The 227,669-nt window shown below is 65.4% G+C and carries 197 protein-coding genes, 2 tRNA genes, 3 pseudogenes and 2 riboswitches (2 of these 204 cut by a window edge); of the genes and pseudogenes, 110 read left to right on the top strand and 92 right to left on the bottom strand.

All coding sequences use genetic code 11. From position 1 onward, the window contains the following. From ACZ48C_RS15955 to trxA (ACZ48C_RS15915), 9 genes are all read left to right on the top strand, one after another. Window positions 1-135: the end of a PTS sugar transporter subunit IIA gene (locus ACZ48C_RS15955; protein ID WP_119257979.1), read on the top strand. 267 nt of this gene lie to the left of the window's left edge; only the last 135 of its 402 coding nucleotides appear in the window; the start codon falls outside the window, past its left edge; its stop codon occupies window positions 133-135. Window positions 136-150: 15 nt separating this feature from the next. After that, complete coding sequence (locus ACZ48C_RS15950) at window positions 151-423, top strand: HPr family phosphocarrier protein (RefSeq protein ID WP_464781703.1); 273 nt, start codon at window positions 151-153, stop codon at window positions 421-423. 97 nt (window positions 424-520) lie between these two features. Then, on the top strand, window positions 521-1,921 hold the full coding sequence (gene ahcY / locus ACZ48C_RS15945) for an adenosylhomocysteinase (protein WP_464781702.1): 1,401 nt from the start codon (window positions 521-523) through the stop codon (window positions 1,919-1,921). 292 nt (window positions 1,922-2,213) lie between these two features. Beyond that, window positions 2,214-4,661 (top strand): sensor histidine kinase, encoded by a 2,448-nt coding sequence (locus ACZ48C_RS15940; RefSeq protein ID WP_464781701.1) that lies wholly within the window; start codon window positions 2,214-2,216, stop codon window positions 4,659-4,661. A gap of 4 nt (window positions 4,662-4,665) precedes the next feature. Further along, on the top strand, window positions 4,666-6,162 hold the full coding sequence (tsaE, locus tag ACZ48C_RS15935; RefSeq protein WP_464781700.1) for a tRNA (adenosine(37)-N6)-threonylcarbamoyltransferase complex ATPase subunit type 1 TsaE: 1,497 nt from the start codon (window positions 4,666-4,668) through the stop codon (window positions 6,160-6,162). Window positions 6,163-6,175: 13 nt separating this feature from the next. Continuing rightward, complete coding sequence (locus tag ACZ48C_RS15930) at window positions 6,176-6,910, top strand: nucleotidyltransferase family protein (protein WP_464781699.1); 735 nt, start codon at window positions 6,176-6,178, stop codon at window positions 6,908-6,910. A gap of 37 nt (window positions 6,911-6,947) precedes the next feature. Then, entirely contained in the window at window positions 6,948-10,124 is a 3,177-nt protein-coding gene (gene addB, locus ACZ48C_RS15925; RefSeq protein ID WP_464781698.1) for a double-strand break repair protein AddB, read from the top strand. Beyond that, on the top strand, window positions 10,117-13,674 hold the full coding sequence (gene addA, locus ACZ48C_RS15920) for a double-strand break repair helicase AddA (RefSeq protein WP_464781697.1): 3,558 nt from the start codon (window positions 10,117-10,119) through the stop codon (window positions 13,672-13,674). Before addB ends, addA begins: the two co-directional genes overlap by 8 nt. Window positions 13,675-13,770: 96 nt before the next feature. Next, window positions 13,771-14,091 (top strand): thioredoxin, encoded by a 321-nt coding sequence (trxA, locus tag ACZ48C_RS15915; RefSeq protein ID WP_119257972.1) that lies wholly within the window; start codon window positions 13,771-13,773, stop codon window positions 14,089-14,091. A 178-nt stretch (window positions 14,092-14,269) separates the two neighbouring features. Here the strand turns inward: trxA (ACZ48C_RS15915) and ACZ48C_RS15910 are convergent, their stop codons facing one another. The 5 genes from ACZ48C_RS15910 to ACZ48C_RS15890 are packed head-to-tail and all read right to left on the bottom strand — an operon-like array spanning window position 14,270 to window position 19,288. Next, window positions 14,270-15,613, bottom strand: a complete 1,344-nt coding sequence (locus ACZ48C_RS15910; RefSeq protein WP_464781696.1) for a bifunctional folylpolyglutamate synthase/dihydrofolate synthase — start codon at window positions 15,611-15,613, stop codon at window positions 14,270-14,272. Between the two features lies 1 nt (window position 15,614). Then, window positions 15,615-16,517 (bottom strand): acetyl-CoA carboxylase, carboxyltransferase subunit beta, encoded by a 903-nt coding sequence (gene accD, locus ACZ48C_RS15905; protein WP_119257970.1) that lies wholly within the window; start codon window positions 16,515-16,517, stop codon window positions 15,615-15,617. A gap of 38 nt (window positions 16,518-16,555) precedes the next feature. Next, the gene (gene trpA, locus ACZ48C_RS15900) at window positions 16,556-17,395 is read right to left on the bottom strand and encodes a tryptophan synthase subunit alpha (RefSeq protein WP_424548647.1); all 840 of its coding nucleotides are present in this window, start codon (window positions 17,393-17,395) and stop codon (window positions 16,556-16,558) included. 1 nt (window position 17,396) lies between these two features. Then, window positions 17,397-18,617, bottom strand: a complete 1,221-nt coding sequence (gene trpB, locus ACZ48C_RS15895; RefSeq protein ID WP_119257968.1) for a tryptophan synthase subunit beta — start codon at window positions 18,615-18,617, stop codon at window positions 17,397-17,399. After that, on the bottom strand, window positions 18,614-19,288 hold the full coding sequence (locus ACZ48C_RS15890; protein ID WP_464781695.1) for a phosphoribosylanthranilate isomerase: 675 nt from the start codon (window positions 19,286-19,288) through the stop codon (window positions 18,614-18,616). Before ACZ48C_RS15890 ends, trpB begins: the two co-directional genes overlap by 4 nt. Before the next feature lie 129 nt (window positions 19,289-19,417). Here ACZ48C_RS15890 and ACZ48C_RS15885 point away from each other — a divergent pair, with 129 nt between their 5' ends. Further along, the gene (locus ACZ48C_RS15885) at window positions 19,418-19,612 is read left to right on the top strand and encodes a YqaE/Pmp3 family membrane protein (protein WP_119257967.1); all 195 of its coding nucleotides are present in this window, start codon (window positions 19,418-19,420) and stop codon (window positions 19,610-19,612) included. Window positions 19,613-19,614: 2 nt separating this feature from the next. On the opposite strand, the gene ACZ48C_RS15880 is transcribed toward ACZ48C_RS15885, so the two are convergent. The 8 genes from ACZ48C_RS15880 to gabD all read right to left on the bottom strand — a co-directional run bounded on the left by ACZ48C_RS15880 (window position 19,615) and on the right by gabD (window position 27,346). Then, complete coding sequence (locus ACZ48C_RS15880) at window positions 19,615-20,376, bottom strand: M48 family metallopeptidase (RefSeq protein WP_464781694.1); 762 nt, start codon at window positions 20,374-20,376, stop codon at window positions 19,615-19,617. A 160-nt stretch (window positions 20,377-20,536) separates the two neighbouring features. Beyond that, entirely contained in the window at window positions 20,537-20,977 is a 441-nt protein-coding gene (locus tag ACZ48C_RS15875; RefSeq protein WP_464781693.1) for a DUF2852 domain-containing protein, read from the bottom strand. 128 nt (window positions 20,978-21,105) lie between these two features. Next, a complete protein-coding gene (gene phaZ / locus ACZ48C_RS15870) occupies window positions 21,106-22,395 on the bottom strand; it encodes a polyhydroxyalkanoate depolymerase (protein WP_464781692.1) in 1,290 nt (429 codons plus the stop codon). 154 nt (window positions 22,396-22,549) lie between these two features. After that, a complete protein-coding gene (locus tag ACZ48C_RS15865) occupies window positions 22,550-23,281 on the bottom strand; it encodes an SDR family oxidoreductase (protein WP_464781691.1) in 732 nt (243 codons plus the stop codon). Between the two features lie 159 nt (window positions 23,282-23,440). Next, window positions 23,441-23,887 (bottom strand): RbsD/FucU family protein, encoded by a 447-nt coding sequence (locus tag ACZ48C_RS15860; protein ID WP_464781690.1) that lies wholly within the window; start codon window positions 23,885-23,887, stop codon window positions 23,441-23,443. Window positions 23,888-23,913: 26 nt separating this feature from the next. After that, window positions 23,914-24,933, bottom strand: coding sequence for an aldo/keto reductase (locus ACZ48C_RS15855; RefSeq protein ID WP_464781689.1), 1,020 nt, complete (start codon window positions 24,931-24,933; stop codon window positions 23,914-23,916). A 92-nt stretch (window positions 24,934-25,025) separates the two neighbouring features. Further along, a complete protein-coding gene (locus ACZ48C_RS15850; RefSeq protein ID WP_318910379.1) occupies window positions 25,026-25,826 on the bottom strand; it encodes an HpcH/HpaI aldolase family protein in 801 nt (266 codons plus the stop codon). 68 nt (window positions 25,827-25,894) lie between these two features. Further along, complete coding sequence (gene gabD, locus ACZ48C_RS15845; protein ID WP_318910378.1) at window positions 25,895-27,346, bottom strand: NADP-dependent succinate-semialdehyde dehydrogenase; 1,452 nt, start codon at window positions 27,344-27,346, stop codon at window positions 25,895-25,897. 224 nt (window positions 27,347-27,570) lie between these two features. On the opposite strand from gabD, the gene ACZ48C_RS15840 reads away from it, so the two are divergent. Then, window positions 27,571-28,164 carry a nitroreductase family protein gene (locus tag ACZ48C_RS15840; RefSeq protein ID WP_464781688.1) on the top strand — a complete coding sequence of 198 codons (594 nt, stop codon included), beginning with the start codon at window positions 27,571-27,573 and terminating at the stop codon, window positions 28,162-28,164. Window positions 28,165-28,375: 211 nt separating this feature from the next. Here ACZ48C_RS15840 and gyrB read toward each other — a convergent pair whose 3' ends face one another. The 6 genes and pseudogenes from gyrB to ACZ48C_RS15810 all read right to left on the bottom strand — a co-directional run bounded on the left by gyrB (window position 28,376) and on the right by ACZ48C_RS15810 (window position 33,714). Continuing rightward, complete coding sequence (gyrB, locus tag ACZ48C_RS15835; protein WP_119257958.1) at window positions 28,376-30,808, bottom strand: DNA topoisomerase (ATP-hydrolyzing) subunit B; 2,433 nt, start codon at window positions 30,806-30,808, stop codon at window positions 28,376-28,378. Between the two features lie 147 nt (window positions 30,809-30,955). Beyond that, the gene (locus ACZ48C_RS15830; RefSeq protein ID WP_119257957.1) at window positions 30,956-31,336 is read right to left on the bottom strand and encodes a helix-turn-helix domain-containing protein; all 381 of its coding nucleotides are present in this window, start codon (window positions 31,334-31,336) and stop codon (window positions 30,956-30,958) included. Beyond that, window positions 31,333-31,677, bottom strand: a pseudogene (locus ACZ48C_RS15825) (Smr/MutS family protein); the annotation flags it as partial. The pseudogene ACZ48C_RS15825 and the gene ACZ48C_RS15830, both read right to left, overlap by 4 nt. A 119-nt stretch (window positions 31,678-31,796) precedes the next feature. Further along, a pseudogene (locus tag ACZ48C_RS15820) lies at window positions 31,797-31,899 on the bottom strand (Smr/MutS family protein); the annotation flags it as partial. Then, complete coding sequence (gene mltA / locus ACZ48C_RS15815) at window positions 31,886-33,001, bottom strand: murein transglycosylase A (RefSeq protein WP_464781687.1); 1,116 nt, start codon at window positions 32,999-33,001, stop codon at window positions 31,886-31,888. The pseudogene ACZ48C_RS15820 and the gene mltA, both read right to left, overlap by 14 nt. 11 nt (window positions 33,002-33,012) lie before the next feature. Further along, window positions 33,013-33,714: a Tim44/TimA family putative adaptor protein gene (locus ACZ48C_RS15810; RefSeq protein WP_464781686.1), complete on the bottom strand. Its 702-nt coding sequence runs from the start codon at window positions 33,712-33,714 to the stop codon at window positions 33,013-33,015. Between the two features lie 153 nt (window positions 33,715-33,867). On the opposite strand from ACZ48C_RS15810, the gene ACZ48C_RS15805 reads away from it, so the two are divergent. After that, entirely contained in the window at window positions 33,868-34,326 is a 459-nt protein-coding gene (locus tag ACZ48C_RS15805; protein WP_464781685.1) for an FxsA family protein, read from the top strand. Between the two features lie 69 nt (window positions 34,327-34,395). After that, window positions 34,396-34,872 (top strand): protein-export chaperone SecB, encoded by a 477-nt coding sequence (gene secB / locus ACZ48C_RS15800; RefSeq protein WP_313195311.1) that lies wholly within the window; start codon window positions 34,396-34,398, stop codon window positions 34,870-34,872. 78 nt (window positions 34,873-34,950) lie between these two features. Here the strand turns inward: secB and dnaQ are convergent, their stop codons facing one another. The 5 genes from dnaQ to ACZ48C_RS15775 are packed head-to-tail and all read right to left on the bottom strand — an operon-like array spanning window position 34,951 to window position 38,540. Further along, on the bottom strand, window positions 34,951-35,655 hold the full coding sequence (gene dnaQ / locus ACZ48C_RS15795; RefSeq protein ID WP_464781684.1) for a DNA polymerase III subunit epsilon: 705 nt from the start codon (window positions 35,653-35,655) through the stop codon (window positions 34,951-34,953). Then, complete coding sequence (coaE, locus tag ACZ48C_RS15790; protein ID WP_464781683.1) at window positions 35,655-36,245, bottom strand: dephospho-CoA kinase; 591 nt, start codon at window positions 36,243-36,245, stop codon at window positions 35,655-35,657. The genes dnaQ and coaE overlap by 1 nt, the downstream gene beginning before the upstream one ends. Continuing rightward, the gene (locus tag ACZ48C_RS15785; RefSeq protein WP_464781682.1) at window positions 36,245-37,102 is read right to left on the bottom strand and encodes a shikimate dehydrogenase; all 858 of its coding nucleotides are present in this window, start codon (window positions 37,100-37,102) and stop codon (window positions 36,245-36,247) included. The genes coaE and ACZ48C_RS15785 overlap by 1 nt, the downstream gene beginning before the upstream one ends. After that, window positions 37,095-37,694 (bottom strand): Maf-like protein, encoded by a 600-nt coding sequence (locus tag ACZ48C_RS15780; RefSeq protein WP_464781681.1) that lies wholly within the window; start codon window positions 37,692-37,694, stop codon window positions 37,095-37,097. The genes ACZ48C_RS15785 and ACZ48C_RS15780 overlap by 8 nt, the downstream gene beginning before the upstream one ends. A 24-nt stretch (window positions 37,695-37,718) precedes the next feature. After that, window positions 37,719-38,540, bottom strand: coding sequence for a pyruvate, water dikinase regulatory protein (locus ACZ48C_RS15775; protein ID WP_119257947.1), 822 nt, complete (start codon window positions 38,538-38,540; stop codon window positions 37,719-37,721). Window positions 38,541-38,947: 407 nt separating this feature from the next. Between ACZ48C_RS15775 and hemE the strand changes: the two genes are divergently transcribed. The 8 genes from hemE to ACZ48C_RS15735 all read left to right on the top strand — a co-directional run bounded on the left by hemE (window position 38,948) and on the right by ACZ48C_RS15735 (window position 47,733). After that, the gene (hemE, locus tag ACZ48C_RS15770; protein WP_464781680.1) at window positions 38,948-39,982 is read left to right on the top strand and encodes a uroporphyrinogen decarboxylase; all 1,035 of its coding nucleotides are present in this window, start codon (window positions 38,948-38,950) and stop codon (window positions 39,980-39,982) included. Then, on the top strand, window positions 39,979-40,518 hold the full coding sequence (hemJ, locus tag ACZ48C_RS15765; protein WP_464781679.1) for a protoporphyrinogen oxidase HemJ: 540 nt from the start codon (window positions 39,979-39,981) through the stop codon (window positions 40,516-40,518). Before hemE ends, hemJ begins: the two co-directional genes overlap by 4 nt. A 186-nt stretch (window positions 40,519-40,704) precedes the next feature. Further along, window positions 40,705-41,970, top strand: coding sequence for a transcription termination factor Rho (gene rho, locus ACZ48C_RS15760; RefSeq protein ID WP_119257944.1), 1,266 nt, complete (start codon window positions 40,705-40,707; stop codon window positions 41,968-41,970). Window positions 41,971-42,096: 126 nt separating this feature from the next. Continuing rightward, window positions 42,097-43,422 carry a tRNA uridine-5-carboxymethylaminomethyl(34) synthesis GTPase MnmE gene (gene mnmE, locus ACZ48C_RS15755; protein WP_464781678.1) on the top strand — a complete coding sequence of 442 codons (1,326 nt, stop codon included), beginning with the start codon at window positions 42,097-42,099 and terminating at the stop codon, window positions 43,420-43,422. A gap of 67 nt (window positions 43,423-43,489) precedes the next feature. Next, complete coding sequence (gene mnmG, locus ACZ48C_RS15750; RefSeq protein ID WP_464781677.1) at window positions 43,490-45,379, top strand: tRNA uridine-5-carboxymethylaminomethyl(34) synthesis enzyme MnmG; 1,890 nt, start codon at window positions 43,490-43,492, stop codon at window positions 45,377-45,379. After that, window positions 45,376-46,011 carry a 16S rRNA (guanine(527)-N(7))-methyltransferase RsmG gene (gene rsmG / locus ACZ48C_RS15745; RefSeq protein ID WP_464781676.1) on the top strand — a complete coding sequence of 212 codons (636 nt, stop codon included), beginning with the start codon at window positions 45,376-45,378 and terminating at the stop codon, window positions 46,009-46,011. The genes mnmG and rsmG overlap by 4 nt, the downstream gene beginning before the upstream one ends. 12 nt (window positions 46,012-46,023) lie before the next feature. Further along, window positions 46,024-46,818, top strand: coding sequence for a ParA family protein (locus ACZ48C_RS15740; RefSeq protein ID WP_119257940.1), 795 nt, complete (start codon window positions 46,024-46,026; stop codon window positions 46,816-46,818). A 24-nt stretch (window positions 46,819-46,842) separates the two neighbouring features. Further along, complete coding sequence (locus tag ACZ48C_RS15735; RefSeq protein ID WP_318910354.1) at window positions 46,843-47,733, top strand: ParB/RepB/Spo0J family partition protein; 891 nt, start codon at window positions 46,843-46,845, stop codon at window positions 47,731-47,733. A 15-nt stretch (window positions 47,734-47,748) separates the two neighbouring features. On the opposite strand, the gene holA is transcribed toward ACZ48C_RS15735, so the two are convergent. Genes holA through leuS form a run of 3 tightly spaced genes read right to left on the bottom strand, consistent with a single transcriptional unit; the run spans window position 47,749 to window position 51,932 of the window. Then, window positions 47,749-48,783 carry a DNA polymerase III subunit delta gene (gene holA / locus ACZ48C_RS15730; protein WP_464781675.1) on the bottom strand — a complete coding sequence of 345 codons (1,035 nt, stop codon included), beginning with the start codon at window positions 48,781-48,783 and terminating at the stop codon, window positions 47,749-47,751. Window positions 48,784-48,790: 7 nt separating this feature from the next. After that, on the bottom strand, window positions 48,791-49,315 hold the full coding sequence (gene lptE, locus ACZ48C_RS15725; RefSeq protein ID WP_464781674.1) for an LPS assembly lipoprotein LptE: 525 nt from the start codon (window positions 49,313-49,315) through the stop codon (window positions 48,791-48,793). Beyond that, window positions 49,302-51,932 (bottom strand): leucine--tRNA ligase, encoded by a 2,631-nt coding sequence (leuS, locus tag ACZ48C_RS15720; protein ID WP_464781673.1) that lies wholly within the window; start codon window positions 51,930-51,932, stop codon window positions 49,302-49,304. Before leuS ends, lptE begins: the two co-directional genes overlap by 14 nt. Window positions 51,933-52,106: 174 nt before the next feature. Here leuS and ACZ48C_RS15715 point away from each other — a divergent pair, with 174 nt between their 5' ends. Both ACZ48C_RS15715 and ACZ48C_RS15710 read left to right on the top strand, forming a co-directional pair. Beyond that, a complete protein-coding gene (locus ACZ48C_RS15715) occupies window positions 52,107-52,766 on the top strand; it encodes a YggS family pyridoxal phosphate-dependent enzyme (RefSeq protein WP_318910347.1) in 660 nt (219 codons plus the stop codon). A 132-nt stretch (window positions 52,767-52,898) separates the two neighbouring features. Then, window positions 52,899-54,803 (top strand): propionyl-CoA synthetase, encoded by a 1,905-nt coding sequence (locus ACZ48C_RS15710; protein ID WP_464781672.1) that lies wholly within the window; start codon window positions 52,899-52,901, stop codon window positions 54,801-54,803. A gap of 72 nt (window positions 54,804-54,875) precedes the next feature. Here ACZ48C_RS15710 and ACZ48C_RS15705 read toward each other — a convergent pair whose 3' ends face one another. Next, entirely contained in the window at window positions 54,876-55,577 is a 702-nt protein-coding gene (locus ACZ48C_RS15705) for a DUF1013 domain-containing protein (RefSeq protein ID WP_119257935.1), read from the bottom strand. A 230-nt stretch (window positions 55,578-55,807) separates the two neighbouring features. Here ACZ48C_RS15705 and acs point away from each other — a divergent pair, with 230 nt between their 5' ends. Further along, window positions 55,808-57,763, top strand: coding sequence for an acetate--CoA ligase (gene acs / locus ACZ48C_RS15700; protein WP_119257934.1), 1,956 nt, complete (start codon window positions 55,808-55,810; stop codon window positions 57,761-57,763). A 198-nt stretch (window positions 57,764-57,961) separates the two neighbouring features. Here acs and ACZ48C_RS15695 read toward each other — a convergent pair whose 3' ends face one another. Further along, a complete protein-coding gene (locus tag ACZ48C_RS15695; RefSeq protein WP_464781671.1) occupies window positions 57,962-58,159 on the bottom strand; it encodes a DUF1674 domain-containing protein in 198 nt (65 codons plus the stop codon). Window positions 58,160-58,316: 157 nt separating this feature from the next. Between ACZ48C_RS15695 and htpX the strand changes: the two genes are divergently transcribed. The 4 genes from htpX to purH all read left to right on the top strand — a co-directional run bounded on the left by htpX (window position 58,317) and on the right by purH (window position 64,202). Continuing rightward, entirely contained in the window at window positions 58,317-59,282 is a 966-nt protein-coding gene (htpX, locus tag ACZ48C_RS15690) for a zinc metalloprotease HtpX (protein WP_119257933.1), read from the top strand. Next, entirely contained in the window at window positions 59,279-60,685 is a 1,407-nt protein-coding gene (locus tag ACZ48C_RS15685) for an RsmB/NOP family class I SAM-dependent RNA methyltransferase (protein WP_464781670.1), read from the top strand. The genes htpX and ACZ48C_RS15685 overlap by 4 nt, the downstream gene beginning before the upstream one ends. Before the next feature lie 95 nt (window positions 60,686-60,780). Next, the gene (locus tag ACZ48C_RS15680) at window positions 60,781-62,463 is read left to right on the top strand and encodes a heparinase II/III family protein (RefSeq protein WP_464781669.1); all 1,683 of its coding nucleotides are present in this window, start codon (window positions 60,781-60,783) and stop codon (window positions 62,461-62,463) included. Between the two features lie 128 nt (window positions 62,464-62,591). Next, entirely contained in the window at window positions 62,592-64,202 is a 1,611-nt protein-coding gene (purH, locus tag ACZ48C_RS15675; protein ID WP_464781668.1) for a bifunctional phosphoribosylaminoimidazolecarboxamide formyltransferase/IMP cyclohydrolase, read from the top strand. 59 nt (window positions 64,203-64,261) lie between these two features. On the opposite strand, the gene ACZ48C_RS15670 is transcribed toward purH, so the two are convergent. Beyond that, window positions 64,262-65,647, bottom strand: coding sequence for an MFS transporter (locus tag ACZ48C_RS15670; protein WP_464781667.1), 1,386 nt, complete (start codon window positions 65,645-65,647; stop codon window positions 64,262-64,264). A gap of 88 nt (window positions 65,648-65,735) precedes the next feature. Further along, the gene (locus ACZ48C_RS15665; protein WP_464781666.1) at window positions 65,736-70,517 is read right to left on the bottom strand and encodes an NAD-glutamate dehydrogenase; all 4,782 of its coding nucleotides are present in this window, start codon (window positions 70,515-70,517) and stop codon (window positions 65,736-65,738) included. 276 nt (window positions 70,518-70,793) lie between these two features. On the opposite strand from ACZ48C_RS15665, the gene pdxY reads away from it, so the two are divergent. Beyond that, window positions 70,794-71,669, top strand: a complete 876-nt coding sequence (gene pdxY / locus ACZ48C_RS15660) for a pyridoxal kinase PdxY (RefSeq protein ID WP_464781665.1) — start codon at window positions 70,794-70,796, stop codon at window positions 71,667-71,669. 95 nt (window positions 71,670-71,764) lie between these two features. Then, the gene (locus tag ACZ48C_RS15655) at window positions 71,765-72,406 is read left to right on the top strand and encodes a carbonic anhydrase (RefSeq protein ID WP_119257926.1); all 642 of its coding nucleotides are present in this window, start codon (window positions 71,765-71,767) and stop codon (window positions 72,404-72,406) included. 76 nt (window positions 72,407-72,482) lie between these two features. Here ACZ48C_RS15655 and ACZ48C_RS15650 read toward each other — a convergent pair whose 3' ends face one another. Together ACZ48C_RS15650 and ACZ48C_RS15645 are read right to left on the bottom strand one after the other, a co-directional pair. Beyond that, the gene (locus ACZ48C_RS15650) at window positions 72,483-73,304 is read right to left on the bottom strand and encodes a lytic murein transglycosylase (protein WP_119257925.1); all 822 of its coding nucleotides are present in this window, start codon (window positions 73,302-73,304) and stop codon (window positions 72,483-72,485) included. 215 nt (window positions 73,305-73,519) lie between these two features. Next, window positions 73,520-74,554, bottom strand: a complete 1,035-nt coding sequence (locus ACZ48C_RS15645; protein WP_464781664.1) for an aspartate-semialdehyde dehydrogenase — start codon at window positions 74,552-74,554, stop codon at window positions 73,520-73,522. A gap of 485 nt (window positions 74,555-75,039) precedes the next feature. Here ACZ48C_RS15645 and ACZ48C_RS15640 point away from each other — a divergent pair, with 485 nt between their 5' ends. After that, window positions 75,040-76,929 (top strand): MFS transporter, encoded by a 1,890-nt coding sequence (locus ACZ48C_RS15640; protein WP_464781663.1) that lies wholly within the window; start codon window positions 75,040-75,042, stop codon window positions 76,927-76,929. A 58-nt stretch (window positions 76,930-76,987) separates the two neighbouring features. Here the strand turns inward: ACZ48C_RS15640 and ACZ48C_RS15635 are convergent, their stop codons facing one another. The 5 genes from ACZ48C_RS15635 to ACZ48C_RS15615 all read right to left on the bottom strand — a co-directional run bounded on the left by ACZ48C_RS15635 (window position 76,988) and on the right by ACZ48C_RS15615 (window position 80,402). Beyond that, window positions 76,988-77,686 (bottom strand): phosphatase PAP2 family protein, encoded by a 699-nt coding sequence (locus ACZ48C_RS15635; protein WP_464781662.1) that lies wholly within the window; start codon window positions 77,684-77,686, stop codon window positions 76,988-76,990. 121 nt (window positions 77,687-77,807) lie between these two features. After that, complete coding sequence (leuB, locus tag ACZ48C_RS15630) at window positions 77,808-78,920, bottom strand: 3-isopropylmalate dehydrogenase (RefSeq protein WP_318910330.1); 1,113 nt, start codon at window positions 78,918-78,920, stop codon at window positions 77,808-77,810. Window positions 78,921-79,016: 96 nt separating this feature from the next. Then, window positions 79,017-79,397: a RidA family protein gene (locus tag ACZ48C_RS15625; protein WP_119257921.1), complete on the bottom strand. Its 381-nt coding sequence runs from the start codon at window positions 79,395-79,397 to the stop codon at window positions 79,017-79,019. Between the two features lie 4 nt (window positions 79,398-79,401). Further along, window positions 79,402-80,007, bottom strand: a complete 606-nt coding sequence (leuD, locus tag ACZ48C_RS15620; protein ID WP_119257920.1) for a 3-isopropylmalate dehydratase small subunit — start codon at window positions 80,005-80,007, stop codon at window positions 79,402-79,404. A gap of 146 nt (window positions 80,008-80,153) precedes the next feature. Then, window positions 80,154-80,402 (bottom strand): hypothetical protein, encoded by a 249-nt coding sequence (locus ACZ48C_RS15615; protein ID WP_119257919.1) that lies wholly within the window; start codon window positions 80,400-80,402, stop codon window positions 80,154-80,156. Window positions 80,403-80,507: 105 nt separating this feature from the next. Here ACZ48C_RS15615 and ACZ48C_RS15610 point away from each other — a divergent pair, with 105 nt between their 5' ends. After that, on the top strand, window positions 80,508-81,419 hold the full coding sequence (locus ACZ48C_RS15610) for an HpcH/HpaI aldolase/citrate lyase family protein (RefSeq protein WP_464781661.1): 912 nt from the start codon (window positions 80,508-80,510) through the stop codon (window positions 81,417-81,419). Next, window positions 81,416-81,622 carry a DUF1737 domain-containing protein gene (locus ACZ48C_RS15605; protein WP_119257917.1) on the top strand — a complete coding sequence of 69 codons (207 nt, stop codon included), beginning with the start codon at window positions 81,416-81,418 and terminating at the stop codon, window positions 81,620-81,622. Before ACZ48C_RS15610 ends, ACZ48C_RS15605 begins: the two co-directional genes overlap by 4 nt. 192 nt (window positions 81,623-81,814) lie before the next feature. Here the strand turns inward: ACZ48C_RS15605 and ACZ48C_RS15600 are convergent, their stop codons facing one another. After that, window positions 81,815-82,249 (bottom strand): metallopeptidase family protein, encoded by a 435-nt coding sequence (locus tag ACZ48C_RS15600; RefSeq protein ID WP_119257916.1) that lies wholly within the window; start codon window positions 82,247-82,249, stop codon window positions 81,815-81,817. Window positions 82,250-82,569: 320 nt separating this feature from the next. On the opposite strand from ACZ48C_RS15600, the gene ACZ48C_RS15595 reads away from it, so the two are divergent. Beyond that, window positions 82,570-82,881 carry a (2Fe-2S)-binding protein gene (locus ACZ48C_RS15595; RefSeq protein WP_119257915.1) on the top strand — a complete coding sequence of 104 codons (312 nt, stop codon included), beginning with the start codon at window positions 82,570-82,572 and terminating at the stop codon, window positions 82,879-82,881. Beyond that, window positions 82,847-83,332, top strand: a complete 486-nt coding sequence (gene bfr, locus ACZ48C_RS15590) for a bacterioferritin (RefSeq protein WP_119257914.1) — start codon at window positions 82,847-82,849, stop codon at window positions 83,330-83,332. Before ACZ48C_RS15595 ends, bfr begins: the two co-directional genes overlap by 35 nt. An 86-nt stretch (window positions 83,333-83,418) precedes the next feature. Here bfr and ACZ48C_RS15585 read toward each other — a convergent pair whose 3' ends face one another. From ACZ48C_RS15585 to obgE, 10 genes are all read right to left on the bottom strand, one after another. Further along, window positions 83,419-83,946, bottom strand: coding sequence for an RNA pyrophosphohydrolase (locus tag ACZ48C_RS15585; protein ID WP_464781660.1), 528 nt, complete (start codon window positions 83,944-83,946; stop codon window positions 83,419-83,421). A 9-nt stretch (window positions 83,947-83,955) separates the two neighbouring features. Then, the gene (locus ACZ48C_RS15580) at window positions 83,956-85,149 is read right to left on the bottom strand and encodes a divergent polysaccharide deacetylase family protein (protein ID WP_464781659.1); all 1,194 of its coding nucleotides are present in this window, start codon (window positions 85,147-85,149) and stop codon (window positions 83,956-83,958) included. A gap of 70 nt (window positions 85,150-85,219) precedes the next feature. Beyond that, a complete protein-coding gene (locus tag ACZ48C_RS15575) occupies window positions 85,220-86,542 on the bottom strand; it encodes a S41 family peptidase (protein WP_119257911.1) in 1,323 nt (440 codons plus the stop codon). Then, window positions 86,532-87,902 carry a murein hydrolase activator EnvC family protein gene (locus ACZ48C_RS15570; protein WP_464782821.1) on the bottom strand — a complete coding sequence of 457 codons (1,371 nt, stop codon included), beginning with the start codon at window positions 87,900-87,902 and terminating at the stop codon, window positions 86,532-86,534. Before ACZ48C_RS15570 ends, ACZ48C_RS15575 begins: the two co-directional genes overlap by 11 nt. A 200-nt stretch (window positions 87,903-88,102) precedes the next feature. Next, window positions 88,103-88,585: a 23S rRNA (pseudouridine(1915)-N(3))-methyltransferase RlmH gene (gene rlmH, locus ACZ48C_RS15565; RefSeq protein WP_464781658.1), complete on the bottom strand. Its 483-nt coding sequence runs from the start codon at window positions 88,583-88,585 to the stop codon at window positions 88,103-88,105. Between the two features lie 79 nt (window positions 88,586-88,664). Then, window positions 88,665-89,135, bottom strand: a complete 471-nt coding sequence (gene rsfS / locus ACZ48C_RS15560; RefSeq protein ID WP_464781657.1) for a ribosome silencing factor — start codon at window positions 89,133-89,135, stop codon at window positions 88,665-88,667. A gap of 40 nt (window positions 89,136-89,175) precedes the next feature. Further along, window positions 89,176-89,784, bottom strand: coding sequence for a nicotinate-nucleotide adenylyltransferase (locus tag ACZ48C_RS15555; RefSeq protein ID WP_415212933.1), 609 nt, complete (start codon window positions 89,782-89,784; stop codon window positions 89,176-89,178). A gap of 37 nt (window positions 89,785-89,821) precedes the next feature. Next, window positions 89,822-91,099 carry a glutamate-5-semialdehyde dehydrogenase gene (locus ACZ48C_RS15550; protein ID WP_464781656.1) on the bottom strand — a complete coding sequence of 426 codons (1,278 nt, stop codon included), beginning with the start codon at window positions 91,097-91,099 and terminating at the stop codon, window positions 89,822-89,824. 3 nt (window positions 91,100-91,102) lie between these two features. Next, window positions 91,103-92,257, bottom strand: a complete 1,155-nt coding sequence (proB, locus tag ACZ48C_RS15545; RefSeq protein ID WP_464781655.1) for a glutamate 5-kinase — start codon at window positions 92,255-92,257, stop codon at window positions 91,103-91,105. A 1-nt stretch (window position 92,258) separates the two neighbouring features. Next, window positions 92,259-93,269 (bottom strand): GTPase ObgE, encoded by a 1,011-nt coding sequence (obgE, locus tag ACZ48C_RS15540; protein WP_119257904.1) that lies wholly within the window; start codon window positions 93,267-93,269, stop codon window positions 92,259-92,261. Between the two features lie 85 nt (window positions 93,270-93,354). Here obgE and ACZ48C_RS15535 point away from each other — a divergent pair, with 85 nt between their 5' ends. Beyond that, window positions 93,355-94,215 (top strand): endonuclease/exonuclease/phosphatase family protein, encoded by an 861-nt coding sequence (locus ACZ48C_RS15535; protein WP_464781654.1) that lies wholly within the window; start codon window positions 93,355-93,357, stop codon window positions 94,213-94,215. A 35-nt stretch (window positions 94,216-94,250) separates the two neighbouring features. On the opposite strand, the gene ACZ48C_RS15530 is transcribed toward ACZ48C_RS15535, so the two are convergent. From ACZ48C_RS15530 to rplU, 4 genes and pseudogenes are all read right to left on the bottom strand, one after another. Continuing rightward, entirely contained in the window at window positions 94,251-94,841 is a 591-nt protein-coding gene (locus tag ACZ48C_RS15530; RefSeq protein ID WP_464781653.1) for a GNAT family N-acetyltransferase, read from the bottom strand. Beyond that, on the bottom strand, window positions 94,838-95,470 hold the full coding sequence (locus tag ACZ48C_RS15525) for a GNAT family N-acetyltransferase (RefSeq protein WP_119257901.1): 633 nt from the start codon (window positions 95,468-95,470) through the stop codon (window positions 94,838-94,840). Before ACZ48C_RS15525 ends, ACZ48C_RS15530 begins: the two co-directional genes overlap by 4 nt. Window positions 95,471-95,598: 128 nt before the next feature. Beyond that, on the bottom strand, window positions 95,599-95,868 hold the full coding sequence (gene rpmA / locus ACZ48C_RS15520) for a 50S ribosomal protein L27 (protein ID WP_119257900.1): 270 nt from the start codon (window positions 95,866-95,868) through the stop codon (window positions 95,599-95,601). Window positions 95,869-95,956: 88 nt separating this feature from the next. After that, window positions 95,957-96,268 (bottom strand): annotated as a pseudogene (gene rplU / locus ACZ48C_RS15515) (50S ribosomal protein L21); the annotation flags it as partial. Window positions 96,269-96,598: 330 nt separating this feature from the next. On the opposite strand from rplU, the gene ACZ48C_RS15510 reads away from it, so the two are divergent. Together ACZ48C_RS15510 and ACZ48C_RS15505 are read left to right on the top strand one after the other, a co-directional pair. Continuing rightward, window positions 96,599-96,688: transfer RNA gene (locus tag ACZ48C_RS15510), tRNA-Ser, on the top strand. 133 nt (window positions 96,689-96,821) lie between these two features. Next, the gene (locus ACZ48C_RS15505; protein WP_464781652.1) at window positions 96,822-97,037 is read left to right on the top strand and encodes a hypothetical protein; all 216 of its coding nucleotides are present in this window, start codon (window positions 96,822-96,824) and stop codon (window positions 97,035-97,037) included. An 89-nt stretch (window positions 97,038-97,126) separates the two neighbouring features. Here the strand turns inward: ACZ48C_RS15505 and ACZ48C_RS15500 are convergent, their stop codons facing one another. Further along, the gene (locus ACZ48C_RS15500; protein WP_464782820.1) at window positions 97,127-98,188 is read right to left on the bottom strand and encodes a class I SAM-dependent methyltransferase; all 1,062 of its coding nucleotides are present in this window, start codon (window positions 98,186-98,188) and stop codon (window positions 97,127-97,129) included. 211 nt (window positions 98,189-98,399) lie between these two features. Between ACZ48C_RS15500 and ACZ48C_RS15495 the strand changes: the two genes are divergently transcribed. Both ACZ48C_RS15495 and ACZ48C_RS15490 read left to right on the top strand, forming a co-directional pair. Continuing rightward, window positions 98,400-100,022 carry an ABC-F family ATP-binding cassette domain-containing protein gene (locus ACZ48C_RS15495; RefSeq protein ID WP_464781651.1) on the top strand — a complete coding sequence of 541 codons (1,623 nt, stop codon included), beginning with the start codon at window positions 98,400-98,402 and terminating at the stop codon, window positions 100,020-100,022. 94 nt (window positions 100,023-100,116) lie between these two features. Then, on the top strand, window positions 100,117-101,325 hold the full coding sequence (locus tag ACZ48C_RS15490; RefSeq protein WP_464781650.1) for a TIGR03862 family flavoprotein: 1,209 nt from the start codon (window positions 100,117-100,119) through the stop codon (window positions 101,323-101,325). Window positions 101,326-101,334: 9 nt separating this feature from the next. On the opposite strand, the gene ACZ48C_RS15485 is transcribed toward ACZ48C_RS15490, so the two are convergent. Further along, entirely contained in the window at window positions 101,335-102,120 is a 786-nt protein-coding gene (locus ACZ48C_RS15485; protein WP_464781649.1) for an IclR family transcriptional regulator, read from the bottom strand. 221 nt (window positions 102,121-102,341) lie between these two features. On the opposite strand from ACZ48C_RS15485, the gene ACZ48C_RS15480 reads away from it, so the two are divergent. From ACZ48C_RS15480 to ACZ48C_RS15445, 8 genes are read left to right on the top strand one after another with little or no spacing between them, the layout of a single operon-like run. After that, window positions 102,342-103,412, top strand: a complete 1,071-nt coding sequence (locus ACZ48C_RS15480) for a substrate-binding domain-containing protein (RefSeq protein ID WP_464781648.1) — start codon at window positions 102,342-102,344, stop codon at window positions 103,410-103,412. 19 nt (window positions 103,413-103,431) lie between these two features. Continuing rightward, window positions 103,432-104,940 (top strand): sugar ABC transporter ATP-binding protein, encoded by a 1,509-nt coding sequence (locus tag ACZ48C_RS15475; protein WP_464781647.1) that lies wholly within the window; start codon window positions 103,432-103,434, stop codon window positions 104,938-104,940. After that, window positions 104,937-105,902, top strand: a complete 966-nt coding sequence (locus tag ACZ48C_RS15470; protein WP_464781646.1) for an ABC transporter permease — start codon at window positions 104,937-104,939, stop codon at window positions 105,900-105,902. The genes ACZ48C_RS15475 and ACZ48C_RS15470 overlap by 4 nt, the downstream gene beginning before the upstream one ends. After that, a complete protein-coding gene (locus ACZ48C_RS15465) occupies window positions 105,899-106,840 on the top strand; it encodes an ABC transporter permease (RefSeq protein ID WP_415212918.1) in 942 nt (313 codons plus the stop codon). Before ACZ48C_RS15470 ends, ACZ48C_RS15465 begins: the two co-directional genes overlap by 4 nt. Then, window positions 106,837-107,772, top strand: a complete 936-nt coding sequence (locus ACZ48C_RS15460; RefSeq protein WP_464781645.1) for an amidohydrolase family protein — start codon at window positions 106,837-106,839, stop codon at window positions 107,770-107,772. Before ACZ48C_RS15465 ends, ACZ48C_RS15460 begins: the two co-directional genes overlap by 4 nt. Continuing rightward, entirely contained in the window at window positions 107,765-109,075 is a 1,311-nt protein-coding gene (locus ACZ48C_RS15455) for an alanine racemase (RefSeq protein WP_464781644.1), read from the top strand. The genes ACZ48C_RS15460 and ACZ48C_RS15455 overlap by 8 nt, the downstream gene beginning before the upstream one ends. 38 nt (window positions 109,076-109,113) lie before the next feature. Beyond that, on the top strand, window positions 109,114-109,458 hold the full coding sequence (locus ACZ48C_RS15450) for a RidA family protein (RefSeq protein ID WP_119257888.1): 345 nt from the start codon (window positions 109,114-109,116) through the stop codon (window positions 109,456-109,458). 30 nt (window positions 109,459-109,488) lie between these two features. Next, on the top strand, window positions 109,489-110,502 hold the full coding sequence (locus ACZ48C_RS15445) for a succinylglutamate desuccinylase/aspartoacylase family protein (RefSeq protein ID WP_464781643.1): 1,014 nt from the start codon (window positions 109,489-109,491) through the stop codon (window positions 110,500-110,502). On the opposite strand, the gene ACZ48C_RS15440 is transcribed toward ACZ48C_RS15445, so the two are convergent. Further along, window positions 110,492-111,679 carry a hypothetical protein gene (locus ACZ48C_RS15440; protein WP_464781642.1) on the bottom strand — a complete coding sequence of 396 codons (1,188 nt, stop codon included), beginning with the start codon at window positions 111,677-111,679 and terminating at the stop codon, window positions 110,492-110,494. The genes ACZ48C_RS15445 and ACZ48C_RS15440 overlap by 11 nt on opposite strands. 370 nt (window positions 111,680-112,049) lie before the next feature. Here ACZ48C_RS15440 and purU point away from each other — a divergent pair, with 370 nt between their 5' ends. Further along, entirely contained in the window at window positions 112,050-112,934 is an 885-nt protein-coding gene (purU, locus tag ACZ48C_RS15435) for a formyltetrahydrofolate deformylase (protein WP_119257885.1), read from the top strand. Window positions 112,935-113,054: 120 nt separating this feature from the next. Here the strand turns inward: purU and ACZ48C_RS15430 are convergent, their stop codons facing one another. Next, complete coding sequence (locus ACZ48C_RS15430; RefSeq protein WP_464781641.1) at window positions 113,055-114,338, bottom strand: NAD(P)/FAD-dependent oxidoreductase; 1,284 nt, start codon at window positions 114,336-114,338, stop codon at window positions 113,055-113,057. A gap of 123 nt (window positions 114,339-114,461) precedes the next feature. Then, window positions 114,462-115,355 (bottom strand): LysR family transcriptional regulator, encoded by an 894-nt coding sequence (locus ACZ48C_RS15425; RefSeq protein ID WP_464781640.1) that lies wholly within the window; start codon window positions 115,353-115,355, stop codon window positions 114,462-114,464. 170 nt (window positions 115,356-115,525) lie between these two features. Between ACZ48C_RS15425 and hglS the strand changes: the two genes are divergently transcribed. The 5 genes from hglS to ACZ48C_RS15400 all read left to right on the top strand — a co-directional run bounded on the left by hglS (window position 115,526) and on the right by ACZ48C_RS15400 (window position 122,245). Next, window positions 115,526-116,923, top strand: coding sequence for a 2-oxoadipate dioxygenase/decarboxylase HglS (gene hglS, locus ACZ48C_RS15420; protein WP_464781639.1), 1,398 nt, complete (start codon window positions 115,526-115,528; stop codon window positions 116,921-116,923). Between the two features lie 11 nt (window positions 116,924-116,934). Continuing rightward, complete coding sequence (locus ACZ48C_RS15415; protein ID WP_464781638.1) at window positions 116,935-118,353, top strand: FAD-binding oxidoreductase; 1,419 nt, start codon at window positions 116,935-116,937, stop codon at window positions 118,351-118,353. 21 nt (window positions 118,354-118,374) lie between these two features. Next, window positions 118,375-119,898, top strand: a complete 1,524-nt coding sequence (gene amaB / locus ACZ48C_RS15410; protein WP_160787632.1) for an L-piperidine-6-carboxylate dehydrogenase — start codon at window positions 118,375-118,377, stop codon at window positions 119,896-119,898. Between the two features lie 22 nt (window positions 119,899-119,920). Next, window positions 119,921-121,153, top strand: coding sequence for a pyridoxal phosphate-dependent aminotransferase (locus tag ACZ48C_RS15405; protein WP_464781637.1), 1,233 nt, complete (start codon window positions 119,921-119,923; stop codon window positions 121,151-121,153). Window positions 121,154-121,285: 132 nt separating this feature from the next. Next, complete coding sequence (locus tag ACZ48C_RS15400) at window positions 121,286-122,245, top strand: MerR family transcriptional regulator (protein ID WP_464781636.1); 960 nt, start codon at window positions 121,286-121,288, stop codon at window positions 122,243-122,245. A gap of 134 nt (window positions 122,246-122,379) precedes the next feature. Here the strand turns inward: ACZ48C_RS15400 and ACZ48C_RS15395 are convergent, their stop codons facing one another. Continuing rightward, window positions 122,380-123,480, bottom strand: a complete 1,101-nt coding sequence (locus ACZ48C_RS15395; RefSeq protein WP_464781635.1) for a saccharopine dehydrogenase family protein — start codon at window positions 123,478-123,480, stop codon at window positions 122,380-122,382. A 112-nt stretch (window positions 123,481-123,592) separates the two neighbouring features. Here ACZ48C_RS15395 and ACZ48C_RS15390 point away from each other — a divergent pair, with 112 nt between their 5' ends. Further along, on the top strand, window positions 123,593-124,033 hold the full coding sequence (locus tag ACZ48C_RS15390; RefSeq protein ID WP_119257878.1) for an Lrp/AsnC family transcriptional regulator: 441 nt from the start codon (window positions 123,593-123,595) through the stop codon (window positions 124,031-124,033). A 60-nt stretch (window positions 124,034-124,093) separates the two neighbouring features. On the opposite strand, the gene ACZ48C_RS15385 is transcribed toward ACZ48C_RS15390, so the two are convergent. Both ACZ48C_RS15385 and ACZ48C_RS15380 read right to left on the bottom strand, forming a co-directional pair. Continuing rightward, on the bottom strand, window positions 124,094-125,347 hold the full coding sequence (locus tag ACZ48C_RS15385) for an NAD(P)/FAD-dependent oxidoreductase (RefSeq protein WP_454634040.1): 1,254 nt from the start codon (window positions 125,345-125,347) through the stop codon (window positions 124,094-124,096). A gap of 71 nt (window positions 125,348-125,418) precedes the next feature. Next, entirely contained in the window at window positions 125,419-126,072 is a 654-nt protein-coding gene (locus tag ACZ48C_RS15380) for a GntR family transcriptional regulator (RefSeq protein WP_245424875.1), read from the bottom strand. Between the two features lie 179 nt (window positions 126,073-126,251). On the opposite strand from ACZ48C_RS15380, the gene ACZ48C_RS15375 reads away from it, so the two are divergent. Together ACZ48C_RS15375 and ACZ48C_RS15370 are read left to right on the top strand one after the other, a co-directional pair. Then, the gene (locus ACZ48C_RS15375) at window positions 126,252-127,601 is read left to right on the top strand and encodes a glutamine synthetase family protein (protein WP_318910273.1); all 1,350 of its coding nucleotides are present in this window, start codon (window positions 126,252-126,254) and stop codon (window positions 127,599-127,601) included. Then, window positions 127,601-128,905: an NAD(P)/FAD-dependent oxidoreductase gene (locus ACZ48C_RS15370; RefSeq protein ID WP_464781634.1), complete on the top strand. Its 1,305-nt coding sequence runs from the start codon at window positions 127,601-127,603 to the stop codon at window positions 128,903-128,905. Before ACZ48C_RS15375 ends, ACZ48C_RS15370 begins: the two co-directional genes overlap by 1 nt. A gap of 63 nt (window positions 128,906-128,968) precedes the next feature. Here the strand turns inward: ACZ48C_RS15370 and ACZ48C_RS15365 are convergent, their stop codons facing one another. Continuing rightward, the gene (locus tag ACZ48C_RS15365; RefSeq protein WP_119257874.1) at window positions 128,969-130,168 is read right to left on the bottom strand and encodes an MFS transporter; all 1,200 of its coding nucleotides are present in this window, start codon (window positions 130,166-130,168) and stop codon (window positions 128,969-128,971) included. A gap of 106 nt (window positions 130,169-130,274) precedes the next feature. Here ACZ48C_RS15365 and ACZ48C_RS15360 point away from each other — a divergent pair, with 106 nt between their 5' ends. From ACZ48C_RS15360 to ACZ48C_RS15335, 6 genes are all read left to right on the top strand, one after another. Further along, window positions 130,275-131,096, top strand: coding sequence for an AraC family transcriptional regulator (locus ACZ48C_RS15360; RefSeq protein ID WP_424549561.1), 822 nt, complete (start codon window positions 130,275-130,277; stop codon window positions 131,094-131,096). Between the two features lie 108 nt (window positions 131,097-131,204). Next, window positions 131,205-131,978 carry a precorrin-6A synthase (deacetylating) gene (cobF, locus tag ACZ48C_RS15355; protein WP_464781633.1) on the top strand — a complete coding sequence of 258 codons (774 nt, stop codon included), beginning with the start codon at window positions 131,205-131,207 and terminating at the stop codon, window positions 131,976-131,978. Further along, on the top strand, window positions 131,975-133,300 hold the full coding sequence (cobG, locus tag ACZ48C_RS15350) for a precorrin-3B synthase (RefSeq protein ID WP_464781632.1): 1,326 nt from the start codon (window positions 131,975-131,977) through the stop codon (window positions 133,298-133,300). The genes cobF and cobG overlap by 4 nt, the downstream gene beginning before the upstream one ends. Beyond that, on the top strand, window positions 133,297-133,929 hold the full coding sequence (locus ACZ48C_RS15345) for a precorrin-8X methylmutase (protein ID WP_464781631.1): 633 nt from the start codon (window positions 133,297-133,299) through the stop codon (window positions 133,927-133,929). The genes cobG and ACZ48C_RS15345 overlap by 4 nt, the downstream gene beginning before the upstream one ends. Beyond that, window positions 133,926-134,657: a precorrin-2 C(20)-methyltransferase gene (locus ACZ48C_RS15340; RefSeq protein WP_464781630.1), complete on the top strand. Its 732-nt coding sequence runs from the start codon at window positions 133,926-133,928 to the stop codon at window positions 134,655-134,657. The genes ACZ48C_RS15345 and ACZ48C_RS15340 overlap by 4 nt, the downstream gene beginning before the upstream one ends. Next, window positions 134,654-135,418 carry a precorrin-3B C(17)-methyltransferase gene (locus tag ACZ48C_RS15335; RefSeq protein ID WP_464781629.1) on the top strand — a complete coding sequence of 255 codons (765 nt, stop codon included), beginning with the start codon at window positions 134,654-134,656 and terminating at the stop codon, window positions 135,416-135,418. The genes ACZ48C_RS15340 and ACZ48C_RS15335 overlap by 4 nt, the downstream gene beginning before the upstream one ends. On the opposite strand, the gene ACZ48C_RS15330 is transcribed toward ACZ48C_RS15335, so the two are convergent. Beyond that, a complete protein-coding gene (locus ACZ48C_RS15330; RefSeq protein WP_464781628.1) occupies window positions 135,382-136,152 on the bottom strand; it encodes a cobalt-precorrin-6A reductase in 771 nt (256 codons plus the stop codon). The two genes, ACZ48C_RS15335 and ACZ48C_RS15330, sit on opposite strands and share 37 nt — an antisense overlap. Between ACZ48C_RS15330 and cbiE the strand changes: the two genes are divergently transcribed. Then, complete coding sequence (gene cbiE, locus ACZ48C_RS15325; RefSeq protein WP_464781627.1) at window positions 136,136-137,398, top strand: precorrin-6y C5,15-methyltransferase (decarboxylating) subunit CbiE; 1,263 nt, start codon at window positions 136,136-136,138, stop codon at window positions 137,396-137,398. The two genes, ACZ48C_RS15330 and cbiE, sit on opposite strands and share 17 nt — an antisense overlap. Window position 137,399: 1 nt before the next feature. Continuing rightward, window positions 137,400-138,161: a precorrin-4 C(11)-methyltransferase gene (gene cobM, locus ACZ48C_RS15320; RefSeq protein WP_464781626.1), complete on the top strand. Its 762-nt coding sequence runs from the start codon at window positions 137,400-137,402 to the stop codon at window positions 138,159-138,161. A 76-nt stretch (window positions 138,162-138,237) separates the two neighbouring features. Here the strand turns inward: cobM and ACZ48C_RS15315 are convergent, their stop codons facing one another. Beyond that, window positions 138,238-139,092, bottom strand: a complete 855-nt coding sequence (locus tag ACZ48C_RS15315; protein WP_464782819.1) for a LysR substrate-binding domain-containing protein — start codon at window positions 139,090-139,092, stop codon at window positions 138,238-138,240. Window positions 139,093-139,170: 78 nt separating this feature from the next. On the opposite strand from ACZ48C_RS15315, the gene ACZ48C_RS15310 reads away from it, so the two are divergent. Next, complete coding sequence (locus ACZ48C_RS15310) at window positions 139,171-140,205, top strand: YeiH family protein (protein WP_464781625.1); 1,035 nt, start codon at window positions 139,171-139,173, stop codon at window positions 140,203-140,205. Between the two features lie 6 nt (window positions 140,206-140,211). Here ACZ48C_RS15310 and metH read toward each other — a convergent pair whose 3' ends face one another. After that, window positions 140,212-144,006, bottom strand: a complete 3,795-nt coding sequence (gene metH / locus ACZ48C_RS15305; RefSeq protein ID WP_464781624.1) for a methionine synthase — start codon at window positions 144,004-144,006, stop codon at window positions 140,212-140,214. 573 nt (window positions 144,007-144,579) lie between these two features. Between metH and ACZ48C_RS15300 the strand changes: the two genes are divergently transcribed. Then, window positions 144,580-153,072 carry a glycoside hydrolase family 94 protein gene (locus ACZ48C_RS15300; RefSeq protein ID WP_464781623.1) on the top strand — a complete coding sequence of 2,831 codons (8,493 nt, stop codon included), beginning with the start codon at window positions 144,580-144,582 and terminating at the stop codon, window positions 153,070-153,072. A gap of 25 nt (window positions 153,073-153,097) precedes the next feature. Continuing rightward, window positions 153,098-154,255: an OpgC family protein gene (locus tag ACZ48C_RS15295; RefSeq protein ID WP_464781622.1), complete on the top strand. Its 1,158-nt coding sequence runs from the start codon at window positions 153,098-153,100 to the stop codon at window positions 154,253-154,255. 13 nt (window positions 154,256-154,268) lie between these two features. On the opposite strand, the gene ACZ48C_RS15290 is transcribed toward ACZ48C_RS15295, so the two are convergent. Further along, window positions 154,269-156,026 (bottom strand): glucan ABC transporter ATP-binding protein/ permease, encoded by a 1,758-nt coding sequence (locus ACZ48C_RS15290; RefSeq protein WP_464781621.1) that lies wholly within the window; start codon window positions 156,024-156,026, stop codon window positions 154,269-154,271. A gap of 303 nt (window positions 156,027-156,329) precedes the next feature. Here ACZ48C_RS15290 and ACZ48C_RS15285 point away from each other — a divergent pair, with 303 nt between their 5' ends. The 3 genes from ACZ48C_RS15285 (at window position 156,330) to ACZ48C_RS15275 (ending at window position 161,659) form a co-directional block, all read left to right on the top strand. Beyond that, window positions 156,330-157,070: a helix-turn-helix transcriptional regulator gene (locus ACZ48C_RS15285; protein WP_119257860.1), complete on the top strand. Its 741-nt coding sequence runs from the start codon at window positions 156,330-156,332 to the stop codon at window positions 157,068-157,070. A gap of 223 nt (window positions 157,071-157,293) precedes the next feature. Next, window positions 157,294-160,752, top strand: coding sequence for a pyruvate carboxylase (gene pyc, locus ACZ48C_RS15280; protein ID WP_464781620.1), 3,459 nt, complete (start codon window positions 157,294-157,296; stop codon window positions 160,750-160,752). Window positions 160,753-161,107: 355 nt separating this feature from the next. Further along, window positions 161,108-161,659: an N-acetyltransferase family protein gene (locus tag ACZ48C_RS15275; RefSeq protein WP_464781619.1), complete on the top strand. Its 552-nt coding sequence runs from the start codon at window positions 161,108-161,110 to the stop codon at window positions 161,657-161,659. A gap of 150 nt (window positions 161,660-161,809) precedes the next feature. Here ACZ48C_RS15275 and ACZ48C_RS15270 read toward each other — a convergent pair whose 3' ends face one another. The 3 genes from ACZ48C_RS15270 to acnA all read right to left on the bottom strand — a co-directional run bounded on the left by ACZ48C_RS15270 (window position 161,810) and on the right by acnA (window position 166,130). After that, the gene (locus tag ACZ48C_RS15270) at window positions 161,810-162,184 is read right to left on the bottom strand and encodes a DUF2794 domain-containing protein (protein ID WP_119257859.1); all 375 of its coding nucleotides are present in this window, start codon (window positions 162,182-162,184) and stop codon (window positions 161,810-161,812) included. A gap of 336 nt (window positions 162,185-162,520) precedes the next feature. After that, window positions 162,521-163,279, bottom strand: a complete 759-nt coding sequence (locus ACZ48C_RS15265) for a DUF1223 domain-containing protein (protein WP_432430871.1) — start codon at window positions 163,277-163,279, stop codon at window positions 162,521-162,523. A gap of 157 nt (window positions 163,280-163,436) precedes the next feature. After that, complete coding sequence (gene acnA / locus ACZ48C_RS15260; RefSeq protein ID WP_464781618.1) at window positions 163,437-166,130, bottom strand: aconitate hydratase AcnA; 2,694 nt, start codon at window positions 166,128-166,130, stop codon at window positions 163,437-163,439. A 266-nt stretch (window positions 166,131-166,396) separates the two neighbouring features. Between acnA and ccmA the strand changes: the two genes are divergently transcribed. From ccmA to ACZ48C_RS15215, 9 genes are all read left to right on the top strand, one after another. Beyond that, window positions 166,397-167,038 (top strand): heme ABC exporter ATP-binding protein CcmA, encoded by a 642-nt coding sequence (ccmA, locus tag ACZ48C_RS15255; RefSeq protein WP_464781617.1) that lies wholly within the window; start codon window positions 166,397-166,399, stop codon window positions 167,036-167,038. A 205-nt stretch (window positions 167,039-167,243) separates the two neighbouring features. Further along, window positions 167,244-167,903 carry a heme exporter protein CcmB gene (gene ccmB / locus ACZ48C_RS15250; protein ID WP_424548865.1) on the top strand — a complete coding sequence of 220 codons (660 nt, stop codon included), beginning with the start codon at window positions 167,244-167,246 and terminating at the stop codon, window positions 167,901-167,903. Window positions 167,904-167,963: 60 nt separating this feature from the next. Further along, on the top strand, window positions 167,964-168,734 hold the full coding sequence (locus ACZ48C_RS15245) for a heme ABC transporter permease (RefSeq protein WP_119257854.1): 771 nt from the start codon (window positions 167,964-167,966) through the stop codon (window positions 168,732-168,734). Next, entirely contained in the window at window positions 168,731-168,898 is a 168-nt protein-coding gene (gene ccmD / locus ACZ48C_RS15240) for a heme exporter protein CcmD (RefSeq protein WP_464781616.1), read from the top strand. Before ACZ48C_RS15245 ends, ccmD begins: the two co-directional genes overlap by 4 nt. Next, a complete protein-coding gene (locus tag ACZ48C_RS15235; RefSeq protein ID WP_464781615.1) occupies window positions 168,895-169,509 on the top strand; it encodes a DsbE family thiol:disulfide interchange protein in 615 nt (204 codons plus the stop codon). Before ccmD ends, ACZ48C_RS15235 begins: the two co-directional genes overlap by 4 nt. A 257-nt stretch (window positions 169,510-169,766) precedes the next feature. Further along, window positions 169,767-169,877, top strand: a riboswitch (TPP riboswitch). 39 nt (window positions 169,878-169,916) lie between these two features. After that, window positions 169,917-170,924 carry a thiamine ABC transporter substrate binding subunit gene (gene thiB / locus ACZ48C_RS15230; RefSeq protein ID WP_464781614.1) on the top strand — a complete coding sequence of 336 codons (1,008 nt, stop codon included), beginning with the start codon at window positions 169,917-169,919 and terminating at the stop codon, window positions 170,922-170,924. Window positions 170,925-170,952: 28 nt separating this feature from the next. Beyond that, window positions 170,953-172,551, top strand: a complete 1,599-nt coding sequence (gene thiP, locus ACZ48C_RS15225; protein ID WP_464782818.1) for a thiamine/thiamine pyrophosphate ABC transporter permease — start codon at window positions 170,953-170,955, stop codon at window positions 172,549-172,551. Further along, entirely contained in the window at window positions 172,544-173,263 is a 720-nt protein-coding gene (gene thiQ / locus ACZ48C_RS15220) for a thiamine ABC transporter ATP-binding protein (protein WP_464781613.1), read from the top strand. Before thiP ends, thiQ begins: the two co-directional genes overlap by 8 nt. A 236-nt stretch (window positions 173,264-173,499) precedes the next feature. Beyond that, on the top strand, window positions 173,500-174,978 hold the full coding sequence (locus tag ACZ48C_RS15215) for a M48 family metalloprotease (RefSeq protein WP_119257849.1): 1,479 nt from the start codon (window positions 173,500-173,502) through the stop codon (window positions 174,976-174,978). A 106-nt stretch (window positions 174,979-175,084) separates the two neighbouring features. On the opposite strand, the gene ACZ48C_RS15210 is transcribed toward ACZ48C_RS15215, so the two are convergent. From ACZ48C_RS15210 to ACZ48C_RS15200, 3 genes are all read right to left on the bottom strand, one after another. After that, window positions 175,085-175,822, bottom strand: coding sequence for a Bax inhibitor-1/YccA family protein (locus ACZ48C_RS15210; protein WP_464781612.1), 738 nt, complete (start codon window positions 175,820-175,822; stop codon window positions 175,085-175,087). A 167-nt stretch (window positions 175,823-175,989) separates the two neighbouring features. Continuing rightward, window positions 175,990-178,542, bottom strand: a complete 2,553-nt coding sequence (locus ACZ48C_RS15205; protein ID WP_464781611.1) for an ABC transporter permease — start codon at window positions 178,540-178,542, stop codon at window positions 175,990-175,992. Further along, complete coding sequence (locus ACZ48C_RS15200) at window positions 178,539-179,252, bottom strand: ABC transporter ATP-binding protein (protein WP_464781610.1); 714 nt, start codon at window positions 179,250-179,252, stop codon at window positions 178,539-178,541. Before ACZ48C_RS15200 ends, ACZ48C_RS15205 begins: the two co-directional genes overlap by 4 nt. Before the next feature lie 59 nt (window positions 179,253-179,311). Between ACZ48C_RS15200 and ACZ48C_RS15195 the strand changes: the two genes are divergently transcribed. Both ACZ48C_RS15195 and thpR read left to right on the top strand, forming a co-directional pair. Next, window positions 179,312-179,956: an arylesterase gene (locus ACZ48C_RS15195; protein WP_464781609.1), complete on the top strand. Its 645-nt coding sequence runs from the start codon at window positions 179,312-179,314 to the stop codon at window positions 179,954-179,956. A gap of 82 nt (window positions 179,957-180,038) precedes the next feature. Next, complete coding sequence (gene thpR / locus ACZ48C_RS15190) at window positions 180,039-180,620, top strand: RNA 2',3'-cyclic phosphodiesterase (protein ID WP_119257844.1); 582 nt, start codon at window positions 180,039-180,041, stop codon at window positions 180,618-180,620. Between the two features lie 33 nt (window positions 180,621-180,653). Here the strand turns inward: thpR and ACZ48C_RS15185 are convergent, their stop codons facing one another. Next, window positions 180,654-181,241 carry a hypothetical protein gene (locus ACZ48C_RS15185; RefSeq protein WP_464781608.1) on the bottom strand — a complete coding sequence of 196 codons (588 nt, stop codon included), beginning with the start codon at window positions 181,239-181,241 and terminating at the stop codon, window positions 180,654-180,656. Window positions 181,242-181,270: 29 nt separating this feature from the next. Here ACZ48C_RS15185 and ACZ48C_RS15180 point away from each other — a divergent pair, with 29 nt between their 5' ends. From ACZ48C_RS15180 to ACZ48C_RS15155, 6 genes are all read left to right on the top strand, one after another. Beyond that, a complete protein-coding gene (locus ACZ48C_RS15180; protein WP_464781607.1) occupies window positions 181,271-181,492 on the top strand; it encodes a hypothetical protein in 222 nt (73 codons plus the stop codon). 45 nt (window positions 181,493-181,537) lie between these two features. Then, the gene (locus tag ACZ48C_RS15175; protein WP_464782817.1) at window positions 181,538-184,567 is read left to right on the top strand and encodes a helicase-related protein; all 3,030 of its coding nucleotides are present in this window, start codon (window positions 181,538-181,540) and stop codon (window positions 184,565-184,567) included. A 4-nt stretch (window positions 184,568-184,571) separates the two neighbouring features. Next, window positions 184,572-184,991, top strand: coding sequence for an RNA-binding S4 domain-containing protein (locus ACZ48C_RS15170; protein ID WP_464781606.1), 420 nt, complete (start codon window positions 184,572-184,574; stop codon window positions 184,989-184,991). Between the two features lie 191 nt (window positions 184,992-185,182). Beyond that, entirely contained in the window at window positions 185,183-185,521 is a 339-nt protein-coding gene (gene fdxA / locus ACZ48C_RS15165) for a ferredoxin FdxA (RefSeq protein ID WP_119257840.1), read from the top strand. A 395-nt stretch (window positions 185,522-185,916) separates the two neighbouring features. Next, window positions 185,917-186,486 carry a CarD family transcriptional regulator gene (locus ACZ48C_RS15160; RefSeq protein ID WP_119257839.1) on the top strand — a complete coding sequence of 190 codons (570 nt, stop codon included), beginning with the start codon at window positions 185,917-185,919 and terminating at the stop codon, window positions 186,484-186,486. Window positions 186,487-186,731: 245 nt separating this feature from the next. Then, window positions 186,732-187,595, top strand: a complete 864-nt coding sequence (locus tag ACZ48C_RS15155) for an RNA polymerase factor sigma-32 (protein ID WP_119257838.1) — start codon at window positions 186,732-186,734, stop codon at window positions 187,593-187,595. A gap of 3 nt (window positions 187,596-187,598) precedes the next feature. Here ACZ48C_RS15155 and ACZ48C_RS15150 read toward each other — a convergent pair whose 3' ends face one another. Genes ACZ48C_RS15150 through dapF form a run of 4 tightly spaced genes read right to left on the bottom strand, consistent with a single transcriptional unit; the run spans window position 187,599 to window position 192,000 of the window. Then, window positions 187,599-188,249: a septation protein A gene (locus ACZ48C_RS15150; RefSeq protein ID WP_464781605.1), complete on the bottom strand. Its 651-nt coding sequence runs from the start codon at window positions 188,247-188,249 to the stop codon at window positions 187,599-187,601. Further along, on the bottom strand, window positions 188,246-189,802 hold the full coding sequence (gene ftsY, locus ACZ48C_RS15145) for a signal recognition particle-docking protein FtsY (RefSeq protein ID WP_464781604.1): 1,557 nt from the start codon (window positions 189,800-189,802) through the stop codon (window positions 188,246-188,248). The genes ACZ48C_RS15150 and ftsY overlap by 4 nt, the downstream gene beginning before the upstream one ends. 12 nt (window positions 189,803-189,814) lie before the next feature. After that, complete coding sequence (gene mtaB / locus ACZ48C_RS15140; RefSeq protein WP_464781603.1) at window positions 189,815-191,104, bottom strand: tRNA (N(6)-L-threonylcarbamoyladenosine(37)-C(2))-methylthiotransferase MtaB; 1,290 nt, start codon at window positions 191,102-191,104, stop codon at window positions 189,815-189,817. Beyond that, window positions 191,101-192,000 (bottom strand): diaminopimelate epimerase, encoded by a 900-nt coding sequence (dapF, locus tag ACZ48C_RS15135; protein ID WP_464781602.1) that lies wholly within the window; start codon window positions 191,998-192,000, stop codon window positions 191,101-191,103. Before dapF ends, mtaB begins: the two co-directional genes overlap by 4 nt. A gap of 369 nt (window positions 192,001-192,369) precedes the next feature. Between dapF and ffh the strand changes: the two genes are divergently transcribed. The 6 genes from ffh to trmD are packed head-to-tail and all read left to right on the top strand — an operon-like array spanning window position 192,370 to window position 196,144. Further along, on the top strand, window positions 192,370-193,914 hold the full coding sequence (gene ffh, locus ACZ48C_RS15130) for a signal recognition particle protein (protein ID WP_464781601.1): 1,545 nt from the start codon (window positions 192,370-192,372) through the stop codon (window positions 193,912-193,914). A gap of 10 nt (window positions 193,915-193,924) precedes the next feature. Next, window positions 193,925-194,245: a chorismate mutase gene (locus ACZ48C_RS15125; RefSeq protein WP_119257832.1), complete on the top strand. Its 321-nt coding sequence runs from the start codon at window positions 193,925-193,927 to the stop codon at window positions 194,243-194,245. A 31-nt stretch (window positions 194,246-194,276) separates the two neighbouring features. After that, complete coding sequence (gene rpsP, locus ACZ48C_RS15120) at window positions 194,277-194,642, top strand: 30S ribosomal protein S16 (protein ID WP_119257831.1); 366 nt, start codon at window positions 194,277-194,279, stop codon at window positions 194,640-194,642. Between the two features lie 31 nt (window positions 194,643-194,673). Next, on the top strand, window positions 194,674-194,817 hold the full coding sequence (locus tag ACZ48C_RS15115) for a hypothetical protein (RefSeq protein WP_464781600.1): 144 nt from the start codon (window positions 194,674-194,676) through the stop codon (window positions 194,815-194,817). Window positions 194,818-194,871: 54 nt separating this feature from the next. Next, the gene (rimM, locus tag ACZ48C_RS15110; protein WP_119257830.1) at window positions 194,872-195,447 is read left to right on the top strand and encodes a ribosome maturation factor RimM; all 576 of its coding nucleotides are present in this window, start codon (window positions 194,872-194,874) and stop codon (window positions 195,445-195,447) included. Window position 195,448: 1 nt separating this feature from the next. Further along, window positions 195,449-196,144 carry a tRNA (guanosine(37)-N1)-methyltransferase TrmD gene (trmD, locus tag ACZ48C_RS15105; protein ID WP_464781599.1) on the top strand — a complete coding sequence of 232 codons (696 nt, stop codon included), beginning with the start codon at window positions 195,449-195,451 and terminating at the stop codon, window positions 196,142-196,144. Here trmD and ACZ48C_RS15100 read toward each other — a convergent pair. Next, the gene (locus ACZ48C_RS15100; protein ID WP_464781598.1) at window positions 196,126-196,872 is read right to left on the bottom strand and encodes a sulfite exporter TauE/SafE family protein; all 747 of its coding nucleotides are present in this window, start codon (window positions 196,870-196,872) and stop codon (window positions 196,126-196,128) included. The two genes, trmD and ACZ48C_RS15100, sit on opposite strands and share 19 nt — an antisense overlap. 297 nt (window positions 196,873-197,169) lie before the next feature. Here ACZ48C_RS15100 and rplS point away from each other — a divergent pair, with 297 nt between their 5' ends. From rplS to ACZ48C_RS15075, 5 genes are all read left to right on the top strand, one after another. Continuing rightward, entirely contained in the window at window positions 197,170-197,688 is a 519-nt protein-coding gene (rplS, locus tag ACZ48C_RS15095; RefSeq protein ID WP_119257827.1) for a 50S ribosomal protein L19, read from the top strand. Window positions 197,689-197,836: 148 nt separating this feature from the next. Further along, complete coding sequence (locus ACZ48C_RS15090; protein ID WP_464781597.1) at window positions 197,837-198,634, top strand: basic amino acid ABC transporter substrate-binding protein; 798 nt, start codon at window positions 197,837-197,839, stop codon at window positions 198,632-198,634. 9 nt (window positions 198,635-198,643) lie between these two features. Further along, window positions 198,644-199,459 (top strand): amino acid ABC transporter permease, encoded by an 816-nt coding sequence (locus ACZ48C_RS15085; RefSeq protein ID WP_464781596.1) that lies wholly within the window; start codon window positions 198,644-198,646, stop codon window positions 199,457-199,459. A gap of 243 nt (window positions 199,460-199,702) precedes the next feature. Beyond that, a complete protein-coding gene (gene leuC, locus ACZ48C_RS15080) occupies window positions 199,703-201,112 on the top strand; it encodes a 3-isopropylmalate dehydratase large subunit (RefSeq protein WP_119257824.1) in 1,410 nt (469 codons plus the stop codon). A gap of 71 nt (window positions 201,113-201,183) precedes the next feature. Further along, window positions 201,184-201,696: a SixA phosphatase family protein gene (locus ACZ48C_RS15075; protein ID WP_464781595.1), complete on the top strand. Its 513-nt coding sequence runs from the start codon at window positions 201,184-201,186 to the stop codon at window positions 201,694-201,696. Window positions 201,697-201,788: 92 nt separating this feature from the next. Here ACZ48C_RS15075 and ACZ48C_RS15070 read toward each other — a convergent pair whose 3' ends face one another. Beyond that, entirely contained in the window at window positions 201,789-203,009 is a 1,221-nt protein-coding gene (locus ACZ48C_RS15070) for a ubiquinone biosynthesis hydroxylase (protein WP_464782816.1), read from the bottom strand. A gap of 110 nt (window positions 203,010-203,119) precedes the next feature. Here ACZ48C_RS15070 and tesB point away from each other — a divergent pair, with 110 nt between their 5' ends. The 6 genes from tesB (at window position 203,120) to ACZ48C_RS15040 (ending at window position 210,529) form a co-directional block, all read left to right on the top strand. Continuing rightward, window positions 203,120-204,001 (top strand): acyl-CoA thioesterase II, encoded by an 882-nt coding sequence (gene tesB, locus ACZ48C_RS15065; RefSeq protein ID WP_119257814.1) that lies wholly within the window; start codon window positions 203,120-203,122, stop codon window positions 203,999-204,001. A 207-nt stretch (window positions 204,002-204,208) separates the two neighbouring features. Further along, a complete protein-coding gene (locus ACZ48C_RS15060) occupies window positions 204,209-204,559 on the top strand; it encodes a P-II family nitrogen regulator (RefSeq protein WP_162911452.1) in 351 nt (116 codons plus the stop codon). A gap of 30 nt (window positions 204,560-204,589) precedes the next feature. Then, window positions 204,590-205,951 (top strand): ammonium transporter, encoded by a 1,362-nt coding sequence (locus ACZ48C_RS15055; RefSeq protein WP_464781594.1) that lies wholly within the window; start codon window positions 204,590-204,592, stop codon window positions 205,949-205,951. Window positions 205,952-206,187: 236 nt separating this feature from the next. Next, the gene (locus ACZ48C_RS15050; protein WP_318910224.1) at window positions 206,188-208,860 is read left to right on the top strand and encodes an FtsK/SpoIIIE family DNA translocase; all 2,673 of its coding nucleotides are present in this window, start codon (window positions 206,188-206,190) and stop codon (window positions 208,858-208,860) included. 97 nt (window positions 208,861-208,957) lie between these two features. Further along, a complete protein-coding gene (locus ACZ48C_RS15045) occupies window positions 208,958-209,632 on the top strand; it encodes an outer membrane lipoprotein carrier protein LolA (RefSeq protein WP_413251104.1) in 675 nt (224 codons plus the stop codon). A gap of 90 nt (window positions 209,633-209,722) precedes the next feature. Beyond that, a complete protein-coding gene (locus ACZ48C_RS15040) occupies window positions 209,723-210,529 on the top strand; it encodes an exodeoxyribonuclease III (protein ID WP_464781593.1) in 807 nt (268 codons plus the stop codon). A 222-nt stretch (window positions 210,530-210,751) separates the two neighbouring features. On the opposite strand, the gene ACZ48C_RS15035 is transcribed toward ACZ48C_RS15040, so the two are convergent. Together ACZ48C_RS15035 and ACZ48C_RS15030 are read right to left on the bottom strand one after the other, a co-directional pair. Continuing rightward, on the bottom strand, window positions 210,752-211,207 hold the full coding sequence (locus ACZ48C_RS15035; protein ID WP_119257819.1) for a cyclic nucleotide-binding domain-containing protein: 456 nt from the start codon (window positions 211,205-211,207) through the stop codon (window positions 210,752-210,754). Window positions 211,208-211,226: 19 nt separating this feature from the next. Further along, complete coding sequence (locus ACZ48C_RS15030) at window positions 211,227-211,910, bottom strand: response regulator transcription factor (RefSeq protein ID WP_119257820.1); 684 nt, start codon at window positions 211,908-211,910, stop codon at window positions 211,227-211,229. A 110-nt stretch (window positions 211,911-212,020) separates the two neighbouring features. On the opposite strand from ACZ48C_RS15030, the gene ACZ48C_RS15025 reads away from it, so the two are divergent. Continuing rightward, the gene (locus tag ACZ48C_RS15025; RefSeq protein ID WP_424549474.1) at window positions 212,021-212,566 is read left to right on the top strand and encodes a L,D-transpeptidase family protein; all 546 of its coding nucleotides are present in this window, start codon (window positions 212,021-212,023) and stop codon (window positions 212,564-212,566) included. Window positions 212,567-212,674: 108 nt separating this feature from the next. Continuing rightward, the gene (locus ACZ48C_RS15020; protein ID WP_464781592.1) at window positions 212,675-213,505 is read left to right on the top strand and encodes an aldo/keto reductase; all 831 of its coding nucleotides are present in this window, start codon (window positions 212,675-212,677) and stop codon (window positions 213,503-213,505) included. Window positions 213,506-213,629: 124 nt separating this feature from the next. Here ACZ48C_RS15020 and ACZ48C_RS15015 read toward each other — a convergent pair whose 3' ends face one another. From ACZ48C_RS15015 to ACZ48C_RS15000, 4 genes are all read right to left on the bottom strand, one after another. Continuing rightward, on the bottom strand, window positions 213,630-213,818 hold the full coding sequence (locus ACZ48C_RS15015) for a Trm112 family protein (protein WP_119257813.1): 189 nt from the start codon (window positions 213,816-213,818) through the stop codon (window positions 213,630-213,632). Window positions 213,819-213,827: 9 nt separating this feature from the next. Then, window positions 213,828-214,508 (bottom strand): LON peptidase substrate-binding domain-containing protein, encoded by a 681-nt coding sequence (locus ACZ48C_RS15010; protein ID WP_464781591.1) that lies wholly within the window; start codon window positions 214,506-214,508, stop codon window positions 213,828-213,830. 127 nt (window positions 214,509-214,635) lie between these two features. Continuing rightward, window positions 214,636-215,598 (bottom strand): thioredoxin, encoded by a 963-nt coding sequence (gene trxA / locus ACZ48C_RS15005; RefSeq protein WP_464781590.1) that lies wholly within the window; start codon window positions 215,596-215,598, stop codon window positions 214,636-214,638. Between the two features lie 58 nt (window positions 215,599-215,656). Beyond that, window positions 215,657-216,166 (bottom strand): prolyl-tRNA synthetase associated domain-containing protein, encoded by a 510-nt coding sequence (locus ACZ48C_RS15000; protein WP_119257811.1) that lies wholly within the window; start codon window positions 216,164-216,166, stop codon window positions 215,657-215,659. 217 nt (window positions 216,167-216,383) lie between these two features. On the opposite strand from ACZ48C_RS15000, the gene ACZ48C_RS14995 reads away from it, so the two are divergent. Further along, window positions 216,384-216,458, top strand: a tRNA-Gly gene (locus tag ACZ48C_RS14995). A 441-nt stretch (window positions 216,459-216,899) separates the two neighbouring features. Here the strand turns inward: ACZ48C_RS14995 and ACZ48C_RS14990 are convergent. The 7 genes from ACZ48C_RS14990 to ACZ48C_RS14960 all read right to left on the bottom strand — a co-directional run bounded on the left by ACZ48C_RS14990 (window position 216,900) and on the right by ACZ48C_RS14960 (window position 225,834). Continuing rightward, window positions 216,900-218,318 (bottom strand): hypothetical protein, encoded by a 1,419-nt coding sequence (locus ACZ48C_RS14990; RefSeq protein ID WP_464781589.1) that lies wholly within the window; start codon window positions 218,316-218,318, stop codon window positions 216,900-216,902. A gap of 165 nt (window positions 218,319-218,483) precedes the next feature. Beyond that, window positions 218,484-220,388 carry a methyl-accepting chemotaxis protein gene (locus ACZ48C_RS14985; RefSeq protein ID WP_464781588.1) on the bottom strand — a complete coding sequence of 635 codons (1,905 nt, stop codon included), beginning with the start codon at window positions 220,386-220,388 and terminating at the stop codon, window positions 218,484-218,486. Window positions 220,389-220,531: 143 nt separating this feature from the next. Further along, window positions 220,532-221,566: an aldose epimerase family protein gene (locus tag ACZ48C_RS14980; RefSeq protein WP_464781587.1), complete on the bottom strand. Its 1,035-nt coding sequence runs from the start codon at window positions 221,564-221,566 to the stop codon at window positions 220,532-220,534. A gap of 75 nt (window positions 221,567-221,641) precedes the next feature. Continuing rightward, the gene (locus tag ACZ48C_RS14975; RefSeq protein WP_464781586.1) at window positions 221,642-222,094 is read right to left on the bottom strand and encodes an N-acetyltransferase family protein; all 453 of its coding nucleotides are present in this window, start codon (window positions 222,092-222,094) and stop codon (window positions 221,642-221,644) included. Window positions 222,095-222,097: 3 nt separating this feature from the next. Next, window positions 222,098-223,021 (bottom strand): homoserine O-acetyltransferase MetA, encoded by a 924-nt coding sequence (metA, locus tag ACZ48C_RS14970; RefSeq protein WP_464781585.1) that lies wholly within the window; start codon window positions 223,019-223,021, stop codon window positions 222,098-222,100. A gap of 59 nt (window positions 223,022-223,080) precedes the next feature. Further along, window positions 223,081-223,158, bottom strand: a riboswitch (SAM riboswitch). A gap of 180 nt (window positions 223,159-223,338) precedes the next feature. After that, on the bottom strand, window positions 223,339-225,165 hold the full coding sequence (locus ACZ48C_RS14965; protein WP_464781584.1) for an ABC-F family ATP-binding cassette domain-containing protein: 1,827 nt from the start codon (window positions 225,163-225,165) through the stop codon (window positions 223,339-223,341). Between the two features lie 3 nt (window positions 225,166-225,168). After that, the gene (locus tag ACZ48C_RS14960) at window positions 225,169-225,834 is read right to left on the bottom strand and encodes a thiamine diphosphokinase (protein WP_464781583.1); all 666 of its coding nucleotides are present in this window, start codon (window positions 225,832-225,834) and stop codon (window positions 225,169-225,171) included. A 218-nt stretch (window positions 225,835-226,052) separates the two neighbouring features. Here ACZ48C_RS14960 and ACZ48C_RS14955 point away from each other — a divergent pair, with 218 nt between their 5' ends. Together ACZ48C_RS14955 and ACZ48C_RS14950 are read left to right on the top strand one after the other, a co-directional pair. After that, complete coding sequence (locus ACZ48C_RS14955; RefSeq protein ID WP_464781582.1) at window positions 226,053-226,823, top strand: DeoR/GlpR family DNA-binding transcription regulator; 771 nt, start codon at window positions 226,053-226,055, stop codon at window positions 226,821-226,823. Window positions 226,824-226,850: 27 nt separating this feature from the next. Then, window positions 226,851-227,669: the 5' portion of an MFS transporter gene (locus ACZ48C_RS14950; RefSeq protein ID WP_464781581.1), read on the top strand. Its footprint extends 375 nt past the window's final position; the window shows 819 of its 1,194 coding nt (coding positions 1-819); the start codon lies at window positions 226,851-226,853; its stop codon lies off the right edge, out of view.

Raw genomic sequence — 227,669 nt, 5'->3', positions numbered from 1 at the left:
GGCGTGAACCTGCCCATGCTGATCAAGCTCGCCGGCATCCGCGGCGAGAACAACATGGAAAAGGCGCTGATCGACGCGTCGGAAGCCGGCCGCAAATATATCAACGTGGCAAGCCGCGTCCTCAGCGGCAAGTAAGGTTCCCTGCCGCCCATGACCGTCTCGAAAGAGCTTCTCATCATCAACAAGCGCGGCCTGCACGCCCGCGCCTCGGCCAAGTTCGTCCAGACCGTCGACGGTTACGACGCGGAAGTGACCGTCTCCAAGGACGGCATGACGGTGGGCGGCACCTCGATCATGGGCCTGATGATGCTGGCCGCCAGCCCCGGCTGCAGCGTGCTCGTCACCGCCACGGGCACGCAGGCCCGCGAGGTGCTCGACGCGCTGGACGCGCTGATTGCCGACCGCTTCGGCGAGGAAATGTAAACCACGCGTCGACATAAGGATATAAAGACTTCTTTATGTCCGGTTGCTCCAGTCGCCGTTTCCTGATAGGAAGCGCCATCACGACTGGAGATTTTTGATGACCACCACGCAGGACTACCACGTCGCCGATATCGGGCTTGCCGATTTCGGCCGCAAGGAAATTCAGATCGCCGAGACGGAAATGCCGGGCCTGATGGCCTGCCGCGAAGAGTTCGGCGCCTCCAAGCCGCTCAAGGGCGCGCGCATCACCGGCTCGCTGCACATGACGATCCAGACCGCCGTCCTCATCGAGACGCTGGTCGCGCTCGGCGCCGACGTCCGCTGGGCCTCGTGCAACATCTTCTCCACACAGGACCACGCCGCCGCCGCCATCGCGGCCGCCGGCATCCCGGTCTATGCCGTCAAGGGCGAGAGCCTCACCGAATACTGGCAGTATACGGACAAGATCTTCCAGTGGGCCGGCGGCGGCCTCTCCAACATGATCCTCGACGATGGCGGCGACGCCACCATGTACATCCTGCTCGGCGCCCGCGCCGAAGCCGGCGAGAACGTGCTGGTCAATCCCGGTTCGGAAGAAGAGGAAATCCTCTTCGCGCAGATCAAGAAGCGCCTTGCCGCCTCCCCGGGCTGGTTCACCAAGCAGCGCGACGCGATCAAGGGCGTGACGGAAGAGACGACCACCGGCGTCAACCGTCTCTACCAGCTCCAGCAAAAGGGCCTGCTGCCCTTCCCGGCGATCAACGTCAACGACTCGGTCACCAAGTCGAAGTTCGACAACAAGTACGGCTGCAAGGAATCGCTGGTCGACGGCATCCGCCGCGGCACCGACGTGATGATGGCCGGCAAGGTCGCCGTCGTCTGCGGCTACGGCGACGTCGGCAAGGGCTCTGCCGCGTCGCTGCGCGGCGCCGGCGCCCGCGTCAAGGTCACGGAAATCGACCCGATCTGCGCCCTGCAGGCCGCCATGGACGGCTTTGAAGTCGTGCAGCTCGAGGACGTCGTGTCCTCCGCCGACATCTTCATCACCACGACCGGCAACAAGGACGTCATCCGCATCGAGCACATGCGCGAGATGAAGGACATGGCGATCGTCGGCAATATCGGCCACTTCGACAACGAGATCCAGGTCGCCGCGCTCCGCAATTTCAAGTGGACCAACATCAAGCCGCAGGTCGACATGATCGAGTTCCCGAAGGGCAACCGCATGATCCTGCTCTCGGAAGGCCGCCTGCTCAACCTCGGCAACGCGACCGGCCACCCGTCCTTCGTCATGTCCGCCTCGTTCTCGAACCAGGTGCTGGCCCAGATCGAGCTCTACACCAAGGGCGAGAACTACCAGAACGAAGTCTACATCCTGCCCAAGCAGCTCGACGAGAAGGTCGCGCGCCTGCATCTCGCCAAGCTCGGCGCCCGCCTCACGGAACTCTCCGAGGAGCAGGCCGGCTATATCGGCGTGACGCCGCAGGGTCCGTTCAAGGCCGAGCACTACAGGTACTGATCCTTACCCGGATTATCCACAACATCTAGAGGCGGCGCGCTTGACAAGGCGCGCCGCCTCTTTTTTGTCCCCGTCCCTTCCCGACGATTCGTGAAACAAGTATCGTTAAAGCGTTGATTCGGCGTGGAGATGCGGACCTTGCGCGCCGGATTGGGATGTCTTGTCGATCAGGCGGCAAACGGACGGAGACATACCGGGGATGATGGCGGAACAGACACGAGGCCGTTCCGGGCAGGCTTTCAGCCTGCCGGGGCGGGATATGGCGCATAGGCTTGCGCCGCAAAATGCAAATATGGTTAACGGCTGGTTGACGAGCCGCGGCAGGCGCATCCTTGCGGCCGGTTCGGCGCTGGCGTCGCTTGCCCTTGCCGGCCCGGCGCATGCCGCCGGCCATCTCGCCACCACGGAAATCGTCACCGGATCCATGATGCTCGGCGTCCTGTCGGCAGCGATGATCTCGGCGCTCTGGATGATCCGCCAGCGCGGCCGCATGGAGGCCGAGCACCGCGAGCTGCGCGCGCACCTTTCCGATGCGCGCCACACCGTTTCCCGCCTGCAGGCGCTGATCGGCGACAAGAATCGCCGCATCGTCATGTGGGACGGCCTTTCCGGCAAGCCGGAATTCCTGGGCCAGTTGCCGCCGGAAACCGGCGCGCCGCAGGCCGACCGCGATTTCCTCGCCTTCGGCCGCTGGCTGAAGCCGGCCTCCGCCGGCGAGATCGAGCGCGCCGTCGAAAAACTGCGCTCGCAGGCCCAGAGCTTCGACCTCGTCGTGGAAACGACCCGCGAGGAAGTGCTGGAAGCGCAGGGCCGCGTTTCCGGCGGGCAGGCCTTCGTGCGCTTCGTGGCGCTCAACAATCTGCGCGCGGAAGCCGCCGAACTGAAGCTGGAGCGCGACCGGCTGGTCGCCGCGCTGACGACCCTGCAGGGCCTGCTCGACCAGATCGACCTGCCCGTCTGGCAGCGCGCCGCGGATGGCTCGCTCGCCTGGGTGAACGAAGCCTATGCCGAGGCCGTGGAGGCCAGGGACGCGGCGGGCGCGGTCACCGAAGGCCGTGAGCTGCTGCCGACCATCGCGCGCGAAAAGATCCGCGCCACCAGCACCTATGACACGCCGTTCCGCGACAAGGTCTCGACCGTCGTGCACGGCAACCGCAGCTTCTTCGACGTGGTGGACGCCCGCAGCGCGACGGGCTCCGCCGGCATCGCCGTCAACGTCTCCGATGTCGAGGCGGTGCGCGAGGAACTGGCGCGCACGCTGAAGAGCCACGCCGAAACGCTCGATCATCTCGCGACGCCCGTCGCGATCTTCGACGGCGACCAGCGCCTGCAATTCTACAACCAGGCCTTCCAGACCATGTGGGAGGTCGACACGGCCTTCCTCGAAGGCAAGCCCGGCAACGGCGAGCTGCTCGATCGCCTGCGCGCCGCAGGCAAGCTGCCGGAACAGCTCAACTGGAAACAGTGGAAGGAAACCGCGCTTTCCGTCTATCGCGCCATCGATACGCAGACCGATCTCTGGCATCTGCCGAACGGCCAGACGCTGCGCGTCTTCGCCACCGCCCGTCCGCAGGGCGGCGCCACCTGGGTCTTCGAGAACCTGACGGAAAAGGTCGATCTCGAGACGCGCTACAACACGCTGGTGCAGGTGCAGGACGAGACGATCGATCACCTCGCCGAAGGCGTCGCGGTGTTCAGCCCGGACGGGCGCATCCGCCTCTCCAACCCGGCCTTCCGGGCGCTGTGGGGCATCAGCGAGGCCGAGGCGAAATCCGGCACCCATATCCGCGCCATCGAGCAGGCCTGCGCACCGTCCTATGACAAGCCGGACGGCTGGAAGCGCTTCGCGCACATCATCACCAGCTTCGACGACGAGCGCCCCTCCTGCCAGGGCGTGCTGGAGCTGCGCACCGGCCTCATCCTCGACTTCGCAGTCATTCCGCTCTCCAACGCCCAGACGATGCTGACCTTCGTCAACGTCACCGACAGCGTGCGCGTCAGCCGCGCCCTGACCGAGAAGAACGAGGCGCTGCGCAAGGCGGATGCCCTGAAGAACGATTTCGTGCAGCACGTCTCCTACGAACTGCGCTCGCCGCTGACCAATATCATCGGCTTCGCCGACCTCCTGAAGACGCCGACCATGGGCGACCTCAACGACCGGCAGGCCGAATATGTCGACCATATCGCGACGTCCTCGGCGGTGCTGCTGACCATCGTCAACGACATCCTCGACCTTGCGACCGTCGATGCCGGCATCATGGAGCTCGACTATACCGAGATCAACCTGACGGACCTCATCGACGACGTGTCGATGCAGTTCGCCGACCGGCTGCACGACGCGCAGGTGACGCTGGAGATCACCGCGCCCGACAATCTCGGCACCATCGTCGCCGACCAGCAGCGGCTCAAGCAGATCCTCATCAAGCTGCTCGGCAATGCCGCGAATTTCGCGCCGGCCGGCAGTGCCATCGGCTTCCGCTGCTGGCGCGAGGGCAGCGACCTCGTCTTCATGGTCTCCGACCGGGGACCGGGCATTCCGCAGGACGTGCTGAAGACCGTGTTCAACCGCTTCGAAAGCCACGGCCGCCACGGCGGCGCGGGCCTCGGCCTTTCCATCGTGGAGAGCTTCGTCAGCCTGCACCACGGCACCGTCAAGATCGACAGCCACGAGGGCCGCGGCACGGACGTCACCGTGCGCATTCCCTCGGCGACGATGACCTCGTTCGCGGCAGCGGAATAGGCGCATGGCGCTCGACATCTTCCTTGCCGACGAAGCCGCGACCATCCGCTTCGGCGAGGACATGGCGATTGCGTTGAAGCGCGGCGACTATGTCGCGCTCTCCGGCGATCTCGGCGCCGGCAAGTCGACCTTTTCGCGCGCGGTGATCCGCGCCATCGCGGACGATGCCTTTCTGGAGGTACCGAGCCCGACCTTCACGCTGGTGCAGAGCTACGACCTCAGGCTTCCCGTCGCCCATTTCGACCTCTACCGTATCGCGGATGCCGCCGAGATCGACGAACTCGGCTTCGACGAGGCGCTTTCCGACGGCATCTGCCTCGTCGAATGGCCGGAAAAGGGCGAAGGCACCCTGCCCGCCGACGGCATCACCCTGACCTTCACACATGAAGGCGAGGGCCGGCGCGTCGTCATCGATGGCCCGGCACCGGCGCTTGCCCGCATCGAGCGGTCCCTCGCCATCCGCACCTTCCTCGACGAAGCCGGCTACCGGGATGCGACGCGCCGGCACCTGACGGGCGATGCCTCCGTGCGCGCCTATGAACATGTCACGTCCGGCGGCACGCGCTATGTGCTCATGGACGCGCCGCGCCACACGCCCGGCCCGATCCTCGCCCATGGCAAATATTACCAGCAGATCGCCCATATCGCCGAGGACGTGAAGCCGTTCATCGCAATCGGCCGTTACCTCGTTTCCCGCGGCCTTCGCGCGCCCGCCATCTACGAGACGGATATCGAACAGGGCATCCTCCTGATCGAGGATCTCGGCAGTGAGGGCGTTCTCGATGCGGAGGGCGCGCCGATCGCGGAGCGCTATCTGGAGAGCGCCGCCTGCCTCGCGCATATGCACAGGCAAGTTTTTGCGCGCGATCTTCCGGTTGCCGATAGCATCGTCCATACCGTGCCGGATTTCGACCGGGACGCCATGCAGATCGAGGTGAGCCTCCTTACCGACTGGTACCTGCCCTGGAAACGGGGCACGCCGGCGAGCGAGAATGAGCGCCAAGAGTACATCGCCATATGGGACGGGCTGATCGCCAGCCTTTCGGCCGCCGAGCACAATCTCCTGCTGCGCGACTTCCATTCGCCGAACATCATCTGGCGGCCGGAGGCGGCAGGCATCGACCGGGTCGGCATCATCGATTTCCAGGACGCGATGATCGGCCCCTCGGCCTATGATGTCGCCTCGCTGGTGCAGGATGCCCGCGTCGATATTCCCGATGACTTGGCGGACGGCATGCTTGCCCGCTACCTCTCGCTGCGCGAGGAACAGAGCGGCTTCGACCGGCAGCGCTTCTCACGCGACTGGCACGTCATGGCGGCGCAGCGCAATTGCAAGCTGGTCGGCATCTGGGTGCGGCTGATGCAGCGCGACGGCAAGCCTGCCTATATGCGCCACATGCCGCGCACCTTCCGTTATCTGACGCAGGCGCTTTCCCATCCCGACCTCGCCCCCTTGCGCGTCTGGTGCGAAAAGGCTGGAATCCTCGCGACCGAATCATAGCGCGAGTGCCCCGATGAAGATCGAAAACGCCATGGTGCTGGCCGCCGGCCTTGGAACGCGCCTGCGCCCCATCACCGACACCATGCCGAAACCGCTCGTGCCGATCGCCGGCAAGCCGATGATCGACTACGGGCTGGATGCGCTGGCCGAAGCAGGCGTTAAGCGCGCCGTCGTCAACGTGCACCACTTCGCCGAACAGATGACGACGCATCTCGCCAGCCGGACGGTGCCGGAGATCGTCCTTTCCGACGAAACGGACCGGCTGATGAATTCCGGCGGCGGGCTTGCCAAGGGTCTGAAGCTGCTCAGCCGCGAACCCGTGCTCGTTATGAACGCCGATCTCTTCTGGATCGGCGAGAAACCCGGCCAGAAAACCAATCTCCAGCGGTTGGCGGAAAGCTTCGATCCCGAGACCATGGACATCCTCATGCTCTGCGTGAAGCTGGAGGATACGACCGGGCACAACGGCAAGAAGGACTTTTCGCTCGATACGGAAGGCCGCCTCACCCGCTACCGGGAAGGCAGCGGTACGCCCGTCGTCTATGCCGGCGCCCTCGCGCTGATGCCGGCGCTGCTCGACGACGCGCCGGACGACGCCTTCAACCTCAACATCTATTTCGACCGCGCCATAGAAACGGGCCGGCTGCACGGCATCATGCTGGAAGGCCACTGGATCACCGTCGGCACGCCCGAGGCCATCGGCGCGGCGGAGGCCGTGATCGGCGCCTTCCGCGAGGCGGCGGCGTGAGGGCCGCAGCCACAGGTCTTCCTAACCGGAGGCAATCATGACGACGCGCGGTGGCGGCCGTATCTATTCGATCCCGGCGAGCCTGCCCTTCCTGAAGACGGTCGCGCAAAGCCTCGTCGACGGGCGGCTCGTTCCCGGCTTCACCTACGATCCCGCCGATCCGCTGGCGCTGGCCGACGTCACCATCTATGTGCCGACCCGGCGCTCGGCCCGCGTCATCCGCTCGGAGTTCGTCGATCTCTTCGGCGGGCGCTCCGCCATCCTGCCCACCATCCGGGCGCTCGGCGAGACGGACGACGACAGCGGCTTCTTCGACGAGGTGGCCCCCGCCCTTCTCGACATGGCAGAGCCGCTTTCCGGCCCGACGCGGCTTCTCGAACTCGCCCGCCTCGTCCTCGCCTGGCGCAACCGGCTGCCGGCCGCCGTCACCTCCATCCATGCCGACAGCCCACTCGTCGCCCCCGCCAGCCCGGCGGATGCCGTGTGGCTTGCCCGCAACCTCGCCGAGATCATCGACGCGATGGAGACGGAGGAGCTCGACTGGTCGGCGCTGGAGAATCTCGACACTTCCAACCATGCGCTCTGGTGGCAGCTCACCGCCGAATTCCTGAAGATCGCCAGCGATTTCTGGCCGGCGCGGCTGACGGAGCTGAACCGCTCTTCGCCATCCCTCCGGCGCAATGCGACGCTCCACGCCGAGACGGAGCGCTATCGCCATTCGCCGCCCAGCGGCCCGGTCATCATCGCCGGCTCGACGGGCTCCATTCCGGCGACGGCCGGGCTGATCGCCGCCGTCGCAGAGCTGCCGAACGGCGTCGTCATCCTGCCGGGGCTCGACCGCTTCATGTCGGACACGGAATGGATGCTGGTCGGCCGGCAGGACGGTGCGCAGAAGCCGGACGCCGCCTCCCGCAGCCATCCGCAATACGGCCTCCACCAGCTGCTCGCCCGCATGGGCTGCACGCGTGCCGACGTGGAAACGCTGGGCACGCCAGCCGAGACGCTGGAATACCGCACGAAGATCCTCTCCAGCGCCTTCCTGCCGACGCAGGCGACGGCCGGGTGGGGCGAGGTCCGCGGCACGCTCGATGCCGGCGGGATGGCGGAAGCGTTCCGCGACGTGTCGCTCGTGGAAGCCGCGAACGAGCGCGAGGAGGCGCTGGCCATCGCCATCGCGCTGCGGCTCGCGCTGGAGGACAGCGAGGAGGCGCAGGCGGCACTGATCACGCCGGACCGCAAGCTCGGCCGGCGCGTCGCCGCGGAACTCGCCCGCTTCGGCATCGAGGCGGACGATTCGGCCGGCACGCCGCTGCTCTCCACGCCGCAGGGCACCTTGCTGCGCCTCCTCACCGAGGCGGCGCTGCGGCCCGGCGATCCTGTGCCGCTCGTCGCCCTGCTGAAACATCCCCTCGCCCGCTTCGGCCTTGCCGAGACCGAGATGCGCGCGGCCGTGACCGCGCTGGAGCTGACGGCGCTGCGCGGCGGCACGGCGGAGATCGACATTTCCACGCTGGAGCCGCTGCTGGAAGCCGCGATGAAGCAGCAGGCAGAGGATCGGCACCCACCCTTCTGGCGCACAGCGCTGCCGGCGGAAGCCCTTCCGCTGGCTCGTGACCTCGCGCGCCGGATCGCCGAAGCCGTCGAGCCGCTGACCGGCCTCCTCGTACAGCAAAGCCGGACAGGGCGGCGCTTCTCCTCGAAACTGCCGCTCTCCGACTGGGCGGAGCGGACCGGGCGGGCGCTGGAGGCGGTGGCTGTGGACGCGCGCGGCGACCTCGCCGCGCTCTGGTCGGACGAGGCCGGCGACAGCCTTGCGAACCTCCTGAAAAGCGTCATCGAGACGGACGGGCAGATCGAGGCCGACGGGCCGCAATGGTGCGATATCATCGAGGCGCTGGCGACGAGCGAGAGCGTCAAGCCGCGCTCCATGCGCCATCCGCGCGTCTTCATCTTCGGCGCGCTGGAATCGCGCCTGCAGAGCGTCGATACCGTCGTGATCGGCGGGCTCAACGAAGGCACCTGGCCGGGACAGGCGGCGAACGACGCCTTCCTCTCCCGCATCATGAAGGTGGAGATCGGGCTGGAGCCGCCAGAACGACGCATCGGCCAGCTCGGCCACGACCTGCAAATGGCCGCCGGGGCGCCGAAACTCATCCTGACACGGGCGCTGCGCAACGGCACCGCCCCCACCGTCGCCTCGCGCTGGCTGCAACGGCTGCTCGCCGTGGGCGGCCCCGCCCTGGCCGGCGACCTGCGCGCGCGCGGCAAAAGCTTCATCGACTGGGCGAATGCGGTGGACAGGAGCGCGCCGGTGCCGAATGCCCCGCGCCCGGCGCCGCGGCCGCCGGCGGAGTTGCAGCCGAGGAAATATTCCTTCAGCCAGATCGGCCGGCTGCGGCGCGACCCCTACGCGATCTATGCCCAGCATATCCTCCGGCTCGATCCCATCGCGCCGTTCAATCTCGATCCCGGTCCGGCCGAGCGCGGCTCGCTCTATCACCGCATCGTCGACCGTTTCGTGCGGGAGGAGACGACCGGCGAGCCGCTTTCACTGATAAGCCGGATTCTCAAGGAGGAGTTCGACGCGGTCGCCCTGCCGCCGCATATCGACGCCGTCTGGCGGCCGCGCTTTGCCGCCGTCGCCCGCGCCTTCGTGGACTGGCACTTGAAGCGGGCAGGCAGCGTGCGGGAAAGCCTGACGGAAGTGCCGGCCTCGCTCGATCTCGCGCTGAGCGGCGTGCGGCTCACCGGCATTGCCGACCGCATCGATATCCTGCCGGACGGCAGCGCCGATCTTCTCGACTACAAGACCGGCAGCACGCCTTCCCTGAAGGTGGCGCGCGCGCTGCTCGACCCGCAGCTCGCGCTTGAGGCGGCGGCGATCAAGCGCGGGGCGTTTCGTGGCCCCGGCATCCGCGAGCCGGCGAACCTTCTTTATGTCCGCCTCAAACCCGGCGAACGGTTCAAGGAAGAGCAGGTCAACAACGAGCATGCGAAATCCGCCAATGCGACGCCGAAATCGGCGGCCGACCTTGCCGAGGAAGCGCTGACGGAGCTGGAGAAGCTGCTGACGGGGCTGATCGCGGGGCGCTACGGCTTCGCCTCGCGGCTGATCCCCGAACAGGAACGGGACTATGGCGGGGAATACGACCATCTGGCGCGCGTCGCCGAATGGTCGTCCGCCGAAAACAGCGGGGAGGGCGAGGATGCTTGAGGAAGACCGGCCCATCTCCACCGAACCCGCCGCCTGGCTGGACTGGACGACGCAGAAACAAGCGATAGCCTCCGATCCGCGCCGCTCGGCCTGGGTCTCGGCCAATGCCGGCTCGGGCAAGACGCATGTGCTGACGCAGCGCGTCATCCGCCTGCTGCTCGCCGGCTGCCGCCCCTCGGCGATCCTCTGCCTCACTTATACCAAGGCAGCTGCCTCGGAAATGTCGAACCGCGTCTTCGAGCGGCTGGCGGAATGGGCGACGCTTTCCGACGAGGCGCTCTCCGAGCGGGTGGCGGCCATCGAGGGCGAGCGGCCGGACCTCTTCAAGCTCGGCGAGGCGCGGCGGCTCTTCGCCCGCGCGCTCGAAACGCCGGGCGGCTTGAAGATCCAGACCATCCACGCCTTCTGCGAGGCGCTGCTGCACCAGTTCCCGCTGGAAGCCAATGTCGCAGGGCATTTTTCCGTGCTTGACGACCGGGCGGCGGCCGTGCTGCTGGCAGATGCGCGACGGACCCTCCTGACTGCGACGGCCAGCGAGGACGACCGGACGCTCGCCGCCGCCTTCGCCACCGTGCTCGACATCGCCGACGATACGGGGCTGGAAAAGCTGATCTCCGACATCGTCGCAAGCCGCGGGCCGATCCGCGAATTCCTCGAAGCCACTGAAAAGGCCGGCGGTGCGGAGGCGGTGCTTCGCCGGGAGATCGGGCTGGCGCCGGATGAAACGGCGGAAGACATCCTCGCCGCCTTCTGGCCGCTCGACGGCTTGCAGGGCGCGATGCTGGAAAGCTATCTCGCCGCTGCCGAAGCACTCGGCAGCGAGACGGTGAAGGCTTCCGCTGCCGGGCTGCGCGGGATCGCGCGACTTTCGGATGCCGAGGCGCGGCGGGCGGCGCTGCGCGACCTCTTCTTCACCGGCACCGGCTCGCCACGCAGCCTGGAGCGCTCGTTCTTCTCTAAGAAGATAAAGGACAGCGCGCCCCATCTTGAAGCAGCGCTACAGGCCGCGCAGGCCCATGTGATCGCCTGCGACGACCGGCTGCGGCGCTTGCGCATGTACGAGGCGACGCTTGCCGCGCTCGTCATCGCCGAGCGGCTGATCGGTGACTACGAGGACCTGAAGCGCGCACGCAGCCTGCTCGATTTCGACGACCTGATCGACCGCACCGCATCGCTTCTGACGCGCGAGCGGGTGAGCGCCTGGGTGCATTACAAGCTCGACCAGGGCATCGACCATATCCTCGTCGACGAGGCGCAGGATACCAGCCCGCGGCAATGGCAGATCGTCAAGGCGCTGACGGACGATTTCTTCGCCGGCGAAACGGCGCGGATCGCCGGGCGCACGATCTTCGCCGTGGGGGACGAGAAGCAGTCGATCTATTCCTTCCAGGGGGCGCGGCCGGAGCGGTTCGCCGAGGAGGGGCGCGAGGTCTCCCGCCGCACGCAGGTTGCGGAGGCGGCGTTCAGCCCGATCCGGCTGCTGCTTTCCTTCCGCTCGACTCGGGACGTGCTTTCGGCCGTCGACCGGGTGTTTCTCGACCCCGCCAATGCGCGCGGGCTGACGCCGGACGGCGGCGAGATCGTGCATGCCTCCAATCGTGGGCGCGAGCCGGGGGCGGTCGATATCTGGGAAGTGATCGCCGCGCCGCCGGGGCTCGACGAGGAGGACTGGACGGCGCCCTTCGACGCCGTCGCCGAGGAAGCGCCGATCAACGTGCTCGCCCGGCGCATCGCCGATACGCTCGCCGGCTGGATCGGCCGCGAGACCATCACGGAAAAGGGCAAGGCGCGGCTGATGGAGGCCGGCGACGTGATCGTGCTGGTGCGCAAGCGCGACGCCTTCGTCAACGCGCTGACGCGCACGCTCAAGCAGCGGCACAACCTGCCTGTTGCCGGCGCGGACCGGCTGGTACTGACCAAGCATATCGCCGTGCAGGACCTGATGGCGCTCGGCCGCTTCGCCGTGCTGCCGGAGGACGATCTTTCGCTGGCCTCGCTCTTGAAGAGCCCGCTGTTCGGGCTCGACGAGGAGACCCTGTTCGAGCTTGCCGCCCGGCGCGGCGCAAAGCAGACGCTCTGGGCGCGGCTTCGCGACATGGCGGAGACGGATGAGAGGCTGGCGGCGGTCGTTCGCCGGCTTGAGAGTACGATTCGCGATGCGCGCGGCCAGTCCGTGCACGATTTCTATGCCCGCATCCTCGGCGCAGGCGGCGGGCGACGGGCCTTCCTTGCGCGGCTCGGGGCGGAGGCGGGCGAGATCATCGACGAATTCCTGACCTTCGCGCTGGAGCAGGAGGATAACGGCCTGCCGGGCCTGCAGGCCTTCGTCTCGACGCTGGAACTGGAGGCGCCGACCGTCAAGCGCGAGCAGGACAAGGCGCGCGGCGAGATCCGTATCATGACCGTGCATGCCGCCAAGGGGCTGGAGGCGCCGGTCGTCTTCCTCGTCGACGGCGGGGCGAAGGCCTTCAGCCATAGCCACATGCCGCAGCTACGCTTCCTTGCGACGCCCGGCCTTGCCGGCGGCCTACCGGCCTGGCTGCCGCTGAAGGACCTTGGCAATGCCATGACCGAGGCCGATGCCGAACGGATCAAGGCGGGGGCGGAGGAGGAATATCGCCGACTGCTCTATGTGGCGATGACGCGCGCAGCCGACCGGCTCGTCGTCTGCGGCTATCGCGGCCGGCAGGAGAACAAGGATACCTGGCACCCGATGATCGCGGCCGCGCTCTCCGCCGATGACGCGCGCTGCGTGGAGGCCACTTTCGCGACCGCGAGCGAAAGCTGGCAGGGCCTCGCCTGGCGAGAAGCCGGGGCGGCGGCGGTCGGCGAGGTCATCGCGGCGGCAGCCGAGCAGAAGCCGCAGGCGGCGTTGCCGGAGGCGCTGGGACGCCCCCTGCCGCCGCAGAAATCCTTGCCGCGGCCGCTCAGCCCTTCCGGCGCGGCAGCGGTGATCGAGACGGACAAGGCGGACCTTCTGGTGCCCTCGGCGCTGTTCGGCCGGAAGGGCGGCACGGCCGGGGCCGGACTCGCACTGGAGCGCGGGCGCATCCTGCACCGCTTCCTGCAAGTCCTGCCCGCCTTCGAACCTATGGAGCGCGCGGCGGCGGCGCGGCGTTACCTGGAACGGGCGGCGGCGAACTGGCCGGAAAGCGCGCGGGCCTCGCTCATCGCGGCGGCGCTGGCCGTCATCGATGACGAAAGCCTTGCCGCGATCTTTTCGCCCGCGGCGCGGGCGGAAGTGTCGATCATGGGTACGCTGGCGCTCGGCAGCCGGGACTATGCCGTCTCGGGGCGCATCGACCGCATGGCGGTGACGGAAAGCGCGGTCGAGATCGTCGATTTTAAGACGAACCGCGTGCCGCCGGGCTCGCTGGACGAGGTTCCGTTCGAGCACCGGGCGCAGCTTGCGATCTACCGCGCGATCCTTGCCCCGCTCTATCCCGGCCGGGAAATCCGCTGCGGGCTGATCTATACAGAAGCGGCAAAAACCTATTGGCTGGATGCCGCCCGCATGGAGGCGAGCCTTGCCGAACTTGCCTCGAAGTGAGATACCGGAAAGGACGATCCGCCGCCCGGCCGGCCTTGAAACCGGCGGCAGGCAGCATCACATCTTATGCAACGATCACCATTCAAGGAGAGCCTCATGGCTACCGTCAAAGTCGACCAGTCCAATTTCCAGGCCGAAGTCCTCAATTCCGCAGAGCCGGTCGTCGTCGATTTCTGGGCCGAATGGTGCGGCCCCTGCAAGATGATCGCGCCCGCGCTCGAGGAGATTTCCTCGGAACTCGCCGGCAAGGTGAAGGTCGCCAAGCTGAACATCGACGAGAACCCGGAACTCGCCGCCCAGTACGGCGTACGCTCCATTCCGACGCTCGCCCTGTTCAAGGGCGGTGAAGTCGCCGACATCAAGGTCGGCGCCGCGCCGAAGACGGCCCTCTCCTCATGGATTTCCAGCGCCGCCTGAACGGACCGCGATTGGACAAGATCAAGCCCGGCCTTCGTGCCGGGCTTATTTTTTGGCGAGCGTAATCCTCGGCCTTGACCCGAGGATCCATGCGGCAGGAGAGGGACCGCATTTATCGGCCCTTTCGAGCGTTCCGCGCTGGCTGACGCCTGGCGCCACGCATTTCTGCAGGATTGCTTCAGGCCGGCGGCGTGCCGTTGTCGGCGAGGACATCGCCGACGAGATAGAGCGAGCCGCCGATGAGGATGCGCGGGGGGACGGAGTCCTCCGCGGTGATGCGGGCGATTTCGGCGAGCGCCTCTGCGACCGTCGAGAGCGGCGCGGCGTCGAGGCCGGCGCGGGCGGCGTCATCGGCGAGCGAGACCGGGTCGAGACCGGCATCGGAGCCGCGGATCGGCACCGTGAAGACGCGCTCGGCGAGGCCGCCGAAAGGCTCGAAATAGCCGACCGGGTCCTTCGTGTTGATCATGCCGGTGACGAGGAACAGCGGGCGCGCCTCGCGCTCCTCGAAATTCGCCATGGTCTCGGAAATCACCTGGCCGGCGCCGGGATTGTGGCCGCCGTCGACCCAGATCTCGCTGCCGCGCGGGGCGAGCCGAAGCAGCGCGCCATCCGGCAACCGCTGGAGGCGGCCCGGCCATTCGACGCGGGCGAGGCCGATTTCCATGGCATGCTCCGACACCGCAAGGCCCGCCGCCTTGACGGCGCGGATGGCGGCGGCGGCATTGGCATATTGGTGGCGGCCCGGCAGGCGCGGCAACGGCAGGTCGGCGAGGCCGAACTCGTCCTGGTAGACGAGGCGGCCATATTCCTCATGTGCCATGAAATCCTGGCCGTAGACGGCATAGGGGCAGCCGAGCCGCTCGGCGGTCTCGATCAGCACGTCGCGGGCCGCTTCCTCGCTCTGGAAGCCGATGACGACGGGCGCGCCGCGCTTCATGATGCCGGCCTTCTCGGCGGCGATCAGTTCGACGCGGTCGCCAAGATAGGCCTGGTGGTCGAGCGAGATCGGCATGATGACCGAGACGGCGGGATGCTGAATGACATTGGTCGCGTCGAAGCGACCGCCGAGGCCGACCTCGATGATCGCGACATCCGCCGGATGCTCGGAAAACAGCAGGAAGGTGACGGCCGTCAGGATTTCGAAGACAGTGATCTTCTCGCCGCCATTGGCCTCTGCGACGCGGCGCACCGCATCGGCAAGGACGGCGTCTTCGACGAAGCGGCCGCGCCCGCCCTTGACGCCGAGGCGATAGCGCTCGTGCCAGTTGACGAGATGGGGCGAGGTGTGGACGTGGACGGAAAGGCCCTCGGCCTCGAGGATCGAACGGCAGAAGGCCGTGACCGAGCCCTTGCCGTTAGTGCCGGCGACATGGATGACCGGCGGCAGCTTCAGGTGCGGATTACCGAGCACGGTGAGAAGCCGCGTGATGCGGTCCAGCGAAAGATCGAACCCCTTGGGATGGAGACCGAGAAGCTTCTCGATCTCCGCTGCCGCCTCGCTGGCCACCACGCCGGTCATGTCACTGGGCCGCGATGGCGAGGGCGCCGTTCGCGGCCGAGGATGCGGCCGGCTTCTTCATCAGGATTTTCAGAAGGCGGGCGAGCGTATCGGGAATGTCATGACGCTTGACGACCATGTCGACCATGCCGTGGTCGAGCAGGTATTCCGAGGTCTGGAAGCCTTCCGGCAGCTTCTCGCGGATGGTCTGCTCGATGACGCGCTTGCCGGCGAAGCAGATTTCCGCGCCAGGTTCGGCGAGATGGATATCGCCCAGCATGGCGTAGGAGGCCGTCACACCGCCCGTCGTCGGGTTGGTGAGCACGACGATATAGGGCAGGCCCGCTTCCTTCAGCATCTCCACGGCGACCGTGGTGCGGGGAAGCTGCATCAGCGAGAGGATGCCTTCCTGCATGCGCGCGCCGCCGGAGGCGGGGAACATGACGAGCGGGCACTTTTCCGCGATGGCGCGCTCGAAGGCCTTGATGATCGCCTCGCCGGCGGCAATGCCGAGCGAGCCGCCCATGAAGGCGAATTCGTGCACGACGGCCACGAGCTTGACGCCGCGCACCTTGCCGACGCCGGCAAGGATCGTGTCTTCCAGCTCGGTCTTGGCGCGGCTGTCTTTCAGGCGGTCCGTGTATTTCTTCGAATCGCGGAACTTCAGCGGGTCCTGCGCGACCTTCGGCTGCTGCAGGGACTCGTAGACGCCCTCGTCGAAGAGGTCCTTCAGGCGGGCCTTGGCCGGCATCTTCATGTGGTAACCCGAAGCCGGGATGACCCACTTGTTCTCCTCGAGATCGCGGTGGAACACCATCTCGCCGGTTTCCGGGCACTTGATCCAGAGATTTTCCGGTACATCCCGGTCAGGGCGGCCAAGCATCGAGTTGATCTTCGGCCGAACGTAATTCGTGATCCAGTTCACGGTCTAGCTCCCGTTACAATGGTTCCCATGTGGGAACTTTACTCCGCCGCCGCAAGGCGCGATGCACGCACGCCCGATGCGAGGCTCATGACCAGCGTCTCGACACCGGCGACGGTGGCGGCGCTTGCCGTGCCTTCCGCCGTGAGGCTGGAGGCGATCTGGTTGACGATGGCGGTGCCGACGACGACGCCATCCGCCGACGCGCCGATGGCGCGGGCGTGCTCGGCCGTCTTGACGCCGAAGCCGACGCAGACCGGCAGCTTCGTATGTGCCTTGATGCGGCCGACCGCGCCGCCGATGAGCGAGGGATCGGGCAGGGCCGAGCCGGTGATGCCGTTCATCGACACATAGTAGACGAAGCCCGACGTGTTCTTCAGGACGGCCGGCAGGCGCTTCTCGTCCGTGGTCGGGGTCGCGAGGCGGATGAAGTTGATGCCCTTGGCGAGCGCCGGGATGCAGAGCTCGTCATCCATTTCCGGCGGCAGATCGACGACGATGAGGCCGTCGATGCCGGCTTCCAGCGCGTCGCTCAGGAAGCGCTCGACACCGTAGATATAGATCGGGTTGTAGTAGCCCATCAGCACGATCGGCGTCGCGTCGTCCTCCTTGCGGAAGTCGCGGGCCATCTGCAGCGTCTTGGCGAGCGTCTGGCCGCCCTTCAGCGCGCGCTGGCCGGCGAGCTGGATCGCCGGGCCGTCGGCCATCGGATCGGAGAAGGGCATGCCGAGTTCGATGACGTCGGAGCCGGCCTTCGGCAGCGCCTTCATGATCTCCAGCGAGCTCGCATAGTCGGGATCGCCGCCCATGAAATAGGTGACGAGGGCCGGGCGACCTTCGGCCGCGAGATCCGCGAAGCGTTTGTCCATGCGTGCGGTCATCTTAGAGCTCCATGCCGAGGATCTTGCCGACGGTGAAGATATCCTTGTCGCCGCGGCCGGAGAGGTTCATCAGGATGATCTGGTCCTTGCCCATCTTCGGCGCGCGCTTGATCACCTCGGCAACGGCGTGGCTCGGCTCCAGCGCCGGGATGATCCCTTCGAGCTTCGTCAGAAGCTGGAAGGCTTCCAGCGCCTCGTCGTCCATGATCGGAACGTATTCGGCGCGGCCGATCTCGTGCAGCCAGGCATGCTCCGGGCCGATGCCAGGATAGTCGAGGCCGGCGGAAATGGAATGGCCTTCCTTGATCTGGCCGTCGGCATCCTGCAGCAGATAGGTGCGGTTGCCATGTAGGACGCCCGGGGAACCGGCCGTCAGCGAGGCGCAATGCTCCTCACCGTCGAGGCCCTTCCCGCCGGCTTCGACGCCGACGATCTGGACGTTCTTGTCGTCGAGGAAGGGATGGAAGAGGCCGATCGCATTGGAGCCACCGCCGACGGCGGCGACGACCATGTCCGGCAGGCGGCCTTCGGCGGCGAGCATCTGCTCGCGCGCTTCCACGCCGATGACGGCCTGGAAGTCGCGCACCAGTTCCGGATAGGGATGCGGGCCGGCGGCGGTGCCGATCAGGTAATAGGTATCATCGACATTGGTGACCCAGTCGCGCAGCGCCTCGTTCATGGCGTCCTTCAGCGTGCCGTGGCCGGCCGTGACAGGACGCACTTCCGCGCCGAGCAGCTTCATGCGGAAGACGTTCGGAGCCTGACGCTCGACATCCGTCGCGCCCATATAGACGACGCAGGGGAAGCCGAAGCGCGCGGCGACGGTGGCGGAGGCGACGCCATGCTGGCCGGCGCCGGTCTCCGCGATGATGCGCGTCTTGCCCATGCGCTTGGCGAGCAGGATCTGGCCGATGCAATTGTTGATCTTGTGCGAGCCGGTGTGGTTCAGCTCCTCGCGCTTGAAGTAGATCTTCGCGCCGCCGAGATGCTGCGTCAGGCGCTCGGCATAATAGAGAGGGCTCGGGCGGCCGATATAATGGGCGCCGAGGTCCTTCAGCTCCGCCTGGAAGGCCGGGTCGGTCTTGGCCTTGTTCCACTCTTCCTGAAGGTCGAGGATCAGCGGCATCAGGGTCTCGGCGACGAAGCGCCCGCCGAAGATGCCGAAACGGCCGTCCTCGTCCGGACCCTCGCGGTAGGAATTCAGGTTGGGTGACTGGTTCACTTGCCTCTCCCTGCGGCGGCGGTTTCGCGTTCCGCCTGTCGTGCCGCTTCAAAAAACGCTTCCATCAGGCCGAGGTCCTTGATGCCGGGCGCGCTCTCGACGCCGGAACTTGCGTCGATGCCGGGCGCGCCGGTCATCCGGATGGCCTCGGCGAGGTTATCCTTGTTCAGCCCACCCGAAAGCATGTAATCGACGCCGCCGTCAAGCAGATGCATGAGGTTCCAGTCGAAGGAGACGCCGTTGCCGCCCGGAAGCTCGGAGCCCGCCGGCGGCTTGGCATCGAAGAGGAAGCGGTCGGCGATGCCGATATAGGGGTCGATCTTCTTGAGATCGTCCGCCTCGCGCACGGAAAAGGCCTTCATCACCGGCAGGCCATAGACCGCCTTGACGGTCAGCACCCGCTCCGGGCTTTCATTACCGTGGAGCTGGAGAATATCAGGCGAAAGCTGGTCGACGATCTCGTCCAGCGTGTCGCTGTCGGCATTGACGGTGACGGCGACGATCTTCGCGCGGCCGCGCGCCCGCTCCGCCAGCCGGCCGGCATCGGCGGGCTCGATGTTGCGCGGGCTCTTGGGGAAGAAGATGAAGCCGATATGGCTGGCGCCGAGCGCGACCGCCCTGTCGACGGCCTCTTCGGTCTTCAGCCCGCAGATTTTGATGTCGAGTGTCATGGTCGAGGGAGTCGCACGAATCACCGGAAGAGTCGAGCCGAAAGACGGCGGCAAAAGGGCCGGGACCGGCGCCCTTGCATGGGCGGCCAGCGCGCCCATATGGAGGAAAGACAAACACCGGAGACGACCATGCGGCTCATCATCGCCATCCTCCTGCCCTTCCTGGTGTTCTTCACCATCGGGCGGCCGATTGCCGGCATCATCTGCCTCATCCTGCAGGTGACGTTGATCGGCTGGCTGCCGGCCGCGATCTGGGCGGTCTATGCGCTGGGGCAGTACAATACGGACAGGAAAATCCGCGAGGCGCTGGCGGATCGCCGCTGAAGCTAGCCGAAATCCACGGCATGCAGCAGGCTGCCGTTGCGCTTGAGCCAGCGCTTGGCCTCCTCCGTCGCGGGGCAGAGCTGCGCGCAGAGCGACCAGAAGGCGGGACTGTGGTTCATCTCGGAAAGATGCGCCACCTCATGGGCGGCGAGATAATCGATGACATGGGGCGGAGCCATGGCGATGCGCCAGGAGAAGCTGAGCGCGCCGTCCGCCGAGCAGGAGCCCCAGCGGCTGCGGGTATCACGCAGGGTCAAGGACTTCACGCGCTTGCCGATACGCCCGGCATGGACGGCGACGAGCCTGTCCAGTTCCAGCCGCGCTTCCTTTTTCAGGAAATCGCTGATCCGGCGGGGAATGCTTTCCTCCATGCCGCCGACGCGCAGCACGGCCTCGTCATCGACGATGACGGCCTCCGTCAGCCCGCGCAGCCTGCCTGTCGCCTCGATGCGGTGGGCGATGCCGCGGATCATGACATAGCCACCGTCTTCGAGCTCGTTGCTGGAGCGGAATTTAGCCAGCTTCGTCATCAGCCAGCCCTGATGGCGGGCGAGGAACTCGCGGATGTCGCGCTCGGCAATGCCGTTCGGCACCGTCATGCGCAAGGCGCGCCCGCCGGGCTCGATGCGCAGCGTCAGGCGCGTGGCGCGCAGGTCGCGTTTGATGGTGAGCGGCAGGGCCCGGCCATTGACGTCGATCTCGCGCCGTTCCGGCGGAGGCGGGGCCTTCAGGGCCTTGCGGGGCTTGCGAGCCAAGGGAAACATGCTGCCTTTCATAGCCGATTCGGTGGCGGCTGAAACGCCTCGACGAAAAACCGGCGCACGCGGCGCCGGTGATGTTTTGCTCGATTCACTGCCCTTGCGTGGATCCTCGGGTCAAGCCCGACGATGACAGAGGGTGGGGCAACGGACTGGCCCAAGCGTCTTACGTAGCCGGGAAGCCCGGGACGTCGCCCTGGCCCCTGGCGCGGCGTTCGCGCATGAAGCGGTCGAACTCCTCCTGGTCCTTGGCGCGGCGCAGTTCGCGGCTGTAGGCGTCGAACTCCTCGCGCATCTCGTCGAGCTTGCGGCGCTCCTCGTCGAGGCGGGCGAGCTCGGCGTCACGCCAGTCGTCGAAGGCGGCATTGCCGGTGGCGCTGCGGAAGGCGTGGCCACGGTTGCGGCCGCCACGGAACTTGCCGCGGCAGGAGGCGAACATGCCGTCCACGGTGTCGTTGGCGTCTTTCTTGAAGTTTTTCAGGCGGTCGCCGAAGATGATGTAGGCAAGCATGGCAAGGCCGAGCGGCCAGAACACCACGAAGCCGAGCACCATCAGGGCGATGGTCGCAGGCGTCCAGTCCGGACGAATCAGTGCTGACTGGTTCATGTGCAATCTTCCTCACGATCGGCGGAAACCACTCCGGCTTCCGGTGATTCCGATGTGGGCAGACCGGCCCGGGCGTTCAAGGCAATGCCCGGGAGATTCGGGCAAGTGCCTGAAACGAGCCCGGAAAATCAGGCGGCGTCGCCGGATTTCCCGCCCTTGATGACACGCGGCACCGGCTTTGCCTTCTCGCCCCGGCCATGCGCGGCAATGAAGGAGAGGATGCGCGGCGCGATCTCCCTGCGGAAGCGCGAGCCGTTGAAGACGCCGTAATGGCCGACATCCGGCTGAACATAATGCATGCGCATATGGTCGGGGATGCTGGTGCAGATGGTCTGCGCCGCCTCGGTCTGGCCGACGCCGGAAATATCGTCGTTCTCGCCCTCGACGGTGAGCAGCGCCACCTTGCGGATCGCCGTCGTGTCGACGGGCCGCGTCCGGTGCATCATCTCGCCCTTCGGCAGGGCGTGCTTCATGAAGACCGTTTCCACCGTCTGCAGGTAGAATTCGGCGGTGAGGTCCATGACGGCGAGATATTCGTCGTAGAAGTCGCGGTGCTTTTCGGCGGCATCGCCGTCGTTCTTCACGAGATGGGCGAAAAATTCCTTGTGCGCGATGACATGGCGGTCGAGGTTCATCGACATGAAGCCGGAAAGCTGCAGGAAGCCCGGATAAACCATGCGCATGAAGCCCGGCTGCGGCCACGGAACCGGCATGACGACATTGTCGCGGAACCACTCGATCGGCTTTTCCTCGGCGAGCTTGTTCACGGCGGTCGGGTTGATGCGCGTGTCGATCGGCCCGCCCATCAGCGTCATGGTGGCGGGCGAAAGCGGATCGTCCTCGGCCTCCATCACGGCCACGGCCGCCAGAACCGGCACGGCCGGCTGGCAGACGGCGATGACGTGGGTATCCGGCCCCAGCGCATGCAGCATCTGGATGACGTAATCGATATAGTCATCGAGATCGAAGGTGCCTTCGGAGAGCGGCACCATGCGCGCGTCGATCCAGTCGGTGATGTGCACTTCCGCATGGGGCAGCATCGCCTCGACGGTGCCGCGCAGCAGCGTCGCATAGTGGCCCGACATCGGCGCGACAATCAGGATCTTCGGATCCTTGCGATGGCCGGCGGGCAGACAGCGCTCGAAATGGATGAGGTTGCAGAAGGGGCGCTGCCAGACGACCTTTTCATGCACGGAGACGGGCTTGCCCTCGATGACCGTAGTATCGAGGCCGAAAGCCGGCTTGCCGTAGCGCCGGGTGGTACGCTCGAGCACCTCGAAGCCGGCGGCCATGGTGCGGCCGAAATAGGTATGGGAGAGCGGGTTGAGCGGATTGCGGAAGGCAATGCGCATCTGGTCCGCCGCGGCGCGCCAGGGCGCCATCATCGCATGATTGAGTTCGTAGAGCTGGTAGTACATCTGCGCGTTATCCCATTTCCCGGCGGGAGCTCATGCCTCGCGCCGTCTCACCCGGTTTCCGCAATTGCGAAAACACTAACAGGTTTTCGCTGCGTGGCAACATTCCACGGGGAGCATCCTACGCCCACGAACCTTTCGCCAGAATGAACGGGATTCAGCCGGTCCAGCCGCCGTCGACGACATAGGCCTGGCCGGTCGTGTAGGTCGCGCCGGCAAGGTGCACCGCAAGATCGGCGATCTCCTCGGGCGTGCCGATCCGCCCCATCGGCTGGCGGGCAATGAAGGCGGCGCGGGCAGCGTCATAGTCTCCCCCGGCGCGCATCCGATCCTGCAGGGAGGGGCTTTCCACCGTGCCGGGGCAGATGGCGTTGCAGCGGATGCCCTTGCCGACATAATCGGCGGCGACCGCCTTGGTAAGGCCGATGACGGCGGCCTTGGTGACGCCGTAGGCGAAGCGGTTCGGCACGCCCTTCACGCTGGAAGCGACCGAGGCCATGTTGACGATGGCGCCGTCGCCGCGCTCCAGCATGCCCGGCAGCACGGCGCGGATGGTGCGCACCATGGCGAGCACGTTGAGGTTCCAGGCAAAGGCGAGATCGTCCTCCTTCATCTCCAGGATCGTGCCGCCATGCACCACGCCGGCGCAGTTGAAGAGCACGTCGATGCGGCCGATATCGGCGACGACGGCGGAAACGGCGGCATCGTCGAGAACGTTGAGAAGACGCGTTGCCATGCCGCTCTCATCCGCAAGGCTGGAGAGCGTCTCCGGGTTGACGTCCGTGGCGACCACCGTCGCGCCCGCCCGCTGGAAAGCCAGCGCCGACGCGCGCCCGATGCCCTGCCCCGCCGCCGTCACCAGCACGGTCCTGCCCTGAAGATTGCTCATGGATTCCATTCCTTCCTATGCCGCAACGCGCACGATGGCCTTGATGTGGCTGGATTTTTCCGTCGCCCGCAGGCAAGGTCAAGAGGGACGCGGCCGTCGCGGATGCTCGAAATCGGCTCCGGGCGCATTGCGGCTGTCAATATGATCGAAGGGTTTCTGCTAGACCCGGAAGACCTCATGCGGATGCACGACGCCCTTCTTCAGGATGATATTGCCGTAAAGGCGGAATTCCGTGGTGGCGACGATATAGGCCGCATTCTTCGCCATCTCGTAGAAGGCGAAGCGCTCGACGGCGTGCACCGTGAAATCGCCGGCGAGGCGGTTCACGAGGCTCTGGAAGGTCGCGCAGACCTCCGGCACCGCGCCCGGATCGCCCACCACCTCCATGCGCCAGGCGGCCTCGGGAACGAAGGTGTCGAGCGGCATATGCGCCAGAATGGCCTCGGTGATCGCCACCGCATCGACGCCGTCGGCCCGGATGACCTTCGGGCCGAGGAAGCTGGAGGGGAAATTGGCGTCCGCGATGACGATGTCGTCTCCATGCCCCATCGTGCGGATGGCATGCAGGAGATCGGGACCGAGCAGCGGGTGAATGCCTTTCAACATGGATTTCGATCCTCCTCGATCGAATGCTATTCGCGGACGGGCTCGAGCCCCAGCTCGGGCGCCACCAGCGTATGAGGCTCGAAAGCCGGGTAAATATCCTTCGGCAGGTCCATGCGCGCCAGCGCCATGTTGCGGCGCAGGCTTTCCGGCTTCGCGGTGCCGAGCAGGACCGAGGCTACAGCGGGGTGGCGCAGCGGAAACTGCAGGGCGGCCGCCGCGAGCGGCACGCCGCGTTCCGCGGCGATCCCCATCATCGCGCCGACCTTTTCCGCGACCTCCGGCGTTGCCGGCATATAGTCGAAATGCGCGCCCTCGACCGGACCCGTCGCCAGGATGCCGGAATTGAAGACGCCGCCGACCACCAGCGAGGTCCCCTTCCTCCCGCAGAGCGGCAGCAGCTCCTCCACGGCGGAGCGGTCGAGCAGCGTGTAGCGGCCGGCAAGCAGAATGCAGTCGAGATCGGCCTCGCGCAGGATATCGAGACAGACGGGCACCTCGTTCACGCCGAGGCCGAAAGCCTTGATGGTGCCGGAGGATTTCAGCTCGGAGAGCGCCTTGAGGCCGGAATCGAGGAGCTGGCGCAGATAGACCGCATTGCGCTCCGCGCCATGCGTATAGACGCCGATATCGTGCACATAGAGGATATCGATCCGGTTGAGGCCGAGCCGGGTATAGCTCAGCTCGAGGCAGCGCATGATGCCGTCATAGCTGTAGTCGTAGCGTGCCCCGAAGGGCAGCGGATCGACGAAGCCATAATTCGGCACCGTATCGCCCTCGGCCGGCTGCATGACGCGGCCGACCTTCGTCGACAGCACATAGCTTCCCTTCGGCTTGTCGCGCAGGAAATCGCCGACATAGCGCTCCGCAAGGCCGAAGCCGTACCAGGGGGCGGTGTCGTAGTAGCGCAGGCCCTCCTGCCAGGCGGTCTCCAGCGTCGCCATCGCGACGTCGCGCGGGCAGGCCCGGTAGAGCCCGCCGAGGGGCGCCGTGCCGAAGCCGAATTCGGTCACGGCAAGATCCGTCCTGCCGATGGTCCGCGTCTGCATGATGCCTCCCGGCCGGCGTCCTCCCGCCGGCTTGTTTCGTCTTTATCGGCAGTGGACGGATTGCCGTCAATCGCCGCCTCCGGAGCCCGGTTTCAGTAACCGCCGCCGCGCTTTTCCGTCACGGTCTCGCCGAGGAAGGTGCGGCGCAGGGTCTCGACGGCCGAGACGAGGCAATTGACGTCGGTGCCGATCGCCATGAAGTCCGCGCCGAGATCCCGGTAGACCTCCGCCTGCTGGAGCGAGACCGTCATGATGCCGCGCGCCTTGCCATGGGCCTTGGTGCGCTCGAAGATCTTGCCGATCGTCGCCAGCACTTCCGGCGCGCCGGGATCGCCGAGGAGGCCCATATCCGCGGCAAGGTCGGAAGGACCGATGAAGACGCCGTCGACCCCCTCGACCGCGGCGATGTCGTCGATGGCCGCAAAGCCCGCCCGGCTCTCGACCTGCACGATCAGGCAGATCTCGTCATTGGCCGTCGCCAGATAATCGGGCGTGCGGTTGAAATCGCTGGCGCGGCCGAGGCCGGCGCCGACGCCGCGGATGCCGTGCGGCGGATAGCGCAGGGCGCGCACCAGCGCCTTGGCCTGCTCGGCCGATTCGACCATGGGGATGAGGAAGGTCTGGGCGCCCTGGTCGAGGAGCTGCTTGAGCAGCCAAGCCTCGCCCATCGGCGGGCGCACCATGGCATGGGTCGGCGAATGGCGCAGCGCGCCGATCTGCGCGCTGATCATCGGCATGTCGTTCGGGCCGTGCTCGCCGTCGATCAGTAGCCAGTCGTAGCCGCTGGTGGAAAGGATCTCCGCCGCATAGGGACTGCCGAGCGCCGCCCACAGGCCAAGCTGGAACCGGCCTTCGCGAAGCGCGGCCTTGAAGGCGTTTTTCGGTGCTGCCACGATATATTCCTCTTCAAAAACCAAACCGGCCGGACGATGCCGGCCGGAAAACAGGATGGGGGCTATTCTCAGCCGATGCCGCCGAGGCAGACATATTTCATCTCGGTGAACTCCTCGATGCCGTATTTCGAGCCCTCGCGGCCGAGGCCGGAGAGCTTGACGCCGCCGAACGGCGCCTCCGCCGTCGAGATGAGGCCGGTATTGACGCCGACCATGCCGTATTCCAGCGCCTCGGCGACGCGGAAGACGCGCGACAGGTCCTTGGCGTAGAAATAGGAGGCGAGGCCGAATTCCGTGTCGTTCGCCTGCGCGATGACATCGTCCTCGTCCGTGAAGCGGAAGAGCGGGGCGACGGGGCCGAAGGTCTCTTCGCGCGCAACCGCCATGTCCGGCGTCACGTCGGCAAGGACGGTCGCCTCGTAGAAGGTGCCGCCGAGTGCATGGCGCTTGCCGCCCTGAACCACGCGGCCGCCTTTCTTCACGGCGTCGGCGACATGTTCCTCGACCTTTTCCAGCGCGGCATTGTCGATCAGCGGACCGAGCACCACGCCCTCGTCGAAGCCGTTGCCGGTCTTCAGCCTGCCGACGGCGGCGGCGAGCTTTTCGGAGAAGGCGTCATAGACGGCGTCCTGCACATAGAGCCGGTTGGCGCATACGCAGGTCTGGCCGTTGTTGCGGAACTTGGCGATCAGCGCGCCCTCGACCGCCGCATCGAGATCGGCGTCGTCGAAGACGATGAAGGGCGCGTTGCCGCCGAGCTCGAGGCCGAGCTTCTTGATGGTCGGCGCGCACTGCTTGTAGAGTTCGGCGCCGATTTCCGTCGAGCCGGTGAAGGTGAGCTTGCGGATGGTCGGGTTGGCGGTCATCTCGGCGCCGATCTCGCGCGCCGAGCCGGTGATGACGGAGAAGAGGCCGGCGGGAAGGCCCGCGCGCTCGGCAAGGATCGCAAGGGCGATCGCCGAGAAGGGCGTCTGCGAGGCGGGCTTCAGCACCATGGCGCAGCCGGCGGCAAAGGCGGGGCCGGCCTTGCGGGTGATCATGGCGTTGGGGAAGTTCCAGGGCGTGATCGCCGCGACGACGCCGATCGGCTGCTTCATCACGAGGATGCGCTTGTCCTTCTGGTGGCCGGGCATGATGTCGCCATAGACGCGGCGGGCCTCCTCGGCGAACCATTCGACGAAGCTGGCGCCATAGACGATCTCGCCAGTGGCCTCCGCCAGCGGCTTGCCCTGTTCCATCGTCAGGATGCGGCCGAGATCGTCCTTGTTCTCGATCATCAGGTCGAACCACTTGCGCAGCACGGCCGAGCGTTCCTTGGCGGTGCGGGCGGCCCAGGCCTTCTGGGCCTCTGCCGCCGCGTCGATCGCTTCCTTCGTCTCCTTGGCGCCGAGCTTCGGCACATGGCCGACGAGTTCGCCCGTCGCCGGATTCTTCACCGCGATGCCGCTCGCATCCGCTTCGATCCAGCGCGTGCCGACAAGGGCTGCCTGGCGAAGCAGGCTCGGGTCTTTGAGGCTCATCGGATATCTCCCATTTCGCGATGCCGTCTGACGTGTCGCAACGGTTATATTGCGTCCCACCCGGTTTCGACAATGCGACGGGACGGGATTTTCACCTCCGGCCGGCCATCGGCACGTTTCCAATCCGCCGGCTTATTTCATGTGCTTGCCGTCGCAAAAACGCTGCGCAACGGGCCGGACTGCTTTAGGTTCAAGCCGCTGATTTGAACATTCGAGGCTTTGCAATGACCCACCCCACCGGCCGCACCGCGGACCATGCCATCGACCCCGTCTTCCTCGACCGCTGGTCGCCCCGCGCCTTCACCGGCGAGGCCATGCCGCACGAGACGCTGCTTTCGCTGTTCGAGGCGGCGCGCTGGGCGCCGTCGGCAGCCAACGGCCAGCCCTGGCGCTTCATCTACGGCCACCGCGGCAGCGCGGCCTTCGACGCGATCTACAGCACGCTGGACGAAGGCAACCGGCGCTGGGCGGACAAGGCCTCGGTGCTTGTGGTCATCGTCTCGCAGACCCACCGCAAGAGCGCCGACGGCGAGATGCGCCCGGCCTATACCCACGCCTTCGACACCGGCGCGGCCTGGGCCTATCTCGCCCTGCAGGCGACCCATGCCGGCTACCATGCCCACGGCATGGGCGGCATCGACCGCGCGAAGGCGATGGAGGTTCTTGGCATCCCCGAGGGCTTCCGCGTGGAGGCAGCGGTCGCCATCGGCAGGATCGCGCCGAAGGAGACGCTGCCGGACGACCTGATGAAGCGCGAAGTGCCGAGCATGCGCAAGCCGGTGGCGGAATTCGTCTCGGAAGGGCGGTTCACGGCCTGAGTGACGGGACGCGTTCGCGCCTTTTCTGCGGCAGGGCCTACCACGCCATCCTCGGGCTTGCCCCGAGGATCAAACTGCCCCCGGGACGTGGATGGCCGGGTCAGGCCCGGCCATGAACGGCGGAGAGGGTGGTGCGAAGTGAAGGCGGAGGCGAGCATCGGTTCAGACCGGCGCAGGCAAGAAGAAAGCCGCCTTTCGGCGGCTTTCCTGATCAGATGTCGAGATTGGCGACGCTGAGGGCGTTTTCCTGGATGAAGTCGCGCCGCGGCTCCACCTCGTCGCCCATCAAGCGGGCGAAGAGGCCGTCGGCATCGGTCGCATCGTTGACCTTCACCTGCAACAGCGAGCGGACGTTCGGATCGAGCGTCGTTTCCCAGAGCTGCTCGGCGTTCATCTCGCCGAGGCCCTTGTAGCGCTGCATGGAAAGGCCCTTGCGGCCGGCGGCGAAGATCGCGTCGAGCAGGGCGCGCGGGCCGGAAATCTCGACCTGCCCGTCCTTTCGGCGCAGCACCGGCGGCACCATGTAGGTCTCCTTCAGGCGGGCCGAGAGCTGGTCGATATGACGCGCGTCGGACGAGCCGATCAGCGCCATGTCGAGATGGGCGAATTCCTTGACACCGCGCACCATGCGCTCGAAGCGCAGGCCCCCGTCGGAGGCGACGGAGCCTTCCCAGCCGCGTTCCGTCTCCTCGGCGATGAGGTCGAGACGGCGGGCGACATCCTGAGCCTTCGCGGCATAGGCATCGCGGTCATGGCTGAGCTCGAGGTTCAGTGCACCGGCGATCGCCGCCTGTTCGACGATGGCACGGTTGTAGCGCGAATGCAGGCCGTCGAGCAGCGCGCGCAGGCGCAGCGCGTCCTGGATGAGTTCCAGGATATCCTGGCCGGCGCGCACTTCGCCGGAGGAAAGCTCCAGCGCCGCGTCGTCGAGACCGGAGCCGATCAGGTAATCCTCCAGCGCCTTTTCGTTCTTCAGGTACTGGCCGGACTTGCCGCGCGCCACCTTATAGAGCGGCGGCTGGGCGATATAGAGATGGCCGCGCTCGATCAGCTCCGGCATCTGGCGGAAGAAGAAGGTGAGCAGCAGGGTGCGGATATGGGCGCCGTCGACGTCGGCGTCCGTCATGATGATGATCTTGTGGTAGCGCAGCTTGTCGGCGTTGAACTCGTCCTTGCCGATGGAGGTGCCGAGCGCGGTGATCAGCGTGCCGATTTCCTGGCTCGACAGCATCTTGTCGAAGCGCGCGCGCTCGACATTGAGGATCTTGCCGCGCAGCGGGAGGATGGCCTGGTTCTCACGCGAACGGCCCTGCTTGGCGGAGCCGCCGGCCGAATCGCCCTCGACGAGGAAGAGTTCGGACTTCGCCGGATCGCGCTCGGAGCAGTCGGCGAGCTTGCCGGGCAGCGACGAGATGTCGAGCGCACCCTTGCGCCGCGTCAGCTCGCGCGCCTTGCGGGCGGCTTCGCGGGCGGCGGCGGCCTCGACCACCTTGCCGATCAGGGTCTTCGCATCGGTCGGATGCTCTTCCATCCAGATGCTCAGCGCCTCGTTGACGAGGCTTTCGACGACCGGGCGGACTTCCGAGGAAACCAGCTTGTCCTTGGTCTGCGAGGAGAATTTCGGATCCGGCACCTTCACGGAGAGAACAGCGGTGAGGCCTTCGCGGCAGTCATCGCCCGTCAGCGTCACCTTTTCCTTCTTCATGATGCCGGAGCCTTCGGCATAGGAGACGACCTGGCGGGTCAGCGCGCCGCGGAAGCCGGCCATATGCGTGCCGCCGTCGCGCTGCGGGATGTTGTTGGTGAAGCAGAGCACGTTCTCGTGGTAGCTGTCGTTCCACCACATGGCGACTTCGACGGTGATGCCGTCCTTCTCGCCCCTGATGGCGATCGGCTTGTCGACCAGCGGTTTCTTGGCGCGGTCGAGATAGATGACGAAGGCTTCGAGACCGCCCTCGTACATCAGCTCGTCCTGTTTGACATCCGAATGGCGGCGGTCGGTGAGGAGAATGCGCACGCCGGAATTGAGGAAGGCGAGCTCGCGCAGGCGGTGTTCCAGCGTCGAATAGTTGAACTCGATGTTCGAGAAGGTCTGGGGCGACGGCAGGAAGGTGACTTCCGTGCCCGTCTCGTCGCCGGCCTCGCCCGTTACCTTCAGCGGGCCGTCGGCAACGCCATGGGTGAAGCTCATCTCGTGAATCTTGCCGGAGCGACGGATCTTCAGCTTCAGCGAGACGGAAAGCGCGTTCACCACGGAGACGCCCACGCCATGCAGGCCGCCGGAAACCTTGTAGGAGTTCTGGTCGAATTTGCCGCCGGCATGGAGCTGGGTCATGATGACCTCGGCCGCCGAGACGCCCTCTTCCTTGTGGATGTCGGTCGGGATGCCGCGGCCGTTGTCCGTCACCGTCACCGAGCCGTCCGCGTTGAGCGTCACCGTCACGATGTCGGCATGGCCGGCCAGCGCCTCGTCGATGGCGTTGTCGACCACCTCGTAGACCATGTGATGCAGGCCCGAGCCGTCGTCGGTGTCGCCGATATACATGCCCGGGCGCTTGCGCACGGCATCGAGTCCCTTGAGGACCTTGATCGAATCTGCGCCATACTCGGCCGGGCCGTTTTCGGTCTCGGGTGTGTCAGTCATTCAAGCGTCTTTCCAGAGGTTTCGCGCCAAAGGTTTCGCGGGTCGGCGGGAGCGCGGCGAATCACCGCTTTCCAAGTCATGGAATATAGGGATTTTGACCCCAAGTTCCAAACCAGAGAGCGGCCAAACACGGCAGAAATCAGGGGATCAACCCGGTTTTACCCGTGAATTGCATGCTTTTTCGAGAATGCCGGCAAGACGGCGCACCGTCTCGGGCGGCAGGCCGGCGATTTCGGCCGCGAGCCGGTTGGCGAAGGCCGTATATTCCGGCGGAAGACCGGCCGTGTCGACTACCACGCGGGGGTCTGAAATCTCGGCGATGCGGAAGAGTTCCTCGGCTTCGTCCCAGATGACGTTGAAGTAGCCGGCGACGCGCTGGAGGAAATCGAAGCTCGGCATGCCGCGCTTGCCGTGCTCCAGCGCCGAGAGATAGGCGGGGCTGACGCCGAGCGCCAGCGCCATCTCCTTCTGCGAGACGCCCTTGCGGTCACGCAGGTGCCGCACGGCCTTGCCGAAGGGCGTCGTCATCGCTTTTCCCCCGGCAGGCGGGCGAGGCGGACATAGAGCGCGCCCTCGCCGCCATGGTTGCGGGCGGCGGGCTCGTAGGAGGAGATCAGCGGACGGAACTCCGGCAGCGAGAACCACAGCGGCACCGCCCGCTTCAGCGCGCCGTCGCTGCCGAGCGATGTGCCCTTGCCGGTGATGACGAGGACATGGCGCAGCCCTCGCTCATGCGCCTTGATGAGGAAGCCGAGCAGGAAGCCGTGCGCCTCGCTCTGGATCATGCCGTGCAGGTCGATGCGCGCCTCGAGAGCGAGGCGGCCCTTGGCGATCTTGCGCTTGACGGGGCGCTCCAGCGGGTGATGGCGGGTTTCCCTGCCGCGGCCGATGGTGAGCGCGATGCCTTCCGCCGGCTTTTCGGCCTTTGCCGCCTTCGGGGCGGGTTCCGGTTCCTGCTCCACCACCTTCTCGGCGAAGGCCTCTTCGAATTCCGTCAGGGCATCGAGCTTTCCCGGCAGGGCGCGCGTGCTGCGCGCCACCTTGCCCCAGAGAATGCGGTCCTCGCCGGAAAGCGCCTTATCCTTCGGCATGGAGGTAGCGCTCCGCCGCCGCTCTGGGGATGAGGATGTGGAAGGTCGCGGCATTGCGCACATGGCCGGCGAGTGCGCCCGCCGCGTCGCCCGAGCCGGTGAAGATATCGCCGCGCGCCGGGCCGACGATCGCGGTTCCGGTGTCGAGCGCCAGCATCAGCCTGCGGAAAGGTTTTCCGCCGTCCATATGGGCGAGGCTGTCGCTCGTAATGAAGAAGGGCAGGCCGAAGGTGTGGATCAGCCGGTCGACCGCGAGCGAGCGGCCAGCGACCAGCGGCACCTTGGCGGCGGCGATGGGGCCGAGCGCGGCATCGTCCACCGCCGCTTCCTTGAAGAAGATGAAGGAACGATTGTGCCAGAGCACCGCGTCCACCTGGTCCTCGTGCCGCGCCAGCCAGTCGCGGATCGAGGCCATGGAGACGGTTGCTGCATCGATCTCACCGCAGTCGATCAGGAGCTTGCCGATAGCCGAGAACGGGTGGCCGGACTTCGCCGCATAGGTGATGCGCTTCATCGCTCCGTCGGGATAGACGAGCCGCGCGGCGCCCTGAACATGGGCGAAGAACACATCCACCTTCGAGCGCGCATAGGCGATTTCCAGCCCGCGGCCCTTCAGACAGCCGCGCTCGATTTCGCCGCGGTCCGGATGCTCGACGACGACGCCGTCCTTCTGCAGGCCGAAGGCGTAGCCCGCCGGGAAGCCGGCGGGGCAGTTGGCGTCGTCGATGTCGACCAGATCATCGGGCCGGCGGTAGAAGGGATAGCGATAGTCGGCATCCGGCTCGGCCTTCACGGCGACCTCGGGCTCGTAGAAGGCCGTGACGAAGCCGGCAGTGCCATCCGCCTTCTCGATGCGGAAGGGTACGCAATGGGCTTCGAAGAAGGCCCGCACGGCGGCGGCGCCCTCGGGCTTTTCATCAGCGGCGGCATCCAGAAGCGCCAGAAGCTCGCCGGCAGTGATGCCAAGCGAGCCTGTCTTGTAGGGCTTTACAGTGCGGATATGATCACGGCAGCGGCCCATGGCCGCAAGCAAGGGGGTCGGATCGTCCTCGTCCCAGCCGGGAAGCGCCGAAAACCGGGCCGGGACCAGACGGTAATCCATTGGAGCCTCGCTCAGCCTTCCGACTCGGTTGCGATCAGCTTCCAGTTCGGGTCGCGCGAGCGGATGTCGCGGGCGAAGGTCCACAGGTCGTTGACCTCGGCCACCGTTTCCGCGTCGCCCTCGACCAGCGCGCCGGCCTTGTCATAGGTGGCGGAAATCAGCTGGCTGACGATGCGTAGCGTGATGTTGGCCTCGCTGTCCTTGACCTCGGCGGAGACGATGTCGGCCTTCTCGATGCCGACGAAGCTGGAGCGCACGGCCTCGCCCTTGGCCTCGCGCTCGGAGATGGCGGCGTCGAAGCCCTCGAAGACCTCGCGTGACAGGAGGTTCTTCAGCGTCTTGCGGTCGCCGTCGGCAAAGGCGACGACGATCATCTCGTAGGCCATGCGGGCGCCGGCGACGAATTCCTTCGGGTTGAAGGCGGGATCCGTCTTGACGAGAGCGCGCAGCTGATCGTTGAGCGGCGTTCCCGGCGCGGCGAAGCTGTCGACGGCGGCAAAGGGATTTTCCTCCTCGTCGGCATCGCGGCGCGGCAGCGTGACGACCTTGCCGCGGTCGGGCGAATCAGTCTCGCCCACGGTCTCGCGCTTCGAATAGGGATCGAAGGGCGGACGCTCGCTGCCGGTGCGGCGGCCAAGCACGCTGCGCAATTGCAGGAAGATGACCACCGCAGCCACGAGGAAGAAAATCGTTACAAAGTCGAATGAGCCCATTATCGATCCGCTGCCGGTTCCTATTTTTTATTCCTTTTCCATATAGTCCGCAAAGACGGATCATTCAAATGGCTATGACGTGAATGCGGCGAAGACGCGCGGATATGCAGGCCACGGTATCGGCCCGGGAAAATCTGTGCGAGATTGGACACCATGTCGCGACGTCTCATTCCCCTTGTCCTTCTTCTGCTGCCGCTGGCGGAAATCGCCTGTTTCATCCTCGTCGGGCGGCGGATCGGTCTCTTCCCGACCCTGTCGCTGGTCGTGCTCTCGGCCGTCGCCGGCATCGTGCTGATGCGGGTGCAGGGCTTCGGCGTCATCGCCCGGCTCCGGCAATCCGGCCAGGAAGGCCGCGCGCCCGGCAAGGAGATGCTCGATGCGGCGATGATCATGATCGCCGGGATCCTGCTCTTCATTCCGGGCTTCCTCACCGACATTCTCGGCCTTGCGCTCTTCCTGCCGCCGGTGCGCAATTTTCTCTGGAACCGGCTGATCCGCAATGTCGTTGTGGTCGATATCGGCGGAACGGGCCCAAGCCCACGCCCCGAGACGGGGCCGCGCCGCACGATCGACCTCGACGAAGGCGACTTCCATCGCGACGAACCGCGCTGAGCCCAGGGTTGTAAGCCTTTTGCCGAAATGCTAGATGGCCTGACTTTCCAGAGTCCCGAGGATACTCCCATGACCGACGCAGTCACCGACAACAACGCCGCGAGCCCCTCGCTCAACATTCTGGCGCAGTATGTGAAGGACTTCTCCTTCGAGAACCCGGGTGCTCCGCGTTCGCTGCAGGCCCGTGACAAGGCGCCGGCGATCAATATCAGCGTCAACGTCAATGCCAACCCGCTCGCCGAATCGGACTTCGACGTCATCCTTTCGCTGAACGCGGAAGCCAAGGACGGCGACAAGGTGCTGTTCAATGCCGAGCTCGCCTATGGCGGCGTCTTCCGCATCACGGGCTTCCCGCAGGAGCACATGCTGCCGGTTCTCTTCATCGAGTGCCCGCGCCTGCTCTTCCCCTTCGCCCGCCAGATCATCGCCGACGCCACCCGCAATGGCGGCTTCCCGCCGCTGATGATCGATCCGATCGATTTCGCGCAGATGTTCGCCCAGCGCATGGCCGAAGAACAGGTCAAGGCGAAGGTCCAGGCCAACTAAGGCCGCCATTTCCTCTGAACGAAACGCCCGGCTGCGATGCGGCCGGGCGTTTTTGTTTCTGGAGATCGTGAGCCGGATTCAGGCGCCGTATTTCGCCCAGATCGCCTTGGCGCCCATTTTCTCCACCATGGCCGCATGGGCCGCGCGCTCTTCTTCCGAAATGCGCGGCGGAAGGGGACGCGGGCGCACGCCGAGCGGAAGGACGACCTCCTCTTCCGCATCGACCAGCGTCTGGCGGCCCATTTCCGCCGAGCCGAGACCGAGCGCCGCCTGCCGGCCACCGATCATCTCGATATAAACTTCGGCCAGCAGCTCGGAGTCGAGAAGCGCGCCGTGCTTGGTGCGGTGCGAATTGTCGATGCCGTAGCGCCGGCACAGCGCATCGAGCGAATTCGGGCCCATCGGATGCTTGCGGCGAGCGAGCGCCAGCGTGTCCGTCACCCGGTCGGAGGCGACGGGCGGCAGGCCGATCCGGTCGAACTCGGCATTGATGAAGCCCATGTCGAAATTGGCATTGTGCGCCACCCAGCGGGCATCGCCGAAGAATTCAACGATCTCCTGCGCGACCTCGGCAAAGGGACGCTTGTCCTGCAGGAACTCGTCGGTGATGCCGTGGACGGCAAGCGCGTCCGGATGGACCTTGCGGTCGCCGGGATTGATGAAGATGTGCAGCGTGCGGCCGGTCGGGAAATGGTTCTCCAGCTCCACGCCGCCGATTTCGATGACACGGTCGAGCTTGTTGTCGAGGCCGGTCGTTTCCGTATCGAAGATGATCTCGCGCATCAGTCCCGCCGCTCCGTCAGTCTTGCGATTATCTCTTCCACCTGTTCGCGCGCCGCATCAAGCCCCCGGCCCGTATCGATGATGAAATCGGCCCGCCGCCGCTTTTCCGCATCCGGTATCTGGCGCGAGAGGATGAGCTGGAATTTCTCCTCCGTCATGCCCGGCCGCGCAAGGACGCGCTCCCGCTGCGTCTGCGGATCGCAGGTGACGACGACGACCTTGTCCACCCGCTTTTCACCGCCCGTTTCATAGAGAAGCGGGATATCGAGCAGCACGAGCGGCGCGCCATTCCGGCGCTCGGCATCGAGAAAGGCCGTTTCCCGTGCCCGGACAAGTGGATGGATGACCGCCTCCAGTTCGCCGAACCGTTCCGGGGATCGTGCGAGAACGGCGGAAAGCGCCTTGCGGTCGATGACGCCGGCCTCCAGCGCTTCCGGGAAGAGCGCGGCCACCGGCGCCACCGCCTCGGCGCGGTAGAGATCGTGCACCGTCGCATCGGCATCGTGCACCGGCACGCCGAGATCGCGGAACATCGCGGCCGTCGTCGACTTGCCGGTTCCGATCGATCCGGTGAGGCCGAGAACGATCATCAATGTGTCTCCATGTCCGCGAGGATGAGGTTACGTAGCGCGGCATCGACCGTGGGCCGGACGCCGAACCATTTTTCGAATCCGGGCACCGCTTGGTGCAGCAGCATGCCGAGGCCATCGACCGTGGCAAAGCCCTGCGCGGACGCCTGGCGGAGGATCGGCGTTTCCAGCGGCACATAGACGATATCCGTCACCACCGCATTGCTAGCGAGCGGCGAGAAATCGAAGTCCGGCGCCGCCTCGCCGTCCATGCCGAGCGAGGTGGTGTTGACGAAGAGGCCGGCCCCTTTCGTGACTTCGGCAAAGGCTTCCATGCCATGGGCATGCACCTTCGGTCCGAAGCGGTCGGCCAGTTCCTGCGCGCGGGCGACGGTGCGGTTCACCACATGGATCTCGCCGACGCCGCGATCGCGCACCGCCTGGATGATCGCGCGGCTCGCCCCCCCTGCCCCGAGGATCACGGCCCGGTCCGTCCGGTTCCAGCCGGGCGCCGCCGCATCGAGATTGGCGAGGAAGCCGTAGCCGTCGGTATTGGTAGCGCAAAGCCGGCCCTCTTCCAGCCAGAGGGTGTTCGACGCGCCGAGCTCCTCGCTGAGCGCACCCGGCCGGTCGGCCAGCCTGTACGCCGTTTCCTTGTGGGGGATGGTGACATTGCCGCCGATGAAGCCGGATTCACCGCTCTTCAGGCGGGAAATGAAGCCGGCGAAATCTTCAGGGGAAACCTCCTGCCGCGTATAGGATCCCGCAAGCCCCAGCTTTTCCAGCCAGTGGCCATGGATCAGCGGCGAACGCGAATGCTTGACCGGATAGCCGGTGACGAAGGCATGGCGGGCGGATGTTTCACGTGAATCATGCATCGATGGCACCGAGATCGCGAAGTTTAGCCAGCAGCGGAAGAAGCGGCAGGCCGAGAATGGTGAAATAGTCGCCGTCGATCCGCTCGAAGAGCTGCACGCCCTCCCCCTCCAGCTGGTAGGCGCCGACGCTGGCGAGCACCCGCGTGCCGACGCGGGCAAGATGCCGATCGATGAACCCTTCCGAAAGCGGCCGCATCGTCAGCCGCGCGATGGAGACGTGGGTCCAGAGGGTTTCGCCGTCGCGCACCAGCGCGATGCCGCAGTTCAGGGCATGGGTGCGGCCCGACATCGCCATGAGGTGGGATTTCGCTTCCGCCATGTCGGCGGGCTTGTGGAAGACCCGGCCCTCGAGCGAGAGGGTCTGGTCCGAACCGATGACGAGTGCGCCTGGATTGCGGCCTGCCACGTCCTTCGCCTTCTCGATCGCCAACGCCTCGGCAACGTCCGGCGGGGTGGGATTGCGCGCGGCGAGCGCCGCTTCGGCCGCGCGCTCGTCGATCTCCGCCGCGCGCGCTTCGAAGGCAAGGCCGGCATTTTCCATCAGCATGCGGCGGAAGGGGCTTTGCGAGGCAAGGATCAGCAGCGGCGTCATGAAAATCTCCTGTTGCCTTCCGGGTTAACGAAGCTTGGGGCGAAGAGCAACGATGGCGGCGGCCGTTTCCTCGATCGAGCGGCGGGTGACGTCGATCACCGGCCAGTTGTTACGCGCGCAGATGGCGCGGGCATATTTCAGCTCCTCGGAAATCTGCGCCCTGTCGATATAGTCATCACCGCGAAACTCCTGCGTCTGGCCCAATATCCGGTTCTGCCGGACCTGGGCGATGCGGTCGGTCGTGGCGATGAGGCCGACGATCAGCGGTTTCGTCGCCGCCGACAGCCGTTCCGGCAGCGGCACGCCGAGCACGATAGGCACATTCGCGGTCTTGATGCCGCGATTGGCGAGATAGATGCTGGTCGGCGTCTTCGAGGTGCGGCTGATGCCGATAAGGATGACATCCGCCTCGTCGAGATCGGCCGGCAACTGGCCGTCGTCATGGTCCATGGTGAAATTCAGCGCTTCGATGCGCGCGAAATATTCCGCGTTCATCACATGCTGCGCCCCGACCCGACGGCGCGACGGCGCGCCGAGATAGGACTGGAAGATCTCGATCACCGGCTCCAGCACGGAAACGCAGGGCACCCCCATCTCCCGGCAGCGCTGGTCGATGATCTCCGACAGTTCGCGGTCGACGACCGTATAGAGCACGATGCCCGGCGCCCCATCGATAGCATCGAGCACCGGCATCAGCTGCTTGCGATTGCGCACCAGCGGATAGACGTGCTCCAGCGCCTGGGAGGACTGGAACTGTGCCGCGGCAGCCCGCCCGGCAGCGATAAGAGTTTCGCCCGTCGAGTCCGAAATGAGGTGCAGATGAAAGTAGTTTTTGGTGCTTTCCACAATATCCTCCGGCCCCTGTTGATGACCCGGGACAAGCGTGAGCTAAAAACGGGAGGGGCACGGAGGCAAGAGGATAAGTGCCGGTTTTTCCACAATCGGCAAACAGCGGGAAACGGATTCCCCGATGCTGTGGACAAGACTCATGGCCACGTCATAGTGTCGCGCTTGTCCACAAGCTGCCCACAGGAAGGGACTTTCAGGCGCCTCTCGAATCTCTTTGATTCAAAAGCGCGAATCCGGATTTGCCGGATTTGCGCTGTAAAAGCTTTCGCGAACTTTGTGTTTTCCAACCGTTCAGCGTCGGGACGGGGATTTTGTGGACAGGATTTAATCCTTGATAGTCACCGACTCTAAGAAATAGAAACCTTTTCAAAAGAGATTATTTCATGATTGGGAGAACCCCAGCGGTGTCTGCGAAAAGCCGGAAGATCGTCGAAGTCCTCAACGGGAAGACGGTTTCCCCCCCTCCCCTCTGGCTGATGCGTCAGGCAGGCCGTTACCTGCCGGAATATCGGGCAACGCGCGCGGAGGCAGGAAGTTTCCTCGATCTCTGTTATTCGCCGGAGCTGGCAACGGAAGTCACGCTCCAGCCGATCCGCCGCTATGCCTTCGACGCGGCGATCCTGTTTTCCGACATCCTCGTCATCCCCGATGCCCTGAAGCGCAATGTCCGCTTCGAGGAAGGCCATGGGCCGCGCATGGACCCGATCGACGCCGATGCCATCTTCGCTCTCAAGGAGGATGGCGTTCAGGATCACCTCAGGCCCGTCCTGGAAGCGGTTGGCCGCATCCGGCAGGCCCTCCCCGAGGAAACGGCCCTGCTCGGCTTCTGTGGCGCGCCCTGGACGGTTGCGACCTACATGATTGCCGGCCATGGAACGCCCGATCAGGCACCGGCCCGGCTTTTCGCCTACCGGGAGCCGAAGGCCTTCGCCCGTCTCCTTGACCTCCTGGCCGATCTTTCGGCCGATTATCTCGTGGCGCAGATCGATGCGGGCGCGGATGCGGTGCAGATCTTCGATTCCTGGGCGGGCGTGCTCGGCGAGCGGGAATTTGCCGATTACGCCGTTCGTCCGATGCGGCGCATCGTCGATGCGGTGCGCTCGCGCAGGCCCCAGGCGAAGATCATCGCCTTTGCCAAGGGGGCTGGCCTCCAGCTCAAGACCTACCGGCAGGAGACGCGGGCGGATGCGATCGGCCTCGACTGGTCGGTGCCGCTGTCCTTCGCGGCCGAACTGCAGAAGGACGGGCCGGTGCAGGGCAATCTCGATCCGATGCGCGTGGTCGCCGGCGGCGCTGCGCTCGACGAAGGGGTCGACGCCATCCTGCAGGCGCTCGGCAACGGCCCGCTGATCTTCAATCTCGGCCACGGCATCACGCCGCAGGCCGATCCCGAAAACGTCACACGGCTCGTGGCACGCGTGCGCGGGCAAGCGCGATGAGCGAGCGGCAGACCAGCGAGAGCGCCGGACGCCGCGCCCGTTTGCGGGCCGCGGTGGCACTCGCCGTCTTCGCGCTGGTGGCGCTCCTCCTCGTCCTCCACCCGCCGGAGGATCTCTATCTCTGGATCAAGGCGCTGCATATCGTCGCCGTGATGTCCTGGATGGCCGGGCTGCTCTATCTGCCGCGGCTCTTCGTCTATCACACCGATGCGCCCGTGGGTTCCGCCCAGTCGGAGACCTTCAAGGTGATGGAAGGACGGCTCTACCGGACGATCATGCAGCCGGCCATGGGCCTTACCTGGCTGCTCGGCCTCTACCTCGCCTGGTCGGTCTACGGTTTCCAGGGTGGCTGGCTGCATGCCAAGCTCGCCTTCGTCGTCCTTCTCACCGGCGTGCACGAGTATTACGGCCGCGCGGTGAAGGCTTTCGCGGAAGATCGCAACGTGAAAACCGGGCGGCAATGGCGCATCTGGAACGAGGCGCCGGCCCTCCTGATGGTCCTCATCGTCATCATGGTCGTAGTCAAGCCGTTCTGATCGGCCGCGACAAATCGGACGAAATTGAATCGCCCCCTTGCGGGCTGGCACCGGAACCGCTATTTTCCGCGCATCTCATCTTTCGTGGCATGTGTATTCGTTCAGTGAGCTGCACCAGACCCCGCGCAGTTCGTCCCTGACCCGCACGCCTTTTCCCATCCCGATGACCTGCAGCATGGACCATTCATGGCCGAAATGAAGCTACAAGACCTCAAGAACAAGACTCCGACCGACCTCCTCGCCTTTGCCGAATCACTCGAGGTCGAGAACGCGAGCACGATGCGCAAGCAGGAGCTCATGTTTGCCATCCTCAAGATGCTGGCCTCTCAGGACGTCGAGATCATCGGCGAAGGCGTCGTGGAAGTGCTGCAGGACGGCTTCGGCTTCCTGCGCTCGGCGAACGCCAACTACCTGCCCGGCCCGGACGATATCTACATCTCGCCCTCGCAGATCCGCCGCTTCTCGCTGAAGACCGGCGATACCGTCGAAGGCCCGATCCGCGGCCCCAAGGAAGGCGAGCGCTATTTCGCCCTCCTCAAGGTCAACACGATCAATTTCGACGATCCGGAAAAGATCCGCCACAAGGTCCATTTCGACAACCTGACGCCGCTCTATCCCAACGAGCGCTTCAAGATGGAACTCGAAATCCCGACCTCGAAGGACCTTTCGCCCCGCGTCATCGACCTGGTGGCGCCGCTCGGCAAGGGCCAGCGCGCCCTGATCGTCGCGCCGCCGCGCACGGGTAAGACGGTTCTCCTGCAGAACATCGCCCATTCGATCACCGCGAACCATCCGGAATGTTATCTCATCGTCCTGCTGATCGACGAGCGTCCGGAAGAAGTGACGGACATGCAGCGGTCGGTGAAGGGCGAAGTGGTTTCCTCGACCTTCGACGAGCCGGCGACGCGCCACGTCCAGGTCGCTGAAATGGTCATCGAGAAGGCCAAGCGCCTCGTCGAGCATGGCCGCGACGTGGTCATCCTGCTCGATTCCATCACCCGCCTCGGCCGCGCCTACAACACGGTCGTTCCGTCTTCGGGCAAGGTCCTGACCGGTGGTGTCGACGCCAACGCGCTGCAGCGCCCGAAGCGCTTCTTCGGCGCCGCCCGCAACATCGAGGAAGGCGGCTCGCTGACGATCATCGCGACCGCGCTCATCGATACCGGCAGCCGCATGGACGAAGTGATCTTCGAAGAGTTCAAGGGCACCGGCAACTCGGAAATCGTGCTCGACCGCAAGGTCGCCGACAAGCGCATCTTCCCGGCGATGGACATCCTCAAGTCTGGTACGCGCAAGGAGGACCTCCTCGTGCCGCGCCAGGACCTGCAGAAGATCTTCGTCCTGCGCCGTATCCTTGCCCCGATGGGAACGACCGATGCGATCGAGTTCCTGATCGACAAGCTGAAGCAGACCAAGAACAACGGCGATTTCTTCGATTCGATGAACACCTGATCGAGGCTCGCCTTGGCAAAGAAAGCCATGGTCCCGTCGCAAGACGGGGCCATTTTCGTTTCAAGACCCAGAATCGATTCTTATCCGTAACGAACCTCTTCGATTCGCATCCGGAATGTTCATGCCATGCGCGTTGCAGATACGATCTTTGCGCTTTCCAGCGGCGGATTGCCTTCCGGCGTCGCGATCATCCGTATAAGCGGCCCGGAAACGCGCAACGCTGTCACGAATCTGTGCGGTCGCGTTCCATCCCCTCGCCGCGCCTCCCTGCTTTCGATTCGAAATCGCAACGGTGAGAAACTGGATGACGGAATCATTCTCTTTTTTCCCGGTCCGAACTCCTTCACCGGCGAAGACTGCGCCGAGCTGCAGATTCATGGCGGCCGTGCCACTGTAAAGGCCGTGCTGACTTCTCTGGGCGAACTTCAGGGATTGCGCGGCGCGGAGGCGGGCGAGTTTTCCAGGCGAGCCTTCGAGAATGGACGAATGGACCTGGTCGAGGTGGAGGGATTGGCCGACCTGATCGCAGCCGAGACCGAGATGCAGCGCCGCCTCGCCGCCGAACACGCATCTGGCGGTCTCTCCCGACTTTACGATTCGTGGGCGAAACGGTTGACGCATGCGCGGGCGATGATCGAAGCGGAGCTCGATTTTGCCGATGAGGAGGATGTGCCGGGCTCTGTCGCATCGTCGATCTGGGCGGATATGCGGATTTTGGAGAAAGAGATTATTAACCATCTGGGCTCTGCTCGCGCCGGCGAAATCGTGCGCGACGGCCTCAAGGTGGTCATTGCCGGTCCGCCGAATGCCGGCAAATCGAGCCTGCTGAACCATCTGGCCAAGCGCGACGTCGCTATCGTTACAGACATTCCCGGTACGACCCGTGACATTCTGCATGTCGATCTCGATCTTTCCGGCTTTGCCGTTCGGCTTTATGATACGGCCGGCCTGCGCGAGACCGAGGATATCGTCGAGCGGGAAGGAATCCGACGGACACGTCTTTCCATGGAAGAGGCGCATCTCGTCCTCCTGCTTTCGGATATGCCGACGAGCGATTGGGCGAGCTGGCTTGGTACCTATCGCGGCCCGGTCATTCGCGTTCACACGAAGGCGGACAAGACAACAGTGACTTGGCCCGACGGCGTTGTGGATGCTACGATCTCTGTTCAGACCGGGGCGGGCATGTCAGAATTACTGGATGCGATCAGTGGATATCTCCCCGATCTCGAAGCGGGATCTTCCTTGGCGCTTCCGACCCGCCGGCGGCATCTGGAGAATTTGCAGGCGGCTTGCGCCGAGATTGCATCGGCGCTTTCGATGATGGATACGGATCTGGATATTCAAGCCGAGTACTTGCGATTGGCGGGCCGGGCGCTGGGAAGGGTGACAGGCCGCGTCGATGTCGAAGATTTGCTTGACGTGATCTTCTCGGAATTCTGCATAGGCAAATGATTCACGTGAAACAATGCAACGTGTGCGAGTCGCGTGGTTTGTTTCACGTGAAACAGGTAGGTGGTATATGAAAGAGACCAGCAATTACGACGTCGTCGTTGTCGGTGGCGGTCATGCCGGCGTCGAGGCTGCTTCCGCCTCGGCTCGTCTGGGAGCAAAAACCGCCTTGGTGACGCACAAGGCGTCGACCATTGGGGTCATGTCCTGCAATCCCGCAATCGGAGGCCTGGGTAAAGGTCATCTGGTTCGCGAAGTCGATGCGCTGGACGGGCTCATGGGCCGCGTTGCGGATCGCGCTGGTATCCAGTTTCGCCTCTTGAACCGGCGAAAGGGTCCGGCTGTGCGCGGACCGCGAACACAGGCCGACCGAAAGCTCTATCGCGAGGCGATGCAGACCGAGATCGCGGCTACTTCCAATCTCGATGTCATTGAGGGCGATGCCTTCGATCTCGATTTGGTGAATGGCCAGGTGTCGGCTGTGATCATGAAGGATGGGCGCCGTCTGACGTGCCGTTCGGTCGTTATTACGACCGGTACGTTCCTTAGGGGTCTCATTCATATCGGAAACGAAAAGATTCCGGCAGGTCGTGTTGGCGAAGATCCCTCCCTGGGTCTTTCGGCCACCTTCGAACGTTTGGGTCTCGCGCTCGGGCGCCTGAAGACCGGTACGCCAGCCCGCCTGGACGGCCGCACGATTGATTGGAATTCTATCGGGCGCCAGGCAGCAGATGAGGATCCCGTACCCTTTTCCTTCATGACGGATCGTATCACGACCCCGCAGATCGACTGCGGGGTAACACGGACGACGCCGGCAACGCACCGGATCATCGAAGAGAATATCGGCAAATCCGCCATGTATTCCGGCCAGATTGAAGGTGTCGGCCCCCGCTATTGCCCGTCGATCGAGGACAAGATCGTCAAGTTCGGCGAGCGTGACGGGCACCAGATCTTTCTGGAGCCGGAAGGGCTGGATGACGATACGGTCTATCCCAACGGCATTTCGACCTCGCTTCCCGCGGATGTGCAGGATGCCTTCATCCGGACCATTCCCGGTCTTGAGCGCGTGACTATTCTTCAGCCGGGATATGCGATCGAATACGACCATGTCGACCCTCGCGAATTGTCGGCGACCCTGGAAGTGAAGCGGCAGCCGGGCCTTTTCCTGGCGGGACAGATCAACGGCACGACGGGCTACGAGGAGGCCGCGGCGCAAGGTCTCGTCGCCGGCCTCAATGCGGCGCGTCGCGCTGCTGGTGCCGAGGGCCACATCTTCAGCCGAACCGACAGCTATATCGGCGTGATGATCGATGACCTCACGTCGCGGGGCGTGACCGAACCTTACCGGATGTTCACGTCGCGCGCGGAATATCGTCTTTCCCTCAGGGCGGACAATGCGGATGTTCGTCTTACACCCCTTGGCATCGATCTCGGTCTTGTACAGGCCGCACGTGAGGAAAGGTTCGCTACGTGGTCGGCCGAGATGGATGCGGCGCGGGATCGTCTCCGTAACCTCCGACTTTCGCCCAACGAGGCTGCTTCTCACAGCATCCGCATCAATCAGGACGGCGTGCGCCGCAGCGCCTATGATCTGCTGGCCTATCCAGATATCGACTACGCGCGCCTCGCGGTTGTGTGGCCTGAGGAGCTGAACGCTTTTTCCGCGCGTGTTCGGGACGCTATCGAGATCGAGGCCGGCTATGCCGTTTATATGAACCGGCAGGAGACGGATATTGCTGAGGCACGGCGCGAGGAAGAGCGACGGATTCCTGATCACTTCGATTTCAGCGCCTTGCCCGGACTTTCCATAGAGCTGCGGCAGAAGCTGACCGCGGCACGTCCGGCGAATCTGGCACAGGCGGCGCGGGTCGACGGCATGACACCGGCGGCTTTGACGCTGTTGCTTGCCTATCTCAAGCGTCTTCCCGCCGAAGCAATGAACCGGACTACAAACGCATGAATACCCTGCCTCGCGAATTGAGTGGCCTGAATGTTTCACGTGAAACTGTGGACAGGCTGCACAGCTTTGTTGCGCTTTTCAAGAAATGGGCAAAGGCCATTAATCTGGTGGCGCCGTCTACCCTGTCCGAGACGTGGAACCGGCATATCATCGACAGTGTACAAATCTATGCCCTCTCTCCCGGGCCGCGCCAGTGGGTCGATCTCGGCAGCGGTGGCGGCTTTCCCGGTATCGTCACGGGCATTCTGCTTGCGGGTGAAGGCGATGGATGGGTTCATCTCGTCGAAAGCAACAACAAGAAGGCTGCATTTTTGAGGACCGCCATTCTTGAAACCGGTGCGCGGGCATCCGTTCATGCGATCCGAATCGAGGAAGCGCCGGCGGTTATCGAGCGTTGCGATGCCATCTCGGCCCGTGCCCTGGCGGATCTCGATCTGCTGATGGAATTCGGTTTTCCCTGGGCGGAGCGCAATCCGGATCTGCGGTTCTTCCTGCACAAAGGGCGGGATTATCAGCGGGAGATTGATAAAGCGCTTGGTCGGTGGAGATTCGATCTGGTAAAACACGCCAGTATCGTCGAGCCGGATTCGGTCGTGCTCGAACTTTCGAAGCTTTTGCGCAAACCTCAGTGATTGGCGACGTCCATGATAGGCGAGAAGAACCGGATCATCACCATCGCGAACCAGAAGGGGGGTGTCGGCAAGACGACGACTGCCATCAATCTGGCGACCGCGCTTGCCGCAATTGGCGAGCGGGTGCTCATCGTCGATCTCGATCCGCAGGGAAATGCCAGCACGGGGCTCGGAATCGATCGTCGCAGCCGCGAATTGTCGTCCTATGACCTGCTGATCGGCAGCCATAGCGTGGCTGACACCGTTCTCCAAACGGCAGTGCCGAACCTTTCGATCATTCCCTCGACCATGGATCTGCTCGGCATCGAAATGGAGATTGCCCAGCATAATGACCGTGTCTTCCGCCTTAAGCGGGCGCTGGCGGCGGCCGATGCGCTGTCTTACTCTTACGTGCTCGTCGATTGCCCGCCGTCCTTCAATCTCCTGACGATGAACGCGCTGGCGGCGGCTCATTCGGTGCTCGTGCCGCTGCAATGCGAGTTCTTCGCGCTGGAAGGCCTCAGCCAGTTGCTGGAGACCGTCGACCAGGTCCGCCGGACGGTCAATCCGCGCCTCGATATCCAGGGCATCGTTCTGACCATGTTCGACTCGCGCAACAATCTGGCGCAGCAGGTGGTCAACGACGTCCGTACCCATCTCGGCGAGAAGGTCTATCACACGCTCATTCCGCGCAATGTTCGCGTTTCCGAGGCACCTTCCTACGGCAAGCCGGCGATCCTCTACGATCTCAAATGCGCCGGAAGCCAGGCCTATCTTCAGCTCGCCTCCGAGGTGATCCAGCGGGAAAGGCAGCGCAAGGCTGCCTGAAACCAGTATCTGTGAGTGGAATCGATGAACGAAGACAACTCCAAGCGGCGCCTTGGCCGCGGCCTTGCAGCCCTGATCGGTGAAATGGACCAGCTTCCCGCCGCCGATATCGGCGCGGCGCCGGCGGTCAATCCCGATCGGCTGGTTCCCATCGAGTTCGTCGGCCGTAACCCGCGCAATCCGCGTCGCTATTTCGACGAATCGGAGCTTCAGGACCTCGCTTCGTCGATCCGCCAGCACGGCATCGTCCAGCCGGTCGTGGTACGTACCACGGCGGACAGCCGCTATGAGATCATTGCCGGCGAGCGCCGCTGGCGCGCGGCGCAGCTCGCCGGGTTGATCGAAATTCCGGTGATCATTCGTGACGTCGACGACCGCACGGCGCTGGAAATCGCCATCGTGGAGAACGTGCAGCGTTCGGACCTCAATCCGCTTGAAGAAGCGATGGGTTACGAGCTGCTGATCGCCGATCACGGCTATACGCAGAACGATCTCGGTGAGATCATCGGCAAGAGCCGCAGCCATGTGGCAAACAGCCTGCGCCTGTTGAAGCTGCCGGATCCGGTGCGTGAAATGCTGGCATCGGGCACGCTTTCGGCCGGCCATGCGCGCGCGTTGATTCCGACTTCCGATCCGGTTGCGCTTGCCAAGGCGGTTGTTGCCAAGGGCATGTCGGTTCGCGATGCGGAGCGGTTGGCGCAGAACGACATCAAGTCGCAAGGCGATCCGAACCATGGGCAGACGCCGCGGAAGGAAGAGAAGGATGCCGATACGCTTGCGCTGGAGCGCACGTTGACAGACGTCCTGGGCCTTGAAGTGAGCGTGAACCACAAGGGCAATGGCGGGCATCTGCGCATTGCTTACAAGACGCTGGAGCAGCTTGAGGAAATCTGCCGGCTTCTCGAGCGGCGCTGATTTATTTAGCCGGATTCATCGGCGCGCCGATTGCAGCACGGTTGCCAGCATGGTCTGCATGGCGATCGTATCTTCCAGCGCCGGGCGCTGGCGGCTTTGCAGGATGGCGGCCTGGAGGCGCTGGGTTTCCCGGCGAATGGCCGGCCCCGTCCAGCTTTTCAGGGCATTTTCCACGATCGGCTTGCGGCGGAAATGCAGGTGGCGGCCGAGCGTCGCCATGGCTTGGGCGGCGGGAGTGCGTTTTTCATCCATTTCGGCGCGCATCAGTTCCAGAAGCTGGAACTGGCGAAGGCATCCCTGCAGGACGAGGAAGACCGGCGTCTTCGACGAGACGATCTTCTGTATCGCATGCATGAAGCTCTCGCGGTCGCCCTTGAGGATCGCGTCGACCGCATCGTCCGTGGAGATCGCACTGGCATCGCCGACGATTTCCTCCACGTCCTGTTCCTCCACCAGCGCCTTGCCGCGGCAATAGAGGGCGAGCTTGCGCAGTTCGTTGCGGGAAGCCAGCCGGTCGCCGCCGATGGTCTCGACGAGGCGCTCGCGCGCCGTGGGCGAGATTCGCAGGCCCTCGGCGGCGAGCTCCTGGTCGATCAAGGCCTGTAGGGCACGTCCGTCATCGGCATAGCAGGCGATGGCGACGGCCTGCGACGAGGATTCTGCGGCCTTGCGGAGCGCGGCGCCTTTCTTCAGATCGCCGGCCTCGATGATGAGCGTGGAGGGGCCGGGGGGCATTCGAGCGAGGATATCGAGCCCATCGGAAATGCCCTTTTCGCTGCCGGCATTGCGGATCCACACAAGCCGGTCGCCGCCGAAAAGGCCGATGGCATTCATCTCGTCGACGAGACGGCCCGGCTGGTTGCCGACTTCGCCGGCATCCAGCTTCACGATGGAGAAGGCATCGTCGAGATCGACACCGCTCGCGGCGGCGAGCGCCGCCGCCCGTTCCGAAACGAGGCCGCGATCCGGTCCGTAAACCAGAAAGAGCCGTACGGGCAGAGGCTTGCGTTTCACGAAAGCGTCGAACTCGTGCGACTTGACTTCAGCCATTAGCGTTTCAGCGGCGGGCGAGCGCCGAGGCGACGTCCGCTCGGATCAGTTCGGCGAGTTCGCGGGCGCTGCGATTTTCCGCATCGCGGATGGCGCGCAGCTTGGCGAATTCCTGGGTGGGGAAATCGACCATGGCGACGGCGGAACGCTTGCCGGAAGCGAGCGTTTCCCCGGTATCGGCCCTGGTGAGGTTATAGTCCGCCGAGACGGTCACGCGTCCGGCGCGGGCCGTGTCGCGGGCGGCGTCGTTCAGGACGCCGACGGTGCGGACGTTGACGTCCATCTCGAGATGATAGACCGGATTCTGTGCTTCGCCCGCGCCACCGCCGAAGAAGAAGATCAGGTCGTTGCGGACCTGCTGCTCGACGCGGGAGGTCGCCTCGGAAATCGAGACGGAGGCGAGCTTGCCTTCCGTTCCCGCCGCGGTGGAATAGAGCGGCCGCACCTGGCAGCCAGCGAGCACGCCGGCAAGGGCCACGCTGGCAAGCACCCTGGCGAGCCGCGAAAGACCGGTTCCGTCAGACAACAACATTCACGATCCTCTGCGGTACGACGATGATCTTCTTGGGGCGCTGGCCGCCGAGCGCGGCCTGGACCGCCTCGAGCGCGAGCACGGCCTCTTCGACCGCACTCTGGTCTGCGTCGCGGGCGATTGTCAAATCCGCACGCTTCTTGCCGTTGATCTGCACCGGCAGCGTGACCTCGTTTTCCGCGACCAGTCGGTCGTCATAGACCGGCCAGGCGGTGTCGGCGACGAGGCCTTCGCCGCCGATCTCGCGCCAGCATTCTTCCGAAAGATGCGGCGTCATCGGGGCGACGATGCGGATCAGGATGCCGACGGCCTCACGCAGTGCCGCGGCAAGATCGGGCGACGCCTTGCCGGTGGCAGCGGTCGTCAGCGGCGCGGCGAGCACGTTGACGAATTCGTAGATGCGCGCCACGGCCTTGTTGAAGGCGAGCTTGTCATAGTCGCCCTGCACGGCCTTCAGCGTCTTGTGCGCGGCCTGCGAGACGGCGAGGGCTTCGCCTTGCGTGCCCGGACGGGCTTCGGCTGCCTTGAGGGCCGGAGCGGCTTCGGCGATAAGGCGCCAGACGCGCTGGACGAAGCGGTGGGCGCCTTCGACGCCGGCTTCCGACCAAATGACGTCACGGTCCGGCGGGGAGTCGGAGAGGACGAAGAAGCGGGCGGTATCGGCGCCGTAGGAGGCGATGATATCATCCGGGTCGACGACGTTCTTCTTCGACTTCGACATCTTCTCGATGGAGCCGATGGCGATTTCTTCGCCGGATTCGAGATGGGTCGCGCGGCGCTTGCCGTCGACTTCCTCGATGCGGATTTCCGCCGGCATCACCCATTCGCGCTTGCCGTCGATGGCGCGGCTATAGGTCTCGTGCACCACCATGCCCTGCGTGAAGAGGCCCTTGAAAGGCTCCTTCAGGTCGAGATGGCCGGCGACCTGCATGGCGCGGGTGAAGAAGCGCGAATAGAGCAGGTGCAGGATCGCATGCTCGATGCCGCCGATATACTGGTCGACCGGCAGCCAGGCATTGGCGGCGGCGGGGTCCGTCGGATTGTCTTCCCACGGCGCGGTGAAGCGGGCGAAGTACCACGAGGAATCGACGAAGGTGTCCATCGTATCCGTCTCGCGGCGGGCGTCCTTGCCGCAATGCGGGCAGGCGACGTGGCGCCAGGTCGGATGGCGGTCGAGCGGGTTGCCCGGCTTGTCGAAGGTGACGTCGTCGGGCAGCTTGACCGGCAGGTCGGCCTTGGGGACCGGGACCACGCCGCAGTCGTCGCAATGGATGACAGGGATCGGGCAGCCCCAGTAGCGCTGGCGCGAAATGCCCCAGTCGCGCAGGCGGAAGTTCACCTTGCGCTCGCCCACCGGCGCATTGCCGAGCGTTGCGGCGGTGAGGCGCTTTGCCACCTCCTCGAAGGCTTCCTCGGTGCCAAGGCCATCCAGGAAGCGCGAATTGATCATCACGCCGTCGCCGACATAGGCTTCGTCGGCAATGGCGAAAGTGGCGGCATCCGCTTCCTTCGGCATGACGACGGGTACGACCGGCAGGTCGTATTTGCGGGCGAAGTCGAGGTCGCGCTGGTCGCCGGAGGGGCAGCCGAAGATGGCGCCCGTGCCGTAGTCCATCAGCACGAAGTTCGCGATATAGACCGGCAGCTCCCAGGTGGGGTCGAAGGGATGGCGGACGCGGATGCCCGTGTCCATGCCCTTCTTCTCGGCGGTCTCGAGCGCGGCGAGCGACGTGCCGGCGCGGCGGCATTCCTCGCAGAAGGCCATGATCTCGGGATTCTTCGCCGAGACTTCCCTCGCCAGCGGATGATCGGCAGAGATCGCCAGGAACGAGGCGCCGAACAGCGTGTCGGGGCGGGTCGTATAGACGGTGACGTCCTTCTCGGTCGTCAGGCCGGCGGCGTCGGCGACTTCCCAGCGCACCAGCATGCCTTCCGAGCGGCCGATCCAGTTCTTTTGCATCAGCCGGACCTTTTCCGGCCACTGGTCGAGCGTTTCCAGCGAATCGAGCAGGTCCTGGCTGAAATCGGTGATGCGGAAGAACCACTGTGTCAGCTCGCGCTGCTCGACGAGCGCGCCAGAGCGCCAGCCGCGGCCATCGATGACCTGCTCGTTGGCGAGAACCGTGTGGTCGACCGGGTCCCAGTTCACCTTGGACTGCTTGCGGTAGACGAGGCCCTTTTCCAGGAAATCGAGGAAGAGGTGCTGCTGGCGGTGATAGTATTCGACGTCGCAGGTGGCGAATTCGCGCGACCAGTCGAGCGACAGGCCCATGGACTTGAGCTGCTTGCGCATCGTCGCGATGTTTTCGTAGGTCCAGCCCTTGGGGTGGACCTTGTTCTGCATGGCGGCGTTCTCGGCGGGCATGCCGAAAGCGTCCCAGCCCATCGGGTGCAGCACGTTGTAGCCGCGCGCGCGCTTGTAGCGGGCGACCACGTCGCCCATGGCGTAGTTGCGCACATGGCCCATATGGATGCGGCCCGAGGGATAGGGGAACATCTCGAGGACGTAGTACTTCTCGCGCGGGTCGTCGTTTTTGGTGAGGAAGACGTTCTCGTCGTTCCATTTTGCCTGCCAGCGGGGCTCGGCATCGCGCGGATTGTAACGTTCGGTGGCCATGTCTTTGATGTTTCCGGGAGTCTTTTGGAGGTCTTGGCGGGTGATCCGCCCATGCGAATATGGTGCCGAGACCTTCATCATGAAACCGCCGGAGCGTCAAGTTTTCCGGGCCGCGCTTGGCAAGCGGCGCCGATTTCGCTAGGTCCGGGGCGTCATAGCCGATGGAGAGTGACCATGGACCTTCAGGATCGTCTCGAAGATGTTCGCAGCCGGATGGGCAAGGCCGCAAGCGAAGCGGGCCGCAAGCCGGAAGCGGTGACGCTGGTGGCCGTGTCGAAGACCTTCGACGCCGAGGCCATCCGCCCGGCGATCGCGGCGGGCCAGCGCGTCTTCGGCGAGAACCGCGTGCAGGAAGCGCAGGGCAAGTGGCCGGAACTTCGCGCCGAGACCGCCGGCATCGAGCTGCACCTGATCGGCCCGCTGCAATCCAACAAGACGGCGGAGGCCGTGGCGCTTTTCGACGTCATCGAGACGGTCGACCGGGAGAAGATCGCCCGCGCGATCGCCGAGGAGATGAAGCGGCAGGGCCGGGCGCTGCGGCTCTATGTCCAGGTCAATACGGGGCTCGAACCGCAGAAGGCCGGCATCGCGCCGGACGATACGGTCGCTTTCGTCGCCTTCTGCCGCGAGGAGCTCGGCCTCACCGTCGAGGGCCTGATGTGCATTCCGCCGGCCGACGAGAATCCGGGTCCACATTTCGCCCTGCTCGCCAAGCTCGCCGGCCGATGCAATCTCGATAAGCTTTCCATGGGCATGTCCGGCGACTACGAGGTCGCCATCGGTTTCGGTGCGACCAGCGTGCGTGTCGGCTCGGCGATTTTTGGCACGCGCTGATCCCTCCTTTTGACGAAGGGCAAGGCCGGGGCTTGCCGCCTCAGGCTTTCGTCTGGCTTTGCGGAAAGGCCGCCCTCTCCTATTCTTCCCTCCGGAGGAACCGGCCGCCCGGCGGCCGGCAAGGAGGATGCGATGCAGAAGACCTATGCCGAGATCTATCGTGCCTGGCAGGACGATCCCGAGGCCCATTGGGCCGCGCTCGCCCGGGCCATCGACTGGTTCACCGAGCCGACGGAAATCTTCGATGCCGCGCAGGGTGTCTACGGCCACTGGTTTCCCGATGCGGTGGGCAATACCTGTCACAATTGCGTGGACCGGCACGTGGCCGCCGGACGTGGCGACCAGCCGGCGCTGATCTATGACAGCCCCGTCACCGGCCGGAAGGCGCGCTACAGCTACGGCGAGCTGCTCACCCATGTGAATGCCATGGCGGCGGTGCTCGCCGATCAGGACGTCGTCAAGGGCGACCGCGTCATCCTCTATATGCCGATGATCCCCGAGGCGATTTTCGCCATGCTCGCCTGCGCGCGCATCGGGGCGATCCATTCGGTGGTCTTCGGCGGCTTCGCGGCGAGCGAGCTTGCCGCGCGCATCGACGATTGCGCGGCGAAGCTGATCGTTTCGGCAAGCTGCGGCATCGAGCCGAACCGGGTGGTCGCCTACAAGCCGCTGCTCGACGCGGCCATCGACCTTGCCCGGCACAAGCCAGAGCGCTGCCTCGTGTTGCAGCGGCCGGAACTGGCAGCCGAACTGAGGGACGGCCGGGATGTGGACCTCGGCCCGGCGCTGGCGGCGGCCGAGGGGCGAACGGTGCCCTGCGCTCCGCTCAAGGCGACCGATCCGCTCTATATCCTCTATACGTCCGGCACGACCGGCCAGCCGAAGGGTGTCATTCGCGACAATGGCGGCCACATGGTCGCCCTCGCCTGGTCGATGCGCGCGCTCTACGGGGTCGAGCCCGGCGAGGTCTACTGGGCAGCTTCCGATATCGGCTGGGTCGTCGGGCATTCCTACATCGTCTATGCGCCGCTTCTGAACGGCAGCACGACGGTGCTCTACGAGGGCAAGCCGGTCGGCACGCCGGATGCCGGCGCCTTCTGGCGGGTCGTCGAGGACTATCGGGTATCGGTGCTTTTCACCGCGCCGACCGCCTTCCGGGCGATCCGCAAGGAGGATCCGGACGGCGCGCTCGTGAAGCGCCATGATCTCTCCAGCCTGCGGGCGCTGTTCCTTGCCGGCGAGCGGGCCGATCCGGATACGGTGCAATGGGCCGAAAAGGTGCTGGGCGTTCCCGTCATCGATCACTGGTGGCAGACGGAAACGGGCTGGGCCATCGTCGGCAATCCGCTCGGCCTCGGCCGGCTTCCCGTGAAGCACGGCTCGCCCACCGTGCCCATGCCGGGCTACGAGCTGCATGTGCTGGACGATGCCGGCCATCCGGTGCCGCCCGGCACGCTCGGCAATATCGCCATCAGGCTTCCCCTCCCCCCGGGCTGCCTGCCGACCTTCTGGAAGGCCGACGAGCGTTTTCGCGCGGCGTGCCTTTCGGAATTCCCCGGCTACTACAAGACGGCGGATGCCGGCTATGTCGACGACGGAGGCTATGTCTTCGTGATGGCGCGCACGGACGACATCATCAATGTCGCCGGCCATCGCCTGTCGACGGGGGCGATGGAGGAGGTCTGTGCCAGCCATCCGGACGTCGCCGAATGCGCCGTCATCGGCGTCGCGGATGCGGTGAAGGGCCAGGTGCCGGCGGGTTTCCTTGTTCTGAAGAGCGGTGTTTCACGTGAATCATCGCTGGTCGAAGCGGAGGTCATGCGCCTCGTGCGCGAACGCATCGGGCCGGTCGCGGCCTTCAAGACGGCGATCTGCGTGAAACGCCTGCCGAAGACGCGCTCGGGCAAGATCCTGCGCGGCACCATGCAGAGGATCGCCGACGGCGAGGAATGGAAGATGCCGGCGACGATCGACGATCCGGCCATCCTCGACGAGATAGCGGCAGCGCTGACGGGCCGAAGCCCGAACCCGGCCTGATCGTTCTATCGAGGCAACAAAAAACCCGGCTGCTAAGCAGCCGGGTTCCGATAATCCCAAGGCGGGTCTCGCTCAGAAGTTGTCGTCTTCGTCCTCGTCCGGCGTGGACGACTTCAGCGACTTGAGCTTGGCGAAGACGGCATCGGCGTCGATTTCCTTCTCCTCTTCACGGTCGGTGCTGTAGGGCAGTTTTTCGGTTTCCTGCGCCGATTCCAGCGTCGCGCCGAGTTCGGCGGCGGTCGGCAGCGGGCGGCCCTTGGAGGCGCGCTCGACTTCGAGGTCGAGGTCGATCTGCGAGCAGAGGCCGAGCGTCACCGGGTCCATCGGTGCCAGGTTCGCGGAGTTCCAGTGGGTGCGTTCGCGGATCTGCTCGATCGTCGACTTGGTGGTGCCGACGAGACGCGAGATCTGCGCATCCTTCAGTTCGGGATGGTTGCGCACGAGCCAGAGAATGGCGTTCGGGCGGTCCTGGCGCTTGGAGACCGGTGTGTAGCGCGGGCCCTTGCGCTTGGATTCCGGCACGCGGACCTTCGGTTCGGAAAGCTTCAGCTTGTGGTTCGGATTGGCTTCCGCGCGGGCGATCTCCTCGCGGGAGAGCTGGCCGGTCGAGATCGGGTCGAGACCCTTGATGCCCTGGGCCGATTCGCCGTCGGCGATGGCCTTCACTTCGAGCGGATGCAGTTTGCAGAATGTGGCGATCTGGTCGAACGACAGCGCTGTGTTGTCGACCAGCCAGACCGCGGTCGCCTTCGGCATGAGCAGCTGTTGAGCCATGGATATAGTCCTTCTGTCCGTCCGCGCCGGTGTCGCGGGCCGTGGGGTGTAACCACTATTTTCCGGGAATTCGGCCCTCTATAACGCCACTGTCGCAGAAATGCAATTCTTCAAGCGCAAATGACCTTTTGTCTAATTGCCCGAAGGCGTTGACCTGTTATGTATGGTCAAGGAGTGGCGGGGGCCGGAGGAGACTGGTTTCCCGCGCATCGCAGTCTAGGGAGGAATCCATGTCCGAAAAGACCTACCCGGTCCTGAAATCCGCAAAAAGCCGCGCGCTGATCGACAACGAAACCTATCAGAAATGGTACCGCGAGAGCGTCGATAACCCGGAGCGCTTCTGGGACAAGCACGGCATGCGCATCGACTGGTTCAAGCCCTATACCAAGGTGAAGAACACGTCCTTCACCGGCAAGGTGCCGATCAAGTGGTTCGAGGACGGCATCACCAACGTCTCCTACAATTGCATCGACCGGCATCTCAAGGCGCATGGCGACGACGTCGCCATCATCTGGGAAGGCGACAACCCGTATATCGACAAGAAGATCACCTATAACGAGCTCTACGAGCACGTTTGCCGCATGGCGAACGTGATGAAGAAGCACGGCGTGAAGAAGGGTGACCGCGTCACCATCTACATGCCGATGATCCCGGAAGCGGCCTATGCCATGCTCGCCTGCGCGCGCATCGGTGCCGTGCATTCCGTCGTCTTCGGCGGCTTCTCGCCGGATGCGCTGGCCGGCCGTATCGTCGACTGCGAATCGACCTTCGTCGTCACCTGCGACGAGGGCGTGCGCGGCGGCAAGCCGATCCCGCTCAAGGAAAACACCGACACGGCCATCGACATCGCGGCCAAGCAGCATGTCATCGTCAACAAGGTGCTCGTCGTGCGCCGCACCGGCGGCAAGACGGGCTGGGCGCCCGGCCGCGACCTCTGGTACCATCAGGAAGTGCTGACGGTGCCGCGCGATTGTCCGCCGGCCAGGATGAAGGCGGAAGATCCGCTCTTCATCCTCTACACGTCCGGCTCCACCGGCAAGCCGAAGGGTGTCCTGCACACCACGGCCGGCTATCTCGTCTATGCCTCGATGACGCACAAATACGTCTTCGACTATCAGGATGGCGATGTCTATTGGTGCACGGCGGATGTCGGCTGGGTCACGGGCCATTCCTACATCGTCTACGGGCCGCTCGCCAACCGCGCGACCACGCTGATGTTCGAAGGCGTGCCGAACTTCCCCGATGCCGGCCGCTTCTGGGAAGTGATCGACAAGCACAAGGTCAATATCTTCTATACCGCCCCGACGGCGATCCGTGCGCTGATGGGCGCCGGCGACGACTTCGTGAAGCGCTCGGAGCGCTCCTCGCTCCGCCTGCTCGGCTCGGTCGGCGAGCCGATCAACCCCGAAGCGTGGGAGTGGTATTACCACGTGGTCGGCGAGGATCGTTGCCCGATCGTCGACACCTGGTGGCAGACGGAGACCGGCGGCATCCTGATCACCCCGCTGCCGGGCGCGACGGACCTCAAGCCGGGTTCGGCGACGCGGCCCTTCTTCGGCATCAAGCCCGAGCTCGTCGATAACGAGGGCAATGTGCTGGAGGGCGCTGCCGACGGCAATCTCTGCATCACCGACAGCTGGCCGGGCCAGATGCGCACGGTCTATGGCGACCACAAGCGCTTCATCGAGACCTACTTCTCCACCTACAAGGGCAAGTATTTCACCGGCGACGGCTGCCGGCGCGACGAGGACGGCTATTACTGGATCACCGGCCGCGTCGATGACGTGCTCAACATTTCCGGCCACCGCCTCGGCACGGCGGAAATCGAATCGGCCCTCGTCTCCCACCATCTCGTCTCGGAAGCCGCCGTCGTCGGCTATCCGCACAATCTCAAGGGACAGGGCATCTATTGCTACGTCTCGCTGATGGCTGGCGAAGAAGGCACCGATGCGCTGCGTCAGGATCTCGTCAAGCATGTGCGCAAGGAGATCGGCCCCATCGCGACGCCGGACAAGATCCAGTTCGCGCCCGGCCTGCCGAAGACCCGCTCCGGCAAGATCATGCGCCGCATCCTGCGCAAGATCGCCGAGGACGATTTTGGCGCGCTTGGGGATACATCGACGCTGGCCGATCCGGCGGTCGTGGACGACCTGATCGCCAACCGGCAGAACAAGGCCGCCGGCTGATTCAGGCTGCAATATAAAGCGAAACGGCGGCCGATGGCCGCCGTTTTCGTTTGAGGGTTGTTGCAGGAAACCCCGCTTCCGTCATCCTCGGGCTCGACCCGAGGGATCGACGTTCTTGCCGTCTCGATGGATGGCCGGGTCAAGCCCGGCCATGTCGATCAGGAGAAATCCACTCGTTCGTGAGCCGGATTCCCGCCCTTAGAAATCGATCGCCCGGCCCTTGATCTCCCAGTCGCCGAAGCGCGCGGGGTCCTCGCCGCCGCGTCCGCCGATCTCCGGCGCGCGTTCGACCGGCAGGGTTGCCTTGCGCCGTTCCTCGGCTTCCTTCAGGGCGCGGAGGGCCGCGGGAGGAAGCACCTTCCGGCCGTCGGTTTGATTGTCGTTGTCGTTCTGCATGAAACGCGGCATCCTTCCCGGATATTGAAGAATTCCCTTTGGCTTACCATCATATAGGAGCGTGCCTGCGCTGTGGAAAGCGCTGATTCACGTGAAACATGCCCTTGACAGGAAGGGCCTCGAACGCGGGCGCCAGCCCGAAGGGAGCCGGAAACGCATGAACCTCGTTCGCACAGCCATGCTGCTCGCCGTGATGACGGCGCTTTTCATGGGCGTGGGCCTGTTGATCGGCGGCAAGAGCGGCATGATGATCGCGCTCGTCGTCGCGATCGCCATGAACTTCTTCTCCTACTGGAATTCCGACCGGATGGTGCTGTCCATGTATGGCGCCAAGGAGGTCGACGAGCGTTCGGCGCCGGAATATTACGGCATCGTGCGGGATCTCGCCAAACGCGCCGGCCTTCCCATGCCGCGCGTCTTCGTCATCAATAGCGACCAGCCGAATGCCTTTGCCACCGGGCGCAACCCGCAGAACGCCGCCGTCGCCGCGTCGACCGGCCTGCTCCATGCACTGAGCTACGAGGAGGTGGCGGGCGTGATGGCGCATGAACTCGCCCATGTGCAGAACCGCGACACGCTGACCATGACGCTGACGGCGACGATCGCCGGCGCGATCTCCATGCTGGCCAACTTCGCCATGTTCTTCGGCGGCGGGCACAATCGCGAGAACAACAATCCGCTCGGCTTCATCGGCGTGCTGATCGCCATGATCGTCGCGCCCTTCGCCGCCATGCTGGTGCAGATGGCGATCAGCCGCACGCGTGAATATTCCGCCGACAGGCGCGGCGCGGAGATCTGCGGCAACCCGCTCTGGCTGGCCTCGGCGCTGAAGAAGATCGCGATTGCCGCCGGCCGCATTCCCAACGAAGCGGCCGAGCACAATCCGGCGACCGCGCATATGTTCATCATCAATCCGCTCTCGGGCGAGCGCATGGACAGCCTGTTTTCGACCCATCCCGACACCGAGAACCGCATCGCGGCGCTTCAGGAAATGGCTCGCGGCATGCAGGCGCGCTCGACGGAACCGGTCCGGGCTGATAATCCCGTACGCAAATCGCGCTCCGTACCGACGACTGGCTGGGGACGCGGTGGTTCCGAACCGCCCAAAGGTCCCTGGTCTTGAACGACGATAGACGAAAAAACAAAGCTCATCCGAAACGACACGACGGCAAGGGCCGGACGCCCGCCGATGCTGCCGCGGCCGCCCCGGAAAAGCCGGGCCTGCGCGCCCGGCAGGCCGCGGCCAAGATCCTTGCTGCCGTCATCGATCGCCGCACGCCGCTCGACGGCATGCTCGATCTGGAGAACGGCAATATCGCCTATCGCCAGCTCGGCGATGCCGACCGGGCGCTGGTGCGCGCCATCCTCAACACGGCGCTGCGCCACCTTCCCCGCATCGAGGCGATCCTCGACACGCTGGTCGGCACGCCCCTGCCGGAAGGCGCGCGGGCGCTGCACCATGTCCTGACGGTCGCCGCCGCGCAGATCCTCTATCTCGACGTGCCGGACCATTCCGCGGTCGACCTTGCCGTCGAGCAGGCGCAGCTCGATCCGCGCAACCGCCGCTTCGCCAGCCTCACCAATGCGGTGCTGCGCCGGCTTTCCCGCGAAAAGGCCTCGCATCTGACGGCCACTCGCGCGGTTTCCGTCATTCCCGCCTGGTTCCACGAGCGGCTTGTCACCGTCTACGGCAAGGAGCACGCCGCGCGCATCGGCGAAGCGCTGCTGGAGCCTTCGGCCATCGACCTGACGGTGAAATCCGATCCGGAAGGCTGGGCGGCGAAGCTCGGCGGCCGCGTGCTGCCGACCGGCTCCGTGCGCCTTCCCGCCGCGTCCGGCGCAATCCCGGCCCTTGAAGGCTTCGAGGCGGGGCAATGGTGGGTGCAGGATGCGGCGGCGAGCCTGCCGGCAAAGCTCTTCCACGATCTTGCCGGAAAGCGCGTCGCCGATCTGTGCGCCGCGCCGGGCGGCAAGACGGCGCAGCTTGCTCTTGCCGGTGCCGAGGTGACGGCGCTCGACCAGTCGGGCAACCGCCTGAAGCGGCTCATCGGCAATCTCGAACGGCTCGACCTGTCGGTCGAGGCCGTCGAGGAGAACATGGCGGACTACCGGCCCGAAGAGCTTTTCGACGCCGTCCTCCTCGATGCGCCCTGCTCCTCCACCGGCACGATCCGCCGCCATCCAGACGTTCTCTGGACCAAGGGACCGGAGGATATCGACAAGCTCGCCCGCCTGCAGGAGCGTCTGCTGCGCCACGCGCTGACGCTGGTCAGGCCCGGCGGCGAACTGGTCTTTTCCAATTGCTCGCTCGATCCGGGCGAGGGCGAGGACATGGTGGCGCGCGTGCTGGCCGACAATCCCGACTGGCGAATCGAACCCGTCGAGCCCGCCGACTGGCCGGGCCTCGAATCCGCGGTTTCACCGCGCGGCGAATTCCGCACCACGCCGGCTATGCTGCCGGCGACCGATAGCCATGCCGGCGGGGTGGATGGCTTTTACGCCGTCCTCCTGCGCAGGAACAATTGAGGCCCGTCATCGTCATCAACAGTCCATCAGCGGTCGATGAATTGACGCCGCTCTCCTCCTCGGCCTACCTATAGGTGAGGAGGCATTCGTTAACCATGCAGCTTTCCGACCGGCAGCGGCTTTCCTATCTGTATATGCGTGAGGGTTGGCGCCGCTTCTCGCGGAGGCTTGCGCTTGGCCGGATCAGCGCCATGCGGTTTTCCGGCAGCGCGCCGGACCGGCTGATCGTCGCGCCGACGGACCTCCACCCGGCCGATTCCTTTGCCGGCGAAGAAATCACCGCCGGGCGCTTTCCGCTCGCCGGCCGTGTTCTCGAATGCGATGGCGAATCGCCCTTCGCGCTGGAGCTTCCCTCCGAGGAATTCGCCAACCGGCTGCATTCCTTCGGCTGGCTCCGGCACATGCGGCTGGTCGATCCGGAAAAGGCGGCGCTGACGACGCGCTTCATCGTCGGCGACTGGCTGCAGAGCCATGGGCGGGTCATCGGCGGGCTCGCCTGGCGGCCCGATGTGACGGCGCAGCGCATCATCGCCTGGCTTTCCCATTCCCCGGTGGTGCTGAAGGATGCCGATTATCCCTTCTACCGCCGCTTCCTGAAGAGCCTCGCCTTCCAGGTGCGCTACCTGCGCCATGTTGCCGATACGACGCGGGACGGCGAGCCGCGGCTGCGCGTGCGGATCGCGCTCGCCATGGCTTCCATTGCCATGCCGACCTCCGCGTCCAAGATGCGCAAGGCCGCCCGAAACCTCGATGAGGAGCTGGACCGGCAGATCCTACCCGACGGCGGGCATTGCTCGCGCAATCCGCGGGCGGCGCTCGACCTGCTGCTCGACCTGCTGCCGCTGCGCCAGACCTATGTCAATCTCGGCCACGACATGCCCTCGCAGCTGATTCCCTGCATCGACCGCATCTTTCCGGCGCTGCGCTTCTTCCGCCACCAGGGCGGCGAACTCGCCCTCTTCAACGGAGCGACCTATACGCTGGCGAACGAGCTGATGTCGGTGCTGCGCTACGACGAGACCGGCGGCGCGCCCTTCAAGGCCCTCCCCTCGATCAATTACGATCGGCTGGCGGTGAAGGAGACGGTGGTGCTGATGGATACCGGCGTTCCGAAATCCGTCGATCTTTCCGCGACGGCGGCGGCCGGCACGCTTTCCATCGAGATGTCGTCCGGCCGGAACCGCTTCATCGTCAATTCCGGGCGGCCGCGCTTTGCCGGCGATGCCATGCGCCAGATGGCGCGGATGACGGCCGCCCATTCCGTGGCGACGCTGAACGACACGTCCTCCTCGCGCATCTCCTCCTCCCGCTTCCTCGGGCCGATCATCATCGGCGGCGTCGGCAAGGTCGAGGTGTCGCGCAGCGAGCGGGAGTCGGGCGCCGATGGCATCACGGCGAGCCATGACGGCTATCTCAAGCGCTTCAGCCTTCTCTACGAGCGCGACATCTTCGTCGCCGCCTCCGGCAACGAGATCCGCGGGCGAGAGCGCTTCTTCAAGGCGGGGCATCCAGGCGTGTCGGTAGAGCGGGGCGTGGCGGTCGTGCGCTTCCATATCCATCCGTCCATCCAGCTCTACAATGCCTCGGAAAACGAGACGCGGCTCGTGGCGCCGGATGGCGAGGCCTGGGCGCTGACCTGCCTCGACGTCGCGGTGGAGGAAGAGGACGACGTCTTCTTCGCCGATCCTTCCGGCGTGCGCGCATCCCGCCAGCTCACCCTCACCATGCCGCTCGCCGAGGTGCCCGAGGTTCAGTGGTCACTCGTCCGCCGGCGGTAGCGCCGGCCTTCGAAAGCTGCGGCATCGGCGGTTTTCCGCCCTTTCGCGGTTTTCTCGGGACGGCGCCTGTGTTAACGGGGCGCATGACCATCCGGCCCTCCTCCCGGGCCGTCAGAACGGAGCGTCCCATGGCCGTCATTTCCAAGAAAATCCCCGCCCCCGATCGCGTCGCCGTCCGCACGGCGCTGCTGTCCGTGTCCGACAAGACCGGCATCGTGGAGCTCGCCCGGGCGCTTGCCGGAAAAGGCGTGCGGCTGCTTTCGACCGGTGGCACGCACAAGGCGCTGTCCGACGCCGGCCTTGCGGTGACGGACGTCTCGGAGGTCACCGGCTTTCCAGAAATCATGGACGGCCGCGTCAAGACGCTGCATCCTTCGGTGCATGGCGGCCTGCTCGCCATCCGCGACGATGCGGAGCATGTCGAGGCGATGAAGGCGCATGGCATCGGTGCGATCGACCTTGCCGTCATCAATCTCTATCCGTTCGAGGACGTGCGCGCCAAGGGCGGCGACTATCCGACCACGGTCGAGAACATCGATATCGGCGGTCCGGCGATGATCCGCGCCTCGGCCAAGAACTACGCCTATGTGACCATCCTCACGGACCCTGCCGATTACTCCGCCCTGCTCGAAGAGCTTGCCGACGGCTCGACCACCTATGCCTTCCGCCAGCGCATGGCCGCAAAGGCCTATGCCCGCACGGCCGCCTATGACGCGGCGATCTCCAACTGGTTCGCCGAGGCGCTCGACATCTCCATGCCGCGCCACCGCGTCCTCGGCGGCGTCCTCAAGGAAGAAATGCGCTACGGTGAGAACCCGCACCAGAAGGCGGGCTTCTACGTCACCGGCGAGAACCGCCCCGGCGTCGCGACGGCGACGCTGCTGCAGGGCAAGCAGCTTTCCTACAACAATATCAACGACACGGACGCCGCCTTCGAGCTGGTCGCCGAGTTCCTGCCGGAGAACGGCCCGGCCTGCGCGATCATCAAGCATGCCAATCCCTGCGGCGTCGCCACCGGCAAGACGCTGAAGGAGGCCTATGCACGGGCGCTCGCCTGCGACCCGGTCTCGGCCTTCGGCGGCATCATCGCGCTCAACTCGACGCTCGACGGCGAGACGGCGGAGGAGATCGTCAAGCTCTTCACCGAGGTCATCATCGCGCCGGATGCGGATGAGACGGCGCGCGCCATTATCGCCGGCAAGCCGAACCTGCGCCTCCTGGTGACGGGCGCCCTGCCCGATCCGCGCGTTCCGGGTCTTTCCGCCAAGACCGTTTCGGGCGGCCTCCTCGTCCAGAGCCGCGACAACGGCATGGTCGAGGATCTGGAACTGAAGGTCGTCACCAGGCGTGCGCCGACCGCGCAGGAACTGGAAGACATGAAGTTCGCCTTCAAGGTCGCCAAGCATGTGAAGTCGAATGCCGTGGTCTATGCCAAGGACGGCCAGACGGCGGGCATCGGCGCCGGCCAGATGAGCCGCGTCGATTCCGCCCGCATCGCCGGCCTCAAGGCCGAGGAAGCCGCGAAGGCCATGGGTCTTGCCGAGCCGCTGACGCGTGGTTCTGCGGTCGCCTCCGAGGCGTTCCTTCCCTTCGCCGACGGCCTGCTCTCGGCCATCGCCGCCGGGGCGACGGCGGTGATCCAGCCGGGCGGCTCGATGCGCGATGCGGAGGTCATTGCTGCGGCCGATGAGGCGGGCGTCGCGATGGTCTTCACCGGCATGCGGCATTTCCGGCACTGAGCCGGATTCCCAAAAGGGTCCAAGCAGATCGACGCCCCGTTCGCGGGGCGTCTTGCGTTTCAGGCCTCGACCTTCGCGGCCGGATAGGGCGTGCGCAGGAGGAGCAGGAAGCCGGCGACGAGGAAGGCGATGAGCGCCATCATGCCGAGGCGCGCCGAGCCCGTGGCGGTGGTGAGGATGCCCACCGAGAGCGGCGCGAGGAAGGATGTCGCGCGGCCGGAAAGGGCATAGAGGCCGAAATAGCGGCCGGCCTCGTCCGGATGGACGCTTTGGGCGAGATAGGAGCGGGCGGAGGCCTGCACGGGGCCGAAGGCGAGGCCGACCAGCAGGCCGTAGAGGATATAGGCCTTTTCCGCCGCGGTGCCGAAGAGGCCGCCGCTGTCGGCCGTCGGCAGCGGGATAAGGCCGAAGAGCGTGAAGCCGGGGCCGGTGGAGACGATGCCGATGGTCGCGACGGTGAGGCAGAGGAGGCTCATCACGACGACGGCCTTGGAGCCGAGGCGCCTGTCGAGCCGGCTGGCATAGAGGCAGCCGCCGATCGCCACGACATTGAGGATGATGCCGTAGATGCCGAGTTCGAAGGTCTGCCAGGCGAACATGCCGGCGGCGAAGGTGCCGCCGAGCGCGAGCAGGCCGTTGACGCCATCCTGGTAGATCATGCGGGCGATAAGGAAGCGCAGGATGCCGGGCTTCTTCCTGAGATCACGCAGCGCGGTGGAAAGATCGGCAAAGCCGGTGCGGATGGCCGCGGCGATCGGCAGGCCGCGGCTCTGGTCCGGCGTGAAGAAGAACATCGGCAGGATGAAGACGAAGTACCACAGCGCCGAGATCGGGCCGGTGATGCGCGCATCCTCGCCCGCCGCCGGGTCGAGACCGAAGAGCGGCGCGATGCCGATGGCGGTTTTCCCGGTCTCGGGATTGGCGGCGAGCAGTGCCACGACGGCGATCAGCACGATCATGCCGCCGAGATAGCCGAGGCCCCAGGCGATGTTGGAGATGCGGCCGGTATCTTCCGGGCGCACGAGCCGCGGCATCATGGAATCGTTGAAGACGATGGAGAATTCCGCCGCGACGGTGGCGAGCACGATCATAGTCATGGCAAAAGCGAGGCTGCTGCCCGGCACGGCCAGCCAGAGGGCGGAAAGCGACAGGATCTTCACCACCGCGAAAGCGGCGATCCAGGGCTTTCGCGCGCCAGAGGCATCGGCGATGGAGCCCATGACGGGCGCGAGCAGCGCGATGGCGATGCCGGCGAGGGTGAGCGTGTAGCTCCAGGCCGCCTGCCCTGCGACGGGGTCCGCGGTCAGGCGCGAGACGAGATAGGGGCCGAAGATGAAGGTGGTGATGACCGTGAAAAAAGGTTGGGCCGCCCAGTCGAACAGCATCCAGCCCGCAATGCCGAGGCGGCTTGCGCGCGGCTCCCGGCTTTCCGTTGGGATCGTCATCGCCCCTCCTCGGTTGCGGGGCGACGACTGCGCCCGTCCTCAAGCCGGCTAACGGAGTATTGGCCCCGTCAGCCGGCAGGGGACTGTCTCATTTCGCCCTTTCCTGTGCAAGGTCGCTCAGGATGCCCGCGGCGACGCTGACCTTGGCGAGCGTGGCCTCGCCCGTCTCCGTCAGCGCCGAGAGGTTCGCCGTCACGCGGGCGAGACGCTCCTTTTCGGCGTTCTGCCAGGCGGCGAGCGGCGCCTTGTCGCCCTTGTGGCGGGCGAGCACAGCGGTCGAAAGATCGCGGCGGGCATTGGCGATGTCGGTGAGGCTGCGCTGGAGGGCGAGGGCCTCGTAGAGATCGCCGGTCGGAATGCGGCCGGCCGCGGAAAGCAGGCGGCCGATATTCAGCGCTGAGCTGATGCCGGCGAAGGTCTGCGCCGTCTTGCCGAGGGTATCGCCGGTGGCGCCCGCGATCAGCATGACCTCCGGCACGAAGGTCAGCATGGAGAGCGTGGCGATCTCTTCCGCCAGCTCCTCCGGCACGCCTTCATCCTCATAGGCATGGGCCTTGCGGCGGGCCTCGTCGGCTGCCGCTTCCGAGACGAGCGTCGCGAGGTTCGGCCGAAGCTGCTTCAGCGCCTGCTTCAGCTTGTGCACCGCCTGGTCCAACGGGCCGGAGACGGCGCCGGTGGTCAGCAGCAGGCCGGTAACGGAGGCGTAGATGCGGCCGATCTCATCGTAGAGGTCGTTCTGGACGGAGCCGGAGACCACATTGTCCAGCGCATCGACGCCGGCATAGAGCGCCGGAAGGCCGTAGCCGTCGCGGGCGATGACCGCGGCCTTCACCGCATCGGCCGGGCCGAAGCCGGTGCCGTCGGTGAGGCCGTTGATGAAGGCCGGGCCGCCGCGGTTGATCACCTCGTTGGCGAGGATCGTCGCGATGATCTCGCGGCGCAGGCGATGCGAGCGGATATCGTCGGCATAGGCCTTCTGCATCTTCGCCGGGAAGTAGCCCGTCAGCGTCGGTTCGAAATAGGGCTCGTCCGGCAGGCTGGTGTGGATCAGCTCGTCGAACAGCACCAGCTTGGCATAGGAGAGCAGCACGCCGATCTCCGGCCGCGTCAGCGGCTTGCCGGCCTGGTAGCGCTCGGCGACGGTGCGGTCGTCGGGCAGCGTCTCGACCTTGCGGTTGAGCTGGCCGGCGGCCTCCAGGCGATCCATCAGGCGCGTCAGCGGCGCGCGGTTGGCAAGGCCCTGCCGCTCCGTCAGCGAGATCGCCAGCGATTGCAGGTAGTTGTTGCGCAGCACGAGATGGGCCACTTCGTCCGTCATCGAGGCGAGCAGCACGTTGCGCTTGGCGCGCGGCAGCCGCTCGTCGCGCATGGCCGAGGCGAGCGCGATCTTGATGTTCACCTCGACGTCCGACGAGTTCACGCCGGCCGAGTTGTCGATGGCGTCGGAATTGCTGCGGCCGCCCTTGAGGCCGAAGGCGATGCGGCCACGCTGGGTGACGCCGAGATTCGCGCCCTCGCCGATCACCTTGGCGCGCACGTCCTCGCCGACGATGCGGATCGGGTCGTTGGCGCGGTCGCCGACCTCCGCGTCCGTCTCGTTCTGGCCGCGGATATAGGTGCCGATGCCGCCGAACCACAGGAGGTCGACGGGGGCCTTCAGGATCGCCGTCATGATCTCGAAGGGCGTCGCCTTGGCCTTGTCGAGGCCGATCACGGCCATGGCTTCCGGCGTCAGCGTCACGGATTTCTCCGTGCGCGGAATGATCATCGCGCCCTTTGAGAGCACCGAGCGGTCATAGTCCTGCCAGCTCGAACGCGGCAGGTTGAACATGCGGCGGCGCTCGGCGAAGGACGTGTCGGTGTCCGGCGAAGGATCGATGAAGATGTCGCGATGGTCGAAGGCCGCGACGAGGCGGATCTTGCGCGACAGCAGCATGCCGTTGCCGAAGACGTCGCCCGACATGTCGCCGACGCCGGCGACGGTGAAGGGCGTCTTCTGGATGTCGATGTTCATCTCGCGGAAGTGGCGCTTGACGGTCTCCCATGCGCCGCGGGCGGTGATGCCCATCTTCTTGTGGTCATAGCCCGCCGAGCCGCCGGAGGCGAAGGCGTCGTCGAGCCAGAAGCCGGCTTCCTGGGCAAGCCCGTTCGCCGTGTCGGAGAAGGTCGCCGTGCCCTTGTCGGCCGCGACGACGAAATAGGGGTCGTCCCCGTCGATGCGGACCGTATCGGCCGGCGGCACGACGTCCTGGCCGACAATGTTGTCGGTGACGGAGAGCAGCGTGCGGATATAGGTCTTGTAGGCCTCGGTGCCGGCCTTGAAGACGGCGTCGCGGCTGCCGCCGGCGGGAAGCTGCTTGGGATAGAAGCCGCCCTTGGCGCCGACCGGCACGATGACCGCGTTCTTCACCTGCTGCGCCTTGACGAGGCCGAGCACTTCCGTGCGGTAGTCCTGCGCGCGGTCGGACCAGCGAAGGCCGCCGCGGGCGACCTTGCCGAAGCGCAGGTGCACGCCCTCCACTTCCGCGCCGTAGACGAAGATCTCGCGGAAGGGGCGCGGTTCCGGCAGGCCGTCGAGGGCCTTCGGATCGAGCTTGATCGCCAGCGTCTTGCGCGGCCTGCCGTCAGGATCCTTCTGGAAATAGTTCGTGCGCAGCGTTGCCTCTATGGCGTTGACGTAGCGCCGCAGCATCCGGTCCTCGTCGAGGCTCGGCACGGCGGCCAGCGCCTCCTCGATTGCGGTGGCGACCTCCGCCGACTTCTTCTCGCGCTGGCGGTCCGAGAGCTTCGGATCGAGGCGGGTCTCGAACAGGCGGAAGAGATTGGCGGCAATAGCGGGATACTTGTTGAGCGTATCGGCGATATAGCCCTGCGAATAGGCGATGCCGGTCTGGCGCAGGTAGCGCGAATAGGTGCGCAGCGCCATGATCTCGCGGGCGGAAAGGCCGGCGGTGAGGATCAGGCGGTTCAGCGCGTCGTCGTCCACCTCGCCGTGCCAGGCCGCGAGGAAGGCTTCCTCCAGCATCGGGCTGAGCCTGGCGAGGTTCACTTCCTGACCGTCACGCTGCCGCAGCTCCATGTCGTGCAGGATGACGCGGCGCTCGTCGCCGTCGAGGCCGGCGACGGTCAGGTCGTGCGTCTGCTCGCTGACCACGCTGAAGCCGAGGTTTTCGAGGAGCGGCACGCGCCTGGAGAGCGAAACCGGCTCGCTGGCATGGAAGATCTTTAGCTCGACGGAGGCGAGATCCGTGTTCCATGCCTTGCGGTAGAAGGCGATGCGGATCGGGTTTTCCGGCGTTGCCGTGGTGATCAGGGCAAGGTCGGCATGGGCCTCGGCCGGGGTGAAGTCCTCCTGGTAGCTGCGGTCCGTGAGGAGCTGCAGGCCGTCGGCGCCGGAAAGCGCCTCGAAGCGGTCGGTCCAGCGCGTGGCGATCTCGCGCACGGCTTGTTCGAGCTTGTTCTGCGGAATGCGCGGCGTCTTGCCGCCGGAGCGGCCGATAATGAAGTGGACGCGGGCGAGGCCGCCTTCCGGGAAGGCCGGGTAATAGGCGGAGACGCGGCCGTCATAGGCCGATTTCAGATAGTTGCCGATCTTCTCGCGGACATCCGAATCGTATTGCTCGCGCGGCACGTAGACGATGACCGAGACGAAGCGGTCGAAACGGTCGATGCGCGGCAGGACGCGGATGCGCGGCCGGTCGGAAAGCTCGTTGATCTGCTCGCAGAAGGTGGCGAGCAGGCCGGGATCGATCTGGAAGAGATCGTCGCGCGGATAGGATTCCAGCGTGTTGATCAGCATCTTGCCGGAATGGCTCTTCGGGTCGTAGCCGAAATGCTCGATGACCGTCTCCACCTTGGAGCGCAGCAGCGGGATCTGGCCGGCGGCATGCGTATAGGCGGTGGAGGTGAAGAGGCCGACGATGCGCAGCTCCCCGATGACCTTGCCCTTCTCGTCGAAGCGCTTGAGGCCGACATAGTCCATATAGGCGCGGCGGTGGACGAGCGACTTCACATTGGCCTTGGTGACGATGAGGAAATCCGGGCCTTCGAGGAATTCGAGGATTTCCGGCGTCGTCGTCACCGCGTCCTTGCCGAGGCGCAGCACGCGCACGTCGGGATCGGAAAGGATACCGAGGCCTTCGCCGCCGCGCTCGACGGTCGCCGCCTCGCCCTTGCCGGAATAGGTGTATTCCCGCATGCCGAGGAAGGTGAAATTGTTGCCGCGCAGCCAGTCGAGGAAGGCGAGCGCCTCGTCCTTGCCGGGCTTGGCCTTGGCATAGCGCTCCATGTCCGCCATGGCGCTGTCGAGCTTCTGCAGCATCGCCGGCCAGTCCTCGACGGCAAGGTGCACCTGCGCGAGCACGGTCTTCACACGCTCGGCGAGTGCGGCGGCCTCGCCGGGCGAGAGTTCGGGCAGGTGGATCTCGATATGGCTGACCCGCTGCCCGGGATCGCTCTCCTCGTCCGGCGAGAAGAGCTTCGGCGCCTCGCCCGGCGCGACGACCAGGATCGGGTGGACGGCAAGGTGGATGTCGCGATGCGTGCTCGTCACCTCGGCCATGACCGAATCGTAGAGGAACGGCTGGTTATGGTCGGTGACGGAGAGGACGGAGACGGGCTCGCCGGCCGGCGTGACGTCCGGCAGCGTCGTCACGGTGACGCGCGGCAAGGTGCCGTCGAAGGCCTCGATCTCGGTCATGGCATGGGCGGCGGCAACGGCCAGCATCTCGCCCGTATAGTGCTCCAGATCATCCTTGCTGGCACGTCCGAAAAGGATGTCCGGCTGGAGCGTCTTTGCGCCGAGGGCGGCGGCTGCGGCCTTTGCGGCCTCGATATGTTTTTCTCGTTTCACGTTGGTCCTGGCACCCATGGAATGCTCCCTCGAATCCGATGCCGGGACGTTAGCAGAAGAAAAAATACCTGCGATGAAATTTGTCGATTTGCGAGAAAATTCAATCGATTTTGTCCAAAACAGGTCAGTTATGCTGTCGTTTTGACGTGAAAACCGGCCTTTTTCGTCGAAAAGCAGCCCAAAACCGGCCGAAGCCGTTCAATGCGGCCATTCCGCCCAGCGGGTTTTTCGGCGGCGCCGTTGACAGGCCGAAACCCCCTTGCCATCACTCGGCGAAAGGAAAGGGAGCCGGCTATGGACGAGAGCGAAAAGGGCACGGTCATCGTGATTTCGAGCCATGTGGTGCGCGGCACGGTCGGCAACCGCGCGGCGGTCTTCGCGCTCGAAACGCTCGGCCATCCCGTCTGGGCCCTGCCCACGGTCATCCTGCCCTGGCATCCCGGCCATGGCCGCGCCACGCGCGTCCCGATCTCCGCGGAGGACTTCGACGCCATCATCTCCGACCTCATCCGCGCGCCCTGGCGCGGCGAGGTCAAGGCCGTGCTTTCCGGCTATCTCGGCAGCGCGGCGCAGGCCCGGTCCGTCGCGCGGCTCGTCGAGAGCCTTCGCGCGGACAATCCCGACCTCTTCTATATGTGCGACCCGGTCTGCGGCGACGACCGCGGGCTCTATGTCCCGGAAGAAACGGCCTTGGCGATCCGCGACAGCCTGATCCCGCTCGCCTCGGTGGCGACGCCGAACCGCTTCGAGCTTGCCTGGCTCGCCGGCACGCCGCTGGAGACGAACGGGGCGATCATCGAGGCGGCGCTTTCGCTCGGCCCGCCGCGCATGCTGGTCACCTCCGCGCTGCCGATGATGGCCGGCAGCACGGGCAATCTCTATCTTTCCGGCCGTGACGCGCTCCTTGCCGAGCACCGGCTCGTACCGAACCCGCCGAACGGAACGGGCGATCTCCTTTCGGCGATCTTCCTCTCGCGCCTGATGGAGGGCCTGCCGGAAGAGCGGGCGCTGTCGATGGCGACGGCCAGCGTCTTCGAGATCGTCACGCGCACCGCCAAGCGCGGGGCGGACGAGCTGACGCTGGAGCAGGACGCTTCCAGCATCGCGACGCCCATGGCCATGGTGCATATGCGCCGCCTGATACATCCCGCCCAGATGCGCCGTCCGTAAATCGGTCCTTGCGCGGCTCCTTTCAGAGTGGTTTATGCAAAACCGGATGCGGTCTCATCCGGTAGAGATCGCCGGCACGGGAGTATTCCGACACCATGAACCGCTTTCCCGATCGTCTTCTGAACGGCTACCGCAATTTCATGTCGGGCCGCTATTCCGAGCAGTCCGCGCGCTACAGGGCGCTCGCCGAAACGGGCCAGAAGCCCAAGACGCTCGTCATCGCCTGTTGCGACTCCCGCGCCGCGCCGGAGACGATCTTCGACAGCGGGCCGGGCGAGCTCTTCGTGATACGCAACGTCGCCAATCTCGTGCCGCCCTACGAGCCCGACGGCCAGTTCCACGCGACTTCCGCCGCGCTTGAATTCGCCGTGCAGTCGCTGAAGGTCAGCGACATCCTCGTGATGGGCCACGGCCGCTGCGGCGGCATCTCGGCCGCGCTCGACCCGGATGCCGAGCCGCTTTCGCCCGGGGACTTCATCGGCAAGTGGATGGGCATGCTCAAGCCCGTCGCCGAGCAGATCCAGGGCGCGGAGAGCCTGACGCAGGGCGAACGCCAGCGCGCGCTGGAGCGCGTCTCGATCCGCAATTCGCTCGCCAATCTCCGCACCTTCCCCTGCGTGCGCATCCTTGAGGAAAAGGGGCGCATCCAGCTCCATGGCGCCTGGTTCGACATCTCGACCGGCGAACTCTGGATCATGGATGCCACGACGGGCGACTTCAAACGGCCGAGCGCATAAAAAAACCCGGCGCAGGGGTCCGCGCCAGGCTCTTTTCCGGATTTCCCAAGCGCCGGCCCACAGGCCGGTCTTCAGGTCAGTTGCCGTCGATTTCCGCGCCGATGATGGCGATCGCGCGCTGGTAGACGCTGGCGGCGTTCCAGCCCTGCAGGGCGCCGAAGTTCGGCTCGCCCGGCTGGTAGCCCGCACCGGCGCTCCAGCCGTGGCCGCGCAGGAAGTTCGCCGTCGAGGCAAGCGCGTCGGCCTTGGAGCCGACGAGGTCGATGCGGCCGTTGCCGTCGCCGTCGACGCCGTATTTCAGCACGTTCACCGGCAGGAACTGCGTCTGGCCGATTTCGCCATGCGCCGCGCCGCGTGCCGTCGTGCTCAGCGTGCCGTTCTGCACAAGCTGCAGGGCGGCATAGAGCTGGTTGGTGAAATATTCCGGGCGGCGGCAGTCATAGGCGAGCGTCGCCACGGCCGAGAGCGTGTGCTCCTTGCCGAGGAAGCCGCCGAAGCCGGTTTCCATGCCCCAGATCGCCAGCAGCGGGCCGGCCGGCACGCCGTAGCGCGCTTCGATGCGCTGGAAGAGCGCGGCATTCTGCTTCTTCAGGCCCTTGCCGCGGCGGATGATCGCCTGGCCGCCGCGCTTCTGCATGAACTGCTCAAGCGAGAGCTTGAAGCTCTTCTGGCCGCGGTCGGCGCGGATCGTTGCGCGGGCATAGTCGACATTGGAAAAGGCCTTGTCCAGCGTCGAGCGGCTGATGCCGCGGCTGGCCGCCTCGCCCTTGAATGCCTCGACCCAGGCCGGAAAACCGCCCGCATCCTTGCCGCACTGGGCGGCTTCGGCCGCCGCCGGCACTGCCGCCGTGGCGATCATTGCGGCCAGCACCTTGGCCACGCTCTTTGTCATGCCCATGAAAAACCCCGTGATCTCTCGTCAAATCCGCTGCGGGAGCATGGCATGCTCCCCGGTTCCTGTCACCGCACCCTGCTTCGGACCGTTCCGGCTCAAAGCAAAGTCCCGATTGTTCTCAAACGGAACAACCGGGACTTTTATTTAAACTTGCTTAACGGAACGTTGCCACTTTTCACCGAAATGCGGAAAGGCATCGTTCCGTCGCTCTTGCGCTATCAGGCGGCCTGCTTCTTCGCCTTGATCAGGCCGCGGGCCACGAGCAGTTCTGCGATCTGGATGGCGTTGAGGGCGGCACCCTTGCGCAGGTTGTCGGAGACGACCCACAGGTTGAGGCCGTTCTCGACCGTCGCGTCCTCGCGGATGCGCGAGATGTAGGTGGCGTCTTCACCGGCCGATTCGTAAGGGGTGATGTAGCCGCCGTTCTCGTGCTTGTCGATGACCTGGCAACCCGGCGCCTCGCGCAGGATCTCGCGGGCCTCGTCCGCCGTGATTTCCTTCTCGAACTCGAGGTTGACCGATTCGGAATGGCCGATGAAGACCGGGACGCGCACGGCCGTGCAGGTCACCTTGATCTTCGGGTCGAGCATCTTCTTGGTCTCGGCGAGAACCTTCCACTCTTCCTTCGTGTAGCCGTCTTCCATGAAGCTATCGATATGCGGAATGACGTTGAAGGCGATGCGCTTGGTGAACTTCTTCGATTCTATCGGGTCGGCGACGAAGACGGCGCGCGTCTGGTTGAAGAGCTCGTCCATGCCGTCCTTGCCGGCGCCGGAGACGGACTGGTAGGTCGAGACGACGACGCGCTTGATGGTGGCGCGGTCATGCAGCGGCTTCAGCGCGACGACGAGCTGGGCGGTCGAGCAATTCGGGTTGGCGATGATATTCTTGCGGGTGAACCCCGCGATGGCGTCCGGGTTCACTTCCGGAACGATCAGCGGCACGTCGGCGTCGTAGCGCCAGGCCGAGGAATTGTCGATGACGACGCAGCCCTGCGCGCCGATCTTCGGCGAATACTTCTGCGAGACGGTACCGCCGGCCGACATCAGGCAGATGTCCGTGTCGGAGAAATCGTAGTTCTCGAGGTTCTGCACCTTCAGCGTCCTGTCGCCGAAGGAGACTTCGGTGCCCTGCGAGCGGGCGGAAGCGAGCGCCACCACCTCATCGGCCGGGAAACCGCGCTCGGAAAGGATGTTCAGCATCTCGCGGCCGACATTGCCGGTCGCGCCGGCGACTGCGATCTTGAAACCCATGACTAAAGCTCTCTTTCTCTGTCTCTCCGCGGGTCAGGAGGGGAAACCCGCCGGCCGTGACGCGGGTTTCGGTCCCCGGCCATACCGGGGAGAGAGCGGTGGGCCAGAGACGTCAGACGGTTTTCGTCGTCGTTTTGGCCGTTGTTTTGGAAATCGATACGCAATGACGAACCCGTCCGGCGTTGAAGGCCGGAGCGATCATGCGGGCGATGGACAGTCCAAAGCGGTACATGGCGGTTCCCTTGCGTGCGTGCTGAATACGCTCATCTGCCGAAGAGTCAAGTGTTGCATGCGGTCCGGCGCATTTCACCGCCCGCCGTCTCCACTTTAGTCTTACGCCGAAAGTCATAAGCCCAAAGCAGCGCTGATATGACAATTGGTTTTCTGCCATCCTTCCATCAGGCGCACCCTGTCCGGGGTTTGAGGGAGAAACACCGGACCGCATAGGGGCTGCCCCGATACGCCGTTTTGTGGAGGACAAACAAATGGCCAATGTTTCGACCGTGGGCAACGCCAAGGCGTCGCCCATGACGGGCGAGCAGAAGAAGGTGATCTTCGCCTCTTCGCTCGGCACCGTCTTCGAGTGGTACGATTTCTATCTTTACGGTTCGCTGGCGATCTATATCGGCGCAACCTTCTTCAGCCAGTATCCGGAGACGACGCGCAACATCTTCGCGCTGCTCGCCTTTGCCGCCGGCTTCCTCGTGCGCCCGTTCGGCGCGCTGGTCTTCGGCCGCCTCGGCGATCTCGTCGGCCGCAAATATACCTTCCTCGTGACCATTCTGATCATGGGCTTCTCGACCTTCGTCGTGGGCCTCTTGCCCGGCGCCGCCTCGATCGGTATCGCCGCGCCGATCATCCTGATCGCGCTGCGCATGCTGCAGGGCCTGGCGCTCGGCGGCGAGTATGGCGGTGCCGCGACCTACGTCGCCGAGCATGCGCCGGCCGGCCGGCGCGGCTACTTCACCTCCTGGATCCAGACCACGGCGACGCTCGGCCTGTTCCTGTCGCTGATCGTCATCCTGGCGGTGCAGTTCATCGTCGGCAAGGAGGCTTTCGCGGCCTGGGGCTGGCGCATTCCGTTCCTCGTCTCGGTCGTCCTGCTCGGCGTTTCCGTCTGGATCCGCATGAAGATGAACGAATCGCCCGCCTTCGCGAAAATGAAGGAAGAGGGCAAGGGTTCCAAGGCGCCGCTGACGGAAGCCTTCGGCCAGTGGCGCAATGCCAAGATCGCGCTGCTGGCGCTGTTCGGCGCCGTCGTCGGCCAGGCCGTCGTCTGGTATTCCGGCCAGTTCTACGCCCTGTTCTTCCTGACGGGCGTGCTCAAGGTCGACGGCCAGTCCGCCAATATCATGGTGGCGGTCGCGCTGCTCATCGGCACCGGCTTCTTCGTCTTCTTCGGCTGGCTGTCGGACAAGATCGGCCGCAAGCCGATCATCATGGCCGGCCTGCTGCTTGCCATGCTGACCTACTTCCCGCTGTTCAAGGCCATGACCTGGGCCGGCAATCCGGCGCTGGCGCAGGCGCAGCAGACATCCCGCGCGACCGTCACGGCCGCTCCGGGCGACTGCCACTTCCAGTTCAACCCGACGGGCACGGCGAAGTTCACCACCTCTTGTGATATCGCGACCGACTTCCTGACCCGCAGCTCCGTGCCCTACGACCTCGTCACCACGGCGGCTGCCGGCACGGCGGCGACGGTCAAGATCGGCGAAGAGACAATCACGAGCTACGACGCCGTCGCCTCGGCGGATGAGGCCAAGGCGCTCGACGCGGCTTTCAAGAAGGGCATCAACATCGCGCTTCATGACAGCGGCTATCCGCTGGTCCGTGGTGCGGCCAAGGTTCCGGACAGCAAGCTTGACGCCTTCATCGCCGCTAACCCGGAACTTAAGCTCGATGCCAGCGCCATTCGCGCCGGCGAGAAGGCGACCATTACGGCTGCCGACCTCGTTTCCGGCAAGCTGCTGACGGCCGAGGAAGTCGGCAGCGCCGCCGACATGGCTGTCTATACGATCCCGGCCGGTGGTGCTTTCACCATGGTCGCCGATCCGGCCAGCGTGAACTGGGTCAAGATCATCGCCGTGCTGACCGTGCTCGTGATCTACGTCACGATGGTCTACGGCCCGATCGCCGCCCTTCTGGTGGAACTGTTCCCGACCCGCATCCGCTACACCGGCATGTCGCTGCCCTACCATATCGGCAACGGCTGGTTCGGCGGCCTGCTGCCGGCAGCGGCTCTCGCGATGAACACGGCCTGGGGCGATATTTATTTCGGCCTCTGGTACCCGATCATCTTCGCGGGCATCACGCTGGTCATCGGCCTTCTCTTCCTGCCGGAAACGAAGGACCGCGACATCCACGCCATGGATTGATCACCCCCCTTCCGATCCGCTCATGGCGAGCCGGCCCGTGGCGACACGGGCCGGCTTTTCATTGGCCTTTCGGCGGCGTCGCGGATTTCGGCAGGGGCCAGCCGCGCGCGTCGAAGCGGAAGAGCCAGTTTGCGCGGGCGAAGAGATAGGCCGTGGCGATGGCCGTCCAGAGGCCGAGCAGCAGGCCGGCGGCCACGTCGCTCGGATAATGCGCGCCGACGACAACGCGCGAGACGCCGATCGCCAGCGCGCCGAGGAGGAAGAGCGGACGCAGCCGCGGCACCAGCATCGAGAAGGCGCCGAAGAACGCGCCGACGGCCGCCGAGTGGCCGGAGGGAAAACTGGAATAGAGATCGTCATAGGCAAAGGGCGTGAGGCTGTAGGCGCCGTATTCGGCGAAAAGCTCTGGCCGCGCCCGCCCCACGATCAGCTTGACGAGATGGACGAGCGCGCTCGTCGCGCCGATCGTCAGGAAGAAGTAGAGCGACAGCCGCCCGCCGGTCCTCGCCCGCCCTGCCGTAGTCTCGTCGGCGCTTGCCCGGCCGACGACATAGGCGAGGATGACGAGAAAACCGGAGCCGTAGATCATCCAGCGGAAGGTGCCGAAATCGGTGATGCGCTCGTTGAAGGCGACCACGCCGCCCGGCAGCCCCCGGGCGCGCTCCGACAGCAGCGGATCGAAGGGAACGAGGACCGCGACGAGGACGGCGGTGGCGACGAGGATCCAGAGCGAGGAGGTCGCAAGCGATCGGTTCATGGTCATCCCTTGATACGGCGTTGCTTCCATGTGTTGGCCGCCGCCGGCAATTCAAGGGAGGCAAACGAAAAAGGCTCCCGCTGCGCGTGCAACGGGAGCCTTTTCAGTAATCTGCGAAGGCTCAGGCCGAGAGCTTCCTGAAGGCGGCGAGGATGGCGTCGCCCATCTCGGCGGTGCCGACCTTGCGGCAGCCTTCGGCCATGATGTCGCCGGTGCGGATGCCGCTGTCGAGGACTTCGGCGATGGCCTTTTCCAGGTTGTCGGCGTCAGCGACCATGTTGAACGAGTAGCGCAGGCACATGGCGAAGGAGGCGATCATGGCGATCGGGTTGGCGATGCCCTTGCCGGCGATATCGGGCGCCGAGCCGTGCACGGGCTCGTAGAGGGCCTTGCGCTTGCCGGTCTTGGCGTCCGGCGCGCCGAGCGAGGCCGACGGCAGCATGCCGAGCGAGCCGGTCAGCATGGCCGCGACGTCGGAGAGCATGTCGCCGAAGAGGTTGTCCGTCACGATGACGTCGAACTGCTTCGGCGCGCGCACGAGCTGCATGCCGCCGGCATCGGCGAGCATATGCTCGAGCTGCACGTCGGAATAGCTGCGCTTGTGCGTTTCCGTCACGACCTGGTTCCAGAGCACGCCGGACTTCATGACGTTGCGCTTTTCCATCGAGCAGACGCGGTTGCCGCGCGTGCGGGCCAGCTCGAAGGCGACGCCGGCGATGCGCTCGATCTCGTAGGTGTCGTAGACCTGCGTGTCGATGCCGCGCTTCTGGCCGTTGCCGAGGTCGATGATCTCCTTCGGCTCGCCGAAATAGACGCCGCCCGTCAGCTCGCGCACGATGAGGATGTCGAGGCCTTCGACCAGCTCCGGCTTCAGCGAGGAGGCATTGGCGAGCGCCGGGTAGCAGATGGCCGGGCGCAGGTTCGCGAAGAGCTTCAAGTCCTTGCGCAGGCGCAGCAGGCCGGCTTCGGGACGCACCTCGTAGGGAACGGCATCCCACTTCGGGCCGCCGACGGCGCCGAAGAGCACGGCGTCGGCCGCAAGCGCCTTCTCCATGTCGCCTTCCGAGATCGCCGCGCCATGGGCGTCATAGGCCGAGCCGCCGACGAGGCCTTCGTCGGTCTCAAAACCCGCGCCACGCTCGGCGTTCATGTAGGCGATGATCTTGCGGACTTCCGCCATGGCTTCCGGGCCGATGCCGTCGCCGGGCAGAAGGAGGAGGGTACGCGCTGTCATGGGATGTTCCTTGATGTCACGGAAGGGTTGGGCGCTTCTTAGCGCAACTTCCGTTCAAGGAAAATCGCCGAAAGGAAAGATTTTTGCGCGGAGGACTCAGCCTCGGCGGAGTGCCGTGACCTCGATCTCGATCCGCATTTCCGGGCGGATCAGATCGCAGACGATCATGGTGGCGGCGGGGCGAATGGCGCCGAACGTCTCGCCGAGGATCGGGAAGACGCGGTCGGCAAAGGCCGCTTCGGTCACGTAGTAGTGGCAGCGTACCACATCGGCGAAGGAGAAGCCGGCGTCTTCGAGGACCCTGCCGATGGTGGAAAGGCAGTTGCGCGTCTGGTCCTCGACGCTTTCGGGCATGGTCATGGTGGCATAGTCGTAGCCGGTCGTGCCGGAAACGAAGCACCAGTTGCCCTCCACGACGGCGCGCGAATAGCCCGCCGTCGTTTCAAAGGGGGAGCCGGACGAGATCAGCCGGCGCACCGGATCACGCCCAGGGGCGCGAAGCTGCGGTCTGCTTCTCGAAGCTGTCGATGGCGGGCGCCTTCTCCAGCGTCAGGCCGATGTCGTCGAGGCCGTTCAGGAGGCAATGGCGGCGGAAGGCGTCGATCTCGAAGCCGATGCGGCCGCCGTCGGGGCCGGTGATTTCCTGGGCTTCCAGGTCGACCGTCAGGATGGCGTTGGAGCCGCGGCTGGCGTCGTCCATCAGCTTGTCCAGGTCTTCCTGGCTGACGACGATCGGCAGGATGCCGTTCTTGAAACAGTTGTTGTAGAAGATGTCGGCGAAGCTCGTGGAGATCACGCAGCGGATGCCGAAGTCGAGCAGCGCCCAGGGGGCATGCTCACGCGAGGAGCCGCAGCCGAAATTGTCGCCGGCGACCAGGATCGTCGCGTTCTGGTAGGCGGGCTTGTTCAGCACGAAGCTTTCGTTGACGCTGCCGTCCTCGTTGTAGCGTGCTTCGGCGAAAAGGCCCTTGCCGAGGCCGGTGCGCTTGATCGTCTTCAGGTAGTCCTTCGGAATGATCATGTCCGTGTCGATATTGACGACGGGGAGCGGCGCGGCGACGCCGGTCAGCTTGACGAACTTGTCCATGCGGAAACCCTCGAAATGCGGTGATGTCGGTTGGCCAAGCGTTTAGATCAGTTTCCCCGGAATTTGAAGGAGAATCTTGACCGCCGGCCGCAAACGCAAAGACCGGGCGTGCGCGACGCCCGGTATCCTGCCGGAGGAAGGCTTCCTCAGAGGTCGATGATCGTGCCCCGGCCGTCGTTCCAGATGCGCGGTTCGCGCTGGCCGGGCGCCCTGCGGTCGTTGCGCGCGGTGGCGCGGACGGGGGCCGGCTGGAGCTTGTTCGCGAGCATGGAGCCGAGCATGAGCACGGTGACGATGCCGGCGATGGCAAGGCCGATGGAGGCCGCGAACAGGAAGGTCGCGCCGGCGACCAGCATGGCGAAGACGGTGAAGACGATGGAGCGGATGCGCTGCATTGATTTGCCCTTTCTATGACAGCAATGTGGGGGGTGATTTTGTTCATTGCAAGGCCGAACCTGCAGGCGCTTGCGGGCTGCGACAAAGCGCGGCAAAAAGGACGGATGAACAGGACACCGCACCATCATCCGCTTCGCCTGCGCCGCTCGGTACTCAGCGTTCCCGCCGTCAATCCGCGGGCGCTCGCCAAGTCCGTCTCGCTCGATTGCGATGCGATCATCTTCGACCTCGAGGATTCCGTGCTGCCGGAGAAGAAGGCCGAGGCGCGCGCGGCGTTGGTCGCGCATTTTTCGACGCTCGACCGATCGGGCGGCCGGGAGCATGTCATCCGCATCAATCCGCTGGACGGCCCGGACGGCGTGCTGGACCTCGAAGCGGTGCTCGACTGCATGCCCGATGCGGTGCTGCTGCCCAAGGTCAGCGAGCCGCAGGACGTGCTCACCGTCGCCGACTGGCTTTCCGAGGCGGGCGTCGACGACGGCCCGCGCCTCTGGGCGATGATCGAGACGGCGGCCGCGCTCCTCAACCTTGCGGCCATCGCCGAGACGGGGCGCACCCATGGCGGACGGCTCGACTGCTTCGTCGTCGGGCTCAACGACCTGCGCAGGGAAACCGGCATCGCCGATATTCCGGGCCGCCCCTTCCTCGTGCCGCTGCTGCTGCAGGCGGTCGTCGCGGCGCGCGCCTGCGGGCTTGATGTCATCGACAGCGTCTTCAACGATTTTGCCGACGAGGACGGGTTCGCGGCGGAATGCCGGCAGGGACGCCAGATGGGTTTTGATGGCAAGATGCTCATCCATCCGACGCAGATCGCCGGGGCCAATGCGGCCTATGGCGTGACGGAGGCGGAGGCTGCCGAGGCTCTTGCCATCGTCGCCGCCTTCGGTGCGCCCGACAATGCGGGCAAGGCCGTCGTCAATATCGCCGGCCGCATGGTGGAAAAGCTCCATGCCGAGCAGGCCGAGCGCCTTCTCGCCAAGGCCGACCTCATCAACGAGAGAAAGAAAAACGCATGAAAGTCTACCGCTTCCTGACCGGCCCCGACGACGCCTCCTTCTGCCACAAGGTCACGCTGGCGCTGAACAAGGGCTGGGAGCTGCACGGCTCGCCGAGCTACGCCTACAATGCGGAGGCGAAGATCATGCAATGCGGCCAGGCCGTGGTGAAGGACGTGCCCGGCAAGGAGTATACGCCGGATATCAAGCTCTCGGAGCAGTAAGGGAACGCTGCAAGGCGGCAAGTTGCGTGAACTGCTAGAGTCAGGCTTGTCGCCCTCTCGTCCATGATCCTCGGGCTCGACCTGAGGATCCACACGGCACCTGCGGCATGGATGGTCGGGTCAAGCCCGACCATGACAACAGAGAGGCGGCAGGTTTGTTCGCTATCGGCGCGCTCTGCCGTTGCGGCCGCCCTACCCTGCCGCGATCTCCGCGCTCGCCTCGATGCGCTCCATGTCGTCGTCCGACAGGCCGAAATGGTGGCCGATCTCGTGGATGAGGACATGGGTGATGATGTCGCCGAGCGTTTCCTCGTTCTCCGCCCAGTAATCGAGGATCGGGCGGCGGTAGAGGGTGATGCGGTTCGGCATCTCGCCGGTCTCGACCGTGAAGCGCTCGCTGATGCCGCGGCCCTCGAAGAGGCCGAGCAGGTCGAAGGGCGTTTCCAGCGCCATGTCCTCGAAGACGTCGTCGCTCGGGAATTCGGCGATCTCGATGATGAGGTTGCCCGTCAGCGCGCGGAACTCCTCCGGCAGGTGGCCGTAAGCCTCCAGCGCCAGGGATTCGAAGGTGCTGATGGTCGGGGCGTGGCGGGTCTGCCAATCCTCGGTCTGGTCAATGCGGGCCATGGGCACTCCTTTGCCCGTCATATAGACGATTTTCAGCGTTTTTCGAGGGGCGAATTTGGGTGTGCCGTGTTGCGCGCTGCGAAGGCTCTTGCCGGCGGTCGTCTGCAACAAAACGTGATCGGTCAGTTTGCCGCAGCAAGCCCGGGGTCTGCATTCGATGAAAATCCGTAACCGGCTGAAAAGGCGATATCTTTTGTCAAGATTAGAACGACTCTAAACGAATGAGACGGCGAGACTGTCCGGTTCATTCTTGACAACGAATATCCTCTTTTGCTTAATCCCCGGAAATTCAGGACTTTGCGTATAGCAGGCAAGACGAAATGCTGGTTTGCAGCTGCAACTTCATCACCGAAAAAGAAATCGTCGACGTGATCAACGGCCTTCTCGACGAGGACTGTTGGCAGCTCATCGTGCCTGCAAAGGTCTATCACGCCATGCAGAAGCGCGGCCGTTGCTGCGGCTGCTTCCCCAACGTGGTCGATATCATCATTCGGACGACCGAAGCGTATCACGCCCGTCGTGACTCGACGGATGCCGAGATATTTGATTTCATGACCCGCCTCAAACAATTCCATGAAGAGAACAGGAGAGCGGATCTTGAAAGGCGACAAAAAGGTCATCGAGCAGCTTAACGAAGCGCTCTATCTCGAGCTGGGTGCTGTCAACCAGTACTGGCTCCACTACCGCCTTCTCGAGGACTGGGGTTACACGCTTCTCGCCAAGAAGGAGCGTGCCGAGTCCATCGAAGAGATGCAGCACGCCGACAAGCTCGTCGCCCGCATCATCTTCCTCGAAGGCCACCCGAACCTGCAGACCGTCGCACCGCTGCGCATCGGCCAGAACGTCAAGGAAGTCCTGGAAGCCGACCTTGCCGGCGAATACGACGCCCGCGCGGCCTACAAGAAGTCGCGCGACATCTGTCACGCGGCCGGCGACTATGTCACCATGAAGCTGTTCGAAGAATTGCTGATCGACGAGGAAGGCCATATCGACTTCCTCGAAACCCAGCTCGAACTGCTCGGCAAGCTCGGCGAGGAAAAATACGGCCAGCTCAACGCAGCGCCGGCTAACGAAGCCGAATAGGCTTTCAATTCCCGCAGATATGAAAAACCCTGGCTTTGCCGGGGTTTTTTGTTGTCGGGCGCGCGGTGGCTTGCCTCCCGGCCCGATCAGGGCGCCAGATGCGCGAAGGTCGCGACGACCTCCTCGTAGACCTTGCGCTTGAAGGGCACGATCAACTCCGGCAGGTCGCGCATCGCCTTCCATTCCCAGGCGTCGAACTCGGCTTCGTGGCCGCCGGGCGGCGGGTTGATGGCGATCTCGCTTTCGGCGCCTTCGAAGCGGAAGGCGAACCAGCGCTGCGTCTGGCCGCGATACTTGCCCTTGAGGCCGATGCCGATCAGGTGGGTGGGCAGGTCGTAGTTGATCCAGCGCCCGGCGTCGGCGAGGAGCGACACGCTCTTCATGCCGGTTTCCTCGTAGAGTTCGCGGTAGGCGGCCTCCAGCGGGTCCTCGCCCTTGTCGATGCCGCCCTGCGGCATCTGCCAGAGCTGCGGCGAGCCGTCATATTCGGAATTGCCGACAGCCAGGCGCCGGCCGGCCCAGACCCTGTTTTCGGCGTTCAGCACCATGATGCCGACGCAGGGGCGATACGGCAGGTCCTCGGCCCGAACCACCTTGTCCTTATCCTTGCCCATTGAGATGTCCTATTTTCTGGCGGGAACGGCTGCGAGCGACGCGACGCCGACGATCTCGATGCCGCGGGTCTCCGCTTCCTCGCACCATTTGCCGATGGCGTCCACACTTTCGTCGAAGGCCGAGGCGATGCCGATCGCCGTGCCGTTGCGGCGGGCGATGCGCTCCAGCTCGTCGAGCTTCTTCAGCACCGCCTCGCGGGAAAGATCGGCGTCGAGCTGCAGGTCGGCGAAGGCATGCGGGGCCTCCACCGCCCCGGCGATCGTGCCGGAAAGCGACTGGGCGGAGCTGCCGTCGTCCAGGAAGAGCAGGCCGCGGCTGGCCACATCGCGGATCACCGGCTCCAGCGCATCGGCATCGGCGAGGAAACGCCCGCCCATGAAGTTCACGAGGCCGGTATAGTTGGTGATCTTCGCCATGGCGCGGTGCAGTTCGGCAAGGTTCTGCGTCTCGCTGAAATCCGTGCGCAGCGTATAGGGGCCGGGATCGTTCTGCGGATAGTCGAAGGGTTCCAGCGGCATCTGCAGGAGGATTTCATGGCCGCCGCGGCGGGCTTCCTGCATCCAGCGCGACAGGCTGTTGCCGCTGGCGGCAAAGGCCAGCGTCACTTCCGCCGGCAGCTCGCGGATGGCGCGTTGCGTACCCGTCTGGCTGAGGCCGAGGCCGCCGACCACGATGGCGATGCGCGTGCCGCGCGCGCCGGACCAGGGCCGGGCATACTGGTCCATCGGCCGCGTGCCGTCGAGGCCGATGACGGGGATCTTGCCGTCCGAGGTCTCTTCCAGGAGGTCGTCGTTGGGGAAGGCCGCGGTGCGCGGATCCTGTCCGATGCGGTTCGCCTCGATGAGGAGCGGTCCTTTGCCGTCGCGCGTGCCGGGAGAATAGGTGCGCACGACATTGCCGTCGTCGGTCGTCGTTTCCTCGACGCGGGCGCCGGAAAGGCCGTTTGCGCGCCGCACGCCGCCCTTCGCCTCGGCGGTTTTCTGGTCGGCCTTATCGGCCGCCGCATGGGTGTCTTCGGAAGGAGGCGTGAAAGGCGTGGTGGCAAGGCCGCTCGGCGCCAGCGCCGTCCAGCCGGAAAAGCCGAGAAGGCCGGCGACGACGAGCGCGGACACAAGGGTGCCGGCGGAGAACCGGGAGGGTCCTGCCGGTCCGGGCCTTGCCTTGCGGTCCTGGCCGAGAGGTGCGTGAATATCTGTGCCCAAGGTCAGTCCGCGCTGGCCGAAAGGTGCGGGGGAAACAGGGCCCGCCGATGGCGGGCCCTGCGCAGATGTCTTACTTCTTCAGCTCGGCCTTTTCCGGATTGGCCGGGAAGGACGGGTCGGTCTTCTGGCCGCGCAGGAGTTCCAACGCGTATTGGAGCTGGACGTCGTCCTTGGCTTCCGGCGGAACGTAGGCGGAGGAACCGGAGCCCTGGTCCGTCTCGCTCTGGCCCTGGATATGGCCGCGCAGGCTCGATTCGCTGGCGTTCTCGACCTTGCCCTGCAGTTCCGGCGGCAGCGGCTGGTCGATCGTGATGTCCGGCGTGATGCCGGTGCCCTGGATCGATTTGCCGGACGGCGTGTAGTAGAGCGCCGTCGTCAGGCGCAGCGCGCCGGCGTCGCCCATCGGAATGATGGTCTGGACCGAGCCCTTGCCGAAGGAACGGGTGCCGACGACGGTGGCGCGGCGCAGATCCTGCAGCGCGCCCGCGACGATTTCGGAAGCCGAGGCCGAGCCGCCGTTGATCAGCACGACCACCGGCTTGCCGTCGGAAAGGTCGCCCGGCGAGGCGTTGAAGCGACGGGTCTCGTCTTCGTTGCGGCCGCGGGTCGAAACGACCTCGCCGCGCTCGAGGAAGGCGTCGGAAACGTTGATCGCCTGGTCGAGCAGGCCGCCCGGATTGAGGCGGAGGTCCAGCACATAGCCTTTCAGCTTGTCGGCCGGGACCTGTTCCTTGATCTTGGCGATGGCGGTTTCGAGGTCGTCGAAGGTCTTCTCGGTGAAGGAGATGACGCGCAGGTAGCCGACATCGTTCTCGACGCGGAACTTCACGGCCTTCACGGCGATGATGTCGCGCTTGATGGTCAGCTCGATCGGCTTGTCGGCGCCCTTGCGGATCAGCGTCAGCTTGATCGGCGTGTTGACGGCGCCGCGCATCTTCTCGACCGCGTCTTCCAGCTTCAGGCCGCGGACGTCCTGGCCGTCGATCTTCGAGATGAAGTCGCCGGCAAGAACGCCGGCGCGGGCGGCCGGCGTGTCGTCGATCGGCGTAATGACCTTGACGAGTTCGTCTTCCATCGTGACTTCGATGCCGAGGCCGCCGAACTCGCCGCGCGTCTGGGTGCGCATGTCCTCGGCGTCCTTGGCATTCATGTAGGAGGAATGCGGATCGAGCGAGGAGAGCATGCCGTTGATGGCATTCTCGATGAGCTGGTCTTCCTTCGGCGGCGTCACATACTGGGCGCGCACGCGTTCGAACACGTCACCGAAGATGGACAGTTCGCGATAGGTCGACGAACCGGCTGCTTCCGCGGGCAGGGTTACCGTGTTGATGACGCTCATGGCCGTAGCACCCATGAGTGCACCGACAATAACAAGTGAAGCCCTACGAATCATTGCGTGCCTTTCCAGATTTCTTGGCGGACCACCACGGCCGGGAATCAACCGGTTTTCCGTTCTTTCGGAATTCAATGTAAAGTGTCGGCTTGTCCGTTTCCAGCGTCAAAGCGTTGACACTCGCGACCCTTTTTTCACCCATCACGGCGAGCGGTTCTCCCGCCACGACGAACTGACCCTCCCGCACGCTCACCCTGTCCATGCCGGAAAGCACGAGATGGTAGCCTTCCCCGGCATTCAGGATGATCATGCGCCCGTAACTGCGAAACGTTCCGGCAAAGACGATCCATCCGTCCGAGGGGGCCGTGACCAGCGCGCCCGGATTGGCCGCCAGCGTCAGCCCCTGCGAATCGTGGCCGGTGCCGTCCGCCTCGCCGAACTGGCGCAGCACGTCTCCCGCCACGGGATAGTCGAGTTTTGCCTGCAACTGCGAAAATTCGTATGCCGGAGCAATGCGGTTTTTGTCGGGCACGCTGTCGCGGGCGAGCGCCCTCGCCTTCTCGCGTTCCGCCTCGCTCTGTCCGCGCCGTTCCTCTTCCTTGGCGCGGGCGAGCGCGGCGGCATCGCGCACCGAGCCGATCTCCTGTTCCAGGCTGCCGATCAGCCCTTCGAGGCTGGTCGCGCGGGCGGCGAGCTCCTCCGCGCGGCGCCGTTCGGCGGCGAGCGTGCGGGCATTGGTCTCGGTCAGCGCCTCGTTCTCGGCGATCAGCATTTCCGAGCGCTTCTCCTCCTCGATGCGCACCTGCATGGCGTCGGTCAGCTCGGTCTTTTCGCGGTCGATATTGCTCTTGATGTCCATCAGCGCGGCGAGGTCGTCGATGAGCGCATCCGTTTCCTTGCGGATGCCGGGCACGACGGCGCCGAGCAGGATGGCGCTGCGCACCGAGGAAAGCGCGTCCTCCGGCGTCACCAGAAGGGCGGGCGGCGGATTTCGCCCCATGCGCTGGAGCGCGGCGAGCACTTCGGCGAGCAGGCCGCGCCGCTCGTGCAGCGAGGCGCGCACGCCGGCTTCCCGGTCGCGCATGCCCTCCAGCCGCTTCTCGCCGTCGAGGATCTTCTCCTCCATCGCCTTGCGCCTGGCCGCCGACTGGACGATCGCCTCGCGCAGGCTCTGGCGCGACTTGTCGAGATTGGCGATCTCCGCCTCGAGCTGTTTGGTCTTTTCCGACGAAACGGTGATCGACTGGGAAAGCGCGTCGAGTTCCCGGCGCGTGCTGTCGCGGCGAAGGGCGAGCGCCGCGGCGGGATCGGGCTCGGCCTTCGGCAGCGAGCCGGTCTTTTCCAGCGCGACGGATGCCTCGTTGGGCTCGGCGGCGAGCGGGTAGGGAAGGAGGGCCAGCGACAGGGCAGCCGAGAGCATGGCCGGCCGCAGCAGGCGGCTGACACCCTCACCCGGATTGGCTGTGCCGGTCTTCCTCATCGCGTTCCGAACATTTTTTGGGCCGAACGTTTTGCTGGACCTGCTCTATGCTGATTTGCCGATTTCGCCAACAAACAGCGCCAAAAATACGGCCTCCGCCATCATGGGGCGCGAGGCTTGCGCGGCCATGACGCCATCCGTCAGCTGCGGTGGTAGGGATGGCCGGAGAGGATGGTGACGGCGCGGTAGAGCTGTTCGGCCAGCAGGATGCGCACGAGCTGGTGCGGCCAGGTCATCTTGCCGAGGCAGAGCGTGGCGTTGGCGCGCTCGTAAAGGGCGGGATCGAGCCCGTCTGCGCCGCCGATGGCGATCATCAGCTCGCGTTTGCCGGAATCGCGGAAGCCGGCGAGAAGATCGGCAAAGGCCGGGGAATCGAGCGATTTGCCGCGCTCGTCGAGCAGGATCAGCACGGCGCCGTCGGGCAGCGCCTTTTCCAGCATGGCCGCTTCCTCGCGCTTGCGCGTGTCGGCATTGCCGGCCCGGCTTTCGCCGACTTCGGCGAGCTTGCCGAGCTCGAAGCCGATGGCGGGACCGGCCTTCGCGAAACGGTCGATATAGCGGGCCGCAAGTTCCTTCTCAGGGCCGGCCTTCAGCCGTCCCACCGAAAAAAGTCCAACCCGCATCGCCTCAAGCCCTGTCCGTTCGGGTGACGCGCAGCCGCGCCACCGCCTGCTTTCGCCGGACAGGTGCCCGGCGTCTGGATTAGTGTACCGTGCCGTCCTCGATCTCAGGAGCCGCCCACATCCGTTCGATGTTGTAGAACTCCCGGACTTCCGGCCGGAACACGTGGATGATGATATCGCCCGTGTCGATCAGCACCCAGTCGCCCGCCTCCAGGCCTTCGACGCGGGCATTACCCAGGCCTTCGTCCTTGAGATCGGTGATGAGGTGATCGGCGATCGCCATGACATGACGGTTCGAGCGTCCGGACACGACCACCATGTAGTCGCCCAGCGCCGATTTTCCGGCAATGTTGATGGTGACGATATCTTCCGCCTTGGAGTCCTCGAGGCTTGCGAGGACCAGTTGAAGGGCCCGGTCGGCGGCATCATCGCCCCTTCCCGCGCTCCTGGAGAAAACGCCGACGACGTTTCCCTTTGCGTGCACTGTTGTCAGGTTCGTTCCTTTCTGGATACAAGCAGCACGTCCCGTACCGGCAAAATGCGCCGGCACCTACCAAATGTAGGCACCGATGGGGGGCAGTTTCAAGACGTCACTTCTGAGGGATGGTTTTCTCTAGCGTTGCGCCCTTGCGCAGCGCCGTGGAACTGAGGGCCGAGCGCGGCCCGTGAATGAAGGTCCAGGCCGGCGCCGGGCGGCCGGGAAGCGACATGGCATCCTCCTCGTCGACCCGGGCATGGTCGAAGGTCTTGGCCATGCGGGAGGATAGATAGGAGAGCGTCGAGCCCGGCCGGTCGATGACGGCGATGGGGAAGGTGCAGGCGATCTTCCGCCAGTTCTGCCAGTGATGGAAGGTGCCGAGATTGTCGGCGCCCATGATCCAGACGAAATTCACGCCGCGGTTCAGCGCCTGGACCCGCTCGAGCGTCTTGGCCGTATAGCTCTGGCCGAGCCGCTTCTCGAAGGCCGTCACCTTGACGCGCGGGCCGGGGGCGATGGCCTCGCTGAGGCGGATGCGCTCGGCGAGCGGGGCAAGCTCCCGGTGGTCCTTCAGCGGGTTGCCGGGCGTCACCATCCACCAGAGCTGGTCGAGGCCGAGGCGGCGCAGCGCGGTTTCCGCGACGAGCGCATGGCCCTGGTGCGGCGGGTTGAAGGAGCCGCCGAAAAGGCCCACCGCCATGCCTTTCTCGACATGCGGCATCCTGAGGTAGCGCTCTGCAACCGTGTCCGCCGTCACCTCAGGGCCGCACCTGTCCGGTGCCGCGCACGCGGTATTTGAAGGAGGTGAGCTGCTCGACGCCGACAGGCCCGCGCGCATGCATCTTGCCGGTGGCGATGCCGATCTCGCCGCCCATGCCGAACTCGCCGCCATCGGCGAACTGAGTGGAGGCATTGTGCAGGAGGATCGCCGAATCGATTTCCGTGAAGAAGCGCTCGACGACAGCAATATCCTCAGCGACCACGGCTTCCGTATGGGCGGAGGACCAGCGGTTGATGTGCTCGATGGCGCCGGAAATGCCGTCGACCAGCGAGACCGAGAGAATGGCGTCGAGATATTCCGTCGCCCAGTCCGCTTCCGTTGCGGCGACGAGGCCGGGGATGCGGGCGCTGATTTCGTCCGTCGCGCGCACTTCGCAGCCGGCGGCGACTAGGCCTTCGACCAGCGGGGCGAGATGGGTGTCTGCGACGGCGCGGTCGATCAGCAGCGTCTCCATCGAGCCGCAGATGCCCGTGCGGCGCATCTTGGCGTTGACGACAATCTTTTTCGCCATATCCAGATCGGCGGACTTGTCGACGTAGATATGGCAGAGGCCTTCGAGATGGGCGAAGACCGGCACGCGCGCCTCGCTCTGCACCCTCGCGACGAGGCTCTTGCCGCCGCGCGGCACGATGACGTCGATGGCGCCGCCAAGGCCGGACAGCATGGCGCCGACGGCGGCGCGGTCCGTCACCGGCACATACTGGATCGCATGTTCCGGAAGGCCGGCGGCCTTCAGTCCGGCGACCAGGCAGGAATGGATCGCCTGCGATGAATTCACGCTGTCCGAGCCGCCGCGCAGGATCACGGCATTGCCGGCCTTCAGGCACAGCGCGCCGGCATCCGCCGTCACGTTCGGCCGGCTCTCGTAGATGACGCCGATGACACCGAGCGGCGTGCGCACGCGCTCGATATGAAGGCCGTTCGGCCGGTCCCATTCGGCGATGACGTCGCCGACAGGGTCCTTGAGCGCGGCGATATCGCGGATCGCGCCGGCAATGCCCTCGATACGCTCGGCCGTCAGCGTCAGCCGGTCGATGAAGGAGGCCGCGACGCCGCTCTCCTTCGCATTGGCAAGGTCGATGGCATTGGCGGCAAGGATCGCCTCGCGATGCGCGAGGATTTCCGCCGCCATGGCTTCAAGGGCGCGGTTCTTCCGATCGGCCGTGGCGATGGCGAGTGGGCGGGCGGCGGCGCGGGCGTTGCGGCCGATTTCGGCCATCAGGCTGTCGATATCGGTCTTCACCTGGTCAAGCATGGCTCAAATCCCTCCCGCCTCGGTGGCGACAGGCAGCCCGGTCACCACGAGATCGTCCCTGTGCACCATCGCGGCGCGCCCGGCATAACCGAGAACGGCGGCGATCTCGGTCGATTTCCTGCCGACGATCAGCCGCGCCTCGTCGGCATCGTAGCCGGCGAGGCCACGGGCGATCTCGCGCCCGTTCGTGCCGTAGATCGAAACCGTGTCGCCGCGCGAGAACGAACCCCAGACGCCGCGCACACCGGCAGGCAGCAGGCTCTTGCCGGCCGAAAGCGCCGTTTCCGCGCCCGCATCGATCTCCAGCCGTCCGGCCGGCTGCAACTGCCCGGCAATCCAAGTTTTTCGCGCGGTAACGGGCGAACCCGACGGGGCGAACCAGGAGGAGCGCGCACCCTCTTCGATGGCGCGAAGCGGATGGTCGACCTTGCCCGAGGCGATGATCATGGCGCAGCCCGCGCCCGTCGCGATCTTGCCGGCGTCGATCTTGGTGCGCATGCCGCCGCGCGACAGTTCCGAGGCCGCACCGCCCGCCATCGCCTCGATCTCGGGCGTGATGGCGTCGATGGTCTCAAGGAAACGCGCCTCGGGGTCGAGATGCGGCGGGGCCGTGTAGAGCCCGTCGATATCGGAGAGCAGCACCAGCAGGTCCGCGCCCGTCATCGTGGCGACGCGAGCGGCGAGCCGGTCGTTGTCGCCATAGCGGATTTCCGTCGTCGCGACCGTATCGTTCTCGTTGATGATCGGCACGGCGCCGAGCTTCAGGAGCTGGTTGATCGTCGCGCGAGCGTTGAGATAACGGCGGCGCTCTTCCGTGTCGCCCAGCGTCAGCAGGATCTGGCCGGCGACGATACCGTCAGCCGAAAGGCTTTCCGACCAGGCGCGGGCAAGCGCGATCTGGCCAACGGCCGCCGCCGCCTGGCTTTCCTCCAGCTTCAGCGCGCCGGCCGGCACCTTCAGCACCGAGCGGCCGAGCGCGATGGCGCCCGACGAGACGGCGAGAACGTCCGTGCCGCCGGCCCGGAGCGCCGCGATATCCCGGCACATGGCGTCGAGCCAAGCCTTCTTCAGGCCGCTCGCCCGGTCGACGAGCAGTGCCGAGCCGATCTTGATCACAATCCGGCGGTATTTTCCGAGCGGTTTGCGGTTCTTCGTCATCTCAGTCGTCGGATCCGGAATTCTTCGCTTGAACGATGATGTCGCGCACTGCCCGCAGCGTGCCGATCATGCCGACATTGGCAACGGCGGAAAGCTGCAGCGGCGTCTGCCCGCAGGCCTTCGCCAGCGCCTTGGACTTCTTCTTCAGCTCATCCTCGTCGAGCACGTCGATCTGCGACAGCGCGACGATTTCCGGTTTGTCGGTGATGCCACCGCCATAGGCTTCCAGCTCGCGCTTCACGGTCTTGTAGGCTTTCGCGACATCCTCCTCCTGCGCGGAGACGAGGTGCAGCAGAACGCGCGTGCGCTCGACATGGCCGAGGAAACGGTCGCCGAGGCCGATCCCGTCATGCGCGCCCTCGATGAGGCCCGGAATGTCCGCAAGGATGAATTCCGCGCCATCGATGGTCGCGACGCCGAGGTTCGGGTGCAGCGTCGTGAACGGATAGTTGGCGATCTTCGGCCGGGCGCGCGTGCAGGTCGCAAGGAAGGTCGACTTGCCGGCATTCGGCAGGCCGACGAGGCCGGCATCGGCGATCAGCTTCAGGCGAAGCCAGATCGTCTTCTCCTCGCCGGCAAGGCCGGGGTTGGCCCAGGTCGGCGCCTGGTTGGTGGCCGACTTGAAATGCGCGTTGCCGAAGCCGCCATTGCCGCCGGCGGCCAGCTTGAAGCGCTGCCCCTCGGTCACGAGGTCGATGATCAGCGTCTCGTTGTCTTCCTCGAAGATCTGCGTGCCGACCGGCACCTTCAGCGTCACGCTGGCGCCGTTCGCGCCGGTGCGGTTGCGGCCCATGCCATGCGTGCCGATGGACGCCTTGAAGTGCTGTTGGAAGCGGAAATCGATCAGCGTGTTGAGGCCGTTGACGGCCTCCACCCACACGTCGCCGCCGCGCCCGCCGTCGCCGCCGTCAGGGCCGCCGAATTCCACGAATTTTTCGCGGCGGAACGAGACAGCCCCTGCCCCGCCGTCGCCGGAGCGGATATAGACTTTTGCTTCGTCCAGGAACTTCATTGGCTCGCCGTTTGCTTTACTTTGATCGTCATGGTCATTTTGCCGTCTTCGATATAGCCGCTTCCCGCAGAGGTCAAAGACTATCGTGAAATTCGTCAGCTACAACGTCCAGTACGGCATCGGTCTCGATGATCGTTTCGACCTGCCGCGCATCGCCTCCAGCATTCACGGTGCCGATATCATCGCCCTGCAGGAAGTGACGCGGAACTTCCACCGCAACGGCCATATCGACATGGTCGCCGAGTTGCGCACGCTGCTCGCCAACCACTATTCCGTCTTCGGCCCGGCCTGCGATCTCGATGCCGGCTCGGCGATCGAGAAGGGCCGGGTGGTCAATCGCCGCTTCCAGTTCGGCAACATGATCTTCTCCCGCTGGCCGATCCTCTCGACCCGCACGATCCTCCTGCCGCGCACGCGCACCCTCGACAAGCTGAACCTGCAGCGCGGCGCAACCGAAGCGGTCATCGCAACGCCGGGCGGGCCGATCCGCGTCTATTCCGTGCATCTCGACCACGTCCACCGTGACGAGCGCATCGCGCAGATCCGCTACCTCAAGGACCGCGCCAGGCTCTACGGCGACGAGGGCGGGGCCATTTCCGGCGCGCATGAATTCGGCCTTGCCGAGCCGCCGGCGCCCGATGACTACGTGCTGATGGGCGACTTCAACATGGTGCCGGAATCGCCGGAATATTGCGAGATGGCCGGCGGCGTCGATCCCCTCTACGGGCGGCAGATCCGCGCCACCAACCCGGTGGATGCGCTGGCCGGCCTCGGCAAGCGCCATGCCGGAAGCTTCAGCTGGATCAACCCGAAAGACCATGCCGACCGCATGTTCCTCGACTACTGTTTCCTCAGCCACGGCCTCGTGGAGCGGCTGACGGATGCCTGGGTCGACGAGACCGCCTTCGGCTCCGACCACATGCCGGTCTGGTTCGAATTGTCCTGACATGGAAGCGGGGCGGATCGCTCCGCCCCGTTCCTTTATTGCCGCGGGATTGCCGGGCGGAAGTCGCCCGGCTCCAGCCGCGTCTCGATATGCGGAACCATCGAGCCGCGGGCGACGCAGTAGAGGTCGCTGCACCCGGTGATGCGGAAGCTCGCCTTCTCCTGAACCCTCAGCGAAGCGGGGTTGTCGGCGAAGACGCCGGAATGGATGTCCGTTCCGGGCATGCGCGTCATGAACCGCGCCATTGCCGCATGTACCGCCTCGCTCATATAGCCGCGCCGCCAGTAGAAGCGGTTCAGCCAGTAGCCGAGATGCCATTCCCCGCCGAGCCACTCGAAGGAGACGCAGCCGATATGCACGTCGTCGCCGGTGGTGATGGCGAAGGCCCAGCCCTCGTTGAGATCGGTGGTGGCAATAGCGAGCCATTCGGCCGCGTCCTGCCGGTCATAGGGGGCCGGAGCCCGCGCCAGCATGCGCGAGACCTCGAAATCGCCGAGCGACTGGGCGATGGCATCCGCATCGGACATGCGGTGGGGCCGCAGGGTGAGGCGTGCCGTCCGGATGGTCGGGCAGGGGCCGGGGCCGGTAACACGCTCGCGTTCCCTCCGGGTCTGCATGGCGTTCATCGCATGCCTCCCCAGCTCTTCAGCGAAACCCAGGTCTTGCGGTCGAGCCGGTACCATTCGACGGGCACCATGCCGCCGACGGCAAGGCTCTGCACCATGCCGGTCGCCTGGAACTGGAAGCCGCACTTCTGGATGACCCGGCGCGAGGGAATGTTCATGACCCGGCAGCGCGCATCGATCTGCTCGACATCGCGGGTGCGGAAGACCATGTCGATCAGCGCGTGCGCCGCCTCGGTGACATAACCCTGGTTCCAGTAGGGCTCGCCCAGCCAGTAGCCGAGCTCGACCGTGCGTCCGTCCTCGTGCGGTTCGATCCCGCAGCAGCCGAGGAAGGCGCCATTGTCGGCTTTCGTAATGGCATAGACGCACTTGCCAATCGCGCCGGCGCGTGTGCGTCGCACGAAATCAGCGGCGTCCGCAACCGTGTACGGGTGCGGCATGCGGGCGACCATGTTGGCGATGTTGGCGTTGTTGGCAAGATGGGCAAGGGCGTCGATGTCGTCTTCGTGCGGGGCTCTCATGACGAGCCTCGGCGACAGCAAGATCGGGCAATCGGTCCTCGACCGTTCAGGCCTCAGCCTTTCCTTGGGAGACCTTGATTGGTCTTCCCGCAACAATTCGGTCTGCATGGCTCGTTCCTCCAGAACGGAAAAAGGGAGATAAGGACTTGCCTCATCTCCCTTTTTTTCCTGCAGGTCCGAAACCTGTAGCGTCAGCCGGGTCGATGAGACGCCGGCTGTTTTAGAGCGCTACCGGCTTATTCCGCTGCTTCCGCTTTCGGCATTACAGACACGTAGACGCGACCGTTGGCCTTCGTACGGAAATTCACATTGCCAGCTGTAAGGGCGAAGATCGTGTGATCCTTGCCGAGGCCGACATTGGCACCGGGATGCCACTGCGTGCCGCGCTGACGGACGATAATGTTGCCTGCGAGGACGGCTTCGCCGCCGAACTTCTTCACGCCGAGGCGCTTGGACTGGGAATCGCGACCGTTGCGCGAGGAGCCGCCAGCTTTTTTGTGTGCCATGGGAGTTCTCCTTTACCTGTCCGGATTATTCGGCTGCTGCAACGGCTTCGGCTTCAGACTTCTTGGAAGCCTTCTTTGCCTTGCCGCCGGCTGCCGCGATCTCGACGATACGGACAGTCGTGTTGTGCTGGCGATGGCCGCGCGAGCGCTTCGAGTTCTGGCGGCGGCGCTTCTTGAAGGCGATAACCTTCTTGCCACGGCCATGCTCGACGACTTCGGCGGTCACGACGGCGCCTTCGACGAAGGGCGCACCGATCGTGGCATCGGCGCCGACGCCGACCATCAGCACTTCGGTGAATTCGATCTTCGCACCAGCTTCGCCGGACAGCTTTTCAACCGTCAGGACGTCGTTGGCGGCCACGCGGTACTGCTTACCGCCGGTCTTGATGACTGCGAACATTTTATATCCTTTCATGTTCGTGCCGGCTCTTTGCCCTTGAGGGCACGGCCGTCTTTTTGTCAGTCGCTACGAATGGAGAGGCATTGGCGCCCCGCCGGTTAGGTCGGTTCCTGCCGGCATGATCCCCGCGAAGCGAGGAAGTACGGCACAAAGAACCATCATCGCGGCACAGGTGAGACCTATGCCACTGCACCTTGCGCAATAGGTGAGCCGATGAAAACTGTCAAGGAGATTTCCGTCACCATTGCAATTAGATGCTTTCTGCCCCCTTGCGCCCCCGCCCGACACCCGCTATGTACCGCCCCGCGCTGAAGGCGCCGACCGACATCCGGAGAGGTGGCAGAGTGGTCGAATGCACCGCACTCGAAATGCGGCATACCTGCAAGGGTATCGTGGGTTCGAATCCCACCCTCTCCGCCATAAGTTTCCAATAAATCGATATTTTTCCGAACGAGACGGGACGGCTCTCCGATCCGTTGCGCGAGTCTGGCGCTCGATCAGCGCGGGGGCTACACTGTTGCTGACGAGAACCGATGCGCAGCGAGGTGATGCCATGGCGATGTTCACGGTCACGACCGGCATTGAAGTCGAAGCGGATACCGCCGAGGAAGCGGCGCTGATGATGTATCGCGAACTCAGCAGGGACCCTGTGCCGGTCACCTATCGGGTCACCGACGCGAAGAACACGACGACGGAACTGGTGCTCGATCCGGAAAAGGCGGAGGAATACGCGCTGACCGATCACACGGCGGATCCCGGCAACTGGTGAAGGGTCTTCATCGGCTGTTCCGATGGCGATGGGTGTTCTTCATCCGCCTTTGCGGATAGACGCTCTTCACGCGTGGCGATTGCCGCCTTTCAAGCCTGCACCTCGAATACCATGTTGAACGGCGTTTCCGTTGCCCGGCGGAAACGGGTGAAGCCCGCATCGAGCGCGACTTTGCGAAGGCGCAGCTCTCCTGCCTGTGCGCCAAGTCCGAGTCCCACTTCCTGGGAGAGCGAGGCGGGCGTGCAGATCATTGTCGATGCGCCGTAATAGACACGGCCGACCGGGTTGAGATTGTCCTTGAGATGATCATGCGCGAAGGGTTCGACGATCATCCATGTTCCGTCCGGGGCGAGCGTTTCCCGCACGTGCCGGCCGGCGCCCACCGGGTCGCCCATGTCATGCAGGCAGTCGAACATTGCGATCATGTCGTAGTCGCGGCCCGGAAACTGCGCTGCCGCGCTCTGCTCGAAGGTGACCCGATCGGCCACTCCGGCCTTTTCGGCCGCTGCCCTTGCCCTTTCGATCGAGGGGCCGTGATAGTCGAAGCCGACGAATCGCGACGCCGGATAGGCCTGTGCCATCAGGATGGTCGATGCGCCATGGCCGCAGCCGACGTCGGCGACACTGGCACCTGACCTGAGTTTTTCCTCGACGCCGTCGAGGGCCGGAATCCATTCGGTCACCAGATGGCTGTTGTAGCCGGGACGGAAAAACCGTTCGGTTCCGCGGAAAAGGCAGGTGCTGTGCTCATGCCAGCCGACGCCCTTGCCGGTGCGGAACGCGTCGGCGACCTTCGGTTCGTCCACCCACATGGACTGGACGACCTCGAATGCGCCGACGAAAAAGGCCGGGCTGTTCTCCTCGGCAAACACCATCGCCTGCTCCGGCGTCAGGCTGAAACGGTTCGTTGCTTCGTCATAGTCGATATAGTCGGCGGCGGCCTGAGCGCTGAGCCATTCCTGCAGGTAGCGCTCCTTCAGCCCGGTTTTCGCCGCAAGCTCCCGGGCGTTTACCGGCTCGCCGTCGGCCATCGCCCTGAAAATACCCACCTGGTCGCCGAGCACGACCAAGGCGCCCGTTACCGCGGCGCCGATATCGCCGACGAGGCGGCCGACGAGCGCGTCGAGTTTCTGCATATCCGGTTCACGCACGGAAGCCTCCCATGGCCAGGACAGATTCTTAACTTTAGAATAATTGAATATAACATCAATCGAGACCGGTGGTCCAGCACGCCGCGCGGGCAAGGGTCTCGCGCACGAGATACGGAACCGACACATTTCATGGAGATTCGCCGTCGCACCCGCATGGACTTGCCGCACTGCCTCGTGGCATAGGGCGCGGGACACGACGAGGCTTCCTTCCATGATCCGCATCGAGAATATCAGCAAGTCCAACAGCCACCGCATCCTCTATATCGAGGCCTCCGCCGCGTTGAACCGCGGGGAGAAGATCGGGCTGGTCGGACCGAACGGGGCGGGCAAGACGACGCTCTTCCGCATGATCACCGGGCGGGAGCTACCGGACGAGGGGCAGGTTTCCGTCGAGAAGCATGTCTCCATCGGCTATTTCAGCCAGGATGTCGGCGAGATGGCGGGGCGCAGCGCCGTCACCGAGGTGATGGACGGGGCGGGGCCGGTGAGTTCCGTCGCGGCGGAGTTGCGCGAACTCGAGGCGGCGATGGTCGATCCCGACCGGCTGGACGAGATGGATGCGATCATCGAGCGCTACGGCGAGGTGCAGGCGCGCTATGAGGAACTCGACGGCTACGGGCTGGAGAGCCGCGCGCGCGAGGTGCTGGCGGGCCTCAGCTTCAGCCAGGAGATGATGGATGGGGATGTCGGCAAGCTTTCGGGCGGCTGGAAGATGCGCGTGGCGCTCGCCCGCATCCTGCTCATGCGGCCCGACGTCATGCTGCTCGACGAGCCGAGCAACCATCTCGACATCGAAAGCCTGATCTGGCTGGAGCAATTCCTGAAGGGCTATGACGGCGCGCTGCTGATGACCTCGCACGACCGCGAGTTCATGAACCGCATCGTCAACAAGATCATCGAGATCGATGCCGGCTCGCTGACGACCTATTCCGGCGACTACGGCTTCTACGAACAGCAGCGCGCGCAGAACGAGAAGCAGCAGCAGGCGCAGTTCGAGCGCCAGCAGGCGATGCTCGCCAAGGAGATCAAGTTCATCGAGCGCTTCAAGGCGCGCGCCTCGCATGCCGCGCAGGTGCAGAGCCGGGTGAAGAAGCTCGACAAGATCGAGCGCGTCGAGCCGCCGCGCCGGCGCCAGACGGTGATGTTCGAATTCCAGCCGGCGCCCCGCTCGGGCGAGGACGTGGTCAGCCTCAAGAATGTCGGCAAAGCCTATGGCAGCCGGGCGATCTACGAGGATTTCAGCTTCCTGATCCGCCGCCGGGAACGCTGGTGCGTGATGGGCATCAACGGCGCGGGCAAGTCGACGCTGCTGAAGCTCGTCGCGGGTGCCGCGGCGCCGGATGCCGGCAGCGTAACCATCGGGGCGAGCGTCAAGGTCGGCTACTTCGCACAGCATGCGATGGATCTGCTCGACGGCGACCTGACCGTGTTCGAATGGCTGGAGGCGGAGTTTCCGCGGGCAGGGCAGGGGCCGCTGCGCACGCTGGCCGGCTGCTTCGGCTTTTCCGGCGACGACGTGGAGAAGAAGTGCCGGGTGCTGTCCGGCGGCGAGAAGGCGCGGCTCGTCATGGCGGCGATGCTGTTCGATCCGCCGAACTTCCTCATCCTCGACGAGCCGACCAACCATCTCGACCTCGACACCAAAGAAATGCTGATCAAGGCGCTGTCGGAATACGAGGGTACCATGCTCTTCGTCTCGCACGACCGCCATTTCCTCGGCGCGCTGTCGAACCGGGTGCTGGAGCTCAACGGCGACGATATCCACCAGTATCCGGGCGGCTATACCGAATATGTCGCCCAGACCGGGCACGAGGCGCCGGGCCTCGCAAGCTGACCTGTCGCCGCCGCCGTGATTGCGTTATGACGGGCGCATCGGCGGCGATGTGACGGTGGACCGCTCTATCGAAATGTCAGTGCGCGGGAACAGGATGGCAAAGCGGATCGGGATCGTCGGCGGCGGGCCGGCCGGGCTGATGGCGGCAGAGATGCTGTCCGCGCGCGGCCATGCCGTGACGGTGCTGGAGGCGATGCCGACGGTCGGGCGAAAGTTCCTGCTTGCCGGCAAGTCGGGCCTCAACATTACCCATTCCGAGCTCTATGAGCGCTTCGCCACCCGTTTCGGTGCGGCGAACGGGCATTTGCGCGCGGCGCTCGATGCCTTCCCGCCGGACGATCTGCGGGATTGGGCATCCGGGCTCGGCACGCAAACCTTCGTCGGGTCGTCCGGCCGGGTGTTCCCGACCGTGATGAAGGCCTCGCCTTTGCTGCGCGCCTGGCGGGCGCGGCTGGAAGGGCAGGGGGTCGATATCCGCGTGCGCCATCGCTGGACGGGCTTTGCGCCGGAGGGGCTGGCGGTCGAGACGCCGGACGGCGCGGTGACGATGGCCTTCGATGCGATCCTCCTGGCGCTCGGCGGGGCGAGCTGGCCGCGGCTCGGCTCGGATGCCGCCTGGGTCGGTGCGCTTAAGGAAAGGGGCGTCGCTATCGTGCCCTTCCGGCCGGCCAATTGCGGTTTCGATGTCGATTGGCCGGCGTTCTTCGTGGAGAAATTCGCGGGCGCGCCGGTCAAGGGCGTCACGGCGTGCTCGGCGGCCGGGACGATCCCCGGCGAATTCGTCATCTCGGCCCCGGGTGTCGAGGGCAGCCTGATCTATGCCCATGCGGCTGCATTGCGCGATGCGCTGGACGGGACCGGGACGGCGATCCTGACGCTCGATCTCGCGCCGGGCCGCACGGTGGAGCGGCTGGCCGCGGATCTCGCCCGTCAGGGCGGCAAGGCGAGCTTTTCCACCCGGCTGCGCAAGGGCGCCGGGCTCGACGGGGTGAAGGCGGCGCTGCTGCGGGCCTGCATTCCCGATGCGGCCGCGCTGGCTCCCGCGGCTTTGGCGGCGGCGATCAAGGCGGTGCCGCTCCGCCCCGTGCGCCCGCGGCCGATTGCCGAGGCGATCTCGTCGGCGGGCGGCGTGAGGTTCGACGCCATCGACGAGGGATACATGCTCAAGGCGCTGCCCGGCGTCTTCGTCGCGGGCGAGATGATCGACTGGGAAGCGCCGACCGGCGGCTACCTGCTGACGGCGTGTCTTGCCACCGGCCGTGCGGCCGCGCTCGGAATGGATCGCTGGCTATCCGATAAATAATAGCCCGTATCAGGCGCGCTTCGCCCGTGCCGGCATGTGGCCGAGCGTGGCGGCGGCGTCCTTCAGGCAGGCGAGGTAGCGGTCGCGGTTGGCAAGGCCGTCGGCGCGCGGGGCGACGAGGCAGAGCGTCGCCACGGCATGGCGCTCCTCATCCATGACGGGCACGGCGAAGCAATGGGTGAAGCTGTCGACGATGCTGTTGAAGGTGAAGAAGCCGTCGGCCGCCGATTGCCGCACCTCGGCGAGGAATGCCTGCGGATCGAGCCATTCGCCGCTCGGCAGGCGGAAATCCTCCGGCGGGATGAAGGCGAGGATCTCCGCATCCGTCATATGCGCGACCAGCAGCCGGCCCGAGGCGGTCCACGGGATCGGCACCGACTGGCCCATGTCGGTGGAGATGCGGAAGGGCCGGGCACCCTCGCGCATGCGCACGACCGTATATTTGTTGCCGTCCAGCATGCAGAACTGCGCGGTTTCGCGCGTCTCGTCGGCGAGCCGGTCGAGCGCCGCCTCGCATTCGCGGGTGAAGTCGAAGTGGTTCTCGTAGGCCGCGCCGAGGAAATAGAGCTTGCGGCCGAGATAGACGCGGCCCTCGCCACCGGTGAATTCCAGGATGCCGTTGCGCAAGAGGAGGCTCACCAGCTCGTAGACCGATGAGCGCGGCGCGCCGATCTGCGCGGCGATCTCGTTCGGCTTCAGCGGCTGGCGCTTCTGGCGCAGGAAATCGAGGATCTCGAAGGCCCGGTCGAGCCCTCTCGCCCGCTTGCCGCCTGCTTCGTCCGCAATCGCATCCATGCCTGTTCATCCTCTTTTGTCGCGCCAGCTTGTCACGCCAGCCGCGGCATCTGTCAATCCGCTCGTTTCCGGCCCCTGGCAGGGAAATTTTCGCCCCCCTCTTGCGGGGCGGAAAAATCGGCATAAGATCGCTCCGTCCGCTATAAAGATCACATGTACATTATATTGGACATAAACGGATGGCAAGCCCGTTCCTGCTGCCGCACAAAAAGGGGATCGACATGAACAATTCCAAGCACCGCCCGTCCGCCTCGCTGCGCAGCCGCCTTCTCGCGGGTGCCGCTGCCGCCGCGGCTCTCCTCGTCTTCGGCGCCGGCACGGCGTCGGCCGCCGCCAACTGCATCAAGGGCGATCGCAAGGCGCCCTATACGATTGGCTGGGCCAACATCTATTCGGTGCCGACCTGGATGAAGCAGACCGAAGGCACGATTGCCGCCGAGGTCGAGACGCTGAAGAAGGACGGCCTCGTCAAGGACCTGATGATCACGGACGCGCAGGGCAACGCCCAGACGCAGATCCAGCACATCCAGTCGATGATCGACGCCAATGTCGACGCCATCGTCGTCATCGCCGGCTCGTCGAACGCGCTCGACCGCGTCATCTCGGATGCCTGCGACAAGGGCATCGCCGTGGTGAACTTCGACAGCCTCGTCAACACCGACAAGGTGACGGCGAAGATCAACACCGATTCCAGTGAATGGGGCGCGGGCGCCGCCAAGTGGCTTGCCGACCAGCTCGGCGGCAAGGGCAAGATCATCGTCATGAACGGCCCGGCCGGCATCTCGGTCAGCGACGACCGCCGCAAGGGCGCCCAGCCGGTGCTCGACGCCAATCCGGGCCTCGAGATCATCACCGAGACGAACACGGAATACAATGTCGCCCCGGCGCAGGAGGCGATGACGAGCCTGCTCTTCGCCAATCCGGAGATCGACGGCGTGCTCTCGCTCGGCGGCGCGCTTTCGGCCGGTTCCGTCATGGCCTTCGACCGCCAGGGCCGCGAGCAGGTTCCGATCACCGGCGAGAATGCCCGCCAGTTCCTGGAGCTGTGGAAGGAAAAGGGCCTGAAGGGCTGGGCGACGATGCAGCCGAACTGGCTCGGCGCGCTTTCCGTCTACACGGCCGTGCAGGCGCTGGAAGGCAAGGACGTTCCCGCCTTCATCAAGGTGCCGCTGCCGGTTATCGACGACAGCTCGATCGACAGCTACCTCGCCCGCGCCGACCAGTTCCCGGCCGACGGCTACATCTATTCGGATTACGATCAGGCGCTGTTCGACAAGCTGATCACGCAGTAAACCCGAAGAGGACGCCGTCATGACGGAACCAAGGCCCCTGCTGGAAGCCCGGCAGGTGTTCAAGGGATTTTTCGGCAATCCGGTTCTGAAGGGCGTCGATATCGCCCTTCTGCCGGGCAGGGTTCATGCCCTGCTCGGCGAGAACGGCGCGGGAAAATCCACGCTGATCAATCTGCTGTCCGGCGCTCTCCAGCCGGACAGCGGCACGATTTCCGTCGACGGCAAGCCGGTCGGGCGCTTCAGCCCGGCCGCCGCCCGCGCGGCCGGCATCGCCGTGGTGCAGCAGGAGCTGAGCCTGACGGCCGACCTGTCGATCGCCGAGAATATCGGCCTCGGCGCCTTCCCGCGGCGCTTCGGCCTCATCGACTATGCCGCGCTCCACCGCGGCGTGCGGGAGGTCTGCGACATGGTGGGCCTCACCGAGCCGCTCGACATGCCGGTCGCCGACCTCGCGCTCGGCCGCCGCCAGATGGTGGAGATCGCCAAGGCGCTCTTCCGCAAGCCCCGCGTGCTCATCCTCGACGAGCCGACCTCCTCGCTCTCCGCCCATGAGGCCGGCATCCTCGCCCGCCTCATCGAGACGCTGCGCGACCGCGGCACGGCGCTGCTCTACATTTCCCACCGCCTCAACGAGGTGCAGGCGCTCTGCTCCCACGTCACTGTGCTGAAGGATGGCGGCGTTACCGCCGACCAGTCGCTCGCCGGCATCGACGGGGAGGGGCTGGTGCGCCTGATGGTCGGCCGCGAGACGGGCGATCTCTTCCCGCCGCGCCCCGTTTCCAATCCCGGCGCGCTGCGCATCGGCGTCGAGGGCTTTTCCGCCGGCCTCGTGCGCGACATCGGCTTTTCCGCCCATGCGGGCGAGATCGTCGGCATCGGCGGCCTTGTCGGGCAGGGGCAGGAAGACCTGCTGCTCGGCCTTTACGGCGCGATCCCCGCAAGGGCCGACAAGGCCGAGGTCTCGGGCAGGAACGGTCTGCCCGCCCATGTCGAGGCGGCCAATGCGGCCGGCATCGTCTATGTGCCCGCCGACCGCAAGCACGAGGGGCTGGTGCTGCCGCATTCCATCGCCTCCAATCTCATCCTGCCCTCCCTCGGCCGGCTTGCGCGCGGGGGCCTGCGCGACAGGGCTGCGGAAACCGGGCTGATCGCCGATCTCGCCCGCCGGCTCACCATCAAGGGCGACGTCGCCCGCCCGGTGCAGGCGCTTTCGGGCGGCAACCAGCAGAAGGTGGCGCTCGCCAAGTGGCTGCCGCTCGACCCGTCCGTGCTGCTGCTCAACGATCCGACGCGCGGCGTCGACATCGAGACCAAGCGCGAGATCTACCTCATGCTGCGCGCCTTCGCCGCCGAGGGCCGGCTCGTCATCCTCGCAAGCTCCGATACGCCCGAGCTCGTGCATCTGTGCGACCGCGTCGTGGTGCTGCGTGAGGGCCGCGTCGCGGCGACGCTGTCGGGCGACGCCATCAGTGAAGAGGCCATCGTCGGCGCGGCCATGGGCATCGACAGAAAGGGAGCGGCCGCATGAGCGCTGTTTCGTCCTCCGGCTGGTTCTACGGCGCCGTCCAGCGCCGCCGCAACCGCGGCCTTGGCGGCCTCTATCTCGTCGTCGCCGCCTTCCTCATCCTTTATGCCGTGCTCTTTCCGGGCATCCTTTCCGTCGGCGGCTTCTCCAAGTTCACGCAGAACTGGTTTCCGCTGGCGCTCGTCACCATGGCGCAGGCGCTCCTGATGCTGAACGGCGGCATCACGCTCGCCATCGGCCCGCTCGTCAGCCTCGGCGCGGTCATCGCCGCGACCACCATGGAGGGCGTCCTCGGCGTGCCGGGCGGCTTCCTCGCCGTTGCCCTCACCGGCCTTGCCATCGGCGCCGTCACCGGGGCCATCGTCGCGCATCTGCGCCTGCCGGCGATCATCGTGACGCTGGCCGGTTCCTTCATCATCACCGGCGTCGCGCTGATCCTCCTGCCGCGCCCGGGCGGCTTCATTCCCGGCTGGCTTTCGACGACGCTCGCCGGCCACACGCCGGTCGCCTTCCTGCTGCTCGTCGTCATCCTCGTGCTCTGGAAGGCGTTTCTGGCAACGCCGCTCGGCCTCGGCATCTATGCGGCGGGCGACAATCCCGTCGGCGCCTTCCGCTCCGGCGTTCCGGTCGAACGGGTGAAGATCGTCTCCTTCGCGCTTTCCGGCCTGCTGGCGGCGCTGGCCGGCCTCTTCGTCGCGGCGCAGACCGGCTCGGGCGATCCGGTCATCGGCAATCCCTTCACGCTGAACTCGATTGCCGCGGCCGTGCTCGGCGGCGTCGGCTTCCTCGGCGGCAAGGGCACGATGCGCGGGGCGATCTGCGGCAGCCTGCTGCTCTCCGTCATGATCAACGTGATGTTCTTCCTCGGCTTCCCGCCCGTCGCGCAATATGTCGCGCAGGGCCTGATCATCGTCGGCGCCGTCGCGGTGCCGGAACTTCTCGGCGTCTGGAGGGCAAGGCGATGAATGCTGTGCGATCCCTGTTTCGCAACCCGCCGCTCCTGACCTTCGTGCTGGTCGCGCTCGTCTGGCTCGTCGCCGGCCTCACGCTGCGCGGCTTCGGCGCCTACGGGCACCTGCGCTACCTTCTGGAGCTTGCCGCCGTCATCGGCATCGCGGCGGCCGGCCAAACGCTCGTCATCCTGATGGGCGGCATCGACCTTTCGGTCGGCGCGGTCATCACCGTCACGGCGATCCTCCTGCCGCTGATCTCCCCCGCCTGGGACCCGACGGGCCTCGTCGGCATCGTCCTGGCGCTGGCGATTGCCGCCGGCATCGGCTTCCTCAACGGCGCGGGGGCAGCTTATCTCCGCGTGCCGCCGATCATCATGACGCTCGCCATGGCGACCTTCCTGCAGGGCCTGCTCGTCATCGTCGCCGGCGGCAGTGCGGTCACGGTCAGCAATCCGGCGGTCATCCTGCTCGGGCAAGCCCGGCCGCTCGGCGTTCCCGCCGGCGTGATCCTCTGGGTCGTCGTCTCGGCCGGCGTGCTGCTGCTCATTCACCGCATGCCCATCGGCGCGCGCTTCCTCGCCCTCGGGGCCAATCCGCTGGCGACGCGGCTTTCCGGCGTCAGCGTCACGCGCAACACGCTGATCCTTTATGCTCTCTCGGGCTTCTTCGCGGGCCTTGCCGGCATCCTGGTGCTCGGCATGAACCGGCAGGGCTATGTCGGCATCGGCGATCCCTATCTCCTGACGTCGATCGCGGCCGTCGTGCTCGGCGGCACCTCCATCCTCGGCGGGCGCGGCACCTATGCCGGCACCATTCCGGGCGCGATCCTGCTCGTCACCACGACGGCGCTGATCACGGTGGTCAATGCCTCGCCCGGCTGGCGCTCGATCATGTTCGGCACGCTGATCCTCGCGCTGCTGCTCATTTCCGGCCGCGAGGCGCGGCGATGACGGTGCGTTACGGCGGGCCGGTCATCGACCCGCATCACCATCTCTGGGACCTGTCGCTCGGGCGTCACCCCTGGCTGGAAAAGGCGCGGGCGACCGGCGGCGAGATGGTCTATGGCAGCCTCGCGCCGATCCTGAAGGACTACGGCATCGCCGAATATCGCGCCGATGCCGCGCGGCAGGACATCGTCGCCACGGTGCATGTCGAAGCCGGCTGGTCGGACGCGCATCCGCTGGAGGAAAGCCGCTGGCTGGACGGGCTCGACCGCTCCTGCGGCATCGCGCGGCGCTATGTCGCCCGCGTCCCCCTCGACAGTCCCGATGTCATCCGCCTGCTCGAGGAGGAGGCGGCCAATCCGAACGTCGTCGGCATCCGCGATATCGTGAGCTGGCACCCGGAGCCGGCAAAGAGCTTTGCGCCTCTTCCGCATCGCATGGCCGACCCTGCCTGGCGCCGGGGGCTTGCCCATCTCGCCCGCCTGGGCCTCGTCTTCGACCTGATGCTCTATCCCTGGCAGATGGACGAGGCGGTCGATCTCGTGCGCGCCTTTCCCGACACGCTCTTCGCGCTCGACCATGCCGGCAGCCCGGCCGACCGCAGCGAGGCGGGCATGGCGCTCTGGAGGAGCGGCCTGCGGGCGCTCGGCCGCGAGCCGAACGTGCGGCTGAAGATTTCCGACCTCGTCGCCTATGACAATGACTGGACGCAGGAAAGCCTGCGGCCGGTCATCGAGCACGGGCTCGACTGCTTCGGACCGGCGCGCGCGATGTTCGCCAGCGATTTCCCCGTGGCCGGCTTGCATGCCTCCTTCGACGAGGTCTACGAGGTCTTCCGCACCGTCGCCGCGCCGCTTTCGCTCGACGAGCAGCGCGCCCTTTTCTTCACGACCGCCAACGAGACCTACCGCCTCGGGATGGGAGAACACCATGTCTGACCTTCACGCCGCCACCGACAATCCGCTGATCGACGACCGCATCCGCGGCTTTCCGCCGGGCCATGCGCCGCTTGCGCTCGATGCCATCGGCAGGCAGGGCTGGAAGCCCTTCGACGGCAATATGGCGCTGCCGCTGATCTCGCTCGACCGGCAGGCCTTCGCCGCCAATGTCGACCTGATGATGGCCTATGTGAAAGGCCAGGGCGTCGAGATCGCCCCGCATGCCAAGACGCCGATGTCGACGGCGATTTCCGGCGCGCTGCTGGCCGCGGGCGCGTGGGGCACGACCGTCGCCGATATCCGCCAGGCCGCCGTGCTGCTGAAGGCCGGCCAGCGCCGGCTCATGCTTGCCAACGAGATCGGCGGCCTTGCCGCCGCCCGCCGCCTTGCCGCGCTGCTCGCCGGCTATCCGACAGCGGAGATACATATATTCGTCGATTCGCTTCCGCTTGCCGAGGCGCTGCGCACGGCCTGGCAGGAGCGCGGCGACCTGCCGCCGCTCGGCCTTCTCGTCGAGTTCGGCGCCGGCCGCGCCGGTGCGCGCAGCGCCGAGGCCGCCGGGGCGATCCTCGATGCGATCCTTGCGGCGGAAACGCCAACCTTCCGGCTGACCGGCATCGCCGCCTATGAGGGCGCCGCCGCGACCGCCGACGCCGACGAGACGCTCAGCCGGATCGACGGCCTGATGCGGCTCACGGCGGATTTCCTGCCGAAGGTGCGTTCTCGCATCGGCAACGAACGGCCGCTCTTGGTGACGGCGGGCGGTTCGGTCTTCTTCGACCGGGTCGTCGCCGGGCTTGCCGCCGCCGTCAAGGCCGATCCCGATTGCCGGCTGGTGCTGCGCTGCGGGGCGATCTTCTTCCACGACCACGGCATCTACGAGCGCGGCCTTGCCGGCCTTGATGCGCGCGGCGGCTTCCGTATCGGCGAGGAGACCGTGTCGGCCTCCGGGGGCTTCCAGCCGGCGCTCAGGGTCTGGGCGGAGGTGCTGTCGCATCCCGAGCCGGGTCTTGCGATCTGCGGCATGGGCCTTCGCGACGTCGCCATCGACCAGGGCTTGCCGCGGCCGCTGGCGCTTTACCGGAACGGCGCGCTGCTTGGCGATTTCACCGGCGCCGAGGTGCTGCGCCTCAACGACCAGCACGCTTTCGTCGCCCTGCCGGGGGCAAGCGACGTTGCCATCGGCGACGTGGTCGAGTTCGGCATCTCGCATCCCTGCACCTGCCTCGACCGGCACGCCATCCTCTACGGCCTCGACCCGGACCATACGGTGACGGCCGCCTATCTCACCAGCTTCGGCTGATCCTCCCCAAGCAAGCATAGAGAAAAGGAAAACACGCGATGATCCAGCGTTACCAGAAGGGTTCGCGCATGAGCCAGGCCGTCAGCTATGGTGGTCTCGTCTACATTGCCGGCCAGGTCGCCGAAGACCGCAAGGCCGGCATCGAAGCCCAGACGCAGGACGTGCTCGGCAAGATCGACGCCCTTCTGAAGGAAGCCGGCACGGATCGCTCGAAGCTCCTCGCCGTCAATGTCTTCCTGCCGGCGATCGTGGATTTTGATGCGATGAACGGTGTCTATGACGCGTGGATCGATCCGGCCAATCCGCCGGCCCGCGCCTGCGTCGAGGCCCGCCTTGCCGATCCCGACCTCCGCGTCGAAATGACCGCCGTCGCCGCCCTCTGAGGGCGGCCCCTGCCCGGACTGGAGACCCCCATGCACAGCGGACTTGTCAACCCGATCGATTTCGCGCTGGACGGCCGACAGGCCGGGCATCTCGCCATTCCCTATTCGGTCGACCGCTCGCCCTATTACCAGATCCGCATCCCGATCCTGCGCCTGAAGAACGGCGCGGGACCGAGCCTTCTGCTGATGGCGGGCAACCATGGCGACGAATATGAGGGCGAGCTCCAGCTCGGGCGGCTGATGCGGCTTCTCGATGCCGCGAAGATCCGCGGCGCTGTCACCATCCTGCCGATGGCGAACCTGCCGGCGGTGATGGCGGCCAAACGCTGCTCGCCCTTCGACGGCGGCAATCTCAATCGTGCCTTTCCGGGCGATCCCGCCGGCACGCCGACGGCGCGGCTGGCGCATTTCCTCGAGCACACGCTGTTCCCGCAGCACGATGCGGTGCTCGACCTCCATTCCGGCGGCACCTCCATGGCGCATCTGGCCTGCACGCTCATCGAGCGGCAGGCCGATGCCGCGCGTTTCGAGCGCTCGCTCGACCTGATACGGGCGATGGGCGCGGCCCATGCCTTCATTGCCGACAACGGACCGGCGGCGCCGACCTCGATGGGCGCGGCCGGCCGGGCCGGCACGATCGGCCTTTCCGGCGAATTCGGCGGCGGCGGAACGGTGACGCCGGACAGCATGGCCTTCACGGCGGGCGCCATCGACCGGCTGCTCCTGGTGCTCGGTATCGTCGAAAAGCCCGTCCTGTCGCGGCAGGTCCTGCCCGCGCCGCCCGCGTTGCAGCTTCTCTCGCTGTCGCGGCACAGCCAGGGCATCTATGCCAGCCGGCGCGGCTGGTTCGAGCCGGCCGTTGCGCTCGGCGCGCATGTCGCCGCCGGCGACCTTGCCGGCTGGTATCACGATCTGGAGCGGCTGGATGACGGCGAGGAGGCGCTGCGCTTTGCCGAGGGCGGCATCGTCATCTCCCACCGGCTGCATACGGACAGCCAGGCCGGCGACTGCCTGATCCAGGTGGCCGAGCCGATCAGCGGCTGATCGCCGCCACCGCCTCGCCCACCCAGTCGAGGCGTTTGGCCGGAATGAGCCCGTAATTGTAGAAATTGACGCCGTCGACGCCCGCTTCGACGGCGTTTTTCACGCGCGCCGTCAGGATGTCCGGGCCGTCGACCTCGGGATAGAAGACGCGAAGGCCGAGCCCGAGGAACTTGTCCGGCCCGAGCAGCGCCCGGCCGGTGCGGATGACCTCGCCGACGGCCTCGGGCGTCATGTCGTAGCAGCAGAGGATCGCCCCGTCACAGAGCCTGCCGACGGCGGCAAGATCGACGCCGCCGAGCCAGCCGTCCTTGAGGTCGATCAGCACGATGCGCGTCGCCGGGTCGGCGGCGGCCCTGATCTCGCCGATCAGGCTCGTCACCGGCTCGCTGCGCCAGGCAAGGAAGGCGTGAAGCTCGGGATGGGCGCGGAAGGCGTCGATGCCGGCTTCCGGGAAATCGGGGAACTGCCGCTCCGGCACGGCGCGCTCGCAAAGCTCGGCGATGAAGCGGGCGACCGTCCTGCGCGCGCCCTCCACCGGCACGCCGGCCTTTTCGGCCCGCGCGGTGCAATGGTCGCAGAAGCAGAGCGAGAGCAGGAAGTCGTCCTCGGCATTGAGGCCGACGCCGTCCTTCTCGTGGTGGTATTCATGGGCAAAGCCCATGAAGTTCGGGCTCTCCAGCTCCAGCATGTCGGGCTTGTGGTTCGTCGTGATGTCGCGGACGAGCGTCACGACATAGTCGCGCGCGGCGGGGCTGGAGGGGCAGAGATTGTAGTAGTTGGCATTGCCGAAGGCGTTGCGGGTCACATGCCCGGGATGCAGCATGCCGAGCCGGCTGTTGTGCAGGCAGACCGTCCAGCAGGAGACCTTGAGGCCGGTCTGCGCCCGTGCCTTGGTCAGCGCCTCCAGCATGTCGCCGCGCTCGGCGACGTTTTCGGCCATCAGCGGGCGGATCGTCTTGTCCTGCCAGAGGCTTTCGTCCGGCCGGAAATAGACCGTGCCGTCCTCCGGGAAATAGGCCTTCTGCTGCGGGCTGCGCGGTTGAAGGAAGCGGCCGGCATGGTAGGAGGTGGCCATGCTGACCGTGTTCAGCCCGGCGCGGCCGGCAAGATCGGCGGCGAGCGCCTCCAGTCCCTGGTCCTGGATGTCCCAGGGATAGGTCCACATGGAAAGATGCATGGCGTGCTCCCGTCTATTCTGTCCATTTTATAGAACATATGTCCATAATAGTGTCCATATGGATTTTTGCCCGGAAAGGGCCGGGCTTGCATTTGTGCAAGAAAGCGCCGCCTTCGCCCTTCAGGCGGGATCACGCGGAGCGGGCCGGAACGGCGGCGGGGCGGCTTCGGGCGGGCCTGCTGGCATTTTCGACGCATTGGATGTCGCGAACCGGAGGGATTCCTTGCAAGAGCAGGCGTAGCTTTCCGCCATTGCAGGGGCTTGCGCTGCCGCGAGCGGCCTGAAATATGCACCGAGCCGTTCACGCGGCCGCAAAAAAGGGGATCGCCGGCGCCTGCCCGCAGCACCGGCCGAACGCGAGATGAGACCGATGAAAAGCTATGTGCTGACCGTAACCTGCCAATCGACCCGCGGCATCGTCGCCGCGATCACCGGCTACCTGGCCGAGAAGGAATGCAATATCGTGGATTCGTCGCAGTTCGACGACCTCGAGACGGGCCTGTTCTTCATGCGCCTCACCTTCACCAGCGAGGGCGGCGCGACGCAGGACGATATCGATGCCGGCTTCGCCCCGATCTCCAAGAAATTCGCGATGGTCCACCGGTTCCACAACAGCGACGAGCGCATGAAGGTGCTGCTCATGGTCTCGCGCTTCGGCCATTGCCTCAACGACCTGCTCTACCGCTGGAAGATCGGCGCGCTGCCGATCGACATCGTCGGCGTCGTCTCCAATCATTTCGATTACCAGAAGGTCATCGTCAACCACGATATCCCCTTCCATCACGTCAAGGTGACGAAGGAGAACAAGCCGCAGGCCGAGGCGCGGCTGATGGAAGTGGTCGAGCAGTCCGGTGCCGAGCTGATCGTGCTCGCCCGCTACATGCAGGTCCTGTCGGATGCCGTCTGCAAGAAGATGTCGGGCCGCATCATCAATATCCACCACTCGTTCCTGCCGTCCTTCAAGGGGGCCAACCCCTACAAGCAGGCCTTCGAGCGCGGCGTGAAGCTGATCGGCGCGACGGCGCATTACGTCACCGAGGATCTCGACGAGGGTCCGATCATCGAGCAGGACGTCGCGCGCATCACGCATGCGCAGTCGGCGGACGACTATGTCTCGATCGGCCGCGACGTGGAGAGCCAGGTGCTTGCCCGCGCCGTGCACGCCCATATCCACCACAGGGTCTTCATGAACGGCAACAAGACCATCGTCTTCCCGCCGAGCCCGGGCTCCTACAAGTCCGAGCGCATGGGCTGAAACGATAAAAGGCCGGCGAAACGCCGGCCTTTCTGTTTGCAGTGCCTCGGGCGGCTTTCGCCTGGAAGTTTCGCCGCATTTCCGAACGCAAAACCGCTTCGCACTTTTGCTGGAAATGCTCTAGAGGCGCGCGCCGGCGAAATGGGCGATCTGCGCGCCGAGTTCGTAATAGCCTTCGCGCACCGTGCGGAAGGACTGGGCCTCGGGCTCGCTGACGGGCAGCGGCAGGTCCATTTCGGCGATCTCGCCGGCAATGAGCTGGGCGAGGGTGCGGCCGAAGACCGTGCCGGGCGCGATGCCGCGGCCGTTATAGCCGGAAAAGCCGATGACGTTTTCGGCAAGGCGGTGGAAGCGCGGCAGGCTGTCGGAGGTCATGCCGATCTTGCCGTACCATTCCGCCTCGAAGGCGACGTCGCCGATCGCCGGGAACAGCTTCTTCAGGGCGCGGCGCGCCCAGGCCTTGTGGATGCCGGTGCCGGTGCCGCGCAGCGCGCCGACGCTGCCGAAGACGAGCCGGCCGCGCTTGTCGAAGCGGAAGGAGGAGAGGACTTCCTTCGTGTCCCATGCGCCCTGCTTTTCCGGCAGGATCTTCGCCTGCATCTCCGGCGAGAGTGGCACGGTGGCGAAGTTGAAATAGGGAAGATGCACGAGCTCGGTGCGAACCTCGTTCCACGGGGCGACCGTATAGGCGTTGGTGGCGACGACCACCCAGTCCGCCGTGACCGTGCCGCGCGTTGTCTTGACCGTCCAGCGCTTGCCGTTCCGCTCTGCGCCCGTCACCGGGCTGCCGGTGAAGACCTTCGCACCGGCGGCGATGGCGGCGCGGGCAAGGCCGCGCACATAGGCGAGCGGCTGGATCGTGCCGGCGCGCAGGTCGAGCAGCGAGCCGGCATAGGCGTCCGTGCCGACCTTCACCGCCGTCTCGGCGGCGTCGAGCAGGCGCACCGGGGCGCCGCGGCGGGCCCATTGCTCGGCGCGCTGCTTGAGTTCGTCGAAGCCGGACTGGCCGACGGCGCAGTGCAGCGTGCCGACGGGATTGATCTCGCAATCGATGGCGTGCTTCTCGACGAGGTCGAAGACGAGGCGGGGCGCATTGCCGAGCACTTCGAGCAGGCGGCTGCCATAGACGTCGCCGAGCACGCCGGGCAGTTCGTCGGGCATCACCCACATGCCGGCATTGACGAGGCCGACATTGCGGCCCGAGCCGCCATAGCCGATTTCCGCCCCTTCGAGCACGACGACGCGCGTGCCGCGCTCGGCGAGGTGAAGGGCGGTCGAAAAGCCGGTGAAGCCGCCGCCGACAATGACGACATCCGCCTCGGTCGAGCCGGAAAAGGCCGTGGTTTCGGGAGCGGGCGGGGCAGTCATCTCCCAAAGGCCATGGGAGCGCGGATCGTTGAGCATGGTGGTGTGTCTTTTAAAGGAGGAAGATCTTCCCTCGCACAATCGGCCAAGTGCCACCATGACTAAAGCAAAAAATGCGAACGGGGTCATGCCCCCGCCGCATCAAGCCGTTCCGCAGGTCCCTCAGGGAACCTCCTTGGCGATCCAGACGCGAAAGGCCTGGCTCAGCGGGTTTTCGAGCTTTCCCTCGGGCACGACGAGATAATAGCTGTTCTCGGTCTGCATCGGGCGGTCGAAGACGACGGCGAGGCGGCCGTTCTCCAGCTCCTGTTCGATGAGATATTTCGGCAGCAGCGCGAAGCCGAGGCCGGCGACGGCCGATTCGATGACCATGGCGAACTGGTCGAAGCGGTGGCCGCGATAGGCGGTGTCGGCCGAGCCGCCATTCAACTCGAACCATTGCGCCCAGAGTTTCGGGCGGGTCGCGAGATGCAGCAGCGGCGCCTTCTCCAGATCCTTCGGCTCGGCAAGGCTCCAGGATTTCAGGAGTTCGGGACTTGCGGCCGGCAGAATCTCCTCGCTGCAAAGATAGGAGCAGGCCGCGCGGGCCCAGACGGGCTGGCCGTAATGGATCGCGAGGTCGAAATTCTCCTCGTCGAAATCGAACGGCGCCGAGCGGGAGGCGATGTTGATGATCGTGCCGGGATTTTCGGCGAGGAAACCCGGAATGCGCGGCGTCAGCCAGCGGCTGCCGAAGGTCGGCAGCGTGGCGATGGCGAGGCTGTGCTCGGAGGAGGCCGATGCCATGGCGCGCAGCATGGTCTCTTCCGTCTGGTGCAGCAGCTTGCGCACTTCCGGCAGGAAGCGGCGGCCGTCGTCGGACAGCACGACGCGCTGGCGCACGCGCTCGAAGAGCAGAACGCCGAGCTGTTCCTCGAGATCCTTGATCTGGCGGCTGACGGCGCTCTGGGTGAGATTCAGCTCATGCGCCGCCTGCGTGAAGCTGCCGTGGCGGGCAGCGCATTCGAACGCTTGCAGCGTGGTGACGTCCGGGATCAGCCTGCGACTGAGCTTCATTCATTCCTCGCATCAACATAGTCAGAACGGTCGCAATCGCTTGGAGAAACGATCCGGTATTATCCGTTTTGAGAATGATCAGGGCCTCCCACCCTTCTAAAGCAATTTCCGGAAAAGTGTGAGCGCTTTTCCGGCGGAAATTGCGCAACCATGAGACGAGACTGTTCGCCATGAAAGCAAATGCACAGGTTTCTGCCGACAAGATCCGCGCGGATTTCTCTGCCGCCATGTCCGCCATGTATCGCGACGAGGTTCCGGCCTATGGCACGCTGATGTCGCTGGTCGCCGATGTGAACGCGGAGACGCTCGCCGCCGACCCGCATCTGAAGGCGCGTCTCGACGCGACGGATTCGCTGGAGCGTATTTCCGAGGAGCGCCACGGCGCCATCCGTCTCGGCACGCCGGCAGAGCTTTCCATGATGCGCCGCGTCTTCGCCGTCATGGGCATGTTCCCGGTCGGCTACTACGATCTCTCCATGGCCGGCGTGCCGGTCCATTCCACCGCCTTCCGCCCGGTCGGCGCGGAAAGCCTCAGCCGCAACCCGTTCCGTGTCTTCACCTCGCTGCTGCGCCTCGATCTCATCGCCGATGCCGCGCTGCGCGAGGAAGCGGCCGCGGTTCTGGCGGCCCGGAAAATCTTCACCGACGAGGCGGTTGCGCTGGTCGAAAAGGCCGAGCGCGACGGCGGCCTCAATGCGGTCGATGCCGCCCGTCTCGTCGCGGAAGTGCTGGAAACCTTCCGCTGGCACGACCACGCCATCGTCAGCGCCGACATGTACAGGCGCCTGCACGACGCGCACCGGCTGGTCGCCGATGTCGTCTCCTTCAAGGGCCCGCACATCAACCACCTGACGCCGCGCACGCTCGACATCGACAAGGTGCAGGCGCGTATGCCGGAAGAGGGCATCGCCCCCAAGGCCGTCGTCGAGGGTCCGCCGACCCGCAAGTGCCCGATCCTTCTGCGCCAGACCTCGTTCAAGGCGCTGGAAGAGGCCGTTTCCTTTATCGGTGAGGACGGACGCTGGCAGGAAGGCTCGCACACCGCCCGCTTCGGCGAGATCGAGCAGCGCGGCGTGGCGCTGACGCCGAAGGGCCGCGCGCTCTACGACCAGCTGTTGAACGAGACCCGCGCCCGCGTGCGCCCGGCCGCCGACGGCTCCAATGCCGGCGAATACGAGGCGGCGCTCGCCGACGTGTTCAAGGCCTTCCCGGACGACTGGGACGGCATCCGCAAGGCGGGCCTCGGCTATTTCCGCTATTCGCTGACGGAGAAGGGCATGTCCGTCACCGGTCGCAACGCCGATCTGGAAACCGCCATCGAAGCTGGCCTCATCCAGTTCGACCCGATCGTCTACGAAGATTTCCTGCCGGTCAGCGCCGCGGGTATCTTCCAGTCGAACCTCGGCGACGATGCGACGCAGGACTTCGTCGCAAGCCCCAACCAGGTGATGTTCGAGCGCGATCTCGGCGGCGCGGTGCTCGATGAATTCGCACATTATGCCGGCATCCAGCGCGCCTCGCTTGAAATGTGCCTCGGCATCGTCAACATGGCGGCCGCCGCGGAATAATGGACGCCAGCATGATCGAGGCAGGGCATATCGAAGCGCTGAAAAGCCTCGTCGGTGAGAAGGGTCTTCTCACCGCGCCCGCCGACGTGTCCGCATACGAGACCGGCGCGCGCTACGACAAGGGACGCGCCGCCTTCGTCGCCCGCCCGGCGACGACCGCGGAAACCTCCGCCGTCGTTTCCTATTGCGTGCGGAACGCCATCGCCCTCGTGCCGCAATCCGGCAATACCGGCCTCGTTTCCGGCTCGACGCCGGACGGGAGCGGAAGCCAGGGCATCCTCAGCCTCGACCGCCTGACCGCGCCTTTCGAACTGGACCGCGTCAACCGCACGGTCAGGGCAGGCGCAGGCCTTCGCCTTTCCGATCTCAACGGCAGGCTGGAAGAGACCGGCCTCTTCTTCCCGATCGACCTCGGCGCTGATCCGCGCCTTGGCGGCATGATCGCGACGAATACCGGCGGCTCGCGCTTCCTGCGCTACGGCGATGTCCGCCGCAACACGCTCGGCCTCACCGTCGTTCTCGCCGACGAGGCGGGCACCGTGCTCGACCTCTCCTCCGGCCTGCGCAAGAACAATACCGGCGTCGACTGGAAGCAGCTCTTCATCGGCACGTCCGGCGCCTTCGGCATCGTCACCGAATGCGTGCTGAATCTCGAGCCTGCGCCGAAGCAGTCGGCGACGGCCCTCCTCGTGCCGGCCTCGGAAGAACAGGTCGCGACCCTGCTGGTCGCCATGGAAGATGCGCTCGGCAGCTATCTCTCGGCCTTCGAGGGCATGTCGGGCAATGCCGTGCGCGCCGCGCTCGATCATGTGCCCTCGCTGCGCAATCCCTTCCAGGGCGGCATCGTGCCGGATTTCGTGATCCTTGCGGAAATCTCCCGCTCCACCCCGCTCCGCGAGGGCGAGCAGCCGCTCGACGCGGTGCTGGAGGAAGTGCTGGCCGCGATCTGGGAGCGGGAGGACGCGCCGTTGGCCGACGCCTTCGTCGGCCCGCCGCACGAGATCTGGGCGCTGCGCCATGCGCTTTCGGAAGGCGTGAAGCATAGCGGGCGATTGATCGCCTTCGATCTTGCTTTCCGCAGGGGTGACATCATGCCCTTCCTCGCCCATATGAAGGCGGAAATGCCGAACCACTTCGAGGACGTGACGATCTGCGACTTCGGCCATATCGGCGATGGCGGCGTGCACTTCAACCTCGTCGTGGCGAAGGACGATCCGCGCCTTGCCGATCCCGATTTCGAGGCGGACCTGCGCGAATGGGTCTTCACGGTCGCGGTCGAGCGGTTCGAGGGAAGCTTTTCCGCCGAGCATGCCATCGGCCGCAAGAACCAGGCTTTCTACGACAGATACACCCCGGACGAGATCCGCAGGCTTGCGGCCGGGTTGAAAACCATCACTTCGCCGGGCCCGCTCGGCGCCATCACCTTCTGAGAGACAACAGGGAGATACCCGATGACGAAAGTCGACGTGAAAACCGAAACCGCAGCCCTTCTCGACAAGCTCGGCGTTGCCCGCGCTGACTGGCAGGGTGGCGACATGGCCTCCTTCAGCCCGGTCAGCGGCGAGGAGATCGGCAAGCTGAAGACCGTCTCGGCCGCCGAGACGAACAAGGCGATCGACGCCGCCCACGAAGCCTTCAAGGCCTGGCGTCTCGTTCCGGCTCCCAAGCGCGGCGAACTCGTTCGTCTGCTCGGCGAAGAGCTGCGTGCCTCCAAGGCCGATCTCGGCCGCCTCGTCTCCATCGAAGCCGGCAAGATCACCTCCGAAGGCCTCGGCGAAGTGCAGGAAATGATCGACATCTGCGATTTCGCCGTCGGTCTCTCCCGCCAGCTCTACGGCCTGACGATCGCCACCGAGCGCCCCGGCCACCGCATGATGGAAACCTGGCACCCGCTCGGCGTCGTCGGCATCATCTCGGCCTTCAACTTCCCGGTCGCCGTCTGGTCGTGGAACGCGGCCCTGGCGCTCGTCGCCGGCAACTCCATCGTCTGGAAGCCCTCTGAAAAGACCCCGCTGACGGCGCTGGCCTGCCAGGCGATCTTCGAGCGCGCGCTTGCCCGCTTCGGCGACGCCCCGGCAAACCTGTCGATCGTCCTCATCGGCGACCGCACCATCGGCGAGGCCCTCGTCGACAACCACAAGGTCGCGCTCGTCTCTGCCACCGGCTCCACCCGCATGGGCAAGGAAGTCGGCCCGCGTCTCGCCAAGCGTTTCGCCCGCTCGATCCTCGAGCTCGGCGGCAACAATGCCGGCATCGTCTGCCCCTCGGCCGACCTCGACATGGCGCTGCGCGCGATTGCCTTCGGCGCCATGGGCACCGCCGGCCAGCGCTGCACCACGCTGCGCCGCCTCTTCGTGCATGACAGCGTCTACGACCAGCTCGTTCCGCGCCTGAAGAAGGCCTACACCAGCGTTTCCGTCGGCAACCCGCTCGAAACCTCCGCTCTCGTCGGCCCGCTGGTCGACAAGCAGGCCTTCGACGGCATGCAGAAGGCAATCGCAGCGGCCAAGGCCGAGGGCGGTTCCGTCACCGGCGGCGAGCGTGTGGCCGAAGCCGGCAAGGACACGGCCTACTACGTCAAGCCCGCCATCGTCGAAATGCCGAAGCAGGCCGGCCCGGTTCTCGAAGAAACCTTCGCGCCGATCCTCTACGTCATGAAGTATTCCGACTTCGAAGCCGTTCTGGAAGACCACAATGCCGTTTCGGCCGGTCTCTCCTCGTCGATCTTCACGCTCAACGTTCAGGAAGCCGAGCGCTTTCTGTCGGCCGACGGTTCGGACTGCGGCATCGCGAACGTCAACATCGGCACCTCGGGGGCTGAAATCGGCGGCGCATTCGGCGGCGAGAAGGAAACCGGCGGCGGCCGCGAATCCGGCTCCGACGCCTGGAAGGCCTACATGCGCCGCGCCACCAACACGGTGAACTACTCGAAGGCACTGCCGCTCGCCCAGGGCGTCTCCTTTGATATCGAATAACGGCGACATCGAGTAACCGACCATGAACAGCCAGACCAAGATCGAGGAGGCGGGCTTTGTGCCCGCCTCGCGCATCGCCGCCATCGGCGTTTCGAAAATCCTGCAGATCGGCGCCCGCGCGAGCGCCATGAAGAAGGAAGGCCTGCCGGTCATCATCCTCGGCGCCGGCGAGCCTGACTTCGATACGCCCGACAACGTCAAGGCCGCCGCCAAGGCCGCCATCGACAAGGGCGACACCAAGTACACCGCGCTCGACGGCACGCCGGAACTGAAGAAGGCGATCTCGGAAAAGTTCCGCCGCGAGAACGGCGTCGATTACGCGATCGACGAAGTCACCGTCGCGACGGGCGCCAAGCAGATCCTCTTCAACGCCTTCATGGCGACGGTCAATCCGGGCGACGAGGTGATTATCCCGACGCCCTACTGGACGTCCTATTCCGACATCGTGGAGATCTGCGGCGGCGTGCCGGTGCTGATCCCCTGCGACGCGGAAGCCGGCTTCCGCCTGAAGGCCGAACAGCTGGAAAAGGCGATCACGCCGAAGACCCGCTGGGTGCTCTTCAACTCGCCGTCGAACCCGTCGGGCGCCGCCTACAGTGAGGCCGACTACCGCCCGCTGCTCGACGTGCTACTGCGTCATCCGCATGTCTGGCTGATGGTCGACGACATGTACGAGCACATCGTCTATGAAGGCTTCAAGTTCGTGACCCCGGCCGCCATCGAGCCGCGCCTGAAAAGCCGCGCGCTGACGATCAACGGCGTCTCGAAGGCCTATGCGATGACCGGCTGGCGCATCGGCTATGCCGGCGGCCCGAAGGCGCTGATCAAGGCCATGGCCGTGATCCAGAGCCAGGCGACCTCCTGCCCGTCTTCGGTCAGCCAGGCCGCTTCGGTCGAGGCGCTGAACGGCCCCCAGGACTTCCTGAAGGACCGCCAGGCGAGCTTCAAGCACCGCCGCGACCTCGTCGTTTCCGCGCTGAACGCCATTCCCGGCCTTGCCTGCCGCACCCCGGAAGGTGCGTTCTACACCTTCTCCGGCTGCGCCGGCGTGATCGGCAAGACGACGCCGAAGGGCAAGCGCATCGAGGCCGACAGCGACTTCACGGATTACCTCCTCGAAGACGCGAATGTCGCCGTCGTCCCGGGCTCGGCCTTCGGCCTCTCGCCCTATTTCCGCATCTCCTACGCCACGTCGGAAGCGGAATTGACGGAAGCGCTGAAGCGCATCGCAGAGGCCTGCGCACGGCTTTCCTGAGCCGCCACGCACCTTGTCTTTTCGGCCCGCCGCAGCCAGCCTGCGGCGGGTTTTTCTTTGCCGAAACCTCTGCTTGACCCGGCCCCGGGGGCCGGCCGCATAAGAGGATGGTGAACGACAGGGAGGTGATTCGTGCGCAGGTCCGGCCTTCATCTGACCGCCGCTGAAGCGGCAAGGGAACTTAGCGTCTCGGCCAAGGCTCTCCGGCTCTACGAGCAGAATGGATTGCTGGCGCCGCTGCGCACGGCTGCCGGCTGGCGGATATACGGTCCGTCCGAATTGGCCCGCGCAAGGGAAGTCGCCGCCTTGCGGCGGCTCGGAATGGGCCTTGCGCAGATCGAGGCCGTCCTGTCGGCCGATGGCGACAATCTCGCCGCCGCGCTCGCCGCCCATCAGGCCGGCCTCGAGCGCCAGCTCGATGATCTGGCCGAGACCGTGCGATCCGTGGAGGCGGTGCGAAAGCAAACGGTATCGGTGGCGGAGAGGGCGATTTCGCTGGAATTGCCATGGCCCTGGGGCAGCGAGCGGTTCGAACTCCCGGCCATCAAGCCGGTCACCTACATCACCGGCCCCCTGGGAAGCGGCAAGACGCGGCTGGCGCAGGCGATTGCCGAAGCCTTGCCCGATGCCGCCTTTATCGGCCTGGAGCGGTTGGCGGGCAGCGACGCGGCAGTGCAGGCGCGAAGCGACAGCCATCTTCGCCGGCTTGTCGAGCAGGGCGCGAACCTCTCGCCGGCCCTGACGGCGTTGATCCTCGCCATCGAAGCCTCGCAGGCGGCGGCCCTTGTCATCGATATGGTCGAGCAGGGACTGGATCAGGCCACGCAGCAGGTGCTGCGGCGCTATCTGCGAAGCCGGCCTTTCGGGAAACGCCCGCTGTTCCTGCTCACGCGCTCCTCGTCGATCCTCGACCTTTCGGATATCTGCGCGAACGAAACCATCCTCTACTGCCCGGCCAATCACGACATGCCGATGGTCGTGTCACCCCATAAGGGCGCGCGGGGTTACGAGGCGGTCGCGACATGCGTTGCGACACCGGCCGTGCGGTCGCGGACGGAGGGCGTGATCGCCTTTCGGCCGAGCGCTGCCTGATTGCAAAAGAAAAGGGCCTCGTAGAGGCCCCATTTTTATCTGTTCGCGCCTTGCTGGCGTTCTCTCTTCCCCGCGGCCGGGCCACGATGCGAAAACGCCCCGGTCTGGCCGGGGCGTTGAAGAGGTCGGAAAAATCAGGCGGCGCGGGCGCCGTGGTTTTCCTGGGCGTAGTAGTGGCCGAAGCGGTTGGCGAGGAAGGCGTCGAGGGCGATTTCTTCCTGGCGAACGAAGCCTTCGGCGCGCAGCGAGCCGTCAGCCAGCATGTCGAGCACGGCGCAGATCGAGCCTGCCGTCGTGATCTGGATGGCGGAATGCAGCACGCCGGCGACCGGAGCGCTATAGACCTTGTTGGCGTAGGTTTCCTGGATCAGGCGGCCACCCTTGCGACCGGAAACGGTCACGAAGATGATCACGACGTCCTGCGTGGTGGTCGGCAGGGCGTTTTCGAAGATGTCCTTCAGGACTTCGCGACGATGGCGCAGGCCGAGGTCGTTGAGCAGCGCCTTCATGATGGCGGCGTGGCCCGGATAGCGGATCGTGCGGTAGTTGAGCGTGCGAACCTTGCCCTTCAGCGTCTCGCAGAGCGTGCCGAGGCCGCCCGAGGTGTTGAAGGCTTCGTAGGTGACGCCGTCGAGCGAGAATTCTTCACGCTCTTCGAGGGCCGGAACCTCGATCAGCGCGCCTTCGACGATGGCTTCGCAGGGCTCGATATATTCGTTGATGACGCCGTCCGTGCTCCAGGTCAGGTTATAGTTGAGAGCGTTGGACGGGTACTGCGGCAGGGCGCCGACGCGCATGCGAACGCTGTCGAGCGTGTCGAAGCGGCTTGCGAGATCGTTGGCGACGATGGAGATGAAGCCCGGTGCGAGGCCGCACTGCGGAATGAAGGCCGTCTTGGCGTTCTCGGCGATGCGCTTGACCTGGCGGGTGGATTCGACGTCTTCCGTGAGGTCGAGATAGTGCACGCCGGCAGCGGCGGCAGCTTCGGCGATTGCGATCGTCAGGTGGTAGGGCGCGGCGGAGAGGACGGCGAACTTGCCGGTGAGCAGCGCCTTCATGGCGGCAGCGTCGGCGATGTCGACGACGGCGGTCGAGACGGCCTCGTGCTTCTCGATGGCGGCCAGCTGCTCTTCCGAGCGGTCGGCGACGGTGACGCGGTAGTCCCCGCTATGGGCCAGCATGCGCGCGATGGTCGAGCCGATCTTGCCTGCGCCGATGACGACGATGTCCTTCATGTGATTACCCTCCGGCATGAATTGATGCGCCTATTTTGAGGGCGGGCACTGTCGATTTAAAGCGCCACATCTGACATAATGCGTCATCGATATCGGCAGAACGACGGTAAAAATGAGCATTTCGACGTTAGGACCCAAGGATCGCGAACTTCTCGCCATTCTCAGCGAGAACGCCCGCGAGCAGACGGCGACCATCGCCCGCAAGCTGGGCCTGTCACGCACCACCGTGCAGGCGAAGATCGACCGACTGGAGCGCGACGGCGTGATCGCCGGCTATGGCGTGAAGCTCTCCGACGCCTATGAGAGCGGCATGGTGAAGGCCCACGTGCTGATCACCATCGCACCCAAGACCCTCGCCCGCATCACGACGGACCTGCATGCCATTTCCGCCGTGCGCACGCTGCATTCGGTCAGCGGCAGCTTCGACCTCATCGCCGTGGTGGAGGCTACGTCGATTGCGGAGCTGGACCACCTGATCGACCGCATCGGCGCCATCGACGGCGTGGAGCGCACGCTGTCGTCGATCATCCTGTCGACGCGGATCCGGCGGTAGGCGAGGGGTGAGCGGGAAGGGCGAGGCGGCCAAGTTCAATCAAGGCAAGGCTCGTCACCTTCACGCGATGAACCGCTCCGGCCGGTACGGCCCGATATTGATTGTCGTCCGCTCACCGAGCATCTTCTCCGCCAGGACGCGGCCGGTGATGGGGCCGAGGGTCATGCCGTGGTGGGCGTGGCCGAAGGCGAACCAGAGGCCGGCGTGGCGCGGGGCCTTGCCGATGATCGGCATCATGTCCGGCGTGCAGGGGCGGGCGCCCATCCAGGGCTCCTCGTCGCGGCGTTCGGCGAGCGGGAAGAATTCGCGGGCGACCTTTTCGGCGCGGCGAAGCTGGACCGGGGTCTTGCGCGCATCGCGCCGGGCAAATTCCGCGCCGGTGGTGAGGCGGATGCCGCGCAGCATGGGCGCGAGGAAATAGCCGCGCTCGGCGTCGAGCACCCAGTTGTTGAGCGTTGCGCCTTCCTCCGCGCCGTAGTGCATGTGGTAGCCGCGCTTGACGGCGAGCGGGAAATGGTAGCCGAGCTTGCGTGTCACCGTATCGGCCCAGGGGCCGAGGGCGACGACGACGTCCTTCGCCTCCAGCGGGCCTTCCGGCGTGGCGATGCGCCAGCCTTCGCCTTCGAGCACATGCTCGATGGTCGCCGCGTCGCCTGATTTGAGCATGCCGCCGAGCGACTGGAAATAGGCGAGGTAGCGCTTCAGCAGGCTCTGCGGATCGCGGATCGACCAGGGATCGGTCCAGCGCAGGCCTCCGGTCAGTTCCGCGCGGATATGCGGCTCGGCGGCGGCGACCTCGGCGGTCGTCAGCTTCTGGTGGTTGACGCCGAAATTGGCCGAAAGTTTCTCCGCTTCCGCATAGGCCTTGTCCCGCTCTTTCTCCGTGCGAAAAACCTTCATCCAGCCGTCCTTGCGGATGAGGTCGTCGGCGCCGGAGGCGGCGATCAGGTCGGCATGCTCGCTGATCGAATGCTCGATGAGCGGGGCATAGAGATGGGCGATGCTCTGGTGCTGGCGGAAGCCGGAATGCCACCAGTAGCGGGCAAGGAAAGGAATGATGCCGGGGATCGCCGAGGGGTGGTAATGCGCGTCGATGGTGTTGTTCAGCGCATAGCGGAAGAGCGCGCCGAAATCGTGCGGGAAACCGTAGGGATAGACGCCCTCACGCTGGATGAGGCCGGCATTGCCGTAGGAGGTCTCTTCCGCCGGCCCGCGGCGGTCGACCAGCACAACCGACTTGCCGCGCCGCGCCAGGTGGATCGCGGTGGAAATGCCGACCACGCCCGCACCGAGAACAATGACATCCGTCTTCATCTGCATGCCCCGAGGATTCTACCTTGCCCATCAATGCATCGACGCCTCGGGCAAGGCAACAGCCGTGCAGGCTATTGGCCGGCAAGCCGCAGCAGGTTCTCGATGGCCGAGCGCTCGAAACCGCCGATTCCCTCGGAAATGTCGGCCTTGATGGCGGCGGCTACGGCATCCTCGTCGCGCTTGCGCAACGCCGCGATCGCCTCCTGGTGGCGGTCGACGAAGTAGAGCTGGGCGACATGCTCCATGGCGATGCCGAGGAAAGGGCCGAGCTGCAGCCAGACGCTCTCCACCATCGGCATGATCACCTGCTCGGGATTGGCGGTATAGAGCGTGCGATGGAATTCCTGGTTCAGCAGCAGCGCCGTCGCCTTGTCCTTGCGGGAAATCGCCTCGTCCTGCGCCTTGTCGATCTCGGCGAGCCGGTCGATGCAGCGCTCGGTGATGTGCGGTACGGCCCTGCGGGCGGCGTGCTGCTCCAGCATGGCGCGCAGCGCGACGAGTTCGCCGAAACGGTCGGCCGTCATGCGCGGCACCATGATGCGGCGATTGTCGAGAACGCGCAGCGCTCCCTCGGAGGAAAGGCGGCGCAAGGCCTCGCGCACCGGCGTCGGGCTCGATTCCATGGCTTCGGCGATACCGCGGATCGTCAGCGATTCTCCTGGCCGGATCGAGCCCACCATGATCGCCTGGCGCAGGCGCCGATGCGCATATTCATGCGTCGTCATGCCTTCCGGCCGTGCCAGCGGCTCAAGCGCCAAGTTGCCCAATCCATCCCTCCTGTGACAGGCTATGGCGTGCTGCCCTGCCTTTGTGACAGGTTCTAGCAGCTTGACCGGCGACAAGAAAGTGTGCATATCTGCAAAATGTGATCACAAAAATAATTATGTGATATGGATAGGGGATCATGACGCTCAACGAAGACTCCGAATGGCTGATCAATGCCGATGGCGTGGAAAGCATCCAGGCCGTCGTCTGCGACCTCAACGGTATTCTGCGGGGCAAGCGCGTTCCCGTCGGGCAGGCGGAGAAGGTGCTGAAAGGCGGAATCCGCATGCCGCTCTCCATCGTCGGCGTCGACGTGTGGGGCGAGGACATCGTCGGCTCCAGCCATGTCTTCGCCTCGGGCGACATGGACGGCATCTGCGCGGCGACCGGCCGCGGCGCGCTGCCCGTCAGCTGGACGCTGAAGCCGTCCGCCGTCGTGCCGCTCTGGCTGTTCAAGGAGAATGGCGATCCCTTCCTCGCCGATCCGCGCCAGGCGCTCGCCCATATCGTGCGGCAGTATCACGAGCTTGGCCTTCGCCCGGTCGTCGCCTCGGAGATGGAATTCTACCTGATCGACGCCGAGCCGGACCATGCCGAGCCGCCGATCTCGCCCTATACCGGCAAGCGCCTCGATTCTGACGCCATCCTTTCCATCGACGAACTTGACGATTTCGGCCAGTTCTTCTCCGACGTCTATGCGGAATGCGAGCGGCAGAACGTGCCGGCGGATTCGGCGGTCGCGGAAAACGGCATCGGCCAGTTCGAGATCAACCTCATCCATTCCGACGATCCGCTGAAGGCGGCGGACGACGCGCTGTTCTTCAAGCGCATCATCAAGGGCGTCGCGCGCAAGCACGGCTTTGCCGCCACCTTCATGGCCAAGCCCTACGGCATGCGTTCGGGCAGCGGCATGCACATGCATTTCAGCGTGATCGACGAGGACGGCAACAATGTCTTCGACGACGGCACCGCCGAGGGGTCGGCGATCATGAAGCATGCGGTCGCGGGCCTGACGCGCGGCATGGCGGAATCGACCCTGCTCTTCGCCCCGCACTACAATTCCTACCGGCGCCTGCGTCCCGACACCCACGCCCCGACCTCGATCTCCTGGGGCTACGAGAACCGCACCGCCGCCATCCGCATTCCCGGCGGCAACAACAAGGCGCGGCGCATCGAGCATCGCGTTGCCGGCGCGGACGCCAATCCCTATCTGGTCATGGCCGGCATCCTCGGCGCCGCCCTCGTCGGCATCCGCAACAAGTGGGAGCCGCCGGCGCCGGTCTCCGGCCGGGCCTATCTCTCGCAGTTGCCGCGTATCCCGAGCGAATGGGGTTCGGCCGTCACCGCCTTCGAGAACGGCTCGATCGTCTCGGAGATCTTCGACCAGGATCTCCGTTCCATGCTGATCGCCTGCAAGCGGCAGGAAATCGCCGGTTTTGCCGAACAGGTGACCGACTTCGAATTCAGCGCCTATCTGGAAATCGTCTGATGGCCAACAACCAGTCCTATGCCGGCAACGGCGCCTATCCCGACAGCTACTACGCCGCCTCCCGCAACATCATCCGCACGCCGAAGGTGCTGGAAGGCGCGGTCACGGCCGACGTCGCCGTGCTCGGCGCGGGCTATTCCGGCCTTTCCACCGCCATCCACCTCGCCGAAAAGGGCTACAAGGTGGTGATGGTGGAAGGTGCGGGCATCGGCTGGGGGGCGTCCGGGCGCAACGGCGGGCAGGTCGTCAATGGCCTTAACGCCAGCCTCGACACGATCAAGCGCCGCTACGGCGACCAGGCCGGCGCCTTCGTCGGCAGCCTCGTGCAGGAAGGCGGCAAGATCATCCGCCGCCTCGTCTCTGAGTACGAGATCGATTGCGACCTGAAGAACGGCAACATCTACGCCGCCTATACGCCCGCCCACATGAAGGAGCTGGAGCACAAGAAGGCGCTGTGGAAGAGCTATGGCATGGACGACCACCAGATGCTGGACAAGGCGGCCATGCGCAAGCTGGTGGATACCGACGCCTATATCGGCGGCATGCTGGACACGACCGGCGGCCACATGCACCCGCTCAACCTCACCCTCGGCGAGGCGAAGGCGCTGGAATCGCTCGGCGGCGTGATCTACGAGCAGTCGCCCGTCATCCGCGTCGAGCACGAGGCCGAAAAGCCGGTGATCCATACGGCAAAGGGCAGCGTGACGGCGAACACGGCCGTTCTCTGCGGCAATGCCTATCTCGGCCACGTCGTGCCGAAGCTCGTCTCGCGCGTCATGCCGGTCTCCACGCAGATGATCGCGACCGAGCCGCTCGGCGAGCGCGCCGATGCGCTGATCCCGAGCGACATGTGCGTGGAGGACGTGCGCTACATCCTCGATTATTTCCGCCTGTCGGCTGACAAGCGCATGATCTTCGGCGGCGGCACCGTCTATGGTGGCACGGACCCCGCGGATGTGCGCGCGAAAATCCGCCCGAACCTCGAAAAGGTCTTCCCGTCGCTCAAGGGCGTGAAGATCGACTATGCCTGGAGCGGCAATTTCGCGCTTTCCTTCTCGCGCGTGCCGCAGATGGGCAAGATCGGCAAGAACACCTATTTCGCCCATGGCTACAGCGGCCACGGCGTCACCGGCTCGCATCTCTTCGGCAGGATCCTGAGCGAGGCGATCCACGGCGACCTGTCGCGCTTCAGCCAGTTCGAGAAGCTGCCCTGGATCCCCTTCCCGGGCGGGCGCATGTTCCGCGCGCAGTATTCGACCATCGGTTCCTGGTGGTACCAGTTCAAGGATGCCTTCGGGCTTTGAAAAACCGTCTAGTAACGAAAACGCCCGGCGAGAGCCGGGCGTTTTGTTTTGAGGTGGAGGGCCTCAGTGCTTTGCCGGCAGGCGCGGCAGGAAGACCGTGAGGATGCCGAGCAGCGGCATGTAGGAGCAGACCTTGTAGACGAACTCGATGCCGTGGCTGTCGGCGACGCCGCCGAGCAGCGCCGCGCCAAGGCCGCCCGCGCCGAAGGCGAAGCCGAAGAAGATGCCGGCGATCATGCCGACGCGGCCCGGCACCAGTTCCTGTGCGAAGACGACGATGGCGGAGAAGGCCGAGGAGAAGATCAGGCCGATCAGCACCGTCAGGACGCCCGTCCAGAAGAGGTTCGCATAGGGCAGCATCAGCGCGAAGGGGATGACGCCGAGGATCGAGAACCAGATCACGAAGCGCGTGCCGAGCCGGTCGCCGATCGGGCCGCCCATGAAGACGCCGAGCGCGGAGGCGCCGAGGAAGAGGAACAGCATGAGCTGCGCCTGCTGCACGTCGAGGCCGAAGCGCTCGATCGTATAGAAGGTGAAGTAGCTGGAAATGCTGGCGAGATAGGCGTTCTTCGTCGTCGTCAGCAGGACGAGGACGGCGAGCGCCCAGGCGACCCTGCCGCGCGGCAGGGGCAGCTCGCGGCTGGCGGCCGGCCGGCCGGCGGCAAGGCGGCGCTCACCGGCATACCAGTTGCCGACCCAGGTGAGGATGACCATGCCGACCAGCGCGACGGCCGAGAACCAGGCGACGCTCGTCTGGCCGAAGGGCAGCACGATGAAGGCGGCGAGCAGCGGCCCCATCGCCGTGCCGGCATTGCCGCCGACCTGGAACATGGACTGCGCCAGGCCGTGCCGCCCGCCGGACGCGAGGCGCGCGACGCGCGAGGATTCCGGGTGGAAGATCGCCGAGCCGAGGCCGATCAGGCAGGCGCCGAAGACGAGCACGGGGAAGGAATGGGCATAGGCGAGCATGATCAGCCCGACGAAGGTGCTGCCCATGCCGACCGGCAGCGAGAAGGGCATCGGCCAGCGGTCCGTCACGATGCCGACGGCCGGCTGCAGCAGCGAGGCCGTGACCTGGAAAGCCATGGTGAGCAGGCCGATCTGCACGAAATCGAGCGCGTAGTTCTCCTTCAGCAGCGGATAGAGCGACGTCAGCAGCGACTGCATGATGTCGTTCAGCATGTGGCACGCGCTGACGGCGACGATGATGGAATAGGTGGTGGCGGCGGCGCTGCGCGGCGCCGCAGGAACGACAGTCGACATGTTGGCCTCGAAATGATCCGCCAGATCGGCGATTTTTGCTGAAATACAAGGATTGCTTGCGGCCTGCTTTTGTGGTGAGGTCCATTTCTTACGCGAGTGGGCCAAAATGGAAAAACTCAACGCCGCGCGCCTCAGGGCGCTGGATGCCGACCACATCCGCAACCTCGCCCGCATGGAGCAATCCAACGAGGATATCCTCGTCCACAGTTCGGATATTCCGGGCGGCTATACCGTGCCGCGGCATCGCCACCGCCGCACGCAGTTCCTCTGCGTCTTTTCCGGCGTCGTGCTGGTTGCGACCGATCGCGGCCGCTGGATGATCCCGCCCGGCCATGCCCTCGTCATTCCGCGCGGGCTGGAGCATTCCGTCGAGATGTACAGCGATGTCAGCATGCGCTCGGTCTATATCTATTCGCCCGAGGGCCGTGCCGCCACGCTGGAGCCGACCGTGCTCGAGGTGACCGATCTTGCCCGTCAGCTCATCGCCGAAGTGGTGCGGCAGGGCGCGCCGGCGGAGGAGCGCGGGCGGGCGGAGCTGATCATGGCCCTGCTTCTCGACGAGATCGGCCGCCTGCCGGAGCGCCGGCTCGGCCTGCCCTTTCCGGCGAGCGGACGGCTTGCCGGCCTCTGCCGCGATTTCGTCGACCAGCCCTCGCCAACGGCTAAGATCGACGACTGGGCGCGGCGCCTCAACATGAGCCGACGCACCTTCACCCGCTTCTTCCGGCAGGAAATGGGCGTCAGCTTCGTCACCTGGCGTCAGCAGGCCTGTTTGTTCGCCTGCCTGCCGCGCCTTGCCGCCGGCGAGCCGGTGACGCGCGTCGCGCTCGATGCCGGCTACGAGAGCGTGCCGGCCTTCACCACCATGTTCCGCCGCATGCTGGGCACCTCGCCGCGCGCCTACCTCACGAGCCGCAAGGCTGCTTAGGCTTCCGGTCATCGGGGGACTGTTTTCCCGCGGCGTTTGGCGTTAGGAAGGGGTGCGGGACCCAGACCGGGCCGCAAGCCGGGAGCGCCAGCCGCACGGGAGACGGATTTGAGGAAGATACTGGTCATCGGGATCGGCGCGGGCAATCCCGAGCACATGACCGTTCAGGCCATCAAGGCGCTGAACCGGGCGGATGTGCTGCTCATCCCCACGAAGGGCGCGGAAAAGGCCTATCTCGCCGAGGTGCGCCGTGAAATCTGCGACCGTTTCCTGGAAAACCCCGCCTGCCGCATCCTCGATTATCCCGTGCCGGTACGCCGCGCCGACGGCTCCTATGAGGACGGCGTCCATGACTGGCACCGCGCCATCGCCGGTATCTACGAGCGCACGCTGCTGGACGAGCTCGGCGAGGACCAGACGCTCGGCCTCCTCGTCTGGGGCGACCCGATGCTCTACGACAGCACGCTGCGTATCGTCGGGCATGTGCGCGACGCCGGCCGAGTCGCCTTCGAGACGGAGGTCGTTCCCGGCATCACCAGCGTGCAGGCGCTCTGCGCGGGCCATGGCATCGCGCTCAACCGCATCGGCCTGCCCGTCGAGATCACCACCGGCCGCCGCCTTGCGGAAGGCTGGCCGGAATCCGCCCGCGATGTGCTCGTCATGCTCGACGGCGTGCAGGCCTTCCGCACGGTGACGGATCCGGAAGCGGAGATCTGGTGGGGCGCCTATCTCGGCACGCCGCACGAAATCCTGCTCTCCGGCCGGCTCGCCGACATGGCCGGGACCATCGCCGAGACCCGCGCGAAGGCGCGCGAGGAGCACGGCTGGATCATGGACACCTACCTGATCCGCCGTCCGGCCGGCGAGGAGGAAGCCGCATGACGGCCCCCGCAACGAGTGCCCTGCGCCGCGGCGCCTGCCCCTCGCTTTCCGCGCCGATGCAGACCGGCGACGGCCTCCTCGTGCGCCTGCGCCCCGTTGCGCCGGCGCTGACGGCCGAAGACCTGCTCGCCCTTGCCGACCTCGCCCGCGAGCACGGCAATGGCCTCATCGAGATCACCGCCCGCGGCAATCTCCAGCTTCGCGGCTTGACGGAGGCCTCGGTGCCGCGCCTTGCCAAGGAGCTTGCCGTCGCCGGCATCGTGCCGCAGACGGGCGTCGCCATCGAGGTGCCGCCGCTGTCCGGCATCGATCCCTCCGAGACCGCCGATGCGACACCGATTGCCGATGCGCTGCGCAAGGCGATCGCCGCGGCCTTGCTTACCCTCGCGCCCAAACTCGCCATCGTCGTCGATGGCGGCGGGGTGCTCTCCCTTGCCGACATGGTGGCCGATATCCGGCTCGATGCGCTTGCCGATGGTGCGGGATGGCGGCTTTCGGTCGGTGGCGACCGGCGGACGGCGCGGCCGGTCGCGGCGCTTCCAGCGGAGCGCGCCATCGCCGGCGCGATGGCGGTCGTCGCCGCCCTTGCCACCATCGGCCCGGCCGCCCGGGGGCGCGACCTCGACGCCGCGGCGCTTGCCGCACAGTTCGGCGCGGTTCCAGAACCGGCCTTCTCCGAGGTTCTTCCCAGCCATCCGCTCGGCATTCACCGCATTGGCGATGAAAGCCTGCTCGGCATCGCCCCCGCCTATGGTCAGATTCATGCCGACAGGCTCGCCGTCCTCGTGCAGGGCCTTGCTGCCTGCGGCGCTTCCGAATTCCGCCTCGCGCCGCATCGGGCGCTTCTTGTGCGCGGGCTTTCCGGGGAGAGGCTGGTGGCCGCTCAGGCCTGTGCGGATCGCGAAGGCTTCTGGCGCACGGAGACCGCGCCTGGCCGGGTCATCTCTATCTGCGCCGGTGCCGCCGGCTGCGCCTCGGCGCGCTTCGATACCCATGCCGCGGCCGATGCCGTGGTGGCGGAGGCGGGAGGCCTGCTGGACGGCTCCCTCGACGTGCACATTTCCGGCTGCCCGAAGGGCTGCGCCCATCCGGCGCGCGCCGCCGTCACGCTGTGCGGCACGGCCGCTGGCGTCGGGTTGATCCTCGATGGGCGGGCAAGCGATGCGCCCGCCGCCACCCTGCCTGCCGGCGACCTCAAGCCGGCGATCCAGCGCATCGGCACCCTTTTGCGCGCGCGCCGCATGGAGGGCGAGACGGCGAAGAGCCTGCTCGACCGCACCGCGCCCGCCACCCTTGTTTCCGCATATCAAGGCCAGCAATGACAGACTACGACTACATGAAGGATGGCACGGCCATCTATGAGAAATCCTTCGCGATCATCCGCGCCGAGGCCGATCTTTCGCGCTTTTCCGAGGCGGAATCGGACGTCGCCGTCCGAATGATCCATGCCGCCGGCCTTGTCGAGGCGGCGGCGCATTTCGTCTTCTCGCCGGACTTCGTGGGTTCGGCCCGCGTGGCGCTTCAGGCCGGCGCGCCGATCTTCTGCGATGCCGAAATGGTCGCCCGCGGCGTCACCGCCGCCCGCCTGCCGGCGGGGAACGAGGTGATCTGCACACTGCGCGACCCGCGCACGCCCGAGATCGCCCGGGAAATCGACAATACCCGCTCGGCCGCCGCCATCCGCCTCTGGCTGGAGCGCATGGCCGGTTCGGTCGTCGCCATCGGCAATGCGCCGACGGCGCTCTTCTACCTGCTCGAACTCCTGCGCGACGGCGCGCCGAAGCCGGCGGCGATCCTCGGCATGCCGGTCGGCTTCGTCGGCGCGGCGGAATCGAAGGAAGCGCTGGCGGAGAATTCCTACGGCGTGCCCTTCGCCATCGTGCGCGGCCGCCTCGGCGGCAGCGCCATGACAGCGGCCGCGCTCAATGCGCTGGCAAGGCCGGGAGTATGACCATGACGGGAAAACTCTACGGCGTGGGCACCGGCCCGGGCGATCCGGAACTCCTGACCCTCAAAGCCGTGCGCGCCATTGGCGAGGCCGATGTGCTGGCCTGGTTCGCCAAGGCCGGCGGCACCGGCAACGGGCGCGCCATCGTCGAAGGCCTGCTCAAGCCCGGCATGGTGGAGCTGCCGCTCCATTATCCGGTGACGGTCGAGATCGAGAAGGAGCACGAGGACTACAAGAGCCGGATCACGACCTTCTACGATGCCTCTGCCGCCGCCGTCGCCGAGCATCTTGCCGCCGGCCGCACGGTCGCGATCCTGTCCGAAGGCGACCCGATGTTCTACGGCTCGTATATGCACCTGCATGTGCGCCTCGCCGGCCACTTCCCGACGGAGGTCATTCCCGGCATCACCGCCATGTCCGGCTGCTGGTCGCTCTCGGGCCTGCCGATCGTCCAAGGCGACGACGTGCTCTCCGTCCTGCCGGGCACGATGGGCGAGGAGCAGCTGTCGCGCCGTCTCGGGGATACCGAGGCCGCCGTCATCATGAAAGTCGGCCGCAACCTGCCGAAAATCCGCCGGGCGCTTTCCAGTGCCGGCCGGCTCGGCGAGGCGGTCTATGTCGAGCGCGGCACGACGCCGGCCGGCAAGTCCATGCGGCTTTCGGAAAAGCTCGACGATACCGCGCCCTATTTCTCGCTGGTGCTCGTGCCCGGCTGGAGCGGCCGCCCATGACGGGCAGGCTGCATGTGATCGGCACCGGCCCCGGCAATCCGGACCAAATGACGCCGGAGGCGCTTCGCGCAGTCGAGGCCTCTACCGAGTTCTTCGGCTATTTCCCCTATATCGACCGGCTGAACCTCCGGCCGGACCAGATCAAGGTCGCCTCCGACAACCGCGAGGAGCTGAACCGCGCTGAGACAGCGCTCAAGCGGGCTGCGGCGGGCGTGAATGTCTGCGTCGTCTCGGGCGGCGATCCCGGGGTCTTCGCCATGGCGGCGGCGGTCTGCGAGGCCATCGATGCGGGACCGGAGGAATGGAAGTCCGTCGATCTCGTCGTGGTACCGGGCGTCACCGCCATGCTGGCGGTCGCCGCGCGCATCGGCGCGCCGCTCGGCCACGATTTCTGCGCCATCTCGCTGTCGGACAACCTGAAGCCCTGGGAGATCATCGAGAAGCGGCTGCGGATGGTCGCCGAGGCCGGCCTCGTCATCGCGCTCTACAATCCGATCAGCAAGGCGCGGCCCTGGCAGCTCGGCAAGGCCTTCGAGATATTGAGGGAGGTCCTGCCGGCGCAAACGCCCGTCATTTTCGGCCGCGCGGCGGGCCGGCCGGACGAGCGCATGCTGGTCATGCCGCTTGGGGAAGCAGAGGCGGAGCGCGCCGACATGGCGACCTGCGTCGTCATCGGCTCGCCGGAGACCCGCATCATCGCCCGGCCCGGCCTGCCTGACCTCGTCTATACGCCGCGCTTCCTGAAGGCACCGAGCAGATGATCGGCAAGCCGCAACGTTTCCTCGATCGTTCCGGCATGGTGGCCATCGGCCTCCGCCGCCCGCTCGACCAGCACGACGGGCAGGCCGAGGATGCGCGCAGCGACGATCTTGCCGTAGGTGGCGTCGCCGCCGGAATTCTTGCTGACGATCACCTCGATGCGGCGGTCGCGCAGCAATTCTACGTCCGCCTCGACGGCGAAGGGCCCTCGGGCGAGCAGGTATTCGACATGGGGCGAATCGAGCGGCGGGTCGACCGGATCGACGCTGCGCACGAGATAATGGTGCTGCGGCGCGGCGTCGAAGACTTTCGCCTCCTGCCGGCCGATGGCGAGGAAGACGCGGCGCGGCTCCGCGCCCAGCGCTGCCACGGCCTCGGGGATCGAGGCGACGCGCGTCCAGCGGTCGCCTTCCGTCTCCTCCCAGCCAAGGCGCTCCAGCCGCAGCAGGGGAATGCCGGTGGCTTCGCTTGCGGCGCGGGCATTGGCGGAGATTTGCCTTGCGAAGGGATGGGTCGCGTCGATGAGGAGATCGATGGCCTCGCCCCGAAGATAGGTGGCAAGCCCCTCGGCGCCGCCGAAGCCGCCGCTGCGCACCGGCACCGGCTGCGGCGCGGGATCGAGCGTGCGGCCGGCGAGCGACAGCGTGACGGCAAGATCGGCCCTTCCGGCGAGCCGGGCCGCAAGGTCGCGCGCTTCGGTCGTGCCGCCCAGAATGAGGATGCGTCTATTGTCCACGCCTGATCCAGCTCCCTTGCCCGCCCCATGGCTCACCATCGTCGGCATCGGCGAGGATGGTCTAGCCGGTCTCGGCAACGAGGCCAAGGCCGCCATCGCCGGCGCCGAACTGGTCTTCGGCGGCGCGCGGCACCTGGAGCTTGCCGATGCGGCGATCCGCGGTGAGCGGCATGCCTGGCTCAGCCCCTTCGAGCGCTCGGTCGAGGCGGTGCTGGCGGCGCGGGGGCGGCCGGTCGCGGTGCTCGCCTCGGGCGATCCCTTTTTCCATGGTGTCGGCGTCACGCTTTGCCGGTGCATCGCGCGGGCAGAAATGCGCGTCTTCCCCGCCCCCTCCTCCTTCAGCCTCGCCGCATCGCGCCTGGGCTGGGCACTGCAGGATACGGCCTGCATCTCCCTGCATGGCCGCCCCATCGATCTCATCCGCCCGCATCTCCATCCCGGCAGCCGCATCCTCGCTTTGACCTCGGACAGCGATGGCCCGGCGGCGCTTGCGGCCCTATTGGCCGAGAGCGGCTTCGGCACTTCGCGACTGACCGTGCTGGAGGCCCTCGGCGGCACGCGGGAGCGGGTGAGCAGCCACCGGGCCGACCGCTTTGCCCTTGCGGATGCCGACATGCTGAATGTCTGCGCCGTGGAGGTCGTGGCTGGCGAGCGGGCGCGAATCCTCCCCTATACGCCGGGCCTGGACGACGGCCTTTTCGAGCATGACGGCCAGATCACCAAGCGGGAGGTCCGAGCCCTGACGCTTTCGGCGCTCGCGCCCCGGCACGGCGAGCTTTTGTGGGATATCGGCGCGGGCTCCGGCTCGATCGGCATCGAGTGGATGCTGGCCGACCCCTCGCTCCGGGCGATCGCCATCGAAGGTCATCCGGAGCGTGCCGCCCGCATCCGCCGCAATGCGCGAGGCTTCGGCGTGCCGGGGCTTTCCGTCGTGGAAGGCACCGCGCCCGAGGCATTGGCCGGGCTTGCCGCGCCCGACGCCGTCTTCATCGGCGGCGGCGGCAGCGAGGCGGGGGTGATGGAGGCGGCGCTTGCCGGCCTGAAACCCGGCGGGCGGCTCGTCGCCAATGCGGTGACGACGGAAATGGAAGCCGTGCTTCTCGCCCGTCACGCCCGGCTCGGCGGGTCGCTCATCCGTATCGACATCGCGCGGGCTGCGCCCGTCGGGCAGATGACCGGCTGGCGGCCGGCCATGCCGGTGACGCAATGGCGCTGGGTGAAGCCGGCTCAACAAACTGGGGAATGACATGACCGTTCACTTCATCGGCGCCGGCCCGGGGGCCGCCGATCTCATCACCGTTCGCGGCCGCGATCTCATCGGCAAATGCCCGGTCTGCCTCTATGCCGGCTCCATCGTCTCGCCGGAGCTGCTGCAATATTGCCCGCCGGGCGCGCGCATCGTCGATACGGCGCCGCTGTCGCTCGACGAGATCGAGGCGGAATATGTCCGCGCCGCCGAAGCGGGCGAGGACGTGGCGCGGCTGCATTCCGGCGATCTCTCCGTCTGGAGCGCAGTCGCCGAGCAGATCCGCCGGCTGGAAAAACATGGGCTTGCCTATACGATGACGCCGGGCGTGCCCTCCTTCGCCGCCGCCGCCGCCGCGCTCGGGCGCGAGCTGACCATCCCGGCCGTCGCGCAGAGCCTCGTGCTCACCCGGGTTTCCGGCCGGGCCTCGCCCATGCCGAACCGCGAGACGCTGGAGGGGTTCGGCGCAACGGGGGCGACGCTCGCCATTCATCTCGCCATCCATGCACTCGACAGGGTGGTGGAAGAGCTGACACCGCTCTATGGCGCCGATTGCCCGGTCGCCATCGTCGTCAAGGCTTCCTGGCCGGACGAGCGCGTCGTGCGCGGCACGCTCGCCGATATCGCGGCAAAAGTGGCGGAGGAGCCCATCGAGCGCACGGCGCTGATCTTCGTCGGCCGCACGCTCGCGGCGGCGGATTTTCGCGAGAGCGCGCTCTACGATCCCACCTATCAGCGCCGGTTCCGCGGCAGGTGCGACTAGAGTATTTCCGCTTTTCCTCGAAGCGAGAAAACGCTCCAGCTATTTATTCTAGCGCAATTCCGGGCGTAGAACTGCTTCAAAGCAGCTTTTCGAAGGCAAGGGCGGCCTTGGAGCGGTAGCGCTCCTTGTGCCGCAGCAGGCGGAAGGCGCGCTCGGGCAGGTCGAAGGCGACCAGCGCGAGTCGGCCGGTGGCAAGGTCGTCCCGCACCACATATTCCGAGACGGCCGTCAGCGCATTGCCGGCCAGAACGGCGCTGCGTACCGCCTCGTTGGAGGGCAGCGACAGTGCGATATCCAGCGCCGTCTCGTCGAGAGCCGAGGTCAGCGCGCTGCGCGTGCCGGAGCCGGGTTCGCGCAGGATCCAGCGGGCCTGCGTCAGTTCGTCCGGCATGACCGGCCGGCCGGCGAGGGGATGGCCCGGGGGCGCGACGACGAGCACCCGGTCGCGGGCGACGATGCGCTGCGACAATGCGGGGTGATCGACCTCGCCTTCCACGATGCCCAACTCCGCCCGCCCCTCCAGAACGGCCTCGGCCGCCTGCTCCGTATTGCCGCCCACCATGCGGATGTCGATGGCCGGATAGGTCTCGTGAAAGCGGAGGAGGAGCGGCGGCAGCCAGTAACCGCCCACCGTCTGGCTGGCGGCGATGGCGAGCGTGCCGCGCTTCAGGCCGCCGATCTCGGTGAGGAAGAGGTCGGCGCTCGTCGCGCGCGCCAGCGTCGCCCGCGCCTCGGGCAGGAAGGCAAGGCCCGCCTCCGTCAGCTCGATCCGCCGACCCGTGCGGTGGAAAAGAGCGATGCCGTAGCGCTCCTCCAGGACGCGGATCGCCGAGCTCACCGCGGATGGTGTGAGGTGCAGCGTCTCGGCAGCCCGGGTGAGGTGCTCGCGCTCCGCCACGGCGGTGAAGATGCGAAGTTGTTCCAATGTCATCATCGTTCGATCCAATCGAATGAAACATCAGATATTTGCCGATGGATCGAATGGTTTTTCAAGCGCATTGATCTGCGCATGGAAAAAACACCCAAAAAACATCCGATCCTTGGAATTCGTGCTTTGGCGCCGGGCGTGCTTCTCTCGGCGTTGGTCTCTGGCCTCGCGCTCGCCGCCGAACGCGCGGAACTCAGGCTGACGGGCGGCGCGTGGATCGAGGCTCTGGTGCTGGCGATCCTTATCGGTTCGCTCGTGCGCCTCTTTTTGCGCCGGCCGGAAGCCTTCGATCCCGGTATCGCCTTCTCGGCCAAGTATTTCCTGGAGGTCGCCATCGTGTTGCTCGGCGCCGGCGTCAGCGCGGCGGCGATCGCCGGCATGGGCCTGCCGCTGATCGCCGCCATCGCGGCGGTGGTTGCGATGGTCCTGGTCGCCAGCTACGGGATCGGCCGGGGGCTCGGGCTTTCGCGCCGTGTCGCGCTGCTGGTCGCCTGCGGCAATTCCATCTGCGGCAATTCCGCGATCGCCGCGACCGCGCCGGTCATCCATGCGGATGCGGAGGACGTCGCCTCCTCCATCGCCTTCACGGCGGTGCTCGGCATGGTGACGGTGCTGCTGCTGCCGGCGCTGGTGCCGCTGCTCGGCCTGTCGGCGACGGGCTACGGGGTGATGGCGGGCATGACGGTCTATGCGGTGCCGCAGGTGCTGGCCGCCACCGCCCCGGTCTCGGCCCTCAGCATCCAGATCGGCACCTTCGTCAAGCTGATGCGCGTGCTGATGCTCGGGCCGGTCGTCTTCGTGCTGTCGCTCGTCTCGGGTAAGGCGGGCGGGCGCCGGCCGGCGCTGCACCGGCTGGTGCCGTGGTTCATCCTCGGCTTCCTCGCCATGCTTTTCGCGCGCAGCTTCGGTCTCATCGATGCCGGGCTCGCCGGGACCATGAGCAAGGCGGCCACCGTGCTGACCATCCTCTCCATGGCCGCGCTCGGCCTCGGCATCGACCTGAAGCGCGTCCTGCGCGCCGGTCCACGGGTGACGGTGGCGGTCGTGCTTTCGCTCGGCCTGCTGGTCCTCGCCAGCTATGCCATGGTGCTGCTGCTCAACCTTGCGACGGCCTGAGAGGTCTCAGGCCGCGTCTTCCCGCACGGTCGTCGGCACGTAGTTGAGCACGGGGCCGAGCCAGCGCTCGACATCGCCGACCGCCATGCCCTTGCGGCGCGCATAGTCCTCCACCTGGTCGCGCTCCACCTTGGCGACGCCGAAATAGTAGCTTTCGGGCGAGGCGATGTAGAGGCCGGAGACGGAGGAGCCAGGCCACATGGCATAGCTTTCCGTCAGCTCGACGCCGATCTCCTTTTCCGCGTCGAGCAGGCGGAAGAGCGTCGTCTTCTCCGTGTGGTCCGGCTGGGCGGGATAGCCCGGCGCGGGGCGGATGCCGGCATAGGGCTCGCCGATCAGGTCGGTGGGCGAGAAGGTCTCGTCCGGCGCATAGCCCCACAGTTCCTTGCGGACATATTCGTGCATGCGCTCGGCGAAGGCTTCGGCGAAGCGGTCGGCCAGCGCCTTGACGAGGATCGAGTTGTAGTCGTCGTTCGCCCGCTCGAAGCGCTCGGCGATGGCGATCTCGCCGATGCCGGCCGTCACGACGAAGCCACCGAGATAGTCCTTGCGGCCGCTGTCGACGGGCGCGACGAAGTCGGAGAGCGCCACGTTCGGCCGGCCGTCCCGCTTGGAGAGCTGCTGGCGGAGCGTGAAGAAGGTGGCGAGGTCCTTGTCGCGCGCCTCGTCGGTGAAGAGCCGGATATCGTCGCCGACGGTGCCGGCCGGCCAGAAGCCGACGACGGCCTTCGGCGTGAACCATTTTTCCGCGATGATCTGGTTCAGCATCGCCTGCGCGTCGGCAAAGAGCTGGCGGGCCACCTCGCCGTGCTTCTCGTCCTCGAAAATCCGGGGATAGACGCCTTTCAGCTCCCAGGTCTGGAAGAAGGGTGTCCAGTCGATGTAGCGGGCGAGTTCGGCAAGGTCCCAGTCCTGGAAGACGCGGGTGCCGAGGAAGGACGGCGTCTTCGGTTCATAGGCCGACCAGTCGGCCTTGAAGGCGTTGTCGCGGGCCCTTGCGATGGGAAGGCGCTGCTTTTCCGCCTCGCTGCGCGCATGGGCGTCGGCGACCTTGCGGTATTCGGCCTTCAGGGTGTCGACATAGCCGGGCTTCATCTCCGCCGACAGCAGGCTGCCGACGACACCGACGGCGCGGCTGGCATCGGTGACGTAGACGGCCTGGCCGCGCTCGTAGCGCGGGTGGATCTTGACGGCCGTGTGCACGCGGCTCGTCGTCGCCCCGCCGATGAGCAGGGGGATGTCGAAGCCTTCGCGCTCCATCTCGGCGGCGACATGGGCCATCTCGTCTAGGGAGGGGGTGATGAGGCCGGAAAGGCCGATGATGTCGACCTTCTCGGCCTTCGCCGTCTCGAGGATCTTCGTTGCCGGCACCATGACGCCGAGGTCGATGATCTCGTAATTGTTGCAGGCGAGCACGACGCCGACGATGTTCTTGCCGATATCGTGCACGTCGCCCTTGACGGTCGCCATCAGGATCTTGCCGGCGCTCTGGCGTTCGTCGCCGCCGCCGCCATTGGCGAGCTTCTCCGCCTCCATGTAGGGCAGCAGCACGGCGACGGCCTGCTTCATCACGCGGGCGGACTTCACCACCTGCGGCAGGAACATCTTGCCCGCGCCGAAAAGGTCGCCGACGACGTTCATGCCGGCCATCAGCGGGCCTTCGATGACGTGGAGCGGGCGCTCGGCCTTCTGCCGCGCCTCTTCCGTGTCCTCTTCCACGAACTCGGTGATGCCGTTGACGAGGGCGTGCTCCAGCCGCTTTTCCACCGGCCATTCGCGCCAGGCAAGGTCGCGTTCCTTGGCTTCCTTGCCGCCCGCGCCCTTGAAGCGCTCGGCGATCTCCAGCATGCGCTCGGTGGCGGTGCCGCCGGCTTTGGGCACGCGGTTCAGCACCACGTCCTCGCAGGCCTCGCGCAGCTCGGGCTCGATCGTGTCGTAGACGGCGAGCTGGCCGGCATTGACGATGCCCATGTCCATACCCGCCTGGATGGCGTGGTAGAGGAAGACGGCGTGCATCGCCTCGCGCACCGGCTCGTTGCCGCGAAAGGAGAAGGAGAGGTTCGAGACGCCGCCGGAAATGTGGACATGCGGCAGCGTCGCGGTGATCTCGGCGGTCGCCTCGATGAAGTCGACGCCGTAATTGTCGTGCTCCTCGATGCCGGTGGCGACGGCGAAGATGTTGGGGTCGAAGACGATGTCCTCGGGGGCGAGGCCGGCGACTTCGGTCAGCAGCTTGTAGGCGCGGGTGCAGATCTCCACCTTGCGCGCCTTGGTGTCGGCCTGGCCTTTCTCGTCGAAGGCCATGACGACCACGGCGGCGCCGTAGGCGCGCACGAGCCTGGCATAGCGCAGGAAGGCTTCCTCGCCTTCCTTCAGCGAGATCGAGTTGACCAGCGGCTTGCCCTGAACGCATTTCAGGCCCGCCTCGATGATCTCCCACTTGGACGAGTCGATCATGACCGGAACGCGGGCGATGTCCGGCTCGGCGGCGATGAGATTGAGGTATTCCACCATCGCCTTCTGGGAATCGATGAGGCCCTCGTCCATGTTGATGTCGATGATCTGCGCGCCGTTGGCCACCTGGTCGCGGGCGACGTCGAGGGCGGCCGCATAGTCGCCGGCGGTGATCAGCTTGCGGAATTTCGCCGAGCCCGTGACATTGGTGCGCTCGCCGACATTCACGAAGGGAATGGCCTCCGTCAGCGTGAAGGGCTCGAGACCGGACAGGCGCATATGGCGCGGGATATCCGGGATTTGGCGCGGCTTGTGGCGCGCGGCGGCTTGCGCGATGGCGCGGATATGGGCGGGCGTCGAGCCGCAGCAGCCGCCGACGATGTTGACGAGGCCGTCGCGCATGAAGCCTTCGATCTGTTCGGCCATTTCCTCCGGCGTCTCGTCGTACTTGCCGAAGGCGTTGGGCAGGCCGGCATTCGGATAGGCGCAGACGAAGGTCTCGGCGACCGAGGAAATCTCGGAGAGATGCGCGCGCATGGCATTGGCGCCCAGCGCGCAGTTGAGGCCGATGGAGAAGGGCGTGGCGTGACGCACCGAGTTCCAGAAGGCCTCCGGCGTCTGGCCGGACAGCGTGCGGCCGGAAAGGTCGGTGATCGTGCCCGAGATCATGACCGGCAGGTGGATGCCCTTTTCCTCGAAGACCTCGCGGGTGGCGAAGATCGCGGCCTTGGCGTTCAGCGTGTCGAAGATGGTCTCGATGAGGATGATGTCGGCGCCGCCGTCGATGAGGCCGCGCACCTGCTCGGCATAGGCGGTGCGCAGGTCGTCGAAGGTGACGGCGCGGTAGCCGGGATTGTTGACGTCCGGCGAGATGGAGGCGGTGCGGTTCGTCGGGCCGAGCGCGCCGGCGACGAAGCGGCGGCGGCCGTCCTTCTGCTCGGCGCGCAGGCCCGCGCGGCGGGCAAGGCGCGCGCCGTCGCGGTTCAGCTCATAGACCATGTCCTGCATGCCGTAATCGGCCTGGGCGATGGTGGTGGAGGAGAAGGTGTTGGTCTCGAGGATGTCCGCTCCGGCCAGCGCGTAGCGGTAATGGATGTCCTCGATGGCGGCCGGCTGCGTCAGCGTCAGGAGGTCGTTGTTGCCCTGCTGGTGACAGGCACAGTCGCCGAAACGGTCGCCGCGGAAGTCCTCTTCCACGAGCTTGAGCGTCTGAATCTCCGTGCCCATGGCGCCGTCGAGCACGAGGATGCGCTCCTCAGCGGCAGCCTTGAGCGCGGCCAGAACTTCGCTGCCGTCGCGCGGCGGCTGTTCGGGGCCGAACAGGGTGTCCAGGTGGGAATTGGCCATGGGAGCCCTCCGGTACTGACAAATCGTATATTGGAGATCACATAAAGATATCTTTATGTCAATATGTGTTCATTCGCGCAGATCGATTCAACGCCCGGCGGAAGGAGCCGCCAAGGGGTCGTTCATGGCAATACCCGGATCGGCGTTTCGTTGCGAGCGCTATTGCGGCCGGATTGCCCCAAGGTTGCCGGAAAGGGCGGTTGTAATGCCCCGCAGGAACTTTTCGCACGGTTGCGCGTTGCGCTTCGCCAGTATCCTGTCTTCCCTCGCGTCAAACGAGGGGCGCAGGGATTCACCAAAACCGCAGATGAGGGTCCATGCTGCGCCATCCGGTCCTGTTGACATGTTGCAAGTCTCTGTCCTTACGGCTAAAAAATGCCGTTTTCATGCACCACGCGGCCAGGATGCCAATCAGCGTGTCGCCTGAGCCAGTTCCATCCGTGAAGCGCCCCGAGGGCGCCGCCCGGTGTCATGGCTGATCGCGGCGCCGAGACGAAGCCTGTCCGCGACAAACCCTCCGGCGCCAAGGCCGCCGCCGGTTGGCTCACCATGGCCGGATCCAGAATCAGAAACATGCCCCTTCACAATACGCCGCAAGCCCCGCGTGATGCCGATGCCAAGCACATCGACTACAACGATTCCATCCGCGCCACCTATCTGACGCTGGAGGAGCTGGCCGAGTGCGGCGAAGCGCTTGCGCGCGACAGGACGGCGGCCCTGCCCGGCTACCAGCCCTTCGAATTCCGTCCGCGGCACAAGGAGAACGAGAAGGAGATCTTCCGCGTCTACCAGGCGACCGCACGGGACGTGGAGGCCGGTGCGCAGATCACACCCGCGGCCGAATGGCTGCTCGACAATTATTACGTCATCGAGGAAGCGATCCAGGAGGTCCGGCGCGACTTCCCCCGCCGCTTCTTCCGGCAACTGCCGACCATCGAGATCGACGGCAGGCCGGTTCCCCGCACGCTGGCCATCGCCTGGCTCTATGTCGCCCATACCCATAGCGGCGTGTCGGTGGAAAGCCTGACGGCCTTCGTGCAGGGCTTCCAGAAGCTCGATGCGCTGAAGATCGGCGAACTCTGGGCGCTGCCCTCCTTCATCCGCTTCGTGCTGCTCGAGAATCTGCGGCGTATTTCCAGCCGCGTCGAGCGCTCGCGCAAGATGCGCTTCAAGGCGAACGAGGTGGCCGACGAGCTGATCCGCCTCAACGATCCGGAAAAGTGCATCGCCTATCTCGGCTCGCTGGAGAGCTTCGTCGAGGACAATACTTTCGTCATCCAGCTTCTCTATCGCCTGCGCGACGGCCTTCAGGCTTCCGGCGCGGTCATCCAGTGGCTGGAGCGCAGGATCGAGAGCCGCGGCAGCGACCTCGAAGAGCTGATCGTCGCGGAGAACAACCGCCTGTCCTCCGGCAACGTGACGATGAGCTCGCTCATCAAGAGCCTGCGCACGGTGGACGACACCGAATGGCCGGTCTGGTTCGAGAGCGTCAGCCGCCTCGACGAGGCGCTGCGCCAGAGTTCGGACTACAGCGACCTCGATTTCGGTTCGCGCAACAAATACCGCAACACGATCGAGCGTTTCGCCCGCCGCTCCGGCAAGACGGAACTGGAGGTCACCGAGACCGCCATCGCCATGACGGCCGAAGACGCGGCCGCCCATGGGGACGATCCCGACTACGAGGCCAATGTCGGCGCCTTCCTCGTCGGCAAGAAGCGCAAGCTTCTCGAAAAGCGCATCGGCTACCGCCCCTCGCTCGTCCAGCGCATCGTGCGCCTGACGCGCAAGCTCGACTGGCTCGCCATCGCCGGCCCGAACATCATCCTCACGCTGCTGGCGATGATCGCGGTCTATTATTTCCTCGACCAGCTCGACATTCCGAACGGCGCATGGCTGATCATGCTCGTCCTCTTCGCGCTGCCGGCCTCGGAAGGCGCGACGGGTCTCTTCAACACGCTCGTCACCTTCTTCGTCACGCCCTCGCGGCTCGTCGGCTACGAGTTCAAGGACGGCATTCCCGAGGATGCGCGCACGCTGCTCGTCGTGCCCTGTCTGATCTCCAAGCGCGACCATGTGGACGAGCTGGTGCGCAACCTGGAAGTCCACTATCTGGCCAATCCGCGCGGCGAGATCTATTTCGCGCTGGTCAGCGACTGGGCCGACAGCCAGAGCGAGGAGACGCCGGCCGATCTCGACGTCCTGGAATACGCCAAGCGCGAGATCGCCACGCTCTCGGCCCGCTATGCCTATGACGGGCGCACGCGCTTCTACCTGCTGCACCGCCGCCGCCTCTACAATCCTTCCGAAGGGGCGTGGATGGGCTGGGAGCGCAAGCGCGGCAAGCTGCACGAGCTGAACCTTCTGCTGCGCGGCGACGGCGACACGACCTTCCTGCCGGGCGCCAATGTCGTTCCGGCCGACGTCAAATATGTCATGACGCTCGATTCCGACACGCGCCTGATGCGCGATGCCGTGACCAAGCTCGTCGGCAAGATGCACCACCCGATCAACCGCCCGGTCATCGACGAAGCGACGGGCGAGATCGTCGCCGGCTATTCCATCCTCCAGCCGCGTGTCACGCCCTCGCTGACGACGGGCAAGGAAGCCTCCACCTTCCAGCGCATCTTCTCGGCCGACCGCGGCGTCGACCCTTACGTCTTCACCGTTTCCGACGTCTATCAGGACCTTGCCGGCGAAGGCACCTTCACGGGCAAGGGCCTCTACCATGTCGACGCCTTCGAGGCGGCGGTGAAGGGGCGGATCGGCGAGAACGCCGTTCTCAGCCACGACCTGCTCGAAGGTTCGCTCTCGCGCTGCGCGCTGGTGACGGACGTGGAACTCGTCGAGGACTTCCCGACGCGCTACGGCGTCGAGACCTCGCGCCAGCATCGCTGGGCGCGCGGCGACTGGCAGCTGCTGCCCTATCTCTTCGGCCCGTCGAGCGGCATTCCCATGCTCGGCCGCTGGAAGATGTACGACAACCTGCGCCGCAGCCTCATTCCCATCGGCTGGCTCGTCGCCTCCGTCATGGGCTGGTACTACATGGAGCCGCGCCAGGCGCTGATTTGGCAGCTCGTGCTGATCTTCCTGCTCTTCGTCGCGCCGACGCTCTCGCTCATCTCGGGCATCATGCCGCGCCGCAGCGACATCGTCGCGCGCGCCCATGTGCACCGCGTCTTCTCCGATATTCGCGCGGCCAATGCGCAGGTTGCCTTGCGGATCGTCTTCATCGCCCATTCGGCGGCGCTGATGGCGGACGCCATCGTGCGCTCGCTCTACCGCACCTTCATCAGCGGCAAGCTGATGCTGGAATGGCGAACGGCCGCGCAGGCCGACAGCGGCGCGCGCGGCGGCATCCTCGCTCATTACAAGTCGATGTGGCAGGCGCCGGCGCTCGCGGTGTTCTCCGTCGCGCTCGCCATGATCTCCAAGACGGGCCTGCCCTTCATCGGCGTTCCCTTCGCGCTCGTCTGGATGCTCTCGCCGATGATCGCCTGGTCCGTCAGCCAGACGGCGGAGACGGAGGACCAGCTCGTCGTTTCCGACCATGTCGCGACCGAGCTGCGCAAGATCGCGCGGCGCACCTGGCGCTATTTCGAGACTTTCGTCACCGCCGAGCAGCATTTCCTGCCGCCGGACAACTTCCAGGAAATACCGCAGCCGGTTCTGGCCGAGCGCACCTCGCCGACCAATATCGGCGTCTACCTGCTCTCGGTCATCTCGGCGCGCGATTTCGGCTGGCTGAGCTTCGAGGAGACGGTTCGCCGCCTCGAGCAGACCGTCGCCACCATCGACGGCATGCCGAAATACCGCGGCCACCTCTACAACTGGTATCGCACCAACACGCTGGAAACGCTCGGGCCGCGCTATGTCTCGGCGGTCGACAGCGGCAACCTCGCCGGCCACCTCATCGCCATCTCCTCCATGTGCCGCGAATGGGCCGAAGCCCCGTCGGCGCATCTCCAAGGTAGCCTCGACGGCATCGGCGACGTCGCCGCGATCCTTTCGGAAACGCTCAAGCAGCTTCCGGACGACCGCAAGACCGTGCGCCCGCTGCGCCGCCTCATCGAGGAGCGTATCGAGGGCTTCCACAACGCGCTCGCCGCCGTCAAGCGCGAGCACGAATTCGCCTCGATCCGTGTCATCAACCTTTCGGTGCTGGCGCGCGACGTGAACAAGCTGATCGTCAATCTCGACCACGAGATCAAGTCGCCGCAGAGCGCGGAGGTCGTGCACTGGGCGGGCGCGCTGGTCTCGACCTGCGAGGCGCATATCGCCGACAGCGTCTTCGACCTCGGCAGCATCGAGGCGCTGCGCGACCGGCTGGCCGTGCTGCGCGACCGGGCGCGCGACATCGCCTTCTCGATGGATTTCGGCTTCCTCTTCCGCCAGGAACGACGCCTCCTTTCCATCGGCTACCGCGTCGAGACGAACGAGCTGGACGAGGCCTGCTACGACCTGCTTGCCTCCGAGGCGCGCCTGACGAGCCTCTTCGCCATCGCCAAGGGCGACCTGCCGACCGAGCACTGGTACAAGCTCGGCCGCCCGGTCGTTCCGGTCGGCTCGCGCGGCGCGCTCGTCTCCTGGTCGGGCTCGATGTTCGAATACCTGATGCCGCCGCTCGTCATGCAGGAGCGCCAGGGCGGCATCCTCAACCAGACGAACAATCTCGTCGTCGTCGAGCAGATGAACCACGGCCGCCGCCTCGGCACGCCCTGGGGCATCTCGGAAGCGGCCTTCAACGCCCGCGACCACGAGCTGACCTACCAGTACACCAATTTCGGCGTGCCGACGCTTGGCCTCAAGCGCGGCCTTGGCCAGAATGCGGTGATCGCGCCCTACGCGTCGCTCCTCGCCACGCAATATGCGCCCAAGGCGGCGTTGGAGAATCTCGAACGCCTGCGCAAGCTCGGGGCGCTCGGCGTCTACGGCTTCCATGACGCCGTCGACTTCACCCCGACGCGCGTGCCGGAGGGCAAGACCTGCGCGGTGGTGAGGAACTACATGGCGCACCATCACGGCATGTCCATCGCCGCCGTCGCCAATGTCGTCTTCAACGGCGTGCTGCGCGAGCGCTTCCATTCGGACCCCGTCATCGAGGCTGCCGAGTTGCTGCTGCAGGAAAAGGCGCCGCGCGACATCCCGGTCATCAACGCCAAGCGTGAGCCGGAAACCGTCGGCAGCACGCAGGCCGACCTGCTGCGTCCGGAAATCCGCATCTTCAAGGATCCGATCTCCCGCGAGCGCGAGACCGTGTTCCTGTCGAACGGCCATTACTCCGTCATGCTCACGGCGACCGGCGCGGGCTATTCGCGCTGGAACGGCCAGTCCGTCACCCGCTGGAAGCCCGACCCGACGGAAGACCGCTGGGGCTCCTTCCTCTTCCTGCGCGACATGGGGACGAACGAATGGTGGTCCGCCACCGCCGAGCCCCGGCGCATCGAGGGCGAGGTGACGAAGACCCAGTTCGGCGACGACAAGGCGGAGTTCATCAAGACCGTCGGCACGCTGACCAGCGAGGTCGAGTGCATCGTCGCCACCGAGCACGATGCCGAAGGCCGTCGCCTGACGCTGCTCAATACGGGCACGGAGGACCGCTTCATCGAGGTGACCTCCTATATGGAGCCCGTCATCGCGACGGACGACGCCGACAACGCCCATCCGCTCTTCTCGAAGATGTTCGTGCGCACCGAAATCGGCAAGCGCGGCGACGTCATCCGCGCGGAGCGCCAGAAGCGCAATCCGAACGAGCCGGACATGGCGATCGCCCATCTCATCGTCGACAATGCCGGCCCCTCGCGCCGCACGGAGATCGAGACGGACCGCCGCCGCTTCATCGGCCGCGGGCGCTCGCTGCCGACTGCCGCCGCCTTCGACGCCGGCGCTCAGCTCTCGGGCACGGACGGCTTCACGCTCGATCCGATCCTGGCGCTGCGCCGCGTGGTGCGCGTTCCGGCCGGCAAGAAGGTCAAGGTCATCTTCTGGACCATCGCCGCGCCGAGCCGCGCCGAGGTGGATGCCGCCATCGACCGCTATCGCCACCCGGATGCCTTCAACCACGAGATGATTCATGCCTGGACGCGCTCGCAGGTGCATATGCGCCATGTCGGCGTCACCTCGCAGGAGGCGGCGAGCTTCCAGATGCTCGGTAAGTACCTGACCTATCCGGACATGCATTTGCGGGCCGATACCGGCACGATCGAGACGGGGCTCAAGGCGCAGTCGGCGCTCTGGCCGCTGGCGATTTCCGGTGACTTCCCGATCTTCATCGTACGCATCAACGACGAGATCGACCTCGACGTCGCCCGCGGGGCGTTGCGCGCGCAGGAATATCTGCGCCACCGCGGCGTCACCGCCGACCTCGTGATCCTCAACGAGCGCGCCGCCTCCTATGCGCAGGACATGCAGCACACGCTCGACCAGATGTGCGAGGCGCTGCGCATGCGCGGCCAGTCGGACGGCGTGCGCCAGCATGTCTTCACGGTACGCCGCGACCTGATGGAGGTCTCCACCTGGCAGGCGCTGCTGGCGACGGCCCGCGCCGTCTTCCACGCCCGCAACGGCACGCTTTCCGACCAGATCGCCCGCACCGTCTCGCTCTTCTCGACGCCGCGCGGCGAGGAGGAGGCAAAGGCGGATGCGGATGCAATCGTGCCGAAGCTTCCGGCGCCGGAAGGCGAGCCCGTCGCCATCGATGGCGAGGGCCTTTCCTTCTGGAACGGCTTCGGCGGGTTCAACGTCGACCGGCGCGAATATGCCGTGCGCCTGCGCGGCGGCGAGGCGACGCCGCAGCCGTGGATCAACGTCATCTCCAACCGCGAATTCGGCTTCCACGTCTCGGCGGAAGGCGCCGGCTTTACCTGGAGCCGCAATTCGCGCGACTTCCAGCTCACGCCCTGGACAAACGACCCGGTCATCAACCGCCCCGGCGAGGCCTTCTATGTGCGGGACCGCGACCGCGACACCGTGATGACGCCCTTCGCCGCCCTTTCGCGCAAGCGGACGGTGAAGTTCGAGACCTGGCACGGCCTCGGCTACACGGCCTTCCGCAGCTGGGAGGACGGCATCGAGCTCGATCTTGTCCAGACGGTCGATCCCGAGGACCCGGTGAAATATTCGCGTCTCGTCGTGAAGAATACCGGCGAGACGGCGCGCAGCCTCACGGTCTACGGCTATGTCGAATGGGTGCTCGGCAACAATTCCGCCAAGACGGCGCCCTTCGTCGTGACGAGCCATGACGAGGAAAGCGGCGCGCTCCTTGCGACCAATCCCTACAGCCTCGAATTCTCCGGCCGGACCAGCTTCTTCGGCGTCAATGCGCCGGTGGCGGGCTTCACGGCGCGGCGGCGCGATTTCATCGGCCGCACCGGCGATATCGTGCTTCCTTCGGCCGTTGCGGCGGGGCAGCCGCTTTCCGGCAGTGTCGACGGCATCGGCGACCCCTGCGCGGCGCTCGCCGTCGACATCACGCTGAAGCCCGGCGAGAAGCGCGAGCTCCTCTTCATGCTCGGCGACACCGCCGATGCGGAGAGCGCCCGCGCGCTGGCCGGCAAGAGCCGGGCGGCGGATTTCGATACGGTCATGGCGTCGGTCCGCTCCTTCTGGGAGCGCTTCACCGGCACGCTCCAGGTCAAGACGCCCGATGCGGCGCTCGACCGGATGGTCAACGACTGGCTGCCCTATCAGGCGCTCGGCTGCCGCATCATGGCACGCACCGCCTTCTACCAGGCGAGCGGCGCTTATGGCTTCCGCGACCAGCTGCAGGATACGCTCGCCTTCATCATGCATCACCCGGAGCTGGCCCGCACGCAGATCCTCAACGCGGCGGCCCGCCAGTTCGTCGAAGGCGACGTGCAGCACTGGTGGCTGCCCGATACCGGCGCCGGCGTGCGCACGATGATCTCCGACGACGTCATCTGGCTCGCCCATGCGGTGGAGTATTATTGCCGGGTGACCGGCGACCGCGGGCTGCTCGACGAAAGGCTCGCCTTCATCGAGGGCCAGCAGCTCGCCGAGGGCCAGCACGATGCCTTCTTCAAGCCCGACCGGTCATCGGAAGAGGCCTCGCTCTATGACCATTGCGCCCACGCGCTCGATCTCGCGCTCCGGCGCACCGGCGAGAACGGCCTGCCGCTGATCCTCGGCGGCGACTGGAACGACGGCATGAACCGCGTCGGCGAGGATGGGCGCGGCACGAGCGTCTGGCTCGGCTGGTTGCTCGCCGGCACCCTGCGCGGCTTCCTGCCGATTGCCCGCGAACGGGGCGATCACGGCCGCGCCGAAATCTGGGAAGGCCATCTCGGCCGGCTGAAGGAAGCGCTCGAAACGGCGGGCTGGGATGGCGGCTACTACCGTCGCGGCTATTACGACGACGGGACGCCGCTCGGCTCGGCGGCAAGCGCCGAATGCCGCATCGATTCCATCGCCCAGAGCTGGAGCGTGCTCTCCGGCGAGGGCGAGCCTGCGCGCTCGCGGCAGGCGATGGACGCCGTCATGGCCGAACTCGTCGACAAGGAAAACGGCATCATCCGCCTGTTCACGCCGCCCTTTGCCGAAACCCCGCAGGATCCGGGCTATATCAAGGCCTATCCGCCGGGCGTGCGCGAAAACGGCGGCCAGTATACCCATGCGGCGACCTGGGTCGTCCTGGCGCTGGCGCGCCAGGGGAGGGGCGACGACGCCTATGCCTGCTTCGATCTCCTCAACCCGGTCAGGCATGCCCTCGACCCGGAGGCGGCCGAACGCTACCGCGTCGAGCCCTATGTCGTGGCGGCCGACGTCTACGGTGTCGGCGAGCGCACCGGGCGGGGCGGCTGGAGCTGGTACACGGGCTCGGCCGGCTGGCTCTACCGGGCGGCTGTCGAGGGCATTCTCGGCATCCGCAAGGAAGGCGGCCGTCTCTTCGTCGATCCGGTGCTTCCGGCGGCGTGGAACGGCTACAGCGCCACCCTCACGCTCGACGGACGGAAGCTTTCGATCCGCGTCGATCGCGGCGAGGACGGTGGATGGCAGGCAACCGTGAACGGCACTGTCATCAAATCTTCAAACGAGGGCTATTTGCTCTGATCCGCACCACGCGGATCAGAGTATCATGGCAGACAGACATGGACCGACAGGCGTCGTGCCGCGGCAACGCGACACGCGCCTCGACGTCTTCCGGGCCCTCGCCCTCCTGACGATCTTCGTCAATCACGTTCCGGGCCAGTACCTGGAGCACCTGACGCACAAGAACTTCGGCTTTTCCGATTCCGCGGAGGCCTTCGTGCTGATCTCCGGCATGTCCGTCGCGCTCGCCTATGGCGCGCGCTTTGCGGTCGGCGAGCGGCTCGCCCTGACGCTGCGCATCCTGCGGCGGGCGCTGACGCTCTATATCGCGCATATCATGACGAGCATCATCACCTTCGCGATCTTCGCGGGCGGGGCGCTGTGGTTCGCGCGGCCGGACCTGCTTTCGGAGATCAACCTGCGCGCCGTCGTCGACCGCACGGATGAGGGCGTCGTCAGCATGGTGCTGCTCGGCCACCAGTTCGGCTACAACAACATTCTGTCCATGTATGCCGTGGTCTTCCTGATGCTGCCCGGCTTCCTCTGGCTCTACCGGCAGAGCGCGCGCCTGCTGCTCGCCGTGTCGGGAACGATCTGGCTCTGTGCCGGCATCTGGCGGATCGCGCCGTCGAACTTCCTCGACGACGGCTACTGGTTCCTCAACCCCTTGTCCTGGCAGTTCCTCTTCGTCATCGGCTTCGTCGGCATGATGCGCGCGAAGGGGAGGGGCATTCCGCGCCATCCGGTGCTGACGGCGCTTGCCGCGACCTATCTCGCCGTCTCGATGCTCTGGGTGGTCCTCTCCTGGTGGTTCATCGACTTCTCCTACGGCCTGCCGGCGGTGCTGACCGGCTTCGACAAGACCTTCCTCTCCGCCACGCGGTTGCTGCATGTGCTGGCGGGGGCCTATCTGATGGCGACGATCCCGGCGCTTACCGGATGGGCGGCGCTGCCGCTTTCCCATCCGCTGGTGGCGATGGGGCGGCATTCGCTTGCCGTCTTCATCTTCGGCACGATCCTTGCGATGGCCGGGCAGGTGCTGATGTTCGTCACGGGGAAGAACCCGCTGCTCGGGACGCTCTACGTGCTGCTCGGCATCGCCCTCCACTTCGCCTATGCGCGCTATCTCGACTGGCAGGCCGCGGTCATCGCCAATGCAAAACGGCAGGGCCTCGAGGCCCTGCCGGTCAAAAGCGATCCGTAAGCGATGACACCCGTCAGGCGGCAGTGTGGCTCTTGCGCACGTCGTCGTCGGTCAGGATGCCGCTGGCGCGCAGCAGCGCGGCGAAGCGGCCGTTGCTCTGGCTGAGGTCGTTGAACGTTCCCATCTCGGCGATCTGTCCGTGATCCATGAAGACCACCAGATCGGCCTCGCGGACCGTCGACAGGCGGTGCGCGATGATGAAGGTCGTGCGATTGCGGCGGAGCGAATCGATCGCCGCCTTGACGCGTGCCTCCGTCTCCACGTCGAGCGCGCTGGTCGCCTCGTCGAGCACGAGGATCGGCGCGTTCTTCAGGATCGCGCGGGCGATGGCGATGCGCTGGCGCTCGCCGCCGGAAAGGCGGTTGCCGCGCTCGCCGACATGGGTGTCGTAGCCGCTCTGGCGCGAGGTGATGAAGTCGTTCGCCGCCGCCGCTTCGGCGGCCGCCACGATCTCCTCCTGGCTCGCGCCCTCGCGGCCGAGGCGGATATTGTCGGAGATCGAGCGGTTGAGCAGGCCCGCATCCTGGAAGACGGTGGCGATGGAGCGGCGCAGCGACTTGCGCGTCACCGTCGCGATATCGACACCGTCGATGAGGATCTGGCCGGACTGCGGCTCGTAGACGCGCTGCAGGAGATTGACCAGGGTGGTCTTGCCGGCGCCCGTCGGGCCGACGATGGCGACCGTCTGGCCGGCTTCCACCGTGAAGGAGACATCGCGCACGCCCTGCGTGGCATTGGCGAAGTCGAAGCTTACATTGCGGTACTCGACCTTGCCCTTCACCTCGCCGAGCTCGCCGGCATCGCTCGGCTCCTCGCGGTCCTTGACGGCGTCTTCCAGCGTGAAGAAGTCCTCCAGCTTGGCGCGCGCCTCGAAGATCTGCGTGGCGAAGGCCTTCATCTGGTCGAGGCGACCGATCAGCAGGCCCGCAAAGCCGATGAAGGCGATGACGTCGCCGACGCGAATCTCGCCCTTCTGGACGAGTACGGTGCCGATGACGAGAATCGTCATCATGGAGATGGTGGAGGCGATGCGGTTGAGCGCGCTGGCGAGCGCCCACCAGTCGAGCACCGGGAACTGCGCGTTGATCAGGCGCTCGGCGAAGCCCTTCAGCTCGCGGGTTTCCGCCTCGATACGGTTGTAGCTGTGCACCACCGAGACGTTGCTGATCGAGTCCGACACATGGGAGAAGACGGTGTGGTAGTGGTTCTCCACCGACGCCTGTCCCTCGCGCGTGCGGTTCATCACCGCCTTGCCGATGAGGACATAGAGCGCGCCGAGCACCACGAGCACCAGCGACAGGCGATAGTCCATCGTGAAGGCGGTCGGGATGAGGAGGGCGAGCGCGATGGCGGTGGCAAGATGCGTGCGCATGAATTCGAGCCAGAGGCCGAACAGCGTCTCGCAGGCGCGCAGCAGCGTGTGCAGCGCGTTGGAGGTGCCGCGCTGGCTATGCCAGGCGAGGGGCATGGAGATGATGCGGCCGAAGGCTTCCGTCAGCAGACTCGCGCGCCGTCCATGGGCCAGCCGGTCCGCCTCGCGGGCGACGAGCACATAGGCGATGGTGTTGAACAAGCCGAAGCCCGCCCACATCAGAAGCAGCGGCGTGACGGCGCTCTTGCTGGAGATGGCATCGATGATGCGGCCGAAAAGGATGGGCTCGGCAATGGTGATGACCGCCAGGATGACGTTGGCGGCGACGACGAGACCGACTCGAAGCTTGTAGGTGCCAAGATAGCTGAGGGCTCTTGCATAGACCTGAAACAAAGACACGGGAATGGAGCCTTTCCGGCGATACCAGTTATGCGGTGCAGCGAGCACCTTCTGTCCCTTCGCTGCGGGTATTAATCAGCGGAAGCGACAAAAGTTCTTCCGCGTCAAGCAAATTTCATGACCGCCCTGACATCTTGCGTGATTTTCTCATTTTCACGGCAGCCATGCATGCAAGACGATTGATTTTCAGCATGCGATCCTGCCATTTGTAAGGCGGGGAATATGAATGGGGCGCTTGGGCCGGTTGTCGGCCGGGTTCAGCTTTATCAGTTGGTTAAACAAAGCTAGTCAAGCGCGGGGCATATGAATATCAACTTGCTGGTGCAATTCCTTGCACTGATCGACGAGTTGCGCGATCGGGAAGAGGCGACAGCCGAATTCGAGCGTCTGCTGACGCTTTGCGGCTTCGATTATTACGGTCTCCTGCTGGCGCCGAGGCCGGTGGACGAGCCGTCCCGCCTGCTGCTTGCCGGCCGCTGGCCGGAGGGCTGGCCCGAACTCTACCTGCGCAGGCGCTACATGCAGATCGACCCGACCGTGCGGTATCTCGGCCATGCCCAGCAAGGCTTTCGCTGGCGTGATACGCTCGGCGCCTTCCGCACGAGCCCGCATCGCAAGCGCATGGAACGCATGATGGTGGACGCTCGCAATAAGGGGCTTGAGGACGGCTATGTGTTCCCCATCCACGGCCGGCGCGGCCTCATCGGCAGCCTCAGCATCGGGGGCAAGCCGGTGGACCTCGAAAGCGTGGAACTCGGTCTCTTCGACAGCATCGCCCGGCGGCTTTACTGGAAGCTGGTCCATGCGGTCGATCCGGAGACCGCCGGCCGGCTTGCCGAGGTGGTCGACGTGGAGTTGACTCGCCGCGAGATGGAGGCGCTGACGCTGCTTGCCGAAGGCATGACCTCGCACGAGATCGGCCGTACCCTCGGCATATCCAGCCATACCGTCGACTGGTACATGAACGGCATTCAGGAAAAACTCGCCGCGCGCAACCGCCATCACGCCATCGCGATCGCCTTCAGGCTGGGGCTGGTATCCTAGCAGGTTTGCAGCCGTAGAATCGCCTAAGCTATTGCGAATAAACGATTTTCGGCGCGAAGGCGCCTCGCGCCCCCGCCGCGATTGTTTCCAGCGGCGCAAATCTTTTGTTCCGTGACGACTCCAAAATTGCACTTTGGAAATTACCCGCTAATAATTCTCTTCGCGGGTGCAGCATTTTCCCGTTTTCCAAGCCGCCGCTTTCCAAGTCAATGAGGAGTCCGACTTGCCCATTTCCAAGATCCTTGTCGCCAACCGTTCAGAAATTGCCATCCGCGTGTTCCGCGCGGCCAATGAGCTGGGGCTGAAAACAGTCGCGATATGGGCCGAGGAAGACAAACTTGCGCTGCACCGTTTCAAGGCGGACGAAAGCTACCAGATCGGCCGTGGTTCGCATCTTTCGCGCGACCTCGGTCCTATCGAGAGCTATCTGTCGATCGAGGAAGTGATCCGCGTCGCCAAGCTTTCCGGCGCCGACGCCATCCATCCCGGCTACGGCCTGCTGTCGGAAAGCCCGGAATTCGTCGATGCCTGCGATGCCGCCGGCATCACCTTCATCGGTCCGCGCCCGGCCACCATGCGCCAGCTCGGCAACAAGGTCGCCGCGCGCAACCTCGCCATCTCCGTCGGCGTGCCGGTCGTGCCGGCGACCGATCCGCTGCCGGACGACGAGAAGGAGATCCGTCGCCTTGCGGAGGAGATCGGCTATCCCGTCATGCTCAAGGCCTCCTGGGGCGGCGGCGGGCGCGGCATGCGCGCCATCCGTGATCCGAAGGACCTGATCCGCGAGGTGACGGAAGCCAAGCGCGAGGCCAAGGCCGCCTTCGGCAAGGACGAGGTCTATCTCGAAAAGCTCGTCGAGCGCGCCCGCCACGTCGAAAGCCAGATCCTCGGCGACACGCACGGCAATGTCGTGCATCTCTTCGAGCGCGATTGTTCCATCCAGCGCCGCAACCAGAAGGTCGTCGAGCGCGCGCCCGCGCCCTATCTTTCGGATGCGCAGCGCCAGGAGCTCGCCGACTATTCGCTGAAGATCGCCAAGGCGACCAGCTATGTCGGCGCCGGCACCGTCGAGTACCTGATGGATGCCGACAGTGGGAAGTTCTACTTCATCGAGGTGAACCCGCGCATCCAGGTCGAGCACACCGTCACGGAAGTCGTGACCGGCATCGACATCGTCAAGGCGCAGATCCACATCCTCGACGGCCATGCCATCGGCACGCCGCAGTCGGGCGTGCCCGCACAGGCGGATATCCGCCTCAATGGCCATGCCCTCCAGTGCCGCATCACCACCGAAGACCCGGAACAGAACTTCATTCCCGACTACGGCCGCATCACCGGCTATCGTTCGGCCTCAGGCTTCGGCATCCGCCTCGACGGCGGCACGGCCTATCCCGGCGCGGTGATCACCCGCTTCTACGATCCGCTGCTGGTCAAGGTCACGGCCTGGGCGCCGGATCCGCTGGAGGCGATCGCCCGCATGGACCGCGCGCTGCGCGAGTTCCGCATCCGCGGCGTCGCGACGAACCTCACCTTCCTCGAAGCGATCATCACCCACGAACGCTTCCGCGACAACAGCTACACGACCCGCTTCATCGACACGACGCCGGAGCTCTTCCAGCAGGTCAAGCGCCAGGACCGCGCCACCAAGCTGCTGACTTACCTCGCCGACGTCACCGTCAACGGCCACCCGGAGGCCAAGGGCCGGCCGAAGCCGCCGGCCGACGTCGCCAAGCCCGTCGTGCCCTTCATCGAGGGTGAGATCGTCCCCGGCACCAAGCAGAAGCTCGATGAGCTCGGACCGAAGAAGTTCGCCGAATGGGTGCGCGGCGAGAACCGGGTGTTCCTGACGGACACAACCATGCGCGACGCGCACCAGTCGCTGCTCGCCACCCGCATGCGCACGCATGACATCGCCCGCGTCGCCGGCACCTATGCCCGCGCCCTGCCGCAGCTCTTCTCGCTGGAATGCTGGGGCGGCGCGACCTTCGACGTCTCCATGCGGTTCCTGACGGAAGACCCGTGGGACCGGCTGGCCCGCATCCGCGAGGACGCGCCGAATCTCCTGCTGCAGATGCTCCTGCGCGGGGCGAACGGCGTCGGCTACAAGAACTATCCCGACAATGTCGTCAAATACTTCGTGCGGCAGGCGGCCAGGGGCGGCATCGACGTCTTCCGCGTCTTCGACTGCCTCAACTGGGTCGACAACATGCGCGTCTCGATGGAGGCGGTCGCCGAAGAGAACAAGATCTGCGAGGCGGCGATCTGCTATACCGGCGACCTGCTCAATTCCGCCCGCCCGAAATACGACCTCAAATACTACACCGCCCTCGCAAGCGACCTGGAAAAGGCCGGCGCGCACATGATCGCGGTGAAGGACATGGCGGGTCTCCTGAAGCCGGCCGCCGCGCGGGTACTGTTCAAGGCGCTGCGCGAGGCGACGGACCTGCCGATCCATTTCCACACCCACGATACGTCCGGTATCGCGGCGGCGACCGTGCTTGCCGCCGTCGAATCCGGCGTCGATGTGGTGGATGCGGCGATGGATGCGCTTTCCGGCAATACGTCGCAGCCCTGCCTCGGCTCGATCGTCGAGGCGCTGAAGGGCTCCGAGCGCGATCCGGGCCTCGATCCCGAATGGATCCGCCGCATCTCCTTCTACTGGGAGGCCGTGCGTTTCCAGTATGCCGCCTTCGAAAGCGACCTCAAGGGGCCGGCCTCGGAAGTCTATCTGCATGAAATGCCGGGCGGCCAGTTCACCAATCTCAAGGAACAGGCGCGCTCGCTGGGCCTCGAAACCAGGTGGCATCGCGTGGCGCAGGCCTATGCCGACGCCAACCAGATGTTCGGCGACATCGTCAAGGTGACGCCCTCCTCCAAGGTGGTGGGCGACATGGCGCTGATGATGGTCTCGCAGGACCTCACGGTCGCCGATGTCGAGAACCCGGCCAAGGATATCGCCTTCCCCGAATCGGTCGTCTCGATGCTGAAGGGCGACCTCGGCCAGCCCCCGGGCGGCTGGCCGGCCGGTCTCCAGAAGAAGGCGCTGAAGGGCGAGACGCCCTATACGGCCGTGCCGGGCTCGCTGCTGCCGCCGGCCGATCTGAATGCCGAGCGCAAGGCCATCGAGGACAAGCTGGAGCGCAAGATCGACGACTTCGAGTTCGCCTCCTACCTCATGTATCCGAAGGTCTTCACCGACTATGCGCTGGCCGCCGACCTGTACGGCCCGGTCAGCGTGCTGCCGACGCCGGCCTATTTCTACGGCCTTGCCCCCGGCGAGGAGCTTTCGCCGGAGCTGGAGAAGGGCGTTTCCCTCGTCATCTTGCATCAGGCGAAAAGCGAGCCGGACGAGCAGGGCATGGTCAAGGTGTTCTTCGAACTGAACGGCCAGCCGCGCCTCATCAAGGTGCCGGACCGCAACCGCGCCGCCACCTCGGCCGTGCGCCGCAAGGCCGACAGCGGCAATGCCGCTCATCTCGGCGCGCCGATGCCGGGCGTCATTTCGACGGTCTCGGTCTCGGCCGGCCAAACGGTCAAGGCCGGCGACGTGCTGCTCTCCATCGAGGCGATGAAGATGGAAACGGCGCTGCATGCCGAAAAGGACGGCATGATCTCGGAAGTGCTGGTCAAGGCCGGCGACCAGATCGACGCCAAGGACCTCTTGATCGTCTACGGCGCCTGAGCCTGCCGGCCGGAAGTCCGCATGACAGGGGATGGGTTAACCCCGTCCCCTTACTCTATCTGAAATGTCCGGTTCCTTCATAAAAGCTTAGAAATGTTTCTTTTATATTTAGAATTGAAACAATTATACAGGAGACGGTAATTATAAATATAATAGTTATGAGAAATAATTTATTATATTATACCGGATTTATCCCAATTAGAGATAAGTTTTTGAATTAAATAGTCAGCCAGCTCTGCAAACGAAGACATGTTCTGTCCTTTTCCTGCCATTCACGCGATCGCAGTCTTGTCCCTGCAAAATTCCGTCCGCAAAACGTTGCCATCCTATAGGAATCGTTCATAGAAACATAGGCATGAGCTTCGTCATCCGCACCGCCGTGCTCGGCGATATCGCCGCCTTCACCGAAATCTACCGCGAATCCGTGCTGAACGGCGTGGCGAGCTATGAGATCGATCCGCCGACGCTCGACGAGATGGAGGCGCGCTTCACGGCGATCACCGGCAAGGGCTATCCCTATATCGTGGCGGTGGAGCAGACCGGCCTCATCCTCGGCTATGCCTATGCTTCGGCCTTCCGCACGCGGCCGGCCTATCGCTGGCTGGTGGAGGACTCGGTCTATCTGGCGCCGGAAGCGCGCGGCAAGGGCGTCGGCAAGGCGCTCTTGGCCGAGCTCATCCGCCGCTGCACGGATCTCGGCTTCCGCCAGATGGTGGCCGTCATCGGCGGCGCGCACCCGGCCTCCATTGCCGTCCACAGCGCCGCCGGCTTTGCGCATTCGGGCCGCATGACGGCGACCGGCTTCAAGCACGGCCGCTGGCTGGACACGGTCTTCATGCAGCGCGCCCTCGGCGACGGAGCGGAGACGGAGCCGTCGGTGGTGGACTATCCGGGGACGATGGGGTGAATTGAAGGGTGATCGGGGTAGGTCGTAACCTCCTCTCCGTCATGCTCGGACCTGACTAGAGCATCCACGCCGCAAATGCCGAGCTACTTGAATCCTTGGGTCAAGCCCGAGGGTGACTTCATTGGAAGCGGGAGAAGGGGAAGGGCGGGCTTACGTCTCGACGAGACGCAATACCTTGTCGAAGACCTTCAGCACCTGGTTCAGTTCGTGCCCGCGCTTCAGGATCATGCCCTGCTGGTTGACGACGCTGTAGGCGCCCTGCTTGGCGGCAAGCTTCGGGTTCTTCTCCACCCGGTAGAGCGGCATTTCGCCGGATCGCTTGAAGATCGAGAAGACGGCCTTGTCGCGCATATGGTCGATGGCATAGTCGCGCCATTCGCCTTCACCCACCATGCGGCCATAGACCCAGAGGATCGCATCGAGTTCACGGCGGTGGAAGGTCACCGGCAGCGGATCCTTGCTGTTGCGGTATTCCTTGAGGTCGACCACGACACTGGACGCCTGCAAATCCGGCTGATCGGTCATCGAATCTCCGCACCTCGTCTGTGACGGCTGCGTGACAGTGTGCCTGAGCGGCGCTGAAATGCAAGCTGGATGGGCCGAAAGCGGCGATTTCGCAAAAATCTGTCCCGCCGCATTTCAGACAAACAGAAGCCCAAATTAAAAGAGAGAGTTCGCCCGTCGCGGCCCGTACCAGTCTGTTGCCTCAAGCAGGAAGCCGGTTCGGAACGGTGCGCGACTGTCGAAGTTGCCCTGTATCCGTTGCCGGCAGCTTCGTCCCGGTCCGGTCCGTCTTTCTTCGAACCCTCAAGCCCCAGCCCCTCGAAGAAGCCGGACCGGACCTCCCCCGCGGGGGAGGATTTACCGTGATGCCTCGTCGCCTGCCAGAACCGTCGCCCCGAGGATCGCGCCGGGCGTGTCGGCCGTCTTCATGCGCTGGAGAAGCACGGCGCAGCCGCCGGGCTTTTCCTTCTTCTTCAGCATGTCGGCGGGAAGCACCAGATTGGTCTCCTTGCCCTCCCACATGCCGATCGTTTCCATATTGGTCACGGCGTGCCAGTAATTGACGGTCTTGCCGCGATTCTCGCCCTTGTCGATATTGATCGAGCGTTCGCGCTCGAAATAGGCGATCACGATATTGGCCTTGCCCTGCCCGGCTCCGACGTGGATGCGCAGCTCGTCGTTCTTCACCTCGACGGTCACCGGTACGTCGAGCCCCTTGCCTTCCTTCGGCAGGGAATCGAGGCGGGTGCGGATGCCGGAAAGGTCGGCGCCGTTGATGTGCTCGCGGCCGTTCAGCACGGCCTGGGGCGTATAGACACCGTTGCGGCCGAACATGCGGGCATAGGCATATTGCCGGGCGGTATTGTCCTTGGAGGCGAGCGTGTCCGCCCAGCCGAGATAGTTCCAGTAGTCGACATGATAGGCGAGGGCGACGACCTTGCCTTCGCGTGCAAGCGTCTCGAGCGCCTTGTCGGCCGGCGGGCAGGAGGAGCAGCCCTGGCTGGTGAAAAGCTCGACGACGCCCTTCGGCGCGTTCGCTTCCTGTGCATGGGCGATGCCGGCGCCGAGCGTCAGCAGGATCGCCAGACATTCCGGTACATACGGTCTCGGCATGATCATTTCCAATGCAATGCCGGCCGCAGGCCAGCCTTTTCAGCCGTCTTACGCCCTTGCCGCTTCAACAGGAAGTCACGATGGAGTGAGATTTTTGCCCTCGAAAACGAAAAATGCCGGGGCTTTCTGCCCCGGCACTTCGTTTTCAGCCGTTGGTGGCTCAGGCGGCGAGGTCGCGAAGAACGGTCTGCAGGATGCCGCCATTGTTCATGTAGGTCACCTCGTCCAGCGTATCGATGCGGCAGAGGAGCGGAACTTCCTTCACCGTGCCGTCGGAGTAGGTGATCTTCGCGATCTTCTTCTCGCGCGGCTTGATGTCGCCTTCCAGGCCCTCGATCGTGACGACTTCATCGCCCTTGAGGTCGAGCGAAGCCCAGGTCGTACCTTCCTCGAAGACGAAGGGCACGACGCCCATGCCGACGAGGTTGGAGCGGTGGATGCGCTCGAAGGACTGCGCCACCACGGCCTTGACGCCGAGGAGGTTGGTGCCCTTGGCCGCCCAGTCGCGCGAGGAGCCGTTGCCGTATTCGACGCCGGCGAAGATGACGAGCGGAACGCCCTCGGCCTTGTACTTCATGGCCGCGTCGTAGATCGACAACTCTTCCTTGGACGGATAGTGGATCGTGTAGCCACCTTCCTTGCCGTTCGGACCGAGCATGTGGTTGCGGATGCGGATATTGGCGAAGGTGCCACGCATCATGACCTCATGGTTGCCACGGCGCGTGCCGTACTGGTTGAAGTCCGCGACCGCGACGCCATTGTCCGTGAGGTATGCACCGGCCGGGGAAGCCGCCTTGATCGAACCGGCCGGGGAAATGTGGTCGGTCGTGATCTTGTCGCCGAAGAGACCGAGGACGCGCGCACCTTCGATGTTCTTGAGGCCCGAGCCGGTCTTGCCCATGCCCACGAAATAGGGCGGGTTCTGCACATAGGTCGACTTGTCGTCCCAGGCATAGGTCTGCCCCTCGGGAACCTGCACGGCCTGCCAGTTCTCGTCGCCCTTGAAGACGTCGGCATACTTCGTGGCATAGAGCTCACGCGTGACGTACTTCATGATGAACTCCTGGATCTCCTTGGAGGAGGGCCAGATGTCCTTGAGGTAGACGGGGTTGCCGTCCCGGTCTTCGCCGATCGGCTCCTTGGTCAGGTCCTTCTGGACCGTACCGGCAAGTGCGTAGGCGACGACGAGCGGCGGGGAGGCGAGGTAGTTCGCCTGCACGTCCGGCGAGATGCGGCCTTCGAAGTTGCGGTTGCCCGAAAGGACGCCCGCGGCGATCAGGCCCTTGTCGTTGATCGTCTTGGAGATCGGCGCCGGCAGCGGGCCGGAATTGCCGATGCAGGTCGTGCAGCCGAAGCCGACGAGGTTGAAGCCGAGCTTGTCGAGGTCGGCCTGCAGGCCCGACTTGGCGAGGTATTCGCCGACGACCTGCGATCCCGGTGCCAGCGACGTCTTGACCCACGGCTTCGTCTTCAGGCCCTTGGCGACCGCGTTGCGGGCGAGAAGGCCGGCGGCGATGAGGACCGACGGGTTGGACGTGTTGGTGCAGGACGTGATGGCGGCGATGGCGACGTCGCCGTGGCCGATATCGTAGTCCGTGCCTTCGACGGCGTAGCGGTTCGAAAGCTGGCCGGGCTTCTTGTAGTCGTTGTCCATCGACGTCGCGAAGCCGGAGGCGATGTTTTCCAGCGGGATGCGGCCTTCCGGGCGCTTCGGGCCGGCCATGGCCGGAACCACGTCGCCGAGGTCGAGTTCGAGCGTGTCGGTGAAGACGAGGTCGGAGCCGTCGCCGTCACGCCACATGCCCTGGGCCTTCGAATAGGCTTCAACGAGGGCAATGCGCTGCTCTTCGCGGCCGGACATGGTGAGGTAGTTGACGGTCTCGCCGTCGACCGGGAAGAAGCCGCAGGTCGCGCCGTATTCCGGACCCATATTGCCGATCGTCGCGCGGTCGGCGAGCGTCATGTTGTCGAGGCCGGGGCCGAAGAATTCGACGAACTTCGAGACGACGCCCTTCTTGCGCAGCATCTGCACGACCATCAGCACGAGGTCGGTCGCCGTGACGCCTTCCTTGAGCTTGCCGGTCAGCTTGAAGCCGATGACCTCGGGCAGGAGCATGGAGACCGGCTGGCCGAGCATGGCGGCCTCGGCTTCGATGCCGCCCACGCCCCAGCCGAGAACGCCAAGGCCGTTGATCATGGTCGTGTGGCTGTCCGTGCCGACACAGGTATCCGGGTAGGCGATGATCTCGCCGTCTTCTTCCTTGGTCCAAACCGTCTGGCCCAGATATTCCAGATTGACCTGGTGACAGATGCCGGTGCCCGGGGGAACGACGCGGAAGTTCTGGAACGCCTGCTGGCCCCACTTGAGGAAGCGGTAGCGCTCGCCGTTGCGCTGGTATTCCAGCTCGACGTTGCGGGCAAAGGCGGTCGGCGTGCCGAATTCGTCGACGATGACCGAGTGGTCGATGACGAGGTCGACGGGAACGAGCGGGTTGATCTTCTCCGGGTCGCCGCCGAGCGAGACCATCGCGTCGCGCATGGCCGCAAGGTCGACGACGGCGGGAACGCCGGTGAAGTCCTGCATCAGCACGCGCGCCGGGCGATAAGCGATCTCGTTCTCGACTGTGCCCTTGTTGGTCAGCCAGTCGACGACCGAAAGGATCTGCTCCTTGGTGACCGAGCGGCCATCCTCGAAGCGCAGCAGGTTCTCAAGAAGCACCTTCATCGAGTAGGGCAGCTTCGAGACCCCGGCAAGGCCGTTCGCCTCGGCCTTGGGAAGGCTGTAGTAAACATAGTCGGTGCCGTTCACCGTAAGGGTCGAACGACAATTGAAACTGTCTAGGGATTTGGACACTTTATACCCCGTCTCGTCTGGCGCCAGAAAGCTGACGTACGAACGCCCGTGCGCGTTGAGCGCGAATGGGATGCGGGTGCGGCCATTTCCGCTGTCCGTACGCGGAAATCATTCCCGTGTTCGGCGCTTGGATGAAATTCACGCCGACCGCTGGCGTGTTGCGGGCGTTATAGATAATTTCTAAGAAACGATCCAGAGCGCCTGACGGTAAATCGGGACAATTTTTTTGCGTTGCGACCAAGGTCGTAAAGGGAAAGTGAAAAGCCATGCGGCTCGTCGCCGAGGGATTGAGCGCCAAGCGCGGCGAAGACCTGATTTTCCAAGATATTTCCTTTGAAATCGCCAGCGGCGAAGCCCTCGTCGTCAAGGGGCCGAACGGCTCCGGCAAGTCGACGCTGCTGCGGGTTCTGGCGGGTCTCCTGCCGGCGCATGCGGGAGCCGCGAAATTCCTTGCTGCAGCGCAACCGGTCGGCCAGATCGGTGAGGCCGCGCACTATCTCGGCCACCGCAACGCGATGAAGCGAGAGCTCACCGTCGAGGAGAACCTGTCCTTCTGGAAATCCTTCTTCGGCGATTTTGCCGGCGGGGCGGGCGTGCCGGTCATGGAGGCAGTCGAGGCCGTCGGCCTCGGCGGCATCGCGCATCTTCCCTTCGGCTATCTCTCCGCCGGCCAGCAGCGCCGCATGGCGATGGCGAAGCTGCTCGTCTCGTGGCGGCCGGTCTGGATCCTCGACGAGCCGACGGCGGCACTCGATGCGGCAGCCGAGACGATGTTCGCCGGTCTCGTCACCGCCCACCTTGCAAGTGGCGGCATCGCGATTGCCGCGACGCACCAGCCGCTGGGGCTGGAGGGGGTGAAGGAATTGCGGATGAAGGGGTTTGCCGGGATCATGGAGGATGTGTGGTGATGGGCGTGTCCGTGGCTACCCCCCTCTGCCCTGCCGGGCATCTCCCCCACAAGGGGGGAGATTGGGTGGGGCAATGCTTTGCTTCCTCTTTGACGTTTCTGTTTGAGCTGGGCTTGCGCCTCTTGCCAATCTCCCCCCCTGTGGGGGAGATGCCCGGCAGGGCAGAGGGGGGTGAGCCAAGCCCTCGAAGCCTGCGGAGCGCAGCATGATCGCCCTCCTTCTCCGCGACCTCAAGCTCTCCGTGCGCGCCGGCGGCGGCGCCCTGGTCGGCGTCCTCTTCTTCATGACGGTCGTCGCTGTCATCCCCTTCGGCGTCGGGCCGGACCTCAATCTCCTCGCCCGCATCGGTCCCGCGATCCTGTGGATCGGTGCGCTGCTCGCTTCCCTCCTCGGCCTCGACCGGCTGTTCCAGGCCGAGCGCGAGGACGGTTCGCTCGACCTTCTGCTGATGCAGGAGACGCCGCTGGTGCTGACGGTCTTCGTCAAGTGCCTCGCCCATTGGCTCGCGACCGGCCTGCCGCTCGTCATCGCCTCGCCGCTGCTCGGCCTCTTCATGAACATGGACGAGACCGCCATCGGCGCGACGACGCTGACGCTGCTGGCCGGCACGCCGGCCATCACCTTCATCGGCGCGGCGGGCGCGGCGGTGGCGGTGGCGCTGCCGCGCGGCGGGCTGCTCGTCTCCATCCTCGTGCTGCCGCTCGCCATTCCGGTGCTGATCTTCGGGGTGAGCGCGGTCTATGCGGCGATCCAGGAACCGGCGCCCTTCCTGCCGCCCTTCCTCATCCTCGTCGCGCTCAACCTCGCCTTCGCCGTCATCGGCCCGGTCGCCGCGGCTGCGGCCCTTCGTCTTTCGAGCGACTGACGAGAAAGTGATTGCGGCAGATCAATTGAAGACCGGGTGCTTCCGCGTTAAAGAACCATCATGAACGAACCGAGCCTTGCCATCCGCAAATTCAGCGACCTCGCCAACCCGACGCGGTTCCTGGCGTTGGTCGCTATCGTCTGGCCCTGGCTTGCCGGGCTGACGCTCTGTCTCTTCGCGGCGGGGCTCTACCTCTCCTTCACCACGACGGGCGATTACCAGCAGGGAGAGACGGTGCGCATCATGTATGTGCATGTGCCGGCCGCCTGGCTTTCCATGATGTGCTATTCGGTCATGGCGCTCTCGGCGCTCGGCACGCTCGTCTGGCGCCATCCGCTCGCCGATGTCTCGGCCAAGGCCGCCGCACCCATCGGCGCTTGTTTCACGCTCGTCGCGCTCATCACCGGCTCGCTCTGGGGCAAGCCCATGTGGGGCACATGGTGGGTGTGGGACGCGCGGCTCACCTCCGTCTTCGTGCTCTTCCTGATGTATCTCGGCCTCATCGCGCTCGGCCGCGCCATGGACGATCCGACGCGCGCCGCCAAGGTCAGCGCCGTGCTGATCCTCGTCGGCTTCGTCAACATCCCGATCATCAAGTTCTCGGTCGAGTGGTGGAACACGCTGCACCAGCCGGCGAGCGTCATCCGCATGGGCGGGCCGACCATCGACCCGGAATTCCTCTGGCCGCTCCTCATCATGGCCGTCGCCTTCACCATGCTGTTCTTCACGCTGCATATCCTCGCCATGCGCAACGAGATTCTGCGCCGCCGCATCGCGGTGCTGCGCCGCCATGCAGCCCGCGCCGCCGGCCGCGCGGGAGGCGCCGCATGAGCCATACCTTCTATGTCGCGGTGTCCTATATCGCCGCCTTCGCCGTCACGCTCGGCCTCATCGCCTGGGTCTGGCTGGACCATCGCGGCCGCCGCCGCGAGATCGAGCAGCTCGAAGCCGCCGGCATCCGCCGCCGTTCGGCGCGCAGCGAGGGCAATCCATGAGCGAGAGCGAAGGTAATGCCGAGGGCGCGGGCAAGCGCACGCGCCTGATCCTCGCCGCGCTGCCGCTGGCAATCTTCCTCGGTCTGGCGCTGATCTTCTGGACGCAGCTCAATTCCGGCCGCGACATCTCGGAAATCCCCTCCGCGCTGATCGGCACCAAGGCGCCGTTCCGCGATCTCGAACCGCTCGCCGGCGCCACGAAGGACGGCACGCCCGTTCCGGCACTGACGGCGCAGACGGGTAAGGGCAAGCTGACGCTCGTCAATTTCTGGGCCTCCTGGTGCGTGCCGTGCCGGCAGGAGCATCCGGTCATCCTGGCATTGTCGAAGGACCCGCGCATCACCGTCGTCGGCGTCAACTACAAGGACGGCAGCGAGAATGCGCTGCGCTTCCTCGGCGAGCTCGGCAATCCCTTCTCGGCCATCGGTCTCGATCCCGTCGGCAAGATGGCGATCGACTGGGGCGTCTACGGTATCCCGGAATCCTATCTCGTCGGGCCGGATGGGACGATCCTCTACAAGCGGGTCGGTCCGTTCGACGAAAAGAGCCTGAAGGGCGGGCTCTATCCGGCCATCGAGAAGGCGCTCGGGACGGCTGCTGCGGGCGGCTGATAACTCTCAAAAGGGTTGGGTAATCGCGGGAGCGCTCGCCACTCATCCGGCCTGCCGGCCACCTTCTCCTTGGCTGCGGGGCGAAGGGATATGCCGCGCCGTTTTCCCCAATCAGCAACCGTTCGTGGGGCACGTCCCCTCTCCCCGCTTGCGGGGAGAGGGTTAGGGTGAGGGGCAGCCCCATGCAGGGCCGTCTTCCGTCACACGGTTTCCGCCTCCACCCCTTGCGCGCCGGGGCGCGCGGGATTATGCCTTTTTCCGCTCTAACGGGGTGCTCGCGGGTCTCGACCTGCCGGCTGAGAGGCGTCTGCCAACCCGAAGAACCTGATCCGGCTCGTACCGGCGGAGGGATTAGACGGCTCAATCCAGCGCCCTATTCCCGTTTGTGACCCGACAAGGAGGCGCTGATGCGCGCGGCATTTCTTTCTTCCATCGCGGTGCTCGCCGCAACCCTCGCCTTTCCCGCCTTCGCACAGGAAAAGACGCTGACCGTCTACACCTATGAGAGCTTCGTTGCCGAATGGGGCCCGGGGCCGAAGGTCAAGGAGACCTTCGAGAAGACCTGCGGCTGCAAGGTCGAATGGGTCGGCGTCGCCGACGGCGTCGAGCTTTTGACCCGCCTCAAGCTGGAGGGCGAGGGCACCAAGGCCGACGTGGTGCTCGGTCTCGACACCAACCTGATCTCGGAAGCCAAGGCGACCGGTCTCTTCGAGCCGCACGGCCTGAAGCCGGAAGGCCTCACCGTTCCGGGCGGCTTCTCCGACGATACGTTCCTGCCCTACGACTACGGCCACTTCGCCGTCGTCTACGATACCGAGGCGTTGAAGACCCCGCCGACAAGCCTCAAGGAGCTGGTCGAGGGCGATCCGTCGCAGAAGATCGTCATCGAGGACCCGCGCACCTCGACGCCCGGCCTCGGCCTGCTGCTCTGGGTCAAATCCGTCTATGGCGACAAATCGGCGGAAGCCTGGGCCAAGCTGAAGAACCGCGTGCTGACCGTCACTCCCGGCTGGTCGGAAGCCTACGGCCTCTTCACCAAGGGCGAGGCGCCGATGGTGCTCTCCTACACGACCTCGCCGGCCTATCACGTGATCGCGGAGAACACCGAGCGCTACAAGGCTGCCGCCTTCTCCGAGGGCCACTATATCCAGATCGAGGTCGCCGGCCTGACGCGCACCTCCCATGACAAGGACCTCGCCCGCCAGTTCCTCACCTTCATGACAGGGCCGGATTTCCAGTCGCTCATCCCGGAAACCAACTGGATGATGCCCGCCGCCAAGACCCGCGATCCGCTGCCGGCCGCCTTCGACGCGCTGGTGAAGCCGGAAAAGACCTTCCTGATGCCGTCCGACGAGGTCGCGGCGAACCGCAAGGCCTGGATCGACGAATGGCTCGGCGCGATGAGCGCGAAATAGGATGATCTTCGCCCGCGCCGAACGACGGATGCTGGACATCGCCGGGGGCCTTGCCCTCGGCGGCGTGCTCGTCTTCGTCGGGGCGGCGACTGCCGTGCTGCTCGCCCATGCGGGCGGCGGCAGCGGCGCACCGCTGCTCGACGCCTATATCGGCCGCGTCGCCCGGTTCACGCTGATGCAGGCGGCGCTTTCCACGCTGCTCTCCGTCCTCTTCGCCATCCCTGTCGCCCGGGCGCTTGCCCGGCAGCGGACCTTTCCCGGCCGCGTCTGGATCGTCCGCCTCTCCGTCGTGCCGCTCGGCCTGCCGGCGCTGGTCGCCGCGCTCGGCGTGGTCGGAATCTGGGGGCGGCAGGGCGTCGTCAACGATCTCCTGCGCCTTGCCGGCCTCGAAAGCCCGGTCAGCGTCTACGGGCTCGCCGGCATCCTCATCGCCCATGTCTTTTTCAACCTGCCGCTCGCCGCACGCTTCATGCTCGCCGCGCTCGACCGCATCCCGCCGGAATACTGGTTGTCCTCGGCCAATCTCGGCATGGGCTCCGGCGCGGTCTTCCGGCTCATCGAATGGCCGGTCATCCGCCGCGTGCTGCCCGGCATCGCCGGCCTCGTCTTCATGCTCTGCGCGACGAGCTTCACCATCGTGCTCACCCTCGGCGGCGGGCCGGCGGCCACGACCATCGAGGTCGCGATCTACCAGGCGCTGCGCTTCGATTTCGATCCTGAGCGCGCCGTGCTGCTCGCCTTCCTGCAGATCGCGGTGACGGCGGCGCTGCTCTGGCTCATCTCGCTCTTCGGCCGCCCGCCGGAGGAGGGCATGACCGCTGGCCGCGCCATCCGCCGCTTCGACGGCCGCCGGTGGCGCGTCCCGGATGGCCTCGTCATCCTCCTCTTTACGCTCTTCACCGCCGCCCCGCTCGCCGCCATTCTCGTCTCGGGCCTTGCCGCCGATTTCGTCAGGCTGGCTGCCGATGCGCAGCTCCACCGCGCGCTCGCCACCAGCCTTGCCATCTCGCTCGCCTCCGCCGCCCTCAGCCTTGCCGTCGCCCTTCCCGTCGTGCTGGTGCCACGCCTTGCCGAAAGCGGTGAAGGCGGCGGCGCCACGCGGCTGACGGGCCGCGCGCTGCCGGCGGTCGGCTCGCTGATCCTGCTCGTGCCGCCGGTCGTCGTCGCCACCGGCTGGTTCCTGATGCTGCGCACCTTCGGCGAGACGGGCCGCTTCGCGCCCTTCGTCGTCACCGTGCTCAACGCGCTGATGGCGCTGCCCTTCGTCATCCGCGTGCTGGAGCCCGCCTATCGCACGCACCTCTCCCGCACCGCGCGCCTTGCGCTCAGCCTCGGTGTCACCGGCTGGCGGCGTTTCCTGCGCATCGACTGGCCGGCGCTGAAGAAACCCTTCCTCACCGCTTTCGCCTTCGCCATGGCGCTGTCGCTCGGCGATCTCGGCGCGGTCGCCATCTTCGGTGCGGAGGGCTTCGTCACGCTGCCCTGGCTGCTCTATTCCCGCATGGCGAGCTACCGCACGGCCGATGCTGCCGGCATCGCGCTGATCCTCGGCATGCTATGCCTGCTGCTGACGCTGCCCTCGACCGCCGCTGAGCGCCAAACCGAAAGACCCGGCTCCGATGCCTGATCCCGCCATTTCCCTTGCCGATGTCACCGTGCGCTTCGCGGAAAAACGCCTGACGTTCAATTGCGCCATTCCGGCGGGAGCTGCCGTCGCCGTCGCTGGTCCTTCGGGCGCCGGCAAGTCGACGCTCTTCAACGTCATCGCCGGTTTCGAGAAGCCGGCAAGCGGCAGCGTGAGGTTGTTCGGCGAGGACATGGCCGGCCACGATCCGGCGGAGCGGCCGGTCTCCATCGTCTTCCAGGACAACAACCTCTTCGCCCACCTTTCCGCCGCCGACAATATCGGCCTCGGCATCGATCCGGGCCTGAGGCTGGATGCGGCGGGCCGCGAGGCGGTCGCTGCCGCGCTCGCCCGCGTCGGCCTTGCCGGCTACGAGAAGCGCCTGCCGGGCTCGCTTTCCGGCGGCGAGCGGCAGCGCGTGGCGCTCGCCCGCGCGCTGGTGCGCCGCCGGCCGATCCTGCTGCTCGACGAGCCCTTCGCCGCGCTCGATCCGGCCATGCGGGCGGACATGGCGCGGCTGATCGCCGAGCTACATGCCGAGACGAAGAGCACGCTCCTCTTCATCACCCACCAGCCCGAGGATATCAGCCGCCTTGCCGAGCGGGTGGTGTTCCTGGAGGCCGGCTCGATCCTCCTCGATGCGCCGGCGGCGGATTTTCTTGCACGCCTCGATCCACCTCCCGTTGCAAAATTCCTCGGCCGTTCCGGCCTTTAGCGCGGGGCGGGGCGATTTGACCGGGGCGGACGCCACAATTTGGTCGCCCCCCTGTGTCACCGGAGCCACAGGAAAACCGTTTGTCGAATCGGGAGTTGCCGGCCGGGTATGGCGCGTCTATCTCATCCGTTCGAAGGCGATGCGCGCTCGCGCCGCGGCCGAAGGCTGTGGTACGGGCGCGAACCCATTCAGGGGCTTGGGCAAGAGACATGGCGAAAGCGACGCAGGGAGCTGCAATGGTATCCGGGCGCGGGGTCGTGAGACCCGTCGCGGCCCTGCTGCTCGCGGGCACGCTGCTTTCGGGCTGCCAGTCGCTCATCGAGCAGAGTTATGAGCCGACGATCTCGCCCTCTTCCAATCCGCAGATCGTCGAAGAGGTGCAGAAGAACGATCCGCGCGCCCAGATGGGCGCCCGCGAGCACCCGCGCATCGTGGCAAGCTACGGCGGCGAATACAAGGACGCCAAGACCGAGCGCCTCGTCGCTCGCATTACCGGCGCGCTGACGGCCGTTTCGGAAAACCCGAACCAGTCCTACCGCATCACCATCCTCAACTCCCCGGCCATCAACGCTTTTGCGCTGCCGGGCGGCTATCTCTACGTGACGCGTGGCCTGCTGGCGCTCGCCAACGACGCCTCGGAAGTTGCCGCCGTGCTCTCGCATGAAATGGCGCATGTCACCGCCAACCACGGCATCGAGCGGCAGAAGAAGGAAGAGGCCGAGGTCATCGCGAGCCGCGTCGTCGCCGAGGTGCTGTCCAGCAATATCGCCGGCAAGCAGGCGCTGGCGCGCGGCAAGCTGCGCCTTGCCGCCTTCTCGCGCAACCAGGAGCTCCAGGCCGACGTCATCGGCGTGCGCATGCTGGGCGAGGCGGGCTACGACCCCTATGCGGCCGCGCGCTTCCTCGATTCCATGGCCGGCTATGCCCGCTTCACGGCGGTCGATCCGGAGGCCGACCAGAGCCTCGACTTCCTGTCGAGCCATCCGAACGCGCCGCAGCGGGTCGAGCTGGCGCGCCTGCATGCCCGCGCCTTCGGGGCGGAGGGCACGGTCGGCGACCGCGGCCGCGACTACTATCTCGCCGGCATTGACGGCCTTCTCTACGGCGACGCGCCGGAAGAGGGCTATGTGCGCGGCCAGACTTTCCTGCACGGCAAGCTCGGCATTCGTTTCGACGTGCCGGAAGGCTTCCAGATCGACAACAAGGCCGATGCGGTTCTGGCGACCGGTCCCGGCGACGTCGCGATCCGCTTCGACGGCGTCGCCGACAGCAAGGGACAGGATCTCGTCAACTACATTTCGAGCGGCTGGGTGACGGGCCTCAGGCCCGAGACGATCCGGCCGGTGTCGATCAACGGCCTGCCGGGCGCGACCGCGCGGGCCGCTGCCGACCGCTGGGAATTCGACGTCACCGTGGTGCGCATCGACAACCAGATCTACCGCTTCCTGACGGCGGTGCCGACGGGCTCCAAGGCGCTGGAGCCGACGGCGGCGATCCTCAGGAATTCGTTCCGCAAGCTGACGGCGGAGGAAGCCGCCTCGCTGAAGCCGTTGCGCGTGCGCGTCGTCACCGCGCGCCCCGGCGATACGATCGCCTCGCTCTCGGCCCGCATGATGGGGACCGAGCGCAAGCTCGATCTCTTCCGGCTGATCAACGCCATGACCGCGACGAGCACGGTCAAGCCGGGCGACAAGTTCAAGATCATCACCGAATAAACGGCAAGGCTGCCGGCTCTTCACCCGGCCGCGCCTTCCGGATGCGCAAACAAAAACCCCGCCGTTTCCGGCGGGGTTTTTTCATCGGCCATCCGGCCTGCTGGCATCAGTCGCGGTTGCCGAGGAAGCGCAGCAGGAACAGGAAGAGGTTGATGAAGTCGAGGTAGAGCGTCAGCGCGCCCATGATGGCCTTGCGGCCGGCCATGGCGACGTCGTCGGCCTCGAAATACATTTCCTTGATCTTCTGCGTGTCCCATGCCGTCAGGCCGGCGAAGACCAGAACGCCGATCGCGGAGATCGCGAAGTCGAGCGCCGAGGACTTGAGGAACAGGTTGACGAGCGAGGCGATGATCAGGCCGAAGAGGCCCATGATCAGGAACGAGCCGATCGCGGAGAGGTCACGCTTCGTCGTGTAGCCGTAGAGCGACAGGGCGCCGAAGGCGGCGGCCGAGACGAAGAAGGTCTGCGCGATGCTGGCGCCGGTGTAGATCAGGAAGATCGACGACAGCGACAGGCCCATCAGGCCGGCATAGACCCAGAAGGTCGTCTGCGCGGCCGAAACGCTCATCGTGTGGATGCGGAAGCTCAGGAAGAAGACCAGCGCCAGCGGGGCGAGCATCACGACCCAGCGCAGCGGGCTCAGATAGATCGCCTGGCCGAAGGCCGTGAGCTGGCCGCCGGAAATCGCGGCCTGGGAAGCGAAGAACGCCACGAGGCCGGTGATCGCAAGACCCAGCGCCATCAGGTTGTAGACCCGAAGCATATAGGAGCGCAGGCCCTCGTCGATGACGGCGCCGGCCTGGGCGCCCGCCGGTCGGGTCTGGTAATTGCGGAGATCAGCCATGTTGTCCTCTTGGTTCAAGCCCCATGGGATTACGGTGTCGGTCCCTGCCTTGCGGGCGGTTCCGGGCAGCCGCTGCGGGGCTCCAGCTTGCCTGACGTGAATATGAGCATGAATTGTGTTCCGCACAAGACCCGCAACCTCGGCGGAGGGTGCGGGCCGGTCGTTTTTCAGAGCTCGCGCAGCACGGGCGCGGCCTTCTGCCCCAGAATGCGCCAGGTCCCCGCAAGGCCGATGCCGACGGTGAGGATAAGCGCGGTCGCGACCGTCATCACCGCGACGTCGGGCAGGAAGCTCGACGGCAGCTTCATGATGCGGCTCACCACGAACCAGGCAGCCGCCCCGCCGGCGAAGAGTGCGAAGACGGCGGTTGCCAGCCCCAGCATCAGGTATTCGTAGCTGAAGGCGCGGATGAGCGTCGCCCGCGTCGCGCCGAGCGTCTTCAGCACCACCGCGTCGTGCACGCGCGCCCGGTTGCCGGCGGCGAGCGCCCCGGCAAGCACGAGGATGGAGGCGACCAGCGCGACGGCGGCGGCCGCCCTTATGGCGGTGGCGAGTTGCCCGACCAGTTCGTTCACCACGTCGAGCGCGTCCTTGACGCGCACGCTGGTGACGGTGGGATAGGCATTGGTGATCGCCTTCAGCGTCGCGGCCTCCTGCGCCGCCGTCGCGCCCGGGTCGATCACGGTGGCGAGCCAGGCATGCGGCGCGCCGGCAAAGGTGTTCGGCGAGAAGACCATGACGAAGTTGATCGACAGCGATTCCCATTCGACATTGCGGAAATTGGCGATGCGTGCGGTGATGTTGCGGCCGAGCACGTTGACGGTCACCGTATCGCCGATCTTCAGGCCGAGCTCGCGGCCCTCCTCGGTGGAGAAGGACACCAGCGGTTCGCCGGAATAGTCCTCCGGCCACCAGGTCCCTTCCGAAAGCGTCGAGTTTTCCGGCACGCGCTTGGCATAGGTGATGCCGCGGTCGCCGCGCAGCACCCATTGCCCTTCCGGCGGAACCTTGACCTTGGCGACGTCGACGCCGTCGAGCTCCATCACCCGGCCGCGCAGCATCGGTACCTCGATGATCTTGCCCTTGGGCATGTTCGCCTTCAGCACGTCGCGGAAGCCGTCGAGTTCGCTGCCCTGGATATCGACGAAGAAGAAGTTCGGCGCGCGCTCCGGCAGGTTGCCGGTGAGCTCGCGGCGCAGGTTTCCGTCGATCAGCGTCAGCGTGACGAGGAGGGCAAGGCCGAGGCCGAGCGACAGCACGACGGAGGAGGTCAGCGCGCCCGGCCGATGGATGTTGCTGACCGCGAGCCGGAGCGCCGGCGAATTGACCCGCGGGCTGCGCCGCGCCAGCGCGGTGATCAGCATGGCGACGGCCCTGAGCACGACGAAGGCGAAGGCGATGGCGCCGAGGAAGACGAGCGCGATGTAGCGGTCATAGGCCGTGTAGACGGCAAGGCCGGCCAGCGCCGCAAGGAAGAGCGCGGCGCCCAGAATATAGGGCCAGCCCGGCAGGCGGCCCGCCTCGAAGCCCTGCTCGCGGAAGAGCGCGGTGGCCGGCACCTCGCGGGCATGGCCGAGCGGCATGATGGCGAAGGCGAGCGCCGTCAGCAGGCCGAAGACGGCGGCAAGCAGCAGCGCGGAAGGATAGAGCTCGGCCTTGGCCGATACCGGCAGCACGCCGCCGAGGAACTGCATCGCCACCGGCGGCATCAGGGCGCCGACCGCAAGGCCGATCAGGATGCCGATCGAGGCGATCAGCGCGATCTGCGCGAAATAGACGAGCGCGACGAGCGAGGCCGGCGCGCCGAGGCACTTGAAGGTCGCGATCACCGAGCGCTTGGAATCGAGATAGGCGCGCACGGCATTCGCCACGCCGACGCCCCCGACGATCAGCGCCGTCAGGCCGACCAGCGTCAGGAACTGCGAGAAGCGGGTGATGTTGGCGGTCAGCGCCGGCGCCGCGCTATCGGCCGTGCGGATCGACCAGCCGGCCGTCGGGAAGGCTTTGTTCGCTTCCGCGCGGATGGCGGCCGGGGAGAGATCGGGTTTCGCAAGGCGGATGCGGTAGGCATTCTCCACGAGGCTGCCGGTCTGCACCAGCCCGCTCGCCCGCAGGGCTTCTTCGGACAACATCAGGCGGGGGGCGAAGCCGAAGCCTTCCGAGACGGCGTCCGGCTCGCGCGTGAGCGTGGCGGCGATGCGGATCTTCGCCGTGCCGAGCAGGATCTCGTCGCCGACGGCAAGGCCGAGCCGGTCGAGCAGCAGCGGCGCGACGACCGCGCCATAGGCGTCGCCCTCCTTCGCGAAGAGCGCCGCGGCCGGCTTCTGCGGCTCGGTCTCCAGCGTGCCGTAGAGCGGATAGGCGCCGTCGACGCCCTTCGCCTCCACCAGCGTCTGGTCGGAGCCGTCCGGCAGGCGCACCATGGAACGCAGGCCCGTCGTCCTGGAAACCGCGCCGAGGCCCTCGAAATAGTTCAGTTCCTCGGGTGTGGCGAAGCGGTTGCGGAATTCGAAGCGTACGTCGCCGGCCAGCAGCGTCTGGCCCTGCGAGGCTATCGCCTGCGTAATGGCGCTCGACACCGAGTTGACGCCGGCAATCGCCGCCGTGCCGAGCGCGATGCAGGCGAGGAAGATGTAGAAGCCCTTCAGGCCGCCGCGCATTTCGCGCAAGGCAAGGCGCAGGGCGAGCGGAACCTGGCGGAGGACCGCGCCGGCCCTCATGCCGGCACCGCTTCGGCAAGCGCGCGCAGGGGCGCGGCGCCCGAGACGATCTCTCCCGAGCGCATGGCGACCTGCCGGCCGCAGCGGGCGGCAAGCGCCGGATCGTGCGTCACCAGCACCAGCGTCGTGCCGCGCTCGACCTGCTTGGAAAAGAGGAGGTCGGCGATCTGGCGGCCGGTCTCCGTGTCGAGGTTGCCGGTCGGCTCGTCGGCGATCAGCAGCTTCGGCGAGGGCGCGAGCGCGCGGGCGATGGCGACGCGCTGCTGCTCGCCGCCCGAGAGCTGGCCGGGATAGTGCGACAGGCGCTCGCCGAGCCCGACGGCCTCCATCTCGCGCCGCGCGATATCGAAGGCGTCGCGCGCATTGGCAAGCTCCAGCGGCACGGCGACGTTTTCCAGCGCCGTCATGTTGGGAATGAGGTGGAAGGACTGGAAGACGATGCCGATATTGCGGCCGCGGAAATCGGCCACCCTGTCCTCGTTCATCGCGTGCAGGGCGGCGCCGTCGATATGGATCTCGCCGCCGTCCAGCCGTTCGAGGCCCGCCAGCACCATCAGCAGCGTCGACTTGCCGGAGCCCGACGGCCCGACGATGCCGACCGATTCGCCCGCATCGATCGTCAGGTCGATCCCCTTGAGGACATGGACGGATGCGGCCGCCCGTCCGAGGGTGAGATCGGCTTTTTTCAGATCGATGATGGTTCTGGCCAAGGAATTCTGCCCTATATGTATGGAAAAGACTGGAATGCCAGCAATCTAGGATCAGCATCATGTCGTTTAAAGCGGCGCTCGGATTTTTCACCTTACTTGCCATCACAGCTTTGTTATCCGCCGGCATCGCCCGGGCCGAACCTGTCAAGCTCGTCGGCTTCGGCGACAGCCTGATGGCCGGCTACCAGCTTCCGGCCGCCGACGCCTTTCCGGTGAAGCTGGAGGCGGCCCTTCGGGCGAAGGGCCATGAGGTCGAGATCGCCAATGCCGGCGTTTCGGGCGACACGACCTCCGGAGGCCTCGCCCGCCTCGACTGGTCAATCCCCGACGGGACGCAAGGCGTCATCCTCGAGCTCGGTGCCAACGACGCGCTGCGCGGCATCGCGCCGGAGGAGACCGAAAAGAACCTCGACGCCATGCTGACGCGGCTCAAGGAGCGCGGCATCGCGGTGCTGCTCGCCGGCATGCTCGCCCCGCCCAATATGGGCCCGGATTATGCAGAACGCTTCAATGGCATCTACGGACGCCTTTCGGAAAAGCACGGCGTTCCGCTCTATCCGTTCTTCCTCGACGGGGTCGTCACCAAGGCGAACCTCCAGATCGAGGATGGAATGCATCCGAACCCGGCGGGCGTGGACGTCATGGTCCAGTCCATCCTGCCGACGGTCGAGACCTTCCTCAAGTCGATCAAGGCAGGGGAGTAGTTCTCGCGGGTGCGAAATTAGGGTTGCGCAAAAATCCGTTGCGTGATTCGCTGACGTTACTTTCCAGCAGGGAGAAGTCGCCATGCCGAGACTTTTCGTCGCCCTCGAAGTGCCGCGCAACGCGGCGATGAGCCTCTCGCTCCTGAGAGGCGGACTTCCCGGAGCCCGCTGGATCGACGTCGAGAACTTCCACATCACCCTGCGCTTCATCGGCGATATCGACGGGCGCACCGCCGACGAGGTGGTCGACCGGCTCGACCGCATCGAACGTCCGGAATTCCAGCTCGCGCTTTCCGGCATCGGCTCCTTCGGCTCGAAGAAGCCGCATTCGGTCTTCGCCGGTGTCACGCAGGCGCCGGAAATGTACGCGCTGCAGGGCGAGGTCGAGCGCATCTGCCAGCGCCTCGGCCTTCCCGCCGATCCGCGCAAGTTCACCCCGCACGTCACGCTCGCGCGCCTGCGCAACGCCCGCACCGAGGACGTCGCCCATTACCTCTCCGGCCGCGGAAACTTCCACACCGCGCCCTTCACCGTGAACCGCTTCGTGCTGATGTCCTCGAAGGAATCGGTCGGCGGCGGGCCGTATCTGACGGAAGAGGTGTTTCCGCTCTACGAGGCGGGCGGCGGCTGGGACGGGGCGGATCTGCGCGACCATCTCGTATAGGCTTGGGGCGATCAAGCTTTCAAAGCGGCGCGCTCAGCGAAGCCCGCCCAACTGTTCCACGAAGACGCCGAAGCGTGTGCCGCGCCCGGCAAGGGCGATCTTGTCGCCGGGTGCCATTCGCGCTCTCAGATCATCCGGGACATAGCAAAGATTGTCGTAGAACCAGGGCAATTCCTTGAGGGAGACCGGGAAGGTGCATTTTCCTCTGGCCAGTCCGTCGGACTTGCTTACGGTAAAGACATGGGCGATCTGATATCCTGACAATAAAGTTATGATCATCGGGATGGATATTACGGTTATAATTCTGCCGACGGCATATCCGACAAAGGGAAATAATAACAAATAAGGTGTATTGTCCCGGCCCTTCTTTGGTCTTTTATATATGAAAAAGGCGCCGGGCACGAAGAATAGGGCCGCGAGACCCAGTCCAACGACGAGACTTGGCAGATATGAATCGGATACCCATTGTCCCGAAGGGACATATTCGTAGCCAAGAAATTTAAGGAGGAAGGGCAGGAAGCTGATCAGTAGCAAAATGCCCACCACGGACAAAGCCGCGGGAAATAGAAAGCGCCGCTTTTCCAGTTGTCGCCCTCCCGGCAACCAAATCCTGTCCGGCATCCGTTCCGGATCGCTGCGTAAATAATAGATTGCAAAACAACGATTCTGCAATGCCAGGTAAAAATTTCTTCAAACGTTGCTTGCCGGTGGTTCTTGCCGATCCGGTGAAAGAACAAACCCTGAATCACCCAGAGTCATCGATTCGTCTCCGTTTCGTTCGCGCCCTGTTCCAGACCCGCGCCAAACCATCGCGAAAACCGCCCTATTTCGCCTTCCCTCTTGCCATTGGCCGCCCCGATGGGCATCTGTGAGCCCGAAACTGAAACCTGCCGGGGCATGTCTTGTCGCAAGCACCCATGATCCTGAGCGGCCGCGGGGTGACCGCGGTGCTCGGCCCGACCAATACGGGCAAGACCCACTACGCAATCGAGCGCATGGTGGCACATGAGACGGGCGTCATCGGCCTGCCTCTGCGCCTTCTCGCGCGCGAGGTCTATACGCGCCTCGTCGAGAAGGTCGGCCAGCACAATGTCGCGCTCGTCACCGGCGAGGAGAAGATCACGCCGCATATGGCGCGCTTCTCTGTCTGCACGGTGGAGGCGATGCCGCGCGAGACGCGCGCCGCCTTCGTCGCCATCGACGAGGTGCAGCTTGCCGGCGATCTGGAACGCGGCCACATCTTCACCGACCGGGTTCTGCATCTGAGGGGCCGCGACGAGACGCTGCTGCTCGGCGCGGCTACCATGAAGCCGATCCTCGAGCAGCTCCTGCCCGGCATCCATGTCATCGAGCGGCCGCGCCTGTCGCAGCTTTTCTATTCCGGCTCGAAGAAGATCACGCGCCTGCCGCAGCGCACCGCCATCGTCGCCTTCTCGGCCGACGAGGTCTATGCCATCGCCGAGCTGATCCGCCGCCAGCGCGGCGGGGCGGCGGTGGTGCTCGGGGCGCTCTCGCCCCGCACGCGCAATGCGCAGGTCGCGCTCTACCAGGAGGGCGACGTCGAATATCTCGTCGCTACCGACGCCATCGGCATGGGTCTCAACCTCGACGTCGACCATGTCGCCTTCGCGCAGGACCGCAAGTTCGACGGCTACCAGTTCCGCAACCTCAACCCGGCCGAGCTCGCCCAGATCGCCGGCCGCGCCGGCCGGCACCTGCGCGATGGCACCTTCGGCGTGACGGGCCGCGTCGATCCCTTCGACGACGAGCTGGTCAAGCGCATCGAGACGCACCATTTCGATCCCGTGAAGGTGCTGCAATGGCGCACGACCCGCTTCGACTATTCCTCCCTGCAATCGCTCCGCCAGTCGCTCGACGCACCGCCGCCGATCGGCGGGCTGACACGGGCGCTGCCGGCCGTCGACCAGCAGGCGCTGGACCATCTTTCGCGCTACCCGGATGTCCGGGACCTTGCGACGACCCCCGAGCGTGTCGAAAAGCTCTGGGAAGCCTGCGCGCTTCCCGATTATCGCCGCATCACGCCTGCCCAGCATGCCGATCTCATCTCGACGCTCTATGCGGACCTGGTAAAGCGTGGCACGGTGAACGAGGATTTTCTGGCGGATCAGGTCCGCCGGGCCGACAGGACCGATGGCGAGATCGACACGCTTTCGGCACGAATCGCGCAGATAAGGACCTGGACCTATGTGTCGAATCGACCCGGATGGCTTGCCGATCCGACACACTGGCAGGAAAAGACGCGGGAAATCGAAGACCGATTGTCCGATGCGCTACATGAACGGTTGACGAAACGCTTTGTTGATCGCAGGACATCTGTGCTCATGAAGCGCCTGAGAGAGAATGCGATGCTGGAAGCTGAAATCAGTGTGAATGGCGATGTCTTCGTAGAGGGACATCATGTCGGGCAGTTGGCCGGTTTCCGGTTCACGCTGGCCGCCGGGACGGAAGGCCCCGATGCGAAGGCCGTGCAGGCGGCTGCGCAGAAGGCGCTCGCGCTGGAGTTCGAGGCCCGTGCCGCACGCCTGCATGCCGCCGGCAATGCCGATCTCGCGCTGAGCTCGGACGGCACCGTGCGCTGGCTCGGCGATCCCGTCGCCCGCCTTTCGGCCTCCGACCATATCATGCGTCCGCGCGTCATCCTGCTCTCCGACGAGCAGCTGACGGGCAATGCGCGCGACCATGTCGCCGCCCGCATCGAGCGCTTCGTGAACCATCACATCGCGACAGTGCTGAAGCCGCTCGACGACCTTTCGCGTGCCGAAGACCTGCAGGGCCTTGCCAAGGGCCTCGCCTTCCAGCTCGTCGAAAATCTCGGCGTGCTGTTCCGCCGCGACGTCGCCGACGACGTGAAGGCGCTCGACCAGGACGCCCGCGCTTCCATGCGCAAGCACGGCATCCGCTTCGGCGCCTACCACATCTTCATGCCGGCGCTGCTGAAGCCCGCTCCGGCCGAACTCATCACGCTGCTCTGGGCGCTGAAGAACGACGGCCTCGACAAGCCGGGCTATGGCGACCTGATCCCGGTGCTGGCCGCCGGCCGGACCTCGGTCGTCACCGATCCGAGCTACGAGCGCGCCTTCTACAAGCTGGCCGGCTTCCGTTTCCTCGGCAAGCGCGCCGTGCGCATCGACATCCTCGAGCGCCTTGCCGACCTCATCCGTCCGCTCCTGCAGTGGAAGCCTGGCACGCCGCGTCCGGAAGGCGCCTATGACGGCCGCCGCTTCATGGCGACGACCGCCATGCTCTCCATTCTCGGCGCGACGCCCGACGACATGGAGGAAATCCTCAAGGGTCTCGGCTACCGCGCCGACAGCGTGAAGGCCGAGGAGGCTGCCGCCTTCCTCGCCGCGCAGGCCCCGGCCGCTGCCGCTCCGGAAACCCCGGCGGAAGCGGAAGCGAGTGCGGAGACCTCCGACGAGCATGACGCCGATGCGTCCGACGAAGGCGAAGCGACGGCTGAAGCCCCGGTCGAGACAGCCGAGGCTCCGGCTGCGGCCACCGAGGCACCCGTTGCCGAGGCCGAGGAAGCCCCGGTCGCGGAAGCCACCGTCGAAGGCGAGCCGGCCGAGGCCAAGCCCGTCCTCCTCTGGCGTCCGGGCTCGCGCCACGACAACCAGCGTCAGGGCCAGCGCCACGGCGACCGTCAGGGCCAGGGCGAACGCCGCGGCGGCGAGCGTCATCGCGGCCAGCCGGCCGGCGAGCGTGGCGAGCGCCGGGAAGGCGGCCGCGGCCGCCCGGACCAGAACAAGGGCCGCGACGGAAAGCCGCAGGGCGGCAACCGCCCGGATCGCGGCGAGCGCAACGACCGTGGCGGCAAGCCGCAGCAGGCGAAGTTCGAGGCCCGGCCGCCCCGCAAGGAAAAGCCGATCGATCCGGATTCGCCCTTCGCCAAGCTCGCGGCGCTCAAGGAGCAGATGAAGAAGTAGGCCGATGGCGCATAATGAGGAACAGCCGGCGGGTCAGGCGCGACAGCGCATCGACAAGTGGCTGTTCTTCGCTCGGCTGCGCAAGTCCCGCTCGCTCGCGGCGAAGTCCGTCGAGGCGGGCGATGTCAGCGTCAACGGCGTCAGTGTCCGCCAGCCCTCGCATGCGGTGCGGCCGGGCGACGTTATCGTCCTCTCGCTCGACCGGCACGACACGGTGGTCAAGGTGCTCCAGCCCGGCGTGCGCCGCGGCCCCTATGAGGAAGCCCGTCTTCTTTACAGCGACATGACGCCGCCCCCTCCATCCCGCGAGGAGCGCAATCTTTTCGCGCAGGCGACGCGCGAACGGGGCGCCGGACGCCCGACGAAGCGGGAGCGGCGGGAAACCGACCGGCTCCAGGCTTTTCCCGGCGACGACGAGGATTAGAATTCTATACCTCGCCCGCGTCAGGCGGCGCATGTATTACGCTTGCAAAGCGCCCGCAAAGCCTTTACCTCAGCCACCGGACAGCCTGCGCGAGCGCGGCCCTCTTCTGTCCGGCAAGCCGACTGCGTGACAGGTTTTGCGGCGCCGGATGGCCCCGCCTCCGCCGCCTTATGACGATTCTGGAGTGAAGCATGACGTATGTCGTGACCGACAACTGCATCCGCTGCAAGTACACGGACTGTGTGGAAGTGTGCCCCGTCGACTGCTTCTACGAGGGCGAGAACTTTCTCGTCATCCATCCCGACGAATGCATCGACTGCGGCGTCTGCGAACCGGAATGTCCCGCCGAGGCCATCAAGCCGGATACCGAGCCGGGCCTCGACAAGTGGCTGAAGATCAATTCGGAATTCGCCTCGGTCTGGCCGAACATCACGATCAAGCGCGATGCGATGCCGGAAGCCAAGGAAATGGACGGCGTGGAAGGCAAGTACGAGCAGTATTTCTCGCCGAAGCCCGGCCAGGGCGACTGACCCCGCCGGCCGGGCGCGATCGCCCGGCACCGGGCGGCAATGACCGAAGCTGGGGAAAAAAGCATGCTCGCGCGAAAAGCGCGATAGGGCAGGCTTGATGACCCATGCGAAGCAAATTATTGATTTCGGCACTTTTTTGTGATAAGGTCCGGATACTGATCCAAATCGCGGCATTTTGCGTGCCCGAACACCACCACGAAAGCTAACGATCCCTCAACGTCGCTCACCTCCCATAGGCAACCTCGGTTGCTCAAATGTGATCGCGTCGAAAGGGACGTTTTTGCGCATGGCGGACGGACCAGTGGTGACACCCCCAAGGTGCCCCCCGTCTTTCCCGGGTCCCCGGACCCACCCCGGCCATCGCCGGGGAGCGTAACAGGGAGTATTTGAATAGAATGACGACCCAGCAGAAGAAATCTTCCACGCGCCAGGGCTTCAAGACCGGCGAGTCGATCGTCTATCCCGCTCACGGCGTCGGCCAGATCGTCGCCATCGAAGAGCAGGAAGTCGCCGGCATGAAGCTCGAGCTTTTTGTCATCGATTTCGAGAAGGACAAGATGCGTCTCAAGGTGCCGGTTGCCAAGGCCGTTTCCATCGGCATGCGCAAACTGTCGGAGACCGATTTCGTCGACCGCGCGCTGAAGGTTGTCCAGGGCAAGGCCCGCGTGAAGCGTACCATGTGGTCGCGCCGCGCGCAGGAATACGATGCCAAGATCAATTCGGGCGACCTGATCTCGATCGCCGAAGTGGTCCGCGACCTCTATCGCGCCGAGAACCAGCCGGAACAGTCCTATTCCGAGCGTCAGCTCTATGAAGCCGCTCTCGACCGCATGGCCCGCGAAATCGCCGCCGTGAACAAGATGTCGGAAACCGAAGCCGTCCGTCTCGTCGAGACGAACCTCGCCAAGGGTCCGAAGCGCGGCAAGGCCATCGAGGAAGACGACTCGCAGGACGAAGCGGCCTGATCTAGGGCGCAACGTCGAAATTTAAAGCCCGGCTGGCGACAGCCGGGTTTTTTATTGGAACTTTTTTGCGCCGCACCCGTTTGAACGCCCGAGGACGACCGGCTCCGGGCGGCCGCGGGAGTGGAACAGCCGCTTTCTTCGCTCGAAGCCCTTTTCGAGCGATCCGCAGGCTCCTCTGAAACGTCATCGTCACGCAGACGAGAGATAGTGCCTCTCGCCGCCTCGGTTCACGTGGAGAGACCGCCATGGCTACGACGACCGCAGACCGCCGCATGATCAAGCTCGCTATGTCCGCCCCCTATCTGGAAAGGGAGGAGGAGCAGGCCCTCGCCCATGCCTGGAAGGACAATCACGACCAGCATGCGCGCAATCGCATCGCCATGGCCCATATGCGCCTCGTCGTCTCGATGGCCGGCAAGTTCCGCAACTTCGGCCTGCCGCTCGGCGATCTCGTGCAGGAAGGCTATATCGGCCTGCTGGAAGCGGCAGCCCGCTTCGAGCCGGAGCGGCAGGTGCGCTTCTCCACCTATGCAAGCTGGTGGATCCGCGCTTCCATCCAGGACTATGTGCTGCGCAACTGGTCCATCGTGCGCGGCGGCACCAGCTCCGCGCAGAAGGCGCTCTTCTTCAACCTCCGGCGCCTTCGCGCCCGGCTCGCCCGCGGCGACGACCATCTGACGAGCGAGGCGATCCATCAGGAGATCGCGGCGGCTCTCGGGGTCAGCACGGCGGATGTGCGCACCATGGATGCGCGGCTTTCCGCCTCCGACGTCTCCCTCCAGGCGCCGCTTTCGGTAGGGGAGGGCGGCGAAGGCTCGAACCGCCTCGATTTCCTCACCAGCGACGCGCCCCTGCCCGACGAGCAGGCCGAGGGCAGCATCGACGGCGAACGCCGTCATCACTGGCTGCATTCGGCGCTCGGTCAGCTCAACGAGCGCGAGATGAAGATCATCCGCGCCCGCCGCCTCGCCGAGAACGGCGCAACGCTCGAGGAACTGGGCGTTCTCCTCGGCATCTCGAAGGAGCGCGTGCGCCAGATCGAGAACCGGGCGCTGGAAAAACTGAAGGCCGTGCTGATCAGCAAGACGGCGGATTTCGCCTACGCGTGAGGCTTACGGCGCCTTTTCTTCTTCCGGCTGCTCGGCCGAATGGCGCATGATCAGCGGCATCTGCGAGAGCGTGAAGAGGATGGTGATGGGCATGGTGCCCCAGACCTTGAAGGCGACCCAGAAATCGGTCGAGAAGTTGCGCCAGACGACCTCGTTCATCACGGCGAGCACGATGAAGAACAGGCCCCAGCGCAGCGTCAGCTTGCGCCAGCCCTCGTCCGTCAGCTTGAAGGCGGCGTGGAAGACGTAGCCGAGCAGCGACTTCCCGAAGAAAAGCCCGCCGAGCAGGATGACGCCGAACAGCGTGTTGACGATGGTCGGCTTCATCTTGATGAAGGTGTCGTTCTGCAGCCAGAGCGTCAGCGCGCCGAAGACGAAGACGACGACGCCCGAGATCAGCGGCATCATCGGCAGGGTGCGCGTCAGGATCCACGAGACGACGAGCGCGATGGCCGTTGCGGCCATGAAGAGGCCGGTGGCGATGAAGATCGGCCCGCCCATCTCGGCCAGCACGGGAAAGTGCGACGCCAGCCATTCGCCGCGCGAATTGGCGAAGAAGAAGACGACGAGCGGTCCGAGCTCCAGCACCATCTTGAGGAGGGGGCTGACCTTCTCCTCTTCCTTGGCCGGTGCGTCCAGCGTTACCTTGCTCATGCTCCAACTCCTGCGATCGCTTCCGCGAAATCCTTGGCCTCGAAGGGTTCGAGATCGTCGATCCCTTCGCCGACACCGATGAAATAGACCGGCAGCTTGTGCTTGGCGGCAATCGCCACAAGGATGCCGCCGCGGGCCGTACCGTCCAATTTTGTCATGATCAGGCCCGAGACCCCCGCGACGTTGCGGAAAATCTCCACCTGGTTCATCGCGTTCTGGCCGGTCGTGGCGTCGAGTGTCTGGAGCACGGTATGCGGGGCGTCGGGATCGAGCTTGCCGAGGACGCGCACGATCTTCTCCAGTTCCGCCATCAGCTCGGCCTTGTTCTGGAGGCGGCCGGCGGTGTCGACGATGAGGACGTCGCTCTTCTTCAGCTTGGCCTGCTCGTAAGCCTCGTAGGCAAGCCCCGCCGCATCGGCGCCGAGCTTGGAGGAAACGATGTCGGAGCCGGTGCGATCCGCCCAGATCTTGAGCTGCTCGATGGCGGCGGCGCGGAACGTATCGCCGGCCGCCAGCATGACCTTGAGGCCCGCGCCGGAAAGCTTGGCGGCGAGCTTGCCGATGGTCGTCGTCTTGCCGGTGCCGTTGACCCCGACGACGAGGATGACATGCGGCTTGTGGCTGAGATCGAGCTCAAGCGGTTTTGCGACAGGTTCGAGGACCTTGGTGATTTCCGCCGACATGATGCGCGAGACGTCCGCGCCGGTCACGTCCTTGCCGTAGCGCTCGGAGGCGAGCGTGTCGGTGATGCGCAGCGCCGTCTCCACGCCGAGATCGGCCTGGATCAGCAGGTCTTCGAGGTCCTGCAGCGTGTCGTCGTCGAGCTTGCGCTTGGTGAAGAGGCTGGTGATCTGGCCGGTAAGCTGCGAGGAGGTGCGGGCAAGGCCCTCGCGCAGGCGCTGGAACCAGGTGCGCTTCGGCTGCGCCACGGGCACGGCCTCCTCGACGGGCGCCTTCACGGATGTGGCAAAGCCCTTCGGCAAGGCGGGCGCGTCGGCGGGCTTTTCAGCGCGGAGGGCTTCTGCCAGAACGGGGTCCTCGATGTCGTCCGGCGTATCCTCTTCCGATTCCGCCTCGGCGATCTCTTCCACGGGTGCGACGAATTCTTCGACCGGCTCTTCTTCGACGGTTTCGTCTTCTGCCCCGGCTTCCGGCTCTGCGACGACCTCTTCGGCGGCCGGCTCGCTCACGGGCTCCGCTTCGGCCGGCTCTTCGGCCACCGGCGGAGTCGGTGCGTGGGGAAGTGGGTAGATCTCCGGTTCGACGTCTTCCGGAATATGGTAGTCCGCTTCCGGATTGACGGCCTCCGCCTCATCGAGCAGCGGATCGCGGTCCTCGTCTTCCTCGGCAGGGGCGGCCGGGATTTCCGCGGTTTCCTCCGATGCGGTCTCTTCCGGTGCAGGCTCGACGGCCGGCTGGTCGATGATGTCCGGCTCGGCGACAGGTGTCTCTACCACCTGCTGCCCGGCAACAGGCGCTTCCGCCTCCGGCTTCGGCTCGGTGGCGGTGTCTTTTCCGAATGTAAAAATCTTCTTGATGAAGCCGAGAGCCATGAAAGGTATCCGCTAGTTGCGAAGGGACGCGGCGCCGGCCGCATTGAGGGGCCGCATCGTCAGGTGCCTGCCATTGTGTCCGGTGATCGTCACCGGCACAAGATCGCGGGCCTTAAGCCCCTCGGCATCGACGAGCGTGAAGTTTTCCGTATGGGCAAGGCCGTTGTTCTCCACGAGGATCGTTTCCTCTCTCCCGATCATCGAGACGAGATGGGCCTCGTGCAGCCTTTTTCCAGTCTCGCGCAGCCGGGCGGCGCGGTCCTTGACGAGCGTGCGGTCGAGCTGCGGCATGCGCGCGGCCGGCGTGCCGGGGCGCGGGCTGTAGGGAAAGACGTGGAGATGAGCGATGCCGCAGTCTTCCGCGAGCCGCGCCGCATTGGCGAACATTTCTTCCGTTTCCGTCGGGAAACCCGCGATCATATCCGCGCCAAAGCTGGCATCCGGCCGTGCCGTCCGCACTCGCGCGCAAAAATCTCGCGCATCGGCGCTCGAATGGCGGCGCTTCATGCGTTTGAGGATCAGGTCGTCACCATGCTGCAAGGAAAGATGCAGGTGAGGCATGAAGCGGGGCTCGTCGGCGATGAGATCCCAGAGATGGTCGTCCGCCTCGATACTGTCGATGGAGGAAAGCCGCAGCCGGCGGATTTCCGGCATCTGCTTCAGAAGCGTCTTGGCGAGCAGGCCGAGGCTCGGCTTGCCGGGCAGGTCCGCGCCGTAGCTTGTCGCATCGACGCCCGTCAGCACGATCTCGCAGTAGCCGCTCTCGACGAGCCTGCGCGCCTGGTCGACCACCGCGCCCATCGGCACGGAGCGGGAATTGCCGCGGCCATAGGGGATGATGCAGAAGGTGCAGCGGTGATCGCAGCCGTTCTGCACCTGCACGAAAGCGCGCACATGGCCGTCGATCAGCTTCACCATCTGCGGCGCGGTCTCGCGCACGCTCATGATGTCGTTGACGCGCAGCTTTTCTTCCGCCGAGACGCCGAAATCCGGCAGCGCGCGGTAGGAAGCGCTTTTCAGCTTCTCCTCGTTGCCGAGCACCGCGTCCACCTCCGGCATATCGGCAAAGGTGTGCTTCTCCGTCTGCGCCGCGCAGCCGGTGACGATGATGCGGGCATGGGGATTGTCGCGACGGGCACGGCGGATCGCCTGACGGGCCTGGCGCACGGCCTCGCCGGTGACGGCGCAGGTGTTCACCAGCACGGCATTGTTCAGCCCCGCCTTCTCGGCCTGCGCGCGCATCACTTCCGATTCGTAGGTGTTGAGCCGACAGCCGAAGGTTATGACCGTAACGCCGCTCAAAGGGCGGCCGCCCCGGTCTCGTCGCGGCGGAAGGCGCCGGTCGAGGGATCGAGCGTGCCCGACCATTCCCATTCGGCAGGCCCCGTCATCACGACATGATCGTCCTCGCGCCATTCGATGGTCAGCGTGCCGCGGTTCGGGCTGCTGGCGACCGTCACGGCGACCTTACGGCCCGTCCGCCCGGTGCGCGCGCCGGAAACGCCGGCCGCGCAGGCGGCCGAGCCGCAGGCGAGCGTCAGGCCCGCGCCGCGCTCCCAGGTCCGCGTCGTCATGGAGGACGGCGAGGTGACCTGCGCCAGCGTGATATTGGCCTTTTCCGGGAACATCGGATGGTTTTCGAGGAGCGGGCCGAAGCGGTCGAGATCGAAGCTCATCGGATCGCGATCGACCCAGAAGACGGCATGCGGGTTGCCCATGGACATGGCGGCGGGCGAATGCAGGATCGGCGCGTCGATCGGCCCGATCTGCAATTCGATGCGGCTCGTGTCGAAGAATTCCTCCGCGAGCGGAATGCGGTCCCATTCGAAGACCGGCCGGCCCATGTCGACGGAGATCGTGCCGTCCGCATGTTCGGTGGCGTTGAGGATGCCGGCAACCGTCTGGAAGATGAAGGCCTTGCGCCCTGTCTCGGCGGCGAGCGCCTGCACGACGCAGCGCGTGCCGTTGCCGCAGGCCTGCGCTTTGGTGCCGTCGCAGTTGAGGATGTCGATGAAGGCATCCGTGCCGTCGACCTTCGGATCGTGGATCGCCATGATCTGGTCGAAGCGGGTCGCAGGATCGGCATTGAGCGCGATGGCGGCCGCCGGCGTCACGGCATCGGCGCGGCCACGCATGTCCACGACCAGGATCATGTTTCCCAGTCCGTTCATACGGGCGAATTGCGCTTCAGCGGCCATGTCGGAATGTTCCTGTAAAGACCCGGCGTGGAGTCTTTGATTTCTTGCGCGTATATGGCGCAAACAGGCCTCGATTACCAGACGGAGTCTTCGAATCCTGCCCGCGCCGCTGCCGAATCCTTGCTGCGCGAAGGATTCGCAAGACTCCAATCCTTGACTTTCCGGCCCCTTTGCTGTTTAAGCCGCGCATCTGCGACAAGTGAGACTGCTTGAAGCCGCCGACCGGGACCCATTGCGGTATAAACAGATCCCGGAGGTCAACACCCGACAGCGCGATGCGCCCTCGGGTGCTTTTTGGCTTTGCGTCTTGTTTTTGACGCCGATTGCACCGACGTTTCCGCGTGACGCGGAAACAAGAAGGAAGACGTGATGTTTGAAACACTCCAGGACCGCCTTGGCTCCATTCTGAATGGACTGACAGGCCGTGGCGCGCTTTCCGAGGCCGATGTCTCGGCGGCGCTGCGCGAGGTCCGCCGCGCGCTGCTGGAAGCGGACGTGGCGCTGGAAGTGGTGCGCTCCTTCACGGATGCGGTGCGCGAAAAGGCCGTCGGCGCGGAAATCCTGAAGTCGATCAAGCCCGGCCAGATGGTCGTCAAGCTCGTCCATGACGAGCTGGTATCCATGCTCGGCTCCGAGGGCGTCTCCATCGACCTCAACGCTAGCGCGCCCGTCGTCATCATGATGGTCGGCCTGCAGGGCTCGGGCAAGACCACGACGTCGGGCAAGATCGCCAACCGGCTGAAGACGCGCGAGAAGAAGAAGGTCCTGATGGCCTCGCTCGACACGCGCCGCCCGGCCGCGCAGGAGCAGCTTCGCCAGCTCGGCGTGCAGACCGGCATCGACACGCTGCCGATCATCGCCGGCCAGTCACCGACCGATATCGCCGCCCGCGCCGTACAGGCAGCCAAGCTCGGCGGCCATGACGTCGTCATCCTCGACACCGCCGGCCGCACCCATATCGACGAACCGCTGATGATCGAGATGGCGGAGATCAAGCGGAAGTCCAATCCGCACGAGATCCTGCTCGTCGCCGACGCGCTGACCGGCCAGGACGCCGTCAACCTCGCCCGCAATTTCGACGACCGCGTCGGCATCACCGGCCTCGTGCTCACCCGCATGGACGGCGACGGCCGCGGCGGTGCGGCCCTTTCCATGCGCGCCGTCACCGGCAAGCCGATCAAGCTGATCGGCGTCGGCGAGAAGATGGGCGAGCTGGAGGAATTCCATCCCCGCCGCGTCGCCGACCGCATCCTCGGCATGGGCGACATCGTCTCGCTCGTCGAGAAGGCGGCGGAGAACATCGACGCCGAGAAGGCGGCCGCCATGGCCGCCAAGATGGCCAAGGGCAAGTTCGACCTCAACGACCTCGCCGACCAGCTGCGCCAGATGCAGAAGATGGGCGGCATGGGCGGCATCATGGGGATGATGCCCGGCATGGCCGGCATGAAGGACAAGATGTCGGCCGCCGGCCTCGACGACAAGCTCTTCGGCCGCCAGATCGCCATCATCAATTCGATGACCAAGGCCGAGCGCGCCAACCCCGACATGCTCAAGCATTCCCGCAAGAAGCGCATCGCCGCCGGTTCCGGCACCGATGCCGCCGACATCAACAAGCTTCTCAAGATGCACCGCCAGATGGCGGACATGATGAAGATGATGGGCGGCAAGAAGGGCGGCATGATGAAGCAGATGATGGGCGGCCTTGCCGGCAAGATGGGCCTCGGCGGCCTTGGCGGCGGCATGCCCGATCTTTCCAGCATGGATCCCAAGCAGCTCGAGGCGCTCGCCAAGCAGGCGGAAGCCGCCGGTATCAAGCCGGGCAGCCTGCCGGGCCTCGGCGGCAGCGGCGGTCTTCGCCTGCCCGGTCTCGGCGGCGGCCTTCCGGGCCTGCCCGGCCTGCCGAAGAAGAAGTGAGGAACGCCGCATGACGATCGATCCGAAGGTCAAGCAGCAACTGGGGGAATACCGGCAGTCGATCGACAATATCGACGCCGCCCTCGTCCATATGCTCGCCGAACGCTTCCGCTGCACCAAGGCGGTGGGCGTGCTGAAGGCGACGCATGAACTGCCGCCGGCCGATCCGGCGCGCGAGGAATACCAGATCGAACGCCTTCGCCGCCTGGCGAAGGATGCCAATCTGGATCCGGATTTCGCGGAGAAGTTCCTGAACTTCATCATCCGCGAGGTGATCCGGCATCATGAAGCCATTGCCGCCGAACATGGCGGCGCAAACCACACCGCTTGAAAAGCGGCCCATCTACCCAAGGAGAAATGACATGTCCCTGAAGATTCGTCTCGCCCGTGGCGGTTCCAAGAAGCGCCCCTACTACCAGATCGTCGTCGCCGACGCCCGCTCCCCGCGTGACGGCCGCTTCCTCGACAAGATCGGTTCCTGGAACCCGATGCTCGGCAAGGAAGACGCGACCCGCGTCCAGATCGACGCCGACCGCGCCAAGGAATGGCTCGCCAAGGGCGCCCAGCCGACCGACCGCGTTGCCCGCTTCCTCGACGACGCCGGCGTCCTGAAGCGCGAAGCCCGCAACAACCCGGACAAGGCAAAGCCGGGCAAGAAGGCTCTCGAGCGCGCCGCCGAAAAGAAGCAGAAGGAAGAAGACGCCGCTGCTGCTGCCGCTGGCGAATAATCTGCCTCGACTTTTTATGGAGACGGGCGGCGTGCTTCATGCCGCCCGTTTTCATTTGTCTGCCGCAATTCCGAACGCAAAACCGCTGCACACTTTTGCTGGAATTGCTCAGGCTTTTTGTTTTACCGCATTGTCCGACGCCGAAGCGATGCCGCTTCGGCTGGAAATGCTCTAGGAGCCTCAGCGCGAACGTCGTAAGAGGCTTTGCAAGACCACACGGAACCGAACCATGGTGAAACTGGAAAATCCCGTCCTCATGGGCAGCGTCGGCGCGGCGCAGGGCCTGCGCGGCGAGGTCCGCGTGAAATCCTACACCATCGACCCGACCGCCATCGGCGATTACGGCCATCTCCACACCGAGGACGGCCGGTCCTTCGAAGTGCTGGAGGTGCGCGAGGCGAAGAACGTCGTCGTCGTGCGCTTCCGCGGCATCAACGACCGCAACGCCGCCGAGGCGCTGAACGGCCTCGATCTCTATATCGAGCGCGACAACCTGCCGGACGAGGAGCTGGACGAGGACGAGTTCTTCTATGCCGACCTCGAAGGGCTGGAGGCTGTCGACACGACCGGCCGCAGCCACGGCAAGGTGACGGGCATCTTCGATTTCGGCGCGGGCGATCTCCTCGAACTCAAGGGGCCGGGCAAGCGTCCCGTGCTCATTCCCTTCTCCGAGGCCGCGGTGCTGGAGATCGACGTCGAAGGCGGGCGCCTGTTGATCGACGCCGTCGCCGCCGGCCTCGTCGATGACGACAAGGACGGTCCCGGCAGCCGCCGTCGCCGCCCGCCGCAGGGCGAGGGGGAGTGACGTGGCTTTCCGCGCCACCATCCTGACGCTCTATCCGGAGATGTTTCCGGGCTTTCTCGGCCAGTCTCTCTCCGGCAAGGCGCTGACGCGCGGTGACTGGTCGCTCGACTGCGTGCAGATCCGCGATTTCACCACCGACCGTCACCGCACCGTCGACGACACGCCGGCCGGCGGCGGGGCGGGCATGGTGCTGAAGCCGGACGTGCTGGCCAAGGCCATCGACCATGCCTCCGCGGGCGACGACCGCCCGCGCCTCCTGATGAGCCCGCGCGGAAAACCGCTGACGCAGAAGCGCGTGCGCGAACTTGCGGCCGGCGAGGGCGCGATCATCGTCTGCGGCCGCTTCGAGGGCGTCGACCAGCGCGTCATCGACGGGCGGCAGCTCGAGGAAGTCTCCATCGGCGACTACATCCTTTCGGGCGGCGAACCGGCGGCGATGATCCTCATCGATGCCGTCGTGCGTATTCTGCCCGGCGTCATGGGCAATGCGCTTTCCGGCGAGCATGAGAGCTTCGAGGGCGGGCTGCTGGAACATCCGCACTATACTCGTCCGCAGGTCTTCGAAGGCCTGGAAATCCCCGGCGTGCTGACGTCGGGCAACCACGCGGCCATAGACAGATGGCGCCGCGAGGAAGCGGAAAAGCTGACGCTCGAGCGCCGGCCGGACCTTCTCTCCGATCAACCCGTCAAGAAGTAGTAGGCCGTCAGGGCAAGGCCGACGGCGACGACGAGCGCGCGGATCACCGGCTGCGGCACGCGCCGCGCCGCCCAGACGCCGGACCAGCCGCCGAGGCCCGCCGCCGGCACCATGACGGCGGCCTGCGGCCAGCCGACCACCTTGCCGCTGGCGAAGACGACGATGGCCATGGCCGCGATCACCACGGCGAGAAAATTCTTCAGCGCATTCAGCCGGTGATAGTCGCCGCCCTTGGTCAGCCCGAGCACGGCCAGCGTCATGATGCCCATGCCCGCGCCGAAGAAGCCGCCATAGATCGAAGTGACGAACTGGCCGAACAGCCCGAGCGGCGTGACGGGCTTTTCCGGGCTGAGGGTCTTCGGCTTGAGATAGGGCCCCGCGGCGAAGACGGCGGTTGCGGCCAGCAGCAGCCACGGCACCAGCGCCCGGAAGGACTGGTTGGAGAGCGACAGCAGCAGCAAGGCCCCGCCGAGGCCGCCGACCAGCGAGAGAGCCCCGAGCTGGACCGCCTCCTTCCAGTCGGCGCGGATTTCGCGGGCATAGGCGAGCGAGGACGTGATATAGCCGGGAAACTGCGTGATGGCGGAGGTCGCGCTGGCGAGGATGGGCGGCAGTCCGAGCATCGTCATCGCGCCGAAGGTGAGGAAGGTGCCGCCACCCGCGATGGCGTTGACGACACCGGACAGGAACCCGGCAACGAACAGAAAGATGGCGTCGGCAAAGGTCATGATGCTCCCCGGAGCGCCGGCAGGGCCGCGCCCTTCTCCTCGTAAGGGTGATAGCGTCACGCTTGAGGAGCCGCAAGGACGGGTGGCGACGGTCCCGCCGTCGATTCTTTGGCCGCAGGGGATGACAAGCCGCCTCGTTTGGTGTATTGGCCCGCACGGATTTGGGATTACCCAGCCGACCTGCAAGCAAAGAATGGCGAATCCGCTCCGTCCGGCAACGGACCAACCCGAGAGGCATGACCTCGAAGGCCACCGTCGAGCGCTCTGGCTGTTTCAGAAGAACCGAAGGTTAGACCGATGAACATCATCCAGCAGCTCGAAGCCGAACAGGCCGCCAAGATCGAAGCCAAGCGCCAGCTCCCGGAATTCTCCCCGGGCGACACCGTTCGCGTCAACGTGCGCGTCACGGAAGGCTCGCGTACCCGCGTCCAGGCCTATGAGGGCGTCTGCATCGCCCGTTCCGGCGGTGGCCTCAACGAGAGCTTCACCGTTCGCAAGATTTCCTACGGCGAAGGCGTCGAGCGCGTCTTCCCGATCTACTCGCCGCTCGTCGAAGGCGTCGAAGTCGTCCGCCGCGGTAAGGTCCGCCGCGCCAAGCTCTACTATCTGCGCGATCGTCGCGGCAAGTCGGCTCGTATCGTCGAGAACACCGGCACGCGCGCCCGCAAGCTGAACGACGCCGAGCGCCAGGCCATTGCCGAGGAAAAGGCACGTCTGGAAGCTGAAAAGGTTGCAGCCGCTCAGGCGCTTGCCGCCGAGAAGGCCGCCGCTGAAGCTGCCGAAGCCGCAAAGGCTGCGGAAGCCGCCGCCGAATAATCCGGCCGCGCATCCCTTCATGAAAGCCGTCGGCGCCAGCCGGCGGCTTTTTGTTTTACGGAGAAGCCTTGGCGCGCAAGCGGCATGCTTGCCTGCCGCCCTGCACCTGTGACAGTGTTTCGCCGCCACAATTCAGGAGCGTATTTCGATGTTGTCCCGCCGCGCCATTCTCGCAGGCCTTGCTGCCGTTGCCCTCGCGCCCGCCATGGCATGCGCCTCGGACCTTCCCGATCTCGGCGGCAGGACCGTCGTGGTCGTCACGGAAAACGCCTATCCGCCGCTGCAGTTCGTCGATCCCAAGAGCGGCGAGCAGATCGGCTGGGAATATGACGCGATGAACGAGATCGCCAAGCGCCTCGACTTCAAGGTCGAGTACCAGAACTCCTCCTGGGACGCGATGATCCAGGCCGTCTCCGACAACCAGTACAATATCGGCATGACCGGCATCACCATCAAGGACGACCGCAAGGAGAAGGTGGACTTCTCCGATCCCTACATGCGCTCGCAGCAGTTCATGCTGGTGCGCGCCGACGAGAACCGCTTTTCCGACGCCAAGAGCTTCGCCGCGCTCAAGGACGGCCTGATCGCCGCCCAGCCGGGCACCTCGCCCTTCTACACCGCCGTCTACGAGATCCTCGACGGCAACGAGCAGAACCCGCGCATCAAGCTGTTCGAGACCTTCGGCGCGACGGTGCAGGCGTTGCAGGCCGGCGACGTCGACCTCGTCCTCACCGACAGCGTCGCGGCCAAGGGCTATGTCGACGCTTCGGGCGGCAAGCTCAAGGTGGTCGGCGAACCGCTCGGCACGGAGGATTTCGGCTTCATCTTCCCGAAGGGCTCCGATCTCGTCGCCCCGGTCAATGCGGCGATCGCCGCGCTCAAGGCCGACGGCACGCTGGGCGCGCTCGATAAGAAGTGGTTCCTCGACTACAAGATGGGGGAGTGACGGGCGGCCATGGCTCCCGTTTCCCCCGGCGCGGCGAAGGGTGACTATCCCTGGTGGCTGGTCGCGCTCGCTGTCATCGCGCTGGCGCTTGCGGGCGTCATCGTCGCGAACGATCTCTACCGGCAGGTCTTCGGCGTGGTGCTGAAGGGATTGTGGGTCACGATCTTCGTGACCCTCGTCGCCTTCCTGCTCGCAACGCTGCTCGGGCTCGGCGTCGCGCTGATGGCGCTGTCCGAAAGCAAGGCGCTGCGCCAGGTCGCGCGCTTCTACACGGAGGTGATCCGCGGGGTGCCGATTCTCGTCCTCCTGTTCTACATCGCCTTCGTCGGCGCACCGGCGCTGGTGGCTGCCGTCAATTTCATTCTCGGCCCGCTTGTTGCCGCCGGCACCATGGAACCGGTGCAGGTGCGCGACCTCTCGCTGATGTGGCGGGCGATCATCGCGCTGATGATCGGCTATTCCGCCTTCATCGCCGAGGTTTTCCGCGCCGGCATCCAGTCCGTGGACAAGGGGCAGGTCGAGGCGGCCAAGGCCCTGGGCCTCTCGCGCTTCCAGCGCTTTCGCCTCGTCGTCTTCCCGCAGGCGATCCGCGTGATCCTGCCGCCGCTCGGCAACGATTTCGTGGCGATGGTGAAGGACTCGTCCCTCGTCTCCGTGCTCGGCGTCGCCGACATCACCCAGATGGGCAAGGTCTATGCCTCCGGCTCCTTCCGCTTCTTCGAGACCTATTCCATCGTCGCCTATGTCTATCTCGTCCTGACCATCGGCCTTTCGCTGGCGCTCCGGGCGCTGGAAAAGCGGCTGAGGCGCGGTATCGCGCCTTGATTCTTCGCAATTGCCGAAAGGCGCAAAAATCGCTATATGCGGGTTCATGGAATCCAAGTTCGGATGCACGGAAAAGCATGTCGTCGTGCTGCAGGATCACAAGCGCCTGCCGGCACGCTTCTTTGCGCGTGTCTTCGGGGCGCTCATCAGCCGCCTATCCTGATCGCCGCTTCCAGACGCGATCCCGCAGCCATGCGCTGCGGATTTCCAGAACCCCCTCAACATGCCAGCGGATGAAGAGCCATGAGCGCACCCCGTACCCTCTACGACAAGATTTTCGACGACCACATCGTCAGCCGCCAGGAAGACGGCACCTGTCTTCTCTACATCGACCGTCACCTCGTCCATGAAGTGACGTCTCCCCAGGCTTTCGAAGGCCTGCGCATGACCGGCCGCAAGGTCCGCGCGCCGGAGAAGACGCTCGCCGTCGTCGACCATAACGTCCCCACCTCGCCGGATCGCCACCAGGGCATCAAGAACGAGGAAAGCCGCATCCAGGTCGAGGCGCTCGCGAAGAACGCGGCCGATTTCGGCGTCGAATATTATTCGGAAAAGGACGTCCGCCAGGGCATCGTGCACATCGTCGGCCCCGAGCAGGGCTTCACGCTGCCCGGCATGACCATCGTCTGCGGTGACAGCCATACCTCCACGCACGGCGCCTTCGGCGCGCTGGCGCACGGCATCGGCACGTCGGAAGTGGAACACGTTCTGGCCACCCAGACGCTGATCCAGAAGAAGGCGAAGAACATGCTGGTGCGCGTCGACGGGAAGCTTCCCGAAGGCGTGACCGCGAAGGACATCATCCTCGCCATCATCGGCGAGATCGGCACCGCCGGCGGCACCGGCCATGTCATCGAATTTGCGGGCGAAGCCATCCGCTCGCTGTCGATGGAAGGCCGCATGACGATCTGCAACATGACGATCGAAGGCGGCGCCCGCGCCGGCCTCATCGCGCCGGACGAGAAGACCTTCGAATATATCAAGGACAAGCCGCGCGCGCCGAAGGGCAAGGCGCTGGAAATGGCGCTCGACTACTGGAAGACGCTCTACACCGAAGAAGGCGCGCATTTCGACCGCGTCGTCGTGCTCGACGCGGCCAACCTGCCGCCGATCGTCTCCTGGGGCTCCTCGCCGGAAGACGTCGTCTCCGTTGAGGGCGTTGTGCCGAACCCGGATGATATCGAAGACGAGACCAAGCGTTCGTCCAAGTGGCGCGCGCTGGACTATATGGGCCTGAAGCCGGGCACGAAGATCACCGACATCGCCATCGACCGCGTCTTCATCGGCTCGTGCACCAATGGCCGCATCGAGGACCTGCGTGCCGTCGCCGCCGTCGTCGAAGGCAGGCAAGTGGCCCCCACCGTCAACGCCATGATCGTTCCGGGCTCCGGCCTCGTGAAGGAGCAGGCCGAGCGGGAAGGCCTCGACAGGATCTTCAAGGAAGCGGGCTTCGATTGGCGCGAGCCTGGCTGCTCCATGTGCCTCGCCATGAACGACGACCGCCTGAAGCCGGGCGAGCGCTGCGCCTCCACTTCGAACCGCAACTTCGAGGGCCGCCAGGGCTTCAAGGGCCGCACGCACCTCGTCTCCCCCGCCATGGCCGCCGCCGCCGCCATTGCCGGTCACTTCGTCGATATCCGCGACTGGCAGTAAATCCAGGCGTTTGCCGATATGCTGGAAGGCCGGGAGCATGCTCCCGGCCTTTTCTTTTTAGGAGTATCCCGATGAAGCAGCTTCTCCTGCTCCGCCACGCCAAGTCCGCCTGGCCGGACGGCGTCCCCGACCACGACCGCCCCCTCGCCGACCGCGGCCGCCGGGACGCTCCCCGCATGGGCGCCTACATGGCCGAAACGGGCCTCCAGCCGGATTTCGTGTTGATCTCCTCCGCACGGCGCACCCAGGAAACGTGGGCGCTGGTGGAACCGGCCCTCGCGAAGCCATGCCCCTCCCGCATAGTGCCGTCGATCTACGAGGCCGAGCCGCAGGCGATCCTCACGGCGATCCGCGGCGCGCCGGAGGAAAGCGAAAGGCTGCTCGTCATCGGTCACAATCCCGGTTTCGAGGATCTTGCGAGGCTGCTGGCGCCGACAGGAGATGCGGACGCGATTAGCCGGTTAGGAGAAAAATACCCAACGGCTGGCCTCGCCGTGATTGCTCTGGATATCGAGCTCTGGGCTGAAGCGGCACCCGGCAGGGGTCGCCTCGAATCCTTCGTCACGCCAAAGGCATCGCGGTAGGATTGCCGTCAGACAACAATCGATTGGACGGCGGCATGGAGCGATATGGAAGCAGGGTGGTCTTCTCCAAGGCGAACTTCTGACCCGCCCTGTCAGATCGGCTGCCCCACCAGCATGCGCGGATGGTTTCCGCCCGTGGTGCCCTCGGCCTGGCGGATGAAGAAGGACTTCAGGCCCGGCAAGCGGTCGACGACGCCGAGGCCGACGTCGCGCAGGACGCGCAGGGGCGTTACGTCGTTGGAGAAGAGGCGGTTCAGGACGTCGGTGGTCATGCCCATGCGGACCGTGTCGAAGCGGCGCCAGGTCTCGTAGCGTTCCAGCACCGAGACGGCGCCGATATCGAGGCCGAGACGGTCTGCCTCCACGATGGTTTCGGCCAGCGCCGCCACGTCCTTGAAGCCGAGATTGAGGCCCTGGCCGGAAATCGGGTGGATGCCGTGGGCGGCGTCGCCCGCCAGCGCGAAGCGCGGGGCGACGAAGGCGCGGGCGAGCGTCAGGCCGAGCGGGAAGGCGCGCCGGCCATCGACGACCTTCAGCGCACCGAGCTTATGGCCGAAACGGCGCTCCAGCTCTTCCTCGAAGACGAGATCGTCGCTCTCGACGAGACGGCGGGCGTCCTCCGTGCGCTCGGTCCAGACCAGCGAGGAGCGGTTGCCTGTGAGCGGCAGCGTGGCGAAGGGGCCGGCGGGCAGGAAATGCTCTTCCGCCGTGCCCTCGTGCGGGCGCTCGTGCTCGACGGTGGTGACGATGCCGGACTGGCCGTAGTCGAAGCGCACCACCTTGATGCCGGCCATGTCGCGCAGCTTCGAGCGCACGCCGTCGCAGGCGACGAGGAGACGCGTCTGGCGTTCCGTGCCGTCGGAAAGGGTGACGGTGGTGGAATGCTGGGCGGTTGCAAAACCTTCCACGGAGGTCGACCAGCGAATCGATACGCCAAGGGTTTCCGCCTGTTTCAGCAGGCCGGCGGTGATCGCCCGGTTCGGCACCATATGGGCGAAAGGCTGGCCGTCGTCACTGGAACCCGCACCCTCGAAGGTCAGGAACACGGGGCGGACAGGATCGGCCGTACGCGAATCGGTGATCACCATGCGACGGATCGGCTCGGCCTCCGGCTCGATCTCGCTCCAGATACCGAGCACGTCGAGCAGATTGCGCGCGGCGGCGACGATGGCGAAGGCGCGCTCGTCCTTGCGCCAGGCATGGTCCGGCGCGCCGTCCACCACCTCGACGGCAAGGTGCGGCGCGGCCTTCTTAACGGCAACGGCCAGCGACAGGCCGACATAGCCGCCGCCGGCGACGAGGACGTCGAGCATCTGGGCTTCGGGCATGGCGGTCTCCGCGGCGCTTGAGGTCTTTCTTTCCCCTATATAGAGGAGGAGGAAACGCTTTCCTACCTCGGGTCCAAGAGAGGAGCCACGTCCAAATGTCGCGCCAGACCGCCAACCCCGCTATGGATGTTCTCCTTCGGACGCTCGATATCGAGCGGCTGGAAACCCGCCTGTTTCGCGGGGAAAGCCCGCAGGTCGGCTGGCAGCGGGTGTTCGGCGGGCAGGTGATCGGCCAGGCGCTGGTCGCCGCCACGCGCACGGTGGAGGAAAACCGCTTCGTGCATTCGCTGCACGCCTATTTCGTGCGGCCGGGCGATCCCTCCATCCCGATCATCTACGACGTGGAGAACATTCGCGACGGCGGCTCCTTCGCCACGCGCCGTGTCGTCGCCATCCAGCACGACCGGCCGATCTATTTCATGACCGCGTCCTTCCAGGACGACGAGGATGGCTTCGAGCACCAGACGGCGATGCCCGACGTGCCGCCGCCGGAAAAGCTCATCGGCGAGGCGGAGCTGAAGGCGCAGTTCATGGCCGCCGCGCCGCCGCATATCCGCGCCTATTGGGAGCGTCCGCGACCGATCGAGCTGCGGCCGGTCTCGCTGAAACACTATCTTTCCTCGGAGAAGCTCGATCCGCACCAGAACATCTGGGTGCGCACCACCGGGCCGGTGCCCGCCGACCGCCATCTGCAGGCGGCCGTGCTTGCCTATCTCTCCGACATGACGCTGCTCGACACCTCGCTCTTCGCCCACGGCACGTCGGTTCTCGACCGTTCGCTGCAGGTGGCGAGCCTCGACCATGCCATGTGGTTCCACCGCCCGCCCGTCCTCGATGACTGGCTGCTCTACAGCCAGGACAGCCCTTCGGCCTTCGGCGCACGCGGCATGACGCGCGGCGCGATCTACACCCGCTCCGGCACCCTCATTGCCTCCGTCGCCCAGGAGGGGCTGATTCGGAAAAAGGCAACCGCCTAAATTTTACGCGCCATTCCATTGACGACTATTTTTTGAGCATGTGCGGCGGCGAGTTTTTGCGCCGCAGCATGCCTGCGATTTTTATCGATTATATTTCAAATATTTAGCCAAGGCGTTCGAATCTGGCACGCCCCTTGAATGTGTATCTCCAGTCGTTGCGCTGCCAACGGCCAGAGAGATGGCCCCGGCTGGGGACAAGCACGAAGGATGGGAAACCAGATGAAAATCGTAATGGCCATTATCAAGCCGTTCAAACTCGACGAGGTGCGCGAAGCCCTCACCGCCGTCGGCATCCAGGGCCTGACCGTGACCGAGGTGAAGGGTTACGGCCGCCAGAAGGGGCATACGGAAATCTATCGCGGCACCGAATATGCCGTCAGCTTCCTGCCGAAACTGAAGATCGAGATCGCCGTGCCGGGCGACGTCGTCGACAAGGCCGTCGAGGCGATCGCGTCGGCCGCCAAGACCGGCCAGATCGGGGACGGCAAGATCTTCGTCTACTCGATCGACCATGCCGTGCGTATCCGCACGGGCGAAACCGATACCGAAGCCCTTTAAGCAAACGGCCTGTCAGGGAGCCTTTTCAACATGTCTGCATTCACGCTTACCCGCATCCTTCCCCGCGCGGCCGTAGCCGCGGCGGCCCTGCTTGCGCCGGCCGCCGCCTTCGCGCAGGAAACCGCCCCGGCCGCAACGCAGGCCGCAGCCGCCGCACCCGTTCCGGACAAGGCGGACACCGCCTTCATGTTCCTGGCGACGCTGCTCGTCTTCTTCATGCTGATCCCGGGCCTTGCCCTCTTCTACGGCGGCCTGGTGCGCGCCAAGAACATGCTGTCCGTCCTCATGCAATGCACGGTCATCGGCGCCATGATGATGATTGTCTGGGTGATCTACGGCTACTCCTTCGCCTTCGGCGGCTCGACGAGCGCCTATTTCGGCGGTTTCGCCAAGGTGTTCCTCACGGGCGTCACCGTCGAGAGCACGGCCGCGACCTTCACGGACGGCGTCGTCATTCCGGAATATATCTTCATGCTGTTCCAGATGACCTTCGCGGCGCTGACGCCCGCGCTGATCGTCGGCGCCTTCGCCGAGCGCATCAAGTTCTCGGCCGTCATCCTCTTCACGCTGCTCTGGTCGACCTTCGTCTACTTCCCGATCGCCCACATGGTCTGGGACGGCAACGGCCTGATCTTCAAGATGGGCGCGCTCGATTTCGCCGGCGGCACCGTCGTGCATATCAATGCCGGCGTCGCGGGCCTCATCGGCGCGATCATGGTCGGCAAGCGCACCGGCTTCGGCAAGGACATGATGGCGCCCCACTCCATGACGCTCACTCTCGTCGGCGCCGCCATGCTGTGGTTCGGCTGGTTCGGCTTCAACGCGGGCTCCAACCTCGAGGCCTCGGGCGGTGCAATCCTCGCCACCGTCAACACCTTCGTGGCGACGGCCGCCGCGATCCTCGCCTGGTCGGTGGTGGAGACCTTCACCCGCGGCAAGGCCTCGCTGCTCGGCGCCGCCTCCGGCATGATCGCCGGCCTCGTCGCCGTCACGCCGGCTGCCGGCTCCGTCGGCCCGTTCGGCGCCATCGTGCTCGGTCTCATCGTCTCGCCGGTCTGCTACTTCTTCGTCGCCGTGGTGAAGAACAAGTTCGGCTATGACGACACGGCGGACGTCTTCGGCGTCCATGGCGTCGGCGGTCTCATCGGCGCGCTCGGCACTGGCATCTTCACCGCCCCGTCGCTCGGCGGCACGGGCGGCGCGGACTTCTCCATCGCCTCGCAGTTCATGACCCAGCTCACCGCCGTCGCCATCACCATCGTCTGGTGCGCCGTCGGCTCGGCGATCCTCTACAAGATCGTCGACATGGTCGTGGGCCTGCGCGTCTCCGTCGAGGCCGAGCGCGAGGGTCTCGACCTCTCGTCCCACGGCGAAGCGGCCTACCACGCCTAAGCTCCGCGGCGGCCCGCCCGGCCGCCGCACCACTATCCATCGCGGATATGGTCCGCCATATCCGCCTCTGGCCCGGACTTCGGTCCGGGTCTTTTTCGTTTACGCTGCGGAAACCATGATGCGGCACTGCATGGTTAACATGCCATTAAACCTTCCTTCGTAGGGTTCGCAGTCAGGCACTTCCGCGAATCATGCGGATCGTCGCGATTTTCCTTGTGTAGGCACAGGCTGGAACCATGAGCAGAAGCATTTCGGCAGGACTGGACAACCGTCACGACCGTTTCGTTCTGTCGGCATTCGTCTTGCGGCAGATACAGGTCCTCGCCGGGCTCGGCATCTTCGCCGGCCTCGCGCTCGCCATCGCCGCGCTATCCACCTGGAACGTCTCCGATCCCAGCCTCTCCTACGCTTCAGGAGGCGAGCCGAAGAACATCCTCGGCTATCCGGGCGCCGTCTTCGCCGATCTCTTCATGCAGTTCTTCGGTCTTGCCAGCGTCATCGCGCTGCTGCCGGTCGTCGCCTGGGGACTGGCGATGGTGAGCGGCCGGCGCTTCCACCGCATTCCGCAGCGCGCGGTCGCCTGGCTCGGCGGCGCGATCCTCGCCTCCGCCGCGCTGGCCTGCGTGCCGGGGCCCGTGACCTGGCCGCTGCCGACCGGCCTCGGCGGCGTCTTCGGCGACATGATCCTGCGCTTCCCCGCGCTCTTCACCGGCGCCTATCCCACCGGCATGTTCGCGACCGTCATCGGCTGCATCGTCGCCGTACCGGCCGCCTGGCTGATGGTGTTCAGCGCCGGCCTCGTCGGCGCCGTCCCGGCCGATGACGAGGACGACCATGCGCCCGCTCCGGCCCAGAGCCGCGCCCGCGCGGTGGCCGAGGAAGACGACGAGGACGACGAGCGTGAAGGCCCGCTCACCGTGCTTGCCGGCGCGATGACCCATGCCTGGTATACCGGGCAGGCGCGCGTGCGCCGCATCTTCGGCCTCTCGAACCAGCGCCGCAGGGCGCGCGGCATCGAGCAGCCCTACGATTTCAACGAGGACGAGTTCGGCACGCTGAACGAGCCGGTGCGCGCCCGCGCCGCAAGCCGCACCGCCGAGCGCGTCGAGCCCTCCATGGACGGTCGCCGCGCCGTCGCCGCACCGTCGATCTCGCTCGATGACGACGACCTGCCCTTCGACATGGGCGACGAGCCGCTCGCCCGCCCGAGTGGCATCCTGCCGGACGAGGACGCCGACGACATCGCCGCCGACTGGGCACCGCGCCGCGCGCCGGCCCGCCAGGCGGAACCTGCCGCAGGTGCCCGCGTCGTCGCCCCCGCCGCGCGGCCGAAGCTCGGCCAGCGCGCCGACCGCGAAGCGCAGACCTCCTTCGTCGGCCCGGACGGCTTCCAGCTTCCGCCGATCCACCTGCTCGCCGAGCCGAGGGGCCAGGTGCGCGACGCGACGCTTTCCGCCGACGCGCTGGAGCAGAACGCCCGCATGCTGGAAGGCGTGCTGGAGGATTTCGGCGTCAAGGGCGAGATCATCCATGTGCGCCCCGGTCCGGTCGTCACGCTCTACGAGTTGGAGCCGGCGCCCGGCATCAAGTCCTCCCGCGTCATCGGCCTTGCCGACGACATCGCCCGCTCGATGAGCGCGATCGCCGCCCGCGTCGCCGTCGTGCCGGGCCGCAACGCCATCGGCATCGAACTGCCGAACCAGAGCCGCGAGACCGTCTATCTCCGCGAACTCATCGCCAGCCGTGATTTCGAGACCTCGAAGGCCCGCCTCGCCATGGCGCTCGGCAAGACGATCGGCGGCGAACCGGTCATTTCCGACATCGCCAAGATGCCGCACCTGCTCGTTGCCGGCACCACCGGCTCGGGCAAGTCGGTCGCCATCAACACCATGATCCTGTCGCTGCTCTACCGCCTGAAGCCGGAACAGTGCCGCCTGATCATGATCGACCCGAAGATGCTGGAACTCTCCGTCTATGACGGCATCCCGCATCTTCTCTCCCCCGTCGTCACCGATCCGAAGAAGGCCGTCGTCGCCCTCAAATGGACCGTGCGCGAGATGGAGGAGCGCTACAAGAAGATGTCGAAGATCGGCGTGCGCAACATCGACGGCTTCAACAGCCGCGTCGAGCAGGCGCTCGCCAAGGGCGAGACGATCACCCGCACCGTGCAGACCGGCTTCGACCGCCAGACCGGCGAGGCGATCTACGAGACGGAAGAATTCGACCTCCAGCCGATGCCCTATATCGTCGTCATCATCGACGAGATGGCCGACCTGATGATGGTGGCCGGCAAGGACATCGAGGGCGCCGTGCAGCGGCTCGCCCAGATGGCGCGTGCGGCCGGCATCCACGTCATCATGGCGACGCAGCGTCCCTCGGTCGACGTCATTACCGGCACGATCAAGGCGAACTTCCCGACGCGCATCTCCTTCCAGGTGACGTCGAAGATCGACAGCCGTACCATCCTCGGCGAGCAGGGCGCCGAACAGCTCCTCGGCATGGGCGACATGCTCTACATGGCCGGCGGCGGGCGCATCCAGCGCGTGCACGGCCCGTTCGTCTCGGACGGCGAGGTCGAGGCCGTCGTCGCCCATCTGAAGACGCAGGGCGCGCCGCAATATCTCGACGCCATCACCGAGGACGACGACGAGGACGGCGAGGGCGGCCACGGCCCGGCCGGCACCGCCAACCTCGACGATTCGGACGATCCCTACGACCAGGCGGTGGCCGTGGTGCTGCGCGACGGCAAGGCCTCCACCTCCTATATCCAGCGCCGCCTCGGCATCGGCTACAACCGCGCCGCCTCGCTGATCGAGCGCATGGAGAAGGAGGGCCTGATCGGCCCCGCCAACCACGCCGGCAAGCGCGAGATCCTCGTGCCGACGGAAGACGAAATTTCGGGACGATGACCGGGAACGCGGGGCCTTCCGCGGCGTTTTCTCCGGCAAGTCTCACGTCAGGAGCCAGTGCCATTATGGCGCCGCGTTTGGCTCGCATGACAGACGCATGAAGGAGACCGACATGATCCGATCCGAACACGGCCGGCCGGCCGGCACACTGACCCGCCGCGGCTTCACCGGCCTTCTGGCCTTCACGCTCGCGGCCGGCCTCTCGGTGCTCGCGCCCGCGCCCGCCTCCGCGCAGGCGAGCGGCACTGCGCAGAAGATCGCCGATCACTTCGCCTCCGTGAAGACGATGATGGGCGAGTTCGTGCAGTTCGGCCCGCGCGGCGAGCAGACCGGCGGCAAGTTCTATATCGACCGTCCCGGCAAGATCCGCTTCAACTACGAGGATCCCTCGCCGATGCGCGTGATCGCCGACGGCAAGTCCGTCGTCATCGGCAACCGCAAGCTCAAGACCTGGGACATCTACCCGCTCTCCAAGACGCCGCTGAACCTCCTGCTCGCCAACAGGATCGACCTCTCCTCCAAGATGGTGCGCGGCGTGAAGGAGGAAGCGGACCTGACGACCATCGTCCTCGGCGACAAGAGCGTGTTCGGCGATTCGACCATCACCATGATGTTCGATCCCAAGACCTATGACCTGCGCCAGTGGACGATCACCGACGCGCAGGGCAAGGACACGTCCGTGATGATCTTCAACGTCAAGACCGGCGTGCCGCTCGACGACAAGGTTTTCTCGATCCCCTACGATGAAATCCGCAACCGCGGCCGCAACTGACGGCGCGAAAGCCTTCCTGCGCGCCGTGAAGTGATTCCACTCGCAGGCAAAATGCTTTAAGACCCCCCGGACGATTTCCCGGGGGCAGGCATGACACTTTCGATCGCGACATGGAACATCAACTCGGTGCGGCTGCGTATGCCGCTCGTCGAGCATTTCCTGAAGACCTATTCGCCGGACGTCCTGTGCCTGCAGGAAACGAAGTGTCCGAACGACCAGTTCCCGTCAAAGCCACTGAAGGCGCTCGGTTACGAGCATATCGTCATGCATGGCCAGAAGGGCTATCACGGTGTCGCCACCGTCTCGCGCCTGCCGCTGACGGAGATCGTCGAGCGGCGCGACTATTGCGGCGTCGGCGATGCGCGGCATGTCTCGGTGGTCTTCCATCACCGGAACAAGTCGATCCGCCTGCACAATTTCTATGTGCCGGCCGGCGGCGATGAGCCGGATCGCGCGATCAATCCGAAATTCGGCCACAAGCTCGATTTCATCGAGGAGATGAAGCTGCTGCACGCGGAGGCCGAGGCGGGCATTTCCTCAATCCTCGTCGGCGACCTCAATATCGCGCCGCTGGAGCATGACGTCTGGTCGCACAAGCAGCTCCTGAAGATCGTCAGCCATACGCCCATCGAGACCGAGGGGCTGATCGACGTGATGACGAAGGGGGCCTGGGTGGACCTGATGCGCCGCAAGGTGCCGGCGGAGGAAAAGCTCTATACGTGGTGGAGCTACCGCTCGGCCGACTGGCAGGCCGCCAACAAGGGCCGCCGCCTCGACCATATCTGGTCCTCCGCCGATCTCGACCCGCACCTCACCAACATCTCGGTGATCCGCGAGGCCCGCGGCTGGGAACGGCCGTCCGACCACGTGCCGGTTATCGCGGAATTCGATTTCTGAGGGTGCTTGCGGGAGGTTTTCGCACTAGCGTCTTCGGATAAGGAGATCGCCGCGGATGCTGCCCCTCATCCGGCCTGCCGGCCACCTTCTCCCCGCAAGCGGGGCGAAGGAGATATGGCGCGCCGTTTTCCCGACTTTCGGGTACCGCGTGGGGCAAGTCCCCTCTCCCCGCCTGCGGGGAGAGGGTTAGGGTGAGGGGCCAATCCAGCCCGCTACGGAGTCTCAGGCAAACCGCCCCGCCAGCCCCCGCATCCGGGTGATCATCGCCGCAAGGTTCTCGCGGATGCGCGCATCGACCAGCACGGCGACGTCGGGATATTCCTCCAGCATGCGCCGGAAGAGCGGGCGGTTGATGCGGATGACCTCGCTGTCCTCCAGCGCGACCGCCGTATATTTACGCTCGACGGCGGAGATCATGGCGAGTTCCGAGAGAAGCGTGCCGGCACCCGCCGTGCCTTCGTTGCGCGTCGAACCGTCCCGAAGCGTGGATGTCAGCTGGAACGCGCCATAGGCGACGACGAAGCCGCAGTCGGCGGATGTCCCCTCGCGAAACAGCGTCTGCCCCTCCACCAGCCGCCGGCGCTCGGCGCCGAAGGCCATCAGCCGCAGCTTGTCGTCGGAAAGGCCGGCGAAGAGCGGCACGCGGGAGAGAAGGGCGATGTCGTCGCTGAGAGCCACGTCGGGCGCTCCTTACTGATTACGGAACGATTTTATACCCGCCGTTCTCTGTCACGAGAATCTCCGCATTGGAAGGGTCCCGCTCGATCTTCTGGCGAAGACGGTAGACATGGGTCTCCAGCGTATGGGTCGTGACGCCGGAATTGTAGCCCCAGACCTCTTCCAGCAGCACGTCGCGCGTCACCACCTTCTGGTCGGCGCGGTAGAGGTAACGGATGATTGCCGCCTCCTTCTCGGTGAGGCGGATCTTCTGGCCGTTCTCCAGCGTCAGCAGCTTCTGGCCGGGCTTGAACGTATAGGGGCCGACGGTGAAGGTGGCGTCCTCGCTGCTCTCGTGCTGGCGGAGCTGTGCGCGGATACGTGCGAGCAGCACGGCGAAGCGGAAGGGCTTGGTCACATAGTCGTTGGCCCCGGCTTCCAGGCCAAGGATCGTGTCCGAATCGGTGTCATGGCCCGTCAGCATGATGATCGGCGCCTTGAAGCCGCCCTTGCGCAAGAGCTTCACCGCCTCGCGGCCATCCATGTCGGGCAGGCCGACATCCATGATGAGCAGGTCGATCTGGTTGCTGCGCGCCGTCTGGATGCCCTTGCCGGCCGTCGTTTCCTCGAGCGTCGCGAATTCCTCGTAGAGCGAAAGCTGCTCGACGAGCGTCTCGCGAAGGTCGTTGTCGTCATCGACAAGTAGGATCGTGCGGGATGTCATGCTTTACCTCTCGGCATTCCTCTGGAAAGTAAGGGAACTGGCGCTTTTGGCAAGCCCGCCTGTGGCTTAGCCGATCAGGTTGCCGCATGGCGCGAATATGGCGGACGGAAATGAACCGGATCACATCTCCTGAACATTGCGTGAAGACGATCCTCGTGCGCCCCGCGCCGGGCAGCAAGACCCGTGCCATCGTGCAGGTGGGGCCGCTGCGCATCCCCGCCGCCATCGGCCGCTCGGGCCGCACGAGCCGCAAGCGAGAGGGGGACGGGGCGACCCCCATTGCCGCCATGCCGCTTCTTTCCGGTTTTACGCGCGGCGACCGCCTGTCCCTGCCGAAGACCGGCCTGCCGATAAAGCGCATACGCCCGTCCATGCTCTGGTGCGATGAACCGAAGCATCCGAGCTACAACCGGCCCGTCAACGCGCCCTTCCGGCCGAGCCACGAGGAACTGGCACGCAAGGACGAGCTCTACGACATCTGCCTCGTGCTCGACTGGAACGTGTCGGCGCGCCGGCGCAATGCCGGCTCGGCGATATTCTTCCATCTCATTCGTCCCGGCTACGAGCCGACGGCGGGGTGCGTCGCCATCGCCCGGCGCGACATGCTGCGCATTCTTCCCTATCTCCGGCGCGGAACCGTCCTCCGCGTTCTTTGAAATGACGTGCGGCGCGCCTATATCTGCCTCGACCGTCGCCGGGCTGCAAGGCGCCACGGGAAGCCCTTCGGGTTCAAGCACGCCATCCCTTTTCATGGAGACATTCTGATGAGCGATCAACCGACAATCCTGTTTCACGACGGCAACAGCATTCCCCAGGTCGGCCTCGGCGTCTGGCAGACCCCGAACGAGACGGCCGTGACCGCCGTCAAGGCGGCGCTCGCCACCGGCTATCGCCATGTCGACACGGCGGCGATCTACGAGAACGAGGAAGGTGTCGGCGAGGGTATCCGCGCCTCCGGCGTCGACCGTTCCGAAATCTTCCTGACGACGAAGCTCTGGAATTCCGACCAGGGCCACGACGCGGCGCTGAAGGCCTTCGATGCCAGCCTCAAGCGCCTCGGCACCGACTATGTCGACCTCTACCTCATCCACTGGCCGGCGCCGAAGCGCGACCAGTATGTGGCGACCTGGAAGGCCTTCATCCAGCTCCAGAAGGAAGGCCGCGCCCGCTCCATCGGCGTCTCCAACTTCTATCCCGAGCACCTTCAGCGCCTGATCGACGAAACGGGCGTGACCCCGGCCATCAACCAGATCGAACTGCATCCGGACTTCCCGCAGAAGGAGGCCCGCGCCTATCACGACAAGCACCGCATCGTCACCCAGTCCTGGAGCCCGCTCGGCCAGGGCACGCTGCTGGAAAACCCGGTCGTCGCCAAAGTCGCCGCAAAGCACGGCCGCACCCCGGCACAGGTCATCACCCGCTGGCACATCGACAACGGGTTGGTGGTCATCCCGAAATCGGTGACGCCCTCGCGTATCGCCGAGAACTTCAAGGTCTTCGACTTCAAGCTCGACGCCGAGGACATGGCGACCTTCGCGACGCTGGAAAAAGACGGCAAGCGCATCGGGCCGGACCCGATGACGGCGACGTTCTGAGGCGGGTTGGCGGGTGCGGGTGGATTGGTTGCCCGCACCTGCAGCCAGGATCTTTCCGTCTCGGGGGTATGATCGGGCCCAAGGATGGTGACGGAGAGGCAGCCGGTTTGGCAGCATTCGTGCCTCAGTCCTTGATCTCCCGTGCCTCCGAGATCAGCATGATCGGGATCCCGTCGCGGATCGGGTAGGCGAGCTTCGCCTTTTCGGAGACAAGCTCGCCGGCCTTGGCATCATAGACCAGCCGTCCCTTGGTCAGCGGGCAGACGAGCAGTTCGAGCAGTTTGGGATCGACGCGGCTGGTGCTGGCATCCATGGGGCGGTCCTATTGCAGGCGGGTATCGACGTCGCCATAGCTGCGCGCCAGAACGATCTCGGTGATGGCGATCAGCGTTTCCGCCCGCGTCTTGAGGTCGGGAGCCTCCAGAAGCGCCTGCTTTTCCGCCGGGCCGTAGGGCGACATCATCGCCATGGAGTTGACCAGCGTCATGTTGCTGGCGCGCTCGACGCTCTCCCAGTCCGCCTCCAGCTTGTTGGCGTCGAGATAGGCCTTGAAGGCGGAAAGCAGCGCCTCGCGATCGACGTTCTGTTCGTCGTCGCCGGCCGAAAGGTCGGTGATGAAGGGGGCGATGCGAAAGCTGCGGTAGGACTTGCCGCTCCGCACCTCCTCCAGCAACCTGTAGCGGCAGATGCCGGTGAGCGAGACGATGTAGCGCCCGTCCCCGGTCTCGGCGAAGGAAGTGATGCGGCCGAGGCAGCCGACCTGGCAGAGCGCGGGCGTCTCGCCCGCCGGCTCTTCCGCGCGGTGCTCGCCGAAGACCGGCTGCACCATGCCGACCAGCCGGTGCGAGGCGAGCGCATCGTCGAACATGGAAAGATAGCGCGGCTCGAAGATATTGAGCGGCAGCTGGCCGCCGGGCAGGAGCAGCGCACCCGTCAGCGGAAAGACGGGAATGGCCTCGGGCAGGTCCTCCGGCTTCAGATAACGCGCATTTCCCACCTGCATGGCATTGCCTTCCCAATTCGCGGCGCGGCGAAACATCTCCCGCCCCTCGTCAGCGCGCCCTTTCCCGAATGTGGGGTAGGCGCGGCGTTTCTCAAGGGACGCCGCGCCCGTAGCCCTGAAAAAAGGCTCAGGAGAACAGGATCGACGACAGCTTGCGGCGGGCGGCGATCGTCGCCGGGTCCTTGGGACCCCAGACGTCGAAGAACTGCAGCAGTTCGCGGCGCGCACCGTCGTCGTCGAAGGCGCGGTCGCGCTTCATGATATGGAGGAGATGGTCGGCCGCCGCCTGGCGGTCGCCTTCCATATTGCGGATCTTGGCAAGGTTGAGCCGCGCGGTGTGATCGTCCGGGTCCAGCGCAAGCGCCTGTTCGAGCGCGGCCGGATCGCCCAGCTTGCGGGCCTCCTCGATCTGGTCGAGCTTCCTGGCGACCGCCGCGATGGCCGGGTCGGCGGCAAGCGCTTCCGGCAGGTTGCTGAGCGCCTGGCGGGCATTGTCCGGCTGGCCGACGGCGATCATGCATTCGGCGATGCCGGCAAGCGCCGGGGCATTTTCCGGGTCGGCCTGCAGCAGCGCGCCGTAGAGATCGGCCGCGCCGGCAAGGTCGCCCGCGTCGAAGAGCGTCTTCGCTTCAGCGAGCATGGCCTCGATCTCGGCTTTCTCGTCGGCGCCCGCGGGGCCGGCCACCTTGTCGATGAACTCGCGAATCTGGCTTTCCGGCACCGCGCCCATGAAGCCGTCCACCGGCCGGCCGCCGACGAAGGCGATGACGGCGGGAATGGACTGGATGCCGAGCTGGCCGGGAATGGACGGATGGTCGTCGATGTTGAGCTTGACGAGCTTCACCCGGCCGGCGCCCTCGCGCACGACCTTCTCGATGAGCGGCTGGAGCTGCTTGCACGGGCCGCACCAGGGCGCCCAGAAATCGACGAGGACCGGCTGCTGGCGCGAGGCCTCCAGCACGTCGCGCGAGAAGTTCGCCGTCGTCGTGTCCTTGATCAGGTCATCCGCCGGTGCCGCCCCGCCATAGTTCGCCGAAACGTTCATCTGTCCGCCATAGGACGATGCATAGGGGTTGTCGCCTGCACTCATGGGTCTCTCCTGTGGCGCAAAGCGCCGTCAAACGCGTGTCTGTGCCCAAAATCGTATGTCAGGCCGTGACTTTCAAGACAAGCGGCTCGTGCCCCGTCGCCTCGATGAAGCGCAGCAGGTCCTTCGAGCCGATCGAGGTGGTGGCGTCGTTGCGCAGCGGGTGGCAGTTGATCGTGTCGAAGGCCATCAGGTCCTCGTCGATGATGATCTTCACGTTCTTCCCCGCGTCGTTGAAGACGCCGAAGGCGGTGACGGCGCCGGGAATGACGCCGAGATATTCCATCAGCTTCTCCGGCTTGCCGAAGGAGACCCGGCTTGCCGCGCCGATCACGGAATGGATGGTCTTCAGGTCCACCGTCGCATGTTCCTCGACTGTCATCAGGAAGTAATTGTCCTTCTTGTCCTTCACGAAGAGGTTTTTCGTGTGGCCGCCGGGAATCTCGTCGCGCAGCGCGACGGATTCGGCGACGGTGAAGACGGGGGCGTGTTCCTTCGTCGTGTGGACGATGCCCAGCCCGTCGAGAAACTGAAAGAGGTCCTTGTCCGTCTTCGGCTGCGCTTCGCTCATGTCCTGATTCCTGTCCCGAATAACTCCGCCCGCTGATTAGGACTTCGCCCGCCCGCGCGCAACCACCTGAGAAACCGGGGCCTGGCAAGGCGCTGCAATTTTTTCTTCAAAATCCGACATTTCCCTGTTGCATTTGAAAATGGCTTGGGCCATATACCGCCCGTCGCCGCAACGCAGCGACCTTCGGCCACAGACTACCCCAGGCCGTCGGCGATGAGCGGGTGTAGCTCAGGGGTAGAGCACAACCTTGCCAAGGTTGGGGTCGAGCGTTCGAATCGCTTCACCCGCTCCATTCTTTCCAAAGTTTCGAAGCCTCGGTTCGCCGGGGCTTTTGTGCGTTTCGGTATGGTTGAAATTGCAGCAGGCGGAAGCGGCAAAAATGGTCGCGGTTACCACACGGTTACAGGTTCGTAGCCTCGGAACGATATGCAATCACGGCGTCGGACGGTTCATTGGTCACGGATATATCGATGCGAATCCCCTGTTGGAATGTCGAATGGCACCGCCGCACGTCATGGGCGGCCAAGCACATTGTTGAGCGGTTTGTGGGGGGATGATCCAGAGATTTTCTGTTACCCTAAGTCGTACACCGACTTTGGGAACCGGGTGGCATGTTTTTCGCCGGGGCTTTTGTTCATTTTGGCGTGGTTGAAATCACACTAAGCGGAAGCGGTGTAAAAAGTCGCGGTTACCATGCCGTTACAAAACTATAATTTTACGGAAGGCACATATTTCAGCTTGCTCCTGCGGGATCGACAACGGTGAATACTAGTTGAATTCTCTTGCTGGCTTTACGGTCAATCGAAACCTTGCCGCTTAGGATGCCGCGCTTCAGTTTTGCCAATGGAGACATTGAAAACGTAAAATCTTCGGCCTCATTAAGAGCCTCTTTTAATCGGCCTAAACTCTCATCAAATTCTTGCCCTTCAGTTGGGGCAGCCAGTAGGCAACGCAGTGCGTAGAGCGTCACCGACATCGGTGTGCCTAAACGTGGTTGAAGAGATTCTAGATAATACTTAGACCCCTCAAAATCGTCTGACACATAACAAGCAATTGCCTTGTTGACTTGGGAAAATGGTTTAGAAGCACCGAGCTCCTGTGCAATCGAATACAGTTCAAATGCGGATATTCCATCGCCAATTTCTATGAAGTAGTTGGCTTTCTTTGTTAAGTCATTTGCGTTTTCTTCGCTCGCCGGCTTCTCGATAGTCGAAGGTTCTGATGAACCTTCCGTAAATTGCTTTTTTAAAACTTCGGCCATTGGATCATTTGGCGAAAGCGTCAACGCAGTATCTATGTCGTCAAGAGCGTCGCGACGATTGCCTAACAAGAACTTAGCTCGTGCGCGCCCCAAATACAAAGTGTGCATATTCGGCGATTCTTCTATTTTTCTATCATAAAGCAGAATCGCGTCTGCATACCTTTTTGCTCGCACTAGCGCAGCAACACGCTGATCCTGCTCGGAATCTTCACGAGAGATATTTCCCTTTGTAACTTCGTTTTGGAGCTGTTCGTCAATCGCTCTCTTTAGCTTCGCATCTTCATCTTGGATAGCTTGAAATTCTCTATCGGCGATCTCCAGCAAACCCGCCAATGCAATAAATTTCCTCTCAAGGGAGCGCGGGACATCTGATTGATTCTTATACTGTATGTCATGTTCTATTTCAGCCCAAGCATGCTGCAATACGGTTCGTATCTGAATTTCACAAATAAGCCCAGAATACTTTTTATACTCCGAGAGTTCCAACCTTCCTTTTGTAAATTTGACAAGATAATGTATGCTTTGATAGCCAAATTTTCCCTCTTTATATCTCTCTTCTCCAACGTCTCTTTTTTCAACTATATCAAAATTTCCGGATATAAATCGATCAACCTTCTCAAGGTCCTTAATGGTGTAAGTTATAATTCTCACGCCAGCTATATCCGTTATCTGATTCAATGGATCGCTATATTTCTCTTCATCACCATTTTTCTTCAAAGCCTTCCGTACGAAACTTTCGGTGTTCTTGGCCCTTGCGGAGATGTTTTGATATTGCAAGCCAAGCTCGTGAAATGACTCGGATATTATTCTTCTTGTCTCTTCGCAGAGTTTTTCATACCTTGGCTTGATGTCATTGTACTGATCGATTAGAACCTGCTCACCAAGCTGCATACGCACATCTCCCGACTGTACACTTGAATATGTACTTCCTGGCGATTGATCAGGTCAAGTATCAAGGACCCAGGATTGTTGAGAGTGATCTCAGAGCTAAACGGTCTGCAGCAATTTCAAACGCGTCGTCCGCATCCTTGACTGTTCATACTTCGAAACGGAGGCTCAAGCGGCGCGGCGATGCTGCGTGGCGTGGGCATGGCCCTCGTCGATGCGGAACTGCGAGAGCGCCGTCTGAAGCTGGGCGGCCTCGCTGGCGAGAACCTGGCTGGCGGCGGTTGTTTCCTCCACCATGGCGGCGTTCTGCTGGGTCATCTGGTCCATCTGGTTGACGGCCGTGTTGATCTCGCCGAGCGCGGCGGACTGTTCCTGTGCCGCGCGGGTGATCGAGACGACATGGTCGTTGACGCGGTTCACAAGGTCCTTGATCTCGGAAAGCACGTCGCCGGTCGACAGGACCAGCGAGACGCCGCCCTTCACTTCGCCTGCCGAGGCGTTGATCAGCGTCTTGATCTCCTTGGCCGCATTGGCCGAGCGCTGGGCGAGCTCGCGCACTTCCTGCGCGACGACGGCGAAGCCGCGGCCCGCCTCGCCCGCGCGCGCCGCCTCGACGCCGGCATTAAGGGCGAGCAGGTTCGTCTGGAAGGCGATCTCGTCGATCACCGAGATGATCTGGCTGATCTTCTGCGAGGACTGCTCGATGCGGCCCATGGCGTCGATGGCGCTCTTCACGATGTCGCCGGATTTCTCGGCGCTTTCCTTGGTCTCGCGCACGATCTCCGAGGCTTCCACGGCGCGGGCCGTCGAGGTCTTCACGGTCGTGGTGATTTCCTCCAGCGCGGCAGCGGTCTCCTCCAGCGAGGCGGCCTGCTGCTCGGTGCGGTGGGCGAGCTGATCGGCGGCGGCGGAAAGCTCGCGGGAATTGCCGGTGATGGTGCCGGCGGTCGAGAGAATGCCGCTCATCGTGCTGCGCAGCGTCAGCATGGCGCCGTTGACGTTGGCCTGGAGCTCGGCGAAATCGCCCTGGAAATGGCCGGCCATTTCCTGCGTGAGGTCGGCATGCGACAGCGAGGCGATGACGCGGCGCACTTCACTGACGCCCCGGTCGACATTGGCCACCAGTTCGTTGACGCTGCCGGCGAAGCGGCTGAGGTCCTCGTCCTCGTAGGACTTGGTGATGCGGCGGGAGAAATCGCCGGCGGCAGCGGCGGCGACGATGGTGCTGATGTTGGACTGCAGGTCCTTGCTCTGTGCCTGAAGGGCCGCTTCCTGCGCTTCCATCTCGCGCATCTGCATCTCGTTGGCGCGGAAGACGTCGAGCGTGCGCGCCATGGCGCCGATCTCGTCCTTGCGGTCGGTGCCGGGAATCTCGTCGTCGAGCTTGCCGGCGGCAAGGTTCGACATCACGCCGGTCAGGCGCTGGATCGGCCGCACGATGCCGTTGCGGGCGAAGAGCATGCTCAGCAGCATGCCCGCGACGATACAGACGAAGGCGGTGGCGAGCAGCAGGACCTGCGTGTTCGCAGAACGGGAGATCGCGACGGCGCGGGAGGCCGAAAGGGTCTCGGCGGAGTAGTTGGTGTATTCCTTCAGCGCCGCGGTGACGGCCTTCTGGCCTTCCAGCGCCTTGTCGAGCGCGGCGTGGATCGCGGCGCGGTCTGCACCGTTCTGCGAGGCGACGGCCACCATGGCGCGGATCTGGTCGAAATAGGGAACCAGCGCCGCGCGCACGCCCTCGAGCAGCTTCTGTTCGCTGGCATCGGCGGTCGAGGCGATCTTCGGCAGGCGGTCCAGCATCTCGCCGGCGCGCTTTTCCGTCTCGGCGGCAAAGTCCGCCGCCTTTTCCGGGGCGGTCGCGAGCTGGTAGGTCATGCGGCTGATGGCGATGACGTCGATGCGCAGGTCCATGGCTTCGCGGGCGACTTCCTCGCGCGTGCCGGTGTCCTGAAGGGCCGCGCCGAGCGAGGTGAGGCCGCGGCTGCCGACGGTGGCGATGGTGCCGGCGGCGATGCCCATGAGGAGCACCAGGAAGCCGACTTTCCGGGAAATGGAGAGATCCGAGATTTTCATGGACAGGTGTCCCCTGGGGGCGACCGGCGCTGTCCTGGCGCGTTCAATCCCGCACGACCCGGCGTCATTTCGGGCCAATATGGCTCGGTTGTCCGCTACAAAAGTTTCGATTTCCTTGCGTTTTGCCAACCCGTTCGGGGTGGTCAACCCTTGCGGAAGACGTAGTCCGTCTCCTGCCGCAGCGTCTCGCCGGGGCGCAGGACCGCCTTCGGGAAGTTGTCGTGGTTGACGGCGTCCGGCCAGATCTGCGTTTCGAGGCAGAAGCCGGCAAAGGGGCCATAGCGGCGGCCATCGAGGCCGGGCACGGGCGAATCCACATAGGCGCCGGTATAGAGCTGCACACCGGGTTCTGTGGTCAGGACCTCCAGCGAGACGCCGGATGTCGGGCTTCGTACGGCGCCGACGGGGCGCTTGGCCTGCCGTTCGGACGAGAGGCAGAAATTGTGGTCGAAGGCGACACCATCAGCCGCCTTCTGGCGGGAAAGCGGCGTCCAGCTCCTGAGATCGAAGGGCGTGCCGGCGACGGGGCGGAGCTCGCCGGTCGGGATGAGATTCTCGTCGACGGGCAGGTAGTGATCGGCGGCAAGGCGGATCTCGTGGCCGAAGGCGTCGGCGCTGCCGTCGAGGATGAAATAGCTGTGCTGGCAGAGATTGACGGGCGTCGGCGCATCGGTCGTCGCCTCGTAGACGACGGAGAGCACGCCGTCGCCGGAGAGGCGGTAGGTGCAGGTGATGGAAGCGGTGCCGGGATAGCCGGCGCGTCCGGCGAGGTCCGTGACGGCCAGGGTGACGAAGTCTGCGCCCTGATCGGCAATCCGCCAGTTCTGCTGGCCGATGCCATCGCTGCCGCCGTGCAGATGCGTGATGTCGCGCTCGTTGCATTCGAGCTGGTAGGCGGTGCCGTCGATGGAGAAGCGGCCACCGGCGATGCGGTTGGCGCAGCGGCCGGGCGTCGCGCCGAAATAGGGGGAGTGGGCGCGGTAGGAGGGCAGGTCCGCGTAGCCCAGAACGAGCGGGGCGTCGTGGCCCTGAAGGCGCAGATCCTGAATGACGGAACCCCATGTGAGCACATGAGCCGTCAGTCCGCCGCCGGTGATCGTGATGCGCTCGACCGGCTCGCCGTTTTCCAGATGGCCGAAGATCCCGTTTCCTGCCCGCACCGCCCGTTTCCTCCGCATCCGGTTCATTGTGGCGGCAACGTGCCGTTATTTGCCGCCACCCGCAATCAAAAAGTCATACTTTTTGATGCTGCCTCAGAAATTCTTCTGGTAGACGATGAAGGGCGTCTTGTCGGCGATGCGGTCGTAGAGCTTGCGGGCGGTGGCGTTGAAGTCCTGCGTCATCCAGTAGACTTCCGGCGCACCCGCTTCCTCCGCCTTGGCATAGACGCCTTCGATCAGCGCCCGGCCGATGCCGCTGCCGCGCACCTCGGGATCGGCGAAGAGATCCTGCAGGTAGCAGATGCTGTTGATGGTCCAGCAGGAGCGGTGGAAGAGGTAATGCGCAAGGCCCACTGGCTTGCCGTCGAGCGTCGCCAGAAGACCGCGATATTCGCCTTCCGCCGCCTCGCCTGTCAGCCGGGCGAAGGTGCTGGCGAAGATCTCTTCGGGCAGGACCGTCTCATAGAAGGCGAGATAGGCGGTCCATAGGCGGCGCCATTCGCCTTCATCATTCTTGTGCAGAGGGCGAACGACGACACGGCTCATGGGTCAGGCTCCCGTTCCGATTTTCTCGAGGTCGTAGGGCGTGGTCTGGTAGATCTCGTTGATCCAGTTGCCGAAGAGCAGATGCGCATGGCCCCGCCAGCGGTTCTGCGGCGGCAGGGATGGATCGTTGTGCGGGAAATAGTTCTTCGGCAGCTTGATCGGCACGCCGGCCGAGACATCGCGGAAATATTCGTCGGCCAGCGAGGTCGAATCGTATTCGACATGGTTGAAGATATAGAGCCGATTGCCGGCCTTCTCCTGGATGAGGCAGACGCCCGTCTCGTCGGAATCGAGCAGGATGTCGAGTTCCGCCACGTTCCGGATGTCCTCGATGCGGATCTCCGTCCAGCGCGAGACCGGAACCTCGAAATTGTCCGAGAAGCCGTTGAGATAGACCGAGGAGGGCTTTCGGTTGTGGTGCCGGTAGACGCCGAAGGCCTTCTCCTCCAGCGTGTGCTTGGGCACGCCGTGGAAATGGTAGATCGCCGCCATGGCGCCCCAGCAGACGTTCAGCGTCGAATGGACGTTGGTCTCGGTCCAGTCGAGGATCTGCTTCATCTCGTCCCAATAGGTGACGTCCTCGTAGTCGAGGGTTTCCACCGGCGCGCCGGTGATGATGAAGCCGTCGAACTTGCGGTGCTTCACCTCCTCCCACGTATCGTAGAAGGCGAGGAGGTGCTCTTCCGAGGTGTTCTTGGCGCGGTGGCCGCCGACGCGAATGAGAGACAATTCGACCTGCAGCGGCGAGGCGCCGACGAGGCGCGCCATCTGCACTTCCGTCTTGATCTTGTTCGGCATGAGGTTGAGCAGCCCGATCTGCAGCGGGCGGATATCCTGCCGGATCGCCATCGTTTCGGTCATCACCCGCACACCCTCGTTGACGAGGGTCTGGAAGGCGGGGAGCGTATCGGGAATCTTGATGGGCATGTTTCAACTCGATCCAAAACAAAACCGGCCGCAACGATGTCGCAACCGGTCCACGTAAGGCTCTTCCTCGCGCGGCCCTTTAGCGACTTGTTTAACGTGGCTGCAAGCCGGCCGGCCAAATCACCACGGGAATATTGATAACGCCACTGCGGGCGCGAATCAATCCGGCAGCTTCCAGTCTACCGGAGGCCGGCGGGGCGGGGAAAATCAGCGGCGCTTTTTCGTCTTCTGAAGAGACGTCGTGGTCCGTGGCGTGGGTGGTCGGGTCAAGCCCGACCATTACGGAGGAGAGGTTGGCGGATGAGCGCGCGGATGCCTCAGCCTTCCAGCTCTTCCCGCAGCATTTCCAGCTCCAGCCATTCCTCTTCCATCTTCGTCAGGCTGTCGCGCAGCTTCTCCATCTCGGCGGCGAGCTTGTTGAAGGTGGCGGGGTCCTTGGTGAAGAGGTTCGGGTCGGCCATCTTCGCCTCGCGGGCGGCGATTTCCTTTTCGGCCTTTTCCATTTCCTTAGGCAGGTTTTCGAGCGCGAATTTCTGCTTGTAGGAGAGCTTTGCCTTGCCCTTCGCGTCTGCGGAAGCAGCGGAGGGCGTGTCGGCGGCCTTGGCCTTCTCGGCCTTTTCCGCCTTGCGCTTCTCCTCGATCGCGCCGCGGCGCTGGGCCATCATGTCCGAATAGCCGCCGGCATATTCGATCCAGCGTCCATCCGGGCTTTCCGGATCGGCCGGTGCTATGGTGGAGGTGACGGTGCGATCGAGGAAGTCGCGGTCGTGGCTGACGAGCAGCACCGTGCCGGCAAAGCCCGCGACGATCTCCTGCAACAAGTCCAGCGTCTCGATATCGAGGTCGTTGGTCGGTTCGTCGAGGATGAGCAGGTTCGTCGGGCGCGAAAGGATGCGCGCCAGCATCAGCCGGGCGCGCTCGCCGCCCGACAAGTTGCGGATCGGCGTGCGGGACTGTTCCGGCTGGAAGAGGAATTCCTTCATGTAGCCGGTGACATGGCGCTGCTCGCCATTGACCAGCAGCGTCTCGCCGCGCCCGTCGGTGAGGTAGTGGGCGAGCGTGTCGTCGAGGTTGAGGTCCTCGCGGCGCTGGTCGAGCGTGGCGATCTCCAGGTTCGTGCCGAGCTTCACCGTGCCGCTGTCGGGTTCGAGCTGGCCGGTCAGCATCTTCAGCAGCGTCGTCTTGCCGGCGCCGTTCGGGCCGACGAGGCCGATGCAGTCGCCGCGATGCACGCGGATCGAGAAGGGGGCGACGATGGTGCGCTCGCCATAGGCCTTCGTGATCTTTTCCGCCTCGATGACCAGCTTGCCGGATTCCTGCGCGTCGGAGGCGCTGGCCTGTACCGAGCCCTGCGGGCCCTTATGGCCGCGATAGCGGGCACGCAGGTCGTGCAGCGCGCCGAGGCGGCGCATGTTGCGCTTGCGGCGGGCCGTCACGCCATAGCGCAGCCAGTGCTCCTCGCGCTCGATGGCCTTGCCGAGCTTGTGCTGCTCCAGTTCCTCGGCCTCCAGCACCTCGTCGCGCCAGGCCTCGAAATGGCCGAAGCCGCGATTGAGCCGGCGCGACTGGCCGCGATCGAGCCAGACGGTGGCGTTGGAGACCTTTTCGAGGAAGCGGCGGTCGTGCGAGATGACGACGAGGGCCGAGCGGGTCGATTGCAGCTCGCCTTCCAGCCATTCGATGGTGGGCAGGTCGAGATGGTTGGTCGGCTCGTCGAGCAGCAGGATATCCGGCTCCGGCGCCATGACGCGGGCGAGCGCCGCCCGACGCGCCTCGCCGCCGGAGAGCGACTTCGGGTCCTCGCTGCCGGAAAGGCCGAGATGTTCGAGCAGGTAGGTGACGCGGTACGGGTCGTCGCTCGGGCCGAGGCCCGCCTCGGCATAGGCGGCGACTGTGTCGTAGCCGTCGAAATCCGGGGCCTGGTGCAGGTAGCGGATCGTCGCGGAAGGATGGCGGAAGACCTCGCCGGACTGCGCCTCTGCGAGGCCGGCGGCGATCTTCATCAGCGTCGACTTGCCCGAGCCGTTGCGGCCGACGAGTGAGATACGGTCGCCGGGCTCCACCTGCAGGCTCGCGCCGGCAAGGAGCGGCGTGCCGCCGAAGCTGAGGAAGATGTCGTCGAGTTTGAGGATCGGCGGTGCCAAGGGTCAGGCTCCTGAAAGGTCATAGGGCCGGGCGATGAGGATCGCGCGGCCGGAGGCAAGCGAAAGGCGGATCGGGCCTTCCGCGACATTGGAAATGGTGCGGGACGCGCCGAAGGGCAACGTGAAATCGCTGAGCGGGTAACGCACGTTGCCGAGCGAAAGGCCGGCGAGCGGAGAAAGGCCGAGCACGGAAAAGAGGCTGCCCTTCGGCAGGTCGATCTCGCGGCTGCCCGGCAGCAGCGGCCAGGCTTCCTCCTCGCCGGAGGTGAGCTTGATGGAAAAGCCCTGCTCTTCCAGAGAGACGGCGTGAATGAGGTGCATCAGCGCATGGTCGCTGCGTTCGCCGCCGAGCGCGCCGGCAAGCACGATGTTCTTCGCGCCCCGCTCCGCCGCGACGGAAACGGCGAGCGCGCCGTCGGTCTCGTTCTTGGCGGCGGGCCAGGGCTGGCGCTCTATTGCGGACCAGGCGGCCAGGAGTTCCGGCGGCGTGGAATCGAAATCGCCGACCCAGATTTCGGGCGTGAGGCCGAGCGCTGCGGCGTGCCGCATGCCGCCATCCGCCGCCACGGTCCGGGCCCCCGCGACATCCGCGCGAAGACGCGGCGTCACGGCGAGCGCGCCGCCGAGAAGGACGACGAAGGTCTGGTCTGTGGAGGCCGGCTTGATCATGGCTGATGCCCTTAGCGCATGTTTTGGCGAAAGGGAAAGATTTTGGCGGAGGGCGGCCGCCGGCACGACGATCCACGCGATGAACATTCTTTCTCATTATGCCATTCGAAGACTTGCCGGGCCGCATCCGCCTGCAACGAAACGTGACCTGCCTGTTCATTGACGATTTTGCCTATTCATGCGTATTGATGCGTAATCGTGCATGATTTGGTTTGGTGATGTCGGTACAGGATCTTCTTCTTGGCGAGCGGCAGGCGCTCATTCGCATGCGGCTCGACCTTTCGGGGCGGGTGATCGCGGCGGAGCTGGCGCAGGAGCTGGGCGTTTCCGAGGATACGATCCGGCGGGACCTGCGCGAGATGGCGGCGTCCGGGCTTTGCCAGCGGGTCTATGGCGGGGCGCTGCGGATTTCGCCGGCTTCGACCACGATGAACGAGCGCATGGCTATCGGCGGCGCGCGCAAGGCGGCGCTGGCGCGGGCGGCGGCGACGCTGGTTCCCGCAGGCGCCACGGTCTTCCTCGATGCCGGCAGTACCAACCTTGCGCTCGCCCGCGCGCTGCCTGCCGGCCAAGGCCTGACGGTCGCCACCAATGCGCCGACCATCGCCGCCGCGCTCCTGGAGCGCGATCTTACGACCATCCAGCTCGGCGGCCTGATCGACGCTCGCCTGGGTGCTGCGATCGGCGCCAAGGCGATGCGCGATGCCGAGGCGCTGCGCCCGGATATCCTCGTCCTCGGCGTCTGCGGCATCGATCCGGAGGTGGGCGTGACCGCCGGGAGCTTCGAGGAGGCGGAGTTCAAGCGTTTCCTCGCCTCGCGCAGCCGCACCGTGATGGTCGTGGCGACCAATGACAAGCTTTCCACCGCAGCCCCCTATTCGGTCGTGCCGCTTTCCCGCGTGGCGCAGGTCGTGATCGAGGCGGATGCGGACGACGAGGAGGCGGCCGCGCTGAAGGTGGCCGGCATCGAAACCCTGCGGGCCGGCTGAGTCCGGTGCAATCCCGAAAGACCTTCCATGACGACGTCCGAAACCGCCCTTGCCGGCAAATCCTTCACCGGGACCTATTTTCCGCCGACGCGGCTCGCCGTGTCGGGCCTCTTCCTGCTGAACGGCACCTTCGCCGGCGCCTGGGCGCCGAAGATCCCGGAATTCGCCGCGCGCTTCGGGCTGACGGAGGCCGGGCTCGGCCTGATGATCATGTGCTTCGGCATCGGCTCGCTGATCCTGATGCCGATCGCCGGCGTGCTGATCGCCCATTTCGGCACGACGCGCACGGCGAAGGGCGCGACGATCCTCTTCCTCACCACCATGCTGCTGCTGTCGGCCGCGCCGACGATCCCGCTCGGCGCCATCGCCGTCTTCCTCTTCGGCGGGCTGATGGGCGGGATGGATGTCGCCATGAACGGCAATGCGGTCGAAGTGGAGAAAGCCATGCGCCGGGCGATCATGTCGTCCTGCCATGCGTTCTGGAGCCTCGGCGCCTTCATCGGCGCGGCAACCGGCGGCTTCCTCATGGAGGCGCTCGGGGTGATGGGCCATGCTGCCCTGCTCACCGTCGCCGGGGCGGCGATGCTGGTCCTCGTCTGGCCGCGCATCCTGCACGATGCGCGCCATCCGGGCGAGGAGCGCCAGAAGGTGCGCCTGCCGCTGACGCCGCTGCCCTGGCTGATCGGCCTGATGGCGCTGTTCTGCATGGTGCCGGAAGGGGCGATCCTCGACTGGGGCGCGCTCTACGTGCGCAACGAACTCGGCGCGTCGCTGGCGCTTTCGGGCTTCGCCTTCGGCACCTTCTCGCTGACCATGGCCGTCATGCGCTTTGCCGGCGATCATGTG

This window comes from Shinella sp. 1A1, from assembly GCF_055379515.1.
This window is presented reverse-complemented; position numbering and strand designations above follow the sequence as displayed.

Excerpts from the sequence above, each read along its gene's own strand:
- ACZ48C_RS15460 (WP_464781645.1), top strand. The coding sequence starts at position 106,837 with ATGACGGTGCGTTACGGCGGGCCGGTCATCGACCCGCATCACCATCTC.
- ACZ48C_RS15375 (WP_318910273.1), top strand. The coding sequence starts at position 126,252 with ATGACGCTCAACGAAGACTCCGAATGGCTGATCAATGCCGATGGCGTG.
- purH (WP_464781668.1), top strand. The coding sequence starts at position 62,592 with ATGGCCGTCATTTCCAAGAAAATCCCCGCCCCCGATCGCGTCGCCGTC.
- ACZ48C_RS15405 (WP_464781637.1), top strand. The coding sequence starts at position 119,921 with ATGAACAGCCAGACCAAGATCGAGGAGGCGGGCTTTGTGCCCGCCTCG.
- mltA (WP_464781687.1), bottom strand. The coding sequence starts at position 33,001 with ATGGATTACCGTCTGGTCCCGGCCCGGTTTTCGGCGCTTCCCGGCTGG.
- rpsP (WP_119257831.1), top strand. The coding sequence starts at position 194,277 with ATGTCCCTGAAGATTCGTCTCGCCCGTGGCGGTTCCAAGAAGCGCCCC.
- ACZ48C_RS15480 (WP_464781648.1), top strand. The coding sequence starts at position 102,342 with ATGAACAATTCCAAGCACCGCCCGTCCGCCTCGCTGCGCAGCCGCCTT.
- ACZ48C_RS15830 (WP_119257957.1), bottom strand. The coding sequence starts at position 31,336 with ATGACGACGCCCTTCGGCAAGGCCGTGCGGCACCTGCGTGACCGCAAG.
- ACZ48C_RS15485 (WP_464781649.1), bottom strand. The coding sequence starts at position 102,120 with ATGGATGCGATTGCGGACGAAGCAGGCGGCAAGCGGGCGAGAGGGCTC.
- metH (WP_464781624.1), bottom strand. The coding sequence starts at position 144,006 with ATGGCCAATTCCCACCTGGACACCCTGTTCGGCCCCGAACAGCCGCCG.
- ACZ48C_RS15710 (WP_464781672.1), top strand. The coding sequence starts at position 52,899 with ATGCAGAAGACCTATGCCGAGATCTATCGTGCCTGGCAGGACGATCCC.
- htpX (WP_119257933.1), top strand. The coding sequence starts at position 58,317 with ATGAACCTCGTTCGCACAGCCATGCTGCTCGCCGTGATGACGGCGCTT.
- ACZ48C_RS15430 (WP_464781641.1), bottom strand. The coding sequence starts at position 114,338 with ATGCTCAACGATCCGCGCTCCCATGGCCTTTGGGAGATGACTGCCCCG.
- ACZ48C_RS15495 (WP_464781651.1), top strand. The coding sequence starts at position 98,400 with ATGATCCGCATCGAGAATATCAGCAAGTCCAACAGCCACCGCATCCTC.
- ACZ48C_RS15610 (WP_464781661.1), top strand. The coding sequence starts at position 80,508 with ATGAACAGGACACCGCACCATCATCCGCTTCGCCTGCGCCGCTCGGTA.
- cbiE (WP_464781627.1), top strand. The coding sequence starts at position 136,136 with ATGCGTCTATTGTCCACGCCTGATCCAGCTCCCTTGCCCGCCCCATGG.
- ACZ48C_RS15125 (WP_119257832.1), top strand. The coding sequence starts at position 193,925 with ATGACGATCGATCCGAAGGTCAAGCAGCAACTGGGGGAATACCGGCAG.
- ACZ48C_RS15340 (WP_464781630.1), top strand. The coding sequence starts at position 133,926 with ATGACCATGACGGGAAAACTCTACGGCGTGGGCACCGGCCCGGGCGAT.
- ACZ48C_RS15345 (WP_464781631.1), top strand. The coding sequence starts at position 133,297 with ATGACAGACTACGACTACATGAAGGATGGCACGGCCATCTATGAGAAA.
- ACZ48C_RS15490 (WP_464781650.1), top strand. The coding sequence starts at position 100,117 with ATGGCAAAGCGGATCGGGATCGTCGGCGGCGGGCCGGCCGGGCTGATG.
- ACZ48C_RS15160 (WP_119257839.1), top strand. The coding sequence starts at position 185,917 with ATGACGACCCAGCAGAAGAAATCTTCCACGCGCCAGGGCTTCAAGACC.
- ACZ48C_RS15695 (WP_464781671.1), bottom strand. The coding sequence starts at position 58,159 with ATGCAGAACGACAACGACAATCAAACCGACGGCCGGAAGGTGCTTCCT.
- leuD (WP_119257920.1), bottom strand. The coding sequence starts at position 80,007 with ATGGACAAGTTCGTCAAGCTGACCGGCGTCGCCGCGCCGCTCCCCGTC.
- ACZ48C_RS15655 (WP_119257926.1), top strand. The coding sequence starts at position 71,765 with ATGAACCGCTTTCCCGATCGTCTTCTGAACGGCTACCGCAATTTCATG.
- ACZ48C_RS15150 (WP_464781605.1), bottom strand. The coding sequence starts at position 188,249 with ATGAGCAAGGTAACGCTGGACGCACCGGCCAAGGAAGAGGAGAAGGTC.
- ACZ48C_RS15060 (WP_162911452.1), top strand. The coding sequence starts at position 204,209 with ATGGGAAACCAGATGAAAATCGTAATGGCCATTATCAAGCCGTTCAAA.
- ACZ48C_RS15840 (WP_464781688.1), top strand. The coding sequence starts at position 27,571 with ATGACCCACCCCACCGGCCGCACCGCGGACCATGCCATCGACCCCGTC.
- ACZ48C_RS14975 (WP_464781586.1), bottom strand. The coding sequence starts at position 222,094 with ATGAGCCGTGTCGTCGTTCGCCCTCTGCACAAGAATGATGAAGGCGAA.
- ACZ48C_RS15210 (WP_464781612.1), bottom strand. The coding sequence starts at position 175,822 with ATGGCTGATCTCCGCAATTACCAGACCCGACCGGCGGGCGCCCAGGCC.
- ccmD (WP_464781616.1), top strand. The coding sequence starts at position 168,731 with ATGAGCCATACCTTCTATGTCGCGGTGTCCTATATCGCCGCCTTCGCC.
- ACZ48C_RS15875 (WP_464781693.1), bottom strand. The coding sequence starts at position 20,977 with ATGAACCAGTCAGCACTGATTCGTCCGGACTGGACGCCTGCGACCATC.
- ACZ48C_RS15055 (WP_464781594.1), top strand. The coding sequence starts at position 204,590 with ATGTCTGCATTCACGCTTACCCGCATCCTTCCCCGCGCGGCCGTAGCC.
- ftsY (WP_464781604.1), bottom strand. The coding sequence starts at position 189,802 with ATGGCTCTCGGCTTCATCAAGAAGATTTTTACATTCGGAAAAGACACC.
- trxA (WP_119257972.1), top strand. The coding sequence starts at position 13,771 with ATGGCTACCGTCAAAGTCGACCAGTCCAATTTCCAGGCCGAAGTCCTC.
- ACZ48C_RS15010 (WP_464781591.1), bottom strand. The coding sequence starts at position 214,508 with ATGCAGGTGGGAAATGCGCGTTATCTGAAGCCGGAGGACCTGCCCGAG.
- ACZ48C_RS14960 (WP_464781583.1), bottom strand. The coding sequence starts at position 225,834 with ATGATCAAGCCGGCCTCCACAGACCAGACCTTCGTCGTCCTTCTCGGC.
- ACZ48C_RS15000 (WP_119257811.1), bottom strand. The coding sequence starts at position 216,166 with ATGAGCGAAGCGCAGCCGAAGACGGACAAGGACCTCTTTCAGTTTCTC.
- ACZ48C_RS15600 (WP_119257916.1), bottom strand. The coding sequence starts at position 82,249 with ATGGCCCGCATTGACCAGACCGAGGATTGGCAGACCCGCCACGCCCCG.
- ACZ48C_RS15780 (WP_464781681.1), bottom strand. The coding sequence starts at position 37,694 with ATGACGCCGCTGCTGATCCTTGCCTCGCAAAGCCCCTTCCGCCGCATG.
- ACZ48C_RS15530 (WP_464781653.1), bottom strand. The coding sequence starts at position 94,841 with ATGAACGCCATGCAGACCCGGAGGGAACGCGAGCGTGTTACCGGCCCC.
- ACZ48C_RS15650 (WP_119257925.1), bottom strand. The coding sequence starts at position 73,304 with ATGGGCATGACAAAGAGCGTGGCCAAGGTGCTGGCCGCAATGATCGCC.
- ACZ48C_RS15025 (WP_424549474.1), top strand. The coding sequence starts at position 212,021 with ATGAACCGGATCACATCTCCTGAACATTGCGTGAAGACGATCCTCGTG.
- ACZ48C_RS15910 (WP_464781696.1), bottom strand. The coding sequence starts at position 15,613 with ATGACCGGCGTGGTGGCCAGCGAGGCGGCAGCGGAGATCGAGAAGCTT.
- gabD (WP_318910378.1), bottom strand. The coding sequence starts at position 27,346 with ATGAGCCTCAAAGACCCGAGCCTGCTTCGCCAGGCAGCCCTTGTCGGC.
- ACZ48C_RS15525 (WP_119257901.1), bottom strand. The coding sequence starts at position 95,470 with ATGCAGACCGAATTGTTGCGGGAAGACCAATCAAGGTCTCCCAAGGAA.
- ACZ48C_RS15665 (WP_464781666.1), bottom strand. The coding sequence starts at position 70,517 with ATGGGTGCCAGGACCAACGTGAAACGAGAAAAACATATCGAGGCCGCA.
- ACZ48C_RS15470 (WP_464781646.1), top strand. The coding sequence starts at position 104,937 with ATGAGCGCTGTTTCGTCCTCCGGCTGGTTCTACGGCGCCGTCCAGCGC.
- hemJ (WP_464781679.1), top strand. The coding sequence starts at position 39,979 with ATGAGCGAGCGGCAGACCAGCGAGAGCGCCGGACGCCGCGCCCGTTTG.
- ACZ48C_RS15785 (WP_464781682.1), bottom strand. The coding sequence starts at position 37,102 with ATGCATGATTCACGTGAAACATCCGCCCGCCATGCCTTCGTCACCGGC.
- rsmG (WP_464781676.1), top strand. The coding sequence starts at position 45,376 with ATGAATACCCTGCCTCGCGAATTGAGTGGCCTGAATGTTTCACGTGAA.
- ACZ48C_RS15930 (WP_464781699.1), top strand. The coding sequence starts at position 6,176 with ATGAAGATCGAAAACGCCATGGTGCTGGCCGCCGGCCTTGGAACGCGC.
- ACZ48C_RS15020 (WP_464781592.1), top strand. The coding sequence starts at position 212,675 with ATGAGCGATCAACCGACAATCCTGTTTCACGACGGCAACAGCATTCCC.
- ACZ48C_RS15295 (WP_464781622.1), top strand. The coding sequence starts at position 153,098 with ATGGCAGACAGACATGGACCGACAGGCGTCGTGCCGCGGCAACGCGAC.
- ACZ48C_RS15950 (WP_464781703.1), top strand. The coding sequence starts at position 151 with ATGACCGTCTCGAAAGAGCTTCTCATCATCAACAAGCGCGGCCTGCAC.
- ACZ48C_RS15865 (WP_464781691.1), bottom strand. The coding sequence starts at position 23,281 with ATGAGCAATCTTCAGGGCAGGACCGTGCTGGTGACGGCGGCGGGGCAG.
- proB (WP_464781655.1), bottom strand. The coding sequence starts at position 92,257 with ATGACGAAGAACCGCAAACCGCTCGGAAAATACCGCCGGATTGTGATC.
- dapF (WP_464781602.1), bottom strand. The coding sequence starts at position 192,000 with ATGGCCGCTGAAGCGCAATTCGCCCGTATGAACGGACTGGGAAACATG.
- ACZ48C_RS15175 (WP_464782817.1), top strand. The coding sequence starts at position 181,538 with ATGATCCTGAGCGGCCGCGGGGTGACCGCGGTGCTCGGCCCGACCAAT.
- ACZ48C_RS15415 (WP_464781638.1), top strand. The coding sequence starts at position 116,935 with ATGATCGAGGCAGGGCATATCGAAGCGCTGAAAAGCCTCGTCGGTGAG.
- dnaQ (WP_464781684.1), bottom strand. The coding sequence starts at position 35,655 with ATGCGCGAGATCATCTTCGATACGGAAACGACCGGCCTCGACAACAAG.
- ccmA (WP_464781617.1), top strand. The coding sequence starts at position 166,397 with ATGCGGCTCGTCGCCGAGGGATTGAGCGCCAAGCGCGGCGAAGACCTG.
- ACZ48C_RS15605 (WP_119257917.1), top strand. The coding sequence starts at position 81,416 with ATGAAAGTCTACCGCTTCCTGACCGGCCCCGACGACGCCTCCTTCTGC.
- ACZ48C_RS14955 (WP_464781582.1), top strand. The coding sequence starts at position 226,053 with ATGTCGGTACAGGATCTTCTTCTTGGCGAGCGGCAGGCGCTCATTCGC.
- ACZ48C_RS15365 (WP_119257874.1), bottom strand. The coding sequence starts at position 130,168 with ATGTCGACTGTCGTTCCTGCGGCGCCGCGCAGCGCCGCCGCCACCACC.
- ACZ48C_RS15550 (WP_464781656.1), bottom strand. The coding sequence starts at position 91,099 with ATGCTTGACCAGGTGAAGACCGATATCGACAGCCTGATGGCCGAAATC.
- thpR (WP_119257844.1), top strand. The coding sequence starts at position 180,039 with ATGCCGAGACTTTTCGTCGCCCTCGAAGTGCCGCGCAACGCGGCGATG.
- ACZ48C_RS15015 (WP_119257813.1), bottom strand. The coding sequence starts at position 213,818 with ATGGATGCCAGCACCAGCCGCGTCGATCCCAAACTGCTCGAACTGCTC.
- leuB (WP_318910330.1), bottom strand. The coding sequence starts at position 78,920 with ATGACAGCGCGTACCCTCCTCCTTCTGCCCGGCGACGGCATCGGCCCG.
- ACZ48C_RS15505 (WP_464781652.1), top strand. The coding sequence starts at position 96,822 with ATGGCGATGTTCACGGTCACGACCGGCATTGAAGTCGAAGCGGATACC.
- ACZ48C_RS15645 (WP_464781664.1), bottom strand. The coding sequence starts at position 74,554 with ATGGGTTTCAAGATCGCAGTCGCCGGCGCGACCGGCAATGTCGGCCGC.
- addA (WP_464781697.1), top strand. The coding sequence starts at position 10,117 with ATGCTTGAGGAAGACCGGCCCATCTCCACCGAACCCGCCGCCTGGCTG.
- ACZ48C_RS15735 (WP_318910354.1), top strand. The coding sequence starts at position 46,843 with ATGAACGAAGACAACTCCAAGCGGCGCCTTGGCCGCGGCCTTGCAGCC.
- ACZ48C_RS15680 (WP_464781669.1), top strand. The coding sequence starts at position 60,781 with ATGCAGCTTTCCGACCGGCAGCGGCTTTCCTATCTGTATATGCGTGAG.
- mnmG (WP_464781677.1), top strand. The coding sequence starts at position 43,490 with ATGAAAGAGACCAGCAATTACGACGTCGTCGTTGTCGGTGGCGGTCAT.
- ACZ48C_RS14985 (WP_464781588.1), bottom strand. The coding sequence starts at position 220,388 with ATGAAAATCTCGGATCTCTCCATTTCCCGGAAAGTCGGCTTCCTGGTG.
- ACZ48C_RS15170 (WP_464781606.1), top strand. The coding sequence starts at position 184,572 with ATGGCGCATAATGAGGAACAGCCGGCGGGTCAGGCGCGACAGCGCATC.
- ACZ48C_RS15370 (WP_464781634.1), top strand. The coding sequence starts at position 127,601 with ATGGCCAACAACCAGTCCTATGCCGGCAACGGCGCCTATCCCGACAGC.
- ACZ48C_RS15185 (WP_464781608.1), bottom strand. The coding sequence starts at position 181,241 with ATGCCGGACAGGATTTGGTTGCCGGGAGGGCGACAACTGGAAAAGCGG.
- ACZ48C_RS15395 (WP_464781635.1), bottom strand. The coding sequence starts at position 123,480 with ATGAAGGACATCGTCGTCATCGGCGCAGGCAAGATCGGCTCGACCATC.
- ACZ48C_RS15215 (WP_119257849.1), top strand. The coding sequence starts at position 173,500 with ATGGTATCCGGGCGCGGGGTCGTGAGACCCGTCGCGGCCCTGCTGCTC.
- ACZ48C_RS15045 (WP_413251104.1), top strand. The coding sequence starts at position 208,958 with ATGAAGGAGACCGACATGATCCGATCCGAACACGGCCGGCCGGCCGGC.
- ACZ48C_RS15445 (WP_464781643.1), top strand. The coding sequence starts at position 109,489 with ATGCACAGCGGACTTGTCAACCCGATCGATTTCGCGCTGGACGGCCGA.
- ACZ48C_RS15890 (WP_464781695.1), bottom strand. The coding sequence starts at position 19,288 with ATGACACTCGACATCAAAATCTGCGGGCTGAAGACCGAAGAGGCCGTC.
- cobM (WP_464781626.1), top strand. The coding sequence starts at position 137,400 with ATGACCGTTCACTTCATCGGCGCCGGCCCGGGGGCCGCCGATCTCATC.
- thiQ (WP_464781613.1), top strand. The coding sequence starts at position 172,544 with ATGCCTGATCCCGCCATTTCCCTTGCCGATGTCACCGTGCGCTTCGCG.
- coaE (WP_464781683.1), bottom strand. The coding sequence starts at position 36,245 with ATGATCGTTCTCGGCCTCACCGGATCGATCGGAACCGGCAAGTCGACG.
- addB (WP_464781698.1), top strand. The coding sequence starts at position 6,948 with ATGACGACGCGCGGTGGCGGCCGTATCTATTCGATCCCGGCGAGCCTG.
- rpmA (WP_119257900.1), bottom strand. The coding sequence starts at position 95,868 with ATGGCACACAAAAAAGCTGGCGGCTCCTCGCGCAACGGTCGCGATTCC.
- ACZ48C_RS15030 (WP_119257820.1), bottom strand. The coding sequence starts at position 211,910 with ATGACATCCCGCACGATCCTACTTGTCGATGACGACAACGACCTTCGC.
- ACZ48C_RS15635 (WP_464781662.1), bottom strand. The coding sequence starts at position 77,686 with ATGAACCGATCGCTTGCGACCTCCTCGCTCTGGATCCTCGTCGCCACC.
- tesB (WP_119257814.1), top strand. The coding sequence starts at position 203,120 with ATGTCGCGCCAGACCGCCAACCCCGCTATGGATGTTCTCCTTCGGACG.
- thiB (WP_464781614.1), top strand. The coding sequence starts at position 169,917 with ATGCGCGCGGCATTTCTTTCTTCCATCGCGGTGCTCGCCGCAACCCTC.
- lptE (WP_464781674.1), bottom strand. The coding sequence starts at position 49,315 with ATGTTGTTGTCTGACGGAACCGGTCTTTCGCGGCTCGCCAGGGTGCTT.
- obgE (WP_119257904.1), bottom strand. The coding sequence starts at position 93,269 with ATGAAGTTCCTGGACGAAGCAAAAGTCTATATCCGCTCCGGCGACGGC.
- ACZ48C_RS15425 (WP_464781640.1), bottom strand. The coding sequence starts at position 115,355 with ATGAAGCTCAGTCGCAGGCTGATCCCGGACGTCACCACGCTGCAAGCG.
- ACZ48C_RS15715 (WP_318910347.1), top strand. The coding sequence starts at position 52,107 with ATGGACCTTCAGGATCGTCTCGAAGATGTTCGCAGCCGGATGGGCAAG.
- ACZ48C_RS15070 (WP_464782816.1), bottom strand. The coding sequence starts at position 203,009 with ATGCTCGACGTCCTCGTCGCCGGCGGCGGCTATGTCGGCCTGTCGCTG.
- ACZ48C_RS15810 (WP_464781686.1), bottom strand. The coding sequence starts at position 33,714 with ATGGGCTCATTCGACTTTGTAACGATTTTCTTCCTCGTGGCTGCGGTG.
- pdxY (WP_464781665.1), top strand. The coding sequence starts at position 70,794 with ATGGACGAGAGCGAAAAGGGCACGGTCATCGTGATTTCGAGCCATGTG.
- ACZ48C_RS15075 (WP_464781595.1), top strand. The coding sequence starts at position 201,184 with ATGAAGCAGCTTCTCCTGCTCCGCCACGCCAAGTCCGCCTGGCCGGAC.
- ACZ48C_RS15595 (WP_119257915.1), top strand. The coding sequence starts at position 82,570 with ATGCTGGTTTGCAGCTGCAACTTCATCACCGAAAAAGAAATCGTCGAC.
- ACZ48C_RS15310 (WP_464781625.1), top strand. The coding sequence starts at position 139,171 with ATGGAAAAAACACCCAAAAAACATCCGATCCTTGGAATTCGTGCTTTG.
- purU (WP_119257885.1), top strand. The coding sequence starts at position 112,050 with ATGAAAAGCTATGTGCTGACCGTAACCTGCCAATCGACCCGCGGCATC.
- ACZ48C_RS15465 (WP_415212918.1), top strand. The coding sequence starts at position 105,899 with ATGAATGCTGTGCGATCCCTGTTTCGCAACCCGCCGCTCCTGACCTTC.
- ACZ48C_RS15555 (WP_415212933.1), bottom strand. The coding sequence starts at position 89,784 with ATGCCGCATGTCGAGAAAGGCATGGCGGTGGGCCTTTTCGGCGGCTCC.
- leuS (WP_464781673.1), bottom strand. The coding sequence starts at position 51,932 with ATGGCCACCGAACGTTACAATCCGCGCGATGCCGAGCCCCGCTGGCAG.
- ACZ48C_RS15050 (WP_318910224.1), top strand. The coding sequence starts at position 206,188 with ATGAGCAGAAGCATTTCGGCAGGACTGGACAACCGTCACGACCGTTTC.
- cobG (WP_464781632.1), top strand. The coding sequence starts at position 131,975 with ATGACGGCCCCCGCAACGAGTGCCCTGCGCCGCGGCGCCTGCCCCTCG.
- trpA (WP_424548647.1), bottom strand. The coding sequence starts at position 17,395 with ATGACCGCACGCATGGACAAACGCTTCGCGGATCTCGCGGCCGAAGGT.
- ACZ48C_RS15195 (WP_464781609.1), top strand. The coding sequence starts at position 179,312 with ATGTCGTTTAAAGCGGCGCTCGGATTTTTCACCTTACTTGCCATCACA.
- rho (WP_119257944.1), top strand. The coding sequence starts at position 40,705 with ATGGCCGAAATGAAGCTACAAGACCTCAAGAACAAGACTCCGACCGAC.
- ACZ48C_RS15385 (WP_454634040.1), bottom strand. The coding sequence starts at position 125,347 with ATGAAGACGGATGTCATTGTTCTCGGTGCGGGCGTGGTCGGCATTTCC.
- ACZ48C_RS15705 (WP_119257935.1), bottom strand. The coding sequence starts at position 55,577 with ATGGCTCAACAGCTGCTCATGCCGAAGGCGACCGCGGTCTGGCTGGTC.
- ACZ48C_RS15575 (WP_119257911.1), bottom strand. The coding sequence starts at position 86,542 with ATGATTCGTAGGGCTTCACTTGTTATTGTCGGTGCACTCATGGGTGCT.
- holA (WP_464781675.1), bottom strand. The coding sequence starts at position 48,783 with ATGGCTGAAGTCAAGTCGCACGAGTTCGACGCTTTCGTGAAACGCAAG.
- ACZ48C_RS15455 (WP_464781644.1), top strand. The coding sequence starts at position 107,765 with ATGTCTGACCTTCACGCCGCCACCGACAATCCGCTGATCGACGACCGC.
- ACZ48C_RS15615 (WP_119257919.1), bottom strand. The coding sequence starts at position 80,402 with ATGCAGCGCATCCGCTCCATCGTCTTCACCGTCTTCGCCATGCTGGTC.
- ACZ48C_RS15300 (WP_464781623.1), top strand. The coding sequence starts at position 144,580 with ATGCCCCTTCACAATACGCCGCAAGCCCCGCGTGATGCCGATGCCAAG.
- ACZ48C_RS15360 (WP_424549561.1), top strand. The coding sequence starts at position 130,275 with ATGGAAAAACTCAACGCCGCGCGCCTCAGGGCGCTGGATGCCGACCAC.
- ACZ48C_RS15670 (WP_464781667.1), bottom strand. The coding sequence starts at position 65,647 with ATGACGATCCCAACGGAAAGCCGGGAGCCGCGCGCAAGCCGCCTCGGC.
- rlmH (WP_464781658.1), bottom strand. The coding sequence starts at position 88,585 with ATGCGGGTTGGACTTTTTTCGGTGGGACGGCTGAAGGCCGGCCCTGAG.
- ccmB (WP_424548865.1), top strand. The coding sequence starts at position 167,244 with ATGATCGCCCTCCTTCTCCGCGACCTCAAGCTCTCCGTGCGCGCCGGC.
- ACZ48C_RS15855 (WP_464781689.1), bottom strand. The coding sequence starts at position 24,933 with ATGCAGACGCGGACCATCGGCAGGACGGATCTTGCCGTGACCGAATTC.
- ACZ48C_RS15235 (WP_464781615.1), top strand. The coding sequence starts at position 168,895 with ATGAGCGAGAGCGAAGGTAATGCCGAGGGCGCGGGCAAGCGCACGCGC.
- ACZ48C_RS15085 (WP_464781596.1), top strand. The coding sequence starts at position 198,644 with ATGGCTCCCGTTTCCCCCGGCGCGGCGAAGGGTGACTATCCCTGGTGG.
- ACZ48C_RS15805 (WP_464781685.1), top strand. The coding sequence starts at position 33,868 with ATGTCGCGACGTCTCATTCCCCTTGTCCTTCTTCTGCTGCCGCTGGCG.
- rimM (WP_119257830.1), top strand. The coding sequence starts at position 194,872 with ATGGTGAAACTGGAAAATCCCGTCCTCATGGGCAGCGTCGGCGCGGCG.
- thiP (WP_464782818.1), top strand. The coding sequence starts at position 170,953 with ATGCTGGACATCGCCGGGGGCCTTGCCCTCGGCGGCGTGCTCGTCTTC.
- hglS (WP_464781639.1), top strand. The coding sequence starts at position 115,526 with ATGAAAGCAAATGCACAGGTTTCTGCCGACAAGATCCGCGCGGATTTC.
- ACZ48C_RS15155 (WP_119257838.1), top strand. The coding sequence starts at position 186,732 with ATGGCTACGACGACCGCAGACCGCCGCATGATCAAGCTCGCTATGTCC.
- rplS (WP_119257827.1), top strand. The coding sequence starts at position 197,170 with ATGAACATCATCCAGCAGCTCGAAGCCGAACAGGCCGCCAAGATCGAA.
- ACZ48C_RS15205 (WP_464781611.1), bottom strand. The coding sequence starts at position 178,542 with ATGAGGGCCGGCGCGGTCCTCCGCCAGGTTCCGCTCGCCCTGCGCCTT.
- ACZ48C_RS15885 (WP_119257967.1), top strand. The coding sequence starts at position 19,418 with ATGCGGCTCATCATCGCCATCCTCCTGCCCTTCCTGGTGTTCTTCACC.
- ACZ48C_RS14980 (WP_464781587.1), bottom strand. The coding sequence starts at position 221,566 with ATGCGGAGGAAACGGGCGGTGCGGGCAGGAAACGGGATCTTCGGCCAT.
- ACZ48C_RS15270 (WP_119257859.1), bottom strand. The coding sequence starts at position 162,184 with ATGACCGATCAGCCGGATTTGCAGGCGTCCAGTGTCGTGGTCGACCTC.
- gyrB (WP_119257958.1), bottom strand. The coding sequence starts at position 30,808 with ATGACTGACACACCCGAGACCGAAAACGGCCCGGCCGAGTATGGCGCA.
- ffh (WP_464781601.1), top strand. The coding sequence starts at position 192,370 with ATGTTTGAAACACTCCAGGACCGCCTTGGCTCCATTCTGAATGGACTG.
- ACZ48C_RS15040 (WP_464781593.1), top strand. The coding sequence starts at position 209,723 with ATGACACTTTCGATCGCGACATGGAACATCAACTCGGTGCGGCTGCGT.
- ACZ48C_RS15740 (WP_119257940.1), top strand. The coding sequence starts at position 46,024 with ATGATAGGCGAGAAGAACCGGATCATCACCATCGCGAACCAGAAGGGG.
- ACZ48C_RS15390 (WP_119257878.1), top strand. The coding sequence starts at position 123,593 with ATGAGCATTTCGACGTTAGGACCCAAGGATCGCGAACTTCTCGCCATT.
- ACZ48C_RS15335 (WP_464781629.1), top strand. The coding sequence starts at position 134,654 with ATGACGGGCAGGCTGCATGTGATCGGCACCGGCCCCGGCAATCCGGAC.
- ACZ48C_RS15245 (WP_119257854.1), top strand. The coding sequence starts at position 167,964 with ATGAACGAACCGAGCCTTGCCATCCGCAAATTCAGCGACCTCGCCAAC.
- secB (WP_313195311.1), top strand. The coding sequence starts at position 34,396 with ATGACCGACGCAGTCACCGACAACAACGCCGCGAGCCCCTCGCTCAAC.
- ACZ48C_RS14990 (WP_464781589.1), bottom strand. The coding sequence starts at position 218,318 with ATGCAGCTTGGTGAGCAGGTTCTAATCGATCAGTACAATGACATCAAG.
- metA (WP_464781585.1), bottom strand. The coding sequence starts at position 223,021 with ATGCCCATCAAGATTCCCGATACGCTCCCCGCCTTCCAGACCCTCGTC.
- fdxA (WP_119257840.1), top strand. The coding sequence starts at position 185,183 with ATGACGTATGTCGTGACCGACAACTGCATCCGCTGCAAGTACACGGAC.
- amaB (WP_160787632.1), top strand. The coding sequence starts at position 118,375 with ATGACGAAAGTCGACGTGAAAACCGAAACCGCAGCCCTTCTCGACAAG.
- ahcY (WP_464781702.1), top strand. The coding sequence starts at position 521 with ATGACCACCACGCAGGACTACCACGTCGCCGATATCGGGCTTGCCGAT.
- ACZ48C_RS15275 (WP_464781619.1), top strand. The coding sequence starts at position 161,108 with ATGAGCTTCGTCATCCGCACCGCCGTGCTCGGCGATATCGCCGCCTTC.
- ACZ48C_RS15585 (WP_464781660.1), bottom strand. The coding sequence starts at position 83,946 with ATGGGCAAGGATAAGGACAAGGTGGTTCGGGCCGAGGACCTGCCGTAT.
- ACZ48C_RS15940 (WP_464781701.1), top strand. The coding sequence starts at position 2,214 with ATGGTTAACGGCTGGTTGACGAGCCGCGGCAGGCGCATCCTTGCGGCC.
- ACZ48C_RS15860 (WP_464781690.1), bottom strand. The coding sequence starts at position 23,887 with ATGTTGAAAGGCATTCACCCGCTGCTCGGTCCCGATCTCCTGCATGCC.
- phaZ (WP_464781692.1), bottom strand. The coding sequence starts at position 22,395 with ATGTACTACCAGCTCTACGAACTCAATCATGCGATGATGGCGCCCTGG.
- ACZ48C_RS15570 (WP_464782821.1), bottom strand. The coding sequence starts at position 87,902 with ATGCTCTCGGCTGCCCTGTCGCTGGCCCTCCTTCCCTACCCGCTCGCC.
- mnmE (WP_464781678.1), top strand. The coding sequence starts at position 42,097 with ATGCGCGTTGCAGATACGATCTTTGCGCTTTCCAGCGGCGGATTGCCT.
- tsaE (WP_464781700.1), top strand. The coding sequence starts at position 4,666 with ATGGCGCTCGACATCTTCCTTGCCGACGAAGCCGCGACCATCCGCTTC.
- ACZ48C_RS15315 (WP_464782819.1), bottom strand. The coding sequence starts at position 139,092 with ATGACATTGGAACAACTTCGCATCTTCACCGCCGTGGCGGAGCGCGAG.
- ACZ48C_RS15475 (WP_464781647.1), top strand. The coding sequence starts at position 103,432 with ATGACGGAACCAAGGCCCCTGCTGGAAGCCCGGCAGGTGTTCAAGGGA.
- ACZ48C_RS15380 (WP_245424875.1), bottom strand. The coding sequence starts at position 126,072 with ATGACGACGCATGAATATGCGCATCGGCGCCTGCGCCAGGCGATCATG.
- ACZ48C_RS15100 (WP_464781598.1), bottom strand. The coding sequence starts at position 196,872 with ATGACCTTTGCCGACGCCATCTTTCTGTTCGTTGCCGGGTTCCTGTCC.
- ACZ48C_RS15285 (WP_119257860.1), top strand. The coding sequence starts at position 156,330 with ATGAATATCAACTTGCTGGTGCAATTCCTTGCACTGATCGACGAGTTG.
- acs (WP_119257934.1), top strand. The coding sequence starts at position 55,808 with ATGTCCGAAAAGACCTACCCGGTCCTGAAATCCGCAAAAAGCCGCGCG.
- ACZ48C_RS15640 (WP_464781663.1), top strand. The coding sequence starts at position 75,040 with ATGGCCAATGTTTCGACCGTGGGCAACGCCAAGGCGTCGCCCATGACG.
- ACZ48C_RS15090 (WP_464781597.1), top strand. The coding sequence starts at position 197,837 with ATGTTGTCCCGCCGCGCCATTCTCGCAGGCCTTGCTGCCGTTGCCCTC.
- ACZ48C_RS15450 (WP_119257888.1), top strand. The coding sequence starts at position 109,114 with ATGATCCAGCGTTACCAGAAGGGTTCGCGCATGAGCCAGGCCGTCAGC.
- ACZ48C_RS15440 (WP_464781642.1), bottom strand. The coding sequence starts at position 111,679 with ATGCATCTTTCCATGTGGACCTATCCCTGGGACATCCAGGACCAGGGA.
- ACZ48C_RS15880 (WP_464781694.1), bottom strand. The coding sequence starts at position 20,376 with ATGTTTCCCTTGGCTCGCAAGCCCCGCAAGGCCCTGAAGGCCCCGCCT.
- leuC (WP_119257824.1), top strand. The coding sequence starts at position 199,703 with ATGAGCGCACCCCGTACCCTCTACGACAAGATTTTCGACGACCACATC.
- trxA (WP_464781590.1), bottom strand. The coding sequence starts at position 215,598 with ATGAGTGCAGGCGACAACCCCTATGCATCGTCCTATGGCGGACAGATG.